Origin of the sequence: Burkholderia sp. RF7-non_BP4 (assembly GCF_001521935.1) — a bacterium.
Lineage (GTDB): Bacteria > Pseudomonadota > Gammaproteobacteria > Burkholderiales > Burkholderiaceae > Burkholderia > Burkholderia diffusa.
Map to the genome: position 1 here is coordinate 57,672 of NZ_LOTA01000007.1, position 179,468 is coordinate 237,139.

162 protein-coding genes, 2 tRNA genes and 3 riboswitches (1 of these 167 only partly in view) are annotated in these 179,468 nt (G+C 68.5%); of the genes, 50 read left to right on the plus strand and 114 right to left on the minus strand.

Features of this window, described 5'->3' with window-relative positions; genetic code table 11:
• A protein-coding gene (locus tag WS49_RS02780) for a DUF3022 domain-containing protein (protein ID WP_059524274.1) crosses the window boundary here: on the plus strand, nucleotides 1-304 show its 3' portion. Its footprint begins 59 nt before the window's first position; 304 of the gene's 363 nt are visible here — the last part of the coding sequence; its start codon lies beyond the left edge, outside the window; its stop codon occupies nucleotides 302-304.
• Between the two features lie 52 nt (nucleotides 305-356).
• Here the strand turns inward: WS49_RS02780 and WS49_RS02785 are convergent, their stop codons facing one another.
• Nucleotides 357-788, minus strand: coding sequence for a PGDYG domain-containing protein (locus WS49_RS02785; protein WP_059524276.1), 432 nt, complete (start codon nucleotides 786-788; stop codon nucleotides 357-359).
• Nucleotides 789-917: 129 nt separating this feature from the next.
• Nucleotides 918-1,463 (minus strand): Spy/CpxP family protein refolding chaperone, encoded by a 546-nt coding sequence (locus WS49_RS02790; RefSeq protein WP_059524278.1) that lies wholly within the window; start codon nucleotides 1,461-1,463, stop codon nucleotides 918-920.
• 339 nt (nucleotides 1,464-1,802) lie between these two features.
• Here WS49_RS02790 and WS49_RS02795 point away from each other — a divergent pair, with 339 nt between their 5' ends.
• Entirely contained in the window at nucleotides 1,803-2,267 is a 465-nt protein-coding gene (locus tag WS49_RS02795; protein ID WP_006481526.1) for an Lrp/AsnC family transcriptional regulator, read from the plus strand.
• Between the two features lie 373 nt (nucleotides 2,268-2,640).
• Nucleotides 2,641-3,741: a saccharopine dehydrogenase family protein gene (locus tag WS49_RS02800; RefSeq protein WP_040144221.1), complete on the plus strand. Its 1,101-nt coding sequence runs from the start codon at nucleotides 2,641-2,643 to the stop codon at nucleotides 3,739-3,741.
• A 106-nt stretch (nucleotides 3,742-3,847) separates the two neighbouring features.
• Here the strand turns inward: WS49_RS02800 and WS49_RS02805 are convergent, their stop codons facing one another.
• Nucleotides 3,848-4,465, minus strand: a complete 618-nt coding sequence (locus WS49_RS02805; protein ID WP_059524280.1) for an AAA family ATPase — start codon at nucleotides 4,463-4,465, stop codon at nucleotides 3,848-3,850.
• Nucleotides 4,462-4,608, minus strand: a complete 147-nt coding sequence (gene cydX, locus WS49_RS32795; RefSeq protein ID WP_063888607.1) for a cytochrome bd-I oxidase subunit CydX — start codon at nucleotides 4,606-4,608, stop codon at nucleotides 4,462-4,464. The genes WS49_RS02805 and cydX overlap by 4 nt, the downstream gene beginning before the upstream one ends.
• A 179-nt stretch (nucleotides 4,609-4,787) precedes the next feature.
• Here cydX and corA point away from each other — a divergent pair, with 179 nt between their 5' ends.
• Nucleotides 4,788-5,765, plus strand: coding sequence for a magnesium/cobalt transporter CorA (corA, locus tag WS49_RS02810; RefSeq protein ID WP_059524542.1), 978 nt, complete (start codon nucleotides 4,788-4,790; stop codon nucleotides 5,763-5,765).
• 12 nt (nucleotides 5,766-5,777) lie between these two features.
• On the opposite strand, the gene WS49_RS02815 is transcribed toward corA, so the two are convergent.
• Nucleotides 5,778-6,065: a YciI-like protein gene (locus tag WS49_RS02815; protein ID WP_059451388.1), complete on the minus strand. Its 288-nt coding sequence runs from the start codon at nucleotides 6,063-6,065 to the stop codon at nucleotides 5,778-5,780.
• Between the two features lie 468 nt (nucleotides 6,066-6,533).
• Here WS49_RS02815 and WS49_RS02820 point away from each other — a divergent pair, with 468 nt between their 5' ends.
• Nucleotides 6,534-7,022 carry an aminoacyl-tRNA deacylase gene (locus tag WS49_RS02820; RefSeq protein ID WP_044848239.1) on the plus strand — a complete coding sequence of 163 codons (489 nt, stop codon included), beginning with the start codon at nucleotides 6,534-6,536 and terminating at the stop codon, nucleotides 7,020-7,022.
• 286 nt (nucleotides 7,023-7,308) lie between these two features.
• Here WS49_RS02820 and WS49_RS02825 read toward each other — a convergent pair whose 3' ends face one another.
• Nucleotides 7,309-7,971 (minus strand): HEAT repeat domain-containing protein, encoded by a 663-nt coding sequence (locus WS49_RS02825; RefSeq protein ID WP_059596277.1) that lies wholly within the window; start codon nucleotides 7,969-7,971, stop codon nucleotides 7,309-7,311.
• A 757-nt stretch (nucleotides 7,972-8,728) separates the two neighbouring features.
• Here WS49_RS02825 and WS49_RS02830 point away from each other — a divergent pair.
• The gene (locus WS49_RS02830) at nucleotides 8,729-9,442 is read left to right on the plus strand and encodes an SDR family NAD(P)-dependent oxidoreductase (RefSeq protein ID WP_059524283.1); all 714 of its coding nucleotides are present in this window, start codon (nucleotides 8,729-8,731) and stop codon (nucleotides 9,440-9,442) included.
• Between the two features lie 111 nt (nucleotides 9,443-9,553).
• Here the strand turns inward: WS49_RS02830 and WS49_RS02835 are convergent, their stop codons facing one another.
• Entirely contained in the window at nucleotides 9,554-10,486 is a 933-nt protein-coding gene (locus tag WS49_RS02835) for a LysR family transcriptional regulator (protein ID WP_059524285.1), read from the minus strand.
• Between the two features lie 363 nt (nucleotides 10,487-10,849).
• Between WS49_RS02835 and WS49_RS02840 the strand changes: the two genes are divergently transcribed.
• From WS49_RS02840 to WS49_RS02860, 5 genes are all read left to right on the plus strand, one after another.
• Nucleotides 10,850-11,314, plus strand: coding sequence for a RidA family protein (locus WS49_RS02840; RefSeq protein ID WP_059524287.1), 465 nt, complete (start codon nucleotides 10,850-10,852; stop codon nucleotides 11,312-11,314).
• Between the two features lie 276 nt (nucleotides 11,315-11,590).
• The gene (locus WS49_RS02845; RefSeq protein ID WP_059524288.1) at nucleotides 11,591-12,010 is read left to right on the plus strand and encodes an organic hydroperoxide resistance protein; all 420 of its coding nucleotides are present in this window, start codon (nucleotides 11,591-11,593) and stop codon (nucleotides 12,008-12,010) included.
• 66 nt (nucleotides 12,011-12,076) lie between these two features.
• Nucleotides 12,077-12,403, plus strand: coding sequence for a DUF4148 domain-containing protein (locus tag WS49_RS02850; protein WP_059524544.1), 327 nt, complete (start codon nucleotides 12,077-12,079; stop codon nucleotides 12,401-12,403).
• 72 nt (nucleotides 12,404-12,475) lie between these two features.
• Nucleotides 12,476-12,805, plus strand: a complete 330-nt coding sequence (locus WS49_RS02855) for a DUF4148 domain-containing protein (RefSeq protein ID WP_059524290.1) — start codon at nucleotides 12,476-12,478, stop codon at nucleotides 12,803-12,805.
• Nucleotides 12,806-12,946: 141 nt separating this feature from the next.
• Nucleotides 12,947-13,690, plus strand: coding sequence for a GNAT family N-acetyltransferase (locus WS49_RS02860; protein ID WP_059524296.1), 744 nt, complete (start codon nucleotides 12,947-12,949; stop codon nucleotides 13,688-13,690).
• Nucleotides 13,691-13,748: 58 nt separating this feature from the next.
• Here WS49_RS02860 and WS49_RS02865 read toward each other — a convergent pair whose 3' ends face one another.
• From WS49_RS02865 to WS49_RS02890, 7 genes are all read right to left on the minus strand, one after another.
• Complete coding sequence (locus tag WS49_RS02865; protein ID WP_059524298.1) at nucleotides 13,749-14,204, minus strand: MarR family winged helix-turn-helix transcriptional regulator; 456 nt, start codon at nucleotides 14,202-14,204, stop codon at nucleotides 13,749-13,751.
• 126 nt (nucleotides 14,205-14,330) lie between these two features.
• Nucleotides 14,331-14,474 (minus strand): hypothetical protein, encoded by a 144-nt coding sequence (locus WS49_RS35515; protein WP_175911009.1) that lies wholly within the window; start codon nucleotides 14,472-14,474, stop codon nucleotides 14,331-14,333.
• Nucleotides 14,471-14,842 carry a GFA family protein gene (locus tag WS49_RS02870; protein ID WP_059524301.1) on the minus strand — a complete coding sequence of 124 codons (372 nt, stop codon included), beginning with the start codon at nucleotides 14,840-14,842 and terminating at the stop codon, nucleotides 14,471-14,473. The genes WS49_RS35515 and WS49_RS02870 overlap by 4 nt, the downstream gene beginning before the upstream one ends.
• A 168-nt stretch (nucleotides 14,843-15,010) precedes the next feature.
• Nucleotides 15,011-16,111 carry an NAD(P)H-dependent flavin oxidoreductase gene (locus tag WS49_RS02875; protein ID WP_059524303.1) on the minus strand — a complete coding sequence of 367 codons (1,101 nt, stop codon included), beginning with the start codon at nucleotides 16,109-16,111 and terminating at the stop codon, nucleotides 15,011-15,013.
• 193 nt (nucleotides 16,112-16,304) lie between these two features.
• On the minus strand, nucleotides 16,305-17,564 hold the full coding sequence (locus WS49_RS02880; RefSeq protein WP_059524306.1) for an MFS transporter: 1,260 nt from the start codon (nucleotides 17,562-17,564) through the stop codon (nucleotides 16,305-16,307).
• Complete coding sequence (locus tag WS49_RS02885; protein ID WP_059524308.1) at nucleotides 17,561-18,763, minus strand: YbfB/YjiJ family MFS transporter; 1,203 nt, start codon at nucleotides 18,761-18,763, stop codon at nucleotides 17,561-17,563. The genes WS49_RS02880 and WS49_RS02885 overlap by 4 nt, the downstream gene beginning before the upstream one ends.
• Nucleotides 18,764-18,881: 118 nt before the next feature.
• Complete coding sequence (locus WS49_RS02890) at nucleotides 18,882-19,808, minus strand: LysR family transcriptional regulator (protein WP_059524310.1); 927 nt, start codon at nucleotides 19,806-19,808, stop codon at nucleotides 18,882-18,884.
• Between the two features lie 143 nt (nucleotides 19,809-19,951).
• On the opposite strand from WS49_RS02890, the gene WS49_RS02895 reads away from it, so the two are divergent.
• Nucleotides 19,952-21,127, plus strand: a complete 1,176-nt coding sequence (locus tag WS49_RS02895) for a hypothetical protein (protein ID WP_059524312.1) — start codon at nucleotides 19,952-19,954, stop codon at nucleotides 21,125-21,127.
• 449 nt (nucleotides 21,128-21,576) lie between these two features.
• Entirely contained in the window at nucleotides 21,577-23,034 is a 1,458-nt protein-coding gene (locus tag WS49_RS02905) for an MFS transporter (protein WP_059524317.1), read from the plus strand.
• 71 nt (nucleotides 23,035-23,105) lie between these two features.
• On the opposite strand, the gene WS49_RS02910 is transcribed toward WS49_RS02905, so the two are convergent.
• The 5 genes from WS49_RS02910 to WS49_RS02930 form a co-directional block, all read right to left on the minus strand.
• Nucleotides 23,106-23,999, minus strand: a complete 894-nt coding sequence (locus WS49_RS02910) for a LysR family transcriptional regulator (protein WP_059524319.1) — start codon at nucleotides 23,997-23,999, stop codon at nucleotides 23,106-23,108.
• Nucleotides 24,000-24,118: 119 nt separating this feature from the next.
• A complete protein-coding gene (locus tag WS49_RS02915) occupies nucleotides 24,119-24,946 on the minus strand; it encodes an alpha/beta hydrolase (protein ID WP_059524321.1) in 828 nt (275 codons plus the stop codon).
• Nucleotides 24,947-25,179: 233 nt separating this feature from the next.
• Entirely contained in the window at nucleotides 25,180-25,563 is a 384-nt protein-coding gene (locus WS49_RS02920) for a VOC family protein (protein ID WP_059524323.1), read from the minus strand.
• A gap of 25 nt (nucleotides 25,564-25,588) precedes the next feature.
• A complete protein-coding gene (locus WS49_RS02925; protein WP_059524325.1) occupies nucleotides 25,589-26,551 on the minus strand; it encodes a hydroxymethylglutaryl-CoA lyase in 963 nt (320 codons plus the stop codon).
• 29 nt (nucleotides 26,552-26,580) lie between these two features.
• Nucleotides 26,581-27,771 carry a CaiB/BaiF CoA transferase family protein gene (locus tag WS49_RS02930; RefSeq protein WP_059449730.1) on the minus strand — a complete coding sequence of 397 codons (1,191 nt, stop codon included), beginning with the start codon at nucleotides 27,769-27,771 and terminating at the stop codon, nucleotides 26,581-26,583.
• On the opposite strand from WS49_RS02930, the gene WS49_RS34690 reads away from it, so the two are divergent.
• Nucleotides 27,770-27,907, plus strand: coding sequence for a hypothetical protein (locus WS49_RS34690; protein WP_156441322.1), 138 nt, complete (start codon nucleotides 27,770-27,772; stop codon nucleotides 27,905-27,907). The genes WS49_RS02930 and WS49_RS34690 overlap by 2 nt on opposite strands.
• Nucleotides 27,908-28,120: 213 nt before the next feature.
• On the opposite strand, the gene WS49_RS02935 is transcribed toward WS49_RS34690, so the two are convergent.
• The 12 genes from WS49_RS02935 to WS49_RS02990 form a co-directional block, all read right to left on the minus strand.
• Nucleotides 28,121-28,333: a hypothetical protein gene (locus WS49_RS02935; protein ID WP_059467484.1), complete on the minus strand. Its 213-nt coding sequence runs from the start codon at nucleotides 28,331-28,333 to the stop codon at nucleotides 28,121-28,123.
• 250 nt (nucleotides 28,334-28,583) lie between these two features.
• A complete protein-coding gene (locus WS49_RS02940; RefSeq protein ID WP_059449716.1) occupies nucleotides 28,584-29,021 on the minus strand; it encodes a hypothetical protein in 438 nt (145 codons plus the stop codon).
• A 182-nt stretch (nucleotides 29,022-29,203) separates the two neighbouring features.
• A complete protein-coding gene (locus tag WS49_RS02945) occupies nucleotides 29,204-30,127 on the minus strand; it encodes an ABC transporter permease (protein WP_059524326.1) in 924 nt (307 codons plus the stop codon).
• On the minus strand, nucleotides 30,127-30,999 hold the full coding sequence (locus tag WS49_RS02950) for an ABC transporter permease (protein WP_040144198.1): 873 nt from the start codon (nucleotides 30,997-30,999) through the stop codon (nucleotides 30,127-30,129). Before WS49_RS02950 ends, WS49_RS02945 begins: the two co-directional genes overlap by 1 nt.
• Nucleotides 31,000-31,045: 46 nt before the next feature.
• Nucleotides 31,046-32,125: an ABC transporter ATP-binding protein gene (locus WS49_RS02955; protein WP_059524328.1), complete on the minus strand. Its 1,080-nt coding sequence runs from the start codon at nucleotides 32,123-32,125 to the stop codon at nucleotides 31,046-31,048.
• A 49-nt stretch (nucleotides 32,126-32,174) separates the two neighbouring features.
• Complete coding sequence (locus WS49_RS02960; protein WP_059524330.1) at nucleotides 32,175-33,341, minus strand: ABC transporter substrate-binding protein; 1,167 nt, start codon at nucleotides 33,339-33,341, stop codon at nucleotides 32,175-32,177.
• Nucleotides 33,342-33,604: 263 nt separating this feature from the next.
• Nucleotides 33,605-34,180 carry an RBBP9/YdeN family alpha/beta hydrolase gene (locus tag WS49_RS02965; RefSeq protein ID WP_059524332.1) on the minus strand — a complete coding sequence of 192 codons (576 nt, stop codon included), beginning with the start codon at nucleotides 34,178-34,180 and terminating at the stop codon, nucleotides 33,605-33,607.
• Nucleotides 34,181-34,202: 22 nt separating this feature from the next.
• Nucleotides 34,203-35,531 (minus strand): MFS transporter, encoded by a 1,329-nt coding sequence (locus WS49_RS02970; RefSeq protein ID WP_059524334.1) that lies wholly within the window; start codon nucleotides 35,529-35,531, stop codon nucleotides 34,203-34,205.
• A 156-nt stretch (nucleotides 35,532-35,687) separates the two neighbouring features.
• Entirely contained in the window at nucleotides 35,688-36,743 is a 1,056-nt protein-coding gene (locus WS49_RS02975; RefSeq protein WP_059524336.1) for a 3-keto-5-aminohexanoate cleavage protein, read from the minus strand.
• A 125-nt stretch (nucleotides 36,744-36,868) separates the two neighbouring features.
• Nucleotides 36,869-37,717, minus strand: a complete 849-nt coding sequence (locus WS49_RS02980; RefSeq protein WP_059524338.1) for a TauD/TfdA dioxygenase family protein — start codon at nucleotides 37,715-37,717, stop codon at nucleotides 36,869-36,871.
• A 10-nt stretch (nucleotides 37,718-37,727) separates the two neighbouring features.
• Complete coding sequence (locus WS49_RS02985; protein WP_059524340.1) at nucleotides 37,728-38,708, minus strand: quinone oxidoreductase family protein; 981 nt, start codon at nucleotides 38,706-38,708, stop codon at nucleotides 37,728-37,730.
• A gap of 33 nt (nucleotides 38,709-38,741) precedes the next feature.
• Nucleotides 38,742-39,653, minus strand: coding sequence for a universal stress protein (locus tag WS49_RS02990; RefSeq protein ID WP_059524342.1), 912 nt, complete (start codon nucleotides 39,651-39,653; stop codon nucleotides 38,742-38,744).
• A 254-nt stretch (nucleotides 39,654-39,907) separates the two neighbouring features.
• Here WS49_RS02990 and WS49_RS02995 point away from each other — a divergent pair, with 254 nt between their 5' ends.
• The 3 genes from WS49_RS02995 (at nucleotide 39,908) to WS49_RS03005 (ending at nucleotide 44,911) form a co-directional block, all read left to right on the plus strand.
• Nucleotides 39,908-42,601, plus strand: coding sequence for a LuxR C-terminal-related transcriptional regulator (locus WS49_RS02995; RefSeq protein ID WP_059524344.1), 2,694 nt, complete (start codon nucleotides 39,908-39,910; stop codon nucleotides 42,599-42,601).
• A 249-nt stretch (nucleotides 42,602-42,850) separates the two neighbouring features.
• Nucleotides 42,851-43,975: a porin gene (locus WS49_RS03000; protein ID WP_059449705.1), complete on the plus strand. Its 1,125-nt coding sequence runs from the start codon at nucleotides 42,851-42,853 to the stop codon at nucleotides 43,973-43,975.
• 231 nt (nucleotides 43,976-44,206) lie between these two features.
• On the plus strand, nucleotides 44,207-44,911 hold the full coding sequence (locus WS49_RS03005; protein ID WP_059524346.1) for a glutathione S-transferase N-terminal domain-containing protein: 705 nt from the start codon (nucleotides 44,207-44,209) through the stop codon (nucleotides 44,909-44,911).
• A 135-nt stretch (nucleotides 44,912-45,046) separates the two neighbouring features.
• Here WS49_RS03005 and WS49_RS03010 read toward each other — a convergent pair whose 3' ends face one another.
• The gene (locus tag WS49_RS03010) at nucleotides 45,047-45,559 is read right to left on the minus strand and encodes a MarR family winged helix-turn-helix transcriptional regulator (RefSeq protein WP_059524348.1); all 513 of its coding nucleotides are present in this window, start codon (nucleotides 45,557-45,559) and stop codon (nucleotides 45,047-45,049) included.
• Between the two features lie 132 nt (nucleotides 45,560-45,691).
• Here WS49_RS03010 and WS49_RS03015 point away from each other — a divergent pair, with 132 nt between their 5' ends.
• Nucleotides 45,692-46,876: an MFS transporter gene (locus tag WS49_RS03015; RefSeq protein WP_059524546.1), complete on the plus strand. Its 1,185-nt coding sequence runs from the start codon at nucleotides 45,692-45,694 to the stop codon at nucleotides 46,874-46,876.
• 197 nt (nucleotides 46,877-47,073) lie between these two features.
• On the opposite strand, the gene cobM is transcribed toward WS49_RS03015, so the two are convergent.
• From cobM to WS49_RS03035, 4 genes are read right to left on the minus strand one after another with little or no spacing between them, the layout of a single operon-like run.
• Nucleotides 47,074-47,802 carry a precorrin-4 C(11)-methyltransferase gene (gene cobM, locus WS49_RS03020; RefSeq protein WP_059524350.1) on the minus strand — a complete coding sequence of 243 codons (729 nt, stop codon included), beginning with the start codon at nucleotides 47,800-47,802 and terminating at the stop codon, nucleotides 47,074-47,076.
• A 42-nt stretch (nucleotides 47,803-47,844) separates the two neighbouring features.
• On the minus strand, nucleotides 47,845-48,576 hold the full coding sequence (locus WS49_RS03025; RefSeq protein ID WP_059524352.1) for a cobalt-precorrin-6A reductase: 732 nt from the start codon (nucleotides 48,574-48,576) through the stop codon (nucleotides 47,845-47,847).
• Complete coding sequence (locus WS49_RS03030) at nucleotides 48,573-49,661, minus strand: cobalt-precorrin-5B (C(1))-methyltransferase (protein WP_059524354.1); 1,089 nt, start codon at nucleotides 49,659-49,661, stop codon at nucleotides 48,573-48,575. Before WS49_RS03030 ends, WS49_RS03025 begins: the two co-directional genes overlap by 4 nt.
• Entirely contained in the window at nucleotides 49,661-50,896 is a 1,236-nt protein-coding gene (locus WS49_RS03035; RefSeq protein WP_059524548.1) for a bifunctional cobalt-precorrin-7 (C(5))-methyltransferase/cobalt-precorrin-6B (C(15))-methyltransferase, read from the minus strand. The genes WS49_RS03030 and WS49_RS03035 overlap by 1 nt, the downstream gene beginning before the upstream one ends.
• A gap of 203 nt (nucleotides 50,897-51,099) precedes the next feature.
• A riboswitch (cobalamin riboswitch) is annotated at nucleotides 51,100-51,290 on the plus strand.
• 107 nt (nucleotides 51,291-51,397) lie between these two features.
• Between WS49_RS03035 and cobG the strand changes: the two genes are divergently transcribed.
• The 5 genes from cobG (at nucleotide 51,398) to WS49_RS03060 (ending at nucleotide 57,426) form a co-directional block, all read left to right on the plus strand.
• Entirely contained in the window at nucleotides 51,398-52,753 is a 1,356-nt protein-coding gene (gene cobG, locus WS49_RS03040; RefSeq protein WP_059524357.1) for a precorrin-3B synthase, read from the plus strand.
• Entirely contained in the window at nucleotides 52,746-53,372 is a 627-nt protein-coding gene (locus tag WS49_RS03045) for a precorrin-8X methylmutase (RefSeq protein ID WP_059524359.1), read from the plus strand. The genes cobG and WS49_RS03045 overlap by 8 nt, the downstream gene beginning before the upstream one ends.
• Nucleotides 53,369-54,103 (plus strand): precorrin-2 C(20)-methyltransferase, encoded by a 735-nt coding sequence (locus WS49_RS03050; RefSeq protein ID WP_059502040.1) that lies wholly within the window; start codon nucleotides 53,369-53,371, stop codon nucleotides 54,101-54,103. The genes WS49_RS03045 and WS49_RS03050 overlap by 4 nt, the downstream gene beginning before the upstream one ends.
• On the plus strand, nucleotides 54,100-55,815 hold the full coding sequence (cobJ, locus tag WS49_RS03055; RefSeq protein WP_059524361.1) for a precorrin-3B C(17)-methyltransferase: 1,716 nt from the start codon (nucleotides 54,100-54,102) through the stop codon (nucleotides 55,813-55,815). Before WS49_RS03050 ends, cobJ begins: the two co-directional genes overlap by 4 nt.
• 255 nt (nucleotides 55,816-56,070) lie before the next feature.
• Nucleotides 56,071-57,426: a chitinase gene (locus WS49_RS03060; RefSeq protein WP_059524363.1), complete on the plus strand. Its 1,356-nt coding sequence runs from the start codon at nucleotides 56,071-56,073 to the stop codon at nucleotides 57,424-57,426.
• 107 nt (nucleotides 57,427-57,533) lie between these two features.
• Here WS49_RS03060 and WS49_RS03065 read toward each other — a convergent pair whose 3' ends face one another.
• The 3 genes from WS49_RS03065 to WS49_RS03075 all read right to left on the minus strand — a co-directional run bounded on the left by WS49_RS03065 (nucleotide 57,534) and on the right by WS49_RS03075 (nucleotide 60,794).
• Entirely contained in the window at nucleotides 57,534-58,277 is a 744-nt protein-coding gene (locus WS49_RS03065; RefSeq protein WP_059524365.1) for an IclR family transcriptional regulator, read from the minus strand.
• A 53-nt stretch (nucleotides 58,278-58,330) separates the two neighbouring features.
• The gene (locus tag WS49_RS03070) at nucleotides 58,331-59,497 is read right to left on the minus strand and encodes an acyl-CoA dehydrogenase family protein (RefSeq protein ID WP_059524367.1); all 1,167 of its coding nucleotides are present in this window, start codon (nucleotides 59,495-59,497) and stop codon (nucleotides 58,331-58,333) included.
• A 130-nt stretch (nucleotides 59,498-59,627) separates the two neighbouring features.
• On the minus strand, nucleotides 59,628-60,794 hold the full coding sequence (locus tag WS49_RS03075; protein WP_059524369.1) for a CaiB/BaiF CoA transferase family protein: 1,167 nt from the start codon (nucleotides 60,792-60,794) through the stop codon (nucleotides 59,628-59,630).
• A gap of 272 nt (nucleotides 60,795-61,066) precedes the next feature.
• Between WS49_RS03075 and WS49_RS03080 the strand changes: the two genes are divergently transcribed.
• Together WS49_RS03080 and WS49_RS03085 are read left to right on the plus strand one after the other, a co-directional pair.
• Entirely contained in the window at nucleotides 61,067-61,312 is a 246-nt protein-coding gene (locus WS49_RS03080) for a hypothetical protein (protein WP_059524371.1), read from the plus strand.
• Between the two features lie 154 nt (nucleotides 61,313-61,466).
• Nucleotides 61,467-61,901: an NUDIX hydrolase gene (locus WS49_RS03085; RefSeq protein WP_059524373.1), complete on the plus strand. Its 435-nt coding sequence runs from the start codon at nucleotides 61,467-61,469 to the stop codon at nucleotides 61,899-61,901.
• A gap of 15 nt (nucleotides 61,902-61,916) precedes the next feature.
• Here WS49_RS03085 and WS49_RS03090 read toward each other — a convergent pair whose 3' ends face one another.
• The 8 genes from WS49_RS03090 to WS49_RS03125 all read right to left on the minus strand — a co-directional run bounded on the left by WS49_RS03090 (nucleotide 61,917) and on the right by WS49_RS03125 (nucleotide 71,267).
• Nucleotides 61,917-62,243 carry a low molecular weight protein tyrosine phosphatase family protein gene (locus WS49_RS03090; RefSeq protein ID WP_059524375.1) on the minus strand — a complete coding sequence of 109 codons (327 nt, stop codon included), beginning with the start codon at nucleotides 62,241-62,243 and terminating at the stop codon, nucleotides 61,917-61,919.
• A 36-nt stretch (nucleotides 62,244-62,279) separates the two neighbouring features.
• Nucleotides 62,280-62,852: a DUF1993 domain-containing protein gene (locus WS49_RS03095; protein ID WP_059524377.1), complete on the minus strand. Its 573-nt coding sequence runs from the start codon at nucleotides 62,850-62,852 to the stop codon at nucleotides 62,280-62,282.
• Between the two features lie 120 nt (nucleotides 62,853-62,972).
• A complete protein-coding gene (locus WS49_RS03100) occupies nucleotides 62,973-63,425 on the minus strand; it encodes a YaiI/YqxD family protein (RefSeq protein WP_059524379.1) in 453 nt (150 codons plus the stop codon).
• 76 nt (nucleotides 63,426-63,501) lie between these two features.
• Entirely contained in the window at nucleotides 63,502-64,110 is a 609-nt protein-coding gene (locus WS49_RS03105) for a vWA domain-containing protein (protein WP_059524381.1), read from the minus strand.
• Between the two features lie 68 nt (nucleotides 64,111-64,178).
• Complete coding sequence (locus WS49_RS03110; RefSeq protein ID WP_059524383.1) at nucleotides 64,179-65,276, minus strand: ATP-binding protein; 1,098 nt, start codon at nucleotides 65,274-65,276, stop codon at nucleotides 64,179-64,181.
• Complete coding sequence (gene cobN / locus WS49_RS03115) at nucleotides 65,273-69,088, minus strand: cobaltochelatase subunit CobN (protein ID WP_059524385.1); 3,816 nt, start codon at nucleotides 69,086-69,088, stop codon at nucleotides 65,273-65,275. The genes WS49_RS03110 and cobN overlap by 4 nt, the downstream gene beginning before the upstream one ends.
• Nucleotides 69,089-69,094: 6 nt before the next feature.
• Nucleotides 69,095-70,183, minus strand: coding sequence for a cobalamin biosynthesis protein CobW (gene cobW / locus WS49_RS03120; protein WP_059524387.1), 1,089 nt, complete (start codon nucleotides 70,181-70,183; stop codon nucleotides 69,095-69,097).
• A gap of 25 nt (nucleotides 70,184-70,208) precedes the next feature.
• Nucleotides 70,209-71,267, minus strand: a complete 1,059-nt coding sequence (locus WS49_RS03125) for a HoxN/HupN/NixA family nickel/cobalt transporter (RefSeq protein ID WP_059524389.1) — start codon at nucleotides 71,265-71,267, stop codon at nucleotides 70,209-70,211.
• Nucleotides 71,268-71,452: 185 nt separating this feature from the next.
• Nucleotides 71,453-71,715, minus strand: a riboswitch (cobalamin riboswitch).
• 124 nt (nucleotides 71,716-71,839) lie between these two features.
• A riboswitch (cobalamin riboswitch) is annotated at nucleotides 71,840-72,076 on the plus strand.
• A 170-nt stretch (nucleotides 72,077-72,246) separates the two neighbouring features.
• Between WS49_RS03125 and cobA the strand changes: the two genes are divergently transcribed.
• Genes cobA through WS49_RS03145 form a run of 4 tightly spaced genes read left to right on the plus strand, consistent with a single transcriptional unit; the run spans nucleotide 72,247 to nucleotide 75,315 of the window.
• Nucleotides 72,247-72,996: a uroporphyrinogen-III C-methyltransferase gene (gene cobA, locus WS49_RS03130; RefSeq protein ID WP_059524391.1), complete on the plus strand. Its 750-nt coding sequence runs from the start codon at nucleotides 72,247-72,249 to the stop codon at nucleotides 72,994-72,996.
• Nucleotides 72,993-73,370 (plus strand): cobalamin biosynthesis protein, encoded by a 378-nt coding sequence (locus WS49_RS03135; protein WP_059524393.1) that lies wholly within the window; start codon nucleotides 72,993-72,995, stop codon nucleotides 73,368-73,370. Before cobA ends, WS49_RS03135 begins: the two co-directional genes overlap by 4 nt.
• A gap of 34 nt (nucleotides 73,371-73,404) precedes the next feature.
• On the plus strand, nucleotides 73,405-74,007 hold the full coding sequence (cobO, locus tag WS49_RS03140) for a cob(I)yrinic acid a,c-diamide adenosyltransferase (protein ID WP_059524395.1): 603 nt from the start codon (nucleotides 73,405-73,407) through the stop codon (nucleotides 74,005-74,007).
• A 3-nt stretch (nucleotides 74,008-74,010) separates the two neighbouring features.
• Entirely contained in the window at nucleotides 74,011-75,315 is a 1,305-nt protein-coding gene (locus WS49_RS03145) for a cobyrinate a,c-diamide synthase (RefSeq protein ID WP_059524397.1), read from the plus strand.
• A 24-nt stretch (nucleotides 75,316-75,339) separates the two neighbouring features.
• Here the strand turns inward: WS49_RS03145 and bamE are convergent, their stop codons facing one another.
• A complete protein-coding gene (gene bamE, locus WS49_RS03150; protein WP_059524399.1) occupies nucleotides 75,340-75,879 on the minus strand; it encodes an outer membrane protein assembly factor BamE domain-containing protein in 540 nt (179 codons plus the stop codon).
• Between the two features lie 170 nt (nucleotides 75,880-76,049).
• Complete coding sequence (locus tag WS49_RS03155; protein ID WP_059524401.1) at nucleotides 76,050-77,213, minus strand: M20 aminoacylase family protein; 1,164 nt, start codon at nucleotides 77,211-77,213, stop codon at nucleotides 76,050-76,052.
• Nucleotides 77,214-77,580: 367 nt separating this feature from the next.
• Here WS49_RS03155 and WS49_RS03160 point away from each other — a divergent pair, with 367 nt between their 5' ends.
• Both WS49_RS03160 and WS49_RS03165 read left to right on the plus strand, forming a co-directional pair.
• Nucleotides 77,581-78,648: a type IV toxin-antitoxin system AbiEi family antitoxin gene (locus WS49_RS03160; RefSeq protein ID WP_059524403.1), complete on the plus strand. Its 1,068-nt coding sequence runs from the start codon at nucleotides 77,581-77,583 to the stop codon at nucleotides 78,646-78,648.
• Nucleotides 78,617-79,522 (plus strand): nucleotidyl transferase AbiEii/AbiGii toxin family protein, encoded by a 906-nt coding sequence (locus WS49_RS03165; RefSeq protein ID WP_059524405.1) that lies wholly within the window; start codon nucleotides 78,617-78,619, stop codon nucleotides 79,520-79,522. The genes WS49_RS03160 and WS49_RS03165 overlap by 32 nt, the downstream gene beginning before the upstream one ends.
• Nucleotides 79,523-79,567: 45 nt before the next feature.
• Here the strand turns inward: WS49_RS03165 and WS49_RS03170 are convergent, their stop codons facing one another.
• The 7 genes from WS49_RS03170 to WS49_RS03200 form a co-directional block, all read right to left on the minus strand.
• Nucleotides 79,568-80,587 carry a GNAT family N-acetyltransferase gene (locus WS49_RS03170; protein ID WP_059524407.1) on the minus strand — a complete coding sequence of 340 codons (1,020 nt, stop codon included), beginning with the start codon at nucleotides 80,585-80,587 and terminating at the stop codon, nucleotides 79,568-79,570.
• Entirely contained in the window at nucleotides 80,587-81,426 is an 840-nt protein-coding gene (locus tag WS49_RS03175; RefSeq protein WP_059524550.1) for a formyltransferase family protein, read from the minus strand. Before WS49_RS03175 ends, WS49_RS03170 begins: the two co-directional genes overlap by 1 nt.
• Nucleotides 81,427-81,512: 86 nt before the next feature.
• Complete coding sequence (locus tag WS49_RS03180) at nucleotides 81,513-83,753, minus strand: TonB-dependent siderophore receptor (protein WP_059524552.1); 2,241 nt, start codon at nucleotides 83,751-83,753, stop codon at nucleotides 81,513-81,515.
• Nucleotides 83,754-83,799: 46 nt separating this feature from the next.
• On the minus strand, nucleotides 83,800-85,176 hold the full coding sequence (locus tag WS49_RS03185) for a lysine N(6)-hydroxylase/L-ornithine N(5)-oxygenase family protein (protein ID WP_059524409.1): 1,377 nt from the start codon (nucleotides 85,174-85,176) through the stop codon (nucleotides 83,800-83,802).
• Nucleotides 85,177-85,210: 34 nt separating this feature from the next.
• On the minus strand, nucleotides 85,211-86,236 hold the full coding sequence (locus tag WS49_RS03190) for a GNAT family N-acetyltransferase (protein ID WP_059524412.1): 1,026 nt from the start codon (nucleotides 86,234-86,236) through the stop codon (nucleotides 85,211-85,213).
• Nucleotides 86,226-91,220, minus strand: a complete 4,995-nt coding sequence (locus WS49_RS03195; protein WP_059524413.1) for a non-ribosomal peptide synthetase — start codon at nucleotides 91,218-91,220, stop codon at nucleotides 86,226-86,228. Before WS49_RS03195 ends, WS49_RS03190 begins: the two co-directional genes overlap by 11 nt.
• A gap of 9 nt (nucleotides 91,221-91,229) precedes the next feature.
• A complete protein-coding gene (locus WS49_RS03200; RefSeq protein WP_059524555.1) occupies nucleotides 91,230-100,919 on the minus strand; it encodes a non-ribosomal peptide synthetase in 9,690 nt (3,229 codons plus the stop codon).
• A gap of 272 nt (nucleotides 100,920-101,191) precedes the next feature.
• Here WS49_RS03200 and WS49_RS03205 point away from each other — a divergent pair, with 272 nt between their 5' ends.
• Nucleotides 101,192-102,937 (plus strand): cyclic peptide export ABC transporter, encoded by a 1,746-nt coding sequence (locus WS49_RS03205; RefSeq protein ID WP_059524415.1) that lies wholly within the window; start codon nucleotides 101,192-101,194, stop codon nucleotides 102,935-102,937.
• A 215-nt stretch (nucleotides 102,938-103,152) separates the two neighbouring features.
• On the opposite strand, the gene WS49_RS03210 is transcribed toward WS49_RS03205, so the two are convergent.
• The 7 genes from WS49_RS03210 to WS49_RS03240 all read right to left on the minus strand — a co-directional run bounded on the left by WS49_RS03210 (nucleotide 103,153) and on the right by WS49_RS03240 (nucleotide 110,000).
• Complete coding sequence (locus WS49_RS03210; protein ID WP_059524417.1) at nucleotides 103,153-104,205, minus strand: ABC transporter substrate-binding protein; 1,053 nt, start codon at nucleotides 104,203-104,205, stop codon at nucleotides 103,153-103,155.
• Nucleotides 104,202-105,002, minus strand: coding sequence for a siderophore-iron reductase FhuF (fhuF, locus tag WS49_RS03215; RefSeq protein WP_059524419.1), 801 nt, complete (start codon nucleotides 105,000-105,002; stop codon nucleotides 104,202-104,204). Before fhuF ends, WS49_RS03210 begins: the two co-directional genes overlap by 4 nt.
• Nucleotides 104,999-107,092 carry a Fe(3+)-hydroxamate ABC transporter permease FhuB gene (fhuB, locus tag WS49_RS03220; RefSeq protein ID WP_059524421.1) on the minus strand — a complete coding sequence of 698 codons (2,094 nt, stop codon included), beginning with the start codon at nucleotides 107,090-107,092 and terminating at the stop codon, nucleotides 104,999-105,001. Before fhuB ends, fhuF begins: the two co-directional genes overlap by 4 nt.
• Nucleotides 107,089-107,940, minus strand: a complete 852-nt coding sequence (locus WS49_RS03225) for an ABC transporter ATP-binding protein (protein ID WP_059524424.1) — start codon at nucleotides 107,938-107,940, stop codon at nucleotides 107,089-107,091. The genes fhuB and WS49_RS03225 overlap by 4 nt, the downstream gene beginning before the upstream one ends.
• The gene (locus tag WS49_RS03230; protein WP_059524425.1) at nucleotides 107,930-108,949 is read right to left on the minus strand and encodes a TauD/TfdA family dioxygenase; all 1,020 of its coding nucleotides are present in this window, start codon (nucleotides 108,947-108,949) and stop codon (nucleotides 107,930-107,932) included. Before WS49_RS03230 ends, WS49_RS03225 begins: the two co-directional genes overlap by 11 nt.
• A 45-nt stretch (nucleotides 108,950-108,994) precedes the next feature.
• Nucleotides 108,995-109,237, minus strand: coding sequence for an MbtH family protein (locus WS49_RS03235; RefSeq protein ID WP_059524427.1), 243 nt, complete (start codon nucleotides 109,235-109,237; stop codon nucleotides 108,995-108,997).
• A gap of 94 nt (nucleotides 109,238-109,331) precedes the next feature.
• Nucleotides 109,332-110,000: an RNA polymerase factor sigma-70 gene (locus WS49_RS03240; protein ID WP_059524429.1), complete on the minus strand. Its 669-nt coding sequence runs from the start codon at nucleotides 109,998-110,000 to the stop codon at nucleotides 109,332-109,334.
• Between the two features lie 428 nt (nucleotides 110,001-110,428).
• Between WS49_RS03240 and WS49_RS35910 the strand changes: the two genes are divergently transcribed.
• The gene (locus WS49_RS35910; RefSeq protein WP_257127748.1) at nucleotides 110,429-110,551 is read left to right on the plus strand and encodes an HHHH-motif protein; all 123 of its coding nucleotides are present in this window, start codon (nucleotides 110,429-110,431) and stop codon (nucleotides 110,549-110,551) included.
• A gap of 65 nt (nucleotides 110,552-110,616) precedes the next feature.
• Here the strand turns inward: WS49_RS35910 and WS49_RS03245 are convergent, their stop codons facing one another.
• The 8 genes from WS49_RS03245 to WS49_RS03280 form a co-directional block, all read right to left on the minus strand.
• The gene (locus WS49_RS03245; protein ID WP_257127747.1) at nucleotides 110,617-111,993 is read right to left on the minus strand and encodes a calcium-binding protein; all 1,377 of its coding nucleotides are present in this window, start codon (nucleotides 111,991-111,993) and stop codon (nucleotides 110,617-110,619) included.
• A gap of 48 nt (nucleotides 111,994-112,041) precedes the next feature.
• Nucleotides 112,042-113,073, minus strand: a complete 1,032-nt coding sequence (locus tag WS49_RS03250; RefSeq protein ID WP_059524434.1) for a fimbrial protein — start codon at nucleotides 113,071-113,073, stop codon at nucleotides 112,042-112,044.
• On the minus strand, nucleotides 113,070-113,816 hold the full coding sequence (locus WS49_RS03255; RefSeq protein WP_059524557.1) for a fimbrial biogenesis chaperone: 747 nt from the start codon (nucleotides 113,814-113,816) through the stop codon (nucleotides 113,070-113,072). Before WS49_RS03255 ends, WS49_RS03250 begins: the two co-directional genes overlap by 4 nt.
• Before the next feature lie 16 nt (nucleotides 113,817-113,832).
• Nucleotides 113,833-116,286 carry a fimbria/pilus outer membrane usher protein gene (locus WS49_RS03260; protein ID WP_059524436.1) on the minus strand — a complete coding sequence of 818 codons (2,454 nt, stop codon included), beginning with the start codon at nucleotides 116,284-116,286 and terminating at the stop codon, nucleotides 113,833-113,835.
• A gap of 122 nt (nucleotides 116,287-116,408) precedes the next feature.
• Nucleotides 116,409-116,921 (minus strand): fimbrial protein, encoded by a 513-nt coding sequence (locus WS49_RS03265; protein WP_059524437.1) that lies wholly within the window; start codon nucleotides 116,919-116,921, stop codon nucleotides 116,409-116,411.
• A gap of 835 nt (nucleotides 116,922-117,756) precedes the next feature.
• Nucleotides 117,757-119,223 carry an efflux transporter outer membrane subunit gene (locus WS49_RS03270; protein WP_059524439.1) on the minus strand — a complete coding sequence of 489 codons (1,467 nt, stop codon included), beginning with the start codon at nucleotides 119,221-119,223 and terminating at the stop codon, nucleotides 117,757-117,759.
• On the minus strand, nucleotides 119,220-122,357 hold the full coding sequence (locus WS49_RS03275; RefSeq protein WP_059524441.1) for a multidrug efflux RND transporter permease subunit: 3,138 nt from the start codon (nucleotides 122,355-122,357) through the stop codon (nucleotides 119,220-119,222). Before WS49_RS03275 ends, WS49_RS03270 begins: the two co-directional genes overlap by 4 nt.
• Nucleotides 122,358-122,376: 19 nt before the next feature.
• Entirely contained in the window at nucleotides 122,377-123,564 is a 1,188-nt protein-coding gene (locus WS49_RS03280; RefSeq protein ID WP_059524443.1) for a MexX/AxyX family multidrug efflux RND transporter periplasmic adaptor subunit, read from the minus strand.
• A gap of 150 nt (nucleotides 123,565-123,714) precedes the next feature.
• On the opposite strand from WS49_RS03280, the gene WS49_RS03285 reads away from it, so the two are divergent.
• Nucleotides 123,715-124,380 carry a TetR family transcriptional regulator gene (locus WS49_RS03285; RefSeq protein ID WP_059524445.1) on the plus strand — a complete coding sequence of 222 codons (666 nt, stop codon included), beginning with the start codon at nucleotides 123,715-123,717 and terminating at the stop codon, nucleotides 124,378-124,380.
• A gap of 311 nt (nucleotides 124,381-124,691) precedes the next feature.
• Nucleotides 124,692-125,972, plus strand: a complete 1,281-nt coding sequence (locus WS49_RS03290) for a M23 family metallopeptidase (protein ID WP_059524447.1) — start codon at nucleotides 124,692-124,694, stop codon at nucleotides 125,970-125,972.
• A gap of 63 nt (nucleotides 125,973-126,035) precedes the next feature.
• Here the strand turns inward: WS49_RS03290 and WS49_RS03295 are convergent, their stop codons facing one another.
• The 18 genes from WS49_RS03295 to WS49_RS03380 form a co-directional block, all read right to left on the minus strand.
• Entirely contained in the window at nucleotides 126,036-126,758 is a 723-nt protein-coding gene (locus tag WS49_RS03295; protein WP_059524448.1) for an amino acid ABC transporter permease, read from the minus strand.
• Between the two features lie 2 nt (nucleotides 126,759-126,760).
• The gene (locus WS49_RS03300; protein WP_059524450.1) at nucleotides 126,761-127,483 is read right to left on the minus strand and encodes an amino acid ABC transporter permease; all 723 of its coding nucleotides are present in this window, start codon (nucleotides 127,481-127,483) and stop codon (nucleotides 126,761-126,763) included.
• Between the two features lie 106 nt (nucleotides 127,484-127,589).
• Nucleotides 127,590-128,405 (minus strand): ABC transporter substrate-binding protein, encoded by an 816-nt coding sequence (locus WS49_RS03305; protein WP_059524452.1) that lies wholly within the window; start codon nucleotides 128,403-128,405, stop codon nucleotides 127,590-127,592.
• 461 nt (nucleotides 128,406-128,866) lie between these two features.
• Complete coding sequence (locus WS49_RS03310) at nucleotides 128,867-130,171, minus strand: MFS family transporter (RefSeq protein ID WP_059524454.1); 1,305 nt, start codon at nucleotides 130,169-130,171, stop codon at nucleotides 128,867-128,869.
• A 236-nt stretch (nucleotides 130,172-130,407) separates the two neighbouring features.
• Nucleotides 130,408-132,087: a SpoVR family protein gene (locus WS49_RS03315; RefSeq protein WP_059524456.1), complete on the minus strand. Its 1,680-nt coding sequence runs from the start codon at nucleotides 132,085-132,087 to the stop codon at nucleotides 130,408-130,410.
• Complete coding sequence (locus WS49_RS03320; RefSeq protein ID WP_059524458.1) at nucleotides 132,084-133,352, minus strand: YeaH/YhbH family protein; 1,269 nt, start codon at nucleotides 133,350-133,352, stop codon at nucleotides 132,084-132,086. Before WS49_RS03320 ends, WS49_RS03315 begins: the two co-directional genes overlap by 4 nt.
• 125 nt (nucleotides 133,353-133,477) lie before the next feature.
• Nucleotides 133,478-135,400 (minus strand): PrkA family serine protein kinase, encoded by a 1,923-nt coding sequence (locus WS49_RS03325; RefSeq protein WP_059524460.1) that lies wholly within the window; start codon nucleotides 135,398-135,400, stop codon nucleotides 133,478-133,480.
• A 508-nt stretch (nucleotides 135,401-135,908) separates the two neighbouring features.
• Nucleotides 135,909-137,675 (minus strand): methyl-accepting chemotaxis protein, encoded by a 1,767-nt coding sequence (locus tag WS49_RS03330; protein WP_059524559.1) that lies wholly within the window; start codon nucleotides 137,673-137,675, stop codon nucleotides 135,909-135,911.
• A 277-nt stretch (nucleotides 137,676-137,952) separates the two neighbouring features.
• The gene (gene rbsK, locus WS49_RS03335) at nucleotides 137,953-138,882 is read right to left on the minus strand and encodes a ribokinase (protein ID WP_059524462.1); all 930 of its coding nucleotides are present in this window, start codon (nucleotides 138,880-138,882) and stop codon (nucleotides 137,953-137,955) included.
• Nucleotides 138,879-139,910 (minus strand): LacI family DNA-binding transcriptional regulator, encoded by a 1,032-nt coding sequence (locus WS49_RS03340; RefSeq protein ID WP_059524464.1) that lies wholly within the window; start codon nucleotides 139,908-139,910, stop codon nucleotides 138,879-138,881. Before WS49_RS03340 ends, rbsK begins: the two co-directional genes overlap by 4 nt.
• Nucleotides 139,911-139,948: 38 nt before the next feature.
• Nucleotides 139,949-140,968, minus strand: a complete 1,020-nt coding sequence (locus tag WS49_RS03345) for an ABC transporter permease (RefSeq protein ID WP_059524466.1) — start codon at nucleotides 140,966-140,968, stop codon at nucleotides 139,949-139,951.
• Nucleotides 140,965-142,578: a sugar ABC transporter ATP-binding protein gene (locus WS49_RS03350; protein ID WP_059524468.1), complete on the minus strand. Its 1,614-nt coding sequence runs from the start codon at nucleotides 142,576-142,578 to the stop codon at nucleotides 140,965-140,967. The genes WS49_RS03345 and WS49_RS03350 overlap by 4 nt, the downstream gene beginning before the upstream one ends.
• A gap of 139 nt (nucleotides 142,579-142,717) precedes the next feature.
• Nucleotides 142,718-143,668, minus strand: a complete 951-nt coding sequence (locus WS49_RS03355) for a sugar ABC transporter substrate-binding protein (RefSeq protein WP_059524470.1) — start codon at nucleotides 143,666-143,668, stop codon at nucleotides 142,718-142,720.
• A 375-nt stretch (nucleotides 143,669-144,043) separates the two neighbouring features.
• Nucleotides 144,044-144,970 carry a CysB family HTH-type transcriptional regulator gene (locus WS49_RS03360; protein ID WP_059524472.1) on the minus strand — a complete coding sequence of 309 codons (927 nt, stop codon included), beginning with the start codon at nucleotides 144,968-144,970 and terminating at the stop codon, nucleotides 144,044-144,046.
• A gap of 80 nt (nucleotides 144,971-145,050) precedes the next feature.
• Nucleotides 145,051-146,109, minus strand: coding sequence for a sulfate/molybdate ABC transporter ATP-binding protein (locus tag WS49_RS03365; RefSeq protein ID WP_059524474.1), 1,059 nt, complete (start codon nucleotides 146,107-146,109; stop codon nucleotides 145,051-145,053).
• Nucleotides 146,110-146,122: 13 nt separating this feature from the next.
• Nucleotides 146,123-147,070: a sulfate ABC transporter permease subunit CysW gene (gene cysW / locus WS49_RS03370; RefSeq protein ID WP_059524476.1), complete on the minus strand. Its 948-nt coding sequence runs from the start codon at nucleotides 147,068-147,070 to the stop codon at nucleotides 146,123-146,125.
• Nucleotides 147,067-147,963, minus strand: coding sequence for a sulfate ABC transporter permease subunit CysT (gene cysT / locus WS49_RS03375; RefSeq protein ID WP_059524478.1), 897 nt, complete (start codon nucleotides 147,961-147,963; stop codon nucleotides 147,067-147,069). Before cysT ends, cysW begins: the two co-directional genes overlap by 4 nt.
• A gap of 137 nt (nucleotides 147,964-148,100) precedes the next feature.
• On the minus strand, nucleotides 148,101-149,138 hold the full coding sequence (locus tag WS49_RS03380; protein WP_059524480.1) for a sulfate ABC transporter substrate-binding protein: 1,038 nt from the start codon (nucleotides 149,136-149,138) through the stop codon (nucleotides 148,101-148,103).
• 264 nt (nucleotides 149,139-149,402) lie between these two features.
• Between WS49_RS03380 and lexA the strand changes: the two genes are divergently transcribed.
• From lexA to WS49_RS03395, 3 genes are read left to right on the plus strand one after another with little or no spacing between them, the layout of a single operon-like run.
• Nucleotides 149,403-150,050, plus strand: a complete 648-nt coding sequence (lexA, locus tag WS49_RS03385) for a transcriptional repressor LexA (protein ID WP_006754655.1) — start codon at nucleotides 149,403-149,405, stop codon at nucleotides 150,048-150,050.
• Between the two features lie 26 nt (nucleotides 150,051-150,076).
• A complete protein-coding gene (locus tag WS49_RS03390; protein WP_040144136.1) occupies nucleotides 150,077-150,415 on the plus strand; it encodes a hypothetical protein in 339 nt (112 codons plus the stop codon).
• Nucleotides 150,416-150,444: 29 nt separating this feature from the next.
• Nucleotides 150,445-151,131: a DUF2939 domain-containing protein gene (locus WS49_RS03395; RefSeq protein WP_059524482.1), complete on the plus strand. Its 687-nt coding sequence runs from the start codon at nucleotides 150,445-150,447 to the stop codon at nucleotides 151,129-151,131.
• A gap of 90 nt (nucleotides 151,132-151,221) precedes the next feature.
• On the opposite strand, the gene WS49_RS03400 is transcribed toward WS49_RS03395, so the two are convergent.
• Nucleotides 151,222-151,719: a universal stress protein gene (locus WS49_RS03400; RefSeq protein ID WP_044843612.1), complete on the minus strand. Its 498-nt coding sequence runs from the start codon at nucleotides 151,717-151,719 to the stop codon at nucleotides 151,222-151,224.
• 330 nt (nucleotides 151,720-152,049) lie between these two features.
• Between WS49_RS03400 and nodI the strand changes: the two genes are divergently transcribed.
• Together nodI and WS49_RS03410 are read left to right on the plus strand one after the other, a co-directional pair.
• On the plus strand, nucleotides 152,050-152,964 hold the full coding sequence (gene nodI, locus WS49_RS03405) for a nodulation factor ABC transporter ATP-binding protein NodI (RefSeq protein ID WP_059524484.1): 915 nt from the start codon (nucleotides 152,050-152,052) through the stop codon (nucleotides 152,962-152,964).
• 6 nt (nucleotides 152,965-152,970) lie between these two features.
• The gene (locus tag WS49_RS03410; RefSeq protein ID WP_059524486.1) at nucleotides 152,971-153,804 is read left to right on the plus strand and encodes an ABC transporter permease; all 834 of its coding nucleotides are present in this window, start codon (nucleotides 152,971-152,973) and stop codon (nucleotides 153,802-153,804) included.
• Between the two features lie 51 nt (nucleotides 153,805-153,855).
• Here the strand turns inward: WS49_RS03410 and WS49_RS03415 are convergent, their stop codons facing one another.
• The 4 genes from WS49_RS03415 to WS49_RS03430 all read right to left on the minus strand — a co-directional run bounded on the left by WS49_RS03415 (nucleotide 153,856) and on the right by WS49_RS03430 (nucleotide 157,702).
• Nucleotides 153,856-154,278 carry a hypothetical protein gene (locus tag WS49_RS03415; RefSeq protein ID WP_059524488.1) on the minus strand — a complete coding sequence of 141 codons (423 nt, stop codon included), beginning with the start codon at nucleotides 154,276-154,278 and terminating at the stop codon, nucleotides 153,856-153,858.
• Nucleotides 154,279-154,501: 223 nt separating this feature from the next.
• Entirely contained in the window at nucleotides 154,502-155,560 is a 1,059-nt protein-coding gene (locus WS49_RS03420) for a permease (protein ID WP_059524489.1), read from the minus strand.
• A complete protein-coding gene (gene mnmH / locus WS49_RS03425) occupies nucleotides 155,557-156,684 on the minus strand; it encodes a tRNA 2-selenouridine(34) synthase MnmH (protein WP_059524491.1) in 1,128 nt (375 codons plus the stop codon). The genes WS49_RS03420 and mnmH overlap by 4 nt, the downstream gene beginning before the upstream one ends.
• Nucleotides 156,685-156,748: 64 nt before the next feature.
• Nucleotides 156,749-157,702, minus strand: coding sequence for a LysR family transcriptional regulator (locus WS49_RS03430; protein WP_059524493.1), 954 nt, complete (start codon nucleotides 157,700-157,702; stop codon nucleotides 156,749-156,751).
• Nucleotides 157,703-157,867: 165 nt separating this feature from the next.
• On the opposite strand from WS49_RS03430, the gene WS49_RS03435 reads away from it, so the two are divergent.
• Together WS49_RS03435 and WS49_RS03440 are read left to right on the plus strand one after the other, a co-directional pair.
• Nucleotides 157,868-159,289, plus strand: coding sequence for a M20 family metallopeptidase (locus tag WS49_RS03435; RefSeq protein ID WP_059524494.1), 1,422 nt, complete (start codon nucleotides 157,868-157,870; stop codon nucleotides 159,287-159,289).
• Between the two features lie 35 nt (nucleotides 159,290-159,324).
• Complete coding sequence (locus tag WS49_RS03440) at nucleotides 159,325-160,611, plus strand: MFS transporter (RefSeq protein ID WP_059524497.1); 1,287 nt, start codon at nucleotides 159,325-159,327, stop codon at nucleotides 160,609-160,611.
• 63 nt (nucleotides 160,612-160,674) lie between these two features.
• Here WS49_RS03440 and WS49_RS03445 read toward each other — a convergent pair whose 3' ends face one another.
• Together WS49_RS03445 and WS49_RS03450 are read right to left on the minus strand one after the other, a co-directional pair.
• Nucleotides 160,675-161,727, minus strand: a complete 1,053-nt coding sequence (locus WS49_RS03445) for an NADP(H)-dependent aldo-keto reductase (RefSeq protein ID WP_059524499.1) — start codon at nucleotides 161,725-161,727, stop codon at nucleotides 160,675-160,677.
• Between the two features lie 195 nt (nucleotides 161,728-161,922).
• On the minus strand, nucleotides 161,923-162,360 hold the full coding sequence (locus tag WS49_RS03450; protein ID WP_059524501.1) for a PaaI family thioesterase: 438 nt from the start codon (nucleotides 162,358-162,360) through the stop codon (nucleotides 161,923-161,925).
• Between the two features lie 169 nt (nucleotides 162,361-162,529).
• Between WS49_RS03450 and WS49_RS03455 the strand changes: the two genes are divergently transcribed.
• Both WS49_RS03455 and WS49_RS03460 read left to right on the plus strand, forming a co-directional pair.
• On the plus strand, nucleotides 162,530-163,000 hold the full coding sequence (locus WS49_RS03455) for a winged helix-turn-helix transcriptional regulator (RefSeq protein ID WP_059524503.1): 471 nt from the start codon (nucleotides 162,530-162,532) through the stop codon (nucleotides 162,998-163,000).
• 176 nt (nucleotides 163,001-163,176) lie between these two features.
• Nucleotides 163,177-163,800, plus strand: a complete 624-nt coding sequence (locus WS49_RS03460) for a phospholipase D family nuclease (RefSeq protein ID WP_059524505.1) — start codon at nucleotides 163,177-163,179, stop codon at nucleotides 163,798-163,800.
• 180 nt (nucleotides 163,801-163,980) lie between these two features.
• Here WS49_RS03460 and WS49_RS03465 read toward each other — a convergent pair whose 3' ends face one another.
• Both WS49_RS03465 and WS49_RS03470 read right to left on the minus strand, forming a co-directional pair.
• Nucleotides 163,981-164,199 carry a hypothetical protein gene (locus tag WS49_RS03465; protein WP_059524507.1) on the minus strand — a complete coding sequence of 73 codons (219 nt, stop codon included), beginning with the start codon at nucleotides 164,197-164,199 and terminating at the stop codon, nucleotides 163,981-163,983.
• Between the two features lie 33 nt (nucleotides 164,200-164,232).
• Complete coding sequence (locus WS49_RS03470) at nucleotides 164,233-164,442, minus strand: hypothetical protein (RefSeq protein ID WP_059524509.1); 210 nt, start codon at nucleotides 164,440-164,442, stop codon at nucleotides 164,233-164,235.
• Nucleotides 164,443-164,491: 49 nt separating this feature from the next.
• On the opposite strand from WS49_RS03470, the gene WS49_RS03475 reads away from it, so the two are divergent.
• Nucleotides 164,492-165,463 (plus strand): GGDEF domain-containing protein, encoded by a 972-nt coding sequence (locus WS49_RS03475; RefSeq protein WP_059524510.1) that lies wholly within the window; start codon nucleotides 164,492-164,494, stop codon nucleotides 165,461-165,463.
• A 76-nt stretch (nucleotides 165,464-165,539) separates the two neighbouring features.
• Here WS49_RS03475 and WS49_RS03480 read toward each other — a convergent pair whose 3' ends face one another.
• Nucleotides 165,540-166,013 carry a VOC family protein gene (locus WS49_RS03480; protein WP_059524512.1) on the minus strand — a complete coding sequence of 158 codons (474 nt, stop codon included), beginning with the start codon at nucleotides 166,011-166,013 and terminating at the stop codon, nucleotides 165,540-165,542.
• Between the two features lie 121 nt (nucleotides 166,014-166,134).
• The gene (locus WS49_RS03485) at nucleotides 166,135-166,443 is read right to left on the minus strand and encodes a hypothetical protein (protein WP_059524514.1); all 309 of its coding nucleotides are present in this window, start codon (nucleotides 166,441-166,443) and stop codon (nucleotides 166,135-166,137) included.
• 202 nt (nucleotides 166,444-166,645) lie between these two features.
• Here WS49_RS03485 and WS49_RS03490 point away from each other — a divergent pair, with 202 nt between their 5' ends.
• Nucleotides 166,646-167,389, plus strand: coding sequence for a DUF695 domain-containing protein (locus WS49_RS03490; protein ID WP_059524516.1), 744 nt, complete (start codon nucleotides 166,646-166,648; stop codon nucleotides 167,387-167,389).
• Between the two features lie 440 nt (nucleotides 167,390-167,829).
• Here WS49_RS03490 and WS49_RS34695 read toward each other — a convergent pair whose 3' ends face one another.
• Nucleotides 167,830-168,042, minus strand: a complete 213-nt coding sequence (locus WS49_RS34695; RefSeq protein ID WP_156441324.1) for a hypothetical protein — start codon at nucleotides 168,040-168,042, stop codon at nucleotides 167,830-167,832.
• 206 nt (nucleotides 168,043-168,248) lie between these two features.
• Between WS49_RS34695 and WS49_RS03495 the strand changes: the two genes are divergently transcribed.
• On the plus strand, nucleotides 168,249-168,713 hold the full coding sequence (locus WS49_RS03495; protein WP_059524518.1) for a plasmid fertility inhibition factor family protein: 465 nt from the start codon (nucleotides 168,249-168,251) through the stop codon (nucleotides 168,711-168,713).
• Nucleotides 168,714-169,092: 379 nt separating this feature from the next.
• Here WS49_RS03495 and WS49_RS03500 read toward each other — a convergent pair whose 3' ends face one another.
• The gene (locus WS49_RS03500) at nucleotides 169,093-169,272 is read right to left on the minus strand and encodes a hypothetical protein (protein WP_257127745.1); all 180 of its coding nucleotides are present in this window, start codon (nucleotides 169,270-169,272) and stop codon (nucleotides 169,093-169,095) included.
• Nucleotides 169,273-169,523: 251 nt separating this feature from the next.
• Between WS49_RS03500 and WS49_RS03505 the strand changes: the two genes are divergently transcribed.
• Nucleotides 169,524-170,507: an FkbM family methyltransferase gene (locus WS49_RS03505; protein WP_059524521.1), complete on the plus strand. Its 984-nt coding sequence runs from the start codon at nucleotides 169,524-169,526 to the stop codon at nucleotides 170,505-170,507.
• Between the two features lie 468 nt (nucleotides 170,508-170,975).
• On the opposite strand, the gene WS49_RS03510 is transcribed toward WS49_RS03505, so the two are convergent.
• The 8 genes from WS49_RS03510 to ssuD form a co-directional block, all read right to left on the minus strand.
• Nucleotides 170,976-171,051, minus strand: a tRNA-His gene (locus WS49_RS03510).
• A 59-nt stretch (nucleotides 171,052-171,110) separates the two neighbouring features.
• Nucleotides 171,111-172,097 carry a tRNA dihydrouridine(20/20a) synthase DusA gene (gene dusA, locus WS49_RS03515; protein WP_059524523.1) on the minus strand — a complete coding sequence of 329 codons (987 nt, stop codon included), beginning with the start codon at nucleotides 172,095-172,097 and terminating at the stop codon, nucleotides 171,111-171,113.
• Between the two features lie 126 nt (nucleotides 172,098-172,223).
• Complete coding sequence (locus WS49_RS03520; RefSeq protein WP_059524526.1) at nucleotides 172,224-172,478, minus strand: hypothetical protein; 255 nt, start codon at nucleotides 172,476-172,478, stop codon at nucleotides 172,224-172,226.
• 54 nt (nucleotides 172,479-172,532) lie between these two features.
• A complete protein-coding gene (locus tag WS49_RS03525; RefSeq protein ID WP_059467585.1) occupies nucleotides 172,533-172,730 on the minus strand; it encodes a hypothetical protein in 198 nt (65 codons plus the stop codon).
• A gap of 140 nt (nucleotides 172,731-172,870) precedes the next feature.
• Nucleotides 172,871-173,086, minus strand: a complete 216-nt coding sequence (locus WS49_RS03530) for a TOBE domain-containing protein (RefSeq protein WP_006400187.1) — start codon at nucleotides 173,084-173,086, stop codon at nucleotides 172,871-172,873.
• Between the two features lie 57 nt (nucleotides 173,087-173,143).
• Nucleotides 173,144-174,103 (minus strand): ATP-binding cassette domain-containing protein, encoded by a 960-nt coding sequence (locus WS49_RS03535; protein WP_059524528.1) that lies wholly within the window; start codon nucleotides 174,101-174,103, stop codon nucleotides 173,144-173,146.
• A complete protein-coding gene (gene ssuC, locus WS49_RS03540; protein WP_059524530.1) occupies nucleotides 174,100-174,912 on the minus strand; it encodes an aliphatic sulfonate ABC transporter permease SsuC in 813 nt (270 codons plus the stop codon). Before ssuC ends, WS49_RS03535 begins: the two co-directional genes overlap by 4 nt.
• Nucleotides 174,913-174,928: 16 nt before the next feature.
• Nucleotides 174,929-176,086, minus strand: a complete 1,158-nt coding sequence (ssuD, locus tag WS49_RS03545) for an FMNH2-dependent alkanesulfonate monooxygenase (protein ID WP_059524532.1) — start codon at nucleotides 176,084-176,086, stop codon at nucleotides 174,929-174,931.
• A 341-nt stretch (nucleotides 176,087-176,427) separates the two neighbouring features.
• Here ssuD and WS49_RS03550 point away from each other — a divergent pair, with 341 nt between their 5' ends.
• A complete protein-coding gene (locus WS49_RS03550) occupies nucleotides 176,428-176,856 on the plus strand; it encodes a hypothetical protein (protein ID WP_059524561.1) in 429 nt (142 codons plus the stop codon).
• 125 nt (nucleotides 176,857-176,981) lie between these two features.
• Here the strand turns inward: WS49_RS03550 and WS49_RS03555 are convergent, their stop codons facing one another.
• From WS49_RS03555 to WS49_RS03565, 3 genes are read right to left on the minus strand one after another with little or no spacing between them, the layout of a single operon-like run.
• Nucleotides 176,982-178,130 (minus strand): enoyl-CoA hydratase/isomerase family protein, encoded by a 1,149-nt coding sequence (locus tag WS49_RS03555; protein WP_059524534.1) that lies wholly within the window; start codon nucleotides 178,128-178,130, stop codon nucleotides 176,982-176,984.
• Nucleotides 178,131-178,161: 31 nt separating this feature from the next.
• Nucleotides 178,162-178,500: a DMT family transporter gene (locus WS49_RS03560; RefSeq protein ID WP_014897159.1), complete on the minus strand. Its 339-nt coding sequence runs from the start codon at nucleotides 178,498-178,500 to the stop codon at nucleotides 178,162-178,164.
• A gap of 3 nt (nucleotides 178,501-178,503) precedes the next feature.
• Nucleotides 178,504-179,001, minus strand: coding sequence for a heme-degrading domain-containing protein (locus tag WS49_RS03565; RefSeq protein WP_059524536.1), 498 nt, complete (start codon nucleotides 178,999-179,001; stop codon nucleotides 178,504-178,506).
• Between the two features lie 215 nt (nucleotides 179,002-179,216).
• On the opposite strand from WS49_RS03565, the gene WS49_RS03570 reads away from it, so the two are divergent.
• Nucleotides 179,217-179,293 (plus strand) — tRNA-Met (locus tag WS49_RS03570).
• Here the strand turns inward: WS49_RS03570 and WS49_RS35825 are convergent.
• On the minus strand, nucleotides 179,279-179,468 hold a 190-nt coding region (locus WS49_RS35825), incomplete at its 5' end, for a hypothetical protein (protein WP_218921274.1). The two genes, WS49_RS03570 and WS49_RS35825, sit on opposite strands and share 15 nt — an antisense overlap.

The following is a 179,468-nucleotide window of genomic DNA, read 5'->3' on the forward strand; positions in this document are numbered from 1 at the left end:
CTGCGATCTCTTTCCGGAGCAGACGCGCTTTGCCGAAAGCAGCGACGCACGCGGGCGTTTCCTGTCCGTGCAGTGGCTCGCGATGCGTTTCGGTTCGACGCCGAAACGGATGACGCTCGACGTCCGCATCGTGCCGGCCGCGCTGGCGCGCTATCTGGCGCTCAGGCCGATGCAGCGCGCCCGCAGCCATGCGGTGCTGCACGCGTACACGGAAGCGATGCTGGGCTCGCTCGAGGAGCGGCACGCGGCCGGCGAGGCCGTCGAGCGCGACGCGGAACTCGAACTCGACGAAGACTTTGCCTGAACGTTGACGTGAACGCGCACGCCGGCGCGATGCCGGCGTCGCGCGCGACGCGTTACGCGTCGCGGTAGACCTGCGCGAAACGCTGCGCCTGGACGACGCCGTAGTCGCCGGGCGCATACTGCATCACCCAGTCGCCGGCGACGCCGCGCAGCGTGTCGCCGTTTTCCGAGCGGGCGATCGTGAACGGCTCGTCCATCCGGCGGGCAAGCACGACGGCTGGCCGGTTCCGATAGGCGCCCGGCGCACCGTGCGCGAGTGCCGGATCGGCGGGCAGGTATTTCGCGTCGAAGCGTGCGCGCGACACGACCCAGCGGTCGCCGGTCGAGCCGGTGATCAGCGCGTCGCCGGCGACATAGCGGTTCGGGCCTTCGAGGCTCATCAGTTCGCCGTCGGCCTCCGCGAATGCGACCGTGACGGTTTCGTCCTTCACGACGCGACGGGCCTGCGGGTCGGTACGCAGATCGATGTGCTTGAGTTCGAGCATGGCGGGGGGAAGTGCGGGAAAAGCCGGCAGCTTATCCCGAATCCGGCGCGCCGTGTGACGCACCGGATTCCTGCGGGATGCGCGACGCCGTTCGGCCCGGGCGGGCAGCGCGACGCCGGCGGGCGGACGTCAGGGTTGTGCGGGCGCGCTTGCGGCCGGTGCGGCGGCCGCCTTGCCTTCCTTGCTCCCGGCCTTGCCCTTGCCGCGATGTTCGCCGCCGTGATGCAGCCAGCTGCGGAATGTCGTGTCGGCGAGGGCCTTCTGGTCGGCCGGGAAGCTCTCGTAGAGCGGCGCGAATGCGTCGGCGAGCTTCTTCGCGCCGTCCGCGTTCGCCTGCGCGAGTTCCGCGTACTGCTTCATGTCGTCGACCGCGGACACGTTCTGGCTTTCCATCCGCGTGCGATAGAGGCGGCCCATCGTGTCGCCGTTTTCACGCATCGTCTCGGCGAACGTCTTCCATTGCGGCTCCTGCGCCGACGTGATCTTCAGCTGATCGTGCAGGTACTTGATGCGTTGCTCGATGCGCGCTTCGTGGCGCGCCGCGCGCTGTTCGGCGCTCGGGGCCGATGCGGCCGTCGCCGTCGACGGAGCGGGCGTTTGCGGTTGCGGCGGCGTTTGCGCGAATGCGCTGGCCGCAACGGCGAGCGTGGCGAGGGTGAGCGAGATTTTCTTCATGGTTGGCTCTCCGGGGTGGTGTCGTGCGAGCGGGCACGGTGGCCGATGCCGCGAGCGCGCCGCTCTTGTCACCCGTTATTAGTAGCACGTCGCCTGAAACGCAACAGCGAAAGCGACACTTGCTTACATCCGATACGAATCGAAATTGAAAGGGACATAGCGGGCGGGCGACGATCAACGGCGTTCGATCGACACGTCGGACGCCGCACGCGAACGAGGCGGGCGATGCGAACGCGTGAGCCCGTGACCGCGTGCGATGCCGTTTGGGCGCACCGGCGTTAGGCGCTATCATCGCGTCACGTTCCATTTCGCCGGCGCGTTGCACGCCGGCCCAGCCTCATGCGTCCACCTCGCCTCGACCAACTCGACGACCTCGACCGGCAACTCGTCGCGCTGCTGCAAGCGGATGCGCGCGCAAGCGTCGCCGATCTCGCGCGACAACTCGACGTCGCACGCACGACGGTCGTCGCGCGCATCGCGCGGCTCGAGCGCACCAACGTGATCGCCGGATACAGCGTGCGGCTCGGACAGGACGTGCTCGATGCAAGCATTTATGCGTACGTCGGCATCATCCTCACGCCGAAGTTCGGCAAGGACGTGCTGCGCAAGCTCGACCGGATGCCCGAGGTGCAGCTGTTGTGCGCGGTGAGCGGCGAATACGACTATGTCGCATGGCTGCGTGCGGATTCGCCGGAGCGGCTCAACGATCTGCTCGACCAGATCGGCACGCTCGAAGGCGTCGAGCGCACGACGACGTCGATCATCCTGTCGCGCAAGATCGATCGCGGCACGATTGGCGGATGACGTATCGCGAGCGGTGTCGCGTGTGACATCGCGGCGCGTTTCGATTCGTCGCGTCGGTTTCTCCTCCTTTCCCTTTTCCTGATACCCGCCGACGGCGCTCGCCGCAGGGCGGGGCGTTGCCTCGCGCATCTTCCTCCTTGCATGTTCCTTCGTGCCCGTCCAAACGCGCCCATCGCGGCCCGTTTGCGGCGCGTCATATACGCGATTTTTAGACGATTTGGTCGTTATGACGAAATTAGTCGTCATATCGTCGAATTAAACGGTCGTTTCGCATCATTCTTCGTCTTGGAACTGATTTTGCGCGTCCCTAAACTGTGTTCATGGCTCGACGCCGTACACACCAACACCAAACTCATCATCAGGAGATAAGCGCATGAAAATCGCCATCGTCGGCGCAGGTCTGATCGGCCACACCATTGCTCACATGCTGCGTGAAACGGGCGACTACGAAGTGGTCGCGTTCGACCGCGACGCGGATGCGCTCGCTAAGCTGTCGCGTGAAGGCATCGCGACGCAACGTGTCGATTCGGCCGACGCCAATGCGATCCGTGAAGCCGTGAAGGGCTTCGATGCGCTCGTCAACGCGCTGCCGTATTACCTCGCGGTCAACGTCGCCGCGGCGGCCAAGGCTGCCGGCGTCCATTACTTCGATTTGACCGAAGACGTGCGTGCGACCCACGCGATCCGCGAACTGGCGGACGGTTCGGACCGCGCGTTCATGCCGCAATGCGGCCTCGCGCCGGGCTTCATCGGCATCGCCGCACACGAGCTCGTGAACGGCTTCAGCGAAGTGCGCGACGTGAAGATGCGCGTCGGCGCGCTGCCCGAGTATCCGACCAACGCGCTGAAGTACAACCTGACGTGGAGCGTCGACGGCCTGATCAACGAATACTGCCAGCCGTGCGAAGCGATCCGCGACGGCCGCAAGCAGTGGGTGCAGCCGCTCGAAGGCCTCGAGCACTTCTCGCTCGACGGCACCGAATACGAAGCGTTCAACACGTCGGGCGGCCTGGGCACGCTGTGCGAAACGCTGTCGGGCAAGGTCGAGACGCTCGACTACAAGTCGGTGCGCTATCCGGGCCACCGCGAACTCGTGCAGTTCCTGCTCGAGGACCTGCGCCTGTCGAGCGACCGCGACACGCTGAAGTCGATCATGCGCCGCGCGGTGCCGTCGACGAAGCAGGACGTCGTGCTCGTGTTCGTCACGGTGACGGGCGTGAAGGACGGCCAGCTCGTGCAGGACGTATTCACGCGCAAGATTTTCGCGAAGGACGTGTGCGGGATGCACATGAGCGCGATCCAGATCACGACGGCCGGCGCGATGTGCGCGGTGCTGGATCTGTTCCGCGAAAAGAAGCTGCCGCAGAGCGGTTTCATCCCGCAGGAAAAGGTGTCGCTGAAGGCGTTCCTCGCGAACCGCTTCGGCAAACTGTACGAAGGCGGCACGATGGAGCGCGTGCACGAAGTCGCCTGACGACGGTCTCCGGCACGAGGACCGTGCGACGCCGGGAGCGCAACAGCGCTTCCGGCGTTGTTTTTTTAGCGCGTCGCGGCGGGGAGAGCAGGGCGGTGCGCGCCGCTCAGGCGGGCAGCGGCGGGACGATCGTTGCCTGCGGCGCCGGCGGTGCGATGCGGTACAGCAGCGCATCGATGTCCGCGTCGGACGGCGCGGTGTTGTCGAACATCACGATGCCGTCGCATTCGTGGCCGGTCGGCACGAAGCGGCGTTGCCGGTATTCGTCCCAATGCGCGAGCTTGTATGCGTCGTTCGGATTGCCGCGCGCGACGATCCGCTGGTGCGCGACGTCTTCCGCGGTATGGACCCACACGACCGTCAGCACGACGTCCGGCCCGATGCCGAGCCACGTGCGGTCGAGGATGCGCCGATCACGCACTTCGCGCGACAGCGGGCCGACCACGAGCACGCCGATGCCGAGCGCGAGGTTCTCGCGGGCCGTGTCGAGCAGGCCCTGGTATTCGGGATCGCGCAGGTGCTTCAGGTAGAGCGGGCTGTCGCGATCGTTGGGATCGGAGGTGAGGGCGCCCATCGCGGCCGAACTGTAGCGGCCGTAGAGCGTGTCCTTGTCGAGCAGGCAGAAGGCTTCGCCGGTCGCGCGCATCAGCGGCCCGATCAGCCGCTTCGCGAGCGTGGTCTTGCCGGTGCCGGCATGACCGCAGAAGAAAACCAGGTGCGTCACGAATACCGGCCCCCCGGATCACCGCGCGACGCGTCGCTGCGCTTGTCGCCGCGCGGGAAGACTTCCGCCTCCAGCCACATCGCGTTGATGATGCCGAAGCCGAGCGCCACGCCGATGCCGAGTATCCACGAGAAATACCACATGGGTTTGTCTCCTTGACGGTTGGGCCGCACGGCCGTGCCGTGCGTCTGTCGAAGCGATGTCGTGCGCGTGCCGCGTCGCACGCAGTCCGATCATGACCAATATCGGCGTGTCGCGCAAGCCGGGCCGCCCGCGCGTCAAACCGGTAAACTGATGCGAAAACTGCAACATGACGGACAACATGCTGATCAACTGTGCTGCATACCAGGACGGCCGCAAGCTGGCGGAAATCGATATCGACGCCATCAGCGACTACGTGTCGAAGCCCGAGTGTTTCGTGTGGGTCGCGCTGAAGGATCCGACGCCGGACGAGATCGACCTGATGGGCGAGGAATTCGGGCTGCACGAGCTCGCGCTCGAGGATGCCCGCAAGGGGCATCAGCGGCCGAAGATCGAGGAGTACGGCGATTCGCTGTTCGCGGTGCTGCATATGGTCGAACTCGACGACGACGGCGAATTCAAGGTCGGCGAGCTGAACGTGTTCGTCGGCCCGAACTACGTGCTGTCGATCCGCAACCATACCGAGCAGGACTTCCGAGACGTGCGCAAGCGCTGCGAGCGCGAGCCGCATCTGCTGCAGGAAGGGTCGGCGTTCGTGTTCTATGCGCTGATGGATCAGGTCGTCGACCGCTATTTCCCGATCCTCGAGACGCTCGGCAACGAGCTCGAGGAACTCGAGGACCGCATCTTCACCAAGGCATCGCCCGCGTCGTCGCGCGCGATCATCGAGGATCTCTATTCGCTGAAACGCCGGCTCGTGACGCTGCACCAGCACACCGCGCCGCTGATCGAGCCGCTCGCGAAGCTCACCGGCGGACGCATTCCGCAGGTCTGCAGCGGGATGCAGCATTACTTCCGCGACGTGTACGACCACCTGCAGCGGATCGTGAAGACGATCGAAGGGCGGCGCGAGATGGTCGTAACCGCGATCCAGGTCAACCTCGGGATGATTTCGCTCTCGGAGAACGAGGTGACCAAGCGGCTCGGTTCGTTCGCCGCGCTGTTCGCGATACCGACGATGATCGCCGGCATTTACGGGATGAACTTCGCGAACATGCCCGAACTGCACCTCAAGTACGGCTTCTACGGCTGCATCGCGGTGATGGTCGCCGCCGATCTCGCGTTGTGGTGGCGCTTCAAGCGGGCGGGGTGGCTGTAGCCGGGGGCGCCGCTAGCGCGGGGCGTGCTTGCCGACCACGACGCGCCACGGACGCACGCACCAGGATTTGACGAGGCCGTGCTGCACGTACGGATCGGCGCGGGCGAACGATTCGGCGGCTTCCGGCGAGTCGCCTTCGAAGACGAGCACGGCCCGGTCGGCTGGATCCTGCAATGCGCCGGCGAGCATGAGCTCGCCGCGCTCGGTTGCCGCCTGTGCGAGTGCAAGGTGCTCGGCGCGGTACTGTTCGCGCCGGGACAGGTAATCGTCGACGAGTTCGTAGATCAACTGGTAATGCATGGTCGCTCCCGGAATCGGCCGCCGCAGGATGGCGGGCGGTTGGCTCAGTATAGGGCGCGTTTCGGTCTTTGTCGGGCGTGGATTGCGACGGCTCTGCCGCTGCGCGGCCGGCTGATCCCGGGCGGCTGACGAGATGATTTTCAGGCCCGGACGCCCTTTCTTTAAATGCAACTAACGGTCTAGTTTGGGGTCGCCGTCGCATGGATTCGGGTCATCGCACCGGACCGGATGTCGCCCGCTTTGTCTTCAAGAAAGGCGGGTGTGACCGGCATGTTCCATGCGCATTCCGGGCACGAATTTCGCATGCCGGAGAGGGCGGCCGTGTCGACCGCAAAAAGGGCCGAAGCGAGATATCGGACCGCCCATGCGGACGTCGTGCGAGGGCGTTTCCATTGGCCGCAATGCGACCTATGCTGAACGAATCCGGAGCGAACTTCGTTCGCCCGATTCGTCAAGACGAGGTGTGCCATGCCTGTATCAGCCACCCTGCAGGATTGCCTGCGCCAGAAGTCATCGCGGTACGAAGTCGTGTACCACCCGTATAGCCATACCAGCATGGAGACGGCCGCCGCCGCGCATATCCCCGGCGATCGCCTCGCGAAAACCGTGCTGCTCGAGGACGACGAAGGCTACGTCGCCGCCGTACTGCCGACGTCGCACGCGGTGCGCCTGTCGGACCTCTGGGTCAAGACCGGCCGTCATCTCGTGCTCGCCAGGGAAATCGAACTGCGCGAACTGTTCAAGGATTGCGACCTCGGCGCGTTGCCGCCGGTATGCATGGCGTACGGGATGAAGACTTTCCTCGAGGAACATCTCGCGCAGCAGCCGGAAGTGTATTTCGAGGCCGGCGACCATGAAGCGCTGATCCACATGATGCAGGACGAATTCCTGTCGCTGATGGAGACAGCCGAGCGCGCGCATTTCTCGCACAAGATGCAGGGGATGTGGTTGTCCTGATCGTCCTGTTGCGGGCGGTTTGCGGTAGTTGGAGACGGCGTCTGGCGGGCGGCCGTCGGGGGCGTTGCGTGTCGCCGGTTTTGCCGCAATTGCGTTCACGCTGGGAATCGGTGCTGCCGAGCGACCGGTGAGGCGGGATTCTGGTGGCGTCTGGTTGGGATTTCAGTTGTGTTGTCGGGTGAATTTTGTATTTGACATAATCATAGTTATCGATAAGTTTTGTCCGCTTTTTGCTACACGGAAATGTCGCTGTAGCGGCCGATCTGCCGAGCAACCACAGCCGTATTCATGACACGTCTCGCGCGTTCCGTACGACGTACTCGCGACCGTCTTCCTCGGCCAGCTTCACGTATTGCGCCAGCTTTCCGGATTGGATGTTCTTGAGCACCCACAACGCGGCAATCCGCTGATATTCGTGTCCGGTGTGCCACGCACGCTCCGCGAGCGCCTCGGCATGAGCGGACTTCAGTGCGCCCAACGCAAGCAAGGCACGTCGGCGCACGTATTCGTCCTCGTCGTCCACCAGGCGCAACAGCAGTGCCTCGGCCTCGGCGGCATGCGAACCCAGCCCGCCGAGTCGCGCGGCCAACTGCCATTTGGCGTTCGGCTCCGACGCGTCGATCGAGGCGCGCGCGAGTGCCAGCAACGCGTCGGGTTGCGTCCAGAGCATGCTCGAAATGTGTTCCAGCGCGTGGTCGCGGGCAATCGCGTAAAGCAGATCGGCGCACGCGGTTGCGGTCCAGGCGGCCGGCGCAAGCGAGTCGACGACGGCAAGCGACGCGTCCCACAGCGCTTCCCAATCGCCGTACTCACATTCCCACTCGACACTTCGCTGGCGGACTGGGTATAGCGCCGCCCATTCCCTGAATTTTTCGACCTGTTCGTGCAGTGTGTTCAACGCGTGCATGGAAAGTGTATTGATTGCGGCCTCCGTCACGATGCGATGCATGCGGCGTGAAACTGCGCCATCAGGCGCGGAACGTTGCCCCTGCAGCCCCAAACCGGATGTATCGAGCCGCCCCGCTCGCGACTTTCATCGCGTCGCGCGGCACCCAGCATGCCGCGCGACTCGCATACCGCGCCGGCTGTTCCGGGGCGCTCGTGCTGGTGCTGCGCCGGCCGAAGCAAGCGTCCGCGACGAGCGAATCGGCGTCGTCCGCCACCGGGCAATCCCTGGGCGATTCCGGGCCGTATCTACGGATGTGGGCAGGATTGTGCCAGTTTTGGTCGCGATCGGAGTGTCGGATTGCGCACCGAACATCCACGTGCGACCGCATGCCCTGCCCTGATTCTCTTGGGGAGGCGTTCGGTCAGGCGCGTTCTCGTATCCGGGAGTTTTCATGAAAAACAAAGCTATTGCGATAAGAAAAGTTATCCGGATATTTTCGATAAAAAACAGAAGTGCCCGACGCGTGACGAACGAGCCGGTACACGACATTCCCAGCATTCCGCTGCACAAACCGTCGAATTCACAACGATCGACGCGTGTCGCCGTGTGTGAAAGACGGCGCACCGGCGATCGCGTCGACGCACCTCCTCCAGCACCCTCGCCGCTGCCGCCGCCCTGCATTTGTTCCCGCGACGCAAGACTGTTGGTCCATGGTGGGTATTCGAACTCCGGCCCGCCGCGCCTAGAGTTGCGTCCATCGGATTCATCGATCCGGTCGGCGCTGAAGCCGAAAACCAGTCACCTGTCGAGGCATCTCATGAGCACTTCCAAAGTCATCATCGTCACCGGCGCATCGCAAGGCATCGGCGCCGAAACGGTCAACGCATTCCGCGCCCAGGGCCATCGCGTGGTCGCGACGTCCCGTTCGATCGGGACGTCGGACGCCCCCGATCTCGTCACCGTCGCGGGCGACATCGGCGACCCGGCTGTCGCGCGGCGCGTGGTCGACGCCGCCATCGAGCGCTTCGGCCGGGTCGACACGCTCGTCAACAACGCGGGCATCTTCATTGCGAAGCCGTTCACGCAATACACGGCGGACGACTATGCGGCCATCACCCGCGTGAACCTGGACGGTTTCTTCCACATCACGCAGCGCGCGATTGCGGCGATGCAGCGCAACGGAAACGGCGGCGGTCACGTGGTCAGCATCACGACGAGCCTCGTCGATCACGCGAACAGCAACGTGCCGTCGGTGCTCGCATCGCTGACGAAAGGCGGGCTCAATGCGGCGACGAAGTCGCTCGCAATCGAATATGCGAAGGCCGGCATCCGCGTGAACGCGGTGTCGCCCGGCATCATCAAGTCGCCGATGCACGCGCCCGACACGCACGCGACGCTCGCATCGCTGCATCCGGTCGGCCGGATGGGCGAGATGAGCGACATCGTCGGCGCGATCCTGTATCTCGATTCGGCGCCGTTCGTCACCGGCGAGATTCTGCACGTGGACGGCGGCCAGAGCGCCGGGCACTGAGCCGCAACGTCATGAACATGCGCCGGCGCGGAAGATGCGGGCGCCCCGATGCCGGCGCAGGCGTGGCGTCGGCGCCCCGCTCTGCCCGGTTGACGGCATGGCTGGCCGCGGCTAGCGAGCCCGCCTTGCGGGTGCCTGTTCGAGATGTTCGACGAGAAAGTCAACGAAGACGCGCACGCGCGACGAAAGATAGCGTGCATGCGGATACAGCAGCATGAACGGCCGCGATCGCCCGCCCTGCGCGGACAGCACCTCGGTGAGCGTGCCTTCCCGCAGATCCCGCTCGACGATGAAGCGATAGGTCTGGAACAGGCCCGCACCGCTGCGCGCGAGCGTGACGCCGGCGAGGACGTCGCCCGACGTGCCGTAGCCGCCCGTCGTCGCGACGTCGATTTCCGCCGATCCGTCGCTGAACAGCCATGGAAGCGGCCGGCCGCTGCTTGGAAGCTCGAACTGGATGCATTCGTGCGCGTGCAGATCGTCGACCGTGCGCGGCACGCCGGCGCGCTTCAGATAGCCCGGCGTCGCGACGACGACGAGTTCGGCGTCCTCCAGCTTGCGTGCGACCAGGCTCGAATCCGCTGGCGCGCGGCCGCGGATCGCAAGGTCGAAACCCTCCTCGGCGAAGTCGATGTTGCGATTGCTGAGATGGGTTTCGACGCGTACGTCCGGGTATCGCTCGCGAAACCCGGGCAGCAGCGGCAGCACGCGATAGTGTCCGTATGGCGTCGGCATGCTAATGCGCAGCACGCCGGCCGGCGTTGCCTGCTGCCCCGTCGCTTCGCGCTCCGCGTCGACGAGCTGCGACAACGCATCACGGCATTGCTCGAAATAGCGCCGCCCGGAATCGGTGAGCCGGATCTGACGCGTCGTCCGGACGAACAGGCGTACGCCGAGACGCTCCTCGAGCCGCGCGACCGACCGGCTCACCGCGGCCGGCGTGACGCTCGCGGCCGTTGCGGCAAGCGTGAAGCTACCGAGTTCGGCTGCCAGACAGAACAGCTCGATGCTGCCGAGCAGGAGGTCATCGAATTTTCTCTGCATGGGGGCGGCTCCTGCTTCCTCGTGCCGTCTGGCGCGGCTGCAAGACGGCGAATCCGGCGTGCGCCCGCGACGAGTCACCACGCTTCCGGCCCGCCAGCGCGCGTTGTTTCGCGGCGGGACGCTGAAGCACCGAGTGTGCATGAATCGCCGCCAGGAAACCAGCGTATCTGCGACACCGGTGGTACGCGTTCGCGCCGCGTTGCACCGCGGGCGATTCGTTACATCGCGTGTCGAGTCAATTGCGCGAACGATATTTACCGGCCCCGACCGCCTCACTAGAGTGACTGACAGAGGCCGTGGCGAGTGGCGAGTCGCACGTCCACACCGCGGCCAACTCATCAACGATCCCCGAAGGAGCATGCCATGACGATCGAACAGAAGCTGGCCGAACTCGGCTTCACGCTACCCGAACCGCCGCAACCGCTCGGCAGCTATACGGCCGTCAGTGAGGCCGGCAACCTGTTGTTCATTTCCGGGCAATTGCCGCTCGTCGACGGCAAGGTGGCCTATACGGGGCGCGTCGGCGAACAACTGGGCGTCGACGACGGCCGGCACGCGGCGCAGCTCGCGGCGCTGAACGTGCTCGCGCAAATCAGAAAGCACCTCGGCGGGTTCGACCGCCTGCATCACATCGTGCGTGTCGAGGGGCACGTCGCGTCCGCTGACGGCTTCCACGGTCAGCCGGCCGTGATCGACGGCGCCTCCGACCTGTTCGCCAAGGTGCTGGGCAACAAGGCCGGACATGCGCGCTCGGCCTTTTCCCACCGCCAGTTGCCGGCCGACGCGGCGGTGGTCCTGGTCGTGATCGCCGAAGTCCGCCCGGCGTAACCGGGTTGCCGAAGGCCCGGGCGACCGCGATTCCGGCGCGGCCATCTGCCCTGCCATCGCTGAATCGTCCGGTCCGGGTCGTCTTTTCAATATAAGGGTTTGATCGCCCGCGAGCCTTGTCCGGCAAGGCTCGCCACGATCTCGATACATTGAAATACAAAATATCGCATGCGATTTAATCGAATCCGCTTGACGAGACCGACCATCTCAACCAAACTGCGTCGCATGCGATCGAATCGCATCAGAGAAAAACCTTCCTACCTGACGGAGTGAACGATGAGCAAGATCGAAAAAGTGCTGTACACGGGCAAGACGCATACGACTTCCGGCGGCCGCGACGGCGCGGCTCGCAGTTCCGACGGCCGCCTCGACATCCAGCTGTCGTCGCCGGGCAGCGCCGGGAACGGCACGAATCCGGAACAACTGTTCGCGGCCGGCTGGTCGGCCTGCTTCATCGGCGCGATGCAGCTCGCGGCGCGCGCGGCGAAGGTCACGCTGCCGGCCGATCTCGTGGTCGATGCCGAAGTGGATCTGGGCACGGGCGGCAACGCGTACTTCCTGCAGGCCCGCCTGAACGTGAGCGTGCCGGGACTCGATCGCGACGTCGCGCAGCACATCGTCGACACCGCACACCAGACCTGCCCGTATTCGAAGGCGACGCGCGGCAACATCGACGTCGAGATCCGCATCGTCTGAGCCATGCACCGGGCGGCCACGTGCTGCCCGCCTGAATGTCCTGCCATTTTCTTGTCGAGGTGAATGATGAAAACCCAACTGATCGCTGCCCTTCTCGTTGCCGTGTCCGCCGCCGTTGCCGCGCCGGCCTTTGCCAGTGACTCCGTCGTGACGCGTGCACAAGTGCGTGCCGAACTCGTCCAGCTGCAGGAGGCCGGCTATGTGCCGGGCCGCGCGAACGATCCGCACTACCCGGACGACCTGCAGGTCGCGCTGACGCGTATCCACGCGAACGACACCGTCGCAGCCGATACGGCGACGTCCGGTTATGGCGCCGACGCCGCAGCCGTCACGCAATCGGGCAGCCGTCCCGTCACGCGCATCGCCGAGCGCTCGATCTACTTCGGCCATTGAACGAAGTCGCGATCGACGCCGATTGCCGGCGCGCGGCGTTCACATTCCGATTACTCTTTTCTGTCGAGGTAAATGATGAAGACCCAACTGATTGCAGCCCTGCTCGTCGCCGTGTCGGCTTCTGTTGCCGCACCGGCCTTCGCGACCGAAAGCACCGTGACGCGCGCGCAAGTGCGGGCGGAACTGGCTGCCCTCCAGCAGGCCGGCTATCTGCCGAATCGCCCGAACGATCCCAACTATCCGGACAACCTGCAGGCCGCGCTGAAGCGGGTGCGCGACAACGATGCAACGGCGGCCGACACCCGGACAGCCGGTTACGGCAACAACGCCGACGGTGCGACGCAATCCGGCAGTCGCATCGCGATTCACACGGCCGAGCGCTCGATCTATTTCGGTCGTTGAGCGTCGCGACGAAATCGACGACACCGTCCGTCAAATAAAGCGCATGCGATGTAATCGCATGCGCTCTTTGTTTGTCCGCAACCGGCGCGGGCGATCGCGTCTATGCTGTGCGACGGGCGGCCTTCAATCAAGGAGCAGACGATGCTGGAACCGACGACGGAGCAGGAAGAAGGCGGATCGCATCCGCTCGACAATGCCGTATGGCGCGCGCTCACCGGGGAGCAGCATCGTTTCGCCCTCGGCGACGCGCTTGCGCGTCGATTTCCTCCTGCGCTCGCACCGTTTGCGGGCATGGCCGATCGCAGCCCGACCGCTTTCGACGCGTTGCACGGACTGATCGACGCGCATGGACCGGCGGCACTCGTCACGCCGGACGAGATCCCGACGCCGGCCGGTTTTTCCATGGTCTGGCGGGCGATGCTGCATCAGATGATCTGGCAGGGAACGCTCGACGGCGCGCCTGCTCTGGAGCATGTCCGGCTCACCGAAGCCGATGTGCCGGACATGCTCGAACTGATCGCGGCGACGGAACCAGGCCCGTTCGGCCCGCGCACGGTCGAATTCGGCGGCTATATCGGTGTACGCCGGCAAGGCCGGCTCGTGGCGATGGCCGGTCAGCGGCTGAGGGCCGGCGGTCATGCGGAGATCAGCGCGGTGTGCGTGGATGCGGCTTTCCGGGGCCAAGGCCTCGCGGCCGGACTGATCCGGTCGTTGGTCGCGACCATCCGCGCGCGGGCGGAAACGCCGTTCCTGCACGTGCTCACGTCGAATCACGGCGCGATCGAGCGCTATCGCGCACTCGGCTTCGTGACGCGTCGCGACATGCATTTGCTGGTGCTGGGGCCCGAGGAAACCGGGACGGGCCAGCCGGAGCGCCAGCCGTAAGGACGGGTCGCGCCGGCAATCGCACCGCAGGCTCGACATCGAGCCTGCGTGTAATCGTCTATTCGTCGATCGAATTGATCAGGTTGCCGCGCAGCGTGACGATGGCCTTCTGCATCTTCGCGAATTCGTCGGGTTTCAGCCCGGTGGCTTCGACCAGATTCATGTCGAGCCCTTTCTCGCGCACGCGACGGCCGCTTTTCGTCAGGCTCACGAGCACCTGGCGCTCGTCCGACGGATCGCGGTGCCGCTCCAGATAGCCCATCGCCTCGAGCTTCTTCAGGATCGGCGTCAGCGTGTTCGATTCGAGGAACAGTTTTTCGCCGAGTTGCCCGACCGTCTGATTGCCCTCTTCCCACAGCGCGATGATCGTGATGTATTGCGTGTACGTGAGGCCGAGCTCTTCGAGGATCGGTTTGTATGCCTTGCCGAACGCGAGATTCGTCGAGTAGATCGCAAAACACAGGAACTCGGACAGCTTCGGTGCGGCGGGCGATTGTGTTTCGGTCGGTTTCATGGGCGTTCTCCAGCGACGACGGTTCGTGTCGCAGATGGACGCATTATATATCGCGTGCGATCTTATCGGTAGCATGATTATCGTCTCCGATCAACATGACTCGACGCCCATGGCACCTGTTCCGGTTCAGTCTTGTCCGCCGTCGTTCCGACCCCGTCGGTCGCCGGTCCGCTGACGGCTGACCGACAGCAGCGAACACTGCACCGGATGGGCGATTTCGGTCGCGAGGCCGCCGGCGGCGAACAGCAGGATCATCAGCCAGCGCTTCATGCGTCCTCCACGACGGAAAGGCTTGCGCCGTCGGCGACGGTCGCATCGAGCGCATAGGGATCGACACCGTCGAGGCAACCGAGATTGACGCGCCAGCACGCGGGATCCTTGCGCGTCTGATGAAACGGATAGATGCCGCAGCGGCTGCAGAAATAGTGACGGGCCGTGTGCGTGTTGAAGCGGTAGAGCGTCAGCGCGCCCTCGCCTTCGACGATCTTCAGGTCGGCCGCGGCGAACATCGGGCTCATCAGCGCGCCGCGACGGCGGCAGAGGCTGCAGTTGCAGCGGGTCGCCGGTGCAAGCGCGGTCCGAACTTCGAATTTCACGGCGCCGCAATGGCAGGATCCGTTGAACCATGTAGCAGACATGTCGTGCTCCTCAAGAGATCATGTCCGCTTTATAACGGGCCTTCGCCGATGCGTTGTATCACGCTGTATCCACGCCGCGCGCGGATACAGGACGTTGCAATTTTGTCCCCGGCCATGCGCATGGCGGCTCATTCGCCGAGCGCCGGCGCGCCGCATGTAACCGGGAAATCAGTCCAGCGCATGCTGTAACCGTGCGATGGCCGCCCGTGTCTCACGCTCGAGCGTCGCGAACAATTCGGCCGCCGGCAGCGACCGGGCGAGCGGCGCCGCCTGCCCGGCCCATTGCGCGCCGTAGCCGAACTCGCCGTTCGCCTTCGCGGCCGCATGCAGTGCCTTGCCGGCGTCGTATGCGATCGGATAGGCCGGCGTGGCCGGTGCGTGCGGATCGTCGCCGAGCGCGGTCAGCCGGTTCGCGATGCCGCGCGCGATCCGTCCGGAGATCGCGGACGTCAATGTCGTGCGGCGCGCTGCGTCGCCGAGGATCGCGCGGCGATAACCGTCGTCGATCGACGTCTCCGGGCACGCGACGAAGGCGGTGCCGAGCTGCGCGGCCTGCGCGCCGAGCGCCAGCGCGGCGGCGATGCCGTCGCCGTCCATGATGCCGCCGGCCGCGATCACCGGCAGCGCGCATTCGCGCACCAGCAGGCGCGTCAGCGCGAACGTGCCGAGCCGGTCGTCGTGCGCCGTCGAGTCGAATACGCTACGGTGCCCGCCGGCCTCGATGCCCTGCGCAACGATCGCGTCGATGCCGGCCGCGACGATCTGCCGGGCTTCGTCGGGATTCGTCGCGGACGCGAACAGCGTGATGCCCGCGCGCTTCAGCACGGCAATGGCCTCATCGGACGGCAACCCGAAATGAAAGCTGACGACCGCCGGTTTTTCTTCGATCAGCATCGCGAGCATCGCATCGTCCGCGACGAAGCTCGTGTAGATCTCCGACAACGATGCCGGCGGCGTCGCGCCCTGTTCGCGGAACGCGGGCGCGAGCCAGTCGAGCCACGCGCGTTCGACGACAGCGTCGGCGCGGGCCGGCTGGTGGCAGAACAGATTGATGTTGAACGGCCGGTCGGTGAGCGCACGCGTGTCGCGGATCATCTTGCGCGCACCGTCGGCGTTCGTCGCGCCGACGCCGAGCGAGCCGAGCCCGCCCGCGTTCGACACGGCGGCCGCCAGCGCGGGCGTGCTGACGCCGGCCATCGGCGCCTGGATGATCGGGGTGCGGATGCCGAGCGTGCGCAACAGCGTCCGGTTGTCGGTCGGTCGATTCATGTCGTTGCCTCCTGCAACGTCCGGGATCGGAATGCTTCGGCCGGGTGCCGGCCGAAGCTGCCGGGTCGGATCCGGCACGCGGTATGCGGCATGTTCACGGCGCGACGCGCATCCGAACGGTGCGCGAACAGCCACCCGCAACTGCGCCCATGCTACGCCAGCCTGCCGTCCGCGGGCCAGCCCAACCTTGCTGCTATCGATTGCGTACCCGATAGGCGAGCCCCGCGCAGGCCGTCAGCAGCGAGGCCGTCACGAAGAACACCGAATGCAGGCCGAGCGCGACGCCGATCTGTCCGCCGATCACGGGGCCGATCACCTGCCCGCCGAACTGCGCGGATTGCAGGTAGCCGAGCATCTGGCCCGTCGCGCGCTCGTCGACGGACTGCCGAACCAGCTTGCCGATCGACGGCAGCAGCCCGGCGAGCGTCATCCCCATCAGCACGCGCAGTGCCGCGAGTTGCCACCAGTGCGAGACGAACGCCTGCGGCACCATTGCGAGCGCGGTCAGCAGCAGGCAGCCGACGATTACGTTCCAGCTGCCGATACGGTCGGCGAGCGCGCCGAGCCGCGCTGCGGTCAGCATGCTGCCTAATGCGGAACAGGCCATCACGACGCCGGCGACGCGCGCCAGATGACTGCCGTCGACGCCGAGCCCGCCGATATAGACTGTGATGATCGGCTCGATCGACATGTTCGCGAGCAGCACCATCATTGCCGTCACCAGGAGCGCGGCGACCGCCGCACGATCGGTGCGCCGTGTCGTAGCCTCGGTCGTCGCGCGGGCGTGTCGCGCCAGTGCGTCGGTGTCCGCGTGAAAGTCCTCCTTCACGACCAGGATCGTCAGCAGCGCGGCGACGGCGATCATCGCCCCACCCGCGAAAAACGTCCCGCGGATGCCGAGCCAGCCCGGCAGCAGGCCGCCGACGAGCGGCCCGACGAGGTTGCCCGCGAGCGCGCCGGTCGACAGGATGCCGAGCGCCCAGCCCGCACGCTCGCGCGGTGCCTGAGTGCCCACCATGACGGTCGATGCCGATGCATAGCCGCCGACGAGCCCGGCGACGAGCCTCAGTGCGACGAGCTCCTGGACGTTGTGCGCAATACCGATCAGCGACATCACGACGGCCATTCCGAGCGCAGCGCGCACGAGCATGGGTTTGCGGCCGAAGCGATCCGCGAGACGGCCCCACAGTGGTGCTGTGACTGCGGTGCCGAGAAACGTCGCGCCGAACGCGACGCCGGACCATTCGATCACGGCCGATTGCGCATCGACGCCGAGCTGCCGCACGTAGAGCGGCAGGAACGGCAGCAGCATGCTCAGGCTGACGAGCGTCGTGAACGAGCCGAACACGCACACGGCGAGATTGCGCCGCCAGTAGCGTGCGTTGCGTTCGGCATAACTGGCGGCGGACCGGCCGGCGCGCACCGTATCGGGTGCCGGGAAGGTCGTGCTCATCGCGCCCTCGCCGTGGCGGCGACGTCGACCGCGAGCGCCAGCAGCAGCGCGGCGGCCCCGACGGCGAACAACGTTTCGTATCGACCGCCGCTCGATGCGAACAGATACGACAGGCCGTAGGCGGCCATCGCCTGCATGATCGCGAAGCTGGTCGTCGCACTGCGCCATGCGCGTTTCGCAACCGACGGATGATGCGCGAGCAGTTCATTCACGCGGCCGAGCGCGAGCGGGACGATGCCGGGTGTGAACGCGCCGACCAGCACGCTCGATACGATCAGCGAGGCGGGTCCCATCCCCAGCAGCGGCAGCACGACGGCGATGGCCTCGATCGCGAATGCAATGCGCAGTGCGCGACCGAATCCCGCCCGATCGGCGAGATGCCCGCACGCGAGCGGCCCGACGATCGCGCCGAGGCCGTACAGCACCCAATACTGCGCGCCCGCGTCCACGCCCTTGTCGAGTCCGCGCGCAACGTAGTCGACGAGGAAGATCATGTGCGGGACCAGCCCGACCGCGTTGAGCCCGTATTCGACGTACAGCGCGCGCAGGCTGCCGGTCGGGAGGTTACGGGCGTGCGTGGCCGGCGACGCGACCGCCGCGGGCGACGCATCGTCCGTTGGCCAGCCGCGCCACGCGACGGCGGTCAGCAGCAGCGACACGATCGCGAGCCCGAGCCACGTCGCGGTGAGACCCTGCCGCAGCAGGATCGGCACGATCGTGCCCGACGCCGCGATGCCGAGACCGATTCCCGTAAAGATGCCGCCGCTTGCGAAACCGCGGCGCGCCGGCGGCACGTGCGTGAGGATCGCCGGCGCGGCGAGCACCATCAGGGCGCCCCCCGACAGGCCGGACGCGAAGCGCCACACGAAGAACCACAGGAACGACACGGGCGCCGCGCACGCGACGAACGCAAGGGTCGCGAGCAGCATCATCGCGCGCAGCACGGCGGTCGAGCCGGCGCGGTGCGCGAGCGCGCCGGCGACCAGCGCACCGGCCAGATAGCCACCGAGGTTGGCCGCACCCAGATAGGCGGCCGTCGACGCGGGAAACCAGTGCGCGCCGATGATCGCGGGCAGCAGCGGCGTATACGCGAATCGCGCCAGACCGATGCCGATCAGGCTCGCACTGGCGCCGGACACCGTGCCGCGCCACACGTTGAACACGGGGGCATGCTGCCGGTCGAGAAGCGCTTGTTGCATTGAAGGACCTCCATTCGCTGCGCGGACGCATGCGCGTCCGACGGTTGAAGGAAGTCTAGATTGAACCGGGTGTCGGGAGAATCCATGCGTCGCGGAAGCCATTCTGCCGCAGTCCGGTTCAATCTTCGTCGGTGATGGTGGCCAGCCGGGCGAAGTGCTCGCGCAATCTGGGCGCGGCGAAATCGACGAACGTCCGCACCTTCGGCACCGACAGCCGTCCGTAAGGCGTGACGAGGTGGATCGGCAACGGCGCATGCTCGCTGTCGCGCAGCACGATTCGCAGCGCGCCGTCCCGAACCTGCTCGGCGACGTGATATGAGAAGAGGCGCGTGACGCCATGGCCGGCGAGCGCCGATGCGAGCGCGCCGCGGATCGTGTTGACGATGAACCGCGGCGCGAACTGGACCACCTGTGGCAGCGCCGACTGGCCGGACGGCGGGAAGCTCCATGAATCGAGCCCGAAGTGCGTCATCGAGATGATCCGGTGCCGTGCGAGATCGGCTGGCGCGGTGATCGGCGGATGCTCCGCCAGATAGTTGGGTGACGCGACGACGACGCGTCGCACCGCGCCCACTGGAATCGCGACAAGCGTCGAATCCGTCAGATGCGCGATGCGCAGCGCGACGTCGATTCCCTCGTCGATCAGGCTGACGGGGCGGTCGAGCAGTTGCAGCCGAATCGACACGGCCGGATGGCGGTCGATGAACTCGTCGATGAGCGCGCGCAGCACGTCCTCGCCCGCGGCGACCGGTGCCGTGATCGTCAGCAGGCCGCGCGGCGCCGAGCGTTCGTCGGCGATCAGCATGTCCGCTTCCTCGAGATCCGCGAGGATACGGCGGCACGCTGCGGCGTAGCGTTCACCGGCTTCGCTCAGGCGAATCGTCCGGGTGGTCCGGTACAGCAGCGCGGTGCCCGTGTGTTCCTCGAGAAACGCGATCGCGCGGCTGACTGCCGCCGGCGAGCGGCCGAGACGGCGGCTCGCGCCTGCGAGACTGCCCTCGTCCAGCGTGGCGACGAACACCTTCATCGCATCGATTCGGTCCATGGGTGTGAGTGGGCGCGAGTGGTCGTGTCATTGGCGGCGGGAACGCCAGCGAGCAGTCTACCGTACGCTTTCGGCGATGCCCGGTCGGCCTCGCCGTGCCGCTTCGTGAAATACTGCGGCCACGCGTCCTCCGGAACTCCGCGATGAGTGAAATGCCCGCCATGCCCTCGTTCTGTTGCCCGATCGTGCGTTTCGCACTGACGTGCGTCGTGGCGTTGCTGGTCGTCGGGCCGGCGACGGCCGCCTCGGCCACGGATGCCACGCACTTGCCAGGCGGGTCGCCCGTACCGGCAGCGCGCACGCCGCAACGCATCCTGTTCGTCGGCGACAGCCTCACGCACGGCCGTTACACGCCCGTGCGCTCGTACGGCGCGATGCGGTCCGGCCGCGAGGATATGGGCGGCACCGCGCGGGTCGTCGATGAAAACTTCGGGCAGACCGGGGCCCGCGCCGAACGCGAGCCGGGCCCGTGGGGCGGGATTCCGGGAATCTTCGCGCGCTTCGCCGCCGAAGCCGGACTCGACTACGAGGTTCATCTGGAAGCGATGTCGGCGACGAGTCTCGCGAAACATGACCGCGTCGCATCGGACGTGATCGACCGGCCCACGTGGGATGTGGTGGTCCTGCAGGAACTGAGCGCGAAGCCGCTGCCGTTCGCGCTCACGCACAGCCGCGCCAGCGATCCGGCCGGTTTCCGTGCGAGCGTCGCGAAGCTGGCACGCGGCATTCGTGCGGCGGCGCCGCACGCGCGGGTCTATCTGTATGAAACCTGGCCACGCGCCGATCTCGCGAAAGCGCTGGCGGGCGAGCCGGACAGTGCCGGTTTTCACGCGCGGTACGTCGATCGTCTCGCCGACCTCGTCGCAGCGTATCGCGATGCATACGACGGCGCGCGCCGCACCGATCCGTCGATCGCCGCCGTCGTGCCGGTCGGCCGTGCGTGGCAGCGTGCGTGGACGACCGGCGTCGCCGATCCCGACCCGTATGCGCCGTCCGGCGCGCCGCTGCTGTGGTACGGCATGCGCGCGCAGAACGACCCGCCGATCTCGCGGCCCGATTATCTGCATCCGGGCGTGCTGGGCGCTTATCTGAGCGCGCTCGTGCTGTTTCAGCAGATCGCCGGGGTCGACGTCCGTACGTTCGGCCCGCAGGAGCACGCTGCCGCGCAGCTCGGCATCGCGCCGGACATGGCGTCAAGGTTGCAGGCAGTTGCGTCGGATACGGTCCGCCAGGAACGCGCCGACGCCGGCTCTGCCCCCGCTGTCGATGCCGGTCAGACGGCGGCAGCCGGATGCCCTGAGCCATGCGCGTCGCAATGAGCGGCAACGCGGCGCGCACGGCGCACCACGTCGCGCGGTGGACGCATGACGAATGCGGAGGGCTGAGCCTGCCGCTCCACTCCGTTGCGTAGCGCCGGCCGGTCCCGGCGATGCCGAACCGCTCCGCACGACATCGCGGCCCGCCGAATGCACGCAGTATCACCCATGGTTTTCCCTGCCCTCGTACTTCCGCAGCGGCCTGACCTTCATCCGAAGCCCGCCCGGCGGGCGTTCTGCAGCCTTTCTGCGCAGGAAAGGATGCTTGAAGCATGCGCAATTATCGTGTCGCGCAAATTCGCCGACGATGTTTCGGACGATCGGCGCCACCCGTGCAGCCGGCCTTTCGCGGGCCCGGCGCGCACGCGCGCCGCGTCGCGCGGCCGGATCCGCAAGGCCGGCCGCGAACGGCCGGGCGTCGCGCCACGGCAAATCGATAATCAGGAGACACGATGAACAGCCAATCCCTCGACCTCGGCGGCACCGCGGGTGACCCCGCGTCCGCCGTACCGTCCGCGGCCCGGGCCGGCGCCGGTGCGACGGCCCTGCCCGCCCGCGGCGTCACGCTCGGCGAATTCATGGACGACCTGCCCGTCGGTGCGCTGCACCGCTTCGTCGTCTGGGTGATCGGCGTCGGGCTGTTCTTCGACATGTACGAGATATTCCTCGTCAGCACGATCGGCTCCGCGTTGCAGAACGAATACGGGCTGAGCCGGCAAAGCGCCGATTTCAAGCTGCTGCTGGCCTCGGCATTCATCGGGATGTTCGTCGGCGCGATGTGTCTCGGCAGCCTTGCCGACCGCATCGGCCGGCGCAAGGCGTTCCTGTTGACGCTCGTCTGGTACAGCGCGTTTTCGCTGATCGGCGCGTTCTCCGTGAACGCCGACATGCTGGTCGCATGCCGGTTCCTGACGGGCATCGGCGTCGGCGCGATCTACCCGGTCGCCGACAGCTTCCTGTCGGAAATCCTGCCGAAGGACAAGCGCGGGCGGTTCGCCGCTTGGGGCTATACGACTTCCTACGTCGCGGTGCCGCTGGTCGGCTTCCTCGCGCTGTGGCTGAATCCGCTGCATGTCTCGGGTGTGGCCGGCTGGCGCATCATCCTCGCGATCGGCAGCCTCGGCGCGGTCTACGTGCTGCTGGTCCAGCATCGGCTGCCGGAAAGCCCGCGCTGGCTGCTCGCGCAGGGCCGCGTCGCGGATGCGCATGCCGCGGCGCGGCGCTTCGCGGACAGCGCGGGCGTGCGCGTGCCCGAGCTGTTCGCGGCATCGGCCGAACCGCAGCGGCCGCTGCGCCTCGGCGAGCGCATCGCGCTGCTGCGCCGCCGGCCTTACGGCGCGCGCTACCTGATGCTCGCGGTGTTCCACCTGTTCCAGGGCTTCGGCTATTACGGTTTCGGCACGCTCGCGGGCACGGTCGTCAAGAGCCGCGGGTTCGACGTCACGGACAGCACGCTGTTCATTGCGCTGTCGTTCATCGGTTATCCGATCGGCTCGCTGCTGTCCATTCCGCTGCTGAACTGGATCGAGCGCCGCACGCTCGTGATCGGGTCGATCCTGTCGATCGCCGTGTTCGGGCTGTGCTTCGCGTATTCCGGCAATACGGTGCTGATCGTCTGCTTCGGTTTCCTGACGACCTGCGCGTCGAACGTGTTCAGCAACGCGTATCACGTGTACCAGGCGGAGATTTTTCCGGCACGTGCGCGCTCGACCGCGATCGGCAGCACGTACGCGCTGTCGCGCATCGTCAGCGGCGCGTTGCCGTTCGTGCTGCTGCCGGTGCTGGCCGCACATGGCGCCGGCGCGATGTTCGGCGTGATCTCGGTCGCGCTCGGCATCGTTGCGGTCACGCTGCGCGTGTTCGGGCCGCTGACCTCCCGGCGCAGCCACGACGACATCAACCCGGTATGACACGGCGACCGGCACGGGGCATGCGTATGCGTGCCCCGTGCATCGCGCGTGCGGCGCGCTGTTGAGCGGATTCAGCGTGCCGACATGAAATCGAACAGCTTCGCGATGTCGCTGGTCAGCACGGCGCCTGCCTTCACGCCGACCCACAACGTGCGCGTCGCCCACGCGTCGTCGAGCTTCACGACCCCGAGCCGCGCCGCGCGCTCGCCGGTCACCGCATCGCGCGGCAGCACGCCGATCCCGAGCCCGGCCTCGATCATCCGGCTCACACCGTCGAAATTCGACACCTGGATGCGCAGCTTCAGCGAGCGCTCGGCCGCGAACGCGGCGTCGGTCATGCGCGCGAGCAGCGAACTGCCGTCGCTCAGGCCGACGTAGTCTTCATCGAGCGTATCCGCGAAGCGGATGCTGTCGTGCGCGGCGAAGCGATGCCCGCGCGGCACGAGCAGCACCAGTTCGTCGCGCCGGTACAGGCGGCGTTCGATGCCGGGCGCCGGCACGTTGTCCGCGAACACGCCGAGATCGGCCTTGCCGGCCGCGAGCGCGTCGACGATTTCGTGACTCAGCCGCTCCTCCAGACTGACCTTGATGCCCGGGTTGTCGGTGAGAAACGCGGCGAGATCGGCCGGCAGGAACTGGACGATGGCCGACGTATTGGTCCACACGAGAATGTGGCCGCGCACGCCCGCAACGTAGTCGCTCATCTCGTGCGCCATCCGGTTGACCTGCTCGATCACCCTCGCCGCATGGTCGAGCAGCGCGCGGCCCGCCGGCGTCAGCTCGACGCCGCGCGCATGCCGGACGAACAGCGCGCTGCCGGTCACGCTTTCGAGTTCGGCGATCCGCTTGCTGACCGCGGACAACGTCAGCTGGCCGTGTTCGGCCGCCTTGGTCAGGCTGCCGTGCTCGGCGACGAGCGCGAACACGCGCAGCGACTGCAGATCGAAATGAAGCGGGTTCACCATGATGAAGGTCCCGGGAAGCGCCGTGCGGGGCGCGCGTGCCGCGCCAGGCAGGCCTGAAGCGATCATACGCCCGGCCGCGCGCGGCGCGAAATCACGCAAGGCGACGCAACACGGCGCGGTCAGTGCGGCGCGATCGCCTGCAACGCAGCGAGCATCGCGCTCTCCGGTTTCGCGAGATCGTCGAGCACCGTGAAGTGCTGCATGCCGGGCAGCCATGCGCGCGCGATCCGTTCGCCGGCCGCTTCGCAGGCGTCCGCGTATTCGTGCGCTTGACGCACGAGCTCCGGCAGCTCGGCCGCGCCGACCGCGACGACGGTCGGTGCGCCCGGCCCGATGTGATGCAGCGGGCTGTATGCGGCGATTTCCTGCGCGGTGAGCTTCAGCTTGTCGTCGAGCACGCACAGCGAGATCGGTTCGAGATCGACGAGCGGGCTGATCGCGAGCGCCGACACGACGGCCGGATGCGCGCGATGCACGGCCGTCAGGTGGCCGCCGGCCGAGTGACCGCTCAGATGGATCGGTCGTCCCGCGGTGCCGATGCCGTCGGGGTCGGCCGCGAGATGGTCGAGCAATGCGCCGATCTCGCCGACGATGTCGGTCATCGATGCGGCCGGTGCGAGCGTGTATTCGGCGAGCACGACGTCGAAGCCGCGTGCGAGCGGCCCGGCGGCCGCATACGCGAAATCCTCTTTCGCGCAGTGCTGCCAGTAGCCGCCGTGAATGAACACGAACAGCGGCGCGTCGGCCACGCCGCACCGCAGCCAGTCGAAGCGCTGCGCCGGACGCGCACCGTAACGCAGGTCGCGCTGCCCGGGCGTCGCATCGTAAAGCGCCGCGCTGCGTGCCTGGCAGGACGCGAGCACCGCGGGAAAATCGGGAATGGCTCTCGTGTTCAGGTAGGCGGCGTCGAGCGCCGCGCGGTCCATGCCGCGATAGAGGGTCGTCATTCGGGAAGCGCCTGGTCGGATTGCGGATGCGCGGGACGTTCGCGGTGCCCCGCCACGAAGGCGCCGGACGGGCCGACGCCGTTGCGCCATTATGCGTAGCGCAACCGGCGCCGGCTATCCGGAATCGGCGGGGGCGGCATGCGCCTGTCCGCTTTCGGCGCAGGACTGTCGAGCAGCGCACGCGTCGTGCCGGCGCATGCGCGAACGGGCGGACCGGCGTGACGGATCGGCACTCAGATCAGTTCGGATATCTCGATGAGGTTCAGGTCCGGGTCGCGCACGTACACCGACCGTATTTTCTGCGTCGCGCCGGTGCGCTCGACGGGCCCTTCGACGATCGGCCAGTCGACGCGGCGCAGATGCGCGATCACGTCGTCGAGCGGCACCGACGCGATGAAGCACAGGTCGAGCGCGCCGGGCACCGGCACGTGCGCTTTCGGCTCGAACTCCGCGCCGCGCACGTGCAGGTTGATCTTCTGGTTGCCGAAGCGGAATGCGAGCCGGCCCGCACCGAAGGTTTCGAGCTGCATCTGCAGCACTTCCGTGTAGAAGTGCCTGGTCCGCTCCGGATCGACGCAGGTCAGCACGAGGTGGTCGAGGTGGTCAATCAGTGCCATGTGGTTCGCTCCTGTTTCCACGCGTTCACGAGAAAGCCCGCTGCGCCGGCATGTCGCCGGTTTCGGCGCGCGGCGGCGGATGAAGGTCCGAGCGGCGGCCGGCCTTCAGGATCTGGCTCGGCACGTCATGCCCGATCAGCGCGGGCAGCCGCGCGGCCGCGGCGAGCACGGCCGCGAGGTCGATGCCCGTATCGTAGCCGTCGAGCGCGAGCATGTGGACCAATTCCTCGGTGCACGCATTGCCGGTCGCGCCCGGCGCGTACGGGCACCCGCCGAGCCCGCCGAGCGACGCGTCGAAGCGGTCGATACCGGCGTCGAGCGCGGCGAGCGTGTTGGCGAGCGCCATTCCGCGCGTGTTGTGAAAGTGCAGCGTGAGCTGCAGCGCGCCGAAGCGCTCGCGTGCGCGTTCGGCCAGCTCGCGCACCTGCGACGGGTATGCCATGCCGGTCGTGTCGCACAGCGTGACGCCGTGCACGCCGAGATCCGCGAAGCGCTGCATCCACGCGAGCACGGTTTCCGCGCGCACGTCGCCCTCCATCGGACAGCCCATCGCGGTCGACAGCGACACGTTGATCGCGACGCCCGTGCCGCGCACCGCGTCGATCACGTCGCGCAGCTGCGCGAACGACTGCTCGCGGGTCATCCGCAGGTTCGCGCGGTTGTGGCTCTCGCTCATCGACATCACGAGATTCACCTCGTCGACGCCGCACGACAGCGCGCGCTCCGCGCCGCGCACGTTCGGCACGAGCACCGTGTAGACGACGCCCGGCGCGCGCACGATGCCGTGCATCACGGCCTCCGCGTCGCGCAGCGCGGGGATCGCCTTCGGCGACGTGAACGACGTGACCTCGATCTTCGCGTAGCCGCATGCGCTCAGCGCGTCGACGAGCGCGATCTTGTCGTCGGTGTCGACGAACGCCGCTTCATTCTGGAAACCGTCGCGTGTCGCGACTTCGTGGATGTAGAGTCGTTGGGGAGGCTTGCTCATGTCGTCGTCCCGGAGGCTGGCTGGCCGGTTCAGATCACGCCGCGCGCGCGCCAGTCGTCGCGCGTCGCGGCATCGATGCCGATCGATTCGAGTACCGCATCCGTATCGGCGCCGAGCGCGGGCGCCGGACGCTCGATGCGTCCCGGCGTCGCGCCGAGCTTCGGCACGATGCCGGGCACGAGCACGGGCGTGCCGTCGGGCAGCGCGGCGTCGACGATCATGTCGCGCGCGCGGTAATGCGGATCCGCTGCGATGTCCGCGACGTCGTAGATGCGCCCGGACGGGATACGCGCGTCGTTCAGCGCGGCGAGCACGTCGTCGAGATCGTGTCGCGCGCTCCATTCGCCGATCGCCGCGTCGATGCGCGCGACCTGCGCGACGCGTCCGTCGTTGTGCGCGAGCGCCGGATCGTGGCCGAGATCGGGGCGCCCGATCAGTTCCATCAACCGCCGGAAGATGCTGTCGCCGTTGCCGGCGATCAGCGCGTACTTGCCGTCGCGGCAACGGTACGCGTTGGTCGGTGCGATGCCGGGCAGGCTGCTGCCGGCCGCCTCGCGCACCGCGCCGAACGCCGCGTATTCGGGCAACAGGCTTTCCATCATGTTGAACACCGATTCGTACAGCGCGACGTCGACGACCTGCCCTCGGCCGCCCTGCTGTTCGCGATGGCGCAGCGCGAGCAGGACGCCGATCACGCCGTGCAGTGCCGACAGCGAATCGCCGAGCGACACGCCGACACGCACCGGCGTGCGGCCGGGCTCGCCGGTCAGGTGGCGCAGGCCGCCCATCGCCTCGGCGATCACGCCGAAGCCGGGGCGGTCGCGATACGGGCCGGTCTGACCGAAGCCCGATACGCGCAGCATCACGAGCCCCGGGTTGATCGCGGACAGCGTCTCCCAGCCGAGCCCCCAGCCTTCGAGCGTGCCGGGCCGGAAATTCTCGATCAGCACGTCGGTCTCGGCGACGAGGCGGCGCACGACGTCCTGCCCTTCCGGCGTGCGCAGGTCGAGCGCGAGCGAGGTCTTGTTGCGCGACTGCGCGGCCCACCAGACCGACGTGCCGTCGTGCAACAGCCGCCATTTGCGCAGCGGATCGCCGACGCCGGGCGGCTCCACCTTGATCACGTCCGCGCCAAATTCGGCGAGCATCCGGCCCGCGAACGGCCCGGCGATCAGTTGGCCGAGTTCCAGCACGCGGATACCGTCCAGGGGGCGCGTCATGGTTGTCTCCGAAGAAATCGCGTTGTCGATGACGGCGATCATGACGACGTTCGCGTTCGGCGAAAATCGATCGATGCTCAACCAGCCTTTCCCGAACGGAAAGGCACGCATGGCGGCGAGCCGCGGCACGTCGTGACGATGGATCGAGCGGGGAGAAAGACGCGACGACGCATTGCGGACAGGACGCCGCGGCGGAATCGGAGAATCGGGGAAGCGGAGAAGCGGGGTTTCAGGCGCTGCGCGGCGGGCACCGGCATGCGCGGGTGCGCGATGCGCACCGCCGACGCGTGTCGGCCATCGGCCGCGCGTCGGCGGGAATCAGCGGCGCTGCGTCAATGCGAGACGAGGCTCAGTAAGCGGACATCTCGACGCAAGGATCGACCTTGGACGGCGAGCAGATGACCGAATACTTGGCGCTTTCGCGCATCAGCGCTTCGCCTTCGTGCAGCGCGATCTTGATCTCGGGGTGACGCTCGTACGCGAGGAATGCGGAGCAGAAGACCGCGGACATCACGACCAGGGAAAACACGAATTTTTCAAGGGATTGGAAACGTTCGGGCATGGTTCGACCTTTCTTCTAGCCCGGGATTATATCTCGAATTAAGGGTTTTCCCTATATGTCGACCCGCATACCGAGGATGGCTTCGACCGATGGCAGGCGGTGTTTGCGCCCTTTTTCACCGTGACACAGGGTTCGAGCATCGGACAAGACGAAGGGACTGTCGCCTTCAACGGAACGCAGGCGACGGTTCGGCACGCATCGTCCGCACGGCATTTCGGCAGGAGCGGCGACGAAGCCCGTCGCCGGCGCGTCATTGCGGTGCCGATGCACCGCTGGCCGCGTTGCCCGGCCATGCCTTGCCGATCTTGTCGATCAGCGACTTGGCGGCGCCGGTCGCGATGGCGGCGTCGACGCCCGAGGTCTGCCACGAACCGTCGGCGGCCTGCACGAAGGTCAGGTTCGCACGCGACGGCGTGTAATCGCTGTTGCGCCACGTGATCACGACGTCGCACGCGTAGGTGCGTTCGCCGGTCTTCCTGCAGTCGCCGTCGGGCTTCGCCGAGATCACGTCGGCCGACACGGGCAGCGGCTGGCCGAACAGCGCGTTCAGGCCGCCGTGGTTTTCCGCTTCGAGCGCGCGGCGCACCGCGGCATCGACGTCGCTCGATCCGGGGCCGTCGTGGAGCAGGTGGCAGGCGGCGAGCAGCGTGGCGGCACAGCCGAGCGTCAGCAGCGTGGGAAACTTCATGGAACTCCGCGAATCGGGTGAACGTCGGGCGGCATGCGGCGATGGCCGTTTAAGCATCGCCGAGCCGGTATGCCGCGTAGTCTGCAACGTCCGCGCGTGGTTCGCGGTATCCATTTGTAACCAATTGCACGGACGGCAGGAACGGCGCGAGCGCCCCGCTGCCCCGCCGCTTTCGTGCGCGGCTACTGCCGCTCCTGCTTCACGCGACTCACGAGCTGCGTCGGGCTCACGAACTGCAGCGCGATCACGACCCACACGAGCGTGATGGCCATGTAGATCATCGCCATCGCGTCGATCGACTGCGGTGCGCGCACGCCGGTCGAGAACACCGCGTAATACAGCGCGACGACGAGCGTCTGCGTGCTCGGGCCCGCGGTGAAGAAGGTCAGCTCGAACATCCCGATCGTGCGCACCAGCACGAGCAGCCCGGCCGCGAGCATGCCGGGCACCAGCAGCGGCAGCAGCACGTAGCGGAAATAGCGCCACGTGTTCGCGCCGAAGATGCGCGCGGCGGCTTCGAGATTCGGATCGATCTGCTCGATGAACGGCGTCATCACGAGGATCACGAACGGCAGCGCCGGCACGAGGTTCGCGAGGATCACGCCGGGCAGCGTGCCGGCGAGCCCGACCTTGTACATCACGGTCGCCATCGGGATCCCGTACGTGACGGGCGGCACCATCAGCGGCAGCAGGAACACCAGCAGCGCGAAGCGCTTGCCGCGGAACTGCACGCGCGCGAGCGCATAGGCGGCCGGCACGCCGAGCGCGACCGACAGCAGCACGACCGCGCCGACGACTTCGACGGTCACCCACAGCACGCTGGCGAGCTGGAAGTCTTCCCACGCCTTCGCATACCAGTGCAGCGTGAAGCCCTGCGGCAGCGGCGTGCCGAACCAGCGCGTCGCGACCGAGTTGACCGCGACGGTCGCGATCAGCAGCATCACGTTCAGCAGGAAGAACGCCATCAGCCCCCACACGAGCGCCTTCCACGCGCGGCCGGCGAGGCTGTCGCGCAGTTTCCGCGGCTTCATCGCGTTGACGGGCTGCGCGCCGGGCGGGCTGTGCTTCGGCGGCCATGCCGGCGACGCATGATTGTCGGTCGCCATCAGCCCTTGCCTCCCGTGACCGGACCGGTATAGAAGAAGCGGCGCGCGCCGAGCATCGACGCGACCACCAGCAACTGCACGAAGCCCATCACGATCGCGATCGCCGATGCGAGCGAATAGTCGTAGCTCTCGAACGCGGCTTCGGCGGCCGCGATCGAGATCACGCGCGTCGGCCCGGCCGGCGCGCCGAGCAGCACGGCCGACGGGAACACCGAGAACGCCTGCACGAACGACAGACATGCGGCCATCGTGAGCCCCGGCACGAGCAGCGGCAGGTAGATCCGCCGGAACTGCTGCCACGGGTTCGCGCCGAGCGTCGCCGCGGCGCGCGCGAGCGTCGGGTCGATGCCGCTGATGTACGACAGCATCAGCAGGAACGCGAACGGAAAACCCGACACGATCAGCGACAGCAGCACGCCCCAATAATTGTGCGTGAGGCGCACTTCGTCCGTGTACAGGTGCAGCCCCTGCAGCGCCTGCGGAAACCAGCCGTTCGGTCCGAAATACGTGAGCATCCCGTCGGCGACGAGCACCGTGCCGAGCGTGACGGGAATCACGAGCAGCGTCGTGACGAACTTCTGGTACGGCGAGTTGCGGCGCAGCGCGAACGCGACGGGCACCGAGATGCCGACGTTGATCAGCGTCGCCGGCACCGCGAGCTTCAGCGTGACGAGCACGGTCGGCCACATCGCGGTGTCGGTGAAGAACTGCACGTAGTTCGCGAGCGCGCCGCCGCCGTTCATCGGCTGGAACGACAGGACCAGGCCGTACGCGAACGGATAGATGAACAGCGCGACGATGAACGCGAGCGCCGGCGTGACGAGCCACGCCTTCGCGTCGCGCGGCGCGCCGCCGGTCGCGAGCGTGCTCATGCGGCCTCCGGGCGGCGCGCGGCCGCGCACGCGGCGCGGCGGCCGTTCATTGCGCGTCTCCCGCATAGACGAGCGTGCGCGCCGGCGCGACGCGCAGCCGCAACCGCTCGCCCTCCGCGAATTCGCCGGCGACCCGCGCCCAGATCGGCCCGAACGGCGTGATCGCGCGGATGAGTGAGTCGCGGCCGCCGTATTCGACCGTTTCGACGGTCGCATCGAATGCGTTGTCGGCCCCTTCTTCCGCCCGCTCGATGTCGTCGGGGCGCAGCGCGACCACGACGTCCTTGCCGTCGAAACCGGCCATCGGCACGCCCGCGATGCGCACGCCCGCCGCGGCGACGTTCACGCAGTCGCCGGCCATCCCTTCGAGCGTGAACGGCAGCACGTTGCGATAGCCCATGAAGCGTGCGACGTGCAGGTTGTGCGGGCGCGTGTACACGTCTTTCGGCGACGCGACCTGCTGCACGACGCCCTCCTTCATCACGACGATCCGGTCGGCCATCGACAGCGCCTCGTCCTGGTCGTGCGTCACGTAGATCGTCGCGCGTTCGAGCTGCGTGTGGATGCGGCGGATCTCGGCACGCATCTCGATGCGCAGCTTCGTGTCGAGGTTCGACAGCGGCTCGTCCATCAGCACGAGCGGCGGCTCGATGACGATCGCGCGCGCGATCGCGACGCGCTGCTGCTGCCCGCCCGACAGTTGCCCGGGCAGCTTGCCCTCGTGGCCGACGAGCTGCACGAGTTCGAGCGCCTGCTGCGCGCGCCGCCGCGTTTCCTGCTTCGGCACGCCGCGCATCTTCAGCCCGAAGCCGACGTTTTCGAGCACCGACATGTGCGGAAACAGCGCGTAGTTCTGGAACACCATGCCGAAGCCGCGGCGCTCGGGCGGCAATACGTCGATGCGCGTATCGTCGAGCCAGATGCCGCCGCTCGTGAGCGGCTGCAGCCCGGCGATGCAGTTCAGCGCGGTCGACTTGCCGCAGCCCGACGGGCCGAGCAGCGCGATGAACTCGCCGCGCCGGATGTCGAGATCGAGCCCGTTCAGTGCGGCGACCTGCGCGCCCTCCGCATTGGTGAAGCTGCGGCACACGCCGTCGAGCCGCAAGCGTTCGAAACTGTGCTTCATTACGCGAACTCCGTCGGCGCGGGCGCCGCGGCGCCCGCGGGTTCATGCGTCATTTCGACTTCTGCGAACCGATCTCGCGGTCCCACTTCTGGAACGCGGCGACCATCGCCTGCGCGTTGAGCGGCTGCACGTGCGGCCGATCCGCGAGCAGCTTCGCGTACTCGGGGCGGCCGAACTTCCGGATCACCTCCTGGCTGTGCGCGGGCGCCATCTCGAGCGTCACGCCCTTCACCGCCGGGCCCGGATAGAAGTAGCCGTCGTCGTAGGTCATCGCCTGCTGCGCCGGTTCGAGCAGGAAGTTCATCAGCTTGAACAGCACGTCGAGCTTGTCCTTCGCGACGCCCTTCGGAATCACCATGAAGTGCGCGTCGTTGACCCACGTCATGTTGTCGAATGCCTGGACCCGGAAGTCGGCCGGCACGATGCCGAGCGCGCGCGGATTGAGGTCCCAGCCGGTCACGGTCACCGTCATGTCGCGCGTGCCTTCGCCGAGCTCCTTCATCACGGCCGACGTGCCGCCCGGGTAGTACGGCACGCAGTCGTTGAGCTGCTTCAGGAACGCCCAGGTCTTGTCCCAGCCGTTGATCGGGTCTTGCGGGTTCTTGTCGCCGAGCACGTACGGCAGCCCCATCAGGAAGGTGCGGCCGGGGCCCGAGTTCGCCGGGCGCGCGTAGATCAGCTTGTTCGGATGCGCCTTGCACCACGCGAGCAGCTGCTCGGGCGTCTTCGGCGGATCGCTGACCTTCGCCGGGTTGTATTCGAGCAGCGGGCCGGCCGGCATGTAGGTCACTTCGAGACCGAAGCCCTGCGCGAGATCCTGCATCTTGCGCGGGCCGGGCGCGTATTTGTCGAGCACGCCGGGGAACGCGCCCGCGCTGTCGGGCAGCAGCTTTAGCCACAGGTTCTGCTCGATGCCGGCGGCCAGCGCGTCGGTGCCCGTCAGCACGAGGTCGATGTCGGCCCGTCCCGCGGCCTGCATCGCCTTGATCTTGCCCGGCAACTGTGGCGCGGGCGCGTTCGTGAACGTGACGTTCGAGACGAGATTCGGATTCTTTTCCTTGAACGCCTCGATGGCCTTCTGCGTGAGCTGCAGGTTGCCCGCGACGTCGACGACATTCAGCGACACGGGAGCCGCGACGGCGGCCGCGGCCGGCAGCGTCAGGCCCAGCGCCAGGGCGATCCGGCGGACACGGCGCGCGATCGTGGTGGTGTTCATGTCTCCTCGCTTCGGTCGGTGGATGGGACCGTTCTTTCGGGAAATCATGACGGCGTTATACGATGTCGGTCAACAAAAAACCGACCCGCGCGGGGCGGGAATTTCCCTAACAAAAACCTTCCGTTTGTCGAGGATGTGCTTGTTGGCCAATGCGACGGATACGTCGCATGTTAGGACGTCGTATATCAACGGACGCCGAACCGGAATCGGTTCGGACGGACGCGCCGGCATGAAAAGCGTGCGCGGCGCGTTGCGGACGGCGCTCAGGCCGCACGGAGCGCGATCACCTCCCCGATCAATCGCTCCGCATCCTGCCATTCGCCGAAACCCGAAGCCGGGTTCAGGTGTCCGACTTCGCCGAGATCGACGAGCCGGCTGCCCCACCCGGCTGCCAGCGCCTGCGTGCGTTCGAATCGCGCGAGCGGATCGTTGCGGCTCGCGGCCACGATGCTCGGAAACGGCAGCGGCCGGGTCGGCACCGGCGTCCAGCCGTGCGCGTCGAGCGCATCCGGTGTCGGATAGCCTGCGGGCATCGGCGTATCGAGATCGGCCGGTGCGGCGAGCAGCGCGCCGTCGATGGCCCGCGTGGCCTGCAGCGCCCAATGCACGGTGATCATCACCCCCGCGCTGTGCGCGACGAGGATCACGGGGCCGTCGATCGCGGCCAGCGCCGCATCGAGCGCTGCGACGCGCGCGGCGCGGCTCAGCTTGTCGGCTTCGAGCGGCGCGACGGCGCGGGCGTTCGGCAGGCGCCGTTGCAGATGCGTCTGCCAGTGATCTTCGACGTGATCGCGCAAGCCGGGCACGATCAGGATGGTGGGCGCGGTCGCCAGGGTCATGCTGCCTCCGGGAGGGTTCGGTTCAGGAAAGATGTGACGCGCGTCGTTCGCGTTCGACGCGCGCGAGATCGGCCGCATAGCTCGCGCGTCCGATCGCGAACAACGCGGCGGCCGCGAGCGGCACGGCGGGAATCCATTGCAGTGCGCCGACGAGGCCGGCGCGATCGGCGACCCACCCCGTCAGCAGCGGGCCCGGCGCCATGCCGAGCAGGTTGTTGGCGAGCGTGAGCGTGGCGAACGCCGATGCGTGGATCGCGGCCGGCGTGAGGTTCGCGACCATCGCGCCCGATGCGCCCGACGCACCCGCGCCGACCAGCATGCCCGCGCAGATCAACGCGAGTTGCAGCGGCCCGGGCGGCAGCCGGAACGCGATCGCGAGGCACACGCCCGTCAGCACGCAATACGCGATCGCGGTCAGCCATTTGCGCGAGCCGTCGGCGCGTCCGACGCGGTCGGTGACGATCCCGCAGCCGACCATCCCGACGCCCGACAGCAGCACGAAGCCGGCCGCAAGCACGGCGGCACGGTCCGGCGCCATCGCGTAATAGCGGTTCAGGTAGCTCGGCAACCAGGCGAACAGCGCGCCGGGCACGAACAGGTGCAGCCCGCTGCCGACATACGCGCAGATCACCGAACGGGATGCGAACAGCCCCGACATCAGCGCGCGCACGTTGCCGCGCAGGTCGCGCGGCGCATCGGCATGGGGCCGGCACGGTTCGACGCGGCATGCCGCGAGCCGCCGTTCGGTGACGATGCCGCGGTACGCGACGAGCAGCACGATGCCGAGCGCGGCCATCACGCCGAACGACCAGCGCCAGCCGAGATGCGCGCCGACGAGACCGCCGAGCGCCATCCCGAACACGGAGCCGAACGCGCCGCCGGCCATGAACGCGCCGGTCAGCGTCGCACGCAGGCGCGCCGGAAAGATGCTGAGGATCAGCGCGACGCCGACGCTGCCGTACGCGGCTTCGCCGAGGCCGACGAGCCCGCGCGCCACGAGCATTTCGGCGTAGTTGGTCGACAGCGCGCAGCCGAGCGTCGCGACGCTCCACAGCGCGGCCATCAGCACGATGCTGCGCACGCGGCCGAAGCGGTCGGCGAGCACCGACAGCGGAAACGTCAGCAGCCCGACGAGCAGCGCGACGACGCCGGACAGCGAGCCGAGCTGCGTGTCCGACAGCCCCCACGCGTGCTTGAGCAGCGGAAACACGGCATTGAGCACCTGCCGCGACATGTAGTCCGACAGCAGCAGGCCGACGGTCAGCCCGAACACGAGCCAGGCATAGGCCGGCGCGCGCCGCCCGGTGGCCGCCACGTCCTGCAGCGACGGCTCGACGTGATGAATCAGCATGCGTGTCTCCTCCGGCGCCGGTGCGGCAATGCGCCGGCGCGGCTTGCGCGGCCCCGCTCCGTTCGTCGGAGCTTGCCTCGCGCACCGCGCGAGGATGGGTGCCGCGCCACATCGATCGGCGGGCGGCGCGGGCGCGCCGCCCGGATGCGCGGTGCGTCAGGCCGCGCGCAGCGGCACGCTCAGCTGGCCGGGCCGGCGGTTCGGCGCCATCCCGAGCTGCGCGAGCGTTTCGTCGACGCCGTCGTACTGCACGCCGATCCGGTAGATCGCCTTCGCCTCCTTGCCGGTCGCGATATCGCGGCCGAGTTCGCGCGCGATCCGCACGCACTGCTCGACCTGCTGCACCGACGTCATCCGGTTGCCCTTCTGGTCGATGATCGTGTCCTCGATCCCGCAGCGCGGATGCAGCCCCAGCGCCATCGCGACGGTGTTGATCGGCAGCACGTTCTTCATCAGCGATTCGAGCGTGATGCACGCGCCGTCCGGGCAGCGCCGCACGAATTCCATGAAGTTGTACGGATTCGGGCCGTCGAAGCCGCCGCCGATGCCGACCCACGTGACGTTCAGCGGGCCGCGATACACGCCGCGGCGGATGATCCGCTCGAGCGTCTCGAGCGCGTGCATGCCGGTGAGCTGGAAATGCGGCTGGATGCCGGCCGCCTGCAGCCGGCGCAGATGCTCGTCGACCCAGCCGGGGCCGGCCGGCACGGTCATCTCGCGGTATGCGTCCCACAGCGCCGCCTCGTTCAGCGACGTGCCGGCGATGTCCTTGCGGTTCATCAGCTCGGTGATGTTCATCTGCACGGTGTTGATCGCGACCGTCACCTGGTCGGGCTTCGGCGTCAGCTCGGCGAGCATGTGGCGCGTGTCGTCGGACAGCCATTTCGCTTCCGCGCCGTCGCCTTCCGGCGCGAACGAGATCGAGCCGCCGACCTGCAGGATCATGTCGGGCACCGCCTCGCGCAACCGGCCGAGCAGCTCGTTGAATTTCGACAGCCGCTTGCTGCCCTTGCCGTCGAGCTCGCGCACGTGCAGGTGCAGCACCGTCGCGCCCGCGTTGTAGCAGTCGACGGCCTTCTGCACGTGCTCGTCCATCGTCACCGGAATGTCTTCCGGGAAATCCGCGGGCATCCATTCGGGGCCGTACGGCGCGACCGTGATGACTACCTTGTCCTGGTTTTCCGGGTGCAGCGAATCGTCGAGAAATTGCATGTCGTCCTCCAGATGGAATCGTTGTGTTCGGGGCGTACGGGCGTGCGTGTCCCGTCGCGCCGGGCGGCAGGCCCGGCGTGTTGCATGGGGTTTCAGGAACCGGTTAAGGCGCGGGCGCGTTCAGATCAGAACGGCACGTCGCCGACGATGCCCGCGCGCTCCATCTTGCGCACGCAGGGCGGGTAGTCCATCACCGCGTAATGCTGCGTGGCGCGGTTGTCCCAGATCGCGACGCTGTTCTTCCTCCAGCGCCAGCGCACCTGGTATTCGGGGATATACGCCTGGCCGATCAGGTATTGCAGCAACTGGCCGGCGCCGGGGTTCGCGTCCTGCCCGTAGCGCACGCGCCCGGGCGTGTGGAAGTTCGTGAAGTGCGTCGTGAACGCGTTCACGTACAGCACCTTCTCGCCCGTTTCGGGATGCGTGCGCACGACCGGATGCTCGGCGTCCGGATACTGCGCCTTCAGCGCGAGACGCTTGTCGATCGGCATCGCCGCGCCGAAGCTCGCCTCGATGCTGTGACGCGCGCGCAAGTCCGCGATCTGCTGCTTCACGTGTTCCGGCAGATGCTCGTACGCGAGCACCATGTTCGCCCACATCGTGTCGCCGCCAACCGGCGGACCGTCGATGCAGCGCAGCACGCAGCCGAACGGCGGCGCCACGCGCCAGCTCGCATCGCTGTGCCACGCATTCTCGTAGCGGTCGTTCGGCTGGTCGGGCGACTTGTAGATCCGCACGAGCCCCGGGTGCTCGGGGTCGCTGCCGGCGACCGGATGATCCTCGAGCTCGCCGAAGCGGCGCGCGAACGCGACGTGCTCGGCGCGCGTGATGTCCTGGTCGCGCAGGAACAGCACGCGATGACGCAGCAGCTGCGCGCGGATCTCGGCGAACAGGCCGTCGTCGTGCACGGCGTCGGCGAGGCTCACGTCCAGCAACTCCGCGCCGATCGCACAGGTCAGGGGTTCGACTCGCATGCGCGTCTCCTCAGACGATGAATACCGACGAGCCGGTCGTCTTGCGCGATTCCAGGTCGCGGTGCGCCTGCGCCGCGTCCTGCAGCGCATAACGCTGGTTGATCTCGATCCGGATGCGGCCGGCCGCGACGTGCGCGAACAGTTCGCCGGCCAGGTCGTTCTTCTCGGCCGGATCGGCGATGTAGTCGGCCAGCGCCGGGCGCGTCAGGTACAGCGAGCCCTTCATCGCGAGGCGCTGCGGGTCGAACGGCGGGATCGGGCCCGACGCCGTGCCGACGCAGACCATCAGCCCGCGCCGCTTCAGCGAATCGAGCGAGCCTTCGAAGGTGTCCTTGCCGACGCTGTCGAACACGACGTCGACGCCGACGCCGTCCGTCAGTTCGCGCACGCGTTTCGCGACGTCCTCGCGGCTGTAGTCGATCGTGTGGTCGCAGCCGTGTGCGCGGGCGACCGCGGCCTTGTGTTCGCTCGACACGGTGCCGATCACGGTGAGCCCGAGCAGCTTCGCCCATTGCGACACGATCAGCCCGACGCCGCCCGCGGCCGCATGCAGCAGGATCGTGTCGCCCGGCGCGAACGCGTGGATGCGGCGCAGCAGGTAGGCCGAAGTCAGCCCGCGCATCGTCATCGCCGCGGCCGTTTCGCATGCGATGCCGGCGGGCAGCTTCACGAGCGGCGCGGCCGGAATCAGCCGTTCGGTGCTGTACGCGCCGAGCGTGTTGAGGAAGCCGGTGTAGGTCACGCGATCGCCGACGGCGACGTTCGTCACGCCGGGGCCGACGGCCTCGACCACACCGGCCGCCTCGACGCCGATGCCCGCCGGCAGCGGAACCGGATACAGGCCGCTGCGGAAGTACGTGTCGGCGAAATTCAGGCCGACGGCCTCGTGCCGCAGGCGAACCTGCCCGGCGCCCGGCTCGCCGACTTCGACCGCTTCCCAGCGCAGCACGTCGGGGCCGCCGGTTTCGTGGAATCGCACTGCATGTGCCATCGTGTTCTCCGTAAGTATTCAGTCGGATGCGCGTCACGCATCGTCGGATTCGTCCGCGCCCGGCGTCGTCGCGGCTGTGCCGCTCGCCGGGGGCGCGTCCAGTTCGTTCCAGTCTGCGTCGCCCAGATAGCGCCGCGCGGCCGGGAAAATCACGCCTTCGATGCGCCCCATCTGCTCGAACGCACCGCGCGCATAGTCGGCGAGCGCGGCATCGAACGCGGTCGACGGCAACCCGTCGGCGGCGAGCCGCGCCAGCGCGTCGAGCGCGTGCGCATCGCGGCGCCGCTGGCGGTCGAGCTCGTCGAGTTCGGCCGCGGTGCTCTCCGCCCGCATGCGCAATGCCGCGAACAGGCGTGCTTCGGCGGACGCGCCGAAGCGTGCGTTCTGCAGCGCCGCGAGCGATGCCAGCGCCGCCGGCGTGCCGCCCGCGTCGCCGGTCGGCCGCGTTGCCGCGTCCGGGCTGTCGCTCGCGATCGTCAGCGCCCGCAGCTGCTCGCCGAGCGCACGATGCGCCGCGAGACAGCGGGCCATCACGCGCGCCTCGGCCGGCGCACGCCGTGCCGGGCACACGAGCACCGGCACGCCGCTCGTCGCCAGCAGCACCCGCCGTTGAGCGGTCGCGGCAGCATCGGCATCGTGCGACAGCGCCGCGACGGCGATCAGGTCGCAGCCGAGCTCGCCGGCGAGCGTGGCCGGCGAGGCGTCGCCGGCCCCCGGATGGCCGGCCCCCGCGATCGCATGGGACAGGCCCTGCGCCCGTGCGGCGGCTTCCACTTTCGCACCGTGTTCCGGCATCCGCGCTCCGGATAAACGCGAGTCAGGCGCGGCGGCGGACAGCACGAACGTGACCCGCGCGCCGACCGCACGCGCCAGTTCGAGCGCATGGCCGATCGCATCGATGCCGCCGGGCACGCCGTCGACCGTCACGAGCAGATGGCGATACATCGTGCCGCTCCGCTTATCCGGCGCTCGGTGCGCTGCGTCGCGCGCCGGTCGATACGATGTTCATGGTCCCTCCTCGTTGCATTCGTCGGTTGCGTTCGTCACGCATCGGAACCCATGCTATCGACCGGGCGGCGGTGCGGCCCCACTCGTCGCGGGGGGGATTGACGCGCGAACGCGGTTCGGTCGATCCTTCCCCCCACGCCCACCCCGGACGCTGGCCCGCACGGCATCGCCGGATTCCGACTCCTGCCCCGATGGCCCACCCACCCGATCGCGCCGACGCGCCCCCCACCGAACTCGTGCTGAAGACGACCGCGCCGCGCGTGCCGGCGCAGTTGCTCGCGCGTGCGCGGCTGAGCCTTGCCGCGCCGGCGTTCGACGCGCGGCCCGTCACGCTCGTGCAGGCGCCGGCCGGCTACGGCAAGACCTCGCTGCTCGCGCAATGGCGGCGCGAATCCCTCGCGCTCGGCCGCGCGGTCGTGTGGCTGTCCGCCGACGAGCGCGACGACGCACCGCGCCTGCTGCAGGGGCTCGTGCAGGCGGTGCGCACCGGTTGCGCGCGGCCCGGCTTCGGGCGCCTGATTCCGGACGGCGCGGCCCGCGCGCTGGAAGGACTGACCGCCTGGCTGGCCGAAGTCGCGCAACTGTCGATCGACGCGCTGCTGATCGTCGACGACGCGGAGCGGCTGCCGCCCGCCGGGCTCGACGCGCTGACCTACGTGCTGCACAACGCGCCGCAGAACCTGCGGGTGGTCGTCGCGGCCCGCCGCGGGCTCGATCACGCGGCCGGCGACCTGCTCGCCGGCGGGCAATGCACGCTCGCGGGCCCCGACTGGCTGCGCTTCACGCTCGACGAGACGATCGCGCTGGTCGGCGCGCGCTTTGCGCAGCGGGTCGACGCCGATGCGTGCGCGCGCCTGTTCGAACGCGTCGACGGCTGGCCGCTCGGGCTGCAGCTCGCGATGGCCGCGATGGCGCGCTCGGCCGATCCGCGTCAGGCCGTCGACGCGCTTGCCGCGCGGATGGACGGCACCCGCGACCGGCTCGTCGAGCTGCTGCTCGCGAATTTGTCGGCCGACGACACCGCGTTCCTCACGCGCACGAGCGTCGCCGATCGCCTGCATCCGTCGCTGTGCGCCGCGCTGCTCGACGACGCAAACGCCCCCGACCGGCTCGCGCGGCTCGCACGCGACACGCCGCTGTTCATCGCGTCCGACGATTCCGACTGGTGCCGGCTGCATCCGCTCGTGCGCGATACGTTGCGCGACCGCCTCGCGGCGAGCCCCGACGCCGAGCGCAGCGCGCTGCACGCGCGCGCGGCAGCGTGGCTCGACGCGCACGGGATGACGGAGGAAGCCGCGCGCCACGCGTACGCGGCCGGCCAGTTCGACACGGCATACGCGCTTGCGCAGCGCTGCCTCGAGGACGCGATCAAGCAGGGCCGCATCAACGACGTGCTCGACTGGCTCGCGCTGCTGCCCGACGCGGAACTCGACAAGCGCCCGACGCTGCGGATCGCGGTCGCCTGGGCGCTGGCACTCGGCGAGCGCCATGTCGAGGCGCGGCGCCAGATCGCCGGTATCCTGGCCGATGCCGGCACGCCGGCCGCGATGCGCTACGAATGCGCGCTGATTCTCAGCGCGGCGGCCTATTACGCGGATGAAATCGACCGGTTCGTCGAGCTGTTCGAACCGTGGGCCGACTTCGCGCCGCCCGCGGCGACGTGGCTCGCGCAGATGCATGCGAACCGCCTGTCGGCGCGCGCGATCATCGTCGGCGAACCGGCGCAGGCACGCCGCTTCCAGCAGGCCGCGCCGCGCGGCGAGACGGCGGCCGGATTCGGCTACGTCGCGCGCTGGGGCGAACTGATCACCGGCCTGAGCTACCTGCGCGAAGGCCAGATCCGGCTCGCGGACGACGCGTTGTCGCCGGCACTCGCGCGCGCGGAAGCCGACCTCGGGCGCCGCCATCCGCTGACCTGCATGCTCGCGGCGATGTGCGCGGCGATCGCGTACGAGGCCGATCGCGTCGACCAGGCCGCCGCGCTGCTCGCGAACCGGCTCGACGTGCTCGAGCACGCGGGCACGCCCGACACCGTGCTGCTCGGCTACCGGACGGCCGCGCGCATCGCGCTGCTGCACGGCGTCGAGCACCGCGCGATCGACCTGCTCGAGGCGCTCGACGCGATGGGTGTCGCGCGCCGGCTGCCGCGCCTGTCGGTCGCGAGTCTCGCCGAGCAGGTGCGCATTCACGCGGCCCGCTATCGCGAGGCGACCTGCCATGCGCTCGTGGAACGGATCGATGCGATCGCCGCGGCGGAGTTTCCGTCGCACGGGCCGCTGTGGCGACGCCCCGTCGTGCTGCTGCAGGCGACGGCGCATGCGGGCGCCGCGCTTGCCGCGCGCCGCTGGGACGATGCGTGCGCGGCGCTCGACGAAGCGGCGGTGCTGGCGCGCGAGATGAGCATGGGACGCGAGCGCATCGAGATCATGGCGCTCAGCGCGTTTGCGCTCGAACAGTCCGGGCACGGCGGCCGCGCGCTGCTCGACGAGGCGATGAACCTCGCGGACATGTTCGGCCTCACGCGCACGCTCGCCGACGCGCATCCGGCCGTCGCCGACTGGGCGCGCCGCCTCGGCGACGAAGCGGCCGCGGGCGACGGCCCCGTGCGGCCCGCGCAGCCGCAGCCGCGCATCGTGCCGCCCGCGCCACGCAGCCCGGCGAGCCCGCGCGCGGTGCCGAGCGTCGTGCTGACGCCCAAGGAACGCGCGATTCTCGAACTGCTCGCGCGCAACCTCTCGAACAAGGAGATCGCGGTGGCGCTCGCCGTCGGCGAGGAAACCGTGAAGTGGCACCTGAAGAACCTGTTCGGCAAGCTCGACGCCAGCTCGCGCAAGCACGCGGTGCGCCGCGCGCTGGTGCTCGGATTGCTCGAAAGCGCGCCTTGAACGCCGCCTGCGCACGTCCGTAGCGGCCTTGCCCGGCCGTCGACGGCCACCTCGTCGCCGGCCGCTCTTCGATTCTCCGCAACCCTGCCCCCCGCGCATGGGGGGGAGCGGCCGCGCGTCGTTGCGTAACCTTTCCGCACGGCTCGCACCGGCGTCGCCTCACGCGCCTTCCCGCCTGCCTCGATGCTTCCCCCGCTCTACCCGCCCGGGCTCGATCCCGTGCGGTCCATTACGATCCTGGAGACTTCGATGAAGACGAAACTGGCCGCGCTCGCGGCGCTTGCCGGCTGTTCGGCGCTCGCGCATGCGCAATCCTCCGTCACGCTGTACGGCGTGGTCGACACGGGCCTGCTGTACCAGAGCACGTCGGCCGCGTCGTTCGGCCCGAAAGCGCCGAACACCGGCAAGGTGTTCCGCATGAAGGACGGCGGCATCTATTCGAGCTTCTGGGGTATCAAGGGCAGCGAGGACCTGGGCGGCGGCTACAAGGTCAACTTCAAGCTGCAGGGTTCGTTCGACAGCGGCACCGGCAAGATGCAGCTGAGCGACACGCCGGGCGCCGTCGCGATCTTCAACCAGGTGGCGTCGCTCGGCGTGTCGGGGCCGTTCGGCACGTTCACGGCCGGCCGCCAGATCGTGCCGATGATCTATGCGATGGCCGACACCGACGTGCGCAACGCGCAGTTCTTCGGCAGCGTGCTGACCGCGTGGCTCGGCCTGAACACCGCGGCCGGCTGGCCGGGAACGAGCACCAACGGCGCGATCGGCGCGCTGTACGACAGCAATGCGCTGGTGTATCAGTCGCCGACGTTCGCGGGCGCGTCGATCGCGCTCGAATACGCACCCGGCGGCGTCGCCGGGCAGTTCCAGGGCGGCACGCGCGAGTCGGTCGTGCTGCGTTACTCGAACTACGGGCTCAATGCATCGGCCGTCTACTACAACGGTCACGACACGAATCCGGCGCCGGGTGTCGCGCCGACCGGCGTCGACAACAACCGCTTCGTCTACGTCGGCGCGAGATATACGATCCGCGATTTCTCGGTGTCGGCGTCGTACGGCAACGGCCGGAATCCGTCGCATGCGGACAAGGTGAACCTCGACATGCTGTCGGCCGGCGTCGGCTATCGCTTCACGCCCGCGCTGCAGGTCGCCTCCGCCGTGTACTACCTGAAGGACCGCAACCGCGCCGAGAACCGGTCGACGGCCGTCGTGCTCACGGCCGACTACAGCCTGTCGAAGCGGACGATGGTGTATGCGCAGGTCGGCCACGTGAACAACCGCGGCACGATGAACCAGATGCTCGTGTACGGGCAGCCGGTCGCGCCCGGGGTCGGCACGACCGCCGCGATGCTCGGGCTGCGGCACAACTTCTGACGAAGTGGCGACGCGACGCCGCAACGACGCGATGGGCGTGCGGCGGTGCTCGGGCACGGTGCGCGGCCGCCGTCTGCAGCGATCGCGGGGATCGGCTACAGTGGGCGTTTTCGGCGCGCCCCGCCCGTCTGTCGAAGTGTTCGTCCCGTTCCTGTCGCGATGTCAGGGGCGGTCGGCGATGCGCGGCAGGACGGCGGAGCGCGGATCCTCCACGTTGACGAGCGAACCTCCATGCCCGATCTGTCCGCCTTCCCGATCACGAAGAAATGGCCTGCCCAGCATCCCGACCGTCTGCAGCTGTACTCGCTGCCGACGCCGAACGGCGTCAAGGTGTCGATCATGCTCGAGGAAACCGGCCTGCCGTACGAGCCGCACCTCGTGCGCTTCGACACCAACGACCAGCTGTCGCCCGAATTCCTGTCGCTGAACCCGAACAACAAGATCCCGGCGATCATCGATCCGAACGGCCCGGACGGGCGGCCGCTGCCGCTGTTCGAATCCGGCGCGATCCTGATCTATCTCGCGGACAAGACGGGCCAGCTGATCCCGAAGGATCCCGCGGGCCGCTACGAGACGATCCAGTGGGTGATGTTCCAGATGGGCGGCATCGGCCCGATGTTCGGGCAGGTCGGCTTCTTCCACAAGTTCGCGGGCCGCGATTACGAAGACAAGCGTCCGCGCGACCGCTACGTCGCCGAATCGAAGCGCCTGCTCGCCGTGCTCGACGCGCATCTGGCGAACCGCAAGTGGGTGATGGGCGACACGTACACGATCGCCGACATCGCGATCTTCCCGTGGGTGCGTAACCTCGTCGGTTTCTACGAAGCGGGCGACCTGGTCGGCTTCGGCGAATTCAAGCACGTCGCGCGGGCGCTCGATGCGTTCGTCGCGCGTCCGGCCGTCGCGCGCGGGCTCAACATCCCCGCACGCGGCTGAGCCGCGCAGCGGGCGCACTTCGCGGCCCGCGCTCTTCCTGGCCCGCCGCATCGCGCGGCGGGCGATTCTCCCGCTTCCTTCGGGCGTTTTCGTTTCCCGCTCGCTGCGTTCATTCGACGTGACGATTCGGCGGCGCTATTTTTCGGCGGACGTCGACGCCGCTTCCCCCAGTCCCGCCAGCAGCTTTGCCAGCAGCGCTGAAAGCTGCGCCTGCTCCGCCTTCGACAGCGCGGCCAGCATCGCGCGCTGATTGTCGACGTGCGCGACCACCGCTTCGTCGATCAGCGCGCGGCCGGCGTCGGTCAGCGCGACGAGCGTGCCGCGGCCGTCGGCCGGGTTCGGCCGACGCTCGACCCATCCGGCCTTCTGCAGCCGGTCGATGCGCGCGGTCATCCCGCCCGACGACATCATCAGCGCGTCGTACAGCGCGGTCGGCGTCAGCGCGAACGGCGCGCCGCTGCGCCGCAGCGTCGCCAGCACGTCGAATTCGCCTGGCTGCATCCCGTAGCGCGCGAACAACGGATTGAGACCGTCGCGCGCGATCACCAGCGCGGCCTCCTGCAGCCGTCCCATCACGAGCATCGACGACGCGTCCAGATCCGGGCGCTCGACGCGCCATTGCGCGAGCGCATGCGCGGCTCGATCCATTAACCCTCCTCGGCTCACCAGTTATCTTGACGTCGAGATAAATCGGCATTTATCTTGATGTCGAGACACTTTACATGAAAACGCGCGGCACCCCTGACGGAGGTGTCGCGCACCGATACCGAGGGCCGTTCCATGAATCGCTTCACTTCTCCCGGATGGCGGCTTGCCGCCATCGTGCTGGTCGGACTGAACCTGCGGCCGGCGCTGGCCGCGATCGGTCCGCTGCTCGACATGATCCAGCGCGCGACCGGCATCGGCGACGGCGCGGCGAGCCTGCTGACCACGATCCCGATCCTGCTGATGGGCCTGGGCGCGTTGAGCGCGCGGCGGCTGCAGCGCGTGACGGGAATCGTGGGAGGCGTATGGCTGGGCGTCGCGCTGATCGGCTTCGCCTGCGCGTCGCGCATCGGCGCGCAGCACGCGTGGCTGCTGCTCGCGAGCGCGTGCTGCGCGGGCCTCGGGATCGCGATGGTGCAGGCGTTGCTGCCGGGATTCGTGAAGGCGCATTTCGCGACGCGGATCGGCGGCGCGATGGGCGTCTATTCGACGTCGATCATGGGCGGTGCGGTGCTCGCGAGCGTCGTCGCGCCGTTCGCCGCGGCCCGCTGGGGCTGGCTGGTCGCGCTCGCGGGCTGGGCGCTGCCGGCCGCGCTCGCGGCGCTCGCGTGGCCGCTGGCCAGCCGGGGCGGCGACGCGTGGGTGTCCGGGCCGACGTCGGCGTCGATGGTGCAGGCGCGGCCGTCGCGCTCGCCGCGCGCGTGGCGGCTCGCGATGTTCTTCGGGATCGCGACGGGCGCCTATACCCTCGTGCTGGCATGGCTGCCGCCGTACTACATGCGGCTCGGCTGGTCGCCGACCGCGGCCGGCAGCCTGCTCGGCGGCGTGACGCTCGCCGAAGTCGTCGCGGGGCTCGCGGTCTCGGCGACGATCGACCGCCTGCCCGATCGCCGGCCCGCGCTGCACGCGGCGATCGCGTCGCTGCTCGCGGGGCTGCTGGTGATGCTGGCCGCGCCGCAGGCACTTGCGTTGCCGGCTGCGCTGCTGATGGGTGCCGGTATCGGCGCGCTGTTTCCGTTGTCGCTGATCGTCACGGTCGATCATGCGGCGACACCGGCCGACGCGGCGTCGTTGACGGGGTTCGTGCAGGGCGTCGGCTATCTGATCGCGGGGCTGTTTCCGTTCGCGGCGGGCATCGTGCGCCAGCATCTCGCGGATCTGTCGCCCGCGTGGGTCGCGATGGCCTGCCTGTGCGTCGTGCTGTTCGCGCTGGCGACGGGGTTCGCGCCGCGGTTCGCGCGGCGCGTTGCGCGGGCGTAGCGCGAGTCAGGCGCTGCGTGTGACGGCGTTGAGCCGGTTCGTGGCGGGTGCGCGGTCGTTCGTCGTTGTTCGGTCACGCCGGATGGCACGGTGGCCGCCGTTCGGCCAGGGGCGTTGACCGGCGGGCCGGCTCGCGAGAAAACCCGTCGCCGCGATGCCTCGAAACGCGAAGTGCCTCGCGTTCCGTGCACGCTCAATCAACTACCGCTCGCATACAGCGTCGAATCCGCGAACCCCTCCGCATCGAGCACGCGCCCGATCAGGATCAGCGCGGTGCGCTCGATCCGCGTGTCCTGCACCTTGCCGACGATGTCGGCCAGCGTGCCGGTCACGCGTTCCTCGTCGGGCCAGCTCGCCCGGTAGATCACCGCGACCGGGCAGGCGGGCCCGTAATGCGGCAGCACTTCCTCGACGATCCGCGCGAGATGCCGCACGCCGAGATGGATCGCGAGCGTCGCGCGATGCGCGGCGAGCGCGCCGAGCGCTTCGCCTCCCGGCATCGTCGTCTTGCCCGCGAAACGCGTGAGGATCACCGTCTGCGCGACACCGGGCAGCGTCAGCTCGACACCGAGCGTCGCCGCGCACGCGGCCGTGGCCGTCACGCCGGGCACGATTTCATACGGAATCCCGAGGGCTTTCAGCCGGCGGATCTGTTCGCCGATCGCGCCGTACAGCGACGGATCGCCCGAATGCACGCGCGCGACGTCCTGGCCTTTCGCATGCGCGGCAGCGAGCAGCGCGACGATCGCATCGAGGTCGAGCTCGGCCGTATTGACGACCTGCTCCGCGCGATTGCCGTCGAGCACGGCCGGCGGCACGAGCGAGCCTGCGTACAGAATCACCGGGCACGTGCGCACGAGACGCTGGCCCTTCACCGTGATCAGCTCCGGGTCGCCGGGGCCCGCGCCGATGAAATACACCGTCATCGAAAAATCTCCGTCAATTCATGGGGCAGCCGGCGCGCGGCGTCACGCGCGCGCGCTCGGGTCGAGCGCATCGAGCAGCGCGGCGGCCGAGTCGAACGCGCGATCGGCGTCGGGCAGCGGCGGCCGGCGCAGCATCACGACCGGCAGCCTGCGTTCGCGCGCGACGTCGAGCTTGGCCTCGGTCGCGGCGCCGCCGCTGTTCTTGCTGACGACGACGTCGATGCCCGCGAGCGCGAACAGCGCGCGCTCGCCGTCGAGCGTAAACGGCCCGCGCGCGGCGAGGATCTGCGCGCGCGCGTTGCCGGGATGCGCATCGAGGCAGCGCACCAGCCAGAACTGGTGCGACGGAATCTCGTCGAGATGCGCGAGCGGTTCGCGGCCGAGCGTGAACAGCGGCCGTCGGAACGGCGCGAGCGCGGCCTCGATGCCGGCCCAGTCGTCGACCATCCGCCAGTCGTCGCCGGGTTGCGGCGCCCACGGCGCACGGCGCAGCGCCCACAGCGGCACGCCCGCGTCGCGCGCGGCGGCCGCCGCGTTCGCGCTGATTCGCGCGGCATACGGATGCGTCGCGTCGATCACGAGGCCGATGCCGGCGCCACGCAGGTACGCGGCGAGCCCCGCTGCTCCGCCGAAGCCGCCGACGCGCACTTCGCAGCGCAAGTCGTCGGGCACCTTGCCGAGGCCCGCGAGGCTGTAGACGTGTTGCGGGCCGAGTGCGCGCGCGATCTTCAGCGCGTCGCCGGTGCCGCCGAGCAGCAGGATGCGCGCGCTCATCGTGCGCTCCCGACGAAGCGGCCCTGCCGGTCGATCGCGAACATTTCGACCGCGACCGATGGCGGCACGATGTCGCGCGCGACCCGCAGCGCATGCGCGCAGACGATGTCGCCGAGCGGCACGCCGTCGGCCTGCGCGAGCTTGAGCGCTTCCTGGCTCGTGTTCGCCGCGCGCATCGCGGCCTGCAGCGCCACGTTCGCGCCCGCCTCGGCCGCCCACTGCGCAAGCAGCGGCAGGTCGATGCTCGAATGGCGGCTGTGCAGATCCAGATGGCCCGCCGCGAGCTTGCTGAGCTTGCCGAAGCCGCCGCACATCGACAGGCGCGCGACCGGCGCGCGGCGCAGGTGCTTGAGCACCGCGCCGGCGAAATCGCCCATTTCGATCAGCGCCATGTCGGGCAGGCCGTAGTGCGCGCGCATCGCATCCTCGCTCGCGTTGCCGGTGCACGCGGCGATGTGCGCGATCCCGTTCGCGCGGGCGACGTCGATGCCCTGGTGGATCGACGCGATGTACGCCGAGCACGAGAACGGCCGCACGATGCCGGTCGTGCCGAGGATCGACAATCCGCCGACGATGCCGAGACGCGGGTTCATCGTCTTCAGCGCGAGCGCCTCGCCGCCCTCGACGCCGATCGTCACGTCGAAGCCGCCTGCGTAGCCGAATTCGGCCGCGAGCGCGTCGAGATGCGTGGTCATCATCTGGCGCGGCACCGGATTGATCGCCGGTTCGCCGACCGGCAGCGTGAGTCCGGCGCGCGTGACGGTGCCGACACCCGGCCCCGCGTGAAAGCGCACGCCGGGCGCCGCCGCGAGCGCGACGCGCGCGAAGACCAGCGCGCCGTGCGTGACGTCCGGATCGTCGCCGGCATCCTTGATCGTGCCGGCTTCCGCGCCGTCGGCCGTCGGCCGGCAGAACGCCAGCCGCATCATCACGTGCTGCCCCTTCGGCAGCACGATCTCGACGGCGTCGACCGCGTGCCCCGCCAGCAGCAGGCGCGCGGCGGCGAGCGACGTCGCGGTCGCGCAGCTGCCGGTCGTGTAGCCGAAGCGCAGCGGCGCCGGTTGTTCGGGCGTTTCGTCGCGCATCACGCGGGGTCCGTGAGGTCCGTTGCCGTGGCATCGGGTTTGCGCACGTCGTACAGCGTGACGGGCAACGGCTGCCGCCACGTGTCGAAGCGGCCGAGCGGCTCGGCGTGCGCGAGCGACACGCGCGTGAGCGTGCCGCCGTGCATCTCGCGCCACGCGGCGAGCGCGAGCTCGCCCTGCAGCGTGACCGCGTTCGCGACGAGCCGGCCGCCGGGCTTCAGCGCCGACCAGCACGCGTCGAGCACGCCGGGAGCGGTCGCGCCGCCGCCAATGAAGATCGCGTCGGGCGCAGCGAGCCCCGCGAGCGCGGCGGGCGCGCGTCCCGCGACGAGTTGCAGCCCCGGCACGCCGAGCGCGTCGCGGTTGTGCTCGATGAAGCGCTGGCGCTCCGCATGCGACTCGATCGCAATCGCCTGACACGACGGATGCGCGCGCATCCATTCGATGCCGATCGAGCCGCTGCCCGCGCCGACGTCCCACAGCAATTCGCCGGGTGCGGGCGCGAGGCGTCCGAGCGTCAGCGCGCGCATGTCGCGCTTGGTGAGCTGGCCGTCGTGGCGGTACGCGTCGTCGGGCAGGCCGGGCGTGAGTGCGCGGCGCGGCGCATCGGGGCCGGCCTGGCAGTCGAGCGCGACGAGATTGAGCGCGGCGGTCTCGTCGATGTTCCAGTCTTGCGCGAGACCGTCGATGCGCCGCTCGAGCGGCCCGCCGAGGTGTTCGAACACGCTGATGCGTGTCGGGCCGAAGCCGCGCGCGGCGAGTTCGGCGGCGACCGTGGCCGGCGTGCGGCCGTCGGCGCTCAGCACGAACAGGCGCCGGCCCGGCAGCAGATGGCGCGCGAGCGTCGCGAGCGGCCGGCCGACGAGCGACACCGCGCCGACGTCCTGCAATGCCCAGCCGAGCCGCGCGGCCGCCAGCGACAGCGACGACGGTGCGGGCAGCACGCGCCATTCGTCGGGGGATAGTTCGCGCGCGAGCGTCGCGCCGACGCCGAACAGCATCGGGTCGCCGCTCGCCAGCACGCAGACTGGCGAACCGCGTCGCGCGAGCAGGCCCGACAGGTCGAATGGCGACGGCCATGCGGCGCGTTCGGCCCGCAGCCGCGCGGGCAGCATGTCGAGGTGCCGCTTCGCGCCGACGACCCGCGACGCCTCGAGCAGCGCGCGCCGTGCGCTGCGCCCGAGCCCCGCGTAGCCGTCGTCGCCGATGCCCACTACCGTCAGCCACGCCGTCATGCACCCTTCCCCATCGTCCGGTTCCATCGAGTCGCCGCACGGCGCCGGTATGGCGCCGGTGCGGCCGTCCGCATTGCGAAAGTCGGCATGGTACCGTGTTCCACCGCGCGTTTCATCTGCCGGCCCGCCGACGCCGCGCCGCATTTCGCTTCGGCCGCGATGCCCGCTCGGCGGTCGCGAAGCGCGGGGGAAATCGGGTATGCTACGGCCGTTCGTTCGCCGGTGCCCTTCGGGGCCGAAGAGGGAACACAGGGCGCGCACCGCGCCGCTGTGGCTGCCCCCGCAACTGTAGACAGCGAGCCGATCTCCCCCTCGTGCCACTGGTTTCACCGGGAAGGCCGGGAGCCGGCGCCGACCTGTCAGCCAGGAGACCTGCCGGCATGAAAGTGCGTGCGTGCCAGTCGGCGTCGGGCGGGGTGTACCGATGCGTTGGCCGCGGCGCGACACTGTCCCGGTATCCCGTTGAGTTCCGCCCCCGATTCCATTCCTGCATCGCCCGTCGTGCGCCCGTCGGCTTGCCCGGGGCTCGTGCGCGTCGTCGCGGCCGCCGACGGCGGGCTGTGCCGGATCAAGCTGCCGGGCGGCCGGCTCGACGCGCGGCAGGCGCGTGCGATCGCCGCGGCCGCGCGCGCCTGCGGCTCCGGCGCGATCGACGCGACCAATCGCGCGAATCTCCAGTTGCGCGGCATCCGCGACGGCGCGGCCGATACGCTGGCCGACGCGTTGCTCGATGCCGGCCTGGGCCCGCGCGCCGGCGATGCCGCCGACGACCGGGCCGCGCTCGCCGCGAGCGACGACGTCCGCAACCTGATGCTCAGCCCGCTCGCGGGGCGCGATCCCGACGCACTGCTCGACAGCCGCGCGCTCGCGCTGCCGTTGCTCGACATGCTGACGCACGAGCCGCGCCGCGGCGAGGTGTCGCCGAAATTCTCGATCCAGCTCGACGGCGGCGAATCGGTCGCGGCGCTCGATCATCCGCACGACATCTGGCTCGCCGCGTGGCGTCGCGGCGACGGCGCGGTCCGCATCGCCGCGGGCATGGCCGGCTGCCCGCCGGTCGCGCCCGGTGATTCGCCCGCCTGGTTCGACGTCGCGCCGGACCAGACCGTCGCGCTCGTTCGCGCACTGCTGCTCGCGTTCCTCGATCTCGCGCCGGCCGACATCACGCGGATGCGCGCGTTGCTCGCAACCGGCGGCGCATGCGCGTTGCGCGAGCGCGCGCAGCATTACGCGCCCTTCCCGCTCGAAGCCGATCCGGCACTGGCCGGCTGGCGGCGCAAGCACGCGGACGCCGCGCTGCGTTTCGGTGCACGGCCGTCGCGCGATGCGGATCGCTGCAGCGTCGGCGCGCAGTTCGTGCTCGGCCGGCTCGACGCAACGCAACTGGAACGGATCGCGGCACTCGCCGACGCGGAAGGCGACGGCACGCTGTCGATGACGCCGTGGCAAGGCGTGTTCGTGCACGGCGTGCGGCACGAACGCACGCCGGCCGTGCTCGACGCGCTCGCGTCGCTCGGCCTCGTGTGCACGATGTCCGACCCGCTGGCGGCGCTGGTCGCGTGCACCGGCAGCGCGGGCTGCGCGAAGTCGCGCGCCGATACGAAACACGATGCGCTCGCGCTGGCCGCGCGCGTCGGCCATCCGGTCGACGTGCACCTGACCGGCTGCGAGCGCCACTGCGCGCTGCCGCACCCCGCGACGTCCACCCTCGTCGCGGTCGCGCCCGGACGCTACGACCTTTACCGGCGCGACGCCGCCGCGGGCCTCGGCGCCCCGCTCGCGCGCCATCTGACGATTGACCAGGCCGCGGACCGACTGACGGACGCGCGGCACAGCCAGGACACCACCGATGCTTGACTACATTCGCGACGGGCAGGAAATCTACCGCCAGTCGTTCGCGACGATCCGCGCCGAGGCCGACCTGTCGCAGGTTCCGCCCGATCTCGAGAAGCTCGCGGTGCGCGTGATCCACGCCTGCGGGATGGTCGATGTCGCCTACGACCTGCGCTTCTCGGCCGGCGCCGGCACGGCGGGCCGCGCGGCGCTCGCGGCCGGCGCGCCGATCCTGTGCGACGCGCGGATGGTCGCCGAAGGCATCACGCGCGCGCGGCTGCCGGCCGGCAATCGCGTGATCTGCACGCTCGGCGAACCGGAAGTACCCGACCTGGCGCGGCATCTCGGCAACACGCGCTCGGCCGCGGCGCTCGAACTGTGGCGCCCGCATCTGGCCGGCAGCGTCGTCGTGATCGGCAATGCGCCGACCGCGCTGTTCCACCTGCTCGACATGATCGACGCCGGCGCGCCGCGCCCCGCCTTGATCCTCGGCTTTCCGGTCGGCTTCATCGGCGCGGCCGAATCCAAGGCGGCGCTCGACGCCGACAGCCGCGGCGTGCCGTACGTCACGCTGCTCGGCCGGCGCGGCGGCAGCGCGATGGCCGCGGCCGCCGTCAACGCACTCGCGACGGAGGCAGAATGACGGCCCCGCGCGGACGCCTGTTCGGGGTCGGCGTCGGCCCCGGCGACCCTGAACTGATGACGATCAAGGCGCTGCGCGTGCTGCAGGCCGCGCCGGTGGTCGCGTATTTCGTCGCGAAGGGCAAGAAGGGCAATGCCTACGGGATCGTCGAGGCGCATCTGCTCGATGCGCAGACGCAATTGCCGCTCGTCTATCCGGTGACGACCGAGGCGCTGCCGCCGCCGCTCTGCTACGAGACCGTGATCGCCGATTTCTACGACACGGCCGCCGAGATCGTCGCGTCGCATCTCGACGCCGGGCGCGATGTCGCGGTGATCTGCGAAGGCGATCCGTTCTTCTACGGGTCGTACATGTACCTGCACGATCGCCTCGCGCCGCGCTACGACACCGAAGTGATCCCGGGCGTGTGCGCGATGCTCGGCGGCACGGCCGTGCTCGGCCAGCCGCTCGTTTACCGCAACCAGAGCCTGTCGGTGCTGTCCGGCGTGCTGCCGGAGGACGAATTGCGCACGCGGCTCGCGCAGGCCGACGCGGCCGTCGTGATGAAGCTCGGCCGTAACTTCGACAAGGTGCGGCGCGTGCTCGACGAACTGGGGCTCGCGAAGCGCGCGCTGTACGTCGAGCGCGCGACGATGGCGGCGCAGCGCATCGTGCCGTTGGATGAAGTCGATCCGATGGCGTCGCCGTACTTCTCGCTGCTCGTCGTGCCGGGGGAAAAATGGCAAGGATGACGACTCCGCCCGCGATCGTGATTCTCGGCGCGGGCGCACTCGATACCGCGCGGCGTATTCAGGCGCGTTATCCGGGCGCCGTCGTGCACGGGCTCGCGTCGCGCGTCGAGGCCGACGTGCCGTTCGACGAGCTCGGCGCGCACCTGCGCGAGCTTTACGCGCGCGGCCTGCCGATCGTCGCGCTGTGCGCGGCCGGCATCGTGATCCGTTGCGTCGCGCCGGCGCTCGCCGACAAGGGTGTCGAGCCGCCGGTGCTCGCGGTCGCGGAAGACGGTTCGGCCGTCGTGCCGCTGCTCGGCGGGCTGACGGGCGTCAACCTGATCGCGCGCGAAATCGCCGAATGCCTCGGCGTCGCGCCCGCGATCACGACGAGCGGCGAGCTGCGCTTCGGCGCGTGCGTGCTCAACCCGCCCGACGGCTATGCGCTCGCCGATCTCCAGCAAGGCAAGCGTTTCGTGTCCGACCTGCTCGCGGGTGCCGCAACGCGCGTCGACGGCGCGGCGCCGTGGCTCGACGACGTCGCGCTGCCGCGCGACGCTGCGGCCGCGCATGCGATCCGCGTGACGCCCGATGCGTGGCGCGGCGCGCGCGACGAACTCGTGATCCATCCGCGCAGCGTGGTGGTCGCCATCGAGGCGCGCGGCGTACGGGCCGATGCGTCGCCGTCGCTTGCCGAGCGCATCGACGCGTTGCTCGATACGCACGGTCTCGCGCGGCTGGCGCTCGCCGCACTCGTCGCGCCGGCGTCGTTGCTCGGCGATGCGCGGGTCGAGGCGGCGGCACGGACGCTGGGCGTGCCGCTGCGCTTCGCCGATGTCGAACGCGACGAAGATGCCGATGCGGCTGCCCTGCTCGGTTCGACGTTGCGTGTGGCGCACACACTGCGCGCAACGTCCGACGGCCTCGCGTGCGCGGTCGCGACGCAACCCGTCGATCCCGCGACGCTCGGCCGTGCGCGCGGCCGCCTGACGGTGCTCGGCCTCGGCCCGGGCGATGCGGCATGGCTCACGCCCGCCGCGCGCACCGCGCTCGCGCAAGCCACCGACATCCTCGGCTATACGACCTACGTGACGATGGCCGGCCCGTTCCGCGCGGATCAGCGCGTCCACGGCACGGACAATCGCGAGGAAATGCAGCGCGCGCGCCATGCGTTCGAACTGGCGGCCGAAGGCCGGCGCGTCGCGGTCGTCTCGTCGGGTGACCCGGGTGTGTTCGCGATGGCCGCGGCCGTGCTCGAAGCGCTCGACGAAGCGCGCGATCCAAGATGGGCCGCGGTCGAACTGCGCGTCGAACCCGGCGTATCGGCATCGCTCGCGACCGCCGCGCAGGCCGGCGCGCCGCTCGGCCACGATTTCTGCGCGATCTCGCTGTCGGACAACCTGAAGCCGTGGGACGTGATCGAGACGCGCCTGCGGCACGCGGCGCAAGCCGATCTCGTGATGGCGTTCTACAACCCGATCTCGCGTGCCCGGCCGTGGCAGCTCGACCGTGCGCTCGATGCGGTGCGCGCGCATCGCGCGGCCGATACGGTCGTCGTGCTCGGCCGCGATATCGGCCGGCCCGGCGCGACGCTCACGACGACGACGCTCGGCGCGCTGCGCAGCGATCAGGTGGACATGCGCACGATGGTGATCGTCGGTTCGTCGACGACGCGGCGTTTCGCGATCGGCGACGGGCGTGAGTGGGTCTACACGCCGCGCTGGTATCGTTGAACGTCGCGGCGCCACGCGCGGCCGACCATCCGATCGATATCGGTCGGAAAAATCGCCCGCTTCGCGTTTCGATAGGCGATCGAATCGGCAAGATCGTTACGTATCGGGAATCGAATAACGAAAAGAACACCTAAGTATTCACGATTCGGCGCGAATCCTCCAAGATGAGCACGCCGCCGGCCGGGGGGCATACCCGATCGCCCGCCCGGCGGCGATACGCGGGCCAGCGTATCCCTCTTCCACTTGGAGAACACAATGAACAACAACGTGTTGCCGCGATTCAACCCGCGCGCGCTCGCCGCGGGCTGCCTGCTCGCCGTGGCGAGCGTGTCCCACGGCGCCGGCGTCTATGCGCCCTTCGTCGACGTGACGCTCTACCCGACGCCGCTCGTCGACCGGATCGGCGTCCAGCAAGGCATCCAGCAGTTCACGCTCGCGTTCGTGGTCGCGGGCAGCGGCTGCGTGCCGTCCTGGGGCGGCGTGCAGCCGATCGGCAACGGCGCGAGCGGCGACCTGCTCGCGTCGCTGTCGACGTCGATCGCGAGCTATCGCGCGAAAGGCGGCGAGATTGCCGTCTCGTTCGGCGGCGCGAACGGCACGCCGCTGATGCAGGCATGCTCGAGCGTCCCCGCGCTGAAGACGGCCTATCAGACCGTGATCGACACCTACGGCCTCACGCACGTCGACTTCGACATCGAGGGCGCATCGCAGCAGGACAGCGCCGCCGTCGCCCGCAACTTCCAGGCCGTCGCGCAACTGCAGTCCGACTACGCGGCGAAAGGCAAGCCGCTGCACGTCACGCTGACGCTGCCGACGATGCCGACCGGGCTCACGCAGGATGGCGTGAACGTCGTCACCGCGGCCATCGCGAACAAGGTCGCGTTCGACGCGGTGAACCTGATGACGATGGACTACGGCCCCGCGAACATCGACATGGGCGCGGCCGCGATCAGCGCCGCGCAGGCGCTCTATACGCAGCTCGACACGGCGTTCAAGTCGGCGGGCCAGCCGAAAACGGGCGCGCAGCTGTGGCAGATGGTGGGCGTCACGCCGATGATCGGGATGAACGACGTGCAGGGCGAAACCTTCACGCTCGCGAATGCGCAGAGCGTGTTGAATGCGGCGATCGGCAACGGCTACGGTTTCTTCGGCAACTGGTCGGTCGGCCGCGATCAGCCTTGCCCGAACAACGGCGCATATGTGGCGCCGACCTGCTCGGGTATCGCGCAGCAGCCGTATGCGTTCGCATCGATCTTCCGCAAACTCGACGGCAAGTGGGGCACGGGCGTCACGCAGGATCCGAACTACGGCGGCGGCTCGAACGGCGGAACGCCGCAGCCCGGCGCGCCCTGGTCGGCCGGCCAGGTCTATACGGCCGGCGCGACGGTGACCTACCAGGGCACGACGTACCAGGCGCAATGGTGGACACAGGGCGACGTGCCCGGCCAGGCGGCGGTATGGAAGCCGGTCGGCGGCGGCACGCCCGTGTGGTCGGCAACGACCGCGTACCAGGGCGGCACGTGCGTCACGTACCAGGGCGCGAAATACTGCGCGAAATGGTGGACGCAGGGCGACAACCCGAGCGCGGGCGGCGTGTGGGTGAAGTCGTGACGTCGCGGCGCACCGGCGCGTGACGCGCCACGGCCGTTCCCGGATGCCGCCCGGCATCGCGGCGAACGGCCGCCGAAGCAGCCCTCCGCCGTGCTTCGCGCTTCTTGCTAGCCGCGCCCCTGCTCGGCCAGCAGCCGCGCCTTGGCGTCGACCAGCAGCGCCGCATGCGTGTCGCGATGCTGGCGGATCCGCTCGGTCGGCCCGACGATCGACAGCCCGTACCAGTCGCCGTCGAGCGTCAGCGCGACCGCGATCGCCGACAGCTCGGGCGCGCTCTCGCCGAGGTTCTCGGCCCAGCCGAGTTCGCGAAACCGCGCGGTTTGCGCGACGAGTGCCGGCAGGTCGGCCACCGTCGCATCGGTGAAGCGTTCGAACGACAACTGCGCGCCGAGCACCTGCTGCGCGTCGCTCGCGAGCGACGCGAAGATCGCCTTGCCGATCGAGTTCGCATGCAGCGGCCGCAGCTCGCCCGGCTGGCGCGTGTAGCGGATCGCCTGCTCGGACTCGACGACGTCGAGATACGTGACCGACGCGCCCTGGATCTTGCCGAGCACGGCCGTCTCGTGGCTCGCGTCGCGCAGCGCGACGAGATGCGGATGCACGATGTCGACGACGGGATCGGTCGCGTCGATCGCGGCGGCGATCGTCTGCAGGCGCCGCGTGGGATAGTAGCCGCCGCGCTTGCGCACCTCGTACAGATAGCCGCGGCTCACGAGCGTGCGCGCCATCGCCAGGCAGCTCGACGCGGGCACGTTGAGCAGGCGCGCGAGTTCGGTGAGCGGCAGCGGCCGCCGTTCGGCGGCGAACAGCTCGAACAGGTCGAGCGTGCGGGCAACGAGTTTGACGTCCATGACGAGCGCTTGATTCGGAACGGGAAACCGCGCGCCGGGCGGGCCGCCGCGCGTCAGTACGACTTCGGCAGCCCGAGCACCTTCTCCGCGATGTAGCACAGGATCAGTTGCGGGCTCACGGGCGCGAGCCTCGGAATCATACACTCGCGCAGATAGCGCTCGACGTGGTATTCCTTCGCATAGCCCATCCCGCCGTGCGTCGCGATCGCCGTCTGGCACGCCTGGAACGCGGCTTCCGCGCCGAGGTACTTCGCGGCGTTCGCCTCCGCGCCGCACGGCTGCCCCGCGTCGTAGCGCGTCGCGGCCTTCATCACCATCAGCCACGCGGCTTCGAGCTGCATCCAGGCCTGCGCGAGCGGATGCTGGATCGACTGGTTCTGCCCGATCGGCCGGCCGAATACGACGCGCTCGCACGCATACTGCGTCGCGCGCCGCAGCGCGGCCTGCCCGAGGCCGATCGCCTCGGCGGCGATCAGGATCCGTTCGGGGTTCAGCCCGTGCAGCAGGTAGCGGAAGCCGTCGCCCTCGTTGCCGATCAGGTCGTCGCGCGGCACGCGCAGGTCGTCGATGAACAGCATGTTCGAATCGACGGCCTTGCGGCCCATTTTCTCGATCTCGCGCACCTCGACGCGCGAACGGTCGAGGTCGGTGTAGAACAGGCTCAAGCCATCGGTCGGCTTCGCGACCTGATCGAGCGGCGTCGTGCGCGCGATGATCAGCATCTTGTTCGCGACCTGCGCGGTCGAGATCCAGATCTTGCGGCCGCTCAGCACGTAATGGTCGCCGTCGCGACGCGCCTGCGTGGCGAGGTGCGTCGTGTCGAGGCCGGCATCGGGCTCGGTCACCGCGAAGCAGGCCTTGTCGCGGCCGGCGATCAGCGGCGGCAGGAAGCGCGCCTTCTGCGCGTCGTTGCCGAACACCTGTACCGGGTTCAGCCCGAAGATGTTCATGTGGACGGCCGATGCGCCCGACAGGCCGGCGCCCGACGCGCTGATCGTGCGCATCATCAGCGCCGCCTCGGTCATCCCGAGCCCGGCGCCGCCGTGGGCCGGGTCCATCGCGATGCCGAGCCAGCCGGCCTCGGCGAGCGCCGCGTGAAAGTCGGACGGAAACCCGCCCGCGCGATCGCGTTCGAGCCAGTAGTCGTCGCCGAAGCGTTCGCAGATTTTCTCGATCGCGCTTTCGATCGCGCGCTGGTCGTCGGTCAGGTCGAACTGCATGGATTGCCCTCCAGGAAAACTTGAACGGCCGCGCCGATCCATGCGGGCATGAGGTGTCTCCTCTTGCAGCGGTGCGGCGCGGCGTGATGTGCGAAGGGGCGCGAGCGGGCGGCGCCGACCGCGATGCGGGTCAGTTGCGACGCGGGCCGTCGTCGTCGCGCGCGTCGTCGGCGAACACCTGCGCCGCGTGTTCGTTCAGCGCGGGCGGTGGCCGCCGATACGTGGCCGGCGTGCGGCCGAGCTTGATCGGCGACGCGATGCCGCGATGCCGGCCCAGTTCGACCTTCATCCGCCGATGCGCGACGTGCGGATGGTCGAGCGCCGCATCGAGCCCGAGCACGGGCGCGCACGGCACGCCACGGCGCATCAGCTGCTCGGCGAGTGCCGCGCCGTCGTGTGCGGCCAGCGCCGTTTCGAGCAGCGCGCGCAGTGCGGCGCGGTTCGCGCTGCGCGCGCGGTTGTCGACGAAGCGCGGATCGTCGGGCCAGTCGCGCGTGCCGAGCACGTCGCACAGCGCGGCGAACTGCCCGTTGTTGCCGACCGCGAGAAAGATGTCGACGCTCGCGGTCGGAAAGCTGTCGTAAGGCGTGATGTTCGGATGCGCGTTGCCGGTGCGCGCCGGTGCCCTGCCCGAATGGAAGAAGTTCGGCGTATGCGGATGCAGGATCGACAGCGCGCAGTCGAACAGCGTCGATTCGACGAATTGGCCGCGCCCGCTCGCATCGCGTTCGCGCAGCGCCATCAGCACGCCGAGCGCCGCGTTCAGCCCGGTGACGAGATCGACGATCGGCACACCGACGCGCAGCGGCGCGCCGCCCGCCTCGCCGTTCACGCTCATCAGCCCGGCCAGCGCCTGGACGGCCGCGTCGTAGCCGGGCAGCCCGCCGAGCGGGCCGTCCGCGCCGAAGCCCGACACGCGGCAATGGACGAGACGCGGAAAACGCGCGTGCAGCGTCTCGAAGCCGAGGCCCCAACGCTCCATCGTGCCGATCTTGAAGTTTTCGACCAACGCGTCGGCGTGCTCGAGCAGGCCAAGCAGGCGCTCGCGATCCTCCGGCTTCGTCAGGTCGAGCGCTATGCCGAGCTTGTTGCGATTCACGCCGAGGAAATACGACGCGGTGTCGCCGTCGAACGGCGGCCCCCAGGTGCGCGTCTCGTCGCCCGACGGCGGTTCGACCTTGATCACCTCCGCGCCGTGGTCGGCAAGAATCTGTGTCGCGTACGGGCCGCCCAGCACCCGCGACAGATCGATGATGCGCAACCCCGCCAACGCGCCCTGCTGCTCCAGCTCCGCCATGCGTCTCGCTCCTGCTTCCGGTTGATCGGACCGCCGGTTCCGCCGCGCCGACTGGCGGCGACACGCTTTCCCGGACTTGAATGATAATTCTTGCGTGTGAATTTATATTCACACTCGGGAATTTCGTTGTCAAGCCGGGCATGCTCCGGCAGCCGGGCGGAGAACGCGGTCGCCCGCAAGTGGGGACGACACCGAACGCCGGCCGGTTGCGGCGCCGGGCCGCGGTTCGCTAAGCTGCCGGAGAGTGCTCACTGAAGACAGGCGGACCTTTCATGAAACACATGCTGCTCGCGGCCATCGTGCTGGCGTCGACGCTGGGCGTCGCCCGCGCGCAAACCCAGACTTACCAGTTTGGCGAAGGACAATCACAGCCGCGGGCCGCCGCGCCGACGGCACGGCCCGCGCCCACGCGCCCGCACGTGAACCCGCCCCCGCATCAGCACCGGCGCGCCATCCACAAGCGGCGCCATGGGCGGTCCGGGAAACCCGCGCGCACGGGGTTCTACACGCACGCGTGACGCGGTGCGCGCGACAACGCACGGAACTGTCACGAACGCCCGGTATGATCGGCGCGGCGGCTTGCATGCCGTCGGGCCCGACGATCGGGCGACAGGCCGGCAACCCCGGTCGACGACCATTTCCCTCCACGATTCACCACCTGTTTTGCCGAACATGAATACCGGGCCGGATACCGTCGCGAGCATCAAGGAACGCGCCACGATCGTGTGCCGCCAGCGCAGCAGCGTGTTGCTGGTCGCCCGTACCGCGGCGCGCTGGTCGCTGCCGGGCGGCACGATCCGGCGCGGCGAGACGCCGCTCGAGGCCGCGCAGCGGGAGCTGGCGGAGGAAACGCGGCTGGAGGGGCTCGCGCTCGACTATGCGGTGCAGTTCGGCGGCCTCACGAAACTTCATCACGTGTTCGTGGCCGACGTGCCGAAACACCTGACCCCGCGCGCGAGCAACGAGATCGCGCGCTGCAAGTGGTTCGACGTCGAACGGCTCGAGACGCTGCGCGCGAGCGTGCCGACCCGCAAGATCATCGAACTGCTGCACCTCGACCGCTTTCCCGCGCACGCGCACGCGGACGGGCCGCTCCGCTCGCGCTGAACCGGCCCGCGCGGCTCACCCGCGCAGCAACGGACCGGCCTTGCGTTCGAGCAGCGCAACCAGTTCGGGCTGCATGTACGCGTAGCGGTCGGGAATGTCGAGGCAGACGATCTTCTTGTGCTTCAGCCGGATGCCGAATCGGGCGGACAGCTTCGCCTTGTGCGCCCGCTCCATCACGAACACGATCTCGGCCCATTCGAGTTGCTCGGCGGATAAGCGCGTCTGCGCGTCGGGCGCGAGGCCCGCGGAGTCGGTTTCGACTCCCGGCCACGCGGCGAACACCGCCTCGGCCGTCGGGCTGCGCAGCCGGTTGCGGCTGCAGATGAACAGGGCCCGTGTCATGCCGGTGCACGGCGGCCGGATGGTCCGCTCAACCGGTCAACCCTGCGGAATCGTGCCGGGCCGCACGTAGGCCAGCATGTGCGGCACGTAGTCGGCCTTGCCGAGCTCGACGCCGTGATGGCGCAGGATCGCGTACGCGGCGATCGCGTGAAAGTAGAACTGCGGCAGCGCCCAGTCGCGCGCGTACTGTTCGCCCGTCATGTCGAACGCGATGCCGTTCGGCAGTTCGAGCGCGATCGGCAGCGCGGCGCCGCCGTCGAGTGCGTCCGGCGCGAGTTCGCCGAGGAATGCGATCGTGCCGGCGACGATCCCTTGCGCGTCGCTCAGCGTGCCGGGCTGCGCGTCGGCATGCCAGCCGGCTTCCCGCAACGCCAGCAGCGCGTCCGGCAGCGGTTCGCCGCGCAGACGGTAGACCGGTTCCATCGCCTGGAAACAGGAAAACCGCACCTGGGCGGCGAGCGGATACATGTCGGGCGCCAGCTTGAGCGTCAGCAACGCATCGGGCGCGTTGCCCTCGGCCTGCCGATGCGCGGCGGCCTTGTCGAGCCACGCGGATTGCGCGCGCAGCATCTGGGTGAAGGTCGGAACGAGAAGTTGGGTCGGTGACATCCATGCTCTCCGATGAGGCGTTCGCGCCACGATATCAATGTCGGCGCGAATCCGTATTCTGCCGTAGCCGACGTTTCGACGCGAAACCGGTGACGTATCGCACGACCGACGCCCGGTGCGTCACGGTTTGCCGTGGCGCGCTAGGAAGCGATCGAATTGCGACGCGAACGCCTTGCCGTCACGTACGCTGAACGGGGCCGGGCCGCCCGTATCGATGCCCGCGCTGCGCAGCTGCTCCATCATCGCGCGAGTCGACAGCCGTTCCTCGATGTTCTCGCGGCTGAACCAGTTGCCGCGCGGGTCGAGCGCATGCGCGCCCTTGTCGAGGACCGCAGCGGCCAGCGGGATGTCGGCCGTGATCACGAGATCGCCGGCTTCCGCGAGTTCGACGATCCGCGCATCGGCCACGTCGAAGCCGGCCGGCACCTGCAGCGCCTTGATGAACGGCGACGGCGGCGTGCGCAGGAACTGGTTCGCGACCAGCGTCACGCAGATCTCGGCACGACGCGCGGCGCGAAACAGCATGTCCTTGATGACGGCGGGACACGCGTCGGCATCGACGAGTACTTGCATGGCAGGGATTCCGGTGGATAGAAACGGCGATCATAGCGCAGCGCCGGCGTGTCGCCGCGCACGGCTGCCCACGCGATCAGCCGGCCGGCCCGGCGCACAGCGACGCGGCCGTCATCCATTGCGCGCCCCAGGCATCGGCGAGCCGCCTGCCCTGCCCGATCCGCACGGCCGCATCGTCGAAGTCGACGAACACGACGTGATCGGCGGCCGCCGGTCTCGGCGGCGTTTCGCGCGTGCGGCCGTCGGACAGCACCCACAGCCAGCGCTGTTCGTCCGGCGTACGCCGTGCGGCGCCCGCGAGCAATTGCGCGGCGGCCGCGATGCCGTCGGCAAGCGGCGTGCCGCCGCCGCCGTCGACCGGTTCGAGCCAGCGCGCATTCCACCAGCGCGGCACGGCAGGACCGAAGCGCCGCGCGGCGCCGTCGCCGCCGAAGCAGATCAGCGCCGTTTTCACGCGGTCGCGCGCGGCCTGATCGAAGTACGCGACGATCAGGCCTTTCGCGAGCGCGAGCCGCTCGTGCGCCAGCATCGACGCCGAACAGTCGAGCACGAAGCAGTGGAGCGCGCGCGGTGTGCCGGCCCGCTTGCGGAAACGCAGATGCTCGGCGTGCAGCGGGCCGCCGCGCTTCGCGGCGAGCGTCGCCGGCCATGCAACGGCCGTGCCGCCACGCACCGTACCCGGCACGCGCGCGACAGCGCCTGGTTGCCATCGAGGACCGCGAACGGCTTTCGCGGCGGCGTCGGCTCGATGGCTCAGCGTTTTTTTAGCGGCAGCGGCACCACGCTCTTCACGTCACGCAGTCCGGCCGGCTCGGGCGGCAGGCAGCCCCAGTCGCCTTGCGATGCGGTTGCGTCGTTTCGTGCCGCGCCCGTTGGATGGTCGGGCTGCCGGCGCGTGTCCGGCGACGGACGGTCGTCGCGATCGTCGCGGCCGCCGCCGGCCTCCGCATTCGACTGCGTCGCGCCCGACGACGGCGGCCTACCCGCATGGCGCCGATGCCGCAGCACCGCGTCGGCCACACGTTCGACGTGCGACACCGTCACCGCGCCGGCCTGCTCCAGCGCCGCGAGCGCGCGCGCGGCGCGCAGCATCACGAGGTCGGCGCGCAGGCCGTCGACGGCCGCGTCGATGCACAGCGCGCTGACGCGCGCATGCACCGCGTCGCCGAAATCCAGCGCCGGCAACCGTGCCCGCGCCGCGCGGATCCGGTCGCCGAGTTCGCGCTGCGCGGCCGCGTGACGTGCGCGAAACGCGTCCGGGCCGAGATCGAACGCGAGGCGCGCCTTCACGATCTGCTCGCGCTGCGCGGCGTCGAAGCAGTTCTCGAGTTCGACCATCAGCCCGAAGCGGTCGAGCAGTTGCGGGCGCAGTTCGCCTTCTTCGGGATTCATCGTGCCGACCAGCACGAAGCGCGCGTCGTGCGCATGCGACACGCCATCGCGCTCGACCACGTTCACGCCGCTCGCGGCGACGTCGAGCAGCGTATCGACGAGCCCGTCGGCGAGCAGGTTCACCTCGTCGACGTACAGCACGCCGCGATGCGCGCGCGCGAGCAGGCCCGGCCGGAAGCGCACGCCGTTTTCGGCGAGCGCATGGGCGAGATCGAGCGTGCCCGTGACCTGTTCGTCGCTCGCCGACAGCGGCAGCGTGACGAATGCCCCTTCGGGCAGCAGTTCGGCGAGCGCGCGTGCGGCGGTCGATTTCGCGGTGCCGCGCGGCCCGCTGACGAGCACGCCGCCGAGCGACGGGTCGATCGCCGCGAGCAGCAGCGCCTGCTGCAGCGGTTGCTGCGCGACCAGCGCCGCGAACGGAAATACCGCGCGGGCGCGATGCGTCGTCGAATCGGTCATCGCCGTCCTCCTTCCTGACATTGTTCGCTGTCGAGCCAGACCGCTTCGATCCGCTCGCGATAATCGCCCGGCTCCTGCCACAGCCCGCGCTGCATCGCTTCGACGAAGCGTTCGCAGATGCCGTGCAGCGCCTTCGGGTTGTGGCGTTCGAGGAACGCGCGGGTGTCGTCGTCGAACAGGTACGCGTCGGCGACGAGCGCGTACTGGTGGTCCGACAGCACGCGCGCGGTCGCGTCATAGCCGTACAGGTAATCGACGGTCGCGGCCATTTCGGCCGCGCCCTTGTAGCCGTGACGCTTCACGCCGTCGAGCCATTTCGGATTGACGACGCGCGAGCGGATCACGCGCGCGATTTCCTCGCGCAGCGTGCGCATCTTCGGCGCGACCGGGTTCGCATGGTCGCCGTGGTAGATGCTCGGCTGCCGCCCGGACAGGTGCCGCACGGCCGCCGTCATCCCGCCCTGGAACTGGTAGTAGTCGTTCGAATCGAGGATGTCGTGTTCGCGGCTGTCCTGGTTCTGCACGACGACGTCGATCGTCGCGAGCCGTTCGCCGAACACGTCCGGCGCGGCGTCGCCGGCGCTGTTCTGCGCGTATGCATGGCCGCCCCACTGGCGGTATGCATCGGCGAGATCGGCATCGGTCTGCCAGCGGCGCTGGTCGATCAGGTCCTGCAGGCCCGCGCCGTAGCTGCCGGGCCGCGCGCCGAACACGCGCCAGCCGGCACGCCGCCGCGCTTCGTCCGGCGCCACGCCCTGCTCGATCCATTTCGCGCGTTCGCGCTCGACGCGCGCGCGGATCGGGTTCAGTGCCTCGGGCTCGTCGAGCGCGGCAACGGCCTGCACGGCCGCGTCGAACAGGTGCATCAGGTTCGGGAACGCGTCGCGGAAGAAGCCCGACACGCGCAGCGTCACGTCGATGCGCGGCCGGTCGAATATCTCGATCGGCAGGATCTCGAAGTCGGTCACACGATGGCTGCCGTGCGCCCATTTCGGCCGCACGCCGAGGAGCGCGAACGCCTGTGCGATGTCGTCGCCGCCGGTGCGCATCGTGGCCGTCCCCCAGACCGACAGGCCGATCGCGCGCGGATAGTCTCCGTGGTCCTGCAGATGGCGTTCGATCAACTGCTGCGCGGACTTCAGCCCGAGCGACCACGCGGCCTGCGTCGGCACGGCGCGCGTATCGACCGAATAGAAGTTGCGGCCCGTCGGCAGCACGTCGGGCCGGCCGCGCGACGGCGAGCCGCTCGGCCCCGGCGGCACGAAGCGGCCGTCGAGCCCGCGCAGCAACTGGCGCAGTTCCTCGCCGCCGCATGCGTCGAGGGCGGGCAGCAGCGTCGAGCACACGCGCTCGAGCACGGCGAGCGTGCTCGGCCAGTCGCCGGGCGGCGTGGGGGCGGCATCGGCGCCGGTCTCGCCGGAAACGGCCGCGCACAGCCCGTCGAGCCAATGCTGCGCGAGCCGTTCGAGCCGCTCGCGCGTGTCGCCGGCATGGCGCCACGGCGACGCGTCGAGCGCTTGCAGAACGGCCGGCCGCGGGCCCGTCCACGGCGCGGCCCACTCGGCCGCGAGCGGATCGAAATCGTCGCCGAGCGCGAGATCGCGCGCGAGCGCGCCGATCAGCCCCGCGCGTTCGCCCTTGCCGTCGCCGACCGGAAAACGCGCGAGCGCGAGCAGCGTGTCGCGTCGCTGACGGTCGGCGGGCGACACGCCGAACACGTGCAGCCCGTCGCGAATCTGCGCTTCCTTCAATTCGCACAGCCATGCGTCGACGCGCGTCAGCAGCGCATCCTCGTCGCCCGCATCGCGCGGCGGCGACACGCTCAGTTCGTCGTGCAGACGGTGTTCGGCGATCGTCGCGAGAATCGTCTTGCGCAGCAGCTTCGCGCGCCGCGCATCGACCATCAGCGCCTCGTAGTATTCGTCGACCTGCCGTTCGAGATCCTGCAGCGGGCCGTAGTTTTCCGCGCGCGTGAGCGGCGGCATCAGGTGATCGACGATCACCGCCTGCGCGCGGCGCTTCGCCTGGCTGCCCTCGCCCGGATCGTTGACGATGAACGGATACAGATGCGGCAGCGGCCCGAGCGTCAGGTCGGGCCAGCACGCGTCGGACAGCGCGACGCTCTTGCCCGGCAGCCATTCGAGGTTGCCGTGCTTGCCGAGGTGGATGACCGCGTCGATGCCGAACGCATCGCGCAGCCAGAAATAGAACGCGAGATACGCGTGCGGCGGCACGAGGTCCGCATCGTGGTAGCTCGCATAGTCGTTCTCGCCGCGCGAGCGCGACGGCTGGATGCCGACGAACACGTTGCCCGCGCGCCAGCCGGCGATCGTGAAGCGCCCCTGCCGCAGCGTCGGGTCCGCTTCGGGCGGGCCCCAGCGCGCGTTCAGCGCGTCGCGCACCGCGGTCGGCAGCCGCGCGAAATGCGCGACGTAATCGGCCAGCGCGAAGCTCTGGAACGCGGGGCGCAAGGCGCGCACGGCCGGGTCGTTGGTCACGCCTTCGGTGAGTCGCGCGATCAGCGCGTCGCCATCGGCAGGCAGGTCGGCCACGGCATAGCCCGCATCGCGCAGCGCCGCCAGCACGCGCAGTGCGGACGCCGGCGTGTCGAGCCCGACGCCGTTGCCGATCCGCCCTTCGCTTTGCGGATAGTTCGCGAGGATCAGCGCGATGCGCTTGTCGGCGTTGTCGAGCGTGCGCAGCCGGCACCAGCCCCGCGCGAGCGCCGCGACGAACGCGACGCGTTCGGCGTCCGGCTGGTAGCGCACGACGTCGACTTCGGTGTGCGGACAACGATACGCCAGCCCCTTGAAGCTCACCGCGCGCGTGACGATGCGCCCATCGACCTCGGGCAACGCGATGTGCATCGCGATGTCGCGCGCATGCAGCCCCTGGTTGTCGGCCACCCACGCGTCGCGGTTGCCGCCGGACAGGATCACCTGCAGCACCGGCGCATCGCCGGCGAGCACGTCGGGCTCGGGGCTGTCGATCGTGCCGGCCGCGAAGGCGGTGGTGTTCAGCACGAGCGCGACGCCGTGCGTGTCGCACAGCTGCGTGATGACCTCGCGGCTCACCGCATCCTTCAATGACGTGACTGCGATCGGCAGCGGATTGAGCCCCTCGCGCACGAGCGCATCGGCCAGCGCGTCGAACACGGCGGTGTTCGCGGCCTGCCAGTGCGCGCGATAGAACAGGATCGCGACGACGGGCGCGCCGGGCGTCCAGCGCGCACGCCAGTCGTCCACGCTCGCCGGGTCGCGCGCCGGGTGATACAGCGCGGCGGCCGGCAGCGGGCGCGGCAGTTCGGGTTCGTCGCCGAAACCGAGCGTATGGAACGCGATGCTGCGCAGCAACGCTTCGGCGTTGTGCATGCCGCCTTCGCGCAGATAGCGCCACCACATCCGGCACAGGTCGGGCGCGACCGTGCTCTTCGCGACGAGGTTCGGGTCTTCCTGCAGGTCGCCCGAGAACATCGCGAGCTGCTGCTTGCGTTTCGACGCGAGCGACACGGCCTGCTCGATCCCGTACGGCCAGTATGCTTCGCCGCCCAGATGATCGATCACGACCGTCTTCGCGTGACGCAGCACGTCGTCGACATAGAAATCGACCGACGCCGGCTGACGCAGGAACGTGACGTTCGCGAGCCGCACGCTCGGAAAGCCGACGGGCAGTTTCGGCACGACGCTGGCCAGCAGCGACAGCGTCGTGTCGGCCGAGCTCAGGATCACGATGTCGGCCGGCTGCTGGTCGATCCGGACGACGCCCTGCGTATCGTCGACGAAGCCGCCCGGCGTGGTGCGCAGCAGATGCATCGCGCGTTACGCCTGTTGCAGGTCGGCCGCGCACGCGGCGTCGAACGCGCGCTGCAGCGCGGCCGCGTCGAGATCCTCGCCGATCAGCACGAAGCGGCTCGCCCGCGTTTCGCCGTCCTGCCAGCGACGGTCGAAGTAGCTGTCGAAGCGGCGGCCGACGCCCTGGATCACGAGCCGCATCGGTGCATCGGGCAGCGCGGCGAAGCCTTTCGCGCGGTAGATCGTGTGCGTCTCGACGACACGCTGCAGCGCGGCGATCGTCGCCTCGCGCGTGCCCGCATCGCCCGACACCACCACCGAATCGAAATCGTCGTGATGGTGGTCGTGATCGCCGTCGTCGGCCGAGCCGTGATGGTCGTGCCGCAGGTGAATCGTTTCCTCAGACGCCGATTCGCGCCCGAGCAGCATCGCGACGTCCAGTTCGCCACGCGTCGCGCGCACGATCTTCACCTGCGGCGGGATTTCCTCGCGGATCGCGGCTTCGACCTCGGCGAACCGCGCGTCGGCGACGAGATCGGCCTTGTTCACGATCACGAGGTCGGCGGACGACAGCTGATCGGCGAACAGTTCGTGCAGCGGCGATTCGTGGTCGAGGTTCGGATCGGCGCGGCGCTGCGCGTCGACGGCCTGCGGGTTCTCGGCGAACTGGCCGCTCGCGGCGGCCGGACCGTCGACGACGGTCACGACCGCGTCGACCGTGAAGCTGTTGCGGATCGTCGGCCAGTTGAAGGCCTGCACGAGCGGCTTCGGCAGCGCGAGGCCCGACGTCTCGATCAGCACGTGATCGATGTCGGCGCGGCGCTCGACGAGCGCCTCCATCACGGGATAGAACTCCTCCTGCACCGTGCAGCACAGGCAGCCGTTCGCGAGTTCGTACAGCTGGCCCGTCGCTTCGCCCTGCGCGCCGTCCGCGTCCTCGCAGCCGATGCCGCAGCCCTTGAGGATTTCGCCGTCGATGCCGAGCTCGCCGAATTCGTTGACGATCACCGCGATGCGGCGGCCTTCGGCGTGCTGCAGGATGTGGCGCATCAGCGTGGTCTTGCCGCTGCCGAGAAAGCCCGTGACGATCGTGACGGGAAGCTTGCGTAAGGTCATGGTGGATCCTGTGTGGAAAAGGGAGTCAGGCCGAGAGCGTCACGTCGATCTCGTCGTAGCGTTTGAGGCGGTAGATCGCGGCCGACACGATCCAGCACGCGAGGAACAGGCCGATCACGACGTAGCCGAGCATCCCGAAATGCGATGCGACCATCGTCGAGAAATTCCACACGGGCCCCTGCAGCGACAGTTTATCCGCGAGCAGCGCGAGCACCTCGATGCCGCCGATCAGCGCGGCGACCAGCACCGACACGAACGTGATCGTCATGTTGTAGTAGATCTTGCGGATCGGCCGCACGTACGCCCAGCGGTACGCGCCCATCATCAGGATGCCGTCGGTCGTGTCGACGAGCGTCATGCCCGCGGTGAACAGCACCGGCAGCACCATCACCGACCAGAACGACAGGCCGCCCTGCACCTGCGTGGCCGAAATGCCGAACAGCGCGATTTCGGTCGCGGTGTCGAAGCCGAAGCCGAACAGGAAGCCGACCGGATACAGGTGCCAGCTGCGCGACACGAGGCGGAACAGCGGCCGGAACAGGCGGGCCAGCACGCCGCGCTGGTTCATCAGCATGTCGAGGTCGGCGTCGACGATCGCCTCGCCGCGGCGGGCCGCGCGAAACGTCCGGTAGACGGAGATCAGGATCAGCAGGTTGGCGGCCGCGAGCACCAGCAGGAAGAACGCCGACACGCTCGTGCTGATCACGCCGCCCCAGGTCTTCATGCTCTCGAAACGCGCGAGCGACGCCGCGGTCAGCGCGACCGCGACCGACATCACGATCACCACCGTCGAATGGCCGAGCGAGAAGAACAGGCCCGCGCCGAGCGGGCTGCGGCCCTCCTGCATCAGCTTGCGCGTGACGTTGTCGATCGCGGCGATATGGTCGGCGTCGACCGCGTGGCGCAGCCCGAACACGTAGGCGAGCAGCGCGGTGCCCAGCAGCACGGGCTGGTCGCGAAACGCGACGAAGGCCCAGATCCACGCGCCGACGTTGAAGGCGACGAGCAATGAATAGATCGCGACGATTTTGCCGCGCAGCCCGGATGAGCTGTCGTTGAACAGACGGAAGAACGAGTCGAGCATGATGCTCCTTTGCGAACGGTCGACATGATGAATGCCAACACGGCCGTCGTCGGCCCCGCCCGCGCCGCCGGCCGTTCTTCGCCCCGGCCCGCGCGCGCTGCGGCTGACGGGTCGGCAAAGGAAGCGGGCAGCGTTCGGGCGTCGGGCGTGCTGCGGCCGTGGACGATGCGCCGCCTCCCCGCGGCGCTGAACCCCACGTTCTGGCCGGTATCCGGGCTGACGAACACGCCGCTTCGCCTTCCCGGATGCGCGGCATCCAGTGGCGGTCGTCCGCATGCAGCAGGCATGCGGCGAAGCGGCGCTGCATCGCGCTGAGCGCGATGCGTTCGCTTACCGTTGCGGGGGCAGCACAGGTTGGCTCGACCGCGGTGCAGCCAGGCTCCCTGTTTCCCGTTTAACTGCGCGCGCCGGAGGAGCGCGCGCGAGCACCAAAACGCGTGCGAGTGTAGGCGGCGGTGCGGGGAGCGTCAAGGCGGAACGGGCCGCCGCGGTGCGTTGGGCCCGGCCGCGGCATCGTGCCGGGGGCGCCCGCGGCGCCCGCGGGGCGGGTTCGCGCGGGCCGACCGCTGTGCTATCGTATGCGCCGCGTTCGGTGCTCGCATGCGCATTCCGCGCACGCAGTTAAACGGGAAACAGGAGGCGGAAGTCCGCCCGGCCTGTGCTGTCCCCGCAACGGTACGCCGCCCGCGCGCCGCGGTTCCCCCCGCACGCGCCCAGGCCGCCCGCGATGCCACTGCCCTTCAGCGGGCGGGAAGGCTGCGGCCTGGCAAGCGGCCAGCCCGGATACCGGCCGACGCAAGGGGCGAGCCCGCTGCTCGCCGAACGCCCGATCCGCGGGGGACGGATGGGGTGCGCTTCCCGCCCGCGTTCGCGCGGGCTTCGCCCGATCCATCATGCCTTGCCTGTCCGCCGGCCGCCGATGTGCCGCTCGCCGTCCCCTTTCCACTGCCACGACACGGTGTGCGCCGTGCCGCGTCCGATGAGCCGCGCCTGGCTCGTCGGCGCCGGCCCCGGCGACGCCGATCTGCTGACGCTGAAGGCCGTGCGCGCGATCGCCGCGGCCGACGTGCTGCTCGTCGACGACCTCGTGAACCCCGACGTATTGCGCCATGCACGCGCCGACGCGCGCATCGAGCACGTCGGCAAGCGCGGCGGCCATGCGTCGACGCCGCAGGAGGCGATCGTCGCCGCGATGCTCGCGCACCTGCGCGCGGGCCGCAGCGTCGCGCGGCTCAAGGGTGGCGATCCGTTCGTGTTCGGCCGCGGCGGCGAGGAGCTGCTCGCGCTCGGCGCGGCGGGTTTCCCGGTCGAGGTCGTGAACGGCATCACGGCCGGTATCGCGGCCCCGGCCGCGCTCGGCATTCCGGTCACGCATCGCGGCGACGCGCAGGGCGTGATCTTCGTCACGGGCCACGGCGCGGGTGCCGACGAGCCCGACTGGCGCGCGCTGGCCGCGACGCGCATGACGATCGTGATCTACATGGGCATACGCCGGCTCGACGCGATCGTGGCCGCGCTGCGCGACGGCGGCGTGCCCGGCGACATGCCGTGCGCGGCGATCGAGAACGCGACGCGCGACGGGCAGCGGCACGTGCTCGCGACGCTCGACACCGTCGTCGAACGCGTGGGCGCGACCGGTATCGGTTCGCCCGCGATCGTCGTGATCGGCCGCGTCGCGGCGCTTGCCGACGATCCGGCCGTGCGCGCGGCGCTCGGCGGCCGCGCATGATGCGCGTCGCGCTCGGCGTCGGGTTTCGCGCGGACGTGACGGCCGCGCAACTCGATGCCGCGATCCGCGCGGCGCTGAAGCACTACCCCGATGCCGAGCCGGCCGTCGTCGCGACGCTCGCCGACAAGGCGCGCGCCCGGCCGCTGCGCACGCTGTGCGCACGCCGCGGCTGGCCGCTCGTCGCGTTCGACGCGGCGCAGCTCGCGCAGTGCCCCGAACCGCCATTGAGCGGCCCGTCGGCTGCCGCGCTCGCGCGTTTCGGCGTCGCGGGCGTGGCCGAGCCGTGCGCGCGGCTCGCGGCGCCGCGGGGCCGGCTGCTCGGCCCCAAATCCATCCTGGGCGGCGTGACGGTCGCGCTCGCCGGCCCGCTCTGAACCCTTTGTTTCGCTTTCGACAGGACGATTCCCGATGAAGACCGATGCCGAATCCCATCAGCGGATGACCGAACGCCGCCGCGCCGGCCATGAAAAGAAGCAGGCCGCCGCCACCCAGGAAAAGGGCCTGCTGATCGTCAACACCGGCAACGGCAAGGGCAAGAGCACGGCCGCGTTCGGCATGGCCGTGCGCGTGCTCGGCCACGGCATGCGGCTCGGCGTCGTGCAGTTCATCAAGGGCGCGCTGCACACGTCCGAGCGCGACTTCCTCGGCGCGGTCGCGCAATGCGACTTCGTGACGATGGGCGACGGCTATACGTGGAACACGCAGAATCGCGACGCCGACATCGCGACCGCGCGCAAGGGCTGGGACGAGGCGCGCCGGATGATCGAAAGCGGCGAGTACCGGATGGTGATCCTCGACGAGCTGAACACCGTGCTGAAGTACGAATATCTGCCGCTCGACGAAGTGCTCGCGACGCTCGTCGGGCGGCCGGATTCGGTGCACGTCGTCGTCACGGGCCGGCATGCGCCCGATGCGCTGATCGATGCGGCCGACCTCGTCACCGAAATGCGGCTCGTCAAGCATCCGTACAAGGAGCAAGGCGTGAAGGCGCAGCCCGGCGTGGAGTTCTGAGCGATGCCGGCCTGCCCCGCGCTGTTCGTCAGCGCGCCCGCGTCCGGCCAGGGCAAGACGTCGGTGACGGCCGGCCTCGCGCGGCTGCACCGGCGGCTCGGCCGGCGCGTGCGCGTGTTCAAGACCGGGCCGGATTTTCTCGATCCGATGTTGCTCGAACGCGCGAGCGGCGCCCCCGTGCATGCGCTCGACCTCGGCATGGTCGGGGAAGCCGGCTGCCGTGCGCTGCTCGCCGATGCCGCACGCGACGCGGACCTGATCCTGATCGAAGGCGTGATGGGATTGTTCGACGGCACGCCGAGCAGCGCCGATCTCGCGGTCGCGTTCGGCGTGCCGGTCGTCGCGGTGATTGCCGCGAAGTCGATGGCGCAGACGTTCGCGGCGATCGCGTTCGGGCTCGCGCGGTTCCGCCCCGAGGTGCCGTTTCACGGCGTGCTGGCGAACCGCGTCGGGTCGCCGCGGCACGCGGAACTGCTGCGGCAGGCGTTACCCGACGACTTGCGCTGGCTCGGCCACGTGCCCGCCGATGCGGGCATCGCGCTGCCGGAGCGGCATCTCGGCCTGCACCAGCCGGCCGACATCGACGACCTCGATGCGCGGCTCGAGCGCGCGGCCGACGTGCTCGCGCAGACGGCGCTCGCCGAATTGCCGCCCGCCGTTTCGTTCGCGGCGCCGGACGTCCGCGCCCCGCTGCCGCGTGCGCTCGCCGGCACGCGGATCGCGATCGCGCGCGACGCGGCGTTCTCGTTCATTTATCCGGCGAATCTGGCGCTGCTCGATGCGCTCGGCGCGCAGCTTCGGTTCTTTTCGCCGCTGGCCGACGAACCCGTGCCCGCCGATTGCGATGCGCTGTTCCTCCCGGGCGGCTATCCGGAACTGCATGCGGCGACGCTTGCGGCGAATGCCGTGACCGCGCGGACGATTCGCGCGCACGCGGCGGCCGGCCGGCCGATCGTCGCGGAATGCGGGGGGATGGTGTATCTGTGCGAATCGCTGACCGACGTGGACGGCGCGACGACGCCGATGCTCGGGCTGCTGTCGGGCCATGCGACGATGCAGCGCCGGTTCGCGGCGCTCGGGATGCAGCAGCTGGATACGCGCACCGGGCCGATGCGCGGTCATACGTTTCATTATTCGCGGCTCGATACGCCGCTGGCGCCGGTGGCGACCGCTGCGCGGCCCGACGGCGCGCCCGGCAGCGGCGAAGCCGTTTATCGCGCGGGCCCGATCGTCGCGACGTACATGCACATGTACTGGCCGTCGAATCCGGAAATGGCGGCCGCGCTGTTCGGCGGCACGGCATTCTGACGCAAACCGTGGAAGGTCGCGACGTCAGTGCTTTTCGCGGCCCGGCGCTTCCGAGCGTGAAGTCCGGATCACGGCGCCGTCGGGCGAGAAATGCGCGTTGAACATCGCGTCGCCCGATACGCCGCCCTCGGCCCAGTGCCAGCTCCACACTTCTTCATGACTCAACGCGTATTGCGCGACCTCGGTCGGCTTGCCGAGCAGCTGCCGTACGTCGTCCTTCGACATTCCCGGCACGACCTTCGCGATGTTTGCCGCCGTCAGGGCCTGCGTGATCGACACGAGCCGGCCGTCCGGCCCGAAATCGAGCATGTACGTGCTCGTGCCGTACGGGCCGCGCGGATACTCGAAACGCTGCGAGCCGTCCTCGCCCTGCCTCACCATCTCGGGCTTGCCGGCCTGGCGCAGCACGTCCTCGGTCGTCGAGACGCCCGGCTGCAGATTGCCGAACGCCATCGGATCGGGCTTGATCGCATTCACCGCGTCAGCCACCTTCTGGTCGTCGCAACCGGCCGCCAGAACGCCGACCGCGCAGGCCGTCAGCACGGTCAGAAACTGTTTTCGCATGTCATCCACACCTGTATTCATCGAGCCGATCCGGCGTCGCGCGCAGCGTAGCACGCGGCTCGTCCCGTCGATGTCAAGGAGCGTCAAATTCGCGCGCATCCCGCGCGCCCGGTTTCACGGCCGCGTTGGCGCGTGCCGGGCGGCGGCGCCCGCGTCGATGCGGCGCGGCGTCACGCCAGGAACGTCTCGGCCAGCTTGACCCAGTACGATGCGCCGGTCGGCAGCGCGGCGTCGTTGAAGTCGTAACCGGGGTTGTGCACCATGCAGCCGCCCTCCCCGTCGCCGTTGCCGATGATCAGGTAGCAGCCCGGCCGCTTCTCGAGCAGGAACGCGAAATCCTCGCTGCCGGTGAGCGGCACCATTCCGTCGATCAGGTTCGCCTCGCCGACCCACTCGCGCGCGACGCCGCGTGCGAACGCGGTCATCTGCGCGTCGTTGACGAGCACCGGGTAGCGGCGCTGGTAGTCGATCGTCGCGGTCGCGCCGAACACCGCAGCCTGCGCATGAACGACTTCCTTGATGCGCGTCTCGAGCAGGTCGCGCACTTCCGGCTTCAGCGCGCGCACGGACAGGCGCATCTGCGCGCGGTCGGGAATCACGTTCGGCGCCTCGCCCGCATGGATCGCGCCCACCGTGACGATCGCCATGTCGAGCGGCGACACGTTGCGCGACACGATCGTCTGCAGCGCGACGACGATCTGCGCGCACACGACGACCGGGTCGATCGCCCTGTGCGGCACCGCGCCGTGGCCGCCGCGCCCCTGCACGTCGACGATCACGGTATCCGACGACGCCATGAACGGCCCCGGCAGGAAGCCGAACTTGCCCGTCGGGAAGCCCGGCATGTTGTGCATCGCGAAGATCGCGTCGCACGGGAACTGCTCGAACAGTCCGTCGTCGAGCATTTTCTTCGCGCCGCCGAGCCCTTCCTCGGCCGGCTGGAAAATCAGGTTCAGCGTGCCGGAAAAGCGGCGCTCGCGCGCCAGGTGCTTCGCGGCCGCGAGCAGCATCGCCGTGTGGCCGTCGTGGCCGCACGCGTGCATCTTGCCGGGGATCGTGCTCTGGTACGGCAGGCCGGTCGATTCGTGGATCGGCAGCGCGTCCATGTCGGCGCGCAGGCCGAGGCGCTGCGTGCCGTTGCCGACCTTCAGTTGCGCGACGACGCCCGTGCCGCCGAGCCCGCGATGCACCGTATAGCCCCACGCCTGCAACTGCCCGGCGACGAGGTCGCTCGTCGCGAATTCCTCGAAACCCAGCTCGGGGTGGGCATGAATGCGGTGCCGGATCTCGATCATTTCGTCGGCGAGGCCTGCGGGGATCACGCTGTGCGTCACGGTGTCGTCTCCTGGGTTTCGTGGGGAAGGTGCAGGCAAGGATAGTCGGTTGAACGGCAACCGGACAGACAGAAAGTCGTCACGGCGGCAACCAGGAGTTGCCTGTCGATCGTCGCGGCGCGCGACGAATGCGCGACGGATCGTACGGCGGAAGGAAACCGGCCATTCGGGCGACTGCCGCCTGCGGTCGGGGTTCGCGACACTGCGTGTTCCGTCTCGATTTTTCAGGTGGGAGGGCATGTTGGTTGCCGTTCGTCATTCCGGAATAATTCCGTCACATCAACGGGTTGAGCATCTTTGTTCACTTTTTGACGGCCGTACATTTTTTGTGTACGCTCGTGAAAAAGTGAACAGGCGATCCACCCCGATGCGCAAGAACGCCACCCTGCCGATCTCGGAACAGCACGTGCTCGATGAAGCCTGTGCCGCGTTCGGACGCGCGACCCGGCGCTTCGACGCCCGGCCCGTGCGCGTGCCGGCCGCATACAACGCGCATGCCGACGCGATGATCCGCTTCGGCATTGCCGGGCAAACATTCGAGATGCCGGTGGCGGTGAGCGTCGGCGTCGAATCGCTGCCCGGCGCGCTCGCCGCGTTACGCCGCCACGCGCCTCCAACGTCCGCCGAGCGGCCGCTGATGCTGGTCGCGCCGTATTTTTCGGCCGACCTGGCCGCCCGCCTGATCGAGCACGACATCCCGTTCATCGATACCGCCGGCAACGCATGCCTGATCCAGCCGGAGGCGACCGTGATGATCTCCGGTCGGCCGAAACCTGCACGCACGCCACGCCGGCAGGCATCGCGGGCGACGACGCCCAAGGGGCTCGCCGTGATGTTCGCGCTCGCGACGCAGCCGGGCCTCGTCACGCAACCGCTCCGCGCGATCGCCGCCGCGTCGGGCGTCGCGCTCGGCACGGTCAATCTCGCGATGGACGATCTGATCGCACGCGGCCTCATCGCGCAGCGGCGCAACGGCGCGCGCGCGTTTACCGACTGGCCGCGCTTCGTGCAGGAATGGGTCGCGCTGTACCCGAGCCGCCTGCGCGCGAAATTGCCGAGCCGGCGGTTTGCCGCGCTCGCGCCCGACTGGTGGCGCGGTTTCGATTTCGCGGCATTCGACGCGCGGCTCGGCGGCGAACCCGCGGCCGACCTGCTGACGCACGACCTGAAGCCGGCCGCGGTCACCGTCTATACGCACGGCGCGGTGTCGAACCGCCTGCTGCTCCAGGCGCGCCTGCGCCCGGACGAGCGCGGCGACGTCGAGCTGCTCGAAGCATTCTGGCCGCCGTCGCCGGCGCTCGACTGGCGCGAGCAGGACGTGCCGCTCGTGCCGCCGCTGCTGATCTACGCGGATCTCGTCTCGTCCGGAGACAGCCGCAATCTTGCCGCCGCTGAACACATCCATGACCGATACCTCGCCCACCCGCCCGCTTGAAGTCGACGCGCGCCGGCCGCTCGAACCGGCGGCGGTCGCGTTGCTGCAGGCGGTCCGTACGGCTTGCGCGCAGCTCGACGCGGCATTCGTCGTCGCCGGCGCGACCGCGCGCGACATCCTGATGTGGCATGTCCACGGCATCCGGCCGGTGCGTGCGACGCGGGACGTCGACGTCGCCGTGTGCGCGGTGAGCTGGCCGTTTCACGAACGGCTCGTCGATGCGCTCGTCGCGACGGAGCAATTCACACGCGCGCCGAAGCATCAGCAGAAACTGCTGTTCGACAGCGGGACGCAAGGCTTTCGCACGGAGCTCGATCTCGTGCCGTTCGGGCCGCTCGAGGCGCCTCCCGGCGAAATCGCGTGGCCACCGGGCGGCGATTTCGTGTTGAACGTGCTGGGCTTTCAGGAGGCGGTCGATACGGCGCTGGTCGTGTCGATCGCGGCCGACATCGCGGTGCCGGTGGCCAGCCTGCCGGCCCTGGCGCTGTTGAAGCTGCTCGCGTGGAAGGACCGGCGCGCACGCCAGAACAGCGACGCGTACGACCTGCTGTTCCTGCTCACGCATTTTCACGACGCGGGTAATCGCGAGCGCATCTGGGACGTCGCGCCCGACCTGCTCGAGCGGCACGGTTTCCAGCCCGAGCTGGCCGCGGCCGCGCTGCTGGCGCGCGACGCAAGGCGGATTGCTTCGCCGCACACGCACGATGCGATCCGCGCGCTGTTATCCGACGCGGCGATCTACGCGACGCTCCGGCAGGATCTGCAGGCCCGCGCGTTCGCGCTGCTGCCGGGCGAATTCAACGATGACGCCGACCGGTATCTCGACGCGTTCCGCGACGCCTTTCTCACCGATTCGCCCGTTCCCCGGACGTGACGTGCGGCCGCGCGACAAACGCCGTCACGCGTTCCGCATGCTTCGTCACGGCAACCGGAACGTGTCGAAGAATGTTTCGCGCTCCATCACGGTGAGCGCCGCGCGCTTGTGCGGGAAGTCGAACTCCTTCAGCGTGTAGAACCCGAGCCGGTGCATGTACGCGATATGCCGCACGTGATCGACGCGCGGCTCGCCGACGAGCCGCTGCGTGCGCGGTTCGTCGACGAACATGTAGTGCAGCACCCCGCTCCACCACGCATGCAGCTTGCCCGCGCTCTGGAAGCGTGAATCGCCGATCAGCAGATGCAGCCCGCGATCGAAGTCATGCGCGTCGTAGAACGGTGCGAGGCGGTCCTCCTTCGCCCAGTAGAACTCGAAATAGCCGAACGGCGTATCGTCGAAATAGCCGATCATCGGATGCATGTGCGGATCGGCGAGCCGCTCCGCGAGATAGGCGGCGTGCTCGTCGAGCGTGCCGCGCTGGTCCCAGAATTGCGCGACGCGATCGAGGTTCATCCAGTCGCTGAACAACTGCGAATGCGCATCGATGTCGACGGTGCGCAGGCTGAACGTCATCCCGACCTGCGGCATGTAGCGCGCATAGATCTCGCCGGCCGGCGACGGCGGCCGCACCGGATGCCGGTGGCCGTTCGTGATCGTGTAGCGCAGCGGCATCCCGCCCGACGCGGGCGCCTTCAGCCACGGCCGCGGGTTCTGCCAGAACGTCGCGCGCGATGCGGTGAGGCGCAGGCGGTCGCCCACGATCCGTGCGTCGTCGATCACGCCGTCGCGCACCGCGCGCGCGACGTACGACGCGATAGCCGCCGGATCGGCGCCGCCGTGCGGCACCGACACCGTCGCCGCATCGTGCCGCGTGTCCGTATTGAACAGCGCGACGAACTCCGCGAGCAGCGCGGCCGGCGCATCGTCGGGCCGCCACGCGTCGAGCGTGCACTCGGCGGCGGGTGGCTCCTGCCCGTGCGCGGCGCCGTCGAGTGCCGCGGCCACCTCGCCTTCGACGGCGTCCGCTTCCTTGTCGGCCGGTTTCGTCAGCGTGTCTTCCATCACAGTGCTCCCGCGTCGTGGCGATCGGCGAGGATGTGCAGCCCCCGCTCGAGCGCCGGAAACAGGCTGCGCTGGAAGTTGTTCCAGCGCAGTTCGAGAATCGTGTCGTCCGGCGCGATCGGCGTGTCGAGCACGTCGCAGATCACTTCACCGGAATCGATGCCGTTGTCGACGTAGTGAAACGATGCGCCCGTCATCGTCACGGGTTCGACGCGCGAGGTCGCGCCGCTCGCCCAGTCGACCCGTTCGCCGCGCGCGCCGTGCAGCGCGTCGAGCGTCGCCCATGCGCCGCGTCGCTGGTACGGCGAATCGTCGGCCGTGATGCCGGGGTGGATGTTCGCGATGCGGCGATGAAAGCGCGCGCCGGGACGCACGAGCTCGTCGAGGATCACGAGCAGCCCGTCGAGCACGACCACGTCGGCGTCGAGTTCGAGCAGGCGTTCGAGCAGGCGCCGCTCGAACGCCTGCTTGCCCGTCACGCGCTCGCGCGCATCGCGCGGCAGCCGTCGGTACGTCGACGCAATCGTGCAGAACAGTTCGTCGACCGGCCTGCCCTGCACGGTCAGCCCGTCGGGCAGGATCCACGGGCGGCCGGGCGTGCGTGCGAAGCCGTAGTCGGCGACCTTCGCGCGATCGGCCGGCGAGCCTTCGTCGTCGTCGACGATCACGCCCTGGAGCGCATAGCGTTCGCCGAGCGGCGAGTCGTTCAGACGCTCGACGAGGAATTCGAGCGGCGCCTTCATGTAGCGCGTGCCGCCCTGGTAAGCGACCGGCTGGCCGGCGCGATCGGCCGCGCCGTTGCGCAGCGACTGGATGTAGACGAGATTTTTCTTCGGCATGGAGGCGTCGTGAAAAAAGCGGACGACGGCGCCGCGGCCCGCCCGCGCCGGCCCGAAGGCCGGCCGGCGCGCCACGGCGCGCGGCGTCACCAGTTGTATTTCGCGGTGGCGATCACCGTGCGGTCGGTCCCGAAAACGCAGACGCTCGTCGACTGGCAACCGCTGATGTAGTGGCGGTTGAACAGGTTCGTCCCGTTCACGGCAAAGCGCCAGTTGCGCGTGTCGTAATGCACGCCCGCGTCGAACAGCGTGTAGCTCGATACCGTCAGCGAGTTGTCCGCCGCACCGGCCGACGCACTCTGGTAGCGCACGCCGCCGCCCAGGCCGAAGCCCGTGAGCGGCCCCGTGTGCCACGTCCAGTCCGCCCACAGCGACGCCATCTGGCGCGGCCGCGGAATGTCGACCGGCCAGTTGTTCAGCGACGCGTCGTTGGCCTTCACGTTCTTCACGTCCTGGTAGACGTAGGACGCGATCAGCGACAGGTTCCGCGTGAGCTTGCCGGTCGCGTTCAGCTCGATCCCGCGCGAACGCACTTCACCGGTCTGGACCGACGTCGTGCCGGACGGATCGAGATTGAGCGGCGTCGACGTGAGCACGTTGGTCTGGTTGATCTGGTAGATCGCCGCGCTCAGCATCAGGTTCTTGCCGGGCGGCTGCCAGCGCAGGCCGGCCTCGATCTGCTTGCCGCGCGTCGGCTGCGGCAGCCCGCCGCCATACAGGTTCACGCCGATCAGCGGGTTGAACGACGTCGCGTAGCTGACGTACGGCGACAGCCCGTAGTCGCCCTGGTACGTGAGGCCCACGCGGCCGGTGAACGCCGTGACGTCGGCCTTCGACTGCGTGCCGCCCGCGCGGTCGTCCATCCGCTGGTTGACCCAGTCCTCGCGGCCGCCGAGCGTCAGCGTCCAGCGGTTCCACTTGACCTGGTCCTGCACGTACAGCCCGAACGTGTTCATCGTCGTGTACGTGTTGGTGCGATACGTGGTGTTCGGCGGCGAGAACACGGACAGCGTGACCGGCGTGTAGACCGGGTTGTAGATGTTCAGCGTCGACGCGGCGGCCAGCCATTCGCTGTCGGTCGCGGTCTGCCGGTTGTACTGGAAGCCGAGCAGCAGCGTGTGCTCGAGCGGCCCCGTGCCGAAGCGGCCCTGCAGGTTGTTGTCGATGTCGAAGCGGCTGTAGTTCGTCTGGAACACGCCGGCCCAGCGGTTGATGTCGGTCAGGCTGCCGTCGGCGAAGCCCGCGCCGAACACCGAGCCGTTGTCGAGCGACAGGTGCATCCAGCGCACGTTCTGGCGGAACGTCCACATCGGATTCAGGTTCCGCTCGAACTGGTAGCCGAGCGACCACTGCTTCTTGCGGTAGTAGTTGAAATCCGGGTCGCCGCCGTAGACGTCCTTGTCGAGCTGCCCGTTGGGGTTCGGCAGCACCGTGCCTTGCGCCGGCAGGAAGTTCGACGAGATGTCGCCCCAGTCCTGCAGGTACGTGGCGGACAGCGTCAGCGACGTATCCGCGTCCGGGCGCCAGCGGAACGACGGTGCGAGCGCGACGCGCTGGTCGTTGTTCGGGCCGGTCAGCGCGTTGCCGTCGCGGGCGACACCGACGAACCGGTACGCGTACTTGCCGTCCGCGTCGAGCTTGTCGCCGACGTCGATCATGAACTGCTTGCGCGCGTAGTTGCCGAACTGCACGCCGGCTTCGCGCACGCGCTCGCCGTCGGCCGTCTTGGTCTGCACGTCGATGATCGCGCCCGGGTCGCCGGCGCCGTACAGCACCGACGTCGGCCCGCGCAGCACGGTGATGCTGTCGATCATGTACGGATCGACGCGCCAGCTCGACAGGTTCAGCGTGTTCGGCACCTGCAGGCCGTTCACGTACGCGGTCGGCGTGAAGCCGCGCAGCGCCGCGTACCAGTCGGAGCGGTTGTCCGAGCCGTACGACGAGAAACCGGGCACGTAGCGCAGTGCCGCGTTCACGTCGGTCGCGCCGGTCATCTCGATCTGCTGCGCGGTGACGACGTTGATCGTCTGCGGAATCTCGTTCAGCGCGGTATCGGTCTTGGTGCCGGTCCTGCTGCGCTTCGCGACGAGCCCGACCGTGCCGTCGCCCTCCGAGCCCGCGTTGACGTTGATCGCCGGCAGCGTGCCGGACGTCGAGCCGTTCTGCGCGCCGACCGCCGCACCGTTCTGCGCATTGCCGCCCGACGCCGCGGCGCCTGCGTTCACGGCCGGCGCCGTCTGGGCATATGCGTGCCCTGCCGCCATCCCGAACGCCACGCTCGCCGCGGCTGCGATCGCACGCACACGCGTGCCTGTTGCCCACTCCATCTTTCTCTGCTCCACTTTCTTGATGCGGTCTCCGACCGCGCCTTTGTCAAAGAGCGAAAGCCATGCGGCCCGCGCTCGCCCCGTCGTGATGTCGTTGTTCATGCCGTGCCCGGGCCGCGCCATCGTCATGGGCGGGCGCGATCCCTTCCTCGAGCGACGCGCAGATCTCGTCCGCGCGGCGCGCCAGGACCGACAGCAGCGTGTCGGACAGGCCGTGGCTGTCTTCGCAGCAGCCTTGCAGGTAGATGCGCGGCGCGAAGTGCGCGGGCGTCGCAAGCAGGTAGTCGCGCGTGACGTCGCCGCGCGTGAGCGCATCGCCCAGATGCGGTGCGAGCCCTTCGAGCAGCGCCGAATGCGTGTCGCGCCGGTAGCCGGTCGCGAGCACGAGCGCGTCGAACCGTTCGACGCGCGTCGCGCCGTTCATCCGGTCGCGCAGCGTCAGCTCGATGCGGCCGTCGCCGGCGCGCACCGCGGCCTCGATCGCGCTGTTCGCGAGCAGCGCATGGCGCGGCGTGCCGTCGATGCGCTGCAGGTACAGCATTTCGTAGATCTGCTCGATCAGCGGCCGATCGACCACCGCGTAGTTGGTGTCGCGATAGCGCTCGAGCAGCGCGCGGCGCGCGTCGTGCGGCTGCGCGTAGACGACGTCGGTGAATTCGGGGCTGAAGATCTCGTTGACGAACGGGCTGTCGTCGGCCGGTTTCAATGCGCCCGCGCGCATCACGAGGCTCGCGTCGACGTGCGGGAATCGGCGCGCGAGGTCGATGAACACCTCGGCCGCGCTCTGCCCCGCGCCGATCACCGCGACGCGGCGGCGCTCGCCGTCCGGCGCGGCGACCAGCCGGTCGATGTCGGTCAGGTACGACGACGAATGGATCACGCGATCGCGGCCGAGTGCGGCGAACGCGTCCGGCACCGCCGGCGTGCCGCCGACGCCGACCGACAGCGCACGCGTCACGCGCTGGCGCTCGCGGCCGGCCGCGTCGCGCGACAGCACGCGCAGCGCGTCGATCCGCGCGCCGTCGCCGCGCACGGGCTCGATCGCCGTGACGGTTTCGCTGTAATGGACGTGCTCGTCGAAGGCGTCGGCGACCCAGCTCAGGTAGTCGTGGAATTCGACGCGGGTCGGATAGAAGTTCTTCAGGTTGACGAATTCGTTCAGCCGGCCGCGTTCGAACAGGTAGTTGATGAACGTGTAGCGGCTTTTCGGATCGCGCATCGTGACGAGATCCTTCAGAAACGAGATCTGCATCCGGCAGTCGTCGAGCAGCATGCCGCGATGCCAGCCGAATTCCGGCTGGCGTTCGACGAAGCAATGCGCGAACGGACGCGTGCCGTTGCGTTCCGCGAGGCGCACGGCCAGCGCCAGGTTCGACGGCCCGAAGCCGACGCCGATCAGGTCGAATACGGTTTCTCTCTGCATGTCTCTCAGCTCCCTTGTCGGTGAATCCGGCCCGTCAGACGTGACGGCCGGAGAAGAACGTTTCGCGCAGCGTGCGCATCCACAGCGGCTGCCCGTCGGCGAGCGCCAGGCGGCGCTGCCGCGCGAAGCCGTGCCGCGCGAGGGTGTCGACGACCCGCGCGCGGCCGGCCGGGACCGCGCAGCCGACCGCTTCGGTGCGCGAATCGTCGAGAAACAGGTAATGCACGACCGACGGCAGCCAGCCTGCCACGCAATGCGGGCCGCGCCAGCGCGATGCGCCGACCAGCATCCGCAGCCCGCGGTCGTAATCGCGCGCACCGACGTGCGGCGCGAGCGGGTCTTCCTTCAGCCAGAACGCCTCGACGTACGCGAACGGTTCGCCGTCGAAGCAGCAGACGAGCGGGCTCACGTGCGGATCGGCATCGGGCGCCGTGCCGTCCACGCCGGGTTGCGTGCCCGGCCAGCCGTCGCGCACGCGCGGCTCGTCGAACCAGTGCGCCAGGCGCGCGGCGTCCTCGCCCGGCTGCCAGCCGCGCAGCGTGAAACGCACGCCGAGCGAAGGCAGGTCGCGCGCATACACGTCGCCGCGCGGCGCGGGCGGCCGGCGCGGATGCCGCCGGCCGTCGGTCAGCATCGGCAGCGTCGCGCATGGCAGCGGCGTGCCGACGCGCCACAGATCGGCCTGCTGCGCCCAGCCTTCGCGCATGCACAGGCCGCCGTCGGCAAGCACGCCGCTCGCGCGCAGCGCGTCGAGCGCGACCGCCGGCCACGCGGCCGGGTCGAGCCGGATCGCCGCGCGGCGCGCGTCGTCGGAAAACGCGGCGGCGAGCGCGGCCAGCAGCGCGCGACGCTGGTCGCCCGGCGCCGCGCGATGGTTGTATGCGACGAGGCGCAGCGTGCCGTCGTCCGCGAGCTGCGCGCGCAGCAACTGCGCGCCGATGCCGTCGCCGTGCGCGACGCGGATCTCCGCGTCGTCGCGCGCGGCGAACAGGCCGTCCGCGAACGCGAGGCGGCACGTGTCCGGCATCGTGAATCCGTCCGGACGCACTTCAGCCAGCATCGCGCACCTCCTGCTCCGTTTCGGCCGACGCATCGAGATGCGCGCCGAGCGCCGCGAGCGTCGGCGACGCGAATACGTCGGCCACCGTCAGCGCGTGCCCGGCGCGGCCGGCCGCGTCGACGAAGCGCACGACGTCGAACGACGTCGCGCCGGCTTCGAACAGATCGGCATCGGGCCCGGGCGCGGCCGTCGCGAACGTGTCCGACCACAGCGCGGCGAGCGCGGCTGCGGCGTCCGGCGCGCGCGATGCCGCCGTGACGCGCGTCGCCGCGCTGCCGGCCGGTGCGACTGCGATCGCCGCCGACACGGCGAACGGCGCGTCGGGCGCGCCGAGCGCCGCTTCCGGCGCCCCGGCGAAACGCGCGACTTCGTCGTGATAGAGGTCGACGAGCGCATCGACGAAAGCGCCGTCGAGCAGTTCGTCCGCATACGAGAACGCGGCGCTCACGCGGCCGTCCGGATGCTCGACGACGTCCAGCTCGAGCGTGAACACGACGCGATGACGCACGTCGTCGAACCCGGCGAGCGACAGGCCGGCCCAGTCGCGCGCGGCGGCGCCGGTCGGACGCAGGTAGTTGAACATCACCTGGAACAGCGGATTGGCGTTTGCGGCACGCGGCGCGCGCAGCGCGGCGACGACGTCGGCGAACGGCACGTCGGCATGCGCATACGCGGCGAGCGCCGTATCGCGCACTTGCGCGAGCACGTCCGAACGGCACGCTGACGTGTCGAGCCGCGTGCGCACGACCACGGAATTGATGAAGAGACCGAGCGCATCGCGCGCGGCATCGCCCGTCAGCTCGCGCGTCGACGCCAGCACGCCGACCGGCTGATCGGCCGCACCGGTCACGCGGAACAGCGCGGTGTTGAGCGCCGCGTGCAGCAGCATCGGCAGCGTCGCGTGCGCGGCGGACGCGGCGGCGCGCGCGGCACGGATCAGCGATGCGTCGAATTCGAACGCGACGCGCGCCGCACGCCATTGCGGGACGGCCGGCGCGTTTGCGCGCTGCGGCAGTATGGGCGGCGGCAGATCGGCCAGCGCGTCGCGCCAGTACGCGACGCGGGCCGGGTGGCACGGCGCGGGCAGCGCGAGCGACGTGTCGTGAGGCGGTGTCGATACCGATTCCGCTTCGCCGCGCACGAACGCGACATAGCCTGCGCGCACCGCGTCGAGCCACAGCTCGATCGATTCGCCATCCGACACGATGTGATGGATCGTCACCGACAGCACGTGATCGTCCGCGCCGAGCCGCAGCACGCGTGCGCGCCACAGCGGTGCATCGGCCGCGAGATCGAACGGTGCGAGCGCGTCGGCATCGGTCAGCGCCGTCGCGCGGGCGAGCGCGTCGGATTGCGCCGACAGATCGATGACCGGCATTTCGACGGAAACGTCTGCATCGATCCGCTGGCCCGGCAACATGCCGTCGCGCGCGACGAGCCGCGTGCGCAGCGCCGGGTGCGCGGCCGCCGCGGCCGAGAACGCCGCACGCAGCGCGTCGACGTCGAGCGGACCGCGCACGCGCAGCGCGACCGGAATGGTGTACGCGGCGCTGTCCGGCTGCGCGCGCCACAGGAACCACAGACCGAGCTGCGCGGGCGACAGCGGCCATACGCCATGCGCGTCGGGTTTGACCACCGCGACGCCCGGCGCGGCGGCACCGGCGTGCGCGGCGCGCGGCGCATCGCCCACCTGACGCGCGTATTGCGCGAGCACCGGCGCTTCGAACAGCGCGCGCACCGGCACGTCGCGGCCGAGCCGCTCGGCGACGCGCGTCGCGACGCGCACCGCCGCCAGCGAATGGCCGCCGAGTTCGAAGAAGTGATCGCCGCGACCGACGCGCTCGACGTTCAGCACGTCGCGCCAGATCGCCGCGAGCGCGGTTTCGTCGCCCTCGTGCGGCGCTTCGTATGCGCGTTCGACGCGCACCGGCGCCGGCAACCGTGCACGGTCGACCTTGCTGTTCGCGTTGCGCGGCAGCGCGTCGAGCACGATCAGTTGCGCGGGCACCATGTAGTCGGGCAGCGTGCGGCGCAGATGCGCGTCGAGCGTCGCGGCCTCGACCGGTTGCGCGGCCGCCTGCGCGTCGGCGGTCAGTTCGACGTAGGCGACGAGCTGCGCCTGCGCGCCCTGCCCGTGCACGACCGCGCACGCTTCGCGCACCGCATCATGCGCGGCCAGCTGCGCCTCGATCTCGCCGAGCTCGATGCGCAGCCCGCGCAGCTTCACTTGATGATCGACGCGGCCGATGAAGTCGAACACGCCGTCCGCGCGACGCCGCACGAGGTCGCCCGTGCGGTACAGGCGCGCGCCCGGCGCGCCGTACGGATCGGGCACGAAGCGCTCGGCCGTCAGCGCGGGACGATCGAGGTAGCCGCGCGCGACGCCGATCCCCTCGCCGCCCAGGTACAGCTCGCCGATCACGCCGACCGGCAGCGGATGCAGCCGCGCGTCGAGCACGTGCGCGGTGCGCGCGCCGACCAGCGTGCCGATCGGCAGATACGCGGCGTCGCCCAGCGTCGCGAGATCGTCGCCGGGGCGGAACATCCACAGCGTCGGCGTGATCACGGTTTCGGTCGGGCCGTAGCCGTTGACCACGCGCACGTTCGGCATCGCGCGGCGCAGCATCGCGAACGCTTCGCGCGACGTGGCTTCGCCGCCGACGGTCAGCGAGCGCAGCGTCGGCGGCGCGCCGTGCGCGACCGCCCATTCGGCGAGCTGCGCGGCGCAGCCGGGCGGCACGTAGGTCATCGTCACGCCGTCGCGAATCATCATCGCGCAGGTCTGCGCGGGCGGCCACAGCACGTCGGCCGTCACCGACACGGCGGCGCCCGACAGGTATTGCGAAAACCAGCCTTCGTGCGCGCCGTCGAAGTTGACCGACTGGAACAGCAGGAACACGTCGTTCTCGCCCGCGCCGTAGCGCTCGGCGATCGCCACGCAATGCCGCGCGAACGCCGCGTGATCGACGATCACGCCCTTCGGCTTGCCGGTCGAGCCCGACGTGTAGATCGCGTAGGCCGCATGGCCGGGCAGCACGTCCGGCAGCGCGACGTCCGCGGCTTCGTCGAGTGCGTCGACTTCGTCCGCGCGCCAGACGCGCAGCGCCGGCAGTTCGGGCAGCGATGCGGCGCTCGCGCCGTCGGTCAGCACGTGCCCGATGCCCGCATCGCCGACGATCTGCGCGAGGCGTTCGCGCGGATGGGCCGGATCGAGCGGCACGAACGCGGCGCCCGACTTCAGCACCGCGATCAGCGCGACCAGCAGGTCGACCGAGCGCTGCAGCGCGACGCCGACGCGCATTTCAGGCCGCACGCCGGCCGCGACGAGGTTGCGCGCGATGCGTGCCGCGCGCGCGTCGACCTCGCCGCGCGTCAGCGCGCGATCGACGTCGGCGACACCGCGTGCGTCGGGCCGTGCCCGCGCATGCGCGGCGATGCGCGCGTGCACGGGGACGAACGGTTCGGCTTCGGCCGCACCCGCCGGCGCGTTCCACGCAAACAGTTGCGCGCGTTCGTCGGCCGGCAGCCAGTCGAGATCGCCGACCGGCACGTCGGGGCGCGCGAGCGCATCGGCGAGCAGCGTGACGAAGCGCGCGGCCAGCCGCGCGATCGCGTCGCCGTCGAACAGGTCGAGCGCGTGGATGAACGCGGCGTCGAACGTGCCGTCGGGCGTCGCCTCGACGGAAAGCGTCAGGTCGAATTTCGCGGACGGCGTGCCGGACGGCAGCAACGTTGCCGATGCCGCGCCCAGCGCCGGCAGCGCGCGGCGCTCGCCATATGCGGCCATCACCTGGAACAGCGGATGGTGGCTCGCGCTGCGCGGCACGCCGAGCGCGTCGACGACCTGCTCGAACGGCACGTCCTGGTGCATCTGCGCATCGACGAGCGCGCGCTGCGTGCGTGCGACCAGCGACGAGAAATCGCCGTGCGCGGGCACGTCGACATCGATCGCGAGCGTGTTGACGAAGAAGCCGATCAGGCCGGCCGTTTCCGCGCGTTCGCGGTTTGCGGCCGGCACGCCGACGCAGATCCGCGCATCGCCGGTCGCACGCGCGAGCAGCGCGTCGAGCGCCGCGAGCAACACCGCGAACGGCGTCGCGCCCGACGCGGCCGCGAACGCGCGCAGCCGCGCACCGATGCGCGCGTCGAGCGAAAACACGTGACGTGCACCGCGCGCGCTGCGGCGCGCGGGCCGCGCGGCCGCGCCGGGCAGCGTCAGCACGCCGCGCTGCGGGTCGAGCCGCTCGCGCCAGAACGCCAGCTGCCGGTCGCGCTCGCCCGCATCGAGCCAGCGGCGCTGCCACAGCGCATAGTCCGCGTACTGGATTGGCAGCGGCCCGAGCGGCACCGGCTCTCCCGACGTATACGCGCGATAGAACGCCGCGAGTTCGAACAGCATCACGTCCGACGACCAGCCATCCGACACGATGTGATGAACGGTCAGCGCAAGCCAGTGATGCGTTGCGTCGAAGCGGATCAGGTGTGCGCGCACGAGCGGTGCCGCGCCGAGATCGAACGCGCCGGCTTCATCGGCCATTGCGACGCTTTCGGCGCGCGCGACGCGCTGCGCGTCGGGCAACGCTTCGAGATCGGTCTCGCGCCACGGGCAGCGCAGCGGCGGATGGATCGTCTGCGCGACGCCGTCCTCCGTTTCGTCGAAGGTCGTGCGCAGCGCTTCATGGCGTGCGATCAGTGCATCGCACGCAAGCCGCAGCGCATGCGCGTCGAGCGGGCCCGTCAGCGCGAGCCGTTCGGTGATGTGATAGGCGTCCGGCGCGTCGATCAAGCGCGCGTGCAGCCACAGCCGCGTCTGCGCGAACGATGCCGGCACGCGCTCGGAGCGCGGCGTGCGCGGCGGGATCGGCAGCATGCGGAAATCGATGCCGGCCGCGCCGAGCTTGTCGATGAACACCGCGCGTTGCGCGTCGGGCAATTGCGCGAAGCGCGTCGCGAGCGCGAGCCAGTCGGGTTGAACCTTCGTCATCCGTCGTCCTTATTGGGTTTCCAGTTCGCCGAGCAGCGCATCGATCGCGCTCGCCGCGTCGGTCTCGCCGCGTGCCGCGCAGGCCGCGTCGATCGCGTCCGCGCAGCGTGCGAGCGTGCGGGTGTCGAACAGCGTGCGCAGCGGCAGCGCGAGGCCCCAGTGCAGGTTCGCCTGCGCATGCGCTTGCGTCGCGAGCAGCGAGTGGCCGCCGAGCTGGAAGAAATCGTCGTCGCGGCCGATCGCGTCCACGTGCAGCACGCGCTGCCAGATCGCCGCGAGCGCGCGCTGCGTGTCGGTCGCGAGTTCGACGGCCGCGGCCGCTTCGCGCACCGGCGCGGGCAGTGCATGGCGGTCGCACTTGCCGTTCGGCGTGACCGGCAGCGCGTCGAGTTCGATCAGCTGCGACGGCACCATGTAGGCCGGCAACTGTGCGCGCAGCGAATCCAGCAAGGCGGCACGGTCGAGCGGCCCCGCGTCGCCACGTGCGACGTAGCCGATCAGCTGCGCGTCGCGCACGATCACGACCGCGTCGTGCACGCCGGGCGCCGCGCGCAGCAGCGCCTCGATCTCGCCCGGCTCGATCCGCTGGCCGCGCAGCTTCACCTGCGTGTCGACGCGGCCGAGGTAATCGAGCGCGCCATCGGCGCGACGCCGTGCGAGGTCGCCGGTGCGATACATGCGGGCGCCCGGCACGAACGGATCGGGCACGAAACGCTCGGCCGTCAGCCCCGGGCGGCCGAGATAGCCGCGCGCGAGGCCCGCGCCCGCCAGATACAGTTCGCCGGTCGCGCCGGCCGGCACGGGCTGCCAGGCCGCATCGAGCACGTGCAGCTGCAGGTTCGCGATCGGATGGCCGATCGGCACCGCGACGGCGCCGGCGTCGTCGGGGCCGCAGGTCCAGTGCGACACGTCGATGGCGGCTTCCGTCGGCCCGTACAGGTTCACGAGCGTCGCGTTCGGCACGAGGCGCGCGACCTTCGCGACGAGTTCGGGCGCGAGCGCCTCGCCGCTCGCGACGATCAGGCGCACGCTGTCGCATTGCGCGGCGGCCGAAAAATCGTCGAGATACGCGGCGAACGCGGCCAGCATCGACGGCACGAAGTGCAGCACCGTCACGCCGTGCGCATGGATCGCCGCCGCGAGGCGGGCCGGATCGCGGTGGTCGCCGGGGGCGGTGATCGCGAGCTTCGCGCCGGTCGCGAGCGGCCACACGAATTCCCACACCGACACGTCGAAGCCGAACGGCGTCTTGTGCAGCACGACGTCGTCGCGCGTCAGCCGGTACGCGTGCTGCATCCACGCGATGCGGTTCGCGAGCGCGCCGTGCGAGTTGCCGGCGCCCTTCGGCTTGCCGGTCGAGCCGGACGTATAGATCAGGTAGGCGAGCTGTGCGTCGTCGATGTCGGTAGCACAGTCGGCGGCGGCGGCGTCCACTTCGCCTGCCTCGTCCGCGAGCAGGTCGGCCACCGTCAGCAGTTGCGTCGTCGCGTCGTCGCCGAGCGCGGCCTCGACCTGCTCGCGCAGATGCGCCTGCGTGATCGCGACCGCGGGCCGCGCGTCGCGCAGCAGGTACGCGATGCGCTCGGCCGGATAGTCGGGATCGACCGGCAGGTACGCGGCGCCGGCCTTCAGCACGCCGACGAGCGCCGTCACCATGTCGAACGAACGCTCGACGCACAGCGCAACCGGCGTGTCGGGCCGCACGCCGCGCCGGCGCAAGGCGGCGGCGACGCGCGTCGTGTTCAGGTCGAGCTCGCGATAGGTCGCGCGCTGCACGCCACCGTGGGCATCCGCGTATTCGAGCGCGATCGCGTCGGGCGTCGCCCGCGCGGCGGCCGCGAATTGCAGATGCAGCGGTTGGCGTTGCGCGTCCGGCCACGTCCGCGCGGTGTCCTGCGCGCGCGCCAGTGCGTCGCGCGTCGCGTCGTCGGCGATCGACAGCGTGCCGAGCAGCGCGTCCGGCGTGCGGGCCAGCGCATCGAGCGCGCACGCGAACGCGCGGTGCCAGCGTTCGACCTGGTGCGTATCCACGCGCGCGGTGTCGTAGCCGTAGTCGATCGTCAGTTCGGCGCCGCTCTCGATCACGAGCGTCAGCGCGAAGTCGGTCGACTCGATGCTGCGCACGCCGCTCAGTGCGAGCGCGCGCGGATCGGCGTCGTGCGCCGTGTCGTCGACGGGATAGTTCTCGAACACGACCAGCGTGTCGAACAGTGCGCCGCCGGCGCCGCGTGCCCAGCGCTGGATGTCGGCGAGCGGCGTGTGCGCATGCTCGGCCGCAGCCGCGTTTTCGCGCTGCAGCGCCTGCAGCCAGTCGGCCGCGCGTTGTTGCGGCGCGGGTGCCGTGATGACGGGCAGCGTGTTGATGAAGAGACCGAGCACCGTGTCGACGTCCGCGAGCGCATCGGGACGGCCCGCGACGGTCGCGCCGAACGCGACGGCCGGCTGATGCGTCATGCGCTGCAGCGCAAGCGCCCAGGCGCCCTGCACCAGCGTGTTGACGGTCAGCTTCAGCGCACGCGCCGTTTGCGCGACACGCGTCGTCGCAGCCGCGTCGATCGTCGCGCGCCACGTGACCATCTGCGCATCCGCGCGGTCGGCCACGCGCTCGGCGATCAGCGTCGGTGCGTCGAGACGCGCGAGGCGCCCGGTCCAGAAGCGCTCGTCGGCCTCGCGGTCGCGCGTGCCGAGCCACGCGATGAAGTCGCGATAGCGCAGCGCCGGGCGGCTCGCGAACGGCGACACCGCGTCGGGGTCGCGATAGTCGCGCAGCACGTCGGCAAGCAGGCGCGCCGTGCTCCACCCGTCGAGCAGCACGTGGTGGCGCGTCCACACGACGCGCCACGCGTCGTCGGTCACGCGGATCAGCGTGAGCCGCATCAGCGGCGGCTCGCGCCAGTCGAAGCCGCGCGCGCGGTCGGCCGCGAGCCACGCGTCGAAGTCGGTGTCCAGCGTGTCGCCGCGCATGCGCCAGTCGAGCTGTTCGACCGACATCCGCGCGTGACGATGCACGCATTGCAGCGGTGCGGCCTCGTCGGGCATCACGCTGGTGCGCAGGATGTCGTGGCGTGCGATGGACGCGGCGAACGCGGCCGCGAGCCGGTCGGCATCGAGCGCCGTCGCGGTCGCGACGAGCTGGTTCACGTAGCTTGCATGACCCGGCGCGAACAGCGCATGGAACAGGATCCCCTGCTGCATCGGCGACAGCGGATACACGTCGTCGATCGTGCGCCAGTCGAGCGGCGCGCGCTCGATCGCGGCCTGCGTGAGGCCGGCGGCCCGTGCGAGCGGAAAATCGCCCGGCGTCGCACCGCCGCCGCGATGCGCGACACGCGCTGCGCATGCGTCGGCGAGTTCGCGCAGCGCGGCGGCAAAGCGATCCGCGAATGCATCGATCGTCGCGCGCGCGAACTGCGGCGCACCGTAGACCCAGTGAACTTTCAGCGTGCGTGCGCCGTCGCGATCGGTATCGAGGTATGCGTGAATCGCGAGCGTGTTGCCGAGCGGCCCTTGCGGGTCGCGCTCGATGCCGGTGCCGCCGAAGCGCGGCACGAGCGTCGCGTCGCGCGGTGCGTCGAACTGGCCGAGATAGTTGAACGTGACGCGCGGACGCGGCACGGCGGCCAGCGCCGCACGCGTCGCCGCGTCGCCGTAATGCGCGAGCACGCCGAAGCCGAGCCCCTTGTGCGGCACCGCGCGCAGCGTGTCCTTGACGGCGCACAGCGTGTCGCGCGCGGTGGCTTCGACGGGCAGCGTGACCGGATAGTGGCTCGTCAGCCAGCCGATCGTGCGGCTCGCGTCCGCGTCGTCGAACAGCGCCTCGCGGCCATGCCCCTCGAGCTCGACGCGGCACGACGCGGCGCCGCTGGCGCCGGCCAGCGCCAACGCGAGCGCCGCGCCCAGCAGTTCGATCGTCTGCGTGCGATACGCGGCGTGCGCGTCGGTCAGCGCGGCACGGGTCAGCGCCACGTCGATCGTCTGCACGACGACGGCCGCGTCGGCGTTCGTCGCCGGTGCGTCGGGATGATCCGGCACGAGATCGTCGCCCTCCGCCATGCCGGCCCAGTAACCCGTTTCGGCGGCGAACGGCGATGCCGGATCCGTCGCGGCACGTGAGAGGCGCGCGGCCCAGGCATCCGCACGCAAGCCCGGCTGGGACAGGCGAATCGGCGTGCGCTCGCATGCGGCGCGATACGCGGCGTCCAGGTCGTCGAGCAGGATGCGCCACGACACGCCGTCGACGATCGCGTGATGAATCGCCAGATACAGCCGCGTCGCGCCGTCCGGCAGCCGCGCCGCACATGCGCATGCGAGCGGCCCGCGGCCGAGATCGAGGCGGCGCTGCAAGGCGTCGAAGCGCGCCAGCGCGTCGGCTTCGTCGCGCGCGGCGACCTCGACGAACGGAAGCGCGTCGTACGGTTTCGCCGCATCGCTCGCGTGCCAGTGACCGTCCGCGCCGCGTGCGAAGCGCTGGCGGAACGCGTCGTGATGCGTCAGCAGCGCGTCGAATGCACGTGCGAACGCATCGGCGTCGAACGGGCCGCGCACGTCGAACGCGACCGACTGGTTCCAGTGGCCCGGATGCGGCACGTCGAGCGCGAAGAAGCGTTGCTGTGCCGGCGTCAGGATCGCCGCTGCGGCAGCCGTTGCGGCCTGAGCCGGCGCCGATGTCGATGCCGACGGCGCGGCGGCGACGTCCCCGGTTTTCGCGATGCGCGCGAGTTCGGCGACCGTCGGGCCGTCGAACAACTGCTTCGGCGTGAAGCGCACGCCGCGCTTGCGGGCGCGTGCGATCACCTGCAGCACCAGAATCGAATCGCCGCCGAGCTCGAAGAAGTTGTCGTCGCGGCCGACGTGTGGCGCCTTCAGCACCGCCTGCCAGACTTCGGCGAGCGCCGTTTCGACCGGGCCCTGCGGCGCGTCGCCGGCGGCAACCGCCACCGGCGCGGCGGCCAGTTCGCGCAGCGCCGCGCGATCGATCTTGCCGTTCGCCGTCACCGGCAGGCGCGCGAGCGCGACGAACTGCGCGGGCACCATGTAGTCGGGCAGCGTCGCGCCGAGTGCGGCGCGCATGGCGGGCTCGTCGAATGCCGCGCCGTCGCGCATCACGACGAACGTCGCGAGCCGCAGGCGGGCGTCGTGCTCGATCGCGAGCGTCTCGGCCTGCGCGATCGGGCCGGCCGCGCGTACCGCCGCGCTCACCTCGCCCGGTTCCACGCGATAGCCGCGAATCTTCACCTGGTCGTCGATGCGGCCGAGGAACGCGAGACGGCCGTCCGCGCGCAGGCGCACGCGGTCGCCGGTGCGATACAGGCGCGCACCGGGCGTGAACGGATCGGGCACGAAGCGCTCGGCGGTCTGCGCCGGTTGGTTCAGGTAGCCGCGCGCCACGCCCGGCCCGCCCAGATACAGCTCGCCCGTCGCACCGGCCGGCACGCACGCGCCGAACGCGTCGAGCACCAGCGCGCGCGCATTCGGCAGCGGCAGGCCCAGCGGCACGCCGCTCGCGGGATCGCGCGCATCGGCGCCGATCGACGCGGTGTCGCACGCGATCGCGCCGACGGTCGCTTCGGTCGGCCCGTAATGGTTGATCACCCGGCAGGCCGGCGCGAGCGCGGCCAGGCGCGCGACGAGCGCCCACGTCAGCGTTTCGCCGCCGGTCACGAGCGCGTGGCGCGGCAGCACGTCGGCCGGCACGCGTGCATCGAGCAGAGCCTGCAGGTGGCTCGGCACGATCTTCAGCACGCCGACGTCGCGGCGGCGCATCTCGTGTGCGAACAGGTCCGGATCGAACGCGCACGCGGCCGGCAGCAGGTGCAGCGTGCGGCCCGCGCACAGCGCGCCGAACAGCGTCGTGTGGCCGAGGTCGGCGGCGACGGTCGACACCATCGCGAACGACGCGTCCGGTGCGAAGGCAAGTTCGTCGAGCATCCCCTGCACGTAGTCGGCCAGTGCGCCGTGCGACACGACGACGCCCTTCGGCGTGCCGGTCGAACCCGACGTATAGATCAGATAGGCGCCCTGCCCGGGATGCGGCGCGACGCGTACGCCGGCCGCATGCGCGAGCGTCGCGTCCTGTGCGAGCGCGTCGACATCGAGCGGCTGCGCGTCGTTGCCGGCCGGCCACGCGGCGACATCCCGCCCCTGCGCGACGAGCGCCCAGCGTGCACCGCAATCGGCGGCCGCGGCCGCGACGCGTGCGGCCGGCTGGGCCGGGTCGAGCAGCACGGCCAGCGCGCCGGCCTTCAGTGCGCCGAGCAGACCGACGACGAAGCGTACCGAACGCTCGATGCAGACGACGACGGGGGCTTCGGCCGTCGCGCCGCGCAGCGTCAGCGCATGCGCGATGCGGTTCGACGCATCGTCGAGTTCGGCGAACGTCAGCGACGCCGACGCATCGGCGAGCGCGACGCGATGCGGATACGCGGCCGCCTGCCGCGCGAAGGCGGCGACGACGTCGGCGTGTTCGACGTTCAGCGCGCGGCCGTCGCGCGGTTGGCGCGACACCGGCGACGCATCGCACGGCAGCGCGGCCGTCGTGCGGTGCGGTTCACGTGCGGCGGACGCGACCAGCGCCGCATAGCTGTCGAGCCACGCGCGCGCGGTGTCGGCATCGATGCAGTCGGTCGCATAGGCGGCGACCAGTTCGATGCCGTGCGCGTCGTCGGTGAAATCCAGCGCGAAGTCGAAGCGCGCGGCGAGATCGGGCCCCGGCGTCGCAACCGCGGTCGCGCCCGGCAGCACGCTGTCGTGCCGCGCATCGAACTGCTGCGCGAATTTCACGCGCAGCCATTCGTCGCCGCGCTTGACGGGCGGCTTCACCGCATCGACGACGCGCTCGAACGGCACGTCCTGGTGCGCGACCGCATCGAGCGCCGCCGTGCGTGCCGCGTCGACCAGCGCGCGGAACGGCAGCGTCGGCGCCACCCGCACGCGCAGCGCGACCGTATTCAGGAACAGCCCGAGCAGCGCGCGCGTTTCCGGGCGCTGGCGATGCGCGACCGGCACCGCGACGACCACGTCAGTCTCGCCAGTTACGCGCGACAGCCATGCGTCGAGCGCCGCCAGCAGCACCGTGAAGACCGTGGCCTGCGCGTCGCGCGCCAGACGCCGGACGTCGGCAGCGACCGCGTCGGGCAGGCGGACCGACACGCGTGCGCCCTGCAGCGTGCGCGTCGCGCCCGGCTGGCGGTCGACCGGCAGTGCGAGCGGGCCCGGCACGTCGCGCAACGCGCCGCGCCAGTAGTCGAGCTGACGCTCGCCTTCGCCGCCGGCGAGCATGTCGCGCTGCCAGTCCGCATAGTCGGCGTACTGGATCGGCAGTGCCGGCAACGACGGTTCGCGGCCTTCCGCATACGCGCGGTACGCGGCCGACAGCTCGTCGAATGCGCAGCGCGAGCTCCAACCGTCGGTGATCGCATGGTGCGCGGTCAGCAGCAGCCGGTGGCGGTCGTCGGCGAGCGCGACGAGCGTCGCGCGCAGCAGCGGCCCGTTCGACAGATCGAACGGCGTGCCGGCGTCGCGCTCGGCGAGGTGCGCGGCTTGCGCGTCGCGCGCGGCCGGCGGCTGGCCGCGCAAGTCGAGCGTCGCGATCGTGACCGGCAAGCGGGCATGGATGCGCTGCATCACGATGCCGTCGTCGTTGTCGACGAGGGTCGTGCGCCATGCGTCGTGCCGCTCGATCACGTGATCGAGCGCGCGCTGCAATGCGGCGCGATCGAGCACGCCGTCGATCGTCCAGTGCGCGGCGATGTGATACGCGGCGCTGGCGTCGCGCGTTTGCGCGAGCACCCAGAAGCGCTGCTGTGCGAGCGATGCGGCGCGGTCGACGTACGGGGCGCCCGATGCGGCGGCATCGGCCGGCGCGCGGCGCGCGGCAATCGCGGCCAGCGGCGCGCCCGTTTCGCGTTCCGCGCGATCGACGTGCGCGGCCAGCTCCGCCAGCGCCGGATCGGCGAACAGCGTGTCGAGCCGCAGGTTCACGCGCAACGCGGCGCGGATCGCGGCCTGAAGTTGCATCGCGGCGAGCGAATCGGCGCCCAGCGCGAAGAAGCGAGCGTCGCGCGACGGCGTCGCGTCGAGGCCGAGCAGCGTTTGCCAGAGGCCGGCGATCTGCTGCTCGGTCGGCGTGCGCGGGGCGTCGCCCGCGGGCCGTTCGGCGTCGCGGGCGGCGGCGATGCGCTCGCGTAGCGCGGCACGGTCGATCTTGCCGTTCAGCGTGTACGGCAGCGTGTCGCAGCGCACGAACCGGTGCGGTTGCCACGCGGCGGGCAACTGCGCGCCCACGTGCGCCTTCAGCGCCGCATCGTCGGCGGTCGCGCGCAGCGCGACGCACGCGATCAGCCGCGTCGGCCCGTTGCCGGTTTCGGCGATCACGGCCGCGTCGGCCACCGCCGGATGCGCGCGCAGGCACGCGGCGATTTCCGCGGGCTCCACACGCACGCCGCGCACCTGGACCTGGTCATCGAGACGGCCGAGATAATCGAACGCGCCATCGGCGCGCAGACGTGCGAGGTCGCCGGTGCGGTACACGCGGGCACCGGGTTCGCCGTGCGCATCGGGAATGAAGCGTTCGGCCGTCAGCGCCGGGCGGCCGTGATAGCCGCGCGCGAGACATGCGCCGCCGAGCAGCAACTCGCCGCCCTCGCCCGGTTCGCCGGACGCGCCGCCATCGATGCGCGCGACGCGCGGGCCGATCGCGCGACCGATCGGCAGCGACGCATATGCATCGTCGTCCGCCAGCACCGGCATTTCGCCCGGCTCGACCGGCCACAGCATCGGGGAAATCACGGCCTCGGTCGGCCCGTAGCCGTTGATCAGGCGAACCGACGGGAACGTGCGGCGCACGAATTCGAATGCCTGCTGCGGCAGCGCCTCGCCGCCGAACGCGAGCACGCGCAACGCCGGCGGCACGCCGTCGCGAGAGGCGACGGCCGCGAATTCGCGCAGATACGCGGGCGGAAACGCGGCGACGCCGATGGATTCACTCATCATCAGCGCATGGGCGGCGTCCGGCGCGAACGGCTGCGGCGGCGCAATCGTCACGCTCGCGCCGACGGCGAGCGGCGCGAGCCAGCATTCGTGCGCGGCATCGAAATTGACCGACGCGAAATGCAGCAGGCGATCGCCACCCTCGATCGGCAGCGCGGCCGCGAGCGCGTCGCAATGCGCGGCGAGCGGCCCGTGCTCGACGACCACAGCCTTCGGCGTGCCGGTTGAGCCCGACGTATAGATCATGTAGGCCGCCGAGCGCGGATGCACCGGCACGTCCTCGTCGTCGACGAAGGCGGCGGCCGCCGCAGCCGCGGACATCGCGTCGAACGCGTGTTCGAACGGCGCGCCGAGCGCCGCGCGGCCGGCCGCGTCGACGATCCCGTGGCGCAGTTGCGCATCGCGGACGATCCAGTCCAGACGCGCGGCCGGATGACGCGGGTCGAGCGGCACGAATACGCCGCCCGCCTTCAGCACGGCAAGCAGCGCGACGAACAGCTCGCACGAGCGTTCGACGCAGACGCCCACCCGCACTTCCGCGCCGACACCGGCCGCGCGCAACTGGCGTGCAAGGTGCGACGCACGCGCATCGAGCGCGCCGCGCGACAGGCGCAGGTCGTTCTGGAAAGGCGCGGCGAGCGCGGGCGCGTCGGGCGCGCGGCGCGCCAGTTCGCGAATTCGGTGATGCAGCGCAGTCGGGAAACTCGTCATGTGCGTGAAGTCCTTCGGTCCGGCCGCTTCGGCCAAGTCTCGGGGCCGCATGGGGCGGCTTCACTGGTGTGACGAACGGCGCGGCCGATTTTTTACCGTTTTGCGCGCAAAGCCAGAACGGATGCATTTTTTGAAGGCACCGCTAAATATTTGCGCGGCCCGTTCGTCTATCAGGGAGGAAAGCCGCGACCGGGCCCGTCCGGCGCGCTGCTTTCGGATCAATCTCGCCGTTTCCGCATGATTTGCCTGCCCTTCATTTACCGACGTTGCCGATGACCGCCGCCCACGAGCCCGCTTCCCCGCCGTCCCTCGACGCCTCCCCCGGCCGCCCCGCGGCCCGCCTGATCCTCGCGCTGCTGCGCGAAAGCCGCGCATCGCTCGCGCTGGCGCTCGTCGCCTGCGTGCTCAACGGCGTCGCGAGCGTGCTGCTCGTCGCGACGCTGAACCGCGCGCTCGCGACGCCCGGCGCGGCCGACGCGTCGCTCGCGTGGCGCTTCGCGCTGTGCGCGGTGATCGCGCTCGTCACGCGCATCGTGTCGGGCACGCTGTTCGCCCGGCTGTCGCAGGACACGATGGCGCGGCTGCGCGTGCATCTCGCGCGGCGCGTCGGCGCGGCCGAGCTGCGCGACATCGAGCGGATCGGCGCGGCGCCCGTGCAGTCGGTGCTGACCGACGACGCGACCAACGTGTCGATGCTGTTCTTCGCGCTGCCGAACCTGGTGATGCACGGCTCGATCGTGTTCGGCTGCCTCGGCTATCTCGCGTGGCTGTCGTGGCCCGTGTGCCTGCTCGCGCTGACCGCGATCGTCGCGGGCTCGCTCGGCTATCACACCGGCGACCGCCGCGCGATCGCGTCGCTCGAGGCGGCCGGCCAGGCGCAGGATCGCCTGTTCGGCTATCTCGGCTCGCTGTTCTCCGGCGCGAAGGAACTGAAGCTGCACGACGCGCGCGCGCGCCAGTTCGTCGACGGCCAGCTCGGCGCGGCGATCGGCGAGGTGCGCGACCATCGCCGCCGCGCGTTCAGCGCGTATGCGGTCGGCGTCGGCTGGATCATCTTCCTGTTCTACGTGTTCCTCGGCGCGGCCGCGTTCTGGCCGCAGCTCGGCGTGCATGCCGATGCGGGCACGGCGGCCGGCTACGTCGTCGTGTTCCTGTTCATGCTGGTGCCGCTCGACGGGCTGCTGAACAACCTGCCGACCGTCAATGCGGCGCGTGTGTCGCTCGGACGCATCGAGGGCGTGATGGCCGAATTCGGCGCGCTGCGCACGGTGCCGCCCGCCAGCGACGCCCCCGACGTGCCGCCGGCCGGCGCCGTCACGCTGCGCGGCGTCACGCACGCGTATTTCCACGAACGCGACGAGCGGATGTTCCGGATCGGGCCGATCGATCTGACGATCCGGCCGGGCGAGCTCGTGTTCATCGTCGGCGGCAACGGCAGCGGCAAGACGACGCTCGCGAAGGTCCTGACGGGGCTCTACGAGCCGGAGGAAGGCGCGATCGAGGTCGACGGCCGGACGATCGGCTGGCGCGAGCGCGCCGCGTACCGGCAGCGCTTCAGCGCGGTGTTCAACGACTTCCACCTGTTCGATGCGCTGCTCGGCATCGTCGATCCCGACGATCCGGCGCGTGCGCGGGCCGATGCGCGCGCGAACGCGCTGGTCGCGAAGCTCGCGCTCGATCACAAGGTGAAGGTCGTCGACGGCGCGTTCTCGAACCGCGCGCTGTCGACCGGGCAGCGCAAGCGGCTCGCGCTCGTCGTCGCGTATCTGGAAGACCGGCCGTTCTACCTGTTCGACGAATGGGCGGCGGACCAGGATCCGTCGTTCAAGGCGGTGTTCTACGAGCAGCTGCTGCCCGAACTGCGCGCGCGCGGCAAGGCCGTGATCGTGATCACGCACGACGATCGCTATTTCGATCTCGCCGACCGCCTGCTGAAGCTCGACAACGGACAGATCGTCAGCGACACGACGCCCGCGCGATCACGCGCACGGGATGGCGTCGATGCGCTCAGCGCGTAAGCATGCGTGAGCACCGGCTTCCTGCGTGCCGCAATTGCCGCGCGCGCAGGCGGCTGGTGCTCGGCTCGGCGGATCGAAAGAAATCGGAAAAGGCGAAAGGAAATATCGTTCGGTGTACTGGACTATGCGTGCCGCCGTCGGGATGCCGCGACAAGCGAATGCCTGTGCGACTTTCGTTCACGCGCTGCCCTGCCCGCGAGCGACAAGCCGCGCGTTCAGCGCACGGCCGGCAGCTTCAGCAGCGTATCGGTCATCACGTCGGCCAGCTTCAGCGCCGACATCGGGCCGCCGAACCCCCAGATGTTCCGTTCGACGAGCGCGATCCTGCGTTCACGCAGCGCAGGCACGAAACGCCACACCGGCGAATCGAGTTTCGACGAAAGCGGCACGTCCATCCCCGTCGCGGTGACGAACAGCACGGCGAGATCGCGTTGCCGGAGCAGATCGGCGGACGTCACGTAAAGCGTGCCTTCCCGCGTCGGCTTCTTCGGCCACGGGTCGAGCCCGAGCGCGCGCGCGAGGCCCGCCGACGTGCTGTTGCCGGTATACGCCCAGTAGCGATCGGGCAACCCGAGATCCTGCAGCAGTGCGATGCGTTCGCCGCCGCGTCCCGCCGCCCTGAGCCGCGACGCGTTGCGCGCGATCCCCGCGTCGAGTTGTGCTTCGACCGCCTTCGCGCGCGCATCGCGCCCGGTCACGGTGCCGATCGTCCGGAAGATCTGGCGCATCCAGTCGAGCTGCGTGACGGGCACGCCGTCTTCCGACACGTTCGGGCTGAACTGGAACAGGATCGTCGGCGCGATCCGGTCGAGCGCGGCGAAGATCGGCGCATGCCGGAAGCCGACGCCGATGATGAGGTCGGGCTTCACCGCGGCGATCGCCTCGAGCCCCGGCTCCTGACGTGAGCCGACGTCGGTCACGTGCGCGAGCCGGTCGCTCTCGTAGCCGAGCCAACCCGGATAGAACGCGGTATCGGCCATGCCGACCGGCACGATGTCGAGCGCGATCACGCTTTCGGCGAACATGAAGTCGAGCGCGACCACGCGTTGCGGCCGCACGGGCATCGTCGCGCTCGCCTGCGATACGACGGGGTTGCCGGCGAGCGAGCGGCCCGATTGCGAAGGCATGCCGCCCAGCCCGCCCAGCCCGCCGCGCGCGTCGTTCGCGACCGCGGCGGCCGGCGCGGCCAGCGCGCCGCAGCATGCGGCGCCGAGCGCGGCCAGTGCGCCGAGCGCATGGCGACGGCCGGCATGCGGCGCCGGCGTCACCGGATCGCATCCTGCTCGGCCAGCGCCGCGTCGTCCATCGTCAATAGCAGCGGGCAGCTTCCACACAGTTGCGTTTCTCCAGGAATTTCATAGCGCAGGCAGCACACGCGGCGCGCGCGAAACGGCGTCGGCAGCAGCGGCGAGCGCGGCACGGCGTCGCGCACCGGCAGGCGCAGCGGATTCGGCTCGCCGTCGACGCAGGACGCGCCGAACAGCCAGTCGGCATCGCGAGCGGGATCGGCCGCGCATGGCAGCGAACGGTACGTGCCGAGCAGATAGTCGAGCAGGTTGCCCGCGTTGCTCCACAGCACGCGCGGCGTGACGCGGCCCATCGCCGCGAGCAGGTCGATCACCGTGCCGAGATGCGCGACGAGCCCCGCGTAGCGCGGCGCGGGCGCGACGCACGGCGCGCCGAGCGCGTCCGGCGCGAAATACAGCGCGGCCGGCATCCCGTCGTCGAGCGCGACGAACGTGCGCTCCGGCGCCATGTCGAGCGGCCGGCCCAGCGTCAGTGCGGCAACCACGCCGGCAGGCGCCGCGCGGCCGAAGTAGTACTTGCTCCATTGCGACATCAGCGCGCGCGCGTGCTGCGCCGGATCGCCGCCGTAGTGACGGACCATCGCGTCGAGCAGCGCATCGCGATGATCGGGCAGCGCGCCGACGGGCACGACGATCCGGCCCGGCGCATGCGCGTCGTCGGGCACCCCGAGCCACACCGCATCGAGATGCTCGGCGAACGGTTCGGGCGCGAACGCGGAAAAGCGCGTGGCGCGTGCACCGTCGAGCGCCGGCGTCATCGCCCCGCGCGCCGGGCGCGGCGCCCCTCGAGGATCAGCAGCCCGAGCAGATACGGCGCGCCGATCAGCGCGGTCAGCACGCCGGCGGGCACTTCGCGCGGCGCGACGACCGTGCGGGCGGCCAGGTCGGCGCACCCGAGGATCAGCGCGCCGCATGCGGCCGCAAGCCACAGCCGCGTGCGATGCCGGCGCGCGCCGAGCATCGTCGCGACGTGCGGCGCCATCAGCCCGATGAAGCCGACCGGCCCGACCGCCGCGACGGCCGCGCACGCGGCGAGCGTCGCGACCGTCAGCGCGAGGGGCCGCAACGCGGCGACCGGCAGGCCGAGCGCGGCCGCCTGGTCGTCGCCGAGCGCGAGCATGTCGAGCGGCCGCGCGAGCCATGCGAATACGGGGACGGCGAGCACGCACCACGGCAGCAGCATCGACACCTCGCCCCACCCGCGGCCATAGGTGCCGCCGACGAGCCACACGACGAAGCGCGCGGGCTGCACGCTTTCCTGCGTGATCAGCCATTGCGCGAGCGTGGTCCACAACGCGCCGATCACGATGCCGGTCAGCGCGACCGCGAGCGGTGCGTAACGATGCCGGTGATTCAGCACGAGCGTGATCGCGAGCGACAGCGCACCGCCGGTCAACGCGGCCACGGCGAGCGTCACGTGCCCCATCAGCGGCCACGTCGACAGCGCGAACAGCGTGACGAGCCCCGCGCCCTGCGTGACGCCGAGCACTTCGGGCCCCGCGAGCGGGTTGCGCACGACGCTCTGCATCGCGACCCCGCTCGCGGCCAGCAACGCACCCGCGAGAAGCGCGCACAGCAGCCGCGGCAGGCGCAGGTCGATCAGCATCCGCGCGACGGCATCGTGACCCGCCAGCGCGGCGGACCAGCGTGCCGGCGACAGCCATTCGGGACCGGCCGACACGCCGACGCACACGACGAGCCCGCCGGCCGCGACGAACAACGCGGTGCGCAGCGGCCAGCCGAGCCGCTCGAGCCAGGCGACCATCCGCGTCGACCCGCTGCCGGCCGCGCGTTCGGCTTGTGCGTGCAGCACGCCCGACCATGCGGCGCCGCGCCGGATCATCGCGAGCATCAGCGGTGTGCCGACGAGCGCGATCGCGACGCCGGTCGACAGCGTCGCGTCGAGGCCCGACGCGAGCACCGCGCTGTCGGTGACGAGCACGAGCGCGCCGCCCGCGAGCGCCGACAGCGGCGCCAGCACGCCGAGCCGGGCCGCGCGTGCGCCGCGCACCTGACGCAGCAGGTTCGGCGCGACGAGCCCGACATATGACAGCGGGCCGGCGATGCTGACGGCCACGCTCGTGAACGCGACCGCGACGATCGTCGCGGCGAGCCGCGCCGCGTCGACGCGCACGCCGGCCGCGGCCGCCGCCTCGTCGCCGAGCGCGAGCGGATTCAGCGGCCGGATCACGAACGGCAGCGTCAGCAGCGGCACGACGAGCCAGCGCATGGCGAGCGCGAGCCCGGTCGCGCCGGGTTGATAGAGACTGCCGTTGGTCCACAGCGCCGCGCCCGCGATGTTCTGCTCGAAAAACGCGAGCACGAGCGTCGACAGCGCCGCGAACAGCAGCATGCAGACGCTGCCCGCGAGCACGAGCCGCAGCGGTGTCGCGCGCCAGCCGCCCGCCGCGACGATCGCGCACGCGGCGGCGATCAGCCCGCACACGAACAGCAGCGGCACCGACGCGACACCGGCGAGCGCCGGCACCAGCATCGCCGCGAGCAGGCCGAGCTGGGCGCCGCCCGTCACGCCGAGCAGGTCGGGCGACGCGAGCGGGTTGCGCGTGAGCGACTGGAACAGCGCGCCCGCGATGCCGAGGCAGCCGCCCGCGACGAGCGCGGCCGCGACACGCGGCAGGTTGAGGTCGAACAGGAACACGCCCGCGAGCGCGGCCGCGTCGCTGCCCGGTACCGCGTTCCACCACACGCGCAGGTCCGGTGCAACGCGCAGCACGGCCAGCGCCGCGATCAACGCGACGAGGCCGAATGCGAGCACGCCGGCACGGCGGCCGGATGCCGCGCGCTGCCCGCGCGCCGCGAGCCGCTTGCGCAACGCGAACGTCGTCATACGGCGATATCCCGTTGAACGGCACGATCGAACGCGCCCGCCGTGCCGGATGCCGGCGGTCCGTAGGCCGGCACGCACATCGGCGCGCCCGTCTGCGGATGCGCGAGCTTCAGCATGTCGACGCCGAACGCCGCGCGCAGCCGCGCCGGTTCCAGCATCGCGTCGGGCGAGCCCTGCGCGACGAGGCGGCCGGCGCGCATCAGCACGATGTCGTCGCTGTACGCGGCCGCCTGGTTGAGGTCGTGCAGGACCCACACGATCGTCAGCCCGCGCGCGTGGTTCAGCGCGCGCAGCGCGTCGAGGATGTCGAGCTGGTGATGGATGTCGAGATAGGTCGTCGGCTCGTCGAGCAGCACGATCGGCGCCTGCTGCGCGAGCGCCATCGCGATCCACGCGCGTTGCCGCTCGCCGCCCGACAGCGCGCCGACGTCACGCTCGGCGTCGCGGGCGAGGCCGCTCGTGACGAGCGCCTCGTCGATCGCCGCATGGTCGGCGCGCGACAGCCCGCGCAGGAAACCGCCATACGCGTAGCGGCCGTACGCGACCAGCTCGCGCACGGTCAGCCCCGACGGAATCTGGTTGAACTGCGCGAGCATCGTCAGCTCGCGCGCGAGCGCGCGACGGCGAAACGACGCGAGCGGCCTGCCGTTCACGTCGATGTGGCCCGCACGCGCGGGCTGCAGGCCCGCGAGCGTGCGCAACAGCGTGCTCTTGCCGCAGCCGTTCGGACCGCACAGCGCCGTCACGCGGCCGGCCGCGATCGACAGGTCCAGCCCGTCGATCACGACATGGTCGCGATAACCCACCGTCAATCCGCGCGCGGCGAGCGCGGCGGGACTACGCGTCATCGGTCCTCCGCTCGGCCGCGCGCGGGACCGTGTAACTTTGCGCCATCGCGACGACCACCTTGCGCGGCCCGTCGAACGGGTCGCGTGCGTGCGCGGTCAGCATGTTGTCGAGCATCAGCACGTCGCCCGTCCGCCACGGGAACACGATGCGCCGGCGATCGAGCACGTCGCGGATTTCCGCGAGCGCGTCGGCCTCGAGCGGCGCGCCGTCGCCGTAATACACGTTGCGCGGCACGTTCTCGAGCCCGACCGCGTCGACGAGCGCTTCCTGCATGTCGTCGTCGAGCGCGGACAGGTGAAACAGGTTCGCCTGGTTGAACCACACGCGATCGCCGGTGCGCGGATGGCGCGCGACGGCTTGGCAGCGTTCGCGCGTGCGCAACAGCAGTTCGCCGTCGTCATCGGTGCGCCATGCGCATTCGATTCCGCGCGCCGCGCACATCCGCTCGACCTCGGCCGGCTCGTCCGTGCCGAACGACTGCTGCCAAGGCAGGTCGAGCCCCTGGCCGAAATTGCGCACGTACAGCAGCTCGCGCTGCTCGAAGCGCGCGACCAGCGCCGGATCGAGCGCGCGATAGACGGCGCGGCTGTCCGCGATCGGCGTCGCACCGCCCGTCGGCGCCGCGAGCGCGCAATGGAACCAGATCCGCAGCGGCCACTCGCGCGTGTACGACTGCTCGTTGTGCAGCGGAATCGCGCGATGCGGCGGGTATTCGGTCGACGTGTAGACGGCGCCTTCGACCTGGCTGCGCGGCGTCGACGCGTATTCGTAGCCGATCAGCGGATCGCCGAACGACGCCGCGAACTGCTGGAACGCATCGATCGACGGCACGTGAAAGCCCGTGAACAGCACACCGCCCGCCCGTTCGAGCGTGTCGGCCGCGATCGCATGCGCGAGCGGCGCGATCTCGTCGATCGACATGCCGTCGGCGCCGCGCGGCGACACGACGGTGGGCAGCCCCGGCTCGATACGCAGGTCGTCGAGCGTCGGCAACGAAAGCAAGGTCATGCAACGTCCTCTTCAGGTGGCGCGCCGCGCACGCGGCGCAGCGGGTCACGACGCGCGCGTCGCGCGATCGCCGTCCATCGCGCGGCGCAGGCTCGCGGGGCGCATGTCGGTCCAGACGGTCTCGATGTGCGCGAGGCAGTCGGCCTTGGGGCCGCGCACGCCGACCTCGCACCAGCCGGCCGGCACGGGCCGGAACGTCGGCCAGATCGAATACTGTTCTTCGTCGTTGATGACGACCGTGTAGACGAGGTCGTCGGTGTCGGCGGAAGGCGTCGTGGCTTGCGTCATGATCGAAAAAAGCGGGAGGCGGTTGAGGGAGGCGAAGCGGCGAATCGTCGGATCGGCCGCTCCTGTCTTGAAGACGATTGGCCGGCGCGTTTTTTTACCGCCGCCGCGCGCGGCTGCCGAGGAACGCCGGACACGCGTCGCCGCGATGGCACGCGTCGAGGCATTCCGCGCAGTGCCGCTCCGCGTCGCGCACCATGAAATGCACGAGCGTTTGCGACACGTTCAGCGCGCGCGCCGCGGTCTGCAGCGTCTCCTCGCGCAGCCGCACCATCTCGAACGCCGCGCGGCTGCGCGCCGGCAGGTCGTCGAGCGCGGCCCACACGCGGCGCAGCGTGTCGCGCGTCATCAGCGCGGCTTCGGGCGTCGGTTCCGGCGACGGCACGTCGAAGCCGTCGTCCTCTTCCGTGTGATAGACGTTCTCGAGGCTTTGCCGGCGGCACGCGTCGATCGATGCGTTGCGCACCATCCGCGTCACGTACGCGACCGGCTGGCGCACCGCGTCCTGGTTCGGGAATTCGACGAGCTTCACGAACACGTCGTGCACGACGTCCTCGGCGCGGCTCGCACAACCGACGAAGCCGCGCGCGACGTTGACGAGCATCGCCCGATGGGAAATCAGCACGTCGAGCAGCGCGCCCTGCGCATGCGGCTCGGCGGTGCGGCGCGCACGCGGCGCGGGGCGCGACGGCCGGTCCGGATAACTGCCGAGGAACGGGTTCGCCGTTGCCGCTGCCGGTCGTTCGAGCACTTCCGCCATAGCCATCGATCTGCTCCGTCAGATTTCGAGATAGCGCAATTTAACGTAAACGCAAATCATTCTCAATCCGATTACCGAATGCCCCTTCCAGTTATCGGGATTTGTCTGATCAATTGGCGGAATCGTTGCCCGGGTGGAGGGGACGCACGGCGGCTGGTTCGGTACGTGGTGATTGGCCCATCCGAACGGCGCGACCGACCTGCGACCCATCGACACGATCTTTCACGCGTCTGACAAAGCGCCTGCAGGTCCCGATCGGCTGGCATGGCGATCGTTACTCGGACGGCAATCGCTACTGGGAGCGCCGTGACTGGGAAGCGCAGCATCCCCGCGGATAAGACGACCATCGGGACGACGGACGCGACGATCAGCGGCCGCAGTGGTAAGGCGCTCCCTCTTCCCGTGATTCACTTTTCAACGATCAGGAATGCAACATGAAAACGCTACTGAAATCGCTCACCGCCGCCGTGCTCGTGCCGGCCATCGCCGAAGCGCATCCGCACCGCGTGTGTCACTTCGATCATCACCATCACAGGGTGTGCCGCTGGGTGCGGTAAACGAAACAAGGCGCCGGAAAACCGGCGCCTTGTTTCATCGCTTCACCTGCGTGCGACCACGCTCGCTAGCGTGCGGCCTGCAACCGCGGCAGGCATCGCGCGAGCTGCGCCGGGCTGACGGGCATGCGGCAGGCGCCTCGCTGCATCGCTGCGTTCGGCTTTGCCACCAGCATGCGTGACGCCGCCTTCCGCGGCGAAGCCCGCACCCGCAATGCGTCGGCGCCCGGGCTCGCCGGCTGCAACGCGCGCAGGGTCGCCGCATCGATGTGCACTTGCCAGAACTGCGGCCTATAGTCGGGATCGCCGTCGCGATAGCCCTGCCCCGTGATAGTCTGCCCGTCGGGGCTCACGCCGATCACGTTGGCCAAGTTCAGCGTGCCGACCGACAGGCCGGCCGCTTCGAGCAACGCAACGAGGCTGCGCATGCCGCTTTGCGGCGTCCACACGAAGACGCGCTCGATACCGGTCTGCCGGTTGCTCGATGCGCCGATGACGACCCGCCCGTCCGTACTGATCGATAACGCGTAGCTGCTGTCGTCACCGTCGAGAAAACCGAGCCGCTGGATGCTGTCACCGCCGTTCGTCCACAGCACCGCCTCCGAGTCGACCCGTTGTCCATCCGGCGTGACCACCAGGGTGCCAAGCGCGCCGGCGATCGTCCGTTCGTCTTCGGTCACGCCACGGGCCTGATCCATTCTCGCCACGCCCGCGTTGATCGTCGGCAATAGTCGTTCACCGATTCGTTCTGTCCAAAGGAACGCACGCGAGCCATACACGCCGTCGACATTGCCGGCGAACCCGGCTGCCGCATTCCCTGACGAGGTCATCGACAGGAGATGCACGATATAGTCGCCGCCCGGCAGCAACTCGCGGAAACCCCTCGGCTGGTCCCACATGAACCGTGCATTCCGGCCGTCTGTCGTCGTAAAGCGGCCCGCCATCCTCGTGCCGCCGAGGTTCGCGACTTCGACCGATGCGCCCCGGCCCGCCGTATCCGGAACGAGTTTCTGCGTGCGACCGTCACCGGGCCATCGCACCGCCCATCGATCGAGATTGCTGCTTTCCGTCTGGCGCGCGCTGATCGATCCGCCGATCACCTGCCCGTCGGCCGACACCGTTTGTGCCATCGAGTCATAGGCGTTCGCCGGCGCGGCCAGCCGCTGCCAGCCCGTCGCGGCCGACCACGAGAAGGCCATCGAGTTACCGGGCTGCGCTTCGCTCCAGAAGGAACCGATGATCGTCTTGCCGTCCGCGCTGACGGCATTGCCGTCGTACCGCATGTCGCGCGGCCCGCCCAGGTCGCCGATCACGGTCAGCGAATAACCACCCGCCGATATCGTCTGTGCGTGAGCCGCGCCCACCGTCGAAGCAACGAATAGCGTCGCCGCCATGGTGCCCTTCAGATGCATTTTCATCTCCCCCGAAAAAAGACGCTCGGCCATCGGCCTGCCTTGCACGGCATATATCCGCTCGGGCCGCGCTCGCATGCGTCAGTAGATAAACAACCGGATCGTCGCCGTGCCGTTGAACGGACCGATCTTCGGCGGTCCGAACGCCTTCAGAACGGCATCAAGCGTCACGCTCTGGTAGTTCACACTTCCCGGCATCTGGGCGAGCACGAACTGTTGGTTGAACGCAATCGCCTTGCCGTTTCTGTCCTCGATGCCGATGCCGAAATTGCTCTTCGGGTCCGGCACGAGCAGCCCGTTCTGCACCGTCTGCGATGTCTCGAAGTAGCCGTCCACGCGCACCGCCACGTTGCATTGCTTGGTCAGCGCGAGACTGAACGACTTGCGCGGCACCGCTGGCAAGAAGCCGTTGCCCGTGGCCTGAACCTGGCCGAACTTCACGATGCCGGGTTCAGGCGTGACCTTCACATCGACGAGACAAGGCGTCGGTTTCAGTTTCTGCAGGCCGCTCAGCTTGTAGCGAAAGCTCGGATTGATGTAGTTCAGACCGCCCCTGCCGTCGAACTGGAACACCGCATAGATGTCGGATGGCGGCTGCGACCAGTTGCCGCGCTTGCGCACCACGATCTGATAGGTGATGCTCAGCGGAAACTTTTCGCAACGCCCTGCCTTGACCTCCGCGTCGCTCAGCTTGCATTCCTCCACATAGGTTTTCGTCTGTACGCCATCGCCGGGCTGACTGCTGCGGCCGAAGTAATCTTCACCAAGATAGCGAATGCCGATTTCGAGACCCCACGCAGCCGGGGTCTGCTTTTCAGGGTTCGCATAGAAATAGATCCATTCACCGTACGTCTTCTCCCTGCCGCCGAGATCCTTGTAGCAGTATCCCGTCGTCGTGCGCGGCGGCGACACCCAGATCACGTACCCATCCGGTGCATCGGTCGGATACGACGCAACATTGCCGATCGCTTCCGTCAGCGACACACCGCCGTTGTTTGCGATGCAGCGCACAGCCCACGCCGGCTGCGCCAACGCAAAGAACAGCCCGATCACACACCACCTGAGCCACGCCCGCATTCTCGACTCGATCCTGTTTCGTCGCATGCCGCTCATTTCTTCACGCTCTTGCACGCACCCGCGTCGCACGCATATTCGACCGCCACCTGGCCGCCGTAATCGTCGATGTGCGTGACGAACAGCGTCGACGGCGTCGCCGCCTTGAACGGCACGTCGGCCGTGCTCATCGGGCTCACCATCACCGGCTCGATCGGCACCGGCGTCTTCTGCGCGCCCGCCGTCACCTCGATCACCGTCACGTGGTACGGCGTCGGGTTGTCGAACACGAGCCTGTGCGCCCCCGCGTCGACGCGCAGCGTCATCGGCAGCGTCCAGTCCTCGTCGCGCGCCGGCTGCACGGCCTTCGGCCGGTAGAACAGCTTCATCTGCGTATGCAGCGCGATCTGCAGCGTGTTCGGCGTATCGGACTTCGGCGGCACTTCGCGGATGTTCAGGTAGAAGACCGATTCGCGATCGGCCGGCAGCGCAGCGCCCGGCAGCCTGGCGATCCGCAGCACGTTGCGCTCGTTCGCCTCGACGCGTTGCAGCGGCGGCACGACCATCAGCGGCGACGTGATCTTGTTGCCCTTCGCGTCCTCCAGCCACGACTGCACGAGATACGGATACGTCGTGCTCTTGTTCGTGATGGTGACGATCGCGGCCTGTTCGCCTTCGTTGAAGATCACGCGTGTGCGGTCCGGCACGATCGCCGCGTGCGCGACACCGGCCGCCAGCGCGCCGGCCGCGGCCAGCATGCACGACGCGCGTCGCAGGAAGGAAAGAGAGAAAGCTGGGTTCATCGCTGGATCCGTGAAATCATCGTTCGGCCCGTGCGGCCGCTGCATGCGACTCGCCGGGCGTCTGGCACGTCACCGGAATCGGCGTGCCTTCGAGTTGAAGCTGATTGGGCAGTGCGTCCACCGTGCACAGCGTGCGCTCGCCCGCGCGCACCGCGAGCGCGGATTTCGGCTGAACCTGCGTCAGGAACGCCGCCCCGCCCTCGCCGACGATGCCGAGCTCCTTGCCGTTCGCCGCGTCCTGCACCGACGCGCCGAACGGCAGCGGCTTGCCGGCCGCGTCGGTCAGCGTCAGGTACAGGTTGCTGCCGCGCGCGACGTTGAACTTCGCGAAGCCGATCGCGCCGTCGGTCAGCACCATGCGCTGGATCGGGTTCGACACCTGCACTTCGAGCGGAAGCTTCTCGACGTTGACGGTCGCGTCGTACACGTTGTACGACGAGATCCCGTCGAGCACCGCATAGCCGCGCGAGTCGGTATGCGTGAGCGTGCCGGACAGCGGCACGTCGGGCACGCCGTCGGTCGAGACCAGGAGGCGCGTATCGCCGGCGTTGCCGTTCGCGTGCGCGGACACGCCATACCGGGTCGCGACGAACGAGCCGTCGACTTCGAGCGACGCGGCCGCATACGCGTTGGCGAGCGTCGACGCCTGCGCGGTCAGCTGATACGTCGACGTGCGCTGGCGGAAGCTCGCGTTCGCCGCCGCGCGGCCGTCGGTCGCGCCTGCGTTGACCTGGTAGGTGCGACCGTCCGGATCGTCGTAGATGTAACCCGCGTTCACGCTCGTGCTGCCGCTGCCCGTCGTCAGGTTCGACGTGACGGTGTGGCGGCCGCCGATCGGCAGCGTCGCGGTCACCGAAAACTGATTGCCGCTCGCGCCCGCGCTCTGCGTGCGGAACGCCGACACGCTGACGTTCAGGTTGCGCAGCGCGCCGATCGAGAACGCGCGCGTCAGCGTGAGGCCCACGCGCTGCTCGGACGAGCGCGCCCAGTAAGTCGTCTGGTCGTACGAGAAATAGGTCGACGTGTCGCCGAAGCGCTTCGACATCGTCGCCGAGTAGCGCTGCTTGCTGTTGGCGAGGCCGTACGCGGTCGGGTCGCCGGAGAACTGCGCGAAGTTGGTGTACTCGCGTTCGGAAAAGCGATAGCCGAAGAAGCGCACGTCCGCGTCGAGCCCGTCGAAGTGCTTCGAATAGTTGATGCGGTACGAGTTGCCGTTGCGTGTCGCGCCGTTCCACCACAGCCGCGCGCGCGCATGCGTGACGTCGGCCGACACCGCCCCGAACGTGCCGAAATCACGGCCGACGCCGAGCGCGATCGACGTATAGCCCGATGCCGCGATGAAGCCGCCGTACACCGTGACGTCGAGCGGCAGGCCGTATGCGATTTCGCCGAAGCCGAAAAACGGCGTGATGCCTGCGCCGCCGAACTGCCGCGGCTTGCCGACGGCGGCCTTGTAGCGCAGTTGTCCGGTGCGCGCGAGAAACGGCACGGCGGCGGTCGTCACCTGGAAGCGCTGCACGCTGCCGTCCTCTTCCTCGACCGCGACGTCGAGCGTGCCCTGCACGCTCGTGTTGATGTTCTGCAGCGCGAACGCGCCCGGCGACACGCGCGTCACGTACAGCACGCGCCCCGCCTGCGACACGGTCACGGTCGCATTGGTGCGCGCGACACCCGAGATCAGCGGCGCATAGCCGCGCAGCGAAGGCGGCAGCATGCGGTCGTCGCTGCGGATCGACGCGCCGGTCAGCGCGAACGTGTCGAAAATGTCCGAGCTCAGGTAGTCGTCGCCGAACGTCACCGTCGACTGGATCGACGGCAGCGCGCGAAATGCGTAAAGCCGGCTGAAGCGGAACGTGCGGTCCGCGTACGCCGTGTTGCCCACGTTCGACTGCGCCTGGTAGTCGCCGCGAAAACGCCACGCATCCCAGTTCGCGCCGATCGTGCCGTAGGCCTGGATCGAATTCGTCTGTGCGCCGCCGGCACCGAAGCTGCGGTTCGTGTTCGCGATCACGCGATAGTCGAGCATCGCGCCCGGAATCCCCTCGGACCAGCGCTCGGGCGGCAAATAGGTCGAATCGGTGAACTCGAGCGCGGCCTGCGGAATCGTGATCTTGAGGCGTCCGTCGCTCTTCAGGTAGCGCACGGTTGCCCCCTCGATCGCGCCGAGATCGACGCAACGGCCGCCCTGGAAGCGCGGCAGGTCCTTCGCGAGCGACGGCTTCAGTCCGAACTGCGCGACGAGTTCCGGCGGCAGGCACGGCTTGCCGGCGCCGGACGCATCGAGCGCGATGAACTGGATCGCCTGCAACCCGTAGAACAGGTCGTTGACCTGCACGTCGAGCATGTATTCGCCCGGCAGCGTGAAGTCGGCCTGGGAGAACTGCGACAGGTCGACGTTGTTCGTGCCGTCGATGTCGAGGAACGACGAATTGAATTCCGTCGCATGGCTCTGGCTGCCGACCACCAGCACGGAGACGCAAAGGAAGGAATGTCTGATTCGCACGCGGCGCTACCGGAAGTCCGAGGAAAAGGAAGCGGGAAGGAAACGAGGACGGAGAAAGGGTGCGCGCACCCCTTCTCCGGTACGGACGCTTACTGGTAGCGAACCGTGAAGTTCGCGACGCCGTCGGCGGTACCCGGCGTCACGCCGGCTGCCGTCGCTTCGTACATCGCCGCGAAGCGTGCGACGTTCGTGCCGTTCTGCAGCACGGTCGGCGCCTTTTGCTCCGCGCCGTTGTCGAGGTATTCACCCGACGCAGACTGCAGGCGGATGCCGACGTTGGTCGCCGAGCCGATCGTGGCGAGCAGCTTCGGCTGGCCCGCGCTCGACGTGCCCGTGAACGTGAAGTACGCGTTCTGCGCGATGCTCGTGTCGCAGTCGGTCAGCTTGATGTCGAAGTTGGTCGGCGTGGACTTGTCGCCGGCCTGCTTGAACGTGTGGGTCGGCACCTTGCCGAGGTTCACGGTCTGGTTGACCGAACCCGAATCGATGCCGCATGCGCCCGCGACGATCTCGCCCGTGAAGTTGATCGTGCCGGTGCCCTCTGCGAAGGCCGAGGTGGACAGGGCTGCGAGTGCGACAGCGGTCAGGAGGGATTTTTTCATGACGTTTTCCGTGTGAATTGCAAAGGGAATGGACGACGTGGCGGATACAAAAGGCAGCGTGTGGTTGGCTCCCGTCCGTCACGAGGCGGCATTATCGAGATAGGAATGAAAGAATTCTGTAAATGATTGTCAAATCGCCCATGACAATCTTCAATTCCCCCATCTTCAAACGCACTCTTTCCCTGAAATTCACAATTCCGATATTTTCGTCCGAAGTCCTTTTTAATTTCCCAGAACCTACTGAAAATTAACGGCATTTCTTTTTCTCAAATGCTGACACCCCACTCCGCCTTTCCGGGCAAGGCTTTCCAATATCACCATCCGTGAAAGACAAAATTCTGTCCAATCCCGCCATCGTTGTTCGACCGCAACGATAGCAATCGTCGATTTTCAACTGACAGGAAATTAACGAGCGATTTTCGTCAGCTGCAATTTTCGCGCAAACGATTGCGCAATTCGCACAAACGTTTTACCGCGACACTTTGCCGCCCCGTATTATTCGCAATACGTGAATTAATCGAATCGTCAATCCCGGATTAAAAGTCGCGTGTCGTGCCGTGCGCCGCCACGACATTCGGCGCCCGTTTGCGACGATGCGCAGACGACGTTTCAGCGGATTGGTCGGGATCGGAAAGAAGGAAGTCCGGCATGCTCGGGCCGGGATGCGTGTCGAGTCGAAGGCAGGCCTTCGGCTCGACAGCCAGGAGATAAACGTGGAAGACGAAGCGCGGATGTCACGCGTCGGCGATCTCTGCCGGTACCCCGACAAAGGCGATGCCAACCGGGGGCGACGGCATCTCGCGATGCGCCATCGCCGCCCGGCCCGGGCGGAGCATCACACGGCAGCCGCCCCGGCAGATGCCGGCGCCCATCCGCCGCCCAATGCGCGATACAACGCGATCGCATTCGCGAGCCTGCGCTCCTTGAGCCGGATCAACTCCTGCCCCGACTCGTACGTGCTGCGCTGCGCGTCGAGCAGTTCAAGATACGTCGCGACGCCGCCCGCGTAGCGGCGCTCGGCGAGCTTCAGCCGCGCGCCGTCGGCCGCGTAGACGTCCTGCTGCGCGGCGAGCTGGCGATCGATCCAGTCGCGCGCGGCGAACGCGTCGGCCACTTCGCGGAATGCGGTCTGCACGGTCTTCTCGTATTCGGCGACCGCGATGTGCTTGCGTGCGTTCGCGACGTCGAGATTCGCGCGATTGTGGCCGCCCGCGAAGATCGGCAGCGTGATGCGCGGCGCGAACGTCCACACGCTCGTGCCGCCCGCGAACAGGCTCGAGAACGCATCGCTGACCGAACCGTAATCGGTCGTCAGCGCGATGCGCGGGAAGAACGCCGCGCGCGCGGCGCCGATCTGCGCGTTCGCGGCCTTGAGCCGCGACTCGGCCTGCCGGATGTCCGGCCGCCGTTCGAGCAGCGCGCTCGGCGCGCCGGGCGTCACCGGCGCGATCGCGAGCGTGTCGAACGCGGTGCCGTCGGCCGGCACGGTGCGTGCAAAATCGCCGGCGAGCAATTGCAGCGCGCGCACCGACTGCGCGTGTTCGCGCTGCAGCGCGGCCTGCGACGCACGCGCGGACGCGACCAGCATCTCGGCCGAGCGCAACTCGATCGCGTCGCTCGTGCCGGCCGCGTAGCGGCGCTGCGTGAGCGCGGCGATGCGCTCGCGCGCGTCGAGCGTGCGCTGCGCCAGCGCCAGTTGCTCGCGCAACGACCGTTCGGAAACATACGCGCCGGCGACTTCGGCAATCACGCCGATACGCACCGTGCGCTGCGCGTCGGCCGTCGCGAAATACTCGGCGAGCGCCGCGTCGGACAGGTTGCGCACGCGGCCGAACAGGTCGAGCTCGTACGCGCTGACGCCCACGCCCGCACGATACAGCCCGCTCACCGCGCTCTCGCGCACGACCGGGTCGTACTGGCGCGTGCGTTCGTAGCCGAGGTTCGCGTCGACCGACGGCATCAGGTCCGCGCGCTGCACGCCGTACAGCGCGCGCGCTTCGTCGAGCCGGCCGGCCGCGATCCGCAGGTCGCGGTTGTTCGCGAGCGCCGCGTCGATCCACGCCTGCAGCGCAGGATCGGTGAAATATGCGCGCCAGTCGTCGAGCAGCGCGGCATCGGCGGGCGCAGCCGCCTCGACCGCCTGCGGCGTGTCGCCATCGACCGGCGTATAGCTGGCCGGCACCGGCGCCGCCGGGCGCTCGTAGCGCGGCGCGAGCGAGCAGCCGGCGAGCGCGAACGCGAGTGCGGCGGCCAGCGCGACCCGAGCCCGCGGCGTCGCGCACGCCTTCAGGTAAAACGTCATTGCGAACCCTCCATCGTCGCCGGTTGCGATCCGCCGCGCCGGCGCGGGCCGACGTCGAACAGGCGACCGACGCTCACGAAAAACAGCGGGACGAGAAACACCGCGAGCACCGTCGCCGTGATCACGCCGCCGAGCACGCCGGTGCCGATCGCCATCTGCGCGCCGGACGCGGCGCCCGATGCGAACGCGAGCGGCAGCACGCCGACGCCGAACGCAAGCGACGTCATCACGATCGGCCGCAGCCGCAGGCGCGCGGCCTCGAGCGCGGCGTCGACGAGCGACATGCGCTGCGCGACCAGATCCTTCGCGACTTCGACGATCAGGATCGCGTTCTTCGCGGACAACCCGATCGTCGCGATCAGCCCCACCTTGAAATAGATGTCGTTCGGCATCGCGCGCAGCGTGACGCCGAGCACCGCGCCGATCACGCCGAGCGGCACGACCAGCATCACCGCGAACGGGATCGACCAGCTTTCGTACAGCGCGGCAAGCGCGAGGAACACGACGAGCACCGACAGCGCGAACAGCATCGGCGCCTGCGTGCCCGACAGCCGCTCCTCGAACGACTGCCCCGACCACGCGTGGCCGATGCCGGCCGGCAGCTTCGCGGCGAGCCGCTCGATCGCGGCCATCGCCTCGCCGCTGCTGTGCCCCGGCGCGGCCGAACCGTTGATCGTGAACGACGGATAGCCGTTGTAGCGCGTGAGCTGCGGCGGCCCGAGCGTCCAGTGCAGCGTCGCGAACGCCGCGAGCGGCACCATCTCGCCGCGCGCGTTGCGCACGCGCAGCTTCTTCACGTCGTCCGGATCGAGCCGGTGCAGCCCGTCGGCCTGCACGATCACGCGGCGCACCTGCGTGCCGTGCATGAAGTCGCCGATGTAGTCGGAGCCGAACATCACCGCGAGCGTCGTGTTGATCTCTTCCATCGACACGCCGAGCGCCGACGCCTTCGCGCGATCGATGTCGAGTTTGAGCTGCGGCGCGTCCTGCGTGCCGGCGAACATCAGGTCGGCGAGCGCCGGATCCTTGCCGCCCGCCGCGAGCAGTTGCTCGCGCGCGGCACTGAACGTCGCGTAGTCCAGCCCGCTGCGATTCTGCAGCCGGAAGTCGAAGCCGCTCGTCGAACCGAGATCGGGCAGCGCCGGCGAGTTCATCGCGAACACCGTGGTGTTCGCCGCACCCGCGAAGCGCTCGTTGATGCGCGCGACGATCGCCTGCACGTGATCGCGCCCGGCCTTGCGTTCCTTCCAGTTCTTCAGCGTGACGAAGATCATCCCGCCGTTCGGCCCTTCGCCGTACAGGTTGAAGCCGCCGAGCGCGAACGTGTACGCGGCCGGCTCGTTGTGGCGAACATACGACTCGACCTCGCGCACGCTCTGCATGGTTTCCGCGAGCGGCGTGCCCTGCGGCCGGATCACCATCACCATGAAGTTGCCCTGGTCCTCGTCGGGCAGGAACGCGGTCGGCAATTGCGTGAGCATCAGCGCGGCCGCCGCCGTCAGCGCGCCGTACACGACGAGCCAGCGCACCGGCTTCTTCAGCATCGTGCCGACGCGTGCCGCATAACGCTGCGTCGCACGTGCGACCAAGCGGTTGAACCAGCCGAAGAAGCCGCGCTTCTCGTGATGGTCGCCGGACACCGGCTTGAGCAGCGTCGCGCACAACGCGGGCGTCAGCGACAGCGCGAGAAACGCCGAGAAGCCGATCGATACCGCGAGCGCGAGCGCGAACTGCCGATAGATGTTGCCCACCGCCCCGCCGAAGAACGCCATCGGCACGAACACCGACGTCAGCACGACCGTGATGCCGACGATCGCGCCGCTGATCTGCGTCATCGCCTTGACGGTCGCTTCGTATGGCCCGAGCCCCTCCTCGACCATCAGCCGCTCGACGTTCTCGACGACGACGATCGCATCGTCGACGAGAATGCCGATCGCGAGCACCATCCCGAACATCGTCAGCACGTTGATCGAGAAGCCGGCCGCATACATCGCGCCGAACGTGCCCGCGAGCGCGACCGGCACGACGAGCGTCGGAATCAGCGTCGCGCGCAGGTTCTGCATGAACAGGAACATCACGAGGAACACCAGCACGCCGGCCTCGATCAGCGTCGTGACGACCTTGTTCATCGACACGCGCACGAACGACGACGTCTCGTACGGAATCTGGTATTTCACGCCCGGCGGGAAGTACGCGGACAGCGCGTCCATCGTCGCGCGCACGCGCTTCTCGGTGGCCACCGCGTTCGAGCCCGGCGCAAGCTTGATGCCCATCCCGGTCGCAACCTTGCCGTTCACGTACGACGGATAGTTGTAGTCGTTGCCGCCGAATTCGATGCGCGCGACGTCGCGCAGGTAGAGCGCGGCGCCGTCCGGCAGCGTGCGCAGCGCGATCGCGCCGAAGTCGGCCGGCGTCTTCAGCGGCGCGTCGGCGAATACCGTCGCGGCGATCGGCGCGCTGTTCGGCACCGCGCTGCGCCCGATGTCGCCGATCGTCACGCGCGCGTTGTGCGCGCGCACGGCCGACGAGATATCCGACGCGGTGAGGCCGTGCCCGGCCATCTTCACCGGGTCGGGCCAGATCCGCATCGCATATTCGGCGCCCCAGAACTGCACGCGGCCGACGCCGTCGACGCGGCGCAGCGCCTGCACGACGTTTGCCGACGCGTATTCGCCGAGCTGCACGTCGGTCATCCGGCCGTCGTCCGACGTCAGCGATACGACGAGCTGGATGTTGTCGGCGGCCTTCTCGACCTGGATGCCGTCGCGCCGCACGGGTTCGGGCAGCCGCGCCTCGACCGTCTTCAGCCGGTTCTGCACCTCGACGGCCGCGAGATCGGCGTTGACGCCCTGCCTGAACGTCAGGTACAGCGACGCCGCGCCGGCGCTGCTCGTCGCGGACGTATACAGCAGCCCCGGCGCGCCGTTCATCTCGCGCTCGATCAGCGCGGTCACCGATTCCTCGACGACCTGCGCGGACGCGCCCGGGTACGTCGCATAAATGCTGACGACGGGTGGCGCGATGTCCGGATACTGCGCGACGGGCAGCGCGCGTATCGCGAACGCGCCGCCGAGCATGATGAAGAGTGCGATCACCCACGCGAAGACGGGGCGATCGATGAAGAAACGTGCCATGTTGGTCTCGGTGAACCGGTCAGGTTTGACGGGCGGCCGCCTGTGACGCGGCCTTCGTCGGCGTTGCCTGCTCGACGGGCTTGACGGCGGTATCGGGCGCGAACTGCGCGGCGTTGTCGACGATCACGCGCTCGCCGCCGGCGAGGCCGCGCGTGATGCGCCAATCGCGTCCGCTCATCCGGTCGGCGACGACCTCGACGTCTTGCACCTTGCCGTTCGCGCCGACCACGCGCACCGACGTGCGGTCGGCCGTGCGCAGCAGCGCATCGCGCGGCACGAGGATCGCGCGCTGATCGACGGCCGCGTCGAGCGCGATCCGCACGTACGCGCCCGGCAGCAGTTCGCGTTCGGGATTCGGGAACAGCGCGCGCATCGCAACGGTATCGGTGGTCGGGTCGACCGCGAGATCGCTGAACAGCAGCTTGCCCTTCAGCGGATACGCGGTGCCGTCGGCGCGCAGCAGCGTCACCGTGACGTCGTGCTGCGCGATGCCCGTCGCGCGCCCGCTCTTCACCGCGCGGCGCAACGCATCGACGTCGGCCGCCGGCTGCGAGAAATTCACGTAGATCGGATCGAGCTGCTCGACGGTCGTGAGCGGCGTTGCCTGGTCCTGGCCGACGAGCGCGCCTTCGGTGACGAGCGCGCGTCGCGCGCGGCCCGAAATCGGCGCGGTGACGGTCGCGTAGTCGAGTTGCAGTTGCGCGCGGGCGAGCTCGGCCTTCGCCGAAGCGACGCCGGCCTTCGCCTGCGTGTCGTCGGCAACGGCCTCCGTGTGATCGCGCTCGCTGACCGCGCGGTCGCGCACCAGGTCGTCGTAACGGCGACGCTTGTCGCTCGCCGCGAGCGCGGCGGCCTGCGCCTTCGCGAGCGCGCCCTGTGCGGCGTCGCGCGCGGCCTTCAGCGGCGCGGGGTCGATGCGGAACAGCACCGCGCCCTGCTTCACTTCCTGGCCTTCTTCGTAAGTTCGCGCGGTGACGATGCCCGCGACCCGCGCGCGCACCTCCGCTTGCCGATACGCGTCGAGCCGGCCGGGCAATTCGACGGTCATCGGCACGGCCGTCGGACGCACCGTGACGACCGTCGCGTGCTGAATGGCCTCCGGCGCCTTGTCCTGTTCGCCCTTTCCGCATCCGGTCACGAGCAGCATGGCCGCGAGCGCGAACGGCGCCAGCCGGAGGCGGCGCCCCAGGGAGCGTTTGTTATTCATGTATGACCTCGGATCGTTCGCCGCCGATACAATGCGGCGGCTCAGGGTGGCCGATTATAATCAGTCACGACTGATTAAATACAGGCGGTTGCAATCGGGCTGCCCTACTGTCTCAATAAAACGACAGCGAACTGTAAGGAAATTCACGACATGGCCCGCAAGACCCGGGAAGAATCGCTCGCCATCAAGCACCGGATCCTCGACGCCGCCGAGCTCGTCCTGCTCGAAAAAGGCGTCGCGCAAACCGCGATGGCGGACCTCGCCGAGGCCGCCGGAATGTCGCGGGGCGCCGTGTACGGCCACTACCGCAACAAGATGGAAGTGTGTCTCGCGATGTGCGACCGCGCGTTCGCGCGCACGTCGGAAGGCTTCGACGCGGTCGACAACCTGCCCGCGTTCGCCACGCTGCGCCGCGCGGCATCGCACTATCTTCAGCAATGCGGCGAGCCAGGCGCGATGCAGCGCGTGCTCGTGATCCTCTATACGAAGTGCGAACAAAGCGAGGAGAACGGCGCGCTGCAGCGGCGCCGCATGCTGCTCGAGCTGCAGATGCTGCGCATCACCAAGGCGCTGCTGCGCCGCGCAATCGCGTCCGGCGAACTCGCCGCCGATCTCGACGTGCATCTGGCGGCCGTCTATCTCGTGTCGCTGCTCGAAGGCGTGTTCGCATCGATGATCTGGACCAACCGGTTGCGCGGCAATCTGTGGACCGACGCGGAAGCGATGCTCGACGCGGGCTTCGACGCCGTCCGGACATCTGCCGCGCTGCGCGTGCGCGCGCAAAAATTGCCAGCCGAACCCAAAGCCGCGCAATAAATGCTGATTTAACCCGATTTACCGCAGTGCGAAACGAATGCGCTGACCCTCTTTAAAATTTTTAACGTTTCGCGGAACATCGGTAGACTGACGCTGTCATCTTTCTTTAGCGTCTTCGTGATAATCCGGGTGCGACCCGGAAAGTTCACGCCGCCGTTCGAAGCGGGCCTGCCCGCGAGTTGGGTCGAACGGAAACGACACAGGCCCCTGGCGGGGCCTGTTTTGTTGCACGCCCGTCGCCCGCCCCGTCGCCACCCGACGGATATGCCGCCGATGGCTCCCGCCCACACCTCTTTGAACCGCTTTCCTGGATGTGGACACCCTTGGTCAAGCCTGCCGCAACCCCTGATGCTTTCGCGCCCGGCCGCGCGCAGCGCCTCGTGCGCGCGCTCGTGCCGGCCGCCGTGCTCGGCGCCCTCGCCGCCTTCGGTCTCGCCGCCGCGCTGCCGGCCGTCTCGCAACTGCCGGGCGCCGTCGATTCGGGCACGGCCGCGCTGCCGCAGCGCGTGCTGTCCGACACGCCGTTTCCCACCGCTCAGCATTTCGTGACGAGCGAACTCGCGCGCACGATCGGCGAGCGCAACGAACTCGATGAACGCGGCGGCGAGCGCAGCCTGCAGCCGGGCCTGTTCGCGCCGCTCAGCGCGCACCGCAACGACATGCTCGGCTATACGAACCTGTTCCAGTTCGCGGCGCCCGAACAGCAACACGGAATGCGCGCGGGCGACATCGAACTCACGCTGTCCGATACGCTGAACCGTCTCGACGTGCCGCCCGAGGTGCGCATCCAGCTCGGCGATCTCGTCACCGGCAAGGTCGCGATGCGCGCCAGCGCCCAGCGCGGCGACTACTACCGCGTCGCGTACGACACCAACAACGGCACGCCGCACCTCACCGCGCTCGAACTGCGCGTCGCAGGCCGCACGTTCGGCGCGATCTGGTTCCGCGCGCCGGGCGCCGACCACGGCGCGTACTACACGCTCGACGGCGCACCGCTCGAAGCAGCCGCGTTCACGATGCCCGTCAAATGGACGCGCATCAGCTCGTTCTTCGGCGAACGCGTCCACCCGCTGTCGCAGGCGATGGCGTTCCATACCGGCGTCGACCTCGCCGCGCCGTCGGGCACGCCCGTCAATGCGGCGGCCGACGGCGTCGTGTCGTTCGTCGGCACCGACCCGGGCGGTTACGGCCACTACGTGATCGTCGATCACGCGGACGGTTATTCGACCTACTACGCGCATTTGTCCGCGTTCGCGCGCGGGCTGAAGACCGGTGAAACCGTGAAGCAGGGCCAGCGCCTCGGCTCGGTCGGGATGACCGGCGCCGCCACCGGGCCGCACCTGCACTTCGAGGTGCGCGTCGCGAACGATCCGGTCGATCCGCTCGTCACGCTCGCGAGCGCGCAGACGGGGCTGTCCGACATGCAGCTCACCGCGTTCCGCCAGGAAGCGGCGCAATGGCGCTTCCGCCTCGCGTCGATCAGTACGACGCCGTTCGCATTCGCGCAGACCGACGGCCCGCTGTGGGGCGACTTCGCGACCGGTCCGTCGACGCTGCGCGCGGTCTTCGATACGCACTACAGCGCGTCCTGACGCAGGCGCGCCGAAGCACCATCTCGCCCGTCGCCGTTCAAGCGGCGGCGACGCGGGCGGCCTTCACCGCGCCGGTTCCGTGCGCTCCGCCGCCCGCGCGAGGCGCTCCGCACGCGGACGACGCGACAGCAGCCAGCGCGCCGCGCCGTCGAGCGACGTGCACAACACGAGATAGATCGCCGCGACGAACAGGAAGATCGGCGCCGGATACACCATCAGCCGGTTGTTCACCTGCGTCGCGACGAACGACAATTCCGGCACGCCGACGATATACGCGAGCGACGTGTCCTTCACGAGCGCGACCCACTGGTTGATGAACGACGGCGTCATGATCCGGATCGCCTGCGGCAGTAGCACGTAGCGCACGGTCTGCCAGCGCGTGAGCCCGAGCGACAGCCCCGCCTGCCACTGCCCGTCGCCGGCCGCGACGATGCCCGCATGCACCGCATGCGCGAGATAGGCACCGCCGATCAGCGCCAGCGCGCACACGACCGTCGCGAGCCCCGGCACGTCCATGTGCAGCAGCATCGGCATCAGGAAATACGTCCAGAAGATCAGCATCAGCACCGGAATCGCGCGGAAGAAGCCGATGAACGCGAGCAGCAGCACGCGCAGCGGGCCGCGCGCGAGCGCCATCGCGACGCCGAGCGCCACGCCCAGGATCGCCGACGCCATCGCCGACGCGATCGCGAGCACGAGCGACAGCGCGGCACCGCCGAGCGGGCCGTCCGGGAACGCGCCGACGAGCAGGTACGGCAGGTTGTCGAGCAGCAGCGAGATGTCCATCGTCAGCGCCCCGCCCCGAGCCGGTCACGCCATTGCGTGGCCGCATAGGCGCCGGCTTCGATCGCGGCCACCGCGACGATGTACAGCACGGTCGCGACACCGAACGCAGCGAAGGTCCTGAACGTCTCCGTCTCGACCTGCCGCGACGCATACGACAGCTCGGCGACGCCGATCGCCATCGCGAGCGACGAGTTCTTCACGAGATTCATGTATTGGCCGAACAACGGCGGCAGTGCGATGCGCACGGCCTGCGGCAGCACCACGTAGCGCAGCGACTGCATCGGCGTGAGGCCGAGCGCCGCGGCTGCGTCATGCTGCGCGCGGCGCACGCCGCGCAGCCCGGCTTCGCATTCCTCGGCGACGAACGCGGCCGTGTACGCGCTCAACCCGAACCAGCCCGCGACGAACTCGAACGACGGCCACGCGAGCGTGAGCGGGTCCGCGCTGAGTTGATGGCGCGCGTTCAGCCACGCGACCCACGTCTCGGGCAGCAACGACGCCACGCCGAAATACCAGAACAACAACTGCACGAGCAGCGGCGTGTTGCGGAACGCGACGACGTAACCGGCCGCGAGCGTGCGCGGCCCCGTGCCGCGCGCATGCCGCATGACGGCGAGCAGCAGCCCGCCGATGGTCGCGGCGAGCGCCGACGCGGCCGCGAGGCCGAGCGTCAGCAGGAAGCCCTGCCAGAGCCAGGACAGATATTTGGGAGCCAACCCGAGCATGTCGTGGTGCGGGTGCGAAGCACGCGATCGAAAAAAAACGGAAAGCGCCGCGATCCGTGCGCACCGGCGTGGCCGGCGGCGGAACGCGGCGCACCTGGCGTGCGACTCAGGTCTTGTCGCCGATGCGGAAGATGCGCGTGAGCGGCGTCTTCGTCGTCGGTCCGAACCACGCGTCGTAGATTTGCGTCGCGCGGCCGTTTGCCTCGAGGCCCTTCAGCGTGTCGTTGACGAAGCCGAGCAGGCGCGTCTCGCCCTTCGGCACACCGACGCCCATGTAGTCATTCGAGATCGTGAACGCCGGGATCTCGTAGTTCTGCTTGTCGGGCACGTTCGCGAGCAGGCCGATCAGTTTCGGCCCGTCCTGCGTGATCGCCTGCACGTTGCCGGCGCGCAGCGCGGCGAATGCGAACGGCGTGTCGTCGTATGCGACGATCGTCGCCTTCGGGAATTTCTCGCGCAGCGTGATTTCGTTCGTCGTGCCCTTGTCCGCGCCGACGCGCAGGCTATTCAGCTGGTCGGCCGATTTCAGCACGCCCTTCTTCGCGAGAAACTGCTGGCCCGACGAGAAATACGGGATGCTGAAGTCGACCTGCTTCGCGCGTTCGTCGGTGATCGTGAAGTTCGCGAGCACCAGATCGACCTTGCCGGAAGTCAGGAACGGAATGCGGTTCGCGGGATTGGTCGGCTGCAACTGCAGCTTCACGCCGAGCTTGTCGGCCAGCGCCTTCGCATAGTCGACGTCGAGGCCGACGATGTGATTGCTCTTGCCGTCGACATAACCGAACGGCGGATTGCTGTCGAAGGTCGCGACGCGGAGCACGCCGGCCTTCCTGATGTCGTCGAGACGGTCCGCGTGCGCGACCGTGCCGGCCGTGACGAGCGCGGCCCCGACGAGCCACGTAGCGAGAGTGTGGAGTTTCATGAGCACGACCTGATTTGATTTGTCATGAGGGCCGCCGCGGATCGCGCGACGGCCGGTTCGAGGAACATCGCGACGGAGTGTGTCGTCGCGAAGCCGCTAACGTATCAGCGCATGCGGCAATTCCGAACCAACAATTGGTGCTTTGCTCTGCGGGTTTCGTGATGACGCTCGAGACTGCGTGCGCCATCGCGCGCTTCGGAAAAAAAGACGCCCGCTGCACGCAGCGGGCGCGAATCCCAGTCAAGGAGGTGTCACACGAACTACGGGTTCAGAATAAAGGCATCGCACGCGATGGACAACGAAGCGATTCCGATATCGATATCGCGCGTCCCGCGATGCGCTTGCGCGTGTCCATGCGAAGACGGCGCGCATAAAAAACGGCGCGCCGCCTGTGTGGCGGAGCGCCGTCCCGTTGCACGTTGCCGGTCGATGCGGGCAGCCTCGCGAGGCTGCCCCGCCGATCACGGTTCGTGACGCAGATACCCTTCCTTGCTCGGATCGCGCATCCGCCACGACACGATCAGCGAGATCGCGCACAGCACCGTCACGTACCAGTAGAAGGTTTCCTCGCTGCCGATCGACTTGAACCACAGCGCGACGTACTCGGCCGAGCCGCCGAAGATCGCGTTCGCGACCGCATACGACAGGCCGACGCCCATCGCGCGCACTTCGGGCGGGAACATCTCGGCCTTGATGAGGCCGCTGATCGACGTGTAGAAGCTGACGATCGCGAGCGCGATCGTGATCAGCACGAACGCGGCCGTCGGGCTCGTCACGGTCTTCAGCGCGTGCATCAGCGGCACCGTGCCGATCACCGCGAACGCGCCGAACAGGATCATCGACGTGCGGCGGCCGATCTTGTCGGACAGCGCGCCGAACACCGGCTGGATCAGCATGTAGACGAGCAGCGCGACGGTCATCACGTTGCTGGCGGTCTTCGCATGCATGCCGGCCGTGTTCACCAGGTACTTCTGCATGTACGTGGTGAACGTGTAGAAGATCAGCGAGCCGCCGGCCGTGAAACCGACCACCGTGAAGAACGCGCCCTTGTGCTGCCACACGCCGCGGATCGTGCCCGCATCCTTCTTGTCGCGCGATGCGCTCGTCGACGTCTCGTCGAGCGATTTGCGCAGGTACAGCGAGATCAGCGCGGCCGCCGCGCCGACCACGAACGGAATGCGCCAGCCCCATGCCTTCAGCTCGTCGCCCGACAGCGTCTGCTGCAGGATCACGAGCACGAGCAGCGCGCACAGCTGGCCGCCGATCAGCGTCACGTACTGGAACGACGCGAAGAAGCCGCGGCGGCCCTTCAGCGCCACCTCGCTCATGTAGGTCGCGCTCGTCCCGTATTCGCCGCCCACGGAAAGGCCCTGGAACAGCCGCGCGACCAGCAGCAGCGCCGGTGCGAGCGCGCCGATCTGCGCATAGGTCGGCAGCACCGCGATCACGAGCGAGCCGCCGCACATCATCAGCACCGAGATCATCATCGCCGTGCGGCGGCCATGACGGTCGGCGATGCGGCCGAACAGCCAGCCGCCGATCGGACGCATCAGGAAGCCGGCCGCGAACACGCCGGCCGTGTTCAGCAGCTGGGTCGTCGTGTTGCCGCTCGGGAAGAACGCCGGTGCGAAGTACAGCGCGCAGAACGAGTAGATGTAGAAGTCGAACCACTCGACGAGGTTGCCCGATGAGGCGCCGACGATGGCGAACACGCGCCGCCGGGTGTCATGCGCGGACAGCGCAGCTTGGTCGGTCTGGACGTCCATGGGTTGGTCTGTTCCTTTTAGTGCTTTCTAGGCGAGACGGCTTGGGGGCCGCCGCGTGCGGTCGCACGTGGCACCGGTTCCGGCGCACGGCGCTACGGGATTTTAGCGAAATGTAAAGTAACGGGCTTTCCGGGTTCGTCCGGATGTAGAAAAATTTTCTCCCGCCACCCGTTCGTCATATGAAAACGCCAGCCGCGAGGCTGGCGTCCGGTGCAAACTATTCCCGGTCCCGGTGCTCAGACACGCACCTCCGGCGGCACGTAGCGGCACTCGTAGCGCTTGCGCACGGTACCGGCCTCGTCGACGCTTTCCAGGAACACGTCGAACTGCCAGAGCCGCGCCATGTGCTTGAGCACTTCCTCGCTGTCGTTCGACAGATGGCGGTTGTCGGTCATGAAGTGGCGCAGCGTGAGGCTTCGGTCGCCGCGCGTGTTCACCGCCCATACCTGGATGTTCGGCTCGCGGTGATGGATGTCGTACTGACGCGACAGCGCCTGCCGCACGTACTGGTAGCCGGACTCGTCGTGGATCGCCGATACCTCGAGCGAATCGCGCATGTCGTCGTCGAGCACCGAGAACAGCCGCATTTCGCGGATCAGGTTCGGCGACAGGTACTGCGCGATGAAGCTCTCGTCCTTGAAGTTGCGCATCGCGTAGTGCATCGCCGGCAGCCACGGCGTGCCCGCGATCTCCGGAAACCACTTGTAGTCCTCTTCCGTCGGCGCCTCGCAGATCCGCCGGATGTCGCTCATCATCGAGAAGCCGAGCGCATACGGGTTGATCCCGCTGTAGTACGGCTTCGTGACGGGCGGCTGATAGACCACGTTGCTGTGCGAATGCAGGAACTCCATCATGAAGCCGTCTTCCAGCTTGCCCTGGTTGTACAGCGTATTGAGCAGCGTGTAGTGCCAGAACGTCGCCCAGCCTTCGTTCATCACCTGCGTCTGCCGCTGCGGATAAAAGTACTGGCCGATCTTGCGCACGATGCGGATCACTTCGCGCTCCCACGGCTCGAGCAGCGGCGCGTTCTTCTCCGCGAAATACAGCAGGTTCTCTTGCGGCTCCGGCGGATAGCGTTCCTCCTGCTCCTCCATCTGCTCGGGCTTCTTGCCCGGCAGCGTGCGCCACAGCTCGTTGACCTGCGACTGCAGATACGCCTCGCGCTCGCGCCGCAGTGCGGCCTCCTTCGACAGCGACGGCTTCTGCGGCCGCTTGTAGCGGTCGACGCCGTAGTTCATCAGCGCATGGCACGAATCGAGCAGTTCCTCGACGCGATCGAGGCCGTAGCGCTCCTCGCATTCGGCGACGTAGTTCTTCGCGTACACGAGATAATCGATGATCGCGTGCGCGTCGGTCCACAGCCGGAACAGGTAGTTGCCCTTGAAGAACGAATTGTGCCCGTACGCCGCGTGCGCGATGACGAGCGCCTGCATCGTCATCGTGTTCTCTTCCATCAGATACGCGATGCACGGATTCGAGTTGATGACGATCTCGTAGGCGAGCCCCATCTGGCCGCGACGATAGCTTTTCTCGGTCGCGAGGAAGTGCTTGCCGAACGACCAGTGGCGATAGTTGACCGGCATCCCGACCGACGCGTACGCATCCATCATCTGCTCGGCGCTGATCAGTTCGAGCTGGATCGGGTAGATATCGAGCTCGTACTGCTCGGCAACCTGCGAGATGTGCGTGTCGTATTCCTCGAGCAGTTCGAAGGTCCAGTCGGACGGGCACGGCAGCGGCTTGCGTTCGGCCACGTTCATACGCGCTTCCTTCTGCCCGGCAGCGGGCAAGTCGGCGGCCGGCGCCGCCGGCTCGGTCCGGCCGCTTTGCTGCGATGCGGCAGGGCCGGCCGTGTCGTCGCCGGAAGGGCGCGGCGCGTAGCCGCGCGACTCGTTGTGCAGATGGCGGGGCGTCATGACATTTCCACCTGCTTTTCGAACAATTCGCGAAACACCGGGTAAATGTCCGCAGCCGATTCGACTTTCTTCATCGCGAGATGCGGTTGCGACAACGCCAGCTGCGCGTACTCCAGCCACAGGTTCTGCTCTTCGGGCGCAACCTGGATATACGCGAAGTAGCGTGTCTTGGTGAGGATATCCTCTTCCAGGATTTTGCGACACTTCGGCGAATCGTCTGTCCAGTTGTCGCCATCGGACGCCTGCGCGCCGTAGATGTTCCATTCCGTCGGCGAGTAGCGCTCGTTCATCACCTTGCGCATCAGCTCGAGCGCGCTCGACACGACGGTGCCGCCGCTTTCGGTCGAATGAAAGAAGGTGTCCTCGTCGACTTCCTCGGCACGCGTGTGGTGACGGATGAACACGACCTCGATGCGCTCGTAGTTGCGCTTCAGGAACAGGTACAGGAGGATGAAGAAGCGCTTTGCGAGATCCTTGCGCTGCTCGTCCATCGAGCCCGACACGTCCATCAGGCAGAACATCACGGCCTGGCTCGACGGTTGCGGCTGCTTGACGCGGTTGATGTAGCGCAGGTCGAACGGATCGATGAACGGAATCCGCCAGATGCGCCCCTTCAGATGATGGATCTCGGCCTCGAGCGTCGCGATTTCCGCGCGGCGGTCTTCCGGGTCGATCTTCAGCGCCTCGAGCTGCGCCTCCAGCTCGCGCAACTCGTTGACGAGCGGCGAGCCGAGCGCGATGCGCCGGCCGAGCGCGCTGCGCAGCGAGCGCACGACGTCGATGTTGTTCGGCGTGCCTTCCGCCGACCAGCCCGCGCGCACGTTCTTCCAGCTCGGCACCGTCAGCAGGTGCGTCTTCACGAGGCGCGGCAGTTCGAGATCGTCGAAGAAATACTGCATGAATTCGTCGCGCGACAACTCGAACACGAAGTCGTCCTGCCCTTCGCCCTCGTTGCTCGCCTGACTGCCGCCGCCGCCCGAGCCGCCCTGCGGACGCGGAATCTTGTCGCCGCGCACGTAGTCTTCGTTGCCCGGGTGCACGTATTCGCGACGTCCGCCAGGCGCGTGCCGGAAATTCGGCTCGGCGATGTCCTTGCGCGGAATCGTGATGCTTTGCGTGCTCTGGATATCCTTGATGCTACGGTCGCGCACCGCGTCGGACACGGCACGACGAATGTAGTTCTTGACGCGACGCAGAAAGCGTTCGCGGTTGGCGATGCTCTTGTTCTTGCCGGCCAGCCTGCGGTCGATGATTTGATGAAGCACTCCCGGTCTCCCGCTCGAAAGTCGATCTGCCGGGGCACTCGCCGCGCATGCCGTCTGCCGTCATGCGGGCGGCGCCTCTGAAGGTGCCCGTACGGACTCGCCGTACGGGCGCGGTACCGCGCCCGTCATGACGACTTGCGCACGCGCAGGTACCAGTCGCAAAGCAGCCTCACCTGCTTCGGCGTATAGCCCTTCGCGACCATCCGGTTCACAAAGTCCTCATGCTTGCGTTGCTCCTCCGCCGACCCCTTCGCGTTGAACGAAATGACCGGCAACAGTTCCTCGGTATTCGAGAACATCTTCTTCTCGATCACGACGCGCAACTTCTCGTAGCTCGTCCACACCGGGTTCTTCCCGGCGTTCGCCGCCCGCGCGCGCAACACGAAGTTCACGATCTCGTTGCGATAATCCTTCGGATTGCTGATCCCGGCCGGCTTCTCGATCTTCTCCAGTTCCGCATTCAGCGCGGCGCGGTCGAAGCTCTCGCCCGTGTCGTGATCGCGGAATTCCTGATCCTGGATCCAGAAGTCCGCATACGTGACGTAGCGGTCGAAGATGTTCTGCCCGTACTCCGAATACGATTCGAGGTAAGCCGTCTGGATCTCCTTGCCGATGAAGTCCGCATAGCGCGACGCGAGCACGTCCTTCACGAACGACAGGTATTTCTGCTCGGTCTCCGGCGGGAACTGCTCGCGTTCGATCTGCTGTTCGAGCACGTACATCAGGTGCACGGGGTTCGCCGCGACCTCGCTCGAATCGAAGTTGAACACGCGCGACAGGATCTTGAACGCGAAGCGCGTCGACACGCCCGTCATCCCTTCGTCCACGCCGGCGTAATCGCGATATTCCTGGTACGACTTCGCCTTCGGATCGGTGTCCTTCAGGTTTTCGCCGTCATACACCTGCATCTTCGAGAACAGGCTCGAATTCTCCGGCTCGTGCAGGCGCGACAGCACCGAGAACTGCGACATCATCTTCAGCGTGCCCGGCGCGCATACGGCTTCGGCCAGCGACGAATTGCGGATCAGCTTCTCGTAGATCTTCGTCTCTTCCGACACGCGCAGGCAGTACGGCACCTTCACGACGAAGATCCGGTCGAGCAGTGCCTCGTTGTTGCGGTTGTTGCGGAATGCCTTCCACTCCGACTCGTTCGAGTGCGCGAGAATCACGCCGTCGAACGGAATCGCGCCGAATCCTTCGGTGCCCTTGAAGTTGCCTTCTTGCGTGGCGGTCAGGAGCGGATGCAGCACCTTGATCGGCGCCTTGAACATTTCGACGAATTCGAGCAGGCCCTGGTTCGCCAGGCACAGGCCGCCCGAGTAGCTGTACGCATCGGCATCGTCCTGCGCGTACTGTTCGAGCTTGCGGATGTCGACCTTGCCGACGAGCGACGAGATGTCCTGGTTGTTTTCGTCGCCAGGCTCCGTCTTCGCGATACCGATCTGCCGAAGGATCGACGGAAAGCGGCGCACCACGCGGAACTGGCGGATGTCGCCGTTGTATTCGTGCAGGCGCTTGACGGCCCACGGACTCAGGATGCTCTTCAGGTAGCGGCGCGGAATGCCGTATTGCTCTTCGAGGATCGGGCCGTCCTCGTCGTAGTCGAACAGCCCGAGCGGCGATTCGTTGACGGGCGAACCCTTGAGCGCATAGAACGGCACGCGTTCCATCAGTTGCTTCAGGCGCTCGGCGATCGACGACTTGCCGCCGCCCACCGGCCCGAGCAGGTAGAGAATCTGCTTCTTTTCTTCGAGCCCTTGCGCAGCGTGGCGGAAGTACGCGACCACCTGCTCGATCACTTCCTCCATTCCGTAGAACTCACGGAACGCGGGATAGACCTTGATAACCTTGTTCGCGAAGATCCGCGACAGGCGCGGGTCGTTGCGGGTATCGACTTGTTCCGGTTCCCCGATTGCAGCCAGCATGCGTTCGCCGGCCGTGGCGTACGCTGACGGATCGTTCTTGCAGAGCGCGAGGTACTCCTCCAGCGAGAACTCTTCCTCTCGCGTTTTTTCGAAGCGGTTCGCGAAGCTGCTGTAAATATCCATGCTACCTCCCTCGCCTGAGTCTGAAGACGTGCCTGCCTTCTATGACTGCGCAGAAGCAAGCGCGTTCGAATTCATCCTAAACCCTTTCTTATTTTTTTTCACGAACTCTTCGTATGAAGTTCGTCATTCTCGACAACACCGCTTGGACAACGCATTTCGACGCTTTACAATCGACCTCCCGAGCCGCAGAAACTGCATCCGCCGCGTCTCGTCGAGCATCGGAACGTCTCGTGCGTTGGATGCCTCCGCCGTCGTCGCCGCACCTTCACTCTCCCCTTCATCCCTAGACGTTCGAGCAGACGTTTTCGACGACACGCTGCGCGCACCGTTACAAATTTTTTTCGCATCGTCCGGAGATACCCGTAGCACGGATGCGCACATGCAACGCGTGGCGACGGACGCACGTTCACGCGCGCTGTCACATTTCACCGGCCGCCGAAACGACGACGCCCGCATGTCGCGGGCGTCGTGTGCTGCCAAATGGGGATAGATGCGCGGTGCGCGCGACTCAGAACGTTTCCCAGTCGTCGGCGCCGGCAGACGCAGCCACCGGTGCGGGTGCAGCGGCCGCCGGCTTGCGCGCCGGCGCGGGGCGCTTCGGCGCAGCGTCGCGATCGTTGCGCGCCGCGGCCGGTGCGGGCGGCGAAACAGGCACGACGGACGGCGCGACTGCCGGCGCGGCCACCGCGCGCGGCGCCTGACGCGCAACGGCGGCTGCCGGCTTCGCCGCATCGTCGTCGATCCGGAACACCGACGCCGTTTCGCGCAGGCGCGCGGCCTGCTCGTCGAGCGATTGCGCGGCGGCCGCCGCTTCCTCGACGAGCGCGGCGTTCTGCTGCGTGACCTCGTCCATCTGCGCGACCGCGCGCGCGACCTGGTCGATGCCGCCGCTCTGCTCCTCGGAGGCCGCCGCGATCTCGCCCATGATGTCCGTCACGCGCTGCACCGCACTGATCACGTCGCTCATGGTGCGGCCGGCTTCGTCGACCAGCGTCGAGCCCGTCCGGATGCGCTCCACCGACGCGTCGATCAGCGCCTTGATCTCCTTGGCCGCGCTCGACGAACGCTGCGCGAGGCTGCGCACCTCGCCCGCGACGACCGCGAAGCCGCGGCCTTCCTCGCCGGCGCGCGCGGCTTCGACCGCCGCGTTCAGCGCCAGGATGTTGGTCTGGAACGCGATTCCCTCGATGATCGCGATGATGTCCGCGATCTTCGCCGAGCTGTCGTTGATCTCGCCCATCGTGCCGACCACCTGGCCGACCACCGTATTCCCCTTGTTTGCAATCTCCGACGCGTTCGCGGCCAGCGAGCTTGCCTGCCGCGCATTGTCCGCGTTCTGCTTCACGGTGCCGGTCAGCTGCTCCATGCTCGACGCGGTTTCCTGCAGCGCGGACGCCTGTTCTTCCGTGCGCGACGACAGGTCGATGTTGCCGGCTGCGATCTGGCGCGCCGCGGTCGCGATCGACTCGCTGCCGCCGCGCACGGTGCGCACCGTGTCGACCAGCCCGCGCTGCATCTTCGCGAGACCCTCGAGGAGCTGGCCCATTTCGTCGCGCCGCTGCACCACGATCGAGCGGCGCAGGTCGCCCGCGGCGATCGCGTCGAAATGCGCGAGCGCGTCCGCGAGCGGACGGCCGATCGCACGGCTGAGCGTCAACCACGACAGCACCGCGGCAACCAGACCAGCCGCCAGCAGGACGATCGACACCACGCGCAGCGTATCGAACGTCGCTTCCGAATGATCGAAGCTCGTCTGCCCGGCGCTGAACTGGAAATTGCGCAGCGCCTCGCTCGCCACCGAGAGATCGTTGTAAAGCGTCTGGAGTTGCTTGGCGCCTTCGCCGATCCGGTCGTGGTCGCCCGTCGCGACAAGGCTGCCGAACGCGTCGCAACCGCGCTGTAGCGCCTGCCGCTTCGCGGCGACGTCCTGCGCGAGTCGATCCTCGTCCGCATCGCGCGGCAGCGCGAGGTACTTTTTCCACCACACATCGGACTGCGCGCGCATCGCGCGGCTACGCTCCACCGCCGCAGCCGATTCGGGCGTCCCCACCAGCAGCGCGGCGCGATCGAGCGCCAGGCGCTCGCGCGCCGCGTACATTTCGGCAACGGCCACGTCGACCGCGCTCGGCATCTGGTTCGTGAAAATCTCGCGCGTCGCGTCGTTCGAACGCGTCATCCCGTACACGCCCAGCACGCCGATCACCCCCAGCAGTATCGCGAGAAACGCCATCGTCAAACCGATGCGTGCACGTATCGTCAGGTTTCCGATCACCATCATTGTTCCTGTATTGCGTCGTCATGAACGGGCAAGGCCCATTTTTCGAAACAGCGTTTCGTCCTGATGTATTTACGACCGGATGTTGCGCAGCTTGATGGTATTCACGTCATTTTTTTCAGCAATTCATTAGTTCATTACAGATTTCTGAACAATGGGGTCGAAGCATCGCAGGCCCGCCTCGCGAAAGCGCGTGGCAGGCATCGCGATCGGGCAATCGGGGAAAGACGGCCGGCGCCTGCTTCCGCACGCGCCGGCCGGGATGCGCGATCCGGCTCTATTCGGCCAGTTCGGCGAGGGTGGGAATCGACGGCTGCGCGCCTGCGCGCGTGACCGACAGCGCCGCCGCACGTTGCGCGAAGCGGATGGCCGTGTCGATGGCCTCGCCCGCCGCGAGCCGCGCGGCGAAACCGCCGATGAAGGTATCGCCGGCCGCGGTCGTGTCGACTGCCTTGACGACGGGTGCCGGATAATGGCGCGCCGCGCCGTCGGCCGTCAGCGCGAATACGCCGCGCGCGCCGAGCGTGATCAGCACGTTGCGCGCGCCGGCCGCGTGCAGCGCACGCGCCGCGGCTTCCGCCTCGGCCGGATTGCGCACCGGCAGTCCGGTCAGCGCGGCCGCCTCCACTTCGTTCGGGATCAGGTAATCGACCAGCGGCAACCAGCCGTCCGGCAGCGGCGCCACGGCCGGCGCCGGATTGAGCACGACGGTGCGGCCGAGCCGCCGCCCGGTCGACAGCGCCGCGAACACGGCGTCCGGCGGCGTCTCGAGCTGGCAGATCAGCACGTCGGTCGCCGCAAGCGCGGCCTCGTGCCGCGCCACCGTATCGGTCGTCACTTCGCCATTGCCGCCCGCGACGATCACGATCGCGTTCTGGCTCGCGTCGTCGACGACGATCAGCGCGACACCGGTCGACGCGGTCGCGCTCGTCGCGAGCCGCGAGCAGTCGATGCCTTCGGCCTCGAGGCCGGCCCGCAGCGCGGTACCGTGCGCATCCGCGCCGACGCAGCCGATCATCGCGACCTGCGCCCCGAGCCGCGCCGCCGCGACGGCCTGGTTGCCGCCCTTGCCGCCCGCGGCCTGCGCGTACGCATGACCGGCAAGCGTTTCGCCCGGCAGCGGCAGCCGCGGCGCCCGTACGACGAGATCCATGTTGAGGCTGCCGACCACCGTCACGCGGCCGGCGCCCGCCGCACGCGCCGTCATGGGCGACCGCCCGGCGCGGCCGGCTCGCGGTAAACCGCCGTCGATTCCCGCAGCACGAGGCGCGGCGACACGACGCGACGACGGCTCGGCGCGGCCGTCGAACCGCCGCCGATCCGCTCGATCAGCGTTTGCGCGGCCATTTCGCCGAGCGCGCGCACCGACTGGCCGACCGTCGACAGCGCCGGATACGTGTAGCGGGAGAATTCGATGTCGTCGAAGCCGATGATCGAGCAGTCGTCCGGCACGCGCATGCCGCGCTCGGCCGCCGCGCGCAGCGCGCCGACGCCCATCAGGTCGTTGCCCGCGAAAATCGCGCTGGGATGCACCGACTCGAACAGCCGGGATGCCGCGTGGTAACCGCCGAGGCACGAAAAATCGCTTTCCGCGATCGCGCCCGGCACGATGTCGATGCCGCGCTCGGCCATCGCGCGGATGAAGCCGTGCACGCGCATGGCGCTGACGGCCGTGTCGGTCGGCCCGGTGATGCAGCCGATCTTCGCGTGCCCGAGTTCGAGCAGGTGACGCGTCGCCAGGTAGGCGCCGCGTTCGTGGTCGATCTGCACGAGGTCGGCCGCGAGCCCCTCGATGTTGCGGTCGACGACGACGAGCGGCGCATGCGCATCCGCAAGCGTCTGCGCGAGCACCGTGTCCTCGCCGGCCGACGCGACGATCAGCCCGTCGATGCGCTTTTCCTGCAGCACGCGCAGGTAGTTGCGCTGCTTCACGGGATCGTCGTCCGAGTTGCAGAAGAACACGCAATAGCCGTTGGCCGCGCACTGGTCCTCGATGCCGCGCGCAAGCTCCGCGAAGTACGGATTCGTGCTGTTCGGCACGACGAGGCCGATGGTCGCCGTCGAGCGCGCCTTCAGCGAGCGCGCCACGGCCGATGGCACGTAATTCAGCTCGCGGATCGCGCCCTCGACCTTCGCACGCACATCCGCGGACACCGGCCGCGAATTGTTCACCACATGCGAGACGGTCGTAAACGACACGCCCGCCATGGCTGCCACATCCTTGATCGTCGCCATTTCCCGTTTCTCTCTGGTCTGCTTTCCGTGTAGTAGTTCTACCGGGCGCGCGCGCGCCGGCTGCGATACGTGTCGAGCACGACCGCGACCACGATCACCGCCCCGGTGATGATCCGTTTGGTCGGCTCGTTCGCGCCGATCTGCGCCAGCCCCGCGGCCAGCACGGAGATGATCAACACGCCGAAGAACGTGCTGATCACCGAACCGCGCCCGCCCATCAGGCTCGTGCCGCCGATCACGACGGCTGCGATCACCTGCAGCTCGACGCCCGCGCCCGCGTTCGGATCGGCGGCCTCGAGCCGCGAGATCTGGAACAGCGACGCGAGCCCCGCGAGCGCGCCCATCAGTGCGAATACGACGATTTTATACGGACGCGGGTTAACCCCGGCAAGCCGTACCGCCTCTTCGTTCGTGCCGATCCCGACGAGATAGCGTCCGAATACGGTGCGCGTCAGGACGAACTGTGCCGCGATCATCACCGCGACCGCGATCAGGAACGCCGGCGAGATGCCGAGCGCGATCGGGTTCGACAGGAAATCGAACGCGTCGCCGATGTAGGCCGTGCGCGAATTCGTCAGCTGGTATGCGACGCCGCGCGCGGCCTCGAGCACGCCGAGCGACACGATGAACGACGGAATCCGCCAGCCGACCGTGATCGCGCCCGTCAGCGAGCCCGTCGCGGTCGCGACCGCGATCCCGATCAGCGCGGCCGGCAGCGGCCCCCACTGCCATTTCAGCGCGGCCACGCTGACCATCGACGCAGCCAGCGCGAGCACCGAGCCCACCGACAGGTCGATGCCGGCGATGATCAGCACGAAGGTCATCCCGACCGACATCACGACGAGATCGGGGATCTGGTTCGCGATCGTACTGAACGTATCGTAGGTCAGGAAATGCGAACTCAGCGCCGAAAACAGCGCGATCATCGCGGCGAGCGCGCCGGCGAGCCCGAGATAGTTCGATACGCCGAGCCGTGTGCCGGACAGCGTGCGCGCGCGGCGCCCCGTCACGGTCTGCTGCGCGCCTGCGTCGCTCGGGGATACGGGAGGCTGGGTCATTGCCGTTGTCCTGTGGTCGAAGTGCCGGAAGCCGCGCGCGGCGCGCCTTCCGCATCCGGATGCCGCACGCCGTCCGGCAGCGCTTCGCGGCCGAAGCCGGCGAACGCCGCGGCCAGCAGCGCATCCTGGGTCCAGTTGCCGCGTTCGAACACGGCGGTCATGCGGCCGGCCGACATCACGCCGATCCGGTCGCAAATCAGCATCAGCTCGCGCAGGTCGCTCGATACGACCACCAGCGCACGGCCCTCCCGGGCGAGCGCGCCCATCAGCGTGTAGATCTCGAACTTGGCGCCGACGTCGATCCCGCGGGTCGGTTCGTCGAACAGCAGCACGCCCATGTCGCGCGCGAGCCAGCGGCCGATCACGACCTTCTGCTGGTTGCCGCCCGACAGTTCGCCGACCGCCTGCGCGGCGCCGTGCGTGCGGATCCGCAACGCGTCGATCTGCCGCTCGGCGAGCGCCGTCTCGCGCGTCGTATCGACGATGCCGCCGCGCGCAAGCCGGTCGAGCTGGCCGAGCGAGACGTTCGACGTGACCGACTGCGACAGCAGCAGCCCTTCGCCCTTGCGGTCCTCGGTGATCAGTGCGATGCCGTGCTTCACCGCGTCGACGGGCGAGCCGATGTGCGCCGGTTTCAGCGGATCGCCGACCGCGATCATCCCGGCGTCCGGCGTATCCGCGCCGTAAATCAGCCGCAGCAGCTCGGTGCGCCCCGCGCCGATCAGCCCGGAGATGCCGAAGATCTCGCCCGAGCGCACTTCGAGCGACACGTCCTGCACGGCCGTGCCGCGCGTCATGCCCGACACGACGAGTCGCGGCGCGCCGATATGGCGCACGCCGAGATCGATGTGCTCGCCGAGCTCGCGACCGACCATCAGCGTAACGAGCCCGTCGGACGTCGTCGCGGCCATGTCGCCGACATGCACGAGCCGGCCGTCGCGCAGCACCGCGACGCGCTCGGCAACGCGCGCGAGCTCCTCGAGCCGGTGCGAGATGTAGACGATCGCCACGCCGCGCGCCTTCAGCCGGTCGATCTGCTCGAACAGCAGTTCGACCTCGCGCGCGGTCAGCATCGCGGTCGGCTCGTCGAGGATCAGCACGCGACAGTCGCCGATCAGGTTGCGCGCGATCTCGACCATCTGCTGGTGGCCGATGCCGAGCGCGCCGACCGGCGTATCGGGGTCGACCGCGTCGAGCCCGACCTGCGCCATCGCGGCACGCGCGTCGTCGCGCAGCCGCGCGCGATCGATGATGCCGAAGCGTCGCGGCAGGCGGTTCAGAAACAGGTTTTCGGCGACCGTCAGCGTCGGCAGCAGGTTCAGCTCCTGCATCACCATGCGCACGCCGAGCGCCTCGGCCTGCGTGCGGCTCGCCGGCGCATACGCCTGGCCGCCGAGCTGCATCGTGCCGGTCGTCGGGTCGACGAGCCCGCCGATGATCTTCGACAACGTGCTCTTTCCTGCGCCGTTCTCGCCCGTCAGCGCGAGCGCCTCACCCGGCGCGAGCGTCAGCGTGACGTCGGCGAGCACGGGTTCGGCGTAGGTCTTGCCCACGCCGGAGACGGACAGCACGGGAACGGCTGAACGGGAGGGTTGGAAGGTCGGTTCCATCGCGATCCTGGTTGCGGCCGCGCACACGCGGCGCGCGGGTATGACGCTCACAAGTGCTTGCAGTGGCCGTGATCGCGCTCACTCCGGATAACGGCCGCCGGCCCGGATTCTTGAGCGCGGCGGCCGTGGCGGCGTGGCGTCACTTCGTCACGAGATCCACCGGCGTCTCGACCACGCCGGTCATGTCGGCCTGCTTGCGATGCTCGGCGATCGCCTTGAGCGCCGTATCGATGCCGAATACGGCCTGCTTCGCCGCGTACTGGTCGGCGGTCGCGACCACGCGGCCGTCCTTCAGCATCGGCTTGATCGCGTTGATGTTGTCGTAGCCGACCACGAGCACCTTGCCCTGCTTGCCCGCCGCCCGCACGGCCGACACGGCGCCGATCGCCATGTTGTCGTTGCCGCACAGCAGCGCCCGCAGGTTCGGGTATTCGTTCAGCATCGCGGACGCGACCGCATTGCCCTTGTCGATCTCCCATTCGCCCGACTGCACCGACACGACCTTCATTCCGCCCGCCTTCATCGCATCCTGGAAGCCGGCCGTGCGCTGCTGCGCATTGGTCGTCGTCGACACGCCTTCGATGATGCCGACCTGATCGCCCGCCTTCAACCGCTTCGCGAGGTAGTCGCCGATCTTGCGCGCGCCCTTGCGGTTGTCGGGGCCGACGAACGGCACGTTCAGGTTCTTCGACTTCAGCACGTCGGGATCGAGCCGGTTGTCGATGTTCACGACGATGATGCCCGCGTCGACCGCCTTCTTCACGACCGGCACGAGCGCCTTCGAATCGGCGGGCGCGAGCACGATCGCATCGACCTTCGACACGATCATCTGCTCGACGATGCGGATCTGGTTCGCGGTGTCGGTCTCGTCCTTGATCCCGTTCGTGATCAGGTCGAACTGGCCGGCGTTGTGCTTCTGGTATTCCTTCGCGCCGTTTTCCATCGTCAGGAAGAACTCGTTGGCGAGCGACTTCATCACGAGCGCGACCTTCGGCTTGCCTGCCGATTGGGCATGGACGACCGGTGCGGCGACGACCGCGACGGCGGCAAGCGCGGCGGTCAGGAAGCGACGGCGAAAGCGGACATTCATACACATCTCCTGGCGACTGGCCCAAAGGGCCGGACTGTTGTTTTAATGTGAGCAAACGTTTGCGCCACACTACCCGGGCATTGGCCATCGATGCTGCTTGTCGGTACCACGGAATGGAAGCGAGGCAGACGGCCGACTGCCTGGCGCGTGCTGTCGTCGACGCGCCACCGCCGGCGGGGACGCCGGCGGAGTGAAGGCTATGCTGTACCGTTTCGGGTCGACGCGCAACCCGTCTGATCAATATTTAAGGGTTTATTCGGAGCGCGCGGTTGCGCGCTCCGATTGCCGCGCGTTACTCGGGGTGCGACGGCGCCGCTTCGTCGCGGTCGTCCGGCGGGCGCCTGCCTTGCCCCCGAAACATCATGTGCTCGATGATCAGGCCACTTCGCGCAGTTGCGAGGCGATTTCGGCTTCGTTCAGGTGCGGTGCGAACATCTCGATCAGCCGGTATGCATACGCGCGCAGGAACGCGCCCTTGCGCAACCCGACGCGCGTCGTGCTCGCCTCGAACAGGTGCTGCGTGTCGAGCGCGACGAGCCCGGTGTCGCGCTGCGGATCGAAGGCCATCGCCGCGACGACGCCGATCCCCATCCCGAGCTCGACGTAGGTCTTGATCACGTCCGCGTCGATCGCGGTCAGCACGACGTCGGGCACGGCGCCGGCCTGCGCGAATGCCTGGTCGATGTGCGAGCGGCCCGTGAAGTCCTGGTCGTACGTGATGATCGGGTACTCGGCGATTTCGTCGAGCGTCAGGTTCTCGCGGCCGACGAGCGGATGCCCCTTCGGTACGACGACCGTGTGGTGCCACGAATAGCACGGGAACGTGACGATGTCCGGATAGCGGTCGAGCGCCTCGGTCGAGATGCCGAGATCGGCTTCGCCGTTCAGGATCATCTGCGCGATCTGCTGCGGGCTGCCCTGTCGCAGCGCGAGATGCACCTTCGGGAACACGTCGGTGAACTGGCGGATCACCTTCGGCAGCGCGTAGCGCGCCTGCGTGTGCGTCGTCGCGACGACGAGGTGGCCGCTGTCCTGGTCCGCGAACTGGCGCGCGACCCGGCGCAGGTTTTCCGCGTCGAGCAGCATCCGCTCGATCAACTGGTGCACGGCCTTGCCGGGCTCCGTGAGCCCCGTGAGCCGCTTGCCGCGCCGGATGAAGATGTCCACGCCCAGTTCATCCTCGAGATCCTTGATCTGCTTCGACACGCCCGACTGCGACGTGTACAGCACGTTCGCGACTTCCGTCAGGTTCATGTTCTGGCGCACGGCTTCGCGCACGAAACGCAATTGCTGAAAATTCATGGGTATGCCTCTTGGGCTGTCGTTGTTCGAATGTCGATCCGGAGCGGTATCCGCCCTCTTCTCTTTACCGGGCTCGGGCGTCAGTGTGCGGGAAATACGCGGACCGCGCGCGGCACGGCCGTCGCGCCGTCGCCGACCTGCAGCGCGAGCGCGCGCCACGCGTCGCGATCGAGTTCCGCTTCGAGTGCGCCGCCCGTGCGGGCCTCGAGCTCGACGCGCACCGAGCCGCCGAGCGGGATCACGCGGCGCACGTCGACCGCGATGCCGTCGCGATGGCCGTCGCCGGCCGGCCACAGCTGCAGGTCGTGCGGTCGCACGTACGCGTTCGCGGGGCCCGCGAAATCGGCGTCGACCGCGATCGGCGCAGCCGCCCCCTCGGCGACGAAGCCGCGCCCGGCGACCGTGCCGGGCAGCCGGTTCGCCGCGCCGAGAAACTCGTAGACGAACGCGCTTTGCGGATGGTCGTAGACGTCCTGCGGGCTGCCGACCTGCTCCACGTGGCCGCGGTTCAGCACGACGATCCGGTCGGCCACTTCCAGCGCCTCCTCCTGGTCGTGCGTGACGAAGATCGTCGAGATGTGCAGGTCGTCGTGCAGGCGCCGCAACCAGCCGCGCAGTTCCTTGCGCACCTTCGCGTCGAGCGCGCCGAACGGCTCGTCGAGCAGCAGCACCTTCGGCTCGACCGCGAGCGCGCGGGCCAGCGCGATCCGCTGGCGCTGGCCGCCCGACAGCTCGGACGGGTAGCGCTGCGCGAGCCAGTCGAGCTGCACGAGCTTCAGCAGCTCGTGCACCTTCTCGCGGATCACGGCTTCGGACGGCCGTTCGCGGCGCGGCTTCACGCGCAGCCCGAACGCGACGTTCTCGAACACGGTCATGTGGCGGAACAGCGCGTAATGCTGGAACACGAAGCCGACCTGGCGATCGCGCGCGCCGACCGACGCGACGTCGAGCCCCTGCAGCACGACCTGGCCGGCGTCCGCGTGCTCGAGGCCCGCGATCACGCGCAGCAACGTGGTCTTGCCGCAGCCCGACGGCCCGAGCAGCGCGACGAGCTCGCCCGGCGGAAAGTCGAGCGACACATCGTCGAGCGCGGTGAAATCGCCGAAGCGCTTCTGAAGGTGACGGACGGTAATACCCATTCTGGTTGCCTCTTTACGATTTCGACGAAATGGCGGCGGCGGGGCCGGCATGAGCGGGAACGTCATCGCGTGCGCCGGCCAGTTCGGCGGCGAGGTGACGTTCGGCGAGCAGCTTCAGCGCGAGCGTGACGAGCGCGAGCAGCGCCAGCACCGACGCCACCGCGAACGCCGCCGCGAAGTTGTATTCGTTGTACAGGATCTCGACGTGCAGCGGCATCGTGTCGGTCACGCCGCGGATGTGGCCGGACACGACCGACACCGCACCGAACTCGCCCATCGCACGCGCATTGCACAGGATCACGCCGTACAGCAGGCCCCACTTCACGTTCGGCAGCGTCACGCGCCGGAAGATCTGCCAGCCCGATGCGCCGAGCACGCGCGCGGCCTCTTCCTCGTCGGTGCCCTGCGCCTGCATCAGCGGAATCAGCTCGCGCGCGACGAACGGAAACGTGACGAAGATCGTCGCGAGCACGATGCCCGGCACCGCGAAGATGATCTGCACGTCGTGGTTCTGCAGCCACGGCCCGAGCCAGCCCTGCGCGCCGAACAGCAGCACGTAGACGAGGCCCGAGATCACCGGCGACACGGAGAACGGCAGGTCGATCAGCGTGGTCAGCAACGCCTTGCCGCGGAATTCGAACTTCGCGATCGCCCACGATGCGCACACGCCGAACACGAGGTTCAACGGCACCGCGATCACGGCGACGGTCAACGTCAGCTTGATTGCCGACCATGCGTCGGGATCGGCGAGCGATTCGAGATAGAAGCCGACGCCCTTGCGCAGCGCCTCGACGAACACCGCGGCGAGCGGCACGACGAGGAAGAACGCAAGGAACGTCAGCGAGACGCCGATCAGCAGCCAGCGCACGGCGCGCGGCTCGCTGACGGGGTCGGGCTGCTTCGCGGTGCGCACGCGCGCGACGGAGGGGTCGTTCAGCACGGCGTTGGACTCCTGGGTCATTGCTGGCCTCCTGCTGCTGCGGCGACGGTGACGGTCGCCGGCGCGGGGCCGCTCGCGCCCTTGCTCGTACGGCGCTGCAGATACCACTGCAGCGAGTTGATCAACAGCAGCATCAGGAACGACACGACCAGCATCACGACCGCCAGCGCGGTCGCGCCCGCATAGTCGTACTGCTCGAGCTTCGTGATGATGAGCAGCGACGTGATCTCGGATTTCATCGGCACGTTGCCGGCGATGAAGATGACCGAGCCGTACTCGCCAAGCGCGCGCGCGAACGCCAGCGCGAAGCCGGTGAGCAGCGCCGGCAGCACGGCCGGCAGCACGACGCGGCGGAACGTCAGCCAGCGCGATGCGCCGAGGCACGCGGCGGCCTCTTCCTGCTCGCGCTCGAAATCCTCGAGCACCGGCTGCACGGTGCGCACGACGAACGGCAGCCCGATGAAGGTCAGCGCCACCAGCACGCCGACCGGCGTGAACGCGATCTTGATGCCGAACGGCGCGAGATACTGGCCGACCCAGCCGTTGGTCGCATAGACGGCCGCGAGCGAGATGCCGGCGACCGACGTCGGCAGCGCGAACGGCAGATCGACGATCGCGTCGACGAGGCGCTTGAACGGGAACGTGTAGCGCACCAGCACCCACGCGACGAGAAAGCCGAACACGGCGTTGATCAATGCGCCGCCGAGCGCGGCGGAGAACGTCAGCCGGTACGACGCGAGCACGCGCGGCGACGCGACGGCGGTGACGAACTGGTCCCACGACAGCGTCGCGGTCTTCAGGAACGTGGCGGCGAGCGGAATCAGCACCACGAGGCTCAAATAGGCCACCGTGATGCCGAGCGTCACGCCGAAACCGGGCAGCGCGCTCGGCTTGCGAAAGGTGTACGTCGTCATCGGATGCTCTTGCTGGGTCGTTGCTGCTCATGGGTCCGACGCAAACGCCGACGCGGGGAGTCGCGCCGGCGGGCCGTCGGGGATGCGGCGCGCTCTCGTGGCGCGCCGCTGTCGTTATGGTTTGTTACTGCGTGGCGTTACTGCGGCTTGTAGATCGAGTCGAACACGCCGCCGTCCGCAAAATGCGTCTTCTGCGCATTCGTCCAGCCGCCGAACGTGTCGTCGACCGTGTACAGCTTCAGCTTCGGGAACTGCTTCGTCAGCTCCGCCGGCACGTTCTTCGAGCGCGGGCGGTAGTAGTTGCGCGCCGCGATTTCCTGGCCCTGCGGGCTGTACAGGAAATTCAGGTAGGCCTCGGCCAGCTTGCGCGTGCCCTTCTTGTCCACCACCTTGTCGACCACCGCGACGGGCGGTTCGGCCAGGATGCTCACCGACGGCACGACGATCTCGAACTTGTCCGTGCCGAATTCCTTGATCGACAGGAACGCCTCGTTCTCCCACGCGATCAGCACGTCGCCGATCCCGCGCTGCACGAAGCTCGTCGTCGCGCCGCGCGCGCCCGAGTCGAGCACGCCCGCGTTCTTGTAGAGCTTCGTCACGAACTCCTTCGCGCTCTGCTCGTTGCCGCCCGGCTTGTGAACGGCGTATGCCCATGCGGCCAGGTAGTTCCAGCGCGCGCCGCCCGACGTCTTCGGGTTCGGCGTGACGATCGAGATGCCCGGCTTGGTCAAGTCGTCCCAGTCCTTGATCCCTTTCGGGTTGCCCTTGCGCACCAGGAACACGATCGTCGACGTGTACGGCGATGCGTTGTCCGGCAGGCGCTTCTGCCAGTCCTTGTTGACGAGCCCCTTGTTGGCGATCGCGTCGATGTCGTAGGCGAGCGCCAGCGTCACGACGTCGGCCTGCAGGCCGTCGAGCACCGAGCGCGCCTGCGCGCCCGAGCCGCCGTGCGACTGCTTGAAGTTGACCGTCTCGCCCGTCTTCGCCTTCCACGCCTTGCCGAACGCCTGGTTGAAGTCCTGATACAGCTCGCGCGTCGGGTCGTAGGACACGTTCAGGAACGTCGTATCGGCCTGGGCGTGCGTCGCCACGCCCAGCGCTGCCGCCGCGCCCAGCGCGAGTGTTGCGATCAGGCGGCCCACTCCGCCCACCAGCCCCGTATTGCGCTTCGCCATCCTTGGTTCTCCAGTGTTGTCGGTCTTGCGATGTCGAGCCAGTCTAGCGAACGGGTTACATGATTAAAAATAATCGTTCCTCATTTTTTAATACTCAAAAGTGCTAACGCAGACGGGACGGACGGTTGCGGCGGACAAACCGGCGTCCGGGCGTCGCGAAATTGCGCCGGAACCGACGCGATCGCGTCGAACCTCAAGTAACACTTGAAATTCGCGAAGTACTGTATAAAAATACAGCTCACTGTCTATCCATACAGTTCAGCCATGACCAAACTCACCGCCCGTCAGCAGCAAGTGTTCGACTTGATCCGCCGCGCGATCGAGCGCTCCGGTTTCCCGCCCACGCGCGCCGAGATTGCGGCAGAGCTGGGTTTCAGCTCGCCGAACGCGGCCGAGGAACACCTCCGTGCGCTGGCGCGCAAGGGTGTGATCGAGCTGGCCGCCGGCGCGTCACGCGGCATCCGCCTGCTCGGCATCGACGACGCCCCGCACCAGTTCACGCTGCCGCACGCCGGCCTGATGCAACTGTCGCTGCCCCTCGTCGGCCGCGTGGCGGCCGGTAGCCCGATCCTCGCGCAGGAGCACATCTCGCAGCATTACGCGTGCGATCCCGCGCTGTTCACCAGCAAGCCCGATTACCTGCTGAAGGTGCGCGGCCTGTCGATGCGCGACGCCGGCATTCTCGACGGCGACCTGCTCGCCGTGCAGAAGCGCACGGAAGCGAAGGACGGCCAGATCATCGTCGCGCGCCTCGGCGACGACGTCACGGTCAAGCGCCTGATGCGCCGGCCCGGCGGCCTCGAGCTGATCGCGGAGAACCCGGATTACGAAAACATCTTCGTCAAGGCCGGCAGCGCGGAATTCGCGCTGGAAGGCATCGCCGTCGGGCTGATCCGCTCGGGCGAACTCTGACAATCGGTCTCGCTGAGGAGAACATCATGGAACGCCTTTCCCGTCTGCTGCCTTTCCGTCAATTCGGCCGCCTGCGTCACCTGCGCGGCCGCACGCCCTGCGCGCCGCTGTCCGCCGCGGCGCCCGTGGTGAGCCAAGAAGTCGCAGTTGAACGGCAGGCGTCGCTGCTGCCGTCAGCGCTTCCCGCGTTCGCGCGGGTTTCGCTGAACGCCGGCCTGAATCACGCGGAGCCGGCGCGCCGTGCGCCCGTGCGCGTCTATCACGGCCGGTCGCGCCTGATCATGGTCGGGACGATCGATGCCGTGTGCCGGATGATCGATCGCTGCATCGCCGAGGAACGATCGGCCACGCACGGCGGTCTCTGATTGCGGAACCTGTCCGCACCGGAGGCATCGTGACTGGATCTTCGGGCCGCGCGCGGCGGCTCAAGCCATTGCTGATCGTCGTGCTGGCCGTCGCCGTCCTGATGGCGATCGGTTACGCGTACGCATCGCCGTACGTCGCGCTCGGTCGCCTGAAATCGGCGATCGACGCGCGCGATGCGCAAGCGGTCAGCGAATATGTCGATTTCCCGTCGCTACGCATCAGCCTGAAGCAACAGGTGACGGAAGAGTTGATGCGCCGGATCGACGCGGTGAAGAAGGACAACCCGTTCGCGGTGATTGGCGCGCTGATCGGATCCGCGTTGATCGGCCCGCTGGTCGATGCCTATGCGACACCGGAAGGTGTAGCGGCGCTGATGAACGGCATTCCTCCGCGCGGCAATCCGGGCGAACGGCCGCCCGAATGGTCGGACCCGCCGTCAGGCGCTGCGCCTGGCAACGCACCGGCCGCGCCGCCGGTCAATCCGGCGAACGCACCCGCGCCGAGCAGCAATGCTCCCGCCTCGGCCGCAGTTTCGCCCGCACCCGCCAGCCCCGGCGAGGCGGGTCATCCGCAGCAAACGAGCGCCGGCTACCGGAATATCGATGAATTTGTCGTGACCTACCAGCGCAGCGCCGACGGCACACGCTATGCGGCGATCTTCCACCGCTTCGGCTTGTTCTCGTGGAAGCTGTCGGCGATCGACCTGCACGCCTGAGCGGCCGCACTCGGCGTAGCTGCCGCTAGCGGCACGGCGCGCGACCGGCCCGAATCGCAGCACGACCCGGCCGGTCTCACGATCATTGCATCACTTGCCGCTCGCGGTGGCCGCTTCGCGTTCGCGTGCGATCTCGGCCTTTTGCTCTTCCGCCGACGAACATGCGACCAGAATGCTGCAGTTCACGCGATCGAGCAGTTGCGTGTTGCCCGACCCCATCCACCATCTCGACAACCCGCTACGGCACCGATGGCCGACGACGACGAGGTCGGCCTTCAATTCCGTCGCAAGATTCGCGATTTCGTCGATCGGATAGCCGAATGCGAAATGGCCTTCCGCCTGAACGCCGCGCTCGCGCAGCCAGTTCACACCCTCCTGCAGGATCTCGCGCGCGGTTTCCTCGAAGCGGCCGCACGCGACGTCGGTCAGCAGCCCGGCGCTTTGCGCGATGCTCGAGCGCATGTCGACGACCGACAACAAATGCGTTTCCGCCTTCAGGTCCAGCGCGAGATTGGCGCCGCACCGCAATGCCTTGCGTCCTTCGAGCGTGCCGTCGTAGCACAGCAGAATCTTGTTGTAGCTAGCCATGAAACCTCCCTGTCGCGACTACGTACCCTATGTACTCATCATGGTGCGCCGCAATTCCGGACGCAAGGGATGGAAAACGCTGATTCGCCACGCGGGGCGCGTCGGCGATGATGCGGTGCACGATCCGTGCGCGCATGCACCGTGCCGCGCGGGGCCGCCCTGAAGAGACACAGCCGATGCACTAGAATGGCCCGTTCGTGCCGTCGACGTGCGTTCGCCTCGGTCATGCCCATGTGACACGCATTCATCCGATCCGTTCGCCGGCCGGCGTGCCCGACCGACCGGCCGCGAAACGCGTCCGCGTCCGCTGATTACAACGACAACCTGCCCATGTCCGTTGCACCGATCGATTTCCGGAACGTCGAAAAGCGCTATGGCGACAAGCTTGTCGTCAATGATCTGTCCTTCCACGTGCAGGCCGGCGAATGCTATGGCCTGCTCGGGCCGAACGGCGCCGGCAAGACCACCACGCTGAAGATGCTGCTCGGCCTCGCGTATCCCGACGCCGGCACCATTTCACTCTGCGGCGAGCCGGTTCCGTCACGCGCGCGCCATGCGCGCCAGCGCGTCGGCGTCGTCCCGCAGTTCGACAACCTCGACCCCGACTTCACGGTCCGCGAGAACCTGCTCGTGTTCAGCCGCTATTTCGGCATGTCGGCACACGCCGCACGCGCGCTCGTGCAACCGCTGCTCGAATTCGCGAAGCTGGAAAACAAGGCCGATGCGAAGGTCGGCGAATTGTCGGGCGGCATGAAGCGCCGTCTGACGCTCGCACGCGCGCTCGTCAACGATCCCGACGTGCTGGTGCTCGACGAGCCGACGACGGGCCTCGATCCGCAGGCGCGGCACCTGATGTGGGAGCGGTTGCGGTCGCTGCTGGCGCGCGGCAAGACGATCCTGATCACCACGCATTTCATGGAGGAAGCCGAGCGCCTGTGCGACCGGCTGTGCGTGATCGAGGAAGGCCGCAAGATCGCCGAAGGCGCGCCGCACGCGCTGATCGAATCGGAGATCGGCTGCGACGTGATCGAAATCTACGGGCCGGAGCCGATCGCGCTGCGCGACGAACTGGCGCCGTTCGCGAAACACACCGAGATCAGCGGTGAGACGCTGTTCTGCTACGTGACCGATCCCGAGCCGCTCAGTGCGCGGCTCAAGGGTCGCACGGGATTGCGTTATCTGCATCGTCCGGCCAATCTGGAGGACGTGTTCCTGCGGCTCACGGGCCGCGAAATGCAGGACTGATCGATCATGGACGTACGCAACTATTCCGCCGCCGCGCCGTCCGCACCGCCACGCGAATCGCGCTTCGCGATCGCGCTGCCCGCGAATGCCACCAACTGGATTGCCGTGTGGCGACGCAATTACCTCGTGTGGCGCAAGCTCGCGCTCGCCTCGCTGTTCGGCAATCTCGCCGATCCGATGATCTACCTGTTCGGGCTGGGGTTCGGGCTCGGCCTGATGCTCGGCCACGTCGACGGCGTGTCGTATATCGCGTTCCTCGCGGCCGGCACGGTCGGTTCGAGCGTGATGATGTCCGCGAGCTTCGAATCGATGTATTCGGGCTTCTCGCGAATGCACGTGCAGCGCACCTGGGAAGCGATCATGCACACGCCGCTCGCGCTGGGCGACATCGTGCTCGGGGAGATTGTCTGGGGAGCGAGCAAGGCGCTGCTGTCCGGCGTCGCGATCATGCTCGTCGCGGGCCTGCTCGGCTATGCGCGGTTTCCGTCGATGCTCGCGGCGCTGCCCGTGATCGCACTTGCCGGCCTCGCGTTCGCGAGCACGGCGATGATCGTCACCGCGCTCGCGCCGTCCTACGACTTCTTCATGTTCTATCAGACGCTCGTGCTGACGCCGATGCTGCTGCTGTCGGGCGTGTTCTTCCCGATCACGCAGTTGCCGCCGGTCGCGCAGCATGCGGCGCACATGCTGCCACTGGCGAACGCGGTCGAACTGATCCGCCCCGCGATGCTCGGCCGGCCGGCGACGGACGTCGGCCTGCATCTCGCGGTGCTCGCCGGCTATGCGGTCGGCGGATTCGTGGTCTCCGCGTGGCTGTTCCGGCGGCGGATGATGCGCTGACGGCCGGCGCGCACGGCGCCCGCGCGATGCTGCGATGAAATGGCGACGACGTTACTCGTCGTCGTCGCTCCACGGAATCTCGACGTCGGTCAGGAATGCGACGGTCGCCAGCGGGCCGCCTTCCTGGCGGCCGAGTTTGCCGTCCGCGCGATGCCATTCGACGCGGAACTGCGTACCCGGATCGTCGGCGATGAGATAGACCGCGCGCAGCTCTTCAGCGTCGGCCTCGTCGACCGGACCGTCGAACGACACCAGCATCTTCTGCGGCCACAGGCCGTTCACCGGATCGTAAATGCGGTCGCCCTGCGGAATGTCGATGCTGGCCTCGACGCCGATCGTGGCGGAGGCTTCGATGATCATCGTGCCGAGTGCGTTCAGCACGGCAGTCGCCCGCGCGGAATTGGCCTGGCGGATCGCGAGATCGCCGCGCGTCAGCGCCTTTTCGAGTCGAGGATGAATCTTCGGTTGGGTCATGCGTTTTCCTGTTTGCTTCTTGTAAAGGGCACCGCACGCGTGAAGCGGCGGCGCCGGATGAATACGACGGTCGCGCGGCGGGATCGGTCGGCGCGCGGCACTGCTGCCATCGCACAGGCCCGGTCGCCGGCAGCCGGGCATGTCGCGCCCCGCGCGCCGACCGGGCACACGCGCCGGACTTGTCCGGCCGTCGCGCCCGATCGCCGTTCCGCCCGCGTGTCCGTCAGAACCCGAACGCGATCGCGAGCAGCCCGCTCACGATCCCGAACACGACGACGAGGCCCGTGACGATCGCCAGCATGTACGGCTTGAACGAGCGCGCGAGCATCGCGAGCGACGGCACGCTGATCGGCGGCAGCGTCATCAGCAGCGCAGCGGCCGGGCCGACGCCCATGCCGAGCGACAACATCGCCTGGATGATCGGCACCTCGCCGGCCGTCGGGATCACGAACAACGTGCCCGCGACCGCGAACGCGATGATCCAGCCGAGATGATTGCCGATGTCCGGGCCGATATGCGGGAACAGCCACGCGCGCGCCGCGCCGAGCAGCAGCACGAGCACGATGTATTCGGGCACGAGCCGCACGGCCATGCGTGCAAGCAGCTTCATCCAGCGGACGAACGGATTGCCCGCGGCGGTCTGCTCGGCCACCAGCGCGGCGAGTTGCGCGTCGTCGATGCTGCGGTCCTCGGGACGCACGATACGGTTCAGCAGATAGCCGATTCCGAACACCATCGCGACGCCGAGCACGAGCCGCAGCGCGCTCCAGTGCCAGCCGAGCACGAAGCCCATGAACACCAGCGCGGCCGGATTCAGCACCGTGTTGCCGAGCCAGAACGCGACCGCGCCGCCCGGCGACGCGTGCCGCGCGCGCAGGCCCGCGACGACCGGCGCCGCGCAGCACGTGCACATCATGCCGGGCAGCGACAGCAGGCCGCCCGCGGCGACACTGCCGAAGCCCGTGCGGCCGAGCACGCGCGCGACCCAGTGCGCCGGCAGCAGCGCCTGCACGGCCGAACCGAGCAGCAGGCCGAGCACCATGGCCTGCCAGATCGCCTTGCCGTACGCCCACGCGTAGTCGAGCGCCGCCTTCAGCGAAGGCTCGGGCGCGCTCGCCGACGTGCCCATCAGGATCGACTGGCCGATCGAATGATGCTCGGCGGCGACGAACGCCTTGTTGTAATACGGAAACCATTTCACGTAGAACAGTCCCGCGACTGCGATCAGCAGGAAAGTCATCCAGCCGAGCGCCGGACTGGGTTGGGTGCGTGTGGTCGTCATCGTGTGGTGGTCGTGGGGTTGTTGTCGATGTCGGCTCGCGCCGCCGCGCCAGCCGTGGGCGATGCCGGCAGCCCGGCCTGCGCGAGCGCGTCGAGCAGCGCGCGCGCCTGGTGGCGCCCATCGGCCGCGTTCGGCCGGAAAGTGAACGTCAGTGCGCGATTCGGCTTGTCGTGCGACGAACGATAGGTGCGCGCATAGGCGGGATCGTAATGCTTGTCGATCAGCGTGCGGAACAATTCGGTGCGCTCGTTCGCGTCGATCAGTGCGTTCCAGCGCGCGACCTCTTCACGGCTGTGCAGGCCGATCAGCCGTTCGAGCTGCGCCTTGAACACTGCCGGTTCATCGAACAGATGGGCGTAATCCTCGAGCAGGAAAGCGATACGTTCGTCGTGCGCTGCCTCGACCTGCACCCACGGCCCCGCGTGAAACGCGCCCAGCAATGCGAGCGGCAACTGCACGAGCCCGATCTTGCGGCTTTCCGATTCGACGAACACCGGCCATGCGGGGTCGAAACGCTCGAGCGTGCCGACGAGCCCCGAATCGAAGGACTTCTGCGTCGGCTGCGGCACCCCCGGCAACGCACCGAGCAGCGAGCCGCGGTGGCATGCGAGCGCCTCGAGATCGAGCGTCTGTGCGCCTTCGTCGCGCAGCGCGTTCAGGAGCCGCGTCTTGCCGCAGCCCGTGTGACCGACGAGCGCGATGTAGCGGAACCGCGTCGGCAGCGTATCGAGCGTCGCGCATACCGAGCGGCGGTACGACTTGTACCCGCCCTCGAGCTGGCGCGCCTGCCAGCCGATCAGATTGAACCAGGTCGTCATCGAACCCGAACGCTTGCCGCCGCGCCAGCAATAGATCAACGGCCGCCAGTTGCGCGGCCGATCGGCGAACGTGGTGTCGAGATGGCGCGCGATGTTGCGCGCGACCATCGCCGCGCCGACGCGCGTCGCCTCGTACGGCGACACCTGGCGGTACATCGTGCCGACGATCACGCGCTCCTCGTTGCTGAGCACGGGCGCGTTCAGCGCGCCGGGAATATGATCCTCGGCGAACTCGAGCGGCGTGCGCACGTCGATGATCTCGTCGAACTCGCCGGCGCGATCGAGGGTGACAATCAGGTTTTTCAATTTGGCGTCGAACAGGGGCGATGCGGCTCGGCGAGCCGCACGGGCACGGAAGGCGGATTCGCGATTATCTCATGCCCGGGCGTCTCGGGCCGCGCACGGCACCCGGCGGGGGCGACGCGCTGCTCATCACGTCGATCAGATGGTCGCGAAACGCGCGCACCGACGCGGGCAGATCGCGCCCCGCCATGGTCTGCACCTGGATGCTCCGCTCGCGTAGCTGGGGATTCGTGACGGGCACGACGACGAAGCCGTCCGCGTCGAAACGGTCCCGCACCGACAGCAGCCCCGTGAACATCACCGCGCCGGTACGCTGCGCGTAGCGGTACATCGCCGCGGTATTGTTGCTGGTCAGTTCCGGCTCGAGCATGAGCCCGTCGAGCACGCACGCGATGTCGATCAGTTGGCGCACCGTCGTGCCGGCCTCGGGCAGCACGTGCGGATGCCGCGCGACATCGGCGAGCGACACCGAGTCGAGCGCCGCGAGCGGATGGTCGCGCCGCACGAGCGCGAAAACCGGCGCACGCTCCGTGTGTTCGACACGCACACCCTTCTCCGGCGCCAGGCTGAACGTCAGACCGATGTCGGCATCGCCGTCGCGCACGCGCCGTGTCGCCTCCGCCGGCGACACGACCCACACCGAGAAATCGACGCCCGGGTGGCGCGCCTTGAAGCCTGCGAGCGCGCCCGGCAGGAAATCGATCGCGAAGCCTTCCGAGCAGGCGATCTTCAACAGGCTGCCGTGCAGCGCCTCCAGCCCGCCGATTTCCTTCATCACATGCTCGGCCTCCAGCAGGCTGCGCTGCGCGAAGCCCAGCAGCCGTTCGCCGGCCTCCGACAACGCCATCCCGCGCGGCCGGCGCTCGAACAGCGGCGCACCGAGTTCGCTCTCGAGCTTCGCGATCTGCCGGCTGATCGCCGAGACGGCCACGTGCAGCCTCGCGGATGCGTCGCTGATCGACCCGGTGCGCGCCACTTCGACGAAATACCGCAACGCAAGACCATGCAGGAAAGCCGCCATCGTTCTGTCCCCGGGCCTGTGACCCAGGCCGCTCCGCTTTGCCTTTTCGGCAAGGAAATGTTCGAAATTCGATCATTGTGACAAAAAAAACGGCTTTCTAGAATCGATCGCACTTTCGGCCGTGCGCGCCCGCACCCGCCGGAAAACCGATACAGGAGACACGTCTTGAGCCGTACCGCCGCCATCCAGCACGCGCTGAACCAGTTCGAATCCGGCGCGTTCTTCACGACCCTGAGCCGCCGCGTCGGCCTGCGCACCGAAAGTCAGGACAGCGGCTCGAGCACCGCGCTGCGCGCCTACCTGACCGACGAGATCGCGCCGGAGGCCGCGCGTCTGGGTTTCACGTCGCGCATCGTCGAGAACCCCGTCGACGACGGCGGTCCCTTCCTGCTGGCGTCGCGCCACGAGGACGACGCGCTGCCGACCGTGCTCGTCTATGGCCACGGCGACGTCGTGCGCGGCTACGACGCGCAATGGCGCGCGCCGCTGTCGCCGTGGACGCTGACCGTCGACGGCGATCGCTGGTACGGCCGCGGCAGTGCCGACAACAAGGGCCAGCACACGATCAACCTCGCCGCGCTGGCGAGCGTGCTCGCCGCGCGCGGCGGCCGGCTCGGCTTCAACGCGAAACTGCTGATCGAGATGGGCGAGGAAACGGGGTCGCCAGGGCTCGACGCACTGTGCCGCCAGGAGCGCGACGCGCTCGCGGCCGACGTGCTGATCGCGTCCGACGGGCCGCGCCTCACCGCCGAACGGCCGACCGTGTTCCTCGGCTCGCGCGGTTCGGTCAACTTCAAGCTGAGCCTGCGCGCACGCGATGGCGGCCATCACTCGGGCAACTGGGGCGGCCTGCTGCGCAACCCGGCGACCGTGCTCGCGAACGCGCTCGCGAGCCTCGTCGACGCGCGCGGCGCGATCCGCGTCGCCGGGCTGCGCCCGCCGCCGATCCCGGCCGCCGTGCGCGCCGCGCTCGCCGACCTGTCCGTCGGCGGCGGCCCCGGCGATCCGGCGCTCGACGCCGACTGGGGCGAGCCGGGCCTCTCCGCCGCCGAGCGCGTGTTCGGCTGGAATACGTTCGAGATTCTCGCGTTCAAGGCCGGCAATCCCGAGCACCCGGTCAATGCGATTCCGCCCGTCGCATACGCGCACTGCCAGTTGCGTTTCGTGGTCGGCACCGACTGGCAAGCGCTGCATGTGCATCTGCGCGCGCATCTCGATGCGCACGGCTTCGCCGACATCGAGATCGACGTCGAACGCGGCGCGCCGGCGACGCGCCTGCCGCCGGACGATCCGTGGGTCCGCTGGGCCGTCGCGTCGCTCGCGCGCACGACCGGCAAGAAGCCCGCGATCCTGCCGAACCTCGGCGGCACGCTGCCGAATGAAGTATTCGCCGATACGCTGGGGCTGCCGACGCTGTGGGTACCGCACTCGTATCCGGCGTGCTCGCAGCACGCGCCCGACGAGCACCTGCTCGCGAGCGTCGTGCGCGAGGGACTGCAGATGATGGCCGGCCTCTTCTGGGATCTCGGCGAGGCCGCGCCGCCCGTTCGCCGCGCGGCACCCGCCGCGGCCGGCGCCGCCCTGTAACGCGCTTCGCCCCTTTCTCGGGACCTGCTCACACGATGAATACGACCACCCTGACCTCGCAGGACGCCGCGCGCCCCAGCGCCGCGAAGATCCGGCGCATCATCCTCGCCGCATCGATCGGCAATGCGCTCGAATGGTTCGACCTGATCGTCTACGGCTTTTTCGCGGTGACGATCGCCAAGCTGTTCTTCCCCACGACGAGCGAGGCGACGTCGCTGCTGCTCACGCTCGGCACGTTCGGGCTCTCCTATCTGATCCGGCCGATCGGCGGCTTCGTGCTCGGCGCCTACGCGGACCGCGCGGGCCGCAAGGCGTCGCTGCTGCTGTCGATCGGGATGATGATGGTCGGCACCCTGCTGATCGCGCTGATGCCGACCTATGCATCGATCGGCATCCTCGCGCCGCTCGGGATCATGCTGTCGCGGCTGATGCAGGGCTTTTCCGCCGGCGGCGAATTCGCGAGCTCGACCGCGTTCCTCGTCGAACACGCGCCGCAGCGGCGCGGCTTCATGTCGAGCTGGCAGTTCGCGAGCCAGGGCCTCGCGACGCTGCTCGCATCGGGTTTCGGTGCGCTGCTGACGTCGACGCTGAGCGTCGCGCAACTCGAAAGCTGGGGGTGGCGCGTGCCGTTCCTGTTCGGCCTCGCGATCGGCCCGGTGGGGCTCTACATCCGCCGCTACGTCGACGAGGGGGTCGAGTTCAAGACGCAGGCGCGCTCCGAAGCACCCGTACGCGAGTTGTTCGCGGACCAGAAGATGCGCGTGCTGCTGGCGATCGGGGTGCTCGTGATCTCGACCGCGATCAACTACATGGTGCTGTACATGCCGACGTATGCGATCAAGCAACTCGGGCTGCCGGCATCGACGGGCTTCGCGGCGACGCTCGCGACCGGCTTCGTGCTGACGCTCGTCACGCCGCTCGTCGGCCATCTGTCCGACCGCACCGGGCGGATCCGCGTGATGGCGGCAGCGGCCGTGCTGATGCTCGCCACCGTATGGCCGACGTTCGTGTGGCTCACGCACCACGCGTCGTTCGCGACGATGCTCGCGGCGCTGATCTGGATCGGGCTGCTGAAGGCGACGTACTGCGGCGCGCTGCCGGCGCTGATGGCCGAACTGTTTCCGTCGCAGACCCGCGCGACCGGCCTCGCCGTCAGCTACAACACGGGCGTCACGCTGTTCGGCGGCTTCGCGCCGTTCGTGATCACATGGCTGATCAGCGCGACCGGCAACCGGCTGTCGCCGGCGCTGTACCTGATGGGTTGCGCGGTGCTGAGTCTCGTCGCACTGCTGGTCGCGCGCACGCGGCTCGGGATGCGCTGACCCCGCGGCAATGCGCATCGGACGCGGCCCGCGCGGCACCGTGCCGCGCGGGCCGCTCGCCGTTTACGGCGCCGGGTTCGGCTGCCGTTCGTGCAGCACGTCGATCTCGGCGAGGATCTCGTCGGACAGCGTCACGTCGATGCTGCCGATGTTCTCCTTCAGTTGCGCGAGCGACGTCGCGCCGACCAGGTTGCTGCGCACGAACGGCCGGCTGTTGACGAACGCGAGCGCGAGCTGCGCGGGCGACAGCCCGTGCCGTTTCGCGAGCGCGACGTAGCGCGACGTCGCCTCGACGGCCTGCGGCTTGCTATAACGCTGGAAACGCTCGAACAGCGTGATGCGCGCGCCGGCCGGACGCGCGCCGTTCTCGTACTTGCCGGACAGCCAGCCGAACGCGAGCGGCGAATACGCGAGCAGTCCGATGCCATCGCGATGCGTGAACTCGGACAGGCCGTTCTCGAACGTGCGGTTCAGCAGGCTGTACGGATTCTGGATGCTGGCGATGCGTGGCAAGCCGAGCTTCTCGGCCGCGCGCAGGAACTGCGCGACGCCCCACGGCGTTTCGTTCGACACGCCGATCGCGCGGACCTTGCCGGCCTTCACGAATTCCGCGAGCACGCCCAGCGTTTCCTCGATCGGCACCGTGTACGCGTCGTCGACCCACGGATACGCGGGGCGGCCGAATGTCGTCGTGCTGCGATCGGGCCAGTGCAGTTGATACAGGTCGACATAGTCGGTCTGCAAACGCTTGAGGCTGCCGTCGAGCGCCTCGGTCAGGTTCTTGCGGTCGAACTGGTTGCCTTCGCCGCGAATATGGCGCGGATTGTGCGGCTGCCGCGCCGGGCCCGCGATCTTCGTCGCGAGCACGATTCGATCGCGCTGCGCCCGATGCCGCGCGAGCCAGGTGCCGATGTACTGCTCCGTGCGTCCCTGCGTATCGGGCTTCGGCGGCACCGGGTACATTTCCGCGGCATCGATCAGCGTGACGCCCTGCCCGAGCGCGTAATCGATCTGCTCGTGGGCGTCGCGTTCAGAATTCTGCTCGCCCCACGTCATCGTGCCGAGACCGATCAGGCTGACCTCGATGCCCGAATTGCCGAGTGTGCGGTATTCCATGCTGTTCCTGTCGCGTCAGTGGAAAGCAGGAACGCTATCACATTGAAACGAACGCTTCAGATGGCCGGTGCGTTCGCTTACAGGCCGCCTGCGATGTGCGCTCGAGCTCGCTCATTCGGGGTACGGCGGCCTTCGCGTGCGCGGTCCGGATCATGCCGGACGAACCGGGCCGGCGTAACGACGCCGCCCGCTGCGTCACTGCGGCCGCTGAATGAAGCAGGTTGCCGATGCGTGCGCGACGATCTTGTCGTCCGGCGTCTTCAGCGTGCCTTCCGCCACGCCGAGCGAACGCGACAGGTGAATCACGCGCCCCTCCGCGATCAGGTCGATGTCGCGCGGCACAGGACGCAGCATTTTCACGTGGAGGTCGACCGTGCCGTAACCGACGCCCGCGTCGAGCATCGAATGCACCGCGCAGCCCGTGACGGAGTCGAGCACCGTCGCGGCGAACCCGCCGTGCACGCCGCCGAGCGGATTCAGGTGCCGGCCGTCCGCACGCGCGGACATCTTCACGTAGCCGAGCTCGACGCCCAGCGGCCGCATCGGGATCGTTTCCGAGATCGACGCGAGCGGCAGATCGCCCGCCGCCGCCGCGCGCAGCAGTTCGAGACCGGACAGGGAAAGCGGATTCATCGGGTTGTCTCCTGATTGAAAGCGCGTCGCCGCGCGAGTAAGTTCTAAATTGGAACTGATTATTGACAACCGTGCCGGGCTTGTCAACGCAGACACCGCCCGTTGCAACCGAAGGTAAGTTCTATAATCGAACCCGCTCTTTCACTGCACCGTCGCACGAGACTCGATCATGAAATGGGATGACATCGGCACGCTGAACTGTTCGGTCGCGCGCACGCTCGCCGTGCTCGGCGATCGGTGGACCATGCTGATCCTGCGCAACGCGTTTCTTGGCTGCCGCCGCTTCGATGCGTTCCAGATGCAACTGGGCCTCACGCGCCACGTTCTGGCCGAGCGGCTCGCGCGTCTCGTCGACGAAGGCGTGCTGGTCAAGCGCGCGTATCAGGAGCGCCCGCCGCGTTTCGAATACCGGTTGACGGAAAAAGGCCTCGACCTCTACCCGGCCCTGCTCGCGCTGATGACATGGGGCGATCGCTGGAAGGACGACGGCCAGGGGCCGCCGGTGCAATTGCGTCATCGAACCTGCGGTCAGTTGATGCATGCGGTCGCGGTGTGCTCGGCATGCGGCGAGCCGCTCGATGCGCACGACGTGCATCCGGAGCCCGGTCCCGGATGGATCGCACGCGAGGCGGCCGACTGACGCATGGCGCGTAGCGAGGGGCGTGCGCGCATGGCAGTGCCGCACACGATGAACTTCATCACGTCGATCGCGCCGGACCATCACACGATGTCGCGCATTCGCATCCGGGCGTGGCCGCGCCGCCGTGTCTGCGTTACACTCACGGCCCGCTGTCTCAAAACCATTCGCTGTCCAAGATGTTGTCGCGCCAACGCCTCGCTGCTGCCTGCCTCGCCGCTTCCCTGCTCGCCACGCCCTTCGCCGCCTTCGGCAAGACGCAATCCGAATCGCTGCTGCAGCAAGCGATCGACTTCATCGCGCAACTTCTGCCGGCCCCGACCCATGAGGCGCCCGCCACGCAGGTCGTCGAATCTGCGTTCTCGCCCGATGGCGGTGCCGAGGCGCTCGTCCTGAAGGCAATCGGCGCCGCGCGCACCTCGATTCGCGTGGCCGCCTACTCGTTCACGTCGCCGCCTGTCACCCGCGCGCTGCTCGCCGCGAAGCGGCGCGGCGTGAATGTCGCGGTCGTCGTGGACGACAAGGGCAATCGCGCGAAGAGCAGCAAGCAGGCACTCAACCTGCTCGTCAACGCGGGCATTCCGACACGCACGATCGACGCCTATGCGATCCACCACGACAAGTATGTCGTGGTCGATGCCGAGCACGTCGAGACGGGCTCGTTCAACTACAGTGCCTCGGCAGCCAGCCGCAATTCCGAAAACGTCGTCGTGGTCTGGAACAATCCGCAACTCGCGTCGCGCTACCTTGCGCATTGGCAAAGCCGCTTCGACCAGGGTACGCCGTACCGCTCGTCGTACTGACCCTTCGCGCATGCGATCGCCACGCGCCCTTCGCGTGCGGCGCGGCCGACGCGCATCGTTGCGTGCATTCGCGCCGTCATGTCGTCGATGATCGGTGCATAGTGCATGCCGGTCAACCTGGCCGAATGGCCTGCACACCGGGCGCGACGGCGCCGCGATCGGTGAAATCGGTGGATGAAATCAGTGGATGTCGGCCGCCCGCTCCGCGATCTGCGTGGTCGCGGCACACCGGCTCGCATGCGCATGCGCATCGCTGGCCGAAGGCTTCGGTCGATCGCGAGTCCCGCCCGGCAGCGCACCGAGTACGCAGTCCGTACTGAAGGTCAGCGGGTTCTGAATCATCGGATAGAGCAGATACAGCGCCAACGCGAGATACCCCGCGTAGAGAATTCGAACCATGGTGCGGTGGATGAGCGATTGATCTTGCCCTGTTTACGGCATCGCACCGGAGAGCTTGAGCCGCCGGGCATCGAATTGCTTGTCCCGCAGCGACGCATGACATGCGAAGCGTTCGCGTCGCATCGCCATGGCAACGCCGCACAACACGGCGTGCAGCGCGATGACGAATGCGCGATACTGTTCGGCGTGCGCGGCGAGTTCGGCAAGCATGCGCCGACGGCTTTCGCACGCGCCGAGCGACATCCAGACGATCGATGACCGGCTCCGCAGCCGGGACCAGAGACAAAGGCCAATGCAGATTGCTTCCAAACCGGTCGACGAGGCGGCCCGGCTCGAGACGCTTCATTCGTTGTCGATCCTCGACACGCCACCGGAAGAACGGTTCGACCGCCTCACGCGCCTCGCGCGCCGGCTGTTCGACGTTCCGATCGCACTCGTCAGCCTCGTCGACAAGAATCGCCAGTGGTTCAAGAGTCATTCGGGTCTCGACGCCACGCAGACCTCGCGCGACGTCTCGTTCTGCGCACATGCGCTGCTCGCGGACGAAACGATGGTGATCCAGGACGCGCGCAACGACGATCGCTTCCACGACAATCCGCTCGTCACCGGCCAGCCCGGCATCCGCTTCTATGCGGGCCGGCCGCTTGCCGCGCCGAACGGCGCACCCGTCGGCACGCTGTGCCTGATCGACACGCGGCCGCGCGACCTCTCCGTCGACGAACTCGCGCTGCTCGGTGATCTCGCGCATATGACCGAACGCGAAATCGCGGCGCTGCATCTCGCGACGACCGACGAACTGACCCAACTGACGAACCGCCGCGGCTTCGAGATTCTCGCGCGCCACGTGCTGAGCCTGTGCGAGCGCATGGGCCGGCACGCGGTACTGCTGTTCTTCGACCTGAACGACTTCAAGGCGATCAACGACCGCTTCGGCCATGCCGAAGGCGACCGCGCGCTCATGGCCTTCGCGGACACGTTGACCGGTGCGCTGCGCGACAGCGACGTGATCGCCCGACTCGGCGGCGACGAATTCGTCGTGCTGTTGAGCGCCAGCGATCCGGCCGACGTCGGCGAGCCGATCGAGCGCGTCACGCAGGCGCTCGCGCTGCGCAACGCGGCCGACGCACGCGGCTATGCGATCCGGTTCAGTGTCGGCTACGTCGCATACGATCCCGCGCAACACCGCGCGGTAGCCGACCTGCTCGAATCGGCCGATCGCCGCATGTACGAGGACAAGCAGCGCGGCAAAGCCGCCGGCGCCTGAGCGCGGATCAACCGCTCGCCGATACGCGCCTCCGCCGCTGCCGCCAGCCGCGCTGGGTCCGATATGCGCCGTTCGGTCAGCTTCCGCACGGCGGCGCACTCGCCATCGCTTCCGCGATCTGCTCGGGCGTCAAGTCGCGCTGGTGGGTCGCGATCGACCAGCGATGGCCGAACGGGTCCTCTACCTGGCCGTAGCGATCGCCCCAGAACATATCGGTGGCCGGCATTCTGACGGTCGCGCCGGCCGCGACGGCCTGCGCGATCGCCGCATCGGTGTCCGGTACGAACAGGTGGAGGCAGACCGGCGTGCCGTTCAGCGTCTTCGGCCCGAGTGCGCCGTGCTCCGGCATTTCATCGACGAGCATCAGCGTCGAATCGCCGATTGCAAGGCACGCGTGCGCGAGCCGGCCGTCCGGGGTCGGCAGGCGAAACCGCTCGGTCGCGTTGAACGCACGCTTGTAGAAGTCGATGGCGGCGGCTGCGCCGGCGCAGATCAGATGCGGGGTCAGCGTGCGCATCCCTTCCGGGATCGGGTTGACGGACGTGGCCATGGGTGTCGCTCCTTCAGTCGGTTATCGAATCGGAAATCGGGACGGACGCACGATGCGCACGCCTCCGATGCCACGACGGACGAACTCGACGGAAATCGACACGCCTGCGGATATTTTTTTCTCAGATCTGCGGAAGGTCACGCAGCGTACGCGACTCGTTCGTCGCATCGATGTCGAGTTCGATCCCTTCCGACGCGTCGCGATAAAGCACGCGCTTCAGTCTCGGCCCCACTGCCGTCCCGTCCGCTTCGTCGAATACGGCGCGAACGTCGTCGCCGGCCGCAAGCGCGCGCGCAACTTCCGCCACCGACGCCTCGCTCGGCGTCGCCGCCCACGACCGGTCCGCCGGATTGACAGCCGCCCAGCGCACGTGCGTCACACGTGCGCTACGCACGTCGATTCGGACACCATTCACCGCGAACATCGACATCGGGATCTCCTTCGAAACGGTTGCGGCCGGACGAACGCCGGACGACGGAAGCCGACGATGGCGCGACAGCCCGCGGGTTCGACCGCCACCAGGCCAGCCTGACGCACGATCACCCCGCACGCGGCTTCGGCCAACGCGATTTTCGATGATACATTGGGACGCTTTGCAACCGTCAACAGACAATCGTGCACGGGAGAAACACATGACCGACGCCTGGGGAACCTTCCCTGCCAGAATGGGCGACCATCAGGCCTTCATCAGCTTCAATCACGGCTTTGCGGAAATCGCCGAAAGCGATCCGCGCACGTCGCTGCTCAGCGTGCGTGTCGCGCTCGAGCATCCGACACCCGACGGCCTGCCGAGCAGCGACGAGTTCGCCGGTCTCACGAACATCGAAGATCTGCTGGACGCCGCAGTGACCGCGAAAAACGGCGTGCAGGTCGGCCGCATCACGGTCGACGGCAATCAGGATTTCCTGTTCTACGTGCCGTTCGACGAGGAAACCGCGGGCGAGATCGTCGACTCGCTCGCCGAGCGCACGACCTACGCGCTTCAGTACGCATTCCAGGACGATCCGGACAAGGAAACGTACTGGCGCACGCTCTACCCGACCGACGACGACTGGCAACTGATGCGCGACATGCGCGTGCTCGAGGCGCTGCGGCAGAAAGGCGACGTGAGCGACGTGAGCCGGCGCGTGATGCACTGGGCTTATTTCCCGGAACCGAGCGATGCGCACCAGTTCGCCGACTGGGCCGAGTCGAAAGGCTATCTGGTCGAATCGGTCGCGCCGACCGAAGACGGCAAATCGGCCGTGCGGTTTGCGCACGAAGGCACGATGGCGCTGGCCGACATCACGCACCATACGCTCGAGATCAATCGCGAGGTGCGCTCGCTCGGCGGCGAATACGACGGCTGGGAAACCAGCGTCGAGCAGGCGGGCTGACTCCGCCGGCACGCGCGTTGCGCGCGTGTCGGACCTTGACGGGTTCGGTACAAAAAGCATCCCGGCAGCGCGACGGCGCGCCGCCGGGACCAAGGCATCGCCGGCCGTAACCGGCGACGGGCCCAGGCAACCGCCCAGGCACGAGGAAAGCGATTCATGCGGATCAGGCGAACGGATGCCGTGGCGCGAGACGCCGCCTGCCGAACGCCTGTCCGTTTCCGCCGACGGGGCTTGCATGCGTCGTGCGGGGAAAAAGCCCCGCTCCTGCGCGAGCGAGCGGGGAAATGGTTGACCGGGCCGGGGTAGAACGGTCAACCGGCCAGATTGTGATCGTGGCCCGTGCGACCGTCTGTGCGGCAACTCACCCTTTCAAGCGGAAAGCTCGCGTGCCTGGTGCCGCTTGCGGCACGTCACGGCACGGCCGGCGGCCGGTGCGGCGATCATGACGACGAGCGACGCGCCCTTTCGGCTGACCAACTGCTCCGCCAGTCGACGATATTGGCGCGTGCGTCGTCCTCGTCAGCGAAATCGTTGCGTTTCAGGAAACGGTCGAGCACGGCGACCCGCCCCGTTTCCCGCGTTTCGAGTGTCGCCGTGAAGCGGTAATCGAGATATTCGATCTCAAGTACCGGTACATGACTTTCTCCGGCCAATCCGCCCTCTCGGTTCTTATGATGCGCCGCGCCAGGCCGGCGTCACGCGCTGCGTGAATCTTGTGTGAATTCGGGGCTGCAAGTCATTCCGGCAGGCAGTATCGCGATCTTCTCGCGAGCTTTTGACCTCGACTGAAAATACATGGCCGTCCGGTCGCGCTGCTACACTCCGGCCACAATAATCGCTTGCCACATCCAAGGAAACAATGTCACTCGCACGGGCACAACATGATGGTGTCGATGTCTGGATCATCCCGCTTTCGGGACATGCCGCCTATGCCTCCACGCATCTCAAGCGGGTATTCGCCTCCGACGACTCGCGCCATCGCGTCGTGACGGTCGACCTGACGAAGCTGCTCGCCTGCGCCGATCGCGACACGACCGACTATGTACTGCCTTCGGTTGAATACTGGGCGCCCGGCAAGGCCGCCGGCATCCGCGCTTTCCTCGACCCGGCCGGACCCCGTATTCCCGAGATGCCCTTCATCACCTTTCGCGAGACGAGAACGCGGACGCTGCTAGGCATCCCGGGCCTGTCGAAAGTCGGCGTCGCGTCGTTCCGGAACGGTCAGCATCGCGCGCGCTATCTGGCGTATGCCGGGGCGACGAGCCTGCCGGTCGAGGTGCATGAAACGGAGGCGGATTTGCTCGTGCGGTATTGCGGCGAATAAAGGACGCGACGCCCGATCCTGTGCGGAACGGGTCGTGACAAATATGCCGCCGGAAGGATACGGCCATGTGCGCTCTGTCAGTTCAACGTACACACGCGAGCGATGTGCTCCGCATCATGTGACGTCGCGCTGCGCAGCGTGACGGTTCGGGTTGCCGGCATGCGCAGGTCGCTCATCATTGCGTAATGGAGGCCGGGAAAGTGCGGCAATCATGCGTCGCGAGCGATGTCGCACGATGGCCATGTAGGCAAAAAAATGTCCCGACGCCTTCCGGGTCGTCGGGACCGAACGGCCCTGCAAAGCTGAGGGCACGAGGAAGTCATTACATTACACGAATGTAAGCATGTTAAGCGTTGGTGATTCACGCCAAGTCGCTGGCCTATTCCGACAATTTGCAGGTCGATCCAGTTGTCTCGTCGAGCAATACCCTCTTCCCACTGCTCTTGACCACGTAGTACGCCTGCAGCCCGACGTACGCGATCGTCGCGACGGCTACCCACCGATTGACGCTGTGGATGATCAGCCACAGCCAGAAATTGCAGCCTACTGTGTGCGCCACCTTCGCAGCGCTCGCCGCGAGATCGCTCGTCATCGATTGCCCGCAATGAAAAAGCCGCCTTGAGGCGGCTTGAGGCAGTGTTGAGGTTATACTTTCGAGCGGCTTCAACGGCAGTCCACAAACGATTTCTTTCGAGAGACATCTATGGACGCAGTGTTGGCATTGGCGGACGGCGATGGCTCGTCCAAGGCAACGAGAACGACAGCTATATCGCAAAGCCGACAGACCCGTTCGAACCGCAGCTTGTGTCAATGCTCGCGGTCCTGTGTGACAACGGCGCACAGGTGCTTGATATAGGTGCCAATATCGGCTGTACTGCGCTCGCACTTTCGCAGATAGTCGGTGAAGGTAAAGTAGTCGCGTTCGAGCCGGTGCCGCGCACACTCGCGAATCTGTCCAAGAACGTTGGCATGCTTTCCAACGTGGCAATACAGAGTTTCGCTCTCGGCAGTCAGGCTGGAACAGTGCCCATGCAAGGCTCCGAAGGAGATTCAGCTGGCGCGTTCGTCGCCAATCAATTTCAAATCGCCAATGCCGGGTATTTCCAAGTTGAAGTCCCGGTGCGCACACTCGACGAAGCATTCCCCTCGCTTGGACTTGACCGCATTGATTTTATTAAGATCGACGTGGAAGGATTCGAACTCGACGTATTCGAAGGTGGTCGCGAGACGCTGCAGCGCTTCAAGCCGCGTGTTGTGCTAGAAATGAACCACTTCTGCCTCAATATGTTCCGGCGCATCACCTATCCGGAGTTTCGCGAGCGACTTCTGCGCATCTTCCCTTACGTATATGCCGTCGATGGTACGCGTTATCTAGATCTGACCTCGGAAAACGACGCGTACGTTGTGGGCTACGAGCACACCCTCCAATTCCGATTCCCGAATCTCGTTGCGGGATTCGACCGGTCCGATCTTATCGCGCGACTTTCAACTCTCGATCGCGCTGCACACGTGCTCGCTGAGGCGCATCGCATTGCAGCTGATTCCGAGGCACGCGCCGCGGCGGTAGATGTCAACTCGAATCAGCTTCGACAGCAACTCTCTTCGCTCGCAGCTGAACGGGATTGTCTCAGCAGGCAAGTTGTCGCAGCCTCACAGCGAATCGCTGAACTCGAGCGCGAGAGGAACGCACTTCTCACGTCATCAAGTTGGCGAGTCACGCAACCGTTGCGCTCGATAAAACAGTTCTTTGCGACAAAAAGCTCTGCCTCTACGGAGTCGGGTTCATCCACGTGATTACGTCGGCGGCGATAGTACGCCTGCAGCCCGATGTACGCGATCGTCGCGACGACCACGGTTCGCCTAAACAGTCGGGCCTTGGCCGTATTGATCCGCCAGCACTGATTCACTCAGATCGCCGGCGCCGCAATCTTTCATGATCCGCGGTACAACATCCGTTGGGAAGACGAGCGCGCATTCCGGCGAAGTTTCTGGACACCGATTCTGAAACGGCTCGGAATGCGCTACCGCCGGCCTACAACATGCGGCATCGCTACGCGACGGCAATGCTGATGGCAGGAACGACTTCAGCCTTTTGCGCGAAACAGCTCGGGCACAGCATCGGGATGTTCCTGACAACGTACGCGAAATGGATGGCGAGCAGAACGCTCTAGAGAGCGCGAGGCTCGAATCGACGCTATTGTCCCCGAGTTTCCCCGCAAAGCAAAACAGGCGCCTAAGCGCCTGTTTTGTTAATGCATTCGGTGGGGTGGCTGATGGGACTCGAACCCACGACAACAGGAATCACAATCCTGGACTCTACCAACTGAGCTACAGCCACCACTGATACTGCTTTGTTTCTTCGCTGTTTCGTTTCGTGTTCAGCAGCGAAGAACAAGATTATACGAAGACTTTTCCGTCTTGCAAAGCATTTTTTTCAAAATTTTCGAGAGCGTCGTTCAGATGCGTGCGCGCCTCGTCGAACACCGCCAGATCGCCGCGCGCGAGCTTCTTGTTGTCCGACAGCACGCGACGCCAGCCGCGTGCACCCGCGACGCCGCGATACAGCCCGAGTGCGTGCCGGACGATCGCGCCGAGATACGTGCCGCGCTTCAGTTCCGCCGCACAGTATTCGATCAGTTTCGCCTCAGCCTCCTCGCGCGTCGGCATCGCCGCTGTCGATCCATAGAAGCGCGCATCGACGCCCGCGAGCACGTACGGGTTGTGATATGCCTCGCGGCCGAGCATCACGCCGTCCACATGTTCGAGATGCTGCGCGACTTCGTCGAGCGTCTTGATCCCGCCATTGATCACGATCTCCAGCGACGGGAAATCGCGCTTCAGCTGATACGCATAGTCGTACTTGAGCGGCGGGATCTCGCGGTTCTCCTTCGGAGACAGTCCCTTCAGGATCGCGTTGCGCGCGTGCACGACGAACGTCTCGCAGCCGGACTCAGCCACCGTGCCGACGAAGTCCCGCACGAACGCATAGTCCTCGACCGCGTCGACCCCGATCCGATGCTTGACCGTGACCGGCACCGACACCACATCGCGCATCGCCTTCACGCAATCGGCAACGAGTTGCGGCTCGTTCATCAGGCACGCGCCGAACGCACCGCGCTGCACGCGCTCGGACGGACAGCCGCAATTCAGGTTGATCTCGTCATAGCCCCACTGCTCACCGAGTTTCGCGGCACGCGCGAGATCGTCCCGTTCGCTGCCGCCCAGCTGCAGCGCGACCGGCGATTCGTTCGGCGTGAACGCGAGATGCCGCTGGGCGTCGCCGAACAGCAGCGCGCCCGTCGTGATCATTTCCGTATACAGCCACGTGTCGCGCGTCAGCGTGCGATGAAACGACCGGCAATGACGGTCGGTCCAGTCGAGCATGGGCGCCACGGAAACGCGGCGGGGAGGAAGCGAGGACGAAGCGGACATGGAATTCGGGGCAGCAAGCGGCGCGGGAAACAACCCGAGATTTTACCGCAACGCGACCAGGCCGGCCCGGCAGCCTGACTAGACCGGCCCGCCCTCGCCCAGTTCGGCGTCGACGGCCCGCCGCGCCTCCTCGAGTACGCGCTCGATCACGCGGCGTTCGGTCAGCAGCATCCCGTCGACTTTCACGAGCCGCCAGTCAATCCGCACGGCCGCGCCCTGCAGCACGCGGTAGTGCGCATGCTCGCCGTCCCACACCTGCTCGGTCTTCACCTCGATCTCGTAGCCGCGGTACGGCTCGCTGAAATCGCCGAGATCGCTGCCTCTCGGTTCCATCGCTCGCTCCGTGGCGACGCACGCCGGGCCGCCTCGGCGGCCGGCGCCGTGCGCTCAATCGTATTCGTTAGACAAAACGGATTTGCCGTCGGCGGTCAGGTCGACGCGGTCGGCCGCCGCCTGATAGATCAGCCCTTCGTTCAGCAACGCATAGACAACGTCGTCGAACGCGGCGGGAACCGGCCGGGTGTCGCCGAACTGGTCGATCCACTTCAGCGCCTCGATGGCTTCGGGAGAAAGGATGGGGGTCATGCGTTGGCCTCCGGCGTCGGTGTCGTTCCATCCTAGCACTTCGTCCGGACGGCGAATACCGAGGCAAACGCGCGACGAAAATGCCGGGCGCGACGGATGGCCGGATGGCCCGTCCGCGGCGCCCGGCATCGGAGACACGCTCAGAGGCGCGCGATCGACACTTCGGTGGATTTCACGAGCGCGACGACTTCCGCGCCCACCTTCAGTTCAAGTTCGTCGACCGAACGCGTCGTGATCACCGACGTGACGATGCCGAACGGCGTCTCGACGTCGACCTCGGAGACCACGGGCCCGCGAATGATCTCCTTCACCTTGCCTTTGAACTGGTTACGCACGTTGATTGCAGTGATGCTCATCGGGTTGATCGCTCCGAAGAAAAAAGTCTGAGAGCGGGCGGCCGGTGCCGCCCGGAGTTAAACGGCCCAGCGAATCTGCCCGACCGGTCGTACGTGATCGACCTCATGTGCCGCGTCCTGCTCGGCGCCACCTTGCCCGCCGGCGAGCACGCGTTGCAGTACGCGATCTTCGAGCGCCGCGAACGCGGCCGACGCGCGTGCACGCGGCCGGTCGAGCGGCACCGGCTGATCGAGAGCGACGCGACCTTGCTCGATCAACAGGATCCGGTCGCCGAGGGCGACGGCTTCCTGCACGTCGTGCGTGACGAGCAGCGCGGTGAACCGGTGCTCGCGCCACAAACGCTCGATCAGCGCATGCATCTCGATACGAGTCAGCGCGTCGAGCGCACCGAGCGGCTCGTCGAGCAGCAGCAGTTGCGGTCGGTGCACGAGCGCCCGGGCGAGCGCGACACGCTGCCGCTGGCCGCCCGACAACTGCGCGGGCCAGTCGTTCGCGCGCTCGAGGAGCCCGACTTCGTCGAGCACCGCGCGCGCCCGATCGCGTGCCCCGCGCCCCAGGCCCAGCATCACGTTCTGCAGCACGGTCTTCCACGGCAGCAATCGCGCATCCTGGTACATGATTCGCGTGTCGAGCGTGCCGCCCCCCTCGCCGCGCGTCACGAGCGCACCGCTGCTCGGCGCCTCGAGTCCCGCGACGAGGCGCAGCAGCGTGGATTTCCCGCAGCCGCTGCGACCGACGATCGCGACGAAGCTGCCGCGCGCGATGCCGAGTTCGACGTTGTCGAGCACGGTGCGCGCGCCGAAGCGCTTGCTGACGCCCGACAGCGTCACCGCGTCGTCCTGTATCGGGCCGCCCGTGCGCCGCCGGGCAAGCGGAACGACGGATGCGCCGCCGTCCCGATCGACGATCGCCGCATGACGTGCGTCGTCGTCCGTCACGCGTGCCTGCGCCAGTTCGGCCTCGAGGTCTGCGCCGGCGAGCGGGCCGTAGGCGGCCGCCGAAGTCGTCGCATTCATGCCTTTGCTCCAGATTGATAAGCGGGGTGCCAGCGCAGCGTCACGCGCTCGATCCATTTCGCCAGCACGTCGGCCAGCTTGCCGAGCACCGCATACAGCAGGATGCCGACTACCACCACATCGGTTTGCAGGAATTCGCGCGCGTTCATCGACATGTAGCCGATGCCCGACTGCGCGGAGATCGTTTCCGCGACGATCAACATCACCCACATCAGCCCGAGCGCGAAGCGCACGCCGACGAGAATCGACGGCAATGCGCCGGGCAGGATCACGTCGCGATACAGCGCGAAGCCGCGCACGCCGTAACTCTTCGCCATCTCGATCAGGTTCGCGTCGACCGAGCGGATCCCGTGATACGTGTTGATGTAGACCGGAAAGAACACGCCGAGCGCGACGAGAAACAGCTTCGCCTTCTCGTCGATGCCGAACCACAGGATCACGAGCGGAATCATCGCGAGCGCGGGAATGTTGCGGATCATCTGGATCGTCGAATCGAGCGCGACCTCCGCTGCTTTCGACAAGCCGGTCGCGAGCCCGAGCGCCAGGCCGACGCCGCCGCCGATCGCAAAGCCGAACAGCGCGCGCCAGGTACTGACCTTGACGTTCGCCCACATCTCGCCCGACGTCACGAGCGACCACGCGGCACGCACGACCGCAACCGGCTCGGGCAGCACGCGGGTCGACAGCCAGCCGACGCGCGCGCCGACCTCCCATGCGGCCAGCAGCGCGAGCGGCACGAGCCACGGCGCGATGCCGCGCCAGGCGCGGGCGGCCACGGCCGCGCCGGTCGTCGACGTTTTCGTTGTCATCACACGCCTCCTTCGTTCAGCTCTGGCTCGCCTTCGGCAGGTAGTTGTTGCCGACGATCTCGCCGAACGGACCCGACAGCGGACCGGACGACCGCACCGCACCCTTGCCCTTGATCAGCGGGAACACGAGCTCGGCGAAACGGTACGACTCCTCGAGGTGCGGATAGCCGGACAGGATGAACGTCTCGATGCCGAGATCCGCGTATTCGCGCATGCGTTCCGCGACCTGCTCGGGGTTGCCGACGAGCGCGGTACCCGCGCCGCCGCGCACGAGACCGACACCGGCCCACAGGTTGGGATACACCTCGAGCGCCTCGCGGCCGCCGCGCTTGCCGCCGTGCAGCGCGGCCATCCGGCGCTGGCCTTCCGAATCCATGTTCGCGAAGGCCTTCTGCGCACGCGCGATCGTCTCGTCGTCGAGGCGGCTGATCAGGCGCTCGGCATCGCGCCAGGCTTCGTCCTCGGTCTCGCGCACGATCACGTGCAGGCGGATACCGAACTTGATCTTGCGGCCGCGCGCCTCGGCGCGGGCGCGGATGTCGGCGATCTTCTTCGCGACGGCCTCGGGCGGCTCGCCCCAGGTCAGATAGGTGTCGATGTGATCGGCGGCGATCGCGTGCGCGGCCGGCGACGATCCGCCGAACCACAACGGCGGATGTGGGCGCTGCACGGGCGGATACAGCGCCTTGCCACCCTTCGATTGAAGGTGCTTGCCGATGTAGTCGAACCCGCCGTTGTCGTGCGATGCGGACAGCAGCCCGCGCCAGATGTTCAGGAAGTCGTCGGTGATTTCGTAGCGCGTGTCGTGGTCGGCGAACAGTCCGTCGCCTTCGAGCTCGGCGGCATCGCCACCGGTCACGACGTTGATCAGCAGACGCCCGCCCGACAGACGGTCGAACGTCGCGGCCATCCGCGCCGAGAGGCCGGGCGATGCGATGCCGGGACGCACGGCGACCAGGAACTTCAGGCGCTGCGTCGCCGGAATCAGGCTCGACGCGACGACCCACGCATCCTCGCAGGAACGGCCGGTCGGCAGCAGCACGCCTTCATAGCCGAGCGTGTCGGCCGCGACGGCGATCTGCTTGAAATAATCGTAATCCGCGGCGCGCGCGCCTTCGGCGGTGCCGAGGTAGCGGCTGTCGCCGTGCGTGGGAATAAACCAGAAAACATTCATCTGCTGCTCCTGCTTGACTGTTCTTGCCGGAATCTGGACAAAACGAGGCCCTGCTCGCGTCGCGAATGAGCGACGCATGCACGGTGTGCGTTCGAATCGGGATGGCTCGCCGGTCAGGCCGTGCCGCGGGCGAGTACGCGATTGCACGGCTGTTTCTGGGAAATCAGTCTATGGATCGCTGCAGGGCTTTGGAACGATTTTTTTGAGCTTAGGTTTTCCGCTTTCGTGATTAGCACGACGCTCCAGCGAATATCGCGTCGGCCGGGCCCTATAATGACGCACCTATCCGAATAACTTCGCGCGGACGGCCCCGGCCGGCCGCGCCTGCAATGCACTCATCGATGCAGAAAGTCATCCTGCCGTTCCTGTCCGGCTTCCTGGCCGCCCTCTTCTTTCGCGAAGCGACGCTCGCGCTCCTGCATACGGCCGACCTGATCGCCGCCGCCGGGTTTTCCACGCAACCGTTCGCGCCACTCGGCATTCCTGAATTTGTTGCGAACGCATTGATCAGCGCGTGCTGCGCAATTCCGATGGCGTGGCTGCTGCGCGTGACGCCGGATCGTGAAGCGCCGTGGATCGGCGCGCTGGTGTTCGGCGGCATCGTGCTGACGGCCGCCCGCGTGTTCGCGATCGATCCGCTGCGCGGGATCTGGCCGTCGGGCAACATGATGCCGGTGCTCGCCGCCGGTTTCGCAGCGAACGCGGTCTGGGGCTTCGGCGCGCTCGTGTTCATGCGCGCGTTCATGTCGGACGACGCCGGCGACGAATAACGCACGCCCTGCCGCGAGGCCTCCGCCTCACTGCCCGCCAAGGCGGATCGGCATCCTCGAATGAAAAGGCCGCCTGCACACAATGCAGGCGGCCTTTTTGCTTTTCGCGTCGAAACCGCGGTGCGTCAGTCCTTCAGATTGCGCAGCGGATGCATGTCGGGCGTCCACGGGCTGTCGAACATCGCGAGCACATCGGCGCGGTCGATATCGGCGATCGACTTGAAGCGCCAGGCCGGCTGATGGTCCTTGTCGACGATCAGCGCGCGCACGCCCTCGATCACGTCGCCGTGCGCGAACGTCGAACGCGTGAGGTCGAGGTCGCGCCGCAGGCAATCGGCCATTGTCGCCCCGCGCGCCCGTTCGACGACTTCAAGCGACACGGCCATCGACAGCGGCGACAGTTGGCCGCGCATCGCATGGGTCGCCTTCTCGACCCATCCGTCGACCGCGGCGCAATCCTGCTCGGCGTCGAGCGATGCGAGGATCGCGCCGATATCGGCTCGCGCGAAATGACGATCGATCCCGGCGCGCGCGTCGGCCAGCGCGGACGTGTCGGGCGTCGGCACGACCTTGTGCGACGCGGCCGCGTCGGCCACGCACGCGACGGCCTGCGCGCCGCTGTCGATGCGTGCGCTGCGCAGCGTATCGAGCAGTGCCGGCAGCGCGGCGTCGGGCAGGTACACGTCGGCGAGCTGGGCATACAGTGCGCCGGCCGCGTCGAGCGTCGCGCCGGTCACCGCGAGATAGCGGCCGGTCGCACCCGGCGCGCGCGCGAGGAACCAGCCCATCCCGACATCGGGGAACAGGCCGATGCGCGTTTCGGGCATCGCCATCTTCGTCGAGTCGGTGACCACACGCAGGCCGCCCGTATGCCGCGCCGCCTGCGAAATGCCCATGCCGCCGCCCATCACGACACCGTGCATCAACGCGATGTACGGTTTCGGATAGGTGAAGATCGTATGGTTGAGCGTGTATTCCTCGATGAAGAACGTGTCGACCGCATCGCGGTCGCCGCGCTGCCACGCGTCGTGGAAGAAGCGCACGTCGCCGCCCGCGCAGAACGCGCGAGGATGCGGGCTGTGCACGACGACGGCGACCACGTCGGCGTCGTCGCGCCATGCATCGAGCGCCTGCTGCATCAGCCGGATCATTCCCACCGACAGCGCATTCAGCGCCTTCGGCCGGTTCAGTTCGAGATAGCCGATGCGGTTCGCGACATACGCGCGCACGTCGGGCTGGGCGGATTCCGCGGAAGCGGAAATGGAATCGGTCATGTGAGCCATCCGGCGTATCGCGGGCGCACGCTCAGTGCGCCTGCATCTTCGAGAACAGGTTCAGCACCACGACGCCCGAGACGATCAGCCCGAGGCCGATCACGGCCGGCAGATCCGGCACCTGGCGATAGAGCAGCATCGCGACGAGCGTGATCAGCACGATGCCGGCACCCGACCACACCGCATAGATGATGCCGACGGGCATCGTGCGCAACGTGAGGGACAGACAGTAGAACGCGATGCCGTAACCGGCCACGACGAGCGCCGACGGCCAGAAGCGCGTGAAGCCGTCCGCCGCGCGCAGCGCGGACGTGCCGACCACTTCCGCGACGATCGCGATCGCGAGCCATGCGTAACCCGGAAGCTGCATCGCTCAGCTCCTTGCAAGTGCCAGCACGGCATAGTTCTGCCCAAGCTCGGCGCACAGTGCTTCGACGACGAACTCGTGATCCGCGCGCTGCGGCAGGCCCGATGCGGTGATCGAGCCGATCACGCCGGCCCCCGCGACGGTCAGCGGAAACGCGCCGCCGTGCGGCGAATATTCCGAGATCGGCAGTCCGTGCTTGTCGGCGAGCGTGGCGCCGGCCTGCTGCATGCGCAGGCCGATCGCATACGAGCTGCGGCGGAAATGCGCGACGACGTTGCGCTTGCGGCGCACCCAGTCGGCGTTGTCGGGCGTCGCACCGGCGAGCGCCGCATAGAACAGCGGCTGGCCGAACGTGACGATGTCGATCGCGATCGCATGGCCGCGCGACGTCGCGAGCGCATGCATCCGGTTGCCGAGCGCCCAGGCACGAGCCGGGTCGAAATGGGGAAACACGAGCGCCTGTTCCTGCGCGCCGATCGATTGCAGATCGTGAGCGATGTCCATGAATCCGTCGATGCAGTAGTGAGTGTTGCAACGGCACCGACGCAATTCGCGCGCGACTCCGCTGCAGGAATGAACGACACAAGCAAACCGCTCGATTCTAGCTCACGCGCCTGCCGCACCGGCCCTGCAAGCGCCCCGCCGGCGATTGCGACGCGATTGTCAGAAAGTGCTTGCAAGCATTCTGGTTAGTCCATATAATTCATTTCTTCGACGGACGCGGGGTGGAGCAGTCTGGCAGCTCGTCGGGCTCATAACCCGAAGGTCGTAGGTTCAAATCCTACCCCCGCAACCAACGTCCCGATTCATGCAAAAAGCCCGGCTCAACGCCGGGCTTTTTGTTTTTCGGCTGACCCGTCCTGAAATAGGTTGACACTTTTTCGCCGAGACGAGGAGGTGGCAATTGGAACAAGGGATCAAGCGGACGCAACGGGACTACAGCCTGGCTTTTAAGCTGTCGGTGGTGGCCC

Excerpts from the sequence above, each read along its gene's own strand:
- WS49_RS02785 (WP_059524276.1), bottom strand. The coding sequence starts at position 788 with ATGCTCGAACTCAAGCACATCGATCTGCGTACCGACCCGCAGGCCCGT.
- WS49_RS02790 (WP_059524278.1), bottom strand. The coding sequence starts at position 1,463 with ATGAAGAAAATCTCGCTCACCCTCGCCACGCTCGCCGTTGCGGCCAGC.
- WS49_RS02795 (WP_006481526.1), top strand. The coding sequence starts at position 1,803 with ATGCGTCCACCTCGCCTCGACCAACTCGACGACCTCGACCGGCAACTC.
- WS49_RS02800 (WP_040144221.1), top strand. The coding sequence starts at position 2,641 with ATGAAAATCGCCATCGTCGGCGCAGGTCTGATCGGCCACACCATTGCT.
- cydX (WP_063888607.1), bottom strand. The coding sequence starts at position 4,608 with ATGTGGTATTTCTCGTGGATACTCGGCATCGGCGTGGCGCTCGGCTTC.
- corA (WP_059524542.1), top strand. The coding sequence starts at position 4,788 with ATGCTGATCAACTGTGCTGCATACCAGGACGGCCGCAAGCTGGCGGAA.
- WS49_RS02815 (WP_059451388.1), bottom strand. The coding sequence starts at position 6,065 with ATGCATTACCAGTTGATCTACGAACTCGTCGACGATTACCTGTCCCGG.
- WS49_RS02820 (WP_044848239.1), top strand. The coding sequence starts at position 6,534 with ATGCCTGTATCAGCCACCCTGCAGGATTGCCTGCGCCAGAAGTCATCG.
- WS49_RS02825 (WP_059596277.1), bottom strand. The coding sequence starts at position 7,971 with ATGCATCGCATCGTGACGGAGGCCGCAATCAATACACTTTCCATGCAC.
- WS49_RS02830 (WP_059524283.1), top strand. The coding sequence starts at position 8,729 with ATGAGCACTTCCAAAGTCATCATCGTCACCGGCGCATCGCAAGGCATC.
- WS49_RS02835 (WP_059524285.1), bottom strand. The coding sequence starts at position 10,486 with ATGCAGAGAAAATTCGATGACCTCCTGCTCGGCAGCATCGAGCTGTTC.
- WS49_RS02840 (WP_059524287.1), top strand. The coding sequence starts at position 10,850 with ATGACGATCGAACAGAAGCTGGCCGAACTCGGCTTCACGCTACCCGAA.
- WS49_RS02845 (WP_059524288.1), top strand. The coding sequence starts at position 11,591 with ATGAGCAAGATCGAAAAAGTGCTGTACACGGGCAAGACGCATACGACT.
- WS49_RS02850 (WP_059524544.1), top strand. The coding sequence starts at position 12,077 with ATGAAAACCCAACTGATCGCTGCCCTTCTCGTTGCCGTGTCCGCCGCC.
- WS49_RS02855 (WP_059524290.1), top strand. The coding sequence starts at position 12,476 with ATGATGAAGACCCAACTGATTGCAGCCCTGCTCGTCGCCGTGTCGGCT.
- WS49_RS02860 (WP_059524296.1), top strand. The coding sequence starts at position 12,947 with ATGCTGGAACCGACGACGGAGCAGGAAGAAGGCGGATCGCATCCGCTC.
- WS49_RS02865 (WP_059524298.1), bottom strand. The coding sequence starts at position 14,204 with ATGAAACCGACCGAAACACAATCGCCCGCCGCACCGAAGCTGTCCGAG.
- WS49_RS35515 (WP_175911009.1), bottom strand. The coding sequence starts at position 14,474 with ATGAAGCGCTGGCTGATGATCCTGCTGTTCGCCGCCGGCGGCCTCGCG.
- WS49_RS02870 (WP_059524301.1), bottom strand. The coding sequence starts at position 14,842 with ATGTCTGCTACATGGTTCAACGGATCCTGCCATTGCGGCGCCGTGAAA.
- WS49_RS02875 (WP_059524303.1), bottom strand. The coding sequence starts at position 16,111 with ATGAATCGACCGACCGACAACCGGACGCTGTTGCGCACGCTCGGCATC.
- WS49_RS02880 (WP_059524306.1), bottom strand. The coding sequence starts at position 17,564 with ATGAGCACGACCTTCCCGGCACCCGATACGGTGCGCGCCGGCCGGTCC.
- WS49_RS02885 (WP_059524308.1), bottom strand. The coding sequence starts at position 18,763 with ATGCAACAAGCGCTTCTCGACCGGCAGCATGCCCCCGTGTTCAACGTG.
- WS49_RS02890 (WP_059524310.1), bottom strand. The coding sequence starts at position 19,808 with ATGGACCGAATCGATGCGATGAAGGTGTTCGTCGCCACGCTGGACGAG.
- WS49_RS02895 (WP_059524312.1), top strand. The coding sequence starts at position 19,952 with ATGAGTGAAATGCCCGCCATGCCCTCGTTCTGTTGCCCGATCGTGCGT.
- WS49_RS02905 (WP_059524317.1), top strand. The coding sequence starts at position 21,577 with ATGAACAGCCAATCCCTCGACCTCGGCGGCACCGCGGGTGACCCCGCG.
- WS49_RS02910 (WP_059524319.1), bottom strand. The coding sequence starts at position 23,999 with ATGGTGAACCCGCTTCATTTCGATCTGCAGTCGCTGCGCGTGTTCGCG.
- WS49_RS02915 (WP_059524321.1), bottom strand. The coding sequence starts at position 24,946 with ATGACGACCCTCTATCGCGGCATGGACCGCGCGGCGCTCGACGCCGCC.
- WS49_RS02920 (WP_059524323.1), bottom strand. The coding sequence starts at position 25,563 with ATGGCACTGATTGACCACCTCGACCACCTCGTGCTGACCTGCGTCGAT.
- WS49_RS02925 (WP_059524325.1), bottom strand. The coding sequence starts at position 26,551 with ATGAGCAAGCCTCCCCAACGACTCTACATCCACGAAGTCGCGACACGC.
- WS49_RS34690 (WP_156441322.1), top strand. The coding sequence starts at position 27,770 with ATGGTTGTCTCCGAAGAAATCGCGTTGTCGATGACGGCGATCATGACG.
- WS49_RS02930 (WP_059449730.1), bottom strand. The coding sequence starts at position 27,771 with ATGACGCGCCCCCTGGACGGTATCCGCGTGCTGGAACTCGGCCAACTG.
- WS49_RS02935 (WP_059467484.1), bottom strand. The coding sequence starts at position 28,333 with ATGCCCGAACGTTTCCAATCCCTTGAAAAATTCGTGTTTTCCCTGGTC.
- WS49_RS02940 (WP_059449716.1), bottom strand. The coding sequence starts at position 29,021 with ATGAAGTTTCCCACGCTGCTGACGCTCGGCTGTGCCGCCACGCTGCTC.
- WS49_RS02945 (WP_059524326.1), bottom strand. The coding sequence starts at position 30,127 with ATGGCGACCGACAATCATGCGTCGCCGGCATGGCCGCCGAAGCACAGC.
- WS49_RS02950 (WP_040144198.1), bottom strand. The coding sequence starts at position 30,999 with ATGAGCACGCTCGCGACCGGCGGCGCGCCGCGCGACGCGAAGGCGTGG.
- WS49_RS02955 (WP_059524328.1), bottom strand. The coding sequence starts at position 32,125 with ATGAAGCACAGTTTCGAACGCTTGCGGCTCGACGGCGTGTGCCGCAGC.
- WS49_RS02960 (WP_059524330.1), bottom strand. The coding sequence starts at position 33,341 with ATGAACACCACCACGATCGCGCGCCGTGTCCGCCGGATCGCCCTGGCG.
- WS49_RS02965 (WP_059524332.1), bottom strand. The coding sequence starts at position 34,180 with ATGACCCTGGCGACCGCGCCCACCATCCTGATCGTGCCCGGCTTGCGC.
- WS49_RS02970 (WP_059524334.1), bottom strand. The coding sequence starts at position 35,531 with ATGCTGATTCATCACGTCGAGCCGTCGCTGCAGGACGTGGCGGCCACC.
- WS49_RS02975 (WP_059524336.1), bottom strand. The coding sequence starts at position 36,743 with ATGCAATTTCTCGACGATTCGCTGCACCCGGAAAACCAGGACAAGGTA.
- WS49_RS02980 (WP_059524338.1), bottom strand. The coding sequence starts at position 37,717 with ATGCGAGTCGAACCCCTGACCTGTGCGATCGGCGCGGAGTTGCTGGAC.
- WS49_RS02985 (WP_059524340.1), bottom strand. The coding sequence starts at position 38,708 with ATGGCACATGCAGTGCGATTCCACGAAACCGGCGGCCCCGACGTGCTG.
- WS49_RS02990 (WP_059524342.1), bottom strand. The coding sequence starts at position 39,653 with ATGTATCGCCATCTGCTCGTGACGGTCGACGGCGTGCCCGGCGGCATC.
- WS49_RS02995 (WP_059524344.1), top strand. The coding sequence starts at position 39,908 with ATGGCCCACCCACCCGATCGCGCCGACGCGCCCCCCACCGAACTCGTG.
- WS49_RS03000 (WP_059449705.1), top strand. The coding sequence starts at position 42,851 with ATGAAGACGAAACTGGCCGCGCTCGCGGCGCTTGCCGGCTGTTCGGCG.
- WS49_RS03005 (WP_059524346.1), top strand. The coding sequence starts at position 44,207 with ATGCCCGATCTGTCCGCCTTCCCGATCACGAAGAAATGGCCTGCCCAG.
- WS49_RS03010 (WP_059524348.1), bottom strand. The coding sequence starts at position 45,559 with ATGGATCGAGCCGCGCATGCGCTCGCGCAATGGCGCGTCGAGCGCCCG.
- WS49_RS03015 (WP_059524546.1), top strand. The coding sequence starts at position 45,692 with ATGAATCGCTTCACTTCTCCCGGATGGCGGCTTGCCGCCATCGTGCTG.
- cobM (WP_059524350.1), bottom strand. The coding sequence starts at position 47,802 with ATGACGGTGTATTTCATCGGCGCGGGCCCCGGCGACCCGGAGCTGATC.
- WS49_RS03025 (WP_059524352.1), bottom strand. The coding sequence starts at position 48,576 with ATGAGCGCGCGCATCCTGCTGCTCGGCGGCACCGGCGACGCGCTGAAG.
- WS49_RS03030 (WP_059524354.1), bottom strand. The coding sequence starts at position 49,661 with ATGCGCGACGAAACGCCCGAACAACCGGCGCCGCTGCGCTTCGGCTAC.
- WS49_RS03035 (WP_059524548.1), bottom strand. The coding sequence starts at position 50,896 with ATGACGGCGTGGCTGACGGTAGTGGGCATCGGCGACGACGGCTACGCG.
- WS49_RS03045 (WP_059524359.1), top strand. The coding sequence starts at position 52,746 with ATGCTTGACTACATTCGCGACGGGCAGGAAATCTACCGCCAGTCGTTC.
- WS49_RS03050 (WP_059502040.1), top strand. The coding sequence starts at position 53,369 with ATGACGGCCCCGCGCGGACGCCTGTTCGGGGTCGGCGTCGGCCCCGGC.
- cobJ (WP_059524361.1), top strand. The coding sequence starts at position 54,100 with ATGACGACTCCGCCCGCGATCGTGATTCTCGGCGCGGGCGCACTCGAT.
- WS49_RS03060 (WP_059524363.1), top strand. The coding sequence starts at position 56,071 with ATGAACAACAACGTGTTGCCGCGATTCAACCCGCGCGCGCTCGCCGCG.
- WS49_RS03065 (WP_059524365.1), bottom strand. The coding sequence starts at position 58,277 with ATGGACGTCAAACTCGTTGCCCGCACGCTCGACCTGTTCGAGCTGTTC.
- WS49_RS03070 (WP_059524367.1), bottom strand. The coding sequence starts at position 59,497 with ATGCAGTTCGACCTGACCGACGACCAGCGCGCGATCGAAAGCGCGATC.
- WS49_RS03075 (WP_059524369.1), bottom strand. The coding sequence starts at position 60,794 with ATGGCGGAGCTGGAGCAGCAGGGCGCGTTGGCGGGGTTGCGCATCATC.
- WS49_RS03080 (WP_059524371.1), top strand. The coding sequence starts at position 61,067 with ATGAAACACATGCTGCTCGCGGCCATCGTGCTGGCGTCGACGCTGGGC.
- WS49_RS03085 (WP_059524373.1), top strand. The coding sequence starts at position 61,467 with ATGAATACCGGGCCGGATACCGTCGCGAGCATCAAGGAACGCGCCACG.
- WS49_RS03090 (WP_059524375.1), bottom strand. The coding sequence starts at position 62,243 with ATGACACGGGCCCTGTTCATCTGCAGCCGCAACCGGCTGCGCAGCCCG.
- WS49_RS03095 (WP_059524377.1), bottom strand. The coding sequence starts at position 62,852 with ATGTCACCGACCCAACTTCTCGTTCCGACCTTCACCCAGATGCTGCGC.
- WS49_RS03100 (WP_059524379.1), bottom strand. The coding sequence starts at position 63,425 with ATGCAAGTACTCGTCGATGCCGACGCGTGTCCCGCCGTCATCAAGGAC.
- WS49_RS03110 (WP_059524383.1), bottom strand. The coding sequence starts at position 65,276 with ATGACCGATTCGACGACGCATCGCGCCCGCGCGGTATTTCCGTTCGCG.
- cobN (WP_059524385.1), bottom strand. The coding sequence starts at position 69,088 with ATGCATCTGCTGCGCACCACGCCGGGCGGCTTCGTCGACGATACGCAG.
- cobW (WP_059524387.1), bottom strand. The coding sequence starts at position 70,183 with ATGACCTTACGCAAGCTTCCCGTCACGATCGTCACGGGCTTTCTCGGC.
- WS49_RS03125 (WP_059524389.1), bottom strand. The coding sequence starts at position 71,267 with ATGCTCGACTCGTTCTTCCGTCTGTTCAACGACAGCTCATCCGGGCTG.
- cobA (WP_059524391.1), top strand. The coding sequence starts at position 72,247 with ATGAGCCGCGCCTGGCTCGTCGGCGCCGGCCCCGGCGACGCCGATCTG.
- WS49_RS03135 (WP_059524393.1), top strand. The coding sequence starts at position 72,993 with ATGATGCGCGTCGCGCTCGGCGTCGGGTTTCGCGCGGACGTGACGGCC.
- cobO (WP_059524395.1), top strand. The coding sequence starts at position 73,405 with ATGAAGACCGATGCCGAATCCCATCAGCGGATGACCGAACGCCGCCGC.
- WS49_RS03145 (WP_059524397.1), top strand. The coding sequence starts at position 74,011 with ATGCCGGCCTGCCCCGCGCTGTTCGTCAGCGCGCCCGCGTCCGGCCAG.
- bamE (WP_059524399.1), bottom strand. The coding sequence starts at position 75,879 with ATGCGAAAACAGTTTCTGACCGTGCTGACGGCCTGCGCGGTCGGCGTT.
- WS49_RS03160 (WP_059524403.1), top strand. The coding sequence starts at position 77,581 with ATGCGCAAGAACGCCACCCTGCCGATCTCGGAACAGCACGTGCTCGAT.
- WS49_RS03165 (WP_059524405.1), top strand. The coding sequence starts at position 78,617 with ATGACCGATACCTCGCCCACCCGCCCGCTTGAAGTCGACGCGCGCCGG.
- WS49_RS03170 (WP_059524407.1), bottom strand. The coding sequence starts at position 80,587 with ATGGAAGACACGCTGACGAAACCGGCCGACAAGGAAGCGGACGCCGTC.
- WS49_RS03175 (WP_059524550.1), bottom strand. The coding sequence starts at position 81,426 with ATGCCGAAGAAAAATCTCGTCTACATCCAGTCGCTGCGCAACGGCGCG.
- WS49_RS03180 (WP_059524552.1), bottom strand. The coding sequence starts at position 83,753 with ATGGAGTGGGCAACAGGCACGCGTGTGCGTGCGATCGCAGCCGCGGCG.
- WS49_RS03185 (WP_059524409.1), bottom strand. The coding sequence starts at position 85,176 with ATGCAGAGAGAAACCGTATTCGACCTGATCGGCGTCGGCTTCGGGCCG.
- WS49_RS03190 (WP_059524412.1), bottom strand. The coding sequence starts at position 86,236 with ATGCTGGCTGAAGTGCGTCCGGACGGATTCACGATGCCGGACACGTGC.
- WS49_RS03195 (WP_059524413.1), bottom strand. The coding sequence starts at position 91,220 with ATGACGAAGGTTCAACCCGACTGGCTCGCGCTCGCGACGCGCTTCGCG.
- WS49_RS03200 (WP_059524555.1), bottom strand. The coding sequence starts at position 100,919 with ATGACGAGTTTCCCGACTGCGCTGCATCACCGAATTCGCGAACTGGCG.
- WS49_RS03205 (WP_059524415.1), top strand. The coding sequence starts at position 101,192 with ATGACCGCCGCCCACGAGCCCGCTTCCCCGCCGTCCCTCGACGCCTCC.
- fhuF (WP_059524419.1), bottom strand. The coding sequence starts at position 105,002 with ATGACGCCGGCGCTCGACGGTGCACGCGCCACGCGCTTTTCCGCGTTC.
- fhuB (WP_059524421.1), bottom strand. The coding sequence starts at position 107,092 with ATGACGACGTTCGCGTTGCGCAAGCGGCTCGCGGCGCGCGGGCAGCGC.
- WS49_RS03225 (WP_059524424.1), bottom strand. The coding sequence starts at position 107,940 with ATGACGCGTAGTCCCGCCGCGCTCGCCGCGCGCGGATTGACGGTGGGT.
- WS49_RS03230 (WP_059524425.1), bottom strand. The coding sequence starts at position 108,949 with ATGACCTTGCTTTCGTTGCCGACGCTCGACGACCTGCGTATCGAGCCG.
- WS49_RS03235 (WP_059524427.1), bottom strand. The coding sequence starts at position 109,237 with ATGACGCAAGCCACGACGCCTTCCGCCGACACCGACGACCTCGTCTAC.
- WS49_RS03240 (WP_059524429.1), bottom strand. The coding sequence starts at position 110,000 with ATGGCTATGGCGGAAGTGCTCGAACGACCGGCAGCGGCAACGGCGAAC.
- WS49_RS35910 (WP_257127748.1), top strand. The coding sequence starts at position 110,429 with ATGAAAACGCTACTGAAATCGCTCACCGCCGCCGTGCTCGTGCCGGCC.
- WS49_RS03245 (WP_257127747.1), bottom strand. The coding sequence starts at position 111,993 with ATGGCCGAGCGTCTTTTTTCGGGGGAGATGAAAATGCATCTGAAGGGC.
- WS49_RS03250 (WP_059524434.1), bottom strand. The coding sequence starts at position 113,073 with ATGAGCGGCATGCGACGAAACAGGATCGAGTCGAGAATGCGGGCGTGG.
- WS49_RS03255 (WP_059524557.1), bottom strand. The coding sequence starts at position 113,816 with ATGAACCCAGCTTTCTCTCTTTCCTTCCTGCGACGCGCGTCGTGCATG.
- WS49_RS03265 (WP_059524437.1), bottom strand. The coding sequence starts at position 116,921 with ATGAAAAAATCCCTCCTGACCGCTGTCGCACTCGCAGCCCTGTCCACC.
- WS49_RS03270 (WP_059524439.1), bottom strand. The coding sequence starts at position 119,223 with ATGACGTTTTACCTGAAGGCGTGCGCGACGCCGCGGGCTCGGGTCGCG.
- WS49_RS03275 (WP_059524441.1), bottom strand. The coding sequence starts at position 122,357 with ATGGCACGTTTCTTCATCGATCGCCCCGTCTTCGCGTGGGTGATCGCA.
- WS49_RS03280 (WP_059524443.1), bottom strand. The coding sequence starts at position 123,564 with ATGAATAACAAACGCTCCCTGGGGCGCCGCCTCCGGCTGGCGCCGTTC.
- WS49_RS03285 (WP_059524445.1), top strand. The coding sequence starts at position 123,715 with ATGGCCCGCAAGACCCGGGAAGAATCGCTCGCCATCAAGCACCGGATC.
- WS49_RS03290 (WP_059524447.1), top strand. The coding sequence starts at position 124,692 with ATGTGGACACCCTTGGTCAAGCCTGCCGCAACCCCTGATGCTTTCGCG.
- WS49_RS03295 (WP_059524448.1), bottom strand. The coding sequence starts at position 126,758 with ATGGACATCTCGCTGCTGCTCGACAACCTGCCGTACCTGCTCGTCGGC.
- WS49_RS03300 (WP_059524450.1), bottom strand. The coding sequence starts at position 127,483 with ATGCTCGGGTTGGCTCCCAAATATCTGTCCTGGCTCTGGCAGGGCTTC.
- WS49_RS03305 (WP_059524452.1), bottom strand. The coding sequence starts at position 128,405 with ATGAAACTCCACACTCTCGCTACGTGGCTCGTCGGGGCCGCGCTCGTC.
- WS49_RS03310 (WP_059524454.1), bottom strand. The coding sequence starts at position 130,171 with ATGGACGTCCAGACCGACCAAGCTGCGCTGTCCGCGCATGACACCCGG.
- WS49_RS03315 (WP_059524456.1), bottom strand. The coding sequence starts at position 132,087 with ATGACGCCCCGCCATCTGCACAACGAGTCGCGCGGCTACGCGCCGCGC.
- WS49_RS03325 (WP_059524460.1), bottom strand. The coding sequence starts at position 135,400 with ATGGATATTTACAGCAGCTTCGCGAACCGCTTCGAAAAAACGCGAGAG.
- WS49_RS03330 (WP_059524559.1), bottom strand. The coding sequence starts at position 137,675 with ATGGTGATCGGAAACCTGACGATACGTGCACGCATCGGTTTGACGATG.
- rbsK (WP_059524462.1), bottom strand. The coding sequence starts at position 138,882 with ATGACGGCGCGTGCGGCGGGCGCCGGCCGCGTGACGGTGGTCGGCAGC.
- WS49_RS03340 (WP_059524464.1), bottom strand. The coding sequence starts at position 139,910 with ATGGCGACGATCAAGGATGTGGCAGCCATGGCGGGCGTGTCGTTTACG.
- WS49_RS03345 (WP_059524466.1), bottom strand. The coding sequence starts at position 140,968 with ATGACCCAGCCTCCCGTATCCCCGAGCGACGCAGGCGCGCAGCAGACC.
- WS49_RS03350 (WP_059524468.1), bottom strand. The coding sequence starts at position 142,578 with ATGGAACCGACCTTCCAACCCTCCCGTTCAGCCGTTCCCGTGCTGTCC.
- WS49_RS03355 (WP_059524470.1), bottom strand. The coding sequence starts at position 143,668 with ATGAATGTCCGCTTTCGCCGTCGCTTCCTGACCGCCGCGCTTGCCGCC.
- WS49_RS03360 (WP_059524472.1), bottom strand. The coding sequence starts at position 144,970 with ATGAATTTTCAGCAATTGCGTTTCGTGCGCGAAGCCGTGCGCCAGAAC.
- WS49_RS03365 (WP_059524474.1), bottom strand. The coding sequence starts at position 146,109 with ATGGGTATTACCGTCCGTCACCTTCAGAAGCGCTTCGGCGATTTCACC.
- cysW (WP_059524476.1), bottom strand. The coding sequence starts at position 147,070 with ATGACCCAGGAGTCCAACGCCGTGCTGAACGACCCCTCCGTCGCGCGC.
- cysT (WP_059524478.1), bottom strand. The coding sequence starts at position 147,963 with ATGACGACGTACACCTTTCGCAAGCCGAGCGCGCTGCCCGGTTTCGGC.
- WS49_RS03380 (WP_059524480.1), bottom strand. The coding sequence starts at position 149,138 with ATGGCGAAGCGCAATACGGGGCTGGTGGGCGGAGTGGGCCGCCTGATC.
- lexA (WP_006754655.1), top strand. The coding sequence starts at position 149,403 with ATGACCAAACTCACCGCCCGTCAGCAGCAAGTGTTCGACTTGATCCGC.
- WS49_RS03390 (WP_040144136.1), top strand. The coding sequence starts at position 150,077 with ATGGAACGCCTTTCCCGTCTGCTGCCTTTCCGTCAATTCGGCCGCCTG.
- WS49_RS03400 (WP_044843612.1), bottom strand. The coding sequence starts at position 151,719 with ATGGCTAGCTACAACAAGATTCTGCTGTGCTACGACGGCACGCTCGAA.
- nodI (WP_059524484.1), top strand. The coding sequence starts at position 152,050 with ATGTCCGTTGCACCGATCGATTTCCGGAACGTCGAAAAGCGCTATGGC.
- WS49_RS03410 (WP_059524486.1), top strand. The coding sequence starts at position 152,971 with ATGGACGTACGCAACTATTCCGCCGCCGCGCCGTCCGCACCGCCACGC.
- WS49_RS03415 (WP_059524488.1), bottom strand. The coding sequence starts at position 154,278 with ATGACCCAACCGAAGATTCATCCTCGACTCGAAAAGGCGCTGACGCGC.
- WS49_RS03420 (WP_059524489.1), bottom strand. The coding sequence starts at position 155,560 with ATGACGACCACACGCACCCAACCCAGTCCGGCGCTCGGCTGGATGACT.
- WS49_RS03430 (WP_059524493.1), bottom strand. The coding sequence starts at position 157,702 with ATGGCGGCTTTCCTGCATGGTCTTGCGTTGCGGTATTTCGTCGAAGTG.
- WS49_RS03440 (WP_059524497.1), top strand. The coding sequence starts at position 159,325 with ATGAATACGACCACCCTGACCTCGCAGGACGCCGCGCGCCCCAGCGCC.
- WS49_RS03445 (WP_059524499.1), bottom strand. The coding sequence starts at position 161,727 with ATGGAATACCGCACACTCGGCAATTCGGGCATCGAGGTCAGCCTGATC.
- WS49_RS03450 (WP_059524501.1), bottom strand. The coding sequence starts at position 162,360 with ATGAATCCGCTTTCCCTGTCCGGTCTCGAACTGCTGCGCGCGGCGGCG.
- WS49_RS03455 (WP_059524503.1), top strand. The coding sequence starts at position 162,530 with ATGAAATGGGATGACATCGGCACGCTGAACTGTTCGGTCGCGCGCACG.
- WS49_RS03460 (WP_059524505.1), top strand. The coding sequence starts at position 163,177 with ATGTTGTCGCGCCAACGCCTCGCTGCTGCCTGCCTCGCCGCTTCCCTG.
- WS49_RS03465 (WP_059524507.1), bottom strand. The coding sequence starts at position 164,199 with ATGGTTCGAATTCTCTACGCGGGGTATCTCGCGTTGGCGCTGTATCTG.
- WS49_RS03470 (WP_059524509.1), bottom strand. The coding sequence starts at position 164,442 with ATGTCGCTCGGCGCGTGCGAAAGCCGTCGGCGCATGCTTGCCGAACTC.
- WS49_RS03475 (WP_059524510.1), top strand. The coding sequence starts at position 164,492 with ATGCAGATTGCTTCCAAACCGGTCGACGAGGCGGCCCGGCTCGAGACG.
- WS49_RS03480 (WP_059524512.1), bottom strand. The coding sequence starts at position 166,013 with ATGGCCACGTCCGTCAACCCGATCCCGGAAGGGATGCGCACGCTGACC.
- WS49_RS03485 (WP_059524514.1), bottom strand. The coding sequence starts at position 166,443 with ATGTCGATGTTCGCGGTGAATGGTGTCCGAATCGACGTGCGTAGCGCA.
- WS49_RS03490 (WP_059524516.1), top strand. The coding sequence starts at position 166,646 with ATGACCGACGCCTGGGGAACCTTCCCTGCCAGAATGGGCGACCATCAG.
- WS49_RS03495 (WP_059524518.1), top strand. The coding sequence starts at position 168,249 with ATGTCACTCGCACGGGCACAACATGATGGTGTCGATGTCTGGATCATC.
- WS49_RS03505 (WP_059524521.1), top strand. The coding sequence starts at position 169,524 with ATGCTCGCGGTCCTGTGTGACAACGGCGCACAGGTGCTTGATATAGGT.
- dusA (WP_059524523.1), bottom strand. The coding sequence starts at position 172,097 with ATGCTCGACTGGACCGACCGTCATTGCCGGTCGTTTCATCGCACGCTG.
- WS49_RS03520 (WP_059524526.1), bottom strand. The coding sequence starts at position 172,478 with ATGGAACCGAGAGGCAGCGATCTCGGCGATTTCAGCGAGCCGTACCGC.
- WS49_RS03525 (WP_059467585.1), bottom strand. The coding sequence starts at position 172,730 with ATGACCCCCATCCTTTCTCCCGAAGCCATCGAGGCGCTGAAGTGGATC.
- WS49_RS03530 (WP_006400187.1), bottom strand. The coding sequence starts at position 173,086 with ATGAGCATCACTGCAATCAACGTGCGTAACCAGTTCAAAGGCAAGGTG.
- WS49_RS03535 (WP_059524528.1), bottom strand. The coding sequence starts at position 174,103 with ATGAATGCGACGACTTCGGCGGCCGCCTACGGCCCGCTCGCCGGCGCA.
- ssuC (WP_059524530.1), bottom strand. The coding sequence starts at position 174,912 with ATGACAACGAAAACGTCGACGACCGGCGCGGCCGTGGCCGCCCGCGCC.
- ssuD (WP_059524532.1), bottom strand. The coding sequence starts at position 176,086 with ATGAATGTTTTCTGGTTTATTCCCACGCACGGCGACAGCCGCTACCTC.
- WS49_RS03550 (WP_059524561.1), top strand. The coding sequence starts at position 176,428 with ATGCAGAAAGTCATCCTGCCGTTCCTGTCCGGCTTCCTGGCCGCCCTC.
- WS49_RS03555 (WP_059524534.1), bottom strand. The coding sequence starts at position 178,130 with ATGACCGATTCCATTTCCGCTTCCGCGGAATCCGCCCAGCCCGACGTG.
- WS49_RS03560 (WP_014897159.1), bottom strand. The coding sequence starts at position 178,500 with ATGCAGCTTCCGGGTTACGCATGGCTCGCGATCGCGATCGTCGCGGAA.
- WS49_RS03565 (WP_059524536.1), bottom strand. The coding sequence starts at position 179,001 with ATGGACATCGCTCACGATCTGCAATCGATCGGCGCGCAGGAACAGGCG.